Raw genomic sequence first — 225,893 nt, 5'->3', positions numbered from 1 at the left:
CTCCAGTTGGTACAAGCGCCTTGCGTTGATTCACTGCCACCGGCGCTTTCGGATGGCAGCATTCGTTGAGGAGGCAATCCTCACATCAAAATTCGCGTGCCAGAACCTGCTGTGAAAACTTTTTCAGGCCTCCGCTTTGGCTAGCCAATGCTCAGGTGGCAGGGATAATGAATTCCCAACTGAGGAAGTGGATACTAGGCATGACACTGTTCAGCGAATACACCCAAGAGGAGCTTGAGTCGGAGTCTGAGGTTACACTGACCCTTGCAGAATTGAGGGCTCTGCAGCTTTCAAGCTCGGGGGACGTGTTCGCCCCCGCCAGCCAGCTAAGCACTAACCTTGAGAGCGCCGCGTCGAAGCTGGATATGGCTCTAGACCGGCACAGGGCTAACTTGGTGGCCGAGCGTACGTCGATTTCTAAGCGGGGCTAGTTGCCCACAAGAGTCTGGGAATTAGGACAGATCGGTTTCTTCCGTTCCACAACGATAGGGATGTTTATGGCAGTCTTTTTTGAGCGTTTAAAACGCAGCTTTAACTCAGTGCGCAGCAAGATAATCCTTCCAATCCGAGAGGACATCAGCTTCAACTTCGGATACCTGAAAAAGCATCTGGCCGACCGTGCCGGCTTCATGATCTTCTATTTCGCACTCGGGGGACTGCTCACGCTCATCACCCAGGCTGAAAGTTTGTCGGTGTTTGGGAACAAAGTTTTAGACGAGCAGATAGGCATCAGCACAATCACGCTGATGCTGGCTGGAAGCGCAATCCTGGCTTGCATCACATATTTGTTTTATAGCACTGAAGAGCCTCAAAATGGGGCTTTTCTATGGTGTCACGACGTATTGAGGCGAGTAGTCGACACTGGCGCTGACCTTTGCCTGATATTCATAAGCATCACTGCAATTCCGTTCTTATTTTCAAGTAACGATCCTAGCCTGCTCTCCATTCTATTGGGGTATGTTAGCTTGCTGTTGATTTTCGGTGTGATGACATACATCCCGACATTTGCGCTCAACACACGGAAGAGCATGCGTTCAGTTACATTTGGAATCCTTAGTACGAGTGTGATCGTTTTGGTATTAGTATTCTTGTATGCGGCAGCAAGCTACAAGTAGATCTGTTAGTGCCAACGCCCCTGGCGAAGCTTGGTGCTTCTGGCACTAGCAGGGGCATTTACGATTGCATGGTCCTCATCAAACTCCGGAGCTGACCATGCGCACCACATCCCCTGTCTTCAACTTCCTCAGCGCATATCGCGGTGAGCACCATTACCAGGTACAGCTGAGCAACGGTGCCAAGCACCGACTGTCTATCCGCCTCACACCTGAACAGTACGACCCAAATGTCTACCATCAAGACCAGGCAGCATTCGAGCGGCTGGTGAACGGCCAGGTCGGCCTGATCGCGTGCGGTGCTGACATCCTTACAGAGGAACTGGTTGCTCAATTCAACAAGCAGGCCTATCTGGATCACGAGTCGCAGTTGGCCAAAATGCTCGCCAATCCCAGGGCATACGGTGAAGTCGAGCGCGTCCCCTTCCCAGTGTACGTATCAGGGCGCATTGATCCGGGTAACGGGGCGTGGGCGGCGGTTCAGGAGTTCGATGCCATTCGCACTCTAGCTGGAATTCCACCGGAGCATTGCATTGACCCGAGGGCCAGTTTTAACGAGTGAATGGCAGCGTAGTTTGGGTGGTGGCACACCCAAGCCGGCTGGACAATGGGCACATCAATTTATGGAGGATGACCCAATGACCCGATCTCAACGCAGGCTCCCATGGCTTGACCTGGAAACCACAGGCTTTACTGAGCTCTTCGACCGTAGAGTTTACGAACACCGTATCCTCGAAATTGGGGCAGTGGTCACTGATGAACACTTCACTGTGCTGGCCAGTACCTCAATCGTGATCCAGCAGCCCATGGTTCGTGTCCTCGAGCTCAGTGATGAGGCTGTCACGCGCATGCATACGAATAACGGACTCTTCGATGAGGTGGTCAAGTCCTTCACTACTCTCAAGGCCGCGGAACACCAACTGATTCAGTTCTACCGGCAGAACGGTGTCACCAAGAAAGTCGAGCCGCTGTGTGGGAGTGGCATCCACTTCGATCGGATGTTCATCGAAGCCCAGATGCCGGAACTTCACGACTTCTTGTACTACCGGAATCTGGATATCTCCTCAGTGAAAGAATTCCTGAAAACGGTATCCCCCTCCTTCGAACCCTCGAAGCGCCAGCAGCATCGAGCCTTGCCTGACATTCTTGAGTCAGTGGCGGAGGCCAAAACATACCGTGCACTGCTCGCGCCACTGATCGAGCGTGATTAAAACAGCTGCTCATGACCTAGGGTTCTGGCACAGCCGTATGCCCCTTAGGATTGACACATTACAAGCACCCAGGCCATACCAATGACACGAGTCACCTCCCCTACTCAGCCATTCAGCTCAGCTGAAGCCACAATGCCTACACCGAAATTCCAGGTCGGCGATCTGGTCAGCCTTGATTTTCGACTGGAGGTCGACCGCCCCTATTTCTGGAAGCAAATTCTGAGGAATGAAATCCGCCAGATTCGTCGTTTCATGCCCCAAAGGCCTATGCACCCGCACAACAAGGCTCAGATCCGGGAGAAGATGGAAGGCGCTCGAAACGCTACAACAATTCAGATCGCCGGTATTCGCCCATGGGGCGGTCATAACGTTGGCAATGTAGCTGCTGAAGGATATTTGGCGGGCTGGCCGGGCGCTGCCAGTCCTCTTGAGTACCATTTCTACTTGGCCTTTCGCTGGACGAATGCTGAAGGCCACGCCGTCGCATACATCCCAACAATTGGTAATGCTCACAACAACATGCTGAGCGCGGTGAACCTGGCTCCAATTGAATGACCCCAATCACTAAGTGAGGCCTGTACCCATGACTGCACAGATTCAACGACTGGCCGCCCGCGGTTTTGTGGAGGCAAACTTAAGCCAGCTGTCCGCCGATGTCCTCCATTGGAGAAAGCACGGAAAGCTACCACCGAGCAGCTTGATGAATGAGCTGGCCAGCATTTGCATGGCTTTCGCAGTCGAGGGTGATGAGTTCCAGGAAGCTGAGCGGATGATCATCCAGATCGCACTTGGATATTCATCACGCAAAACGTCAGCACAAGGCGAGAACGAGGTGACGACATCAGCACCCACTGCGCCTGAGGATCTGAGCGAGAACGACGCTTACAAGAGCCTGCTACCTAAGCTCCTGAGCCTAGCCGACATGATCGACGACATGTCGGATGAGGAATACCGTAGCTGGCTGAATGCCCTGCCTAAGGAGGAGTTTTTTGAGTTTATGGGATTGGACGGCAAGGATGCGTTCCGTGCAGCAGTGGCTGAGGCACGAGCCCTCTCACCCCGGTAGCACCCGAAGTAAGTCCCTGTAGGCTATTTGCTCTATCCCTCTCAACGCCTGATTACAAAAGGTCAGGCTTGAGGTCACACGAGCCTGCTGAATTTCGATGCCTACGTCCGGAATGGAATGCACTCCCCCTGGGTTATTATCTGGAGCTCGCTGTCAGTGGGTGATCCCCCAATGAGCTACGTTGAAAATGTCCTACCTCGCACTGATGAAATCAATTCGCTTCTTGCCGAGGTTCTCGCGGGGACCGATATAGACCTTAGTTCCATCATCACCACTCACCAGTGTCTCGTGGCCATAGATCAAGCGCGCCGGCCCTTCCCGGTTGACCCATCCCAGGTCGACACGGAGCGAAGTCGGATTAATGCTGCAATCCGCCTTGTTTGCTTGGTTGCACTTACCAATGCGTCCGCGCTGCCAGGCTTGGTCAACAAAGAAGCTGCTCGCCTCTTTCGCGACTTTGCAGATGGTGTTCCCGTTACAACTGATCGGTTGAAGCGTCACCAGGCGCTGGGCAGGCTTTCCGTTGTTCCCACGTAGTGCCGTGATATTGGGTCTCACCGAGCAGTGTTACCCGACCACTCCATTCCTACTTGAGGAATCCTATGACCGACAAGCCTAAAGTTTACGTCGAGCCTTTTTACATGCGCCGGCTTGGCCCGGAATTGTCCAAGATCCTTCGGGATCAATTGGATTATTTCGGACCTCGCCTGATTGTTGGTACTGATCGTGCGACCTTCACGCCTGGCTTCGCTTTTGAAGGCATGGTCAGCAATGCCTATCGAAAACGCTCGCTAACGAAGCTCAGTGATCAACCCAGCGGAGATATCTGGTTCTCTATTGCTATGGATACGACGCCAGATGTTTGGGCCGTAAAGTACATCCAGGGTGAAGGCTCCCTGGTACAAGTAGTCACGCCGGCGGCCGAACTGTGCTGGGTGCACGAAACGCGCGGACTCGCAGAAACGGTGATGCGACCACTGTTCATCGATTGGGTGTTACGCAAAGGGCTTACTCGAGAGTTCGGGGTTGGGTATGCTGACCACCTCGAAACCGATGAGGAATACCGCCGTTACAGCCGAGGCCTCATCCTTCTTTACCAGACGTTCGGCATTCGATCTCGTTGAGTGCCCCCGGTTAAACACTATCAGGACTCAAATGTTCTCCGAACAACCTCAACAACCAATTGCAGCGACCAAGAAATCCATTTTTGCCAGCACTTGGTTCTTCATCCTGGCAACCGGCTGCGCGATTTGGGCTGGTTCTAAGAGCTCAGATTATTACTGGCAGCACTCTGAGATGAGCGCACGGCAGTACGCGATGGTTTGGGATGGATACCAAAGGCTTTCCCCTGAAGGTCAAACCAAGTTCGGCTCAGTGCTGCTCAAGGGCTTCCTGCTGAAGCCTGAACTCTCGGCGATCACCGATATCGAGCTGCAGGAGCGTGACTCTTTCTCCATCAGGGCAGGAGATACCGGAGAAGAAGCCGAATCTGTAACCCATCAGATCTATCGGTTTTATGCGGGAATTCCTACTGTGTCGATCGCCAAAGATAAGCTGCTGGCGTCACTAGCGGCGCAGGGATCTGCGAAGCCAGAATGAGACGTTCCATAGGGCATTCTGAACTCTGAAACCAGCTTGTATCTCGTACTATCAGCCAATAACACCCTATCTGGGTCAACCCACTCCCTCACTCAAATCAAAACTCATTGAGAGCGAGGGGTGATGATTCGTATCAAGCCCACCATGGCTCCATGGGAACCGGTTCACCTTCCTCGATAGCTTCACTGTGCTGGGAGTTAAACGCCCGATATCGCTCAAGATGCTCTTGGCAGAAAGCTTCTAGCTCTGCTTTGGGCAGTCGAGGTGAGTAGACCAGGTCTGTAGACCCATCGAGTTCGGCAATGATCGCCGTACCGTCCCCGAAGTCATGGACTGAAGACCCTACGTAATCCATGGCGCGAGTTGCAGCCGTATCGGAGAAGTCTACCAAAATTACTGCTTGCTCGATTGGCGCGGCCGGCAGGTGAACTTGACCATCCTTTTCATAAGCTGGGGCTGCTACGGTGACCATGCTGCCTGCAACGATGACCTGATCACCCTCGACCAGGCTGAACACATCGACTTGATGAAAGCGGTCCCATTTGAATTGACTGACTTGCATGGGTGACTCCTGCAATTGAAGAAGACCTCCAACATAAAGCACAGCAGCAGTACAGCAACCCAAAACCCTGTTACCGAATATCGATACATTCAGCGTCCTCCCCGACTGCATCCAGTTTCGTCATTTCAAAAGCGGGTATGTAATAGGGGATGGGGCTTTGGCGGCCAGCTTAACTACCTGCCATGGGCTTCTGGCACTGGCAAAGTGACCGCAGCATAAGCATATTCGCATAAGGACATAATTATGGACCTCATCACTGCCCGCCCCGCACTTAACAACGTCGACGTCTTCGTTAAGGGGGTCATGCTCACCTTCCCCTCCCAATTCACGTGCCGTATGGACGTTCTGCAGGCTATCTTTCTGGAGCCTTGTGACGCCCAGCTAGAGGCAGGAAACCCTGACCTCAGCTGCTTCGGTGATCTGCGTACAGAAATGAACTACAGCGATCTGGAAGGACATCGCAGCGACAGTGATATCGTGGAAGCCAACAGTGGTGGTCCTAGCGCAATTTTCCACGCCGGCCGACTAATAAACTACACACGCCTGAGGCAGGACCGAGAACTGGTTGCTGAGTACATCGACGTCCTGGCTATTGAGCATACCCGTGGTGAGAGATTTCCTACATCCAGCAAGCTAACGCAGAGGTTCCGGGCAAATGGGTGCCTACTGGATAGGGTCGACATCAGCACCTTGGATTTGAACTGGGCACTCGCCGCTGAAGAGGTCGTGATAGCTGCTCTATCCGGTCTTGCCTACGAACTCGGGATGACTAGCCCCTTCTACAAAGAGGTGACAGCACCGCCCAAGCCGCTGGCCATATACCGCCACCTCAATGCCTACCTTGAGCAGCTCGATACCGTCACCGGTACCAAAGCGCGCGTTGCGGAAATGGAAATGCTTACAGGCGAGTTGATCGATGAGATCCTCGCCGAGGAACGGTGAGCCCTGATTAAGAGCCTCACCTTGGATTCAATCCACGCCTACGGGTAAAATCTGGTGTCACACGGGCCGAAATGGCCAGTTACGGAGTAACGAAATTGGCTCTCGAATATTGGTTTGAAACCACCCCGCTGCGGGACAGAATTTGGGTCCAATGCAGCGACGCCAGCACTGTCGGACGGTTCAGTGAGAGAGGTATCGACCTTCACAACACTATTACCGAACAGCTTGCTGGCTCGCCAGAGTGCAGGCTCTGTACCCACGGTTCGACCACCGTAGCTGACTGGGCCCTTTTCCGCGAGAAGGTACTTGAGTGGTGGGGGCTGGACATACCCGCCGACGCTATCTCTCCGGAATATTTGAAGCCTGAGACGTCGCCTGCACTTTGAGTGGAACTGCAATTCCTCTCTAACATTCATTCCTCGCCTGGTTCTGGCACACGGTTAAGCCAAGCATCCTGGGATCCTCAAAATCAGGAGGTGCCAAATGTCAGAACCAACGCCAGAAGCAACAACAGTGATGATGGCCCACGCTCTCATCAACACCCTCAAGATCGCAGGCTGGACCCTTAAAGCAGTCTGCAACTACTCTCACGACCGCCACCCGGTTCAAACTGCAGAGGAACTTGAGCCACTGCTTGAATGTTTCGATGTCTGCATTCTCGAGTTCTCACACACCACGTCAAGCGAAATACTGAGCAGGGTGCGGTTCGACAATTTTGCTGAACCCAAAGATCAGGTCTATGGCTGGGCGGAAACCGGGGCCCCTGGTTTTGCTTCCCTGCTTGAGGGTTTCGTCGCAGGTATCCCCGCCCTGTTGCTGCAACGGAAACCAGACATTGGACTGGATGCTTTGCAATTGTCGACGAAGTATTCAGCAGCAGGTGAGCATGGCCTGTATACGAAGGAAGACTGGAGATACGAGGTCTTGAATTGTGACACCTTGCAGGGCTACTGGAACTGGGTCGCTTCGAAAATTGAGTGTGCTCAATCCTAATTCAGCAACCACGTGCGGTCAGGCCCCCGGCATTCCGATCCGACCCTGAGATTCGTAGAGTTGAGGGTCTATCGGTCGCTCACTGAATTTCTGAGCGGGAGGGTTCTGGCACCCTTAATTTCGACGGAATATAGCTCATAAAATCAGGGAGCTAACCGTGAATAATCCTACCTCTACCGCCACATTCGCCCCGAACAAATCCACAGCTGAGGTGTACACCAATACCGGCTCACTCCCTTACGACTACGAGGATTTCGGGCTATCTCGCAGCGAGCTCGTGGCCAAGTTCCTTGAGGCTGGCGAGCACGAGCACTACCTGCGCTCGGACTGGAGCGCAGCAAACCCCGTTGGTGAACAAACAGTCCCCGACTATTGGGACTGGGTAATGGCTCAAATCGCTCAGGACGACGAAGACTACTAAGGCGCATCCACCCCTATAGTAACGGCCAGCCCTGCCGGCCCCTTATCGAATAGCTGGGAAAAGAGCATGAGCTTCAACCGGGAAAACATTTGTTGGCAGTCCAAGGATGGCAAGTGGTCGCTGGCGTTCTATGAGTGCTGGCCTATCAACGATGATGACGATGACCACGATTCTGAATGGGACGTCGAGTACGGGGACCAGTTTGAGTGGGTCTCAACCGGTCACGCCACTGAGGAAGCCGCTCAAAATAGCTGGCATGGCGCGAATCCGGGTGGTGGCTCAGTCATGGAATGGGGCGACGGGAGTGCGAAGGCATGCGAGCAGCTGGATGTTAAAGCGAAGTCCTTTCTGGCCAACCAAATGGAGCAGACCAAGCTGAATAGAAATCGCGGCTGGTGAGGCTTCTGCCACATCCAATCCAGACGGACTATGGGTCATCAACTTCAACTGGTGACTCATATGCAACTCCAGAATCTCAAAGGCAACCTGCTCAGCCTCTACCTCGCTATTGCACTTGAGCCCTCGAAGAAAGGCCTTATTCGCGCCCCGTGGGATGATTGGCAGTGCGACATAATTTTCAATCGCCGCGAGTTTGGACCTTTCGACACCCCAAAAGCTGTCAGTAACCCTAACACCCTCCTCGCCATCATGCCCTTGGTAGCTCAGTGGCAGCTGTCTAGCCGTCCAATCGGCACTGGCCGTTGGTTGGTCGAGACACCTGACGGTCAATCTTACATGGGCTCCAGCCTCGTTCACGCTTACACCTTGGCGGTGATTGGCACCAGCTTGGGGCAGGATCTTCCGGACTGGTATGAGGACCCGAACCTCCACGTTTCCGTCTTCCTGCCACCGTTTAACGTTGAGTACGGCACAGAGGGTCCGAACGCTTCGACCCCTACAGTATTGACTTTCAAGTCCGACAGCCATGAGTGGGCTACCTACGATGAGGCGCTCGCTAAGGCCAAGGCAATGACGGCCGAAGCGCTAGCCTTCAATTACACATGCGATGGGCACTCGTGGGTTCAGGTGCAGCTTATGGATGGCACCGTGCACACTTTGTATCAAGGGGCCAGCACCCTTGGACTACCGGCCTGCACGCCCCCTTGAAGGCATTGCGGTACACTTCAACCACGCTGGCGTCGGCAAGACCGTCGCCGGCACGACAAGATTTTGAGGATAAATCAGTGACTCAAACGCTCAAGGCACATCTCTTCAGCAACAAGGCGAACCTGTTTTCCAAGGGTGGCGCTGGTAAGTCATCGGTGGCCGGCATGGTCGCTGCGGAATTCGCCCGCCCGAAAGGGCAATGGAAGCAATACTGGACACGCCACCTGCTCAACCTGTCGCCAGCAAGCCGATTGCCACGTGGTTTCAATCCCAGGCTGGTGGACCAAGTTACGCTGCAAATCGATGCTGACCCTGCTCCTGAATCTAGCTGGATCGACCAGAACAAGTCTGCAATCAGCGAAGCGGTTCAAAAGCTCGCACCGGCCGAGCCTGTGAAGAAACCCACCCGCAAGAAAGCAAAGCCAGCTGAGTAACCAACCCAGTAATTGTGGGGGTGCCTGTCCTTTGAGATAGGCACCCAATTGACTCGCTTTAGCCGCTTCTGCCACACCCCGTAGGGGCTGATGATGACCTCATCGAAACCTAACGGAGAAACACCATGGCAGCGCTCTATGACTTTCGCTTTCTGATCCGAAAAGTCAGCTTCGTCGGGAACCTGGTCATCGCCGCCAGCGGCAGCGATTCAGTCCTCTTCGAGGAATGCAAACAAATGACCTACCGCGACGCCCAGACCCACCTGGCGCATCTGAGCAAAGGTCAGTCCCAAAGCCACTCGGCAATCCTCAGCCTCAAATACCGGGATGACAAAAAGCCCCGCGGCTGGAATGGCAACACTCAGAACAGAATTGACTACGAAGCAACAAGCGCAGCAGCTTGAGGCGTGATTTTAGGCACCTCGGTTTTCGCTGGGGGGCCTTCCCTATAAGGGATAATGTCCTTTCCGCAACTACTGGGGGCTTTCCCTGCTCACCGATGCCGCGCCTGGTCAGACGCCCAGTCACTGATACCCCAGCGGCTTTTGGCCCGCACACGCGCTGCGGAGAATGCAGCCGGACGAGAGTTCGAGGCCATAGATGTTCTGCCAGAAATGCTGCCTTTCAGCTGATCTTGCCCTTTACCACATCCAGTATAGGAGTCCGCCGTGACAACCTTCTCAGAGACTCAAGAGCATCGTCTCGCCATCGCCAACTCATTTCTAAACGCAATTGCCAGTCATGGCCGGCAGTTCTTCCTGCACAAAGCCAGCGGACGGATTGCAGAACTGAGCCTACACAACGAACGCGTACTGATCCTGGACGAGTACACCCAGAAAGTCGTTGATACGCACAGCGATGGAAGCTGGCCAGACTTCTGCCATGGGGGCGGATTGAGGGACTTCGTGCGGGCGATCCGTGACTTTGTTCTGTCGGGGGATCAGATCCGACATCAGTATTTTAAAACAGTCCCACCAGGTGAACGCGAGTTCAATTATTGGGGGTATGACAACGCTTCACTCGACCTAGTCCGAGAGGCTGGCCAACAGCTTGGAATTGTCACTGCAGGATCTGCCTGACCCGGTTCTGGCACGAGTCATCTCGGCATATTGTTTTCGAAGGGCTGACTTAACGATCAGCCACCCCATCCTTTAAAACCGAGTTGAGCCAATGACTTCAGCAACTACGTCCGTAGACAGCAACGACAGCGACCATTCACTGAATACACTCCAGGCCCTGAAGCTGCTGTGGCCTTCACTGAAGCAGACAGTGGAGCCTTTTCTCATTGCCTCACCGGAAGTCGATAAAAGCGCCGCCGAAAGCTTCCTCGCTATGCTGAACTCAACTCACATTGCGGAGCCCTCCAGCCCGGCCGCATGGGATATCGAGGGCTTCAATCACTGCATCAGTCAGGGTTCCAAGGCGATACGCCAGCTGCTGAATGATGGGCCCTCTGCAGGCGGATGTCATTCCTTCAACGCAGAGCACTGCATTCAGATCGCAAATGAGTTAGTGCATCAGGTGGATATCAACCGAAAGGCATGCACCTCAGGTAATCGGGCTGGCGTTACTATCCGTCCCGTTCAGGACAGCTCGAATTCAACTGAGCAGGGCCGCTCTGTCCCTGCTTACAAGTTCGATCGTCTGGTTCAGCATGCGAAAGCGCAGGATAAAACGATCGCCCGACTGCAGGCTGAGCTCAACTTATACCGCCTGTACCAGAGTGATGAGCCTTCCATCTGGGTCTGGCAGGGTGATGGTGAAGACCACCCCGAATCACTGGGCTGCCCAATTCTGATCCAGCCGGCCGACCTCAAGGCCATCATTGATGCCCCTTCAGACGAAGGCTTTGTGCTGCGAGCTGCAATGCACCAGGGCCGCCTTGGACGTGTGCCACTTAATTCGCGCTACTACCTGGCAGAGTGCGAGAAATGCGGGTGGCTTGGCAGTTCACAAGAGTGTACTTCCTCGCCATCTGCATCGGGAGACGATGGAATTCCATGCCCCTGCTGTTTCCGAGACGAGCTGAGCGAGATCGATACGGCACGGGCTCTGGAGCTTCTTCAACTTGTCGTTTTCGGTGCCAAATCGAGCATCGGGTGTCCTTCCTGATCCGTAGTCGTCATGAGCATGGAATTTTATCCGGAATTCCATAACATGGTTTTGGGTTGCAGAGAGGGCGCAACTCTTCAAAATGAGGCATCACTAGTTCATTGAGATCCTCACATGGAAAGCAACCCAACAATATTTGCAACGGCATCTGATATCACTGTCGATGCAAGCGAGCGTGGGTCGATAAGACTTTTGGCTCCGGGTTTTGCTGTTGAGATCGCAAGCGGCTATGGCAGCCTCAGCTACTCACTCCGCTCTCTGGACGAGGTAGATACCCGCCAAGGCTACGAGCAACCTCTCTCCTACGTGGTTGCCGACCACTCCAGCTCGAAAACAGTCGCTCATTTCACTACCCGTGAAGAAGCAGACAAGCTGGTCGAAATGATATCTGCAGCTCGCGACCTGGGTGCAAAACGCAAAGCCGAGGACGAAGCCGAAGCTCGCAAAAAGCTGCACCCGTTCCGGAGAACCCTGTTCACTTTCGCTGAAATGTTAAGCGCAGCAGTGCTGATTGGCTTCATCGGCTCTGGTGCAGCAAACATCGGTTGGAACGTCGCTTCGCCCTTGGTCTCCCGAATCACTGGCGTTCCTACACCAGCCGAACAATATTCGATGGATCGAGCAGACACTCTCGACCAGATCAATGCTGTAGTTCATGCCGTGCCAATGATCATGAACCAGGTCAGAAACGCCAGGATCAGCGAACAGTTTCAAAACATGGTCGATTCTTCGAACGCCCAGGTCAGTCGTGAATTGATCGGCATGCAGATGTTGCCGTCCGCTGCGGCTGATCGAGAAACTCATGACCGCCAGCAGATGCTCGAACACATCCCTCCTTTCGCTCGTACGCCAGAGCAAGCGGCTGAGCTGGATGCTGCGCAACCTGCAACCGAGCAATAGGTTTGGGGGGCCGGCGATTCAGCCTCGCTGGCTTCTGGCACGACCGAATGACGTTGAACATAAGGTCTCACTGATTCAGGAGGCCCTATGAAGCCAATTCAACTGCTCGTTATGAAACTCTGCACTGGCCCCAAAGCGTTGATCATTGAGCTTCCTGCGGAGCAAGAAGCCTCGTGCCTTCAAGCAAGCTTCCTCACTGTCGCCCTGAACATCTTGGCCGAGACCGGGCAAGCAGTCGCTGTCGTTGAAAACGGTGAAATGCGCCACTGCGCCCTTCTCAGTCCAAAAAACAATCTTGTGTTGGACTCCACGGGGATTCGCCCGCTCGAGCAGTTCAACGAGTATTGGCAGCGTATGACTGTCGGCAAAGCGACCATTCAGCAAATGACCATTGCAGACCTTGTATCGCTTTGCCCTCCCGAATCTGGTTTTTTCGCCCGCGCGCTGTCGAGCTTCGAGAAGGTCGTCGTGAAGCACTTGCCAATTACGGCGCTGGCACCGGCGATCGTTGGCTATCAAGTTCACAGCCGTGACCAAGAGCATTGGGCTGATCGACCCAGCTTTGAGATCCTCTCAATGGAAATGGCTCATCAAGATTTGGTCGAGGCCCGGGGGTCGCAACCCGACGCGGGCTGGTTGATGGTAGCGATCCTTGATGGAGACATTGAGGCCCCAACTTTTGCCTGACATAACTGCTCGTTCGCGTTCCTCCCCTGATTAACTCCTTCAAGCACGATTCACCATATGCCACCTAAACAACCGACTGCCGATTCTGTGCCTCAAGCAGACGACATCAGCACTTTGATGTCCAGGTTTGGGCCAGACACATTCCAACGATCGGGATACTGGATCACAGGACGGCACCGACTTGCGTAGCTGAAGTGATCAATTTTTGGGGGTTCTGGCACACCATGACATGACTGAAGATGACTTATCACTCAACTACAGGAAGTCCACACATGGCTAACTCTCTCACCATCATCCTCACCGAATTCAAGACCCTCGGTACTACCGAGACCCACTGCGGCTACATGGCCATGGACGATGGAGTCGAAGCTTGCTGCCGGGTTTCCGATACGTGGGAAGGCTTCAAGAGCAACTACCCCACCCTTGAGTCACTGATTGATCAAGTGATGGGTGAGCAAGTCTTTGAGCACCTGCAGGTGTCGTACACGGTTCAGGGCCTGGATATCGAGGTAGATGGAAATCACGGAATGTGCGAGCTGAAAGGAATCAGTGTGGTGGGGGCCGAGTTTCTTTACGGCCCGAACGCTGCGCTGGCCGCCTGACCGCTTGAATTGAATGAGCCCTCCCAACGTGGAGGGCTTTTGCTTTCTCGAAGGAAAATTTCATATGTTGCCGCTTCTGGCACACCTTAGGTGACAGGAAAATGAGCCCATTCTGAAATTCAACGGAGGCTCATTTATGAAACCCACCTACACCTGGACTAATCAAGCTCTCGCGCTCCTCGGTACTGATACTGATCGCGCTGTAGCCGCAAAGCTTGGGATTACCATTGGTGTCGTCTCCAGCAAGCGTACTCGGCTCAACATCAAGCCATCCCGGTCCAAGGGTGCCCCGGAGCATGGGGCGCTTCCAGCCGCGCCTAAGGCTGCTCCCAAAGAACAATCTACACCCAAGGTCAAGTTCTGGACGGTTGATCGAATCAAACTCCTCGGCACTAAAAGTGACTATGAACTCGGCAGGATCTGGGGCGTGAGCAATAAGCGTGTCACTAAAAAACGGGCTCAGCTGCAAATCTCGGCTTTCAACACCCACGCCCGCATTGAGTGGACTGAAGACAAAATTAAGATGCTCGGCACCATGCCGGACAAGACGCTGGCCAAACTACTTGGGGTCAGCCGGAGCTGCGTAACCCTTCGTAGAAGTGAACTTAAAATCCCTGCCCTGGTAACTCAACAAGAAGTGGTATGGACTGAGGAAGGCCTCAGGTTGCTCGGGACGATGTCCGATAAAGACGTCTCTTCAGCGATAGGCATCTCGAGCAGCTCCGTTGCCTACAAGCGCCAGCAACTTCAGATCGGCGCTTTCGTTGGTGGTCGGGCCAGTAGCTGGACACCCGAACGTGATGCAATCCTCGGCACGATGACCGATCGGGAAGCTGCAGATCAACTGGGCGTAACCCTACAGACAGTAATGTTGCGGAGGAACGCATTGAGCATCGAAGCTCAGACCCCAAAACCTAGGCATCAGTGGACTGAAGCACAGGTGCAAAGACTAGGTACCGTTCGAGACTCCGTGCTGGCCACAGAGATTGGGGTTTCGCTCAACGTGATTGGCAACAAGCGCAATCAACTCGGCATTGAACGCTTTGCCGCTTGAGCCCCTCGACAATCTCAATAAGCTGCCCGCTGGCGCACCAAGGAAATGAAATGGCACCCTCGACCGAGGAACTCCTCAAGACTCTTCAGGAAATGCACCCGGAATTGAAGTGGGGCACTTACCCTCTCAGTGATTACGACATGTACGCAGAACTGGATGCGCCCGAAGTGCTCGTGTGCTTCGGCAGCGAAGACTTAGATCTGGAGTACGGACTGGTTGACCCCTGCTCGACCTTCACTGGAAAACGCTGCCTCCCGGCACACTGGGGGATCTCTGGCGAAGCCGCCGAAATGATCCAGGCCCACAACAAGGTGTTTGTTTCTAAATACCCGAACTTTGACGGACCAAGGGCCAGCGGCGAAATTCGCGAATCTTAATTTTCAAGAGCTTCTGCCACGCGCAACACACTATGACAATGATGACCATCAACTAAGAGGGCGCATCATGCGAAATCAACCAGATTCAGCACAAACACTGAGAGGGGCGAAGGATGTTGGATCACTTGCCCCCCTGGATCGCATCCGCTTGCGCGCTCAACTGGGGATGGCCGACGATGTCACTGCATCTAACATCCGTCGAGCCACAGCACTGCTGATTCAGCGCATTGCCGACTACTACACAGTCATCCAGTACACGGGCCCTTCCTACGTTTACGGTAGGGTCAATAGCGATTACCCCTCAGCTCTCAAGGCTACCGCCAGTCACAACTACATGGATGGCTCTTGGAGTTATCGAGAGATGACTCCTGCTCATCCGACCTGCACGAATGAGTCACTCTTCAATGAGGCTGGCTGGATGTGCATCGACACAGCATGCCGCCTGGCCGCCTGGGAGATGTCTGAAGAGGTACCAGAGGCTCGCCCGATCCTCGACCAAGCCCGATATGCGGTGAAATCCCTTTGCGAGGCACGTGAAGTCTCAGAGTTGAACTGGCAATCATCGCGCCGGCGGTTGGGGACACCGGGCATTCAAAAGGTCATCAAGCGCATCACCGCAAAGCTCCGATTCGTCCGAATTGGCAAGGGTGCAGTCAGGCCGGTCGTCATCCCACAAGAGTTGATCTCAATGGTCAACTCTTACCGGAATATCACTGATTGGTCTGCTGAAGATCAACAAGTCGCACTCGCCGGGTAACGGCATTTTATTCACCCACTTAACGCAGGTATCAAACATGAGCAGGATTTGGACGGTAGTTCGTTTCCCAAATGGCAGCTGGAGCTATGGCGGGTCGCCAAGCGATCCTGACTATTCGGAGTGCGATATCTACTCAATTGAAGCTGTCAGCCCTGAGGCGGCAGTCAAGTCGGCTCAGTCAAAACGCTATGCGAGCCTTCGCAAGGCAAAACGGCAGGCCGATAAGGATGCATCACCGCCGGCAGCACCTATCTGCTAATTCTGCGGGATTGTGGCACACAGAACATGGCCACAGAATTACTCCGTCAAGCAATGACTTGGTAACAACTGAGGAGGCAGAGACCATGCTGAAGAGCGTCAAGAGAGTGTTGGCCAGGGCGTTAGACCGAGCAGGCCTTGCCGTGGCATCTGCGGAGCACGCGTATAGCCACTTCGGTGACGATTTCACACGCTGGACGGTGTGCACGCATTGGGCGGAAGGTTTCTTTGAAGGTCTGGCCATGGGAATGAAAGAAGTGCGCTCCCACCAGCCCTCCTTCAATCCCGATTACCAGCCAAGCGTACGATTCAAAGTGGCAGGCAACAATCTGCTGGTTGAAGTGGACTTGTCCACCGCCGACGGCACCGTTAAGCCGGTTCTGAGCACCCTGAGCTACGGCGAGGCAATGGCTGCCGCATCGGGACTGAAAACGCTGCGCGGTACCGGTGTATTTGCACTAAATGACGAACAAGCTGCCGCCTTCATTCGCGCCACAGAAGAGCTCAAGGCTGCCCGTATCTACGAACCACCAAGGTCGCAGAGCACTACTCGCCCGGCCACTCGATAACTGACACAGAGGAACACAATATGATCCAGGCACCAACCATCAACACTCAAGCGGCTCAAACCAACCTGACAGCCATCGCAGCCTGCATGGACGAAATGGCAATTCAGATGATTGAATCTGCCGACGTCCTGCGCACATCGGCAATGACCAGCGTCATCGGTAACTCGATTGCAGTGACCGTGAGCGGCATGAAGGATCGTGCACATCAGATCCAGGGTATGACTGCCGAATTCCGCCTCTCTGGTGACATGGCAGCTTTCGATGCAGCCTGCCAGCTGGCCGGCTGGCATCCAGATCCACAGGCACTCGAAAACCTTCATGGCGCTCATTGACTGTGTGGCGTGAGCCCGCGCAGTCCGTATTACTCGCTGCTAACCCGTGGGTGAAGGTATGCGCCCTGGCTTTGACTTGGCAATTTGGTGGGTTGGCCGCTTGAAACAAGCCTGCGAGAACCTGCTCGATTGCCAATATTAGAATTCAATTTCCGGTGGCATCGCCGCCATCTTTTAGATATACCTGTTCCTAACGCAGCCACCAGGATTGGCTGGGGGCATCCGCCTCCCGGCAAAAAAAATGAGTAAAACCGGAATTCTCGACAGCAAGGACTTAGCTAGAGGGGTCGATATCGCTTCATCTCTGGACTTGAGATTCGAATCCAGGCGAGAGAGGCGAAAAGCGCGGATCCACCTGACCCTAATCATCGCAACAGCTGCAGTGACCGCAGTTAATCTGCTACCCGGGTTCCAGGCACCACTGATCTGGGCCGGCTGCGCAGTCTCAGCTTTACTCCTCGCTCGCAGACTCCCCACGGTACGATCCTCACTTCGCAGGACGGCGGCCACCAAAGAATCAGCTCTTCAGATCCAGTCTCTCCTGATTGAGTCTGGCCATGACGAGCAAGCTTTCGCATTCAAGGTCTCCAAGTTTCAACCCAAAATGCGTGTTCGGGTTGTTACGGTCACCAAGGACAACTGCTTATCGCTACGTACCTACAGCGTGATGCCGGGCTCAACCGCAACGCTGGAAATTGAGAACCGCCAGGTCTACGTCAAGAGCTGGCTGGGTAAGACCTTTGGAGATAAGTGGACCCAGCTGGCACAGGACCGCGGTATCTCCACTCCGAGGGCTCGATCTCCTCAGCTCAGATTTAAAAGCCACCCAGCAAACACCCCTGGAATGACTCATTAATCATGGACTAATGCTTCCTGAATTATTCCCACTAGGTGGTTCTGGCACATGCTGGGAGACCTGATGATGGCTCCATCAACTTACAGATGGAGTCATCACTTGAACCAGCTAATCAATCTCGCCACCCGCGAAGGCATAAGCTCTGCTGAGCTATTCGCTACCTTTGACTCCGACATCGCCGGCGAGACCTTCACCTTCGCGATTCATCGTCACCTCTCCTCCAGCACTCACATCAAGGTATCTGAGCTGCACACCGGTATGGGTGTTGCTGAGATCCCCTTTGAAGCCCTGGTACCTACAGAGTCGCCAGTCTTTGTGGACACTGAGCTTGCTTTGCAGGGCCAGAACGCCCTTGAGCAGCTCATCAGTAACCGTGGCGAGCAACTGGTCGCCAACGTTCTGATCAACAATCGGTTGGTTGCACAAGTGCTCAACGAGCGCGGGCAAATGCATTGAAGGCCACTCGACTGTGGGTACCTGAACCAGCGGACGCATGGATTGGCTACTGTCGGTATGAACCTAGTGCAGGCGGGTGCGTTACTCACTTATTTCGCTCCGCCGGGACAACAAGCCTTTGCGGCGTAACCCTGACTGAAGACACAGGGCAAAACTATGCCGTAGCCGGATCTGTCAGCTGTAAGCGCTGCACCAGGATCATGGTGAATGCGCTGAGCACGTCCAAAACATCCTGAAATTCGGGAACCTGTTTTGGCTGGCGTTTCGGCTCCATATCAATACTATTTAGCCACTAGGCATACGGAATAATGATATTTCGGGGTGCTGGTGGCACGCACAAACAAGCCTAAAACTGTGCGACATGAGCCGAACTCGACGGCATGAAAAGAGGAACACATGATGACCACACCCAAGCTAGCACCCTTCAATAGCCGCACAGCTGACAAGTTCGTTGTCCGCCTCCCTGACGGAATGCGTGAGCAGATTGCCGACATAGCCAAAGTACACCATCGAAGCATGAACTCCGAGATCATTGCCCGCCTGGAGACTAGTTTGGCGGAAGAATCCCAAGCAGCCGCAATTCAGGTTGATGCCTCCAGCCTGACTGCAGGCGAGAAGCAACTCATTAAGGCCTTCCGGAACATGCATGGCCCGCACCAGAAAGCCATTCTGGAATTGATGACCATCAAGCCGGCATTAACCGAAGTTTCCCAGTCGCGCGTTGCCTAACACCAACTCGCACAAAGCCCGGAAGAACCTCGTAAAACGAGCTAGCTCCGGGCTTTTTTATGTCTATCAATCGCCACCACCGACGTCCCGCTCAGAAATAAGGAGAAAGGTATGGACCACGATTTAGAGCACTGTGACAGTTGCTGGACCGAACTCGAAGCTTCACAAATTGGACTGTGTGATAGCTGCCAAGGCGAAGAAGGAGTCATCGTTAAGGACGCAGGGCCCTCCGTAAACATCATCAAAGCGGCTTTTCGAGACGCCAGCTTTTTTTCCCGGCCAGACACCAGATTTTCCAAGAAAGCACACATCGTGCTGGATGGTTCAAATCCCGCCTGTGGGCTTCGAACAGTGCTTTGTGACAAAGAGCCAGCAGTGGGAATTTCAAAGTTCCTCCGGTGCCAGCGAAAGGGTTGCTGTGAGCACTGGCCGACGGCGGTTCCGGAGGACAAGGAGTTCCATTAGGCAATTCACCTCAACGGCTTCTGCCACATGAAAGACCAGTTGACCATTGCTCCATTAACTAACTGGAGCAAGTCCTGATGAAAACAGCACAAGCCACCCCCCTAAACCTCAACCAGGCCTTTCATCTCTATAACGCTCAAGGCGTTGTCCGAAATGTGAGCGCTCGAGCTCGGGTTTGCATTCAGGGCCGATCGGAGCAATTTGTTAAGGTCATCCTTCTCGCTGATTACACAACCTCCTATTGGGATCCTAAGCTCGCAAGCGCATATGCAGTTGCTGCAACGTTTGTCCTCGACGGGATTTCCGAGCGTTCCTATCAAAAGGCTGTAGACCATGCCATTCGACAACACGGGCGAGGCCCAAACGGCCAAAGCCAACGCTCTGAGATGCAGGCGCTGTGTGACTTGATCGCGAGCGGGAGCGCGGTGTGCATCCAGCGGGATGTCGACCTGATCACCACCCTGCAGCAATGCAATCTGCTTGTTCCTGCAATGGAGGCCACTTTGGCTGCTATCCCAGCCCAGACTATGTACGACGCCGATCGTACTGTTGCTGGGATCAAGGGAGAGTTCACTGCTGATCACGTATCGCAGCTGGTAAGCATCACCATGGGTGAAGGCACCACTAACTTCTCCCGCGAGCGTCTCGAACAGGAGTCCGAAGGCGGCCAGCATGCCAACTGGCGGTTCGAACAGAACAAAGTGGCCGCGTAGAGCATACCAGGGGGCCCGGCGCCCTCCCCAAATCAGGAAGGTCTTCATGCGCAAGCATCATCCACCGTTCGCCAAGCACGCCCCGCACATCCAGGCCGCTCTCGATCGTGCCAAACAAGAAAAGGCCGATGGCGTGATATCAGGTTTTCGACTTGTGCATGATGGTGCACAGCTGCTGCCAAAGGCCGGCGGCTTCACATACGGCCGAATCGGCTTTGAAGACGAAACACCCATCCAAACAACTCGGATCAAGACTGTTGGTGCCGATATCATCACGACGGACAGTGGTCGTCGCTATGTCATCGCCGATTACCACGACGACGCCGCTGCCGATCTTAAAGCATTGAGAGCCAACATCCGGAATCGAAAGAAGAACCCAACATTGGTTCTTGCGAGCTAGAAAACCCGGGTGAATTAAATCTGTTCCGCCCGCTTCTGGCACACGTTGGACGCTCTTCTAATAGGGGTATCAACTAATCAGGAGCGCAACATGGAACACATCATCACCCCAGGCAACAAGTGGATTCCCGCGGCGAAGATCGTTGCAGAGACACCAACCACGGGTGACGAGAGCGGCTTCTACAAGCGCTTTGCTGGCGGCATCCTCTTCTACTCCCTGGATGGACAGGTCTTTGCCTGCTTGGTCACCAATCGGCATGGAGAGCGCTTCTTCGTTACGGCCACTGCGAGGGTTGAGGGCATCTTATTCATGCACAGCACCTGCAGCATCACGGAAAAGAAGTTAGGGCTGACTGGACTGGGCCTTCGGGCAGAGCTTGAGCTCGCTTCCAACATCGTCGATGAACTGGACTTCCTCAAGGCTAACGGCACCATGCTCAAGCTTGGTGTGACCTTCGACCAGTACGTTGCCATGGCCAACCGCGAGACAACCACGCAGGAGTGCCTGGCAGCATTTCATGAGGCTGGCCTCACAACTGAACTGCAAGGGATTGAAGACGACGGCTACCTTCTGGCAACACGTCTGGGCCGCACCATGCTTCACGCCGCTGGCTACCAGAATGCGAGCGGCATGTGGGTAAAGACGCCAGACAAAATCGCAGCCTAAGTCCACGCGGGGGATTCTGGCATGCCTGAATCCCATTCAATCTTCAACTTCTAGCCATCCAGAAAGTGAGCCAATCATGAAATATCTGTTCTGCAACCGCGTGAACTACACCTGGGCCGGGTTCGTACTGAGCATTCTGTTATCGAACGTTGCCGTCCTCGCCCTGCTGCATACCGGTCTGATTCAGGAAGCGCCGAACGAAACCGTTGCATTGGTTTTTGCATCTTTGGTCGTAACCCCGCTGATGCAGCTGGCTCGCAAACACTGGTATCCCGATGCCGACAAAAATGCGAAATGGTCACTTACTTGGGCCGATGCACGCATCTTCATGCTGGCCTTGCTGATGGACTGCCTGGCGCGCAGTAGTGCAGCTGCGCTGCTTAGCATGGTGAGCTCTGTTGACCCCTTAACCCCGGCGCTCACCCAGGGCTTGTCTTGGGTAGCTTATGTTGTGGCCGCGGTCCTGATCGGGCGATATTTGACCCAGCGTATTCAACCGGCGCCGTTGCTTGCTAAAGAAACCCGAGTTTAGAGGGTTTTGATCCCCAGTTTGGGTAGCACTCAGAGCGCCTGGGTCAATAGACTGAGCCGAACAGCAATTTCATTTTCGACACCGACTTCCGGGAACTGGAGGAACAAACCATGAAGGATTGGGTATCTTGGGATCGTAAAGGCCGCCCAGTAACTGGCTTGATTGATGTCCGCTACAACGACGGAAAGGAGTTTTTCAAGAAGCTCGCAGAGGATTGCTATTGGGGCACCGACAGCCTAATCGCATTCTGGCGCAAGGCTTAGGATCCTCAAGTTCGCGCGACAATCCCAATCTAGTTGAAGGTGGTTCTGGCACACCCAGGCTCACCCCACAATCCCCTCATCAACTTCTGAGGGAACTAAAAATGCAACTGATCGACAACATCAAACGCTCCATTCAGGCTGGCATCGCTCTGAAGAACTTCAAGGCAGCGAATGGAATGGATGGCCGCATGTGGTCGGCCGATTTGATTATCAATGGAGTAAAAGTCGGGCACCTGGTCGACCAAGGTCTGGGACACCTCGATACGTCATGCACTGACGAGGCGGTATCAGCTGTGTGCTCTGCACTCAAACAATCAGGCTACGACCTAGCACCGCGAGACGACTTCCCTCTGCCCGTACCTACCAATGACTTCGGTTTTTTTGAGGAAGCTATTGGGCTTATGGCCGCAGAGTTGGAGGATTTGAAGGCTCTGAGGAAATCGATCAAGCAGAAGATTGTGTTTGAGCTGAGCGACGGTAAAACATACGAGATTAAGGCCGCATACACCTCGATGCTTGGCGAACTTGTACGCAAGGAACATGGCGACAAGCTGACATGCATCATCAATGAAGAGCTTGCCGCTCTCTAAGTAGACTGCCCGCCGGGACGGCGGGCCACCACTCTCTCCAGGAATGCAACATTGAACACTTCAACACTATCTACCAAGGCGGCAGCCCAGATCCCGATGGTCCCGGGATCGAACCTCGATGCTTATTTGACCGTGATTCACTCGATACCAAACATGAGTGCCGAGGAAGAGCGACGTTTGTCTGAGCGACTTGTAGAGCACAATGACATGGACGCAGCGCGCCAACTCGTTACATCCCAGCTTCGCTTTGTCGTGCATATCGCGCGAAGCTACTCAGGATATGGGTTGCCTTTAAGCGATCTGATCCAAGAGGGCAACATCGGGCTGATCAAAGCCGTGAAGCGATTCAATCCCGCAGCTCAGGTCAGACTCATCACTTTCGGAGTCCACTGGATTCGCGCAGAGATCAACGAGTTCATTATCCGCAACGGTCGAATGGTGCGCCTGGCGACCACAAAGGCTCAGCGAAAGCTGTTCTTCAATCTGCGCAAGCAACCCCGGTCCCGCAACTGGCTTACTGCCGATGAGACGAGGCACATCGCCGACACCCTCAATGTGAGCGTACTCGACGTTAAGGAGATGGAGACGCGCATGGCAGGTAACGACACGTCGTTTGACCCTGCCGCAGATGCAGATGATGAATCGGCATACCTCACCCCGGCCCATCAGATTGGAGACCACCGTTACGATCCTGCCCATCAGTACGAGAGTGAGGCCGACACTTCGATAGATGATTTGCATGAGGCGCTCAACAGTTTGGACGAGCGCAGCCGGGACATACTTGCGCAGCGATTCCTGTCGGAGAGCAAAGCGACACTCCATGACTTGGCGTCCAAGTACAACGTATCAGCTGAGCGTATCCGCCAAATCGAAAAGCTGGCCCTAGCCAAGCTCAAGGTCGCCATTCCTCTGGCAGCGTAACCCTGGCGGAAGTCGAGCGCTCTCCTACAACAGGCCTGGTGGGTAATCAAAGTTTCAGCTCACGGGCTGTGCGAGCCTTCACGTTACTCTGGACATGGTCAGCGCCTCGCTTCGGGGGCATGCGGGGCTTGTTCAGGACAACTTCTACCACCGATGCGGGCATAACGCCCTGGTACGGCGCCGCGGAAGAGCACTGGCAATAGCCGCCGAGCTCTCGGCTTAAACCTACCCACTTCTGGCACGCGGGGCTCCGACTGAGAATTATGGTTCTCACAAAAGGAGCCCCAGGATGAACAAGGTTACGTTCTCTCCAGATGCCCGCCTGAACTTCACTATCATCACTGCGGATGAGTGCAAAGGCATCTATGGCACTGCCAATTACGGTGACCGCCGGCAACAAACCCCAGTTCAATGGGTACCTTCTGAGCCAGTGCTCCAGACCGAACAGGTCAACTTTCACCTATCACGATCAAAATGCTCCGAAGGTCATGAAGAGATCGACGGTGACACCAGGCGCGAGCTTGAGGCGAACGTCGAGCGATGAATTCCTCAGCCTGCTACTCAAAGGGTATTGCGCCGAGGAAGCGGCCAACCTATGTAAGGCCACGCTCTGACATCTCTAGCTTCATGTTGGTAGCCCCAGGTTCAAGCCAGGCTTTAATGCAAAGTCCTTCGTTGCACGCGTGTAAGCTAAGGCCATGTGCCAAGACAGAAGTCAGGAATACCTCATGTCCGATCCAGCCGTAGTTGCCGCGCTGTGCCTCTTGCTTACCTGCACGCCCGCACTTGCCCAGAACCCAGCGCGGGGTTGCGTTCTGCTTAACCCTGTTCAGCTGAACGTAGTCACAGCCAAAGATCTATCGTCTAAAGATCTTTGCACCCGCGACGGGAAAACCATCAGCTCGGTCAGCGTCGGTAATTCCCAGGCGTGGGAAGGCAAGCTTGTTCCACCTTATAACCGCGTAACCATGCGGGCTAAAGGCGAGCCTGTCGAGACGATCGTTAAGTTTCAGACCCCCAGCGCGACCTATCAGGTCCACATCAAACCATAGGTGGCTTGTCCCCCGGTTCTGGCACGTCAACATCGGCTGTTCAATGGAGTAACTCACTCCTAGGAAATGCTGCAATGTCATACGACCCGGACCAAACTATCGACCGGATGGTCAACTACACGGCAGAAGTGGGCGGACACCGAAACCGAACAGTCCGACTGAATGATGGCAAGGTACCACTAGCTACGTGTACATATAATTTTGCACAGGACGATCAGACCAAAGAAATGGTCGCTAACCGCATTGCTGCACTCTGGAACCTGACCCAGGGAATCGGAACGGCAGATCTTGAGCATCTAGTTTCAAAAGGGATGACACTCTCCAAACTGATGGATATGGCGCTGGAGAATATCCGCAACAGGGGTTCTGCCACACCTGGTAAGGCCAAACAATAGGCCCATCAACCAAACAGGTGACCCCATGAAATCAGCAGCACAGCAAACCCCACTGTTCTCCTCTTCCCTACTGGTGAGTGCCGGCATCACAGATCTGTCGAAGATTGTCAGCCTATCCTTTGACCTGCAGCCGCAGATCAATAAGCGCTCCATCACCTACCGCGAGCAAACGACGGTGTATGTTGATGACATGGTGGCTCAGGTTCGCCTAGTCGTAAAGCTCAAGGTTGAAAGCAAAAAGCGTGGGGCTAAGCGAGTCCAGCTGCCGGATAGTTACCCTGACCTACAGGTGGCGCGCCTGGTGGGCTACGACCCTGTGAAGCATGTCTGGGGGACTGTGAGTCATACAACCAACACCCTGCCTGAGCCAGAGCTTCATGAAGCCTGGCAGGCGCATCAAGAACTTGAAGCTGTCCGAGCCGGCATGAAGCAGAACGACCCTTACACTTGGTATCCCATCGCTAAATAGAACGCGAAGACCGCACTAGCAGGGCTCGCCCTGCTTTTGGGGGAAGGTTAGGCACAACCGCCTTACCTATCCTGAAAACCGCGACCCCATTTTGGGTTTGTCCTTGCCCCTCCGAACCTCATGATGCGTCGGCCCTAACGTCAGGTACGTATTAATGAGAAGCCCCACCCTTAACAAAGCTCGCCTGCAATGGAGACGAGTAGCACTCTCCGCCATGATGATTGCCCTCCCGGCCTATGCAACAGCTAAAACGTTGGAGGTACAGAACCTCCAGCCAATAACCTCGGGAATGAATGGAATTGTTGTCCTCAAGGTAGTGGGGTCAGCATCTTCCTGTACCTATATGGGGAAGCTGGTTCAAATAGCAGCCGGCCAACCGAATGAGAGATGGGTCGTAAAAGCTGATCAGCGCGTCTGCCTAAAGTCGGCGCGTGGGGATATGACGATGGCAAAGGTTGAAGCCCTGGCTCCAATCAACACCTTCCCGATTCCGAAAGAGAGCAACCTCACCCTTTACGTCCGGGAATAGGTCAGCGAACACACTGGGGGCGGATAAAAAGATTCCGCATGCAGAATCTTTCTGTGAGGGTTGGGGCACATCTGTTTACGGTTAAGACTTACCGCACAAATTCAGAGCGAGTGATGCGTAATGGGACACCCAACCGCCTACAAGACCCTATCTGGCCTGCTCAGGGCCACGGAGAGGGTATTAAGGGACAGCCACCAATCGATCCGCCACACATTCGATGGTTTGTCCCGGGGGATGTGGCTCAAGAACGCTGAGTATGTTGCCGATACCCAGTTTGGGGATACTAGCGGCGTTGCTGAGCTACGCCGTAAGTGGTCCACGAGCCGGCCCCAGGACTTAATAGGCGGGAATGCTCTCTTCGGAATGCCATTGCCTACACGTGAGTACGCAGCTGGGGACAATATACCTGGCTGCGGATTGGTCCAGGATGTCCATGGCGAACAGCTCAAGATCAATGGACATTGGTATCACAAGCGGTGCTTTAGCGCCAAGGGAACAGCATAGAAACCGGGCACCTATCGTGCACCAATCCTTACTGTTTCAGCACACCGGCAAAGATGGAAATCAGATTTCAGGAGCTTCACCAATGAACCGCACCACCACTCTGCTGCTTGCCGCAGTCGCGTCAGCTGCAACATTAAAGCTGATCGCGAAGACCCAGGCTCAGGGCACTGATGTAATTCTGGCCACGGCGAAGATGGTTCGCAACGATATGCTGGCGCTTGAGGCGCATGTCAAAGCTACCGGTATTGATGTGGGCCAAAACCCACTGTTCCATATGGTCCAGCATGACTATCCGTCTGCAGGCCCTTTAGCAACTCTGCCGGCATAAGCGTAGAACACATAGCTGAGGTACCAACAAATGACCGAATTCAACAGCCAGTACGACCGTGCCGTCTGGTCTCAGAAGCTGGTCACTTACTACTTCATCGACGTCAACATGCTCACACAGGCAATCCATAATGCCCTGCCGATGCCCGCGCGGGCAGCACACCCGCCCGAGCACATCGCCGCCATGCTCACAAGTGACTTGGCCATGTTCCCCGAGCGCGGAGCGGGCTGGTACCGCAGCGTTGGTAGCCGGGAGTTTCTGGGGATCATCCTGTTTGTCCGACGTTTCAGCCGATGGATGAAGTCTCTGGGCGCCTCGTTAGGGTATGACGTCGACTCTATGCTTATGGAAGATGACTGGGTGGATTCACTCCCAGAGCTCCAGCCCGTACTTTGGGGGCTGATGGATCGTGTCCGCTCGGACCTTCAATCCGCGAAAGCGATTACTGACATCGGGTCAATCGAGGCCGCATTTCAAGTGTTGATTCGTTCTGTGGACGCGGGGGAGCACCCTCACCAGACCTTTGTAAGGGCTGAGAGAGTCACCCAAGGACTTCGGCTAGTTGGTTGAGAGCAACAGCAGGGCTTCAACGCACCACCCGGTTCTGGCACGCACCAAGTTGCCGCATGCTAGCTTCATATTCAACGGAGCCTGACATGAAATACCCAAGCCCGCCCCAACTCCAAGCCCTGTACGAAAGCAACGAAGAGCTCATTCAGAACCTGACTCAGCAAATGGTCATTTCTGCCCAAGACATTCAGGGCATCAACAAGAACATTCTGACCCGCCTGGCGAGTGATTTCTGGGGAATGATCTCTTCTAACGCACGGGCTGAGATGATGAGTCACAGCCACCACTTTGTGCGTAGCTGTGCCCGGATAGGGCAGCAAGATCTTGAGAAGGCCCTGGCAACACCAATTGCTGACCTTTCAGAAGGACACCTCGTAATGCTGCGGCAAGACCTCTGTCGGCGAGCGGCTGAGATGGAAGCCGATCCCGTCATCCAAAAAGCGGTTCTGGTTCGAGGTTCAGCTGAAAACGCTGATCTGGCATCCTTGAATGTTCAGTTACACGCCGTGCGTTGTCGCCTGGCCGCAATCGGTAAGCCCGAATCCCCCAAAACCTACATTTGGATCTGAAAATGGGTACGTTTGCCGCTCAGACACGCAATAGCATCACCTTCGGTGTGAAGGTGCAAACTCGCACCGCCCCGCGCACCCTGAAGATCCGTTCGGTGTTCACCCGGCACAGCCGGGCGGTCACAGATCGGGAGTGCTCCGCAGCTGCATCCGACATTGCCCTGACTCTGCGCCAGCAGATGCCTGTCCAATGGCTGCTTGAGGGTGGTGACAGTTTCGATTTCGATCTGGCTGCCATCATCGACGGCCTTGATGCAATCAAGCCATTTGGCTACCCAGAGGATCCACCAGGTTTAGCCCTTGATGATCTGAACGAGCAGCTAGCCAAGCTGCTTGATTGGGCTGACGATGCTGAGATAAAGCTCATTCCCTGAAGCTTTACCCATGATCGACAAGCACGGCTTCTGCCACACTGTGATCAGGGGCAATGTGTCTCATCAATTTAGAGGCATTTCCCATGCATAACCGGCTCAATCATTCCGAAATTCACATAGTGCGCGAAGCGGCCGTAATGGCAGTTTTCAGTCTTTATGGATATCTCGGTGCGGGCGCGCGTCTGATACGCGCTCTTGAGGCGCTTGCTGGGTCAAAGAATTACGTGGCAAGCCCATTCAACGAAAGAATGGACATTTTCCAGGTTTCAATCTTTGAAAAAGGCCCGGATGCCCTGTTACGCCTACAAGTTGTACACTCTCCGGACCATAATTCAGTGCAACAGTTGGCTTCGCTACCAGCTGATACACCTGGGTACTGGACCGCGGTATTGGAAGCCACAGCACTGAATGGTCCCTTCAGCTTGGTCTCACTAACGATTGAAGGCCAAGATATGAATCTGAACACACAATCGACGCTGTCAAATAGCTCAGCACAATGACACCGAAACTTACTCTTTTCCTACCGCTGGAAATCGACAAAGCCGAGGAACTTGCTGCTGTGGACTCACGGTCGGCTGAGTTATTCCACCAATGGTCAGTTCATGAAATCGCTAGTGCGGCTGTAATCCAGAACTCAACTGCTTTTGCTGGCCACAACCTCAGAGCTGACAAAACCGAGAAGGCTCTAGCCGAACTCATCAGCATCGGCATTCAGGTTGAGCGATCCAACGGCCAGGGTGAGTTTGGTCGGCTTATGGCCGCGCGCTTCAACCGAGATAACTTCAATACAGGCCTAAATGACCTTAAACGAATCCCCGCACGTCTTCTAGATCCCGAGCTGATTTCAAAGGGCGGTTTTGTTTTCCCCAATGGGGAGTGGAATTTTGAATTTAAGCGCCAGCTGTCAGCCCAGTTAAATCCCTTCACTGAGAAATTTGTTACTAATGACGGGAAAGAGTTCACCCTGACTAACCAGCAGGCCCGCACCTTCAGCGTTTTTCGAGGTGAGCTTGATGAGAGCATGGACGTCCAGGCACTGGCGGGGACAGGGAAAACCTATCTGATCGAGCGGATGGTCGATAGCCTAAGCAGGTATCGCCCTCTTCTCCTAGCGTACACTCAGGTTCAGCTCCAAGCCCTGATGGCTCGCATTGGTCCAAATCGTGTAACTGGGATGACTTTCGGGCAACTAGCTACCGAGTGTCTTGAGCGAGACCAGAGCAAGCCATATCGCCGGGCAGGTAAGCGAGCATGGTCTACCCACCAGCTCGCACCCTCACTGGCTGCTGAGCGCCTTGGGTTTGGGCCAGTAGGTTCAATGGCACCCTGGCAAGTGGCCCAGACATGCAACCGCATGGTGATGAGGTTCTGTTTTAGTCGGGACACAACGCTAGATACTCGCCACATCCCCCCATTGGATACCAAACTATCCGAGTTGGATAAAATCGCCTTAGCTCAATATGCCCAAGTGTTCTGGCAACAAACTATAGAGCCTACGGATCCTCGGATTGAAATGCCTCTGCGTGGTTACCACCGAATCAAGCACCTGGCGCTGGCGCTCGATACGTTCATAGACCCGGGCTACACCCACATCATCATTGACGAGAGTCATGACCTCACGTGGCCCATGTGCGCATTCCTGGATCGCTGCCCACAGCCCGTGATCACTCTCGGCGACGCATGCCAGAGGCTGGATGGAAACCTGAGCAAACGCTCGCCGGCTACCCGAAGCCGCGAGGTCGTTCACTCCATAAGGGCAGGTAGGCAGATTGAGGGTGTAGTGAATACCCTGATCGACCAGAATCCAGTGGTTCGAGTTGCCCACATGGAGGGCAGTCGAGAGCGTGACACCAAAGTCATCTACTACGACAACGCCGAGATCCCAACCGAGCCGGCCACGATACTCTGCAACTCCGAATGGGGCCTATTCGAGTGGTTCCAGCGCTTAGGCAATGCCGGGGCAAAATTCAGTCTTCTGCCAGGCGCAGACAAAGCGTTCAGGCTGTTCGTGCTTGATTGCATCGAGCTGTTCAACAAAAGCGTTCGGCCGTCGCACAGTGCACTGTTCAAGTACACAAGCTGGGCGTCCCTTGTGAAGGACATGGCCAAGGATGACCTGGCCTTTATCCGTATAGAACGCATGCTCAAGAAGGGTTACAAAGCCACCGATTTCGAAGCATCGCTTTTGTGGCTCGATGCTACTGGCCGCGCCCCTATCAAACTCGGACGAGTTGCGGATGCTCGAAACACAGAGGTCGACACTGTAATGCTCGCACCTGACCTCTTATCGAGGATTGAGTCCGGCGACCGAATGGGCGCTGCTAAAGCGCTGGCTGCCATTTACACCGGCGGCACTCGGGCACGCTTCAAGTTAATCGTGCCTGGAGAGGTTCGTGATTGGGCTACGGATCTGTCTGCGAAATCCAAAAAATCCTGACCCCCCGGTTCTGGCACTACGTGGAGGACTCCATCATAGGCACTCACCTAATCACTGAGGCATCTGTATGACGGAACGAAGCACACCAAAGACCGCGGAGATGATGCAACAAGTGCTGGCAAAAGGGTGGGCCCCTGATGAAAACCTACCAGCAGAAAATCTCGAATTTGTGCCCGTATGGATTTACTCGTACGGTTACGAGGCTGGTTGCAGGCTCCACGGCCAAATGTTGAAAGCTATCTATGAAAATGGCCTACCACAGGATTTCCTGTCCTCTCTCACCCTGAACGCCGGTGATGAGTACGCTAACAAATTAGCGATTTTCGATACCCGTTCATCAGGTGCTACAGAAGAAGACAAGCAAAACCTGTTGGCTCACATGTTCAACTTCACCCGTGGAACACGTCTCTGGGGCACACTTCCCTCGTACACCATGGTTCCAGGCGTACATGTTGTTGTGGTCGACTGGAACACCCGCTCCAACGGACACGTTCTCGTTCAAGCAGGTGCAATCCAAGCTGAGTTAATGACACCACATCAAGTCACCAACGCAGCCCAACTTGCGATGGAAGCTCACCTTGCACGCCACCCTAGTGATAGACCTCGCAGCAGGGCTCATGCCCATTGAATTTTGGCAACGTGTTTTGGGTAGTTGTGCTGGCACAGTGATGTTTTAATCAATTTGCCCAGGGGTGGGCATGCAAGTCACCAGCTTCACGGCCTTGAGCACGTTGCTGGAGATTTCGAAGCCTTCGGGCATCCCCTAAATTTATCGGCCCACGCCTACACCCCCAGGCGTGGGTTTTTTTTGGCCTGCGATTCTGGCACGCCGCAACTAGCTTGATCATTGGCCTCAGTCAATTAGCCATCAGGATCCAAGTCATGAACACTGCCACCAGCAAATCGAGTTGCACCATTCCACCTAAATTAGATGAGCGCGAGACCGAAATGCTAGCGACCCGTGTCCGCGCTGCGTGTTTTGAATCACTGGGTTGCGCTGATATGTCGTACGCCCGGGCGGGCGTTTCGTTTGAGCAGGACGGACGCTTTACTAAGGCCAAGCACAGTGGCTTTACGGTTGCATCTATGATGGGTCGTTTCTCGAAAGAGGTGCTGCTCAATACCATCCGCTCGAATATCGCAGATAGCACCCGCCAGGTCGCGAATGAAGTCTTCCCCAGACTGAAGAACTCACTACTGCTTCCGCGGGGCCACGTTATCGGCTACGACGTCGACGCAAGCGTGCTTCAAGTAGCACAACGAGGTAGTCGCAGGATCACCGCCTATGTGTTCCGGCCGCTGGGATCTTCCGGGGATTCTTTCTACAGCGAAATTCACTTGGATTTGCAGGCGTGCCAGGCACAGATCACTTTCAAGATCGGCGACCGGTGGGGCGGCGGCCCTACAATCCTTCCGGCTAACCAAGGGACACTTCAGGCCGACACCTATAGCGAACTATGCGAAATCGTGTCACTTACCTTTAATGGGGCTTATAGCGCACACCTTGCTGGAAAGGCTGATTCAGATCCTCAAGTCGAAACGTGTCCAGTGTGCAATGGTGCTGGGGACAAGCGGATCGGTTGGACGAGTCGTTACAAGTGCCGTGCATGCGACGGATCTGGCAGCTACCCGGATCCAGTTCGAGTGGCTGGCCTACTAGACTCACGAGAAGCCCAAGCGCTGTTTTACGCAATAGACGCAGCCAGTCATCGTGACGGCATGGTCATGGCTGGATTATCAAATCTTGGTATGGTTAGCGGGTGCCGTAGTGGAGACAACGCTTCCCACCTTACTGAACTGGGGATTGAAGTGAAGAAGGCGCGCGAAGCTTCTGGCGATTCGGCGAAAGTTGGTTGAACCATGCCCGTACAGCGGCAGACGCGCGACGAAAAAGAAATGGGTGTTTTGGGTGGTCATTCAAGAACAAGCCGTTACTCTGTAGAACAGGTGCCAAGGATGACACCCAGTCTCATCGTGTTAAGTAATCCGTGTCCCCTCCGCGGTCCTGAGCCGGATGACCTACTCCCCTGGGTCATCCGGCCTTTTTTTGTCTTCAATTCGGTCAGCAGCCAACCGCCCCTTGATGAACTTCACCCCTTGCCGGTAAAAAAACAGACAAGAAAGCCCAAGTATCTTGAGTAGGGTTAGTGACCAAGACCAAATTAGTCCCAGGATAAACTTGACCTTTGCGGGTTCTATCAATCTAGTTTCGTTTGCCGACAGCTCCCACGTTTCGCTTCGAGGGACTGTCTTGCTTTGCCACCAGTCGTGAAGATCCTGCATCTGCGCTTGAGACTCCATGATGGCCGCTGGATCTGAGCTGAGTCTGACGACTTTCACAATGGCGTACTGACCTGTAAAGCGGTGCATGGTGAAGCGGTAATTACTGCATCCCGTAGCGGCTGAGTCGGTGTACTTCTCAAGCGAAGCAAAGATCACAGCATTCGCGCCATTCTCCTGAGCCTGAGCCACCAACATCCCGCGTGCTAGATTGGGATCGTTCGACTGTGCCCAGCCATCCCCGGTGATCATCATGACCTCCATCCCTTTCGGAGCACCGGATTTCGACCAAACAAAATTGTCGGGATTGGTATAAATCAGGGTTGGTCCGATTCCTGGAAGAACATGCCTGGCCTTCGACCCTTTGGGGGACGGAGTAGGAACGAAGGTCACTCGCTGGCCGGATGTCAGAGGCTCGCCACCCTTGACGTCCTTCTGATGGACGAAATATCGCTCGCCATCATCACCGCTGATGAAACCGTAGCCTTTCGAGGCAACAAAACTGATCACCTCACCTTCAATACTGCCGGCAGCGATATTTTCCTGATCCACAAACACATCCTTTAAATCCGATGTGGGGGATTCTACCGGCACTGAGCTGACACAACTCTAAACGTGGTTGTTCTTTTGCTAGGGGGTTCTGGCACATGCGAGGAGGCATGAATATGGCTCCACCAAACACGCACTGGAGCTGTCACCATGTCCACCACCACCACACTCTTCCCATATCACCCAACTACAGGCCTGCGCCTGGAAAAGACCATCGAGTTCATTCCAGCTGGCGTACCTCAGCAGATCTTCAAAGAGGCCGGCAAGACGCAGTTCGAGTTTACCGGCGGCTCGCAGCTGAACTGGGACGCATCTGAAACTCAGCAGGTGGGTGATGATGTCTACCTCGCGGACTCTGATGGCACCGAGTGCCTTCTTAGCGAAGCAGTTTGGAGTGAGATTGAGGGAGATAGCATCGCTATTGAAATCCCCGGCACTCACACCTCAGTGGTGTGTGCGAACTCCCTTCGAGATCAACTGCGGGAGCTCGCAAGCTCCGCTCGTGAGGCTGTGCTCGACGTTGAGCAGGGGACTGATCCAGAGGCATCTACCATCGCGCTGAAAGCCCTGCTTGTGAAACTCGGCCTGTGGGAAGAGTTCGAGCCGGACGCTGAATAAACAGATGGCTGTGGAGCCTGCGGGCTCCTTTAATCTGGAGGAAACATGACAGCTACTTCAACACTACAAAATGAGCCAGCATCTGCAGCTCATGTCCTGATTTTTGCTGATGTTCACGATCTTGGTAACATTTCGGATGGATTGATTGGCCCAGAGTTCTACCCTTCGGCCCACGCGGCATTGATGCGGTTTGTTGGGTATGCCCTCCCACATATCACTGCAGATCAATCGCTGTTTGATTCATGCGCTGCACGACTTGCCGCTGAAGGGCACGGTGAGTTCCAGGAACCCGGTTCTCTGCAATTTGAAAACGTGCAGTCTCTTCCCACCGTCGCACTTGAAGTGTTGGCCGACACATACGCCAGCGCCAGGCAGTGGGATAGCTACCAGTGTTTCTTCAAGATCGCTCGAATCCCAACCTGACCGACCTCCCCTCTTGCTTATCGCTTCGCCACGCCAGACGGTTCGAGGGGAGCTCAATTCCTCAAGACCACGCCACACAACCAGAAGTCCTGAAAATGCTGCCTCGTTTTGGCTGGTGGCACAAAGCCTTTCCACACACAATCCAATAACCAACTCATGAGGGCAGGACAATGACATTCGACCTGACGCGGTTTCTGGAAAAAGCTGGCACTGTCGCAGGAATCTCCGGGGCTGTGCTCTTGTCGTTGAATGTCACCTACTCCTCTTACGGTTACGTGTTGTTCTTGGTGAGCAGCGCGATGCTTGCTGGTCATGCCGGTAGAATAAAAGCTCGCTGGCTGCTCACCTTGCAAGCCTGCTTCCTGCTGACAAACATGAACGGCATCTATCATTGGATCCTTTTGCCCGCGATGGGTGGTCAGTAGCCGCCTGCACTCTCCAAGAAGACATGATTTCGAATATGCGTACCCATTATCACAACCTGCAGGTCCAAGAGAACGCAGATCAGGCAATCATCAAGGCTTCTTACAAGGTCCTCGCTCAGCGCTATCATCCTGACAGGAACTCTGACAACGCTGAGGAAGCCAGCCGGATATTTCTGATCATCACAGATGCTTATGAAATACTCTCTGAACCGGATAAACGCTCGGTTTACGATGCAAAACTGAAGGCAGCACGCAAGTCTGCACTGGCAGCGAAATCACACAGAACTGAGCAAGAGCCGCGTCCCGCCCCACATATTCCCGAACGCGTAGCACCGATCTCTGCGAACCCCGCCGGACTTCTAGACCTCGTGGCGAACACTCAGATGGGGCAGAAGCTGCGTCGGATGATGAGACGAGTAGCGGACAATCAGAACACCCCACCGACAATCAGGTGGCTGCTAAACCGGCCGGTACACCTCGTTGTTATGCTCCAAGTTATCGTAGCTGCCTACCTATTCAAAGACGTCATTTTCTAACCAGGTCTGTCGGCTTCCGAGCACAAAATTGATCATGGCTAAACGTTCACCAGATGGAGCTTCAACTTATGGGCAAACGGATCATCTATGAGATTGGCCACCCGGCCGCGGCCACTCTCTACTCCAATTCCAGTCACGACAGCCAAGACCCTGAGATCTTGTTCTATTCCCTGATGAAGGATTTCATCGGCCGGCCTACAGCGCTTGTTATTGAGCTGCTCAGCCTGTCCTACCAAACGTCTTCCGGAGACAACCTGGCGGGTGATCCTCTATTCACCATCGCCCAATACCCAGGCGAGCGTGAGTATGTCCTGATTGGGGATGTCGACTCGGGAGCCGTGACCCGCCGGGAGGACGCGTACGTCGGTCTGGCACCACTCCCAACCTCATTTGAGGCGAGTGTGCATGCTCTGTTTAACCGGTTCCGCAAAGCTGCGGTACCGACCGCATACAGTTCGGTTGAGAGTGTTCGTCAACATCTTAATGAACTTGGTAGTAGCTTGAACAAGGTCATGAGCTCTGACAACGATGACTCCGTAGTAGCTGATGCTGCATCTGCCCTTCACTTGGCCTTGGTTGACCTGCTTGCTCGCCGGGGTATCGGCCTTCAGGCATGGTCCACGGATGCACTCATGGAGCTGAAGTCAGGCAGTACGCGCCAAAGCCTTACAACGGCAGCCCCTCAACACAGACCTTGGATGCCCGGCAGCACTCTAGCCTTTGGTGAGGAATACGGCGTCCTCTATCGTGATGAGGAGGAAACGCTACAGGTGGTTGTCGAAGAGGGCTCCGTGGTCGTCTGGCAGCGTGAGGTTGACGGTGAAATGGTGAAGATTGAGCAGCACTACGTTCCCTCAGATGTCGACATGAAAAAACACTGCTTAAACCTGGTGCCGTACAAAGGGTTCACCTGCATTCACTTTGGTGATGGTCGGGCCGTATTCACAAGCGGCGAGGTTGAGGCAAGCTATCGAGTGAAGCTCGGATCAGGATGGGAGCTCGAAGCTTGGGCGGGCGTCAAAGTGGATATGGACCGGGCATTGATGCACTGATAACCCCACATGGGCTTCTGCCACAACCATTACACCCCGATTATCAATCACTCACTGATCGGGGCTCATCATGAAATACATACCTACAACTTCTGTGCTGGAAGTTAAACCGCAGCCTTCTACCGCGGTAACCAGCGATGAGGCCCATGCCCAAGAAATCCGTTCATCACTGAGTGTCGACGCTATTACGGCTGAGCGCCATTCCTTAACTGAGATATCCAAATCCAGGTACGAGACGGGTGACCGCGCAGGACTGGCCGAACCTTCAGGGCACTACATGGCGGGTGATTCTGCAGGATGCACAGTATTGGACTGGATGACTGCAGCAGAACGCTTGCGCTTCCACCTGCTGGGCTTAGCGTTGCCGTCTTTTGGTGAAGAACGGCTGGCCGCCCGCTTCCGTATCCAAGAACGCATTGCAGCGAGGAAACGCAATGCTCTGACCCGTAATTTCAGTTCCTCGCGAGAGCAGGCTGCCGAAATCTGTTAAGTAGTCACAAAGCATTGGCGAATTTTCATGCATGGGTTTTGGATAGCCGGATGCCCGTCGTTAAGGTGTACTTGAACGACTATCTCCCATGGTTACCACATATGCCAACACACTCCGTTATGGGCACGGCTATCGACAATGACGAGCGGATAACGGCTCTTCGACTAGCCATGTCCAAGATTGTCAGGTTCTGCTCCAGTCAACGCGTCGCGATGAAAGATGAGAAGGTCGCCCAAGCCCAAATGGAGACTCTACTTCTCGGCGCAGGTTTTGACATCAAACGCGAACACAGACTTTCAGCCCAGGACATCCCCGATTTTCTTATCTCAGAATCGGGCTTCTCAATCGTTCTCGAAATGAAAACCCGGTGCCAACGGATGAAGATCCTCCGCCAACTTGAGCGCTATTCAAAGCACCAAAGCGTGGACGGGATCATCCTGCTCAGCGCTACAGCAATTGCCATTCCACCGCAGATCAGTGACACCCCCGCCATCTTCGCTTCAATGGGCCGGGGGTGGCTGCGATGAATACCTATGGCAAGTTGACCCTGACAGACAGTAAACGTCAGTGGCTGCTTGAGGGGTTAGCTCCGCACGTAGCGATCCGTCTCAAGCAGATTTTCCCGCGAGTATCGAAAACTCAGGTTGATTGCTTCACGTTCCCTAATGATCTGGAGCATTGCAGCGATCTTGAATGGTTTGCCAGTCGCTACCCTCTCGACATTTCGGATTCTGCAGCCAGGGCTTTGAAAAAGGGCCGCAAAGGCTTTCAGGCTCGGAAGGCTGAACTCGAACAGATCCTCCTTCCCAGCTTCGTTCCGTCCCCATGCTCAGGATTGAAGCCCGCATGCCAGTCACGGCTTTACCAAATGCAAGCTGCTGCACTCGCCCACGCTACCGGCACACTTCTGCTGGGGGACGACATCGGACTCGGGAAAACGGCGGCTACCGTGATGTGGCTGCTGAATCCGGCATGTAGACCCGGGTTAGTGGTTGTGGACACTCACCTTCAAAAACAATGGCTGAACAAGGTAGAGGAATTCTCTGATCTGTCGGCGCACATAATCCGGACCGGAACGCCCTACGACCTCCCGCCCAGCGACGTCTACATCATCACATACGGTAAATTGGCCGGGTGGGTTGATATGTTCAGAAGTCGTTTTTTCAAATCAGCTTGCTGGGATGAGATCGGCGGCCTTCGCAAAGGCCTGGAGAGCGTCAAAGGCGAAGCATCGAACGTGCTCGCCCAGAATGTGGACTTTCGATTGGGCCTATCAGCAACACCGGTGTACAACTTTGGGATTGAGATCTTTAATATTTTCGAGATCCTTCAGACCGATGTGTTAGGTACTCGTGGAGAATTCATTCGAGAGTGGTGTAGCGATGGCCAGCACGTATCAGACCCAGAGGCGTTGGGATCTTACCTTAGGGAACAGAAGGTTTTCCTGCGGCGCACGCGAGAGGATGTAGGACGACAGCTGCCCCAGGTCAGCACGATGGTTGAGGACATTGCCCATGATCAGAAGGCTCTGAAGTCGATCGAAGAGATAGCTCGAAAGCTAGCCCTTAGGTACCAAACTGGCACTTTCGAAGAGCGTGGTCAGGCCGGCAGAGAGCTCGACATGCTCGTGCGCCAGGCCACTGGCATCTCGAAGGCTCGATTTATTGCTCAATACGCGCGCATGTTTCTGGAGGACAATGTGCCCATTGTTCTTGCAGGCTGGCATCGGGCCGTCTACGACATCTGGAATGAAGAGCTGGCCCAGTGGAACCCCGTTATGTACACGGGGAGTGAGTCGCCCAAGCAGAAGGAAGAATCCAAACGTCGCTTCCTAGCGGGAGAGTCGAATGTTCTGATTCTGTCACTGCGCTCCGGGGCAGGCCTCGACGGGCTACAGGCTCGATGCAGTGTTGTGCTGCACGGTGAACTGGACTGGTCGCCCAAAGTGCACGAGCAGGTCACAGGAAGGCTAGACCGCGAAGGTCAGCCCAACCCTGTGCTATCCATATTCCTTGTGTCAGAGGATGGATCAGATCCTCCGATCATCGAACTTTTGGGAGTTAAGGCTGCACAAGGCACAGGTATCACTGACCCCGGCCGAGTCTTTGAGGCGAATGTGCCGGATACAGGCCGCATGCGACTGTTGGTAGAGCGCTATCTGCCTAAAAACGCTCAACAGGCAGCCTAAGGGTTCTGCCACGCTGGGCCAGGTCTAATCATGGGCGCGTCCAATCATTGGGAGCGCCCATGAAACTTCTGACTTTCCACCACACCGATAACGGCAACTGCCGGGTCTACTACAAAGACAGCATGAAGCAACTGGTCTGCTTCCAACCGTCACATCTCAAAGGCCAGTTCGGTCTTCTCGCCTGTTCACGCGACGGCGAACCGTCCCACAACATCGAGGTCAGTGGTTACATCATTGACCGATTTCCCGCGGCATCCGATGGTGCGACCGCAGTTCAATTCCGCACCTGGTACTTGGCGTCAGCCTCAGAATCGCAACGTGTTTTCGTAACGTTCTACCCAGAGGTCTGGATTCAAGACAATGCCACTGTGGCGGACCCGGGTGAAACGCAGATCGATGTCACGGCCGCCATACTTGACATGGGTATGCTCCAAGCGCTGAAGCTGAAGGACAACGACGACCACTCCGACGACCTGAGGCTAGCAGTGGAGGCGCCGCAATGGGTAAAAGACTGGCCAGGCCCTCACCGGGTTAGCTGTGAGAGTGCTATCCAGGAACACTTTACTGAAGACATACAAGCATCCTGATTTACCTCGTACGCCTACTCTTCCAGGGGTTCTGCCACATCATTTCCGATCTGAAAATAGCCTCATTCACTACATTGAGGCTTCATTCAGATGATCAGCACTTCCAGCCATGCCACCTCTACCCTGTTGCAGTCCGGTCTGCCCCGGGCTGAACTGATCACCTCGATCGCGACCCTTTACATGCAGAGCATGCACGCGAAGTGCGCCGGCCAGCCTGCGGACGTCCGCGAGTACCACATCGGCTTTGCAGAGAAGGTTTTGAATAAAGATTTCTACGGCCTTGAGCACATCTGCAATGGACTGAATTCAGTTGGCAAAGAAGTGTTCTGCACAGTTGCAGGCCTGAAACTTCCTAAGGCCCAAGGAGCTTCACGCGAAGCCCTCCGAGCATGGTGTGGTGTAAGTGAATTGGACGACGATCTGACGAAAGCGAAAGCCCGGCTTGATCACGAGCTCAAATCTGCGCAGCGGGTGTTCAAGGAGAACATGCCGGCGATCATCACAATGATCGAAGGCTGGTATAGCGCTGGTTACGTCCTGCTGATGTCTCAAAACAAGCGCAACTACATCGCGAATCGTGCTCAGACCCAGGGACGCGACCTTTCAACGCGCGGTCTTCACGGATCTAAGTTTCGACCATACCTTGAAGCCTACCTATCCCTTCAAGCGCTTCGCGTCCAGAAGGGTGAGATCACTGAACCCGAATACCAGCCACCTACAGCTGTCTCGGTAGTCGCACCAGTGTCGGAGCCAAAGCCAACAAATGAGCCAGCCCATTCTGCCCCTGAATCGAGCGCTCCTATGCAGCATGGTTTCTGCTTCTGATCCCAAAGCACATCCCAAGGGGCATGCATTCCATGCCCCATTTTGGATTGTACTCAACTCTCATTCTCATGTCTGACCCACGCCAATTCAAGAATTCGCTGATCAACCCTACGCAAGCCGCGCTACTGATTAAGGGCCTCGGTCTGCGAGTTTCGATCCAGATGGATGACCAGGCTTGAGGCACACGCTAATAGCAAGACAATGGGTGCACTCAACTTCTGAATACAGAGAACCGTCGATGAAATCAGTGCCCTATGAAGCGTTGGACAATGTAGGTAAACCATTTAACCGATCTGCCAGAATTATCTCTGAGCTGCCATGGCGTGAGCGTAAAGCCGCTCTGAGTGGTGCCCTGGCTGCGGTTTCCGAACAGGTAGGCATTGCACCGACAGATCAGATCTACTTTGGCATCCCAGTGTTTAACGCTTTCGGGATGAACGCAAAAGAGGCGCGTCAGCACCCAATGGCAGCCCTGCTGATGACTTCCGGAGGCGATGTTGGTCTTGAGATGGTCGCTGGCTTTATGCCTAGTGACGCTATCAGTGGAGTCATACATAGGTAGCTTCTGGCACGATATAAACCACCAGAAGATGTGCGGTATAACCGTTATGGAGATACCGCAATGCTTCCCCCTCGACTGCTCAATGGTACGACCCGCGCTTTTACGATCGAATGCCTGATCCCTACGGCTTCAATAAATCGCGACCTCACCCTTCTTCCAGAAAGCCGCCAAATCATGCGCTTCGTGTTGCCCGACTGGCAGCGTGCTGAATGCTGGGACCGTGAGAAGAAGGTTAGCTTCATCGAAGGTGTTTTTTTAGGCTTCGGAACCGGTTTTCTCGTTGTAAACGGCCGTGAGTGGGAGGGAGATTCTGCTAAGCCGGCTCCCATGGCTGGATGGTTGCTGGATGGTCAGCAGCGAGTATCGGCCGTGCGTGACTTCCTTGCCGGCGAGTTCCCAATCTTTGGTGACATCTACTGGTCAGATATTCCCCGCGCCGATCAGATGCGACGTTTTCTACACCATCCATTCCCTCAAATGGAGATCGAGTACATCGGTGACGAACTGACCTTGAAGTCGCTCTACAAACGGCTGAACAAAGGCGGAGTTCCTCACACCGAAGCCGACATGGCGCGCGTGGACCAGTAGTTTGCTGTCACATCACCTCAGTGCGGCTCAGGACGCCACAGCAAGAAGATCAAGCGAGCCCCCATGACCTCATAAGCTCTTTGCTACTTCGAAACCTGCATGCCTAGTGGAGGTCTCCTTCAAGCTGTAAGGGCTATGCCTCAATCAACCTAACTGTGGACATCCGTTAGCTATGCCCCGGTTGCGAGATTCACATCAGCACCTGGTAGCTGGACATGGTAGCGACTGGAACGGCCGAGATCGCAAGAAGCCCTTTATCGAACTGCTAATACTTGATGACTTCGTTTCCTCACATAGTCATGGGGCGACGACTACGCCTTGGCAGCCGCAGAAATAGCAGCATGAGGATTCACCGTAGATCTTGATGCGAGTACCGTTTGGTTGCCACGTGAATAGAACAAGATCGACCACAACCGCGGGCAATTTGCGCGTGCTTCATATCGCACGCGCAGAGCTTTAATCTCCATAGGCATTGAACTATGCAATAAGGATCGAGCTGGCTATGAGCTAAGCCTTATGGATGTCCGTGGAATTAGTGAATAGGCGCTTTCGTTGTATTTCACAGTTATTGAATCTCTCAAATGACCCCCTTCTGGCACACCCTAAAGCCACTGATTCTGGTGCTTCCTAACAGCAGAGCACCTGATCATGTTCGAATCATTGCGCGCGGCAAAAGATGCAAAACTCACCCTCGGAAATCTTAAGGGACCGTCATCCAGTCCTGGAAACCGAGAGTGGTCGTGCTCACTCCTTTTCTTTGGTGCAATTGTAGGCTCTGCATCAGGTTCTGAGCGCAATCGAGAATTCACCTTGGTACTGAACAAGGGGCTTCAAGAACAGATCATTGAGAATCTAGTGAAGCATGGTTTCAGCTTGGATCTCACGCAGATCCCCAAGAATGCAATCCGCCCCACAAATCCAACTGACTTCATGCGCCTGGCCATTGCCCAAATAGCCGATGAAATGGACATCGTGCGTGAATTGCGTGAGGCCACTGCAAAGTCGACACTGGTAGTGTTCCACTCAACTCCAGGAAAAGTTGAGGTCTTCCCTTACATCTTCACCCCTGAGGTGAAGAAAGGTTTGATTGAGGCCTATGGTGAATCAGAAATCGAGTTCCTGAACGAGACACTCAAAGGCCTCTGAATGCAAAACATCTGCTGAAACCTATTCCCCACATGAACAAAGCGCCAAACTGCCGTAGAAATCCGACAACAGGCAATTTGGCGTCATGTTCTTGACTGGAAAAATGATAAGGTTCAGCGGAGAATGCGCCCAGTTTTATTGACTACCGACCTGAGTCTGACACCATGAATAGCTCGACCAGCCTGACATCAACCCCGGATTCCGCATTCCCTGCGGCCCCGTCGCGGACGGCTGAAAAATTCGTACTTCGTATTCCGATCGTGCTCAAAGAAGCTATCGAAGAGGTGGCTCGACGCCAGTTCCGCAGTTTCAACAGTGAAGTGGCACTCGCAGTTATCAGCCAATTTGAGAGTCATCGCCGGCTGATCACAATGCGCAACTCCCTGGCCACCCGGCTGGGCTCAGATGTGGCTGACGAGGTGCTTTTAAGGTTCCAGCGGATTGATCCTGAGGAAGGCACCGTACAGGGTTTCAACATTCGCTTTCCAGAAGGCTTGCGGGATGAGGTTAAAGCATCATCGGCCGACACCATGAAGATTGCGATTGCCAATGCTTGTGCTGACTGGGTCTACTACAGCCAACAAATTGAAGCACTTTTGAAGCGATGTGAAGATCCTGACATTCAATTCCCCTCGGCAGTTGTCAAACACTGATCCGCGCGGGCTAAATGCGGCCCGCCTCTCATCTCCTTTGACCGTCCTTGCCTCTCTACGAACTGCCTCCCGCCTTTCTCACTCTTGCCGGCCTCAAGCTATGACAATGTCATTAGCGCCATCTGCAGCCATCTGTGAGCACCGACCTGACCCTTGCGACTATCATGAGCAAAGAACAAAAAAGGGGCTCAATCTGAGCCCCTCTTTGATCTGACTGAAATCACATACCAGCGGCTTTCAGGAGTGGGTTACTGGAGCTACCATTCCCACCATTGGTTTTGTAAGCGTCCAGCAACTTACCACTCTTCGACCATTCAAAGACGGTCGCTTCGGCTTTGTTTTTACCTACGAAAGGAATCGCGGTAATGAGGTTATATTCGTATCGCCAAATTTCCTTGGAAGAGATTTCACCTTTTGAAGATGGATAACCGATTTCTTTAACAACTTGCTCTTGAGATGCGCGAGCAGTTTTAAGTTGTTGAACTTTCTCTGGCGCGACGAAAGTCCCAGTTTCGTAGTCAAGAGGTGACTTTCCGTTAGCGCAACCGCCCAGGACGGCCAAGGACAATACAGCAGCGGCAATTAGTGCAACTTTCTTCACGAATAGATTCCTGTTCAGATCGGTACCTGGCCGCTTCATTGCGGCCAGGTAGCAGGCATGGATGACGCCCACTACTCACGATAACGGCACCTTGTGAATACGGCGAGCCAAAATGCCGTAAGCAAAATGGTGGTTCTGGCACTCAGCCACTCGCTAGAGACTCACTCCTATAGCTCAATCATGGAGTGCTTCAATGCCCAGTACCAAAGAAAGCCTTGCGACGATGTCTAGCATCATCAGCTCTGTAGGCTACTACCCAGCCAGGAGCGTATTCGCCGATTTTGTTGAGATGGCCGCAATCGCGATACGCAATTCGTGCGACCAATCTGCGCGTGATGTTCGGGAAGCCCGCTATCTAACCCTCATTGGCAAGTACAAACCACAAGATCAGCCCAAATTCGGTGAGCTACTGCAGCATCTCGTTCAAGCCCTTGATTTACAGGCTGGTGATCTACTCGGCGAGCTCTACATGCGCCTCGGGGTATCGAATGCCGATATGGGGCAATTTTTCACCCCACCCTCTATTTCAACCGTGCTTTCAAAGCTCGCGATGGATAGCGAGCATATTCAAGCACAGGTGAAGCGCAGAGGTTTCGTGACGCTTTCGGAACCCGCAAGCGGATCTGGTGCCATGGTCATCGGGTTTGCTAATTCAATGCTCGAACTGGGTATCAATTACCAGCAACACCTGCACGCCACCTTGATCGATCTCGACATACGCGCCGTTCACATGGCCTTCATTCAGTTGAGCTTGCTTCACATCCCGGCCGTTGTGGTACACGGCAATACCCTGACGCTAGCTGAGTATTCTCATTGGCATACCCCCTCACATGCCATGAATCTCTTTGACTACAAGCTCAAGCGCGGTTTTTCACTTGAAAGCGAGATGGGAATCGCCTATCTGAAAGAGGATTCAGCTACGCAGCTTTCTGAATTCACTTGTGGGGTTTTGGCACACACAGCCGTAGACAATAATTTTGTACAGGCTAGCAACCTGTAGCGTTGAGCAGAGAACCCTACCTGCTGAATCAGTTTCCGACTAAAAGTCATCACATAAACGAGGCCGATCATGGCTGTAGAAACCTTGTATCGCAGTACCCGAGACCTGGAGACAATCTTCGTGGAAAAAAAGCTGGCAGATCAACATGATGCGATGCTTGAGCTTGGCGAAGCACTCACTGCGGCACTGATTCAGAATGTGCCTGGGTTAGATGAAAAAATGGGTGAAGAAGTAGGTATTTTCATGGCGAAAAATCGCTCGGCCTTTGCTTCAGCTTTCAAGAATAATCCGGCTGCATTGCTTGAGATTGGTCGAGAAGCTGAGGGTTGATCGAGTTCGGTACGGGCTGAAGGACTGCCCGTACCGCTTCATTCCCTGCGCTGGATCCTCAACCAAAATCCGAACACTCCACCTTCTTCTGCCTCTCCTATCAATTCGTGGCCAGTCTGTTGAGCAAAGGTTTTGAAGTCCCTCTTGCTCCCAGCGTCGGTCGACAAGACCTGCAGTACCTGCCCTTGTGACATTCGATTGCATTCGAGCCGAGCCTTCAGGATCGGTATGGGACATTGAAGTCCTCTTGCATCCACGATGCCGTCAGGGTCCTGGTATGGGTCTGGATTTGTGGCAGCCATTGCGCCGAGTCCTTAGTACTTGATAGTGCGCCCAGTGTAACCCGCATTCGCCCGGGGGGGGCTTCTGGCACGCCCCCTTCAAAATGATGATGACTCGGTTAGTGGCCAAGGCGACTTCGCCGTCCACATCGTTTTTTTATCACCACTCGGTATGAATGATTTCCCGAGATGAAATCTGATGGATATATGCATGAAACTTCAAACCACTCTTTTACCCCCCTTGTTGACTCCTACGTGTGATGCTGCCCAGCTTTACGCTCAGCACAGTGACCTTAAACACAAGCTTTGGCGCTCAGCCCATACCGATCATTTCACTCGTACCGAGCGAGATCAAATGCGTGAGGCGCTGGCTGGCCTCAGTGAGGCTTACCGATCTGTCACAGGGGCCCCGTTGAAATGATGGCCAATCGCTTATACCGACGGTACCAGTGCGCCTTTGAAGCTGGTGAGGATAAGCTTGATCTCGAAGTCACAGGATTGGATTTACGTCATGGAGCAGTACATTTGCTCACTTCTGATGCCGGCATGGCCATGGCCCTCAAGCATGCAATCAGTGCTGATGTTCTGCATGAGATCCCAGGTAACCTTGATCCGTCGTGCTTGGTCAAAGGCCTAGGTTGGGCCACTTGGATCAAGCAGACTTCAACGATCTAACCAGTGTGGAGACAACGCGATGTCATTAATCAGTAAATCGGCAATCCAGGCTGTTCGTGATTACGTTATCGATGACAATGGTGGGCGTCTCGAGACAGATTATTTTGGTCACCAAGTAATTGCTGCTGCAGAAGCGCATTTAGTCACATTGGAACGTCAGTCGAGCCCCCCCATTCCTCTGCTTGAGTTCTTCGAGAGGAAAGATGACATGGGCCTGGGCCGGCTCCGGATGATCATGGATGGTGACGCTGACGTGATCATCGAGGTGATCAGCACAGAGGGTGAATCACTAGCTCTAGAATTTTGCACCTCGGTCACAGGAGGTGGTCGATCCCCAAAGGTGCGTGAAGCGCTCTACAATCTTATGAATGCGATTCGCGATGAGAACGAAACCAATCCTATTTTTACTGGAAGATAGTGTCCGATGTTTTCCTGCCTAGGTCCATTTTCTGATTTTTTCGGGCTTTTCCTGTTCACCGGTTGCGAAGCGTGTTGTTGTTTTTTTGGTTAAAAGGCTAAGAGCGATTAAGAACGGATAGGTCGATGGATTTCAGCCTACGGCCCTTGTGCTACGTGGATCTCAGCTAAAATTCAGGCCCTGCATACCTACATCATGGAGCGGAACAGACCTACTACTTAGGGCCCTCCAGACCTACAACGCTTATTTTTGGCCTGCTTTTATCCACAAGTTTATCCACATTTACCCCCTTCCAGCACTTCCAATGACCAGTTGAGCCCACCAAACCTACAACCCGATTGAAGTTAATTGGTGGATCTGGAAAGGCTCTCACCTGTGCAGCGCACCAAACCTACAACTCTGCAGCAATTCAGGAGGTTTTTCTTCTGGTGTCTGTCGCCTCGAAATCGGTTGGGCGCATCAAACCTACAACCTGTTGCGTTTCGGGCCCTGCAAACCTACAACTTTTTCTCAGTTACACACAGGCTTAGCCACAGCCCTCCCATGAGGAACAGTATCAAGCTATATCTGGCCTGAGTTGTAGGTTTGGTGCGCTCTTTATCTGGGCAGTTCCAGCGTGTGGTGTTGTAGGTTTGGTGAGCCCTTGTTGGACCGTCCTATGGCTTTCAAGGTTGTAGGTATGCTGCGCTCTACTTTTCACCGCCCAGGTGAGGGCTTTGACTGCACCAATCATAGGTTTAACCGTTCAATTCCAGTGGCTTACGTTATTGTCTTAATGCCAGCTCGGCTGTTGATTCTCCCGCCCGCATTCGTTGGCCGGCATGTACGGGTTGGAGGTTTGATGCGCCCTATCTTCTCGCAAGTGCTGGGGTTGGAGGTTTACTGCGCCCTAAATTGCAACCAAGCGTGCAATTTCAATGAAATTCTCAGTTTTCACTAATTAGCCAGGATTCAGTGGGTTACGGTACATAGCTCGATCTCAAGGTATGTATCATTCCTAAGCATCTGATATTAGTGCCTATGCAAATCGACCGTTGTAGGTTTGCTGCGCCCAATCTCAGAAAACTCAGCCCACGTTGTAGGTTTGATGTGCCCTATTTCTTCACCATCACTCCCACCACGGCCACATAAATTGGGCTCAAGCCGTTACCCCTGAGGGGCTGTAGACCAGACATGACATCAGCCTACGTGGTCTAGGTTTGAGTTTGTCCTGGACGCAGGTGGGGTGTTGGGGGAATGCTGCAGGTTGGATTGACCGCCGTGGGTTGTAGGTTTGATGCGCTGCATTTATGAGGTAGCGCCGGCGGGTGTAAGCAGGAATAGGGTTGTAGGTTTGTGGGGCCCTATCTCATCGAGACTTGGCCACATCACTGTAGGTTGTAGGTTTGGTGCGCTCTAGATGGCAACACAATGTTGTAGGTTCAGTGGGCCTGACCTAGTCCGACCCTGCATTCGTTCACGATGTTGTAGGTTTGGTGGGCCCGATCAGTCGAACACTTGGTCGGATCCGTCCTCAGGGAATGAGCCCTCTGCGCCAATGTTCTGCGGAGCCTCAGCGGAACCTTCAATGACATTTTTCCCCTTAACCGCTTCTTTAGCCTCAGCGATGCCTATCTTGCCCTTGATATCGCTAGCCTTCTTGTTGGCCTTCATCATGTGTTTGATGAAATTGTCGTGGGGTAGGATTTCAAATTGAATATCCTTGGTGACCCTCTTGTCATGATCGTCTTTGATCATCACTTCGTTCCACCCAGGCAGGATCACATTCTGTTCGGCGAGGCTTTTCAGCGCTGTGCGCATGGCCCGCATGTTGTCCTTCATACGCTCTGAGAGACCACGAGGGCTCTGCTCTAGGAAGCTGACCAACTTTGGCTGGTAAGGATGGTTCAGCGATGCCTGGGTCCAGTAATGGGAGATGCGCTTGTAAATGTAGCGAGCAAGGTCGGACTTCAGCCCCATCGAAATGCTGTAGTCATACATCCTGAACGCCTGCGTTTTTACCCCCAAGGTCACCAGCGGGTGAAAAGTAGCAAAGCACCTTGCCGACCCATCGCTCAGATAGTCTTCGCGTGTTGTGATAGCGAGTTTTGGCAGCAGGTTGCCCCGGTAACTGTTCCGCCCCTTACCCGAGCCTGTTGAGCACTCGAGTAGTGATGAACTCATGACATCAAGAGCCTCTTGTACTTCCTGGGCGCTGTAAGAGTGCTTCGTTCTGGCCAGCTCTTTCCTAAGCTGGCTGATGGTGAAGTAAACTCCTACCTCTTTATCGTCTGGCGACTCGAAGGAATTACCGTTCACCGCAATCTTCCGCAGTGCTTCCTCGACGATCTCCTCTCTTGACCCAGGATAGAGCATGACGCTGACCGTCTCGCCGTTATCGTTCGTCCGCTCAACAACGGCCGGCTTGATCTTGATCGTGTACACCGCCCCGCGAGATTTTAACTGCCGGGTGATAACGCTGTTTTCTCTAAGGTCGAGTTCAGTATTCGCCCAAACGTATTTCGGTAAGGCGTCATAAAGCTCGATCGTATTGCTGTAGTCAGATTCCGAGGAGTCTAGAAGCTCAAAAAGGGCGAGCTGGGGTGTTTTGTCTGTAGCTTTGCTCCCAGTCTTCGCAATACCCTTTTTTCCGGTGCTAGCCATCAATTGCTCCTCAGCATTCTGCAAAATACGATTTGCCCAGATTCGTTGAGTAGAACCTCGGTTTACGAGTTGAATTTTTCCATTCTACCCGGTGCAGCTCTTGCCCGCACTCAAGGCCTGGCCGATCGCCTGAATGACCTTAACCCCCCCTGTATTCAGCTTCTGCCACACATTCTCTGCCTCCACCATGGCTTCCCAATTTTTAGGCAGGATTGATCCATGATTCAGGTCCGCATGAAACCCCAGTCGAATATCGAATCCTCAGGCTGGTTTTCGCGCCTCAAGCAGCTCGACAAGGGCTACACCTCGACCTCTCGGGCAGAGGCTTTCGGTACCATCGTCCACTTGGTGAAGGTAGGGAATGCTTGCCTCAAGCTCAAGCAAGGTAGTAGCCGATCCCTGCGATCAGAAGTCAACGAAGACAGTTCAGAAGTGAAAGCGATGCTTCAAGATCTCACGTCAGTAGGTGCCCTTTTCCCTATTACCGAGGCGAAGTCATGGTCCCTTTGATTTGCATACTTGCGGCCGCCGGTTTTGGAACCGTTGCTGAAGGATTGCTTCCATCTGCTGAGCTCAACGTTCCGCCCCTCAGCATAGGCAAAGTGTTTGACTATTTCCCCTACTGGCTCGGTGGTGTGCTCGCGAGCTGTTTCTCCCAAGTTAGTCCAAAGGCTGCAGTGATTTTTGTGATCATTCATTCCCTGGTCGTGGTCATGACTGCCGGCATTCTCCGGTTCGCCTCCACGTCGTCAAAGACACAAGCCCAACTTGCAGGATTTTCCCCTGCCCTGCTGGTCTGTGGTGGTCGAATACTGATGGTAAAGTTGACCTTCATCCTGATGATTGTCTTCACCCTAGCTCTGTCGGGCATCCATCTGGCGCTTTGAAAAGCGATACATCAATTCGGGTAGTGGCACGACACCGTCTGCTTGATTATGTGCTCATCGGATTGAGGAGACGTGGATGAGCACCAATTTATACAACGGCCGTATTCTGAGGAATGCAACTCTCAGCGATGCGCTGGCCAGGCTTAAGGATTTGCGCCCCGAGGCAGTGACAAGGGCACAAGCTGCAGTGGCACAGCTCATAGCTGCAAAGCGGTACTACTGGGCTGACATGGACCAGAACTTCATCCCCATTCCACGTAAGGAGTACGGCAGCTTCTACTGGAGAGTCCTTGACATCCTCAAGCAGCAGCGCATCAAGGTCGAGGGTGAAGGGATACGCAGCGTGGACTGGGACTTTACATTCCAAGTAATTCTAATCCCCCACCATGAGCATGTACTTGCGCTCTATTACCTTGAAAACAACCCAGGGTTCACGCAGATGCTCACCCAAGCGGGGTTTGCGGACTTTCACTATCAGAACGCTACTGACGGCCCCGATGACATACCGTTCTCTGAGTGGGAAGCCCGGTGTATTGCCTGGGACGAGGCTATGCCTTCCGGGGTGCCGGCTCATGCTGGGTTGAAGTACCAGGTCGTCACATGGACTGACATTGGCCTGACTCTACAGAATCGTGACTTGATCCTCAGCACTAGGCCTGAAGACGACGCGCGCCGTATTCGGGTTGCCTACAACCTCATTGATCCAATGCCTCAAACTCCAGAGAGTAGGGACATGGGCATTTTCCAGCTAGCAAAGCAGGGGGAAGCGATTGCGCAGGCCAGAGCACCGCACGTGTTTCTGGCAACCGACGAAACCGTGAATGGCCAATAAAGGCTGATCCGATCTCAAACAATTTTCCCGTACATCTCCCATTTTGGCCAGGAACTGCCGGCACTACGAAAAAGTCTGAGTGGCGAGGCATCACTTCAATTTTGTGAAACCCTTCACAGAACCGACGAACGGTCTTAATAACTCGGTACTTCTGCCGAAAAGGGAGTCAGAGCCAGTTAAGGCCAACTGTTGTGCCCAAGGGCGCACGTGAAATGGATGAGGTCTTAGGACCTGTAGAAGGAAATACAACATGTCGCACTCGATTCTCGTTGCTGGACGCAAAGGTGAGATGGTAGAGGTAGAGCAGATTGATCTGTTCAAGCACCGTATTAACGAAACGGATTTCAACATATCAGTCCATGCGGAGCCGAGATCGGTCTGCTCTCAGGGTGATCGGCCATTGGTTGTGAGCCTGTATGAGACTGGCTGTAGAATCGCTAGCCTGTCGGCTTGCAACGCTTCAGTGGTGCTGGGCGGTGGAACAGGTTCAATCGACAAGCACCAGATACGTGTCTGCGCGCTTATCACTGTCGAGAACCTGATTGCGGAGATTGGAGGCATGCGCCTTTCATCACTGCTGGATAACTCGCTTTCAGAACAAAATCATTACAACCAGTAGCCGACCCTAGCTGATTCGCAGGATCGTTGGTGCTCGGCCTCAATGATCCTGCCCCTTATCCTACCTGTATTCATTCTCTACCTGGACAACCGACCTTGCGCTGAAACATCAGCCTAAAGGCTTCTGCCACTCTCTGGCCGACCTCACCATGGATCATCGAATCCAAGCCAGGAATCCACACCATGCTCGCCCTTCCCCCAGTAGCCACTACACCTGAAATCGACATTCTCCTGAAGCAGAAGACGGTTGTAGCCGTCGGCGTCAGCGGAGGAAAAGATAGCGTAGCGTGCCTGATTGCGGTCCATCGCTACTTGGACAGCATTGGGTTCGAAGGGCCGAGGTGCGCCGTGCATGCGGACTTGGGCTCGGTTGAATGGGAACAGAGCTTGTTCAAGTGCCAGGAGGTTGCCGACAAGCTTGGCTGGAAGCTTGAGGTTGTTAAACGTGCCGCCGGTGGAATGATGGAGCGATGGCTGAAGCGCTGGGAAAATAACGTTGAGCGTTACATTGATCTGAGTTGTGTCCAACTGATCCTGCCGTGGTCAACGCCCTCGATGCGGTTCTGCACATCCGAGCTCAAGAGCGCCGTAATACGCAGCCACCTTAAGCGCACTTACCCTGATTTTAATATTCTCAATGCCACTGGGGTTCGCCGCCAGGAATCGCCCAATCGAGCCAAAATGCCCATTGCCAAGCATGAACCTGTGGCCGCGCGCCGCGGCTTTGATGCTTATCAGTGGAACCCGATCATTGAGTGGGATGTGGGGGCTGTATGGGGCGCAATCGCCAGCGTGGGACTTGAGCCACATGAGGCATATACACGGTTCAACATGACAAGGGTAAGTTGCCGGTGGTGCATTATGTCGAGTGCTGGCGACGCTTATAACGCCACTTTGGATGAGGCCGGACATCCCCTATACCGGCAGATGGTTGATCTGGAGATTGATTCCACTTTCGCCTTCCAGAGCAACAAATGGCTCGGAGATGTAAACCCTTCCCTTCTGTCCTCAGAAACCTTGGGCCGCCTGGCTATGGCGAAGCAGGTATCCTTACGCCGCAAGGCATTAGAAGCCGCAATCCCTAAACATCTGCTCTACACCAAAGGCTGGCCAACCTGCATCCCAACATTTGAGGAGGCTACATTGCTGGCAGAAATTCGCAGCGAGGTAGCGGCGGGCGTGGGGCTTACCATCAAATGCTCCACACCCGAGAGCATCATTCAACGCTACGAGGAACTGATGGAACAGATGAGACTGAAGGGCGGGGTTGCTGCTGAAGAGGGTGAGAGCGCTATCCAGTTGATCCCGGCTCTACAGATCCAACCTCAACAGCTGTCCTTTTTATGAGATCGAGTGTGATGAATACTCAATGCGCCCTTCCTCGCGCGCTGCGCCGCATGCGAATAGACGCAGCCAGCATTGAGAGGCTGGAGATACCAGAGGCTGCCCTAGAATGCGCTGCATCCTGGGATATTGAGGTTGTCGCGTTGGATGACCTTCCCCTTCCTAGGACTGATCTTGCCGACTGGCTTGGCTGTGTCCAGGCCCACCCACACACCGATCCATCTTGGGGTGAGTCGATCTTCCTCACCCTGGCTGTTCAAGCTAACCACCTATTTGAAGTTATGGTGGCTCCTGGGCTCGTTACATCGATGACGGTCCGCCCGGGCGATGTGTTTGCGTTTTCGCCACTCAAGCATCACTGGCTGCGTCCGCAGGGTGATGACGGCTTTCTGTGCGTTCAGTGGACGATACCTAAATCGGACTTCGTGAAGACCTATCGGGAGATTAGGAAGGGGCTGGCTGCCATTGGGGTTCGGTCGACCAAGGTTCCAGCGATCCAGAGCGCTTGGAAAGCCAGCATTGGAGAGGAAACGCAGTGATCCTTTACTTGTTTGCGAACCGAGCCGAGCCTTGGAAAGCGCGGCGAGTGTTGCTGTGTTGTCCTCTGATGACTCTCACGAACCCCGACACCCAACGGAGAGTATCAGTGACCTTCCAGGCATCTTGAGTACGGCTACCAGTTGGTTGGTATGTTCTGAGCTCTGGCCCGATCGGCAGGAGAGTGACGCGGCTACCGTCGAGATTCATCTCGCAGTCCATGCTGATCACTCATTTTCAGCGATCGATGATCACAATGGCAGCATGCGAGAGATCGGCATCTTCCGAGGCACACTCTTCAGTGAGCGCCCCGGGCCGCTGACATGGCTGCGGCCGCACTCGGCCTGTAGCGTTGATTACGTGGGGCTGCGGTGGGTTGTCCCACGTGAAAGCTTGGAGGAAGAGGTCCAGCGCATTGTCCTAGGTGTCAGTGAGCTTGCAGGTAAACCGGGCATGTTGGTGCCTACCGACTAATTTTGGTACACAGGTTTTGGCACACGCAATCCTGCCTCACCATGCAATCATTGTGTATTGATGAGGCAAGCATTATGACCATGACACGCGTAACAACCCCCGCGCTCCACGTTCAGCATTACATCGAAATACCGTTCACATGGGCTGCTGACCGCATTGCTGATGAAGGCTTTCACTCTGATGTTTGGTCACGCATCGAGGCAGAGGCAGATCGACTCTGTGCTGCCTTGGGTCTGGAGCTGGACCCCGCTGGGGCTATTAGCGAAGAAGGCATTCGGCTCAAGGGAACCGACCTTGGGGTTGTACTGGCCGCGGGCTCGGAACTCGCTGAGTTTCTGTCAGCCCAATCAGGTCTCGTTTTCCTTAAGCAGGTCGAGGAGCGCTCGTGATTCGCCCGTTGCTTGCGGTTGCTTCCTTGCTTCTCTGCTGCTCTGTAGCAGCCGCGCCAGTGGCCCATGATCACGTTGATAAGCGGTTAATCCCAGCACAGATCAATTTCGTTCCCCCTAAGACCCCGCAGGACATACCTGAGGTCTACATCGATGGCTACATCCACCGGCCTACGGTCGAAGCATTTCGCAAGAACGGCTTCCTGAAAGACCGGCAGGTTGGATTTGTGTATTTCAATTCTCATGGTGGGGATTTGGTTGCGGCTATGGAGCTTGGCCAACTGATCCGGGAGCGCGGCTATTCAACGCGCATTGGAGTCTGGAATGGCCCTCATACCAACCCCAGTGCGGGTTACTGTGAGAGTGCCTGCCCATTTGCTTTCGCCGGCGGCGTGTTTCGGTTGATGGACGGTGAATCCAAGATGGGTGTCCACCAGTTCTTCAAGGCCAGCGGCGTAGCTGGGGATACGGACATAGCCACGGGCCAGATCACCTCTACCCTGCTTGCTAACCACCTCAGCAACCTTGGAATCGATCTTCGCTTGCTTGAGGTTGCCTCTAAAGCCGGTCCGGCAGACATGAATTATCTTACTCCGCTCGAAGCCTATGAGTTGGATCTGGTGAATGCAGGATCGCTAACAGCAACCTGGACCATTCGCGGTGAGCACGGGCTTGTGTACTTGATGGGTGAGCAGACAAAGATCACCGGTACCGGCAGGATCGGGATTTCGTGCAACTCTCAGGGTGGAGTATCGATGGGGGCCTTTTACAAGGCGTGGTACGACACAAGCGTGCTTGGGCTGATGGATAAGCTGTCGTTGATCGTTGACAACAAGCGGTTCTCAGTCCGTAACGGAAAGGTCGGTCCCAGTTTGAAGAATGGATTTTCTTACATCACCTTCGATCCCACCCCAGAGCAGCTGGCAGCATTCAGAGGAGGTCGAACGGTCGGTTTTTCGTATGAGAAAGATGCTACGGATTTGAAAGCTCAGTTCACTATCGACGTCAACGATTCACGCGAGATGATCGATAGCTTTGCTCAGTTCTGTTCTGGTGCGCGGCCCAGCTTTGCCGAGAAGATCTGACGGAGAAGACGCAAAAGCATTCCCCATGCGGAATCTAAAGTGAACGTCAGCCGGTTGCGTGGACCGGTTGACGCTTCCATTCAGCCTTTCTTGGCTGCCTTCCACTTCTGGAATTCTTCCCATTCTGCGCGTTGATCGGCCTCGCGCTTCAGATTTGCATCGAATTGCTTGATTTGATCAGCATTCAGCGCCATACGAACCTTGCCTTCTGAATCGGATCGTGCCGTCTGGATAGCCCCTTTCATAGCAGCCTTATCAGCCTCAGAGAGCTTGTCCAGATAGTCGCGATTTATCTTGCTGACAGCCAGGTGCTCATCGCGGTCGGCCTCACGAACTGCTTTGCGCTGATCCCTATTCAGATCAATGCCCAGGAGACCTGGACCGCCAGCAAAGTCACGGACTGGACCTTGGGGGCCAGCTTCGAAGTGGCCGTGCGAACCCTTAGGGCAGCAGTCAGAACCGTGCTTGTCGCCTGCCATTACCAGAGTGGGGGTCGCCGCTGCAACGAGCAGCAGAGCGATGATTTTCTTGCGCATGGTGAACTCCATAACCATTCCGGCAAGTATTACCGGAATCGAATTTGCACAATGCCACGTCGATAATGGTCTGCAACCCAAAACCTGGAAGCCAAAATGGTTCTGGGCTATGACATAGCCATGCCATGCCGCGGGCATCAGTCACAACTCAAAAATCGACCTTTCGACTAATATCTTGTCTTAGCTAATAAGGGGCGATCAGCCCGAATGACTATGGAGAGATCACGATGGGTACCACGTATTTCTGGCTGAGAAGCCCGGCCGGACTTGCCATCATTGCCTTCGCATTGATTTTGCCAACCCTGGCCATAGCGACTTGGCTTGGGAATACTTCTGATTTTCTGGCTCTACTGGTGGGAATTGGGATCGCTGCAATACGGCAGCTAGCATGGATGCGCTGGGGTGATGGATCAGATTAGCTTGTGAATCCCGCGCGCGAAGGTGTTGACTCCTTTCGGGCACGTTAAGGTGTAGATATCTGGCCACCAGTTTCAGTTGGCCGCCCTTAACTCTGCCCGGATATAGCCCGCCCTGGAGGTGTACCGAATGTTCGACATGACCCTCAAAACGCCCTTCCAAATGATCACCGCCCTGTGCACTTGCGGCATGACACCCTGCGGGTTCCATTTAGCTCCGTCAGAGGTTGCCCTTTGAGGATCCTGACTCTCAACCTGATCGGCACCTACTTCCATCAGATCACGGCGGGCACCAAAACCTTTGAATTCCGACTGCGGACTCCCTACTGGCGAACTCGACTGGAAGGGCGCACTTACGACATGGTTCGGGTCTGCTGGGGATACCCCAAAAAGGGGGATGCAGAGCGAGAGATATTAATCCCATGGCTGGGGTTTGAAGAGCAGACAATTGAGCATGAACACTTTGGTGATCTGCCAGTTGATGTCTTCGCAATCCGTGTGCGCGCAGAGGGGTCTGGCACGCCTAGAACGCATTGATAATGGGCTCACTCAACAAGGGAACATCATCATGCGCAGCTTCATCTATAGCCTCGGCGCCGTTGTTATTCTGTTAGTGGCCATGGGTATGCAATATCTCTCGCTTACCTATGGCGCAGTGGTTGAAGGCTTCATCCGTGACAGCTTCGGCTGGATCTCGATAGTGCTGGCGTTTATCTCTGGTGGCACCCTCACCGCCTTGGCTGCTGGTGAAAAACCCTAGCCTGTTTTGGATATGTGACGGTCGTACAGGGATGTAGCCTGTGCGGCATAGCAAATCAGGAGGTTGCATGAGCCAGCACTACGTTAAGGTCTACCACGCTCAAAGCAGCTGCTTAGTTCGCGTCCAACTGGGCTGGGACCGGCCTCTCCAAGGCTTTTACATGGTTGTCGAGAAGGATGGCGAGGAAGGTTTGGATGAGTTCGATGAAGGTATCGTTTACAGCAACCTTGACGACGTCGGGCATCCATCAGACCTTGCCCACTTCAAAGCGATTGCTTCGAAGCTCTCCATCCAAATACCCGATGTCATGTGGCGAGCTGCTTATCTTGACTCACAGCACAACACCATAGACAACCGAGTCTTCTACAACCTGGACGGCGACCTAGTGTCGCCGTTCTGACTCTACTTATGATTTTCACGATCGTCACACCAATCAATGATTGGGTTGAATGGGTTGAAGGAAATGGAACAGTTCATCTTGCAAGACTCCCGCGGGCTGATCGGTAGCCGGATAAGCTGGTGGCGCGAGGGTGGCTCATATACCACTGACCTCAATCAAGCTGAGGTTTTCACACGTGACGATGCGATGAGTCAGCACGCATCACGTTGGAGCGATATCCCTTGGCCGCTGGGCTTTGTCAGACCACGACACGAGATGGCAGTGGACTTCCAGTACGTCACTATCCATTGGGTCCCAAGGGGCGGAACTGAACTTTGCTATGTCGCGGCCAGGTTCCACTTTGACGGGAACGACATCTTCTGGCTTAGCGGTGATGCTCTGACCACTGATCTGACGAAAGCCTCCGTCTTTACCTTGGATGAAGCTTTTTCCCATTTTGGTAGCGAAGCCTCCGCATTCACTCGGCAGATCTGGCCTAAGGCTTACGTCGATGCAACTGCACGCCCTGTTGCCTCGGCGGTGACCATGTCGGTTGATGAAGCTCTTGCTGGAACTGGCATCACGCTACAGCGCCCCCTTCCCCAGCGCCGAATGACGCCCAAGTGTGGAGGCTGTGGCCAATTTGTCACTGCTGATCAAGCTCCGAGCGGCATCTGCCGCCACTGCCGTTGAGGAACATCCGAGATGGAAATCCCGAATGAAGAGCGCGTACTGGCTCGGTACCGCGAATTAGTGTCAGCACAGGGGTGCTTGGAAAATCACATCCTTGCCAAGTCCTCTCTGTACCAACGGCTATTAAAAGGTTTGCAGCCATTGGCTATTCGCCCCCCGCTAAACCATAGCTATCCCTGGTACAGCGTTGTCGAGTCTGACACGCCAGTCCCCCTGCCTTTCGGACCAACTGATTGGACACCTGAGTGGGATACACGCCATGGCGTTGCGATCTGTCAGGATGTTTGGGACCGGCTTCCTGGTGGTAATGACACTGATTTCTCCGTGACATTCCCGGGCTGGGACGCGCTTGGTTTTGTTTGGCGCATTTGGCAGGCCGATGAGGGTGCTGAGACCACTACGGCGCATCTTGTATGCTGGCACCGAGAAGACATCACCAAGCTCACAACTCCAGATCTGGTCGAAGCTGAGTGCCGTTGGCGTGCGGAGCGAGATGCTAGCTGGTTATCTCGAGCCGGTCAGATGAGCAACGAGGATTTGAAGGCCGCTTTCATCGCCTCAGGCCAGGCTGGAAAGGCAGGCTGTCGCTTCACATCGATCGTTGCCGATCAGCAAGTTGCACATCTCAGATTCTTGTCCAATGAACGGCAAGCCAAAGGTGAATCGGTCGAATTCACGGCTGAAGAGATCGAAGCCCGGGTAGCTGCGGACATGCTGAGCCTGCTTGGTGATACATGGTTGGTCAAAGACGGGCAGCTATTTCATCGTGGCTGGCAGATCCAGCGGATTACGCCTGCTGTGCTAGGTCCTGAACACTACCTGGCGGGTGCGAGCTGACGAGGATTCGGTGATCCTGGGCTGTTCGAAATAATCCTCTCTGCCTGCTCGTGGCACGCTCGGCCTTGGGGGAACATGGCATCAATACAGCCAACCGGACTTTCCCCCGTGATCAATGTTCAAAATACCTCAGCCCCTGCCACCACTCTGCCCAATTGCCCAATTGCCCGGTCAGCCCGCTCGACCGCGTGACCTTCACACCAAACGAAATCTCCGAACTCGCACCGGTGATCAGCGGGACTGTGTTCCAGGCTCTCGATACCAACCTCGGCAACTGGCGCGTTCGCATTGTGCGTGAAGGTGGACTTTTCCCACACGGGGTGTCTGCCAATGTCTACTCAAACCTCGGGACGTTCAAAGTCCACGGCGCATTGAATCCCGATGCTCAACCTGCTATTGCTTGAGGCTAGCCCGATGAAGACAACTAACGAAGCCCAGTCTACCGGCCTGGCTTTCATGCTTGCCGCCGCCGCCGGCATTGCAAAGTCCATTGGCGATCGACAAAAAAGCGCTGCGCTTAACGAATTCCTGATGTCCGCGATCCGTCTCAAAATGGGTTTTAACCCTGATGACGCCAACCGTCTCAATGCGCTCAGTATGTGTACCTGCGTGGGAGTCTTTCGCCCCTTCGACGAACATTTCTATGCCCAGTCCTGCATCTCTGGTGGCACCTTCGCTCGCATGTGGGAGAAGGTTCAAGGCTTAAAACCGTTCAAGGCTGTGCTGGCGGGCCAGCATGGTGAAATCCAGAGCAACATCCGTGTGGCCACCGGCGTAGCTGTGCTGCTCGATGGTAAAGATGATGACGAGATGTTGCCCCGCTCCGATGACCTGCAGGTTTGGTGGGTTACCTCGGTGGATTGGAACAGCGACTGTATCAACCTGAGTCGTTATCGCATGCGCCCTGACGCACGTTATCCCTTCAGTCGTAATGACGCTCCAGCACGTCGCCTGAAGCTTTCTCGCGGCGACTGGGAGGCTCATATGGCTGACGTAGCCATTGCAAAGGATGCATCCTCACAAGCTGCCTAGGCTTCTGGCACAACCCGGGGCCGCTGATCATTGTGTTTTCTTAGGAGAACTTATGATCGACCAACGACGAAATCAGCTGATGCTGCGCAGCCCGAAAGCCATGATGGAGTTTGCCATCAATGGGAGACTGCCCCAGGTGTACACACCGGCCAGCCCACTAATCACTCTTATTGAGTCTGTTCCTGTCAGACTTCGGAGCCGAATCACTTGCGTGAATATTGGTCCCGACCTTGGATACCAAGGCATTCATCGTTTTCAATCCCTTGCACAGGCTCTGAACTGGCTGAAGCCGAGCTACACCTCGGCTTCATACCCGAGCGAGGGTTGGCGCATGAAGCGTTTCACTAAACAACTTTCAATTGACGATCTGGCTGCCTTCTGCAAAATCCCTGGGAGTCTTCTACCGGCCTTGAAAAACCTGAGGTAGAGGCTTCTGCCACGCGATTCCCCGGCCGAGTATGGTCTCCACAACTTCGGAGACCATCGAATGCATACTCACCAACTACCCATTGCTAAAGCGCCCGCTTATACCGCCCCGCGTTGGTTGCAACCCTACCGGGACGGTACCCGCATCGGACGGTCACAAGCCCTGCAGGCCTATGGTGAGATGTACTGCACTGATGGTTCTGCTGACACTGATGGCGCGATCGAAGAGCTGATTGGTAGCTCCAGAACCCCAATGATCCCATATGCCAGCCGAACTGGCACAAAGCGCAATCTTGACGCTATGCGAGCAAATGGATGGGGGCTTTTGGTGTCTGCAAAAGGTGTCCTGCGCACTGAAGGCTTTCCGTACATGCTGGACAACGGTGCTTGGACTGCCTTCACACAGGGGGAGGTATTCGACGAGCGAGCTTTTGGGAAGGCTTTTGATCTACTCGGTGAGAATGCCAAAATGGTAGTCGTGCCAGATATCGTCGCTGGCGGCCTGAAGTCCCTTGAGTTCTCACTCAAGTGGCTCAACCGAATCCAAGGGATTCCAGGCGTGGCGCTGTTGGCAGTTCAAGACGGGATGGTTCCCGATGACGTACGTGACCTTCTAAATCCTGGAGTTGGTATCTTTGTTGGGGGGTCGACAGGGTGGAAGCTGAAAACTGCACATAGCTGGGGCCTCTTGGCGCGTCGTCGGCGATGCCACCTCCATATTGGCAGGGTGAATAGCGCTAAGCGCATTCTGCTTTGCTCAGCGGCCGCTGGTGCTCACTCTGTGGATGGGACTTCGGTGAGCGTCTATGAGAAGACCTGCGCTCCACTCACCGCCGCGGTGAACTACGGCGAAGCACAAGCTGACTTCCTATCACCGAACGGACTCGCTTTCGATGTGGCCCCTTTCGACTGTGCATGGCCAACAGATCTAGCTCGGTAGGTGGTGGCACACTTTTTGTGCCTCCATTATGGCGGGCATAGAGAGCAGTCGTCGGATAGGCTGGTCCACTTCGGCATGGCTGACACAATTTTCAGAAGGACGACAGGCCATGCGCCAGTGGACTGAAGAGCAGTACCCAATCATCACCACACTAGCTCGGTTGGTTAAAGTCAATGCGTTCGCTGGCACCGGCAAAACGACGACTTTGATTGGTTACGCTGAGAACCACCCAGACGAGAAGATCCTCTACATCGCTTACAACACCGAGGTGGCCGCTGAAGCTCGGCGCCGTTTTCCTCGCAACGTGACTTCTATGACGTCCCACGGCCTTGCTTACGGCCCCCTGGGCAGCCAGTACAACCACAAGCGCTGCAACAATATTCGGCTCACTGACGTGGCCAAGGCGATGAATACGTCTGATTGGTCGATGGCTAAGGATGTTGTTGGGATGCTCAATTCGTTTATGAGTAGCCCTGACACTGAAATTGCGCATCATCACTTGGTGAGATTCCGAGGGATCTCACTCAACAGCCGTCAAGTCCAGCACGCCCAACTCGTTATCAGGCATGCCAATGTTTACTGGAGCCGGATGTGCAACCTTCAGGATCTTGAAGCTCAGATGCCGCACGACGGGTATTTGAAGGCATGGCTACTCACTAACCCTGACATGAGCCGTCGATACAAGACCATTTTGCTTGATGAGGCGCAGGACACCACGAAGCTGCTAACTCAATTCGTGAGGCAGCAGTATCTGAATGGCTGCAAAGTCATTTTTGTTGGCGATCGCCACCAGCAACTCTACCGGTTCCGCGGTGCGGAGAATGCCCTAGATGAGCCGTGGCTCGAGGATGCCGAGGTTCACACACTTTCAAAAAGCTTCCGCTTTGGCTGGGGAGCGAGTCATGTCGCCAATACAATCCTGGCCCTCAAGGGCGAAAGAACGCTACTGCAGGGTTTCGGGCAGCAGACCCAGATCAAGTCGAAGTTACCGGATGGGCTTGAGCACCGCACCTACCTTTATCGGACAGTGGCTGGTGTTATCGACCGGGCGCTAATGTGCCTGCCCGCCCCGCAGGAGCCTGACAACGGGGAGCGTGTGTATTGGGTCGGAGGAATCAAAAAATACCAAATCCAGACCATCCTGGACATGTACTGGTTTTCGTTGAACCAGACTTCAAAGATCAAGAATTTCCAGCTCACACGTGACTATAAGAGCTTTCAGGAATACGCCGAGATTGCGGACCAAACCGAAGATCCAGAAATGGTTCGGATCATCAAAATCCTCAAGAGCTATGGTGATTCGCTTCCTGATCTGATCAAGCGCTTGGAACAGATCACTGTTGAGCAGGAAATGGCAGCGACAGTCACACTTTCAACAGGGCATGGCTCCAAAGGTCTTGAATGGCCTTACGTTCAGCTCGGTGATGACTTTACCTACGATCCTTTGGATGAGCAGGCTGCGAAAGATGATCCTGATCGCCGCAATGACGAGCTCAACCTCTACTACGTGGTCTCGACCAGAGGGATGAAGATGCTTGCTTTAAACACGATGGTCATTTCGATGATGAAGCATGCCAAGGATCGCCGCGCAGGATTGAATTGAAGTCACTGCTAATTCAGCATCCACCTGATGGTTTCACTAGCCCATTTTGGATAGCAGGTTATCGGTCGCTGGGTCATCATCGGAACCAAACCCACGAATTGGCAATGTCCTGCCCATGCCTTCTTCCCGCCTCTCCCAGCAAGCCTCATTGGTGCAGGTCATTTCATCTGCGGTTGCACTGTGTGGCTGGCAGGTCCTGTTCAGTAAATCGGGACCAGGGTGGGCGTCAGTACGCGCTAGAAGAGGCAAGGTGACAATCGCAGTTGAGGTACCTAGTGCTGGATCGAGCACCGAATCGGTATTAGCCAAGCAGAGAGAGTTACGCGGTGCCGGCATTAGAGGTATGTGGCTTTTACCTTTCCCTGCTTTCACTCCGGTGGCTGATCTACCAGCCGCCCATGTGACCTGGTCAGAAGCGAGCGGATACACTGCCTTGCTTGCCGGGTCGGGTACTCCTTCCGGCACTCGGAGTTTTAACCGATTGAGTGACTGGGCCCAGATATTACCTCTTCAAGATTTCATCACCTCGGCGCTGAATGGCGCATTGTGGTTTGGAACGCTACGTGAGGGGAAATCGGCAATTGTCCGGGTTGATGGCGGGTTCACCAAATGCACCACGTGCCGCGCATGGACCAATCTCTGCTCTGCTATCGAGATCATCTCTCCCTACCGTGAGTCGACATTTGCTCTCTACGGCCTTGAGCAGATACCTGCTCATCTACTGGGCGAGCTGCTGCCCAAGGATCTTCGGTCCTTCAAAGTGGGTGACATCCGCAAACGTTACCACCAACCGTCCAAGGCTTCAGTGGTGCTGAATAGCTGCAGCGTTTGCAGTGCAGTACAGGACAGGTTGGCTATCAACGATCTAGAGTTTCGCCAACAACCAATCACTCAGTTCCACATCAAGGTGAGCAAGCGATTGGCAGTGGCCACTGCCTTATTGCCCACTGCGAGATGGCGTGTATCTAGAGAGCCGTAAGGGTTCTGCCACTCCAATACTGCCTACATCCTGTGCCCATCAAATACAGGATTTATCACATGGCAACGCCTCTAGCGAACCCGGCCACCCCAGAGGGTCACTTGGTTGATTCTGCCGAAGGCCTTAAAGACCTTAATGAATACGATCTTATCGAGAGCTTGGTTTCCCAACACCGGTACCAAAAGGCTCTCATTGAGCGTGTCAGCGAATTGATGGCCGGGAGTGGGTACCACGAAATCTTGGGGTATTTCCTCGCCGGCGCTGATGGCGAACTGGCTTTGCGCATGCGGGCAACACCCGAGCTATTCGATGCTGTGGCCGCGGTAAAAGCACTAGATGCTGAATACTGGAATCGTGCTTTGAGCCTTACGGATGTCCGCGTTTTCATGCCATCCGCACGTCAGAAGGAGTGGGATCAACAGATCGAAAACCGAACGTGCTTGCCATTCGAGAAGCTGGCAGTTCGAGACACACTGCAATCCTTACTGGCTAGCAGATCTCGATTCCTAGCCGAGCAAGTCGATGGCGTGTTCCATGCTTTGTCACCTAACCATGTTTCGAATTCACCTGCAGGATTCGGAAAGCGCATGATCCTCGAGTACGCCCGCTGCAAGGCCACAGGCAATCCCGAGTCTGAGAAGACTCGCCTGATTGCCGACCTTCGCTATGTGATCGCCATGTTGATGGGCCGGGACCGTACAGTTGGCTCGAACCCAAGAGCGATGAGCTATGGGTGCAATAACCCTGGCAAGTGGATCCTTCTTGACGGCGGGGCTCTGCGGGTTCGCTTTCACCTTAGCGGGACAGTGCATGTCGAAATTCACCCTGAAATGGTTTGGCAGCTCAACCAAATCCTGGCCTCGATTTACCCCAACGCCATCCCTGACAGGTTTCGTCGCCCGACCAAAAAGCGGGCTGTTCACAAAGACTGGCCCCTGATGGAAGTCCCATTGAGCTTCGGTGCTCTTGCAATCGTTTCCAAACTGAAGCGCCAAAGCATCAAGCCTACTGGCGTCTGGACCCTTGACGTTTCACGTTTTGAAATGAAGTTCATGCCTGAAGCAGAAATGATCATCCAGGCCATCGGCGGCGCGAAAGTTGACTACCAGGAGTATGCCTTTCCCTACCCGGAGGTGAATGAGGTAGTCGACCTTGTTGTTTCCCTTGGGCGTCTGCCGGAGCAAAAGACACACCAGTTCTATGGTACGGGTGAAACCTTGGCAAAGGAGGTAGTAGCAATTGCAGATATCCGGCCTGGCGAGACGGTATGCGAGCCTAGCGCTGGCCAGGCTGGAATCGCTCAATATCTGCCCGCAAGCCGGACCACTTGCGTCGAGGTCTCCGAGGTTAACTGTGGAATCCTCCGTAAATTTGATTTCAACCTGGTCGTCCAAGCTGACTTCCTTACCTGGGCTTTGAACGCTTCATCTTTTGATGTCGTCGCTATGAACCCACCCTATTCAAGTGGGCGGGCCATTGCTCACCTTGAGTCAGCCTCATTGATCGCACGTCGGCGCATCGTTGCGATTCTCCCAGCCAGCCTGCGGGGTAAGGACATCTTGCCAGGCTGGGAGCACCAATGGTCGAAGGTCTATGAGGGAGAGTTCAAGGGTACAGGCGCTTCGGTGGCTATCCTTCGAGCGGATAGGGTCTCAACTTGAGCATTCAGAATCGTGCGCCAATCCTGACTGTTCTGGTAGTTAGGCACACTCTGCCTTTTTGTTTTTATCTAGGGGTTCTGGCACACCCTATCTGCAATGAACATGGGTCCACTTACTAAGGAGTTAACCCATGCAAAACGTTATCAAAGCTGCCGCCCTTGCCCTGTGCTTCGCCATCGTTACCGGCTGCTCAGTGAACCCTCAGACAGGCGAACGGGAATTCAACCGCACCGCGATTGGTACAACCATAGGCGGGGTGGCCGGTGGCATCCTGGGTGCAGCAGTAGGGGGCGAACGTGGTGCTTTGGTGGGCATTGCAGCTGGCGCAGCGCTCGGTGGCGGTACGGGCTACTGGATGGATAAGCGATCGGCGAAGCTGAAAGAAGAGCTTCGCCAGAAGGGTATGGATGCAACGACCAGTCTCGACCCAGTCACTGGCCGTCAAATGATGACCATTGAAGCCCCAGCAGACATTGCCTTCGCCACTGCATCCGCCGACCTACAGCCAGCAGCGTTCCAAGGCCTTAGTGCAATTGCCACTGCGTTGAAAGACCAGAAAGATCTGCGGTTGGAGATCACTGGCCACACAGATGGTACGGGCAGCCGTCAGTTCAATAATGTCCTGAGCTATGCCCGCGCTCAAGCAGTAGCCCAGTATCTCTATGCCGCTGGTGTACCCGCTCAAGTTATTGCAGTGCGAGGCGTCGGCCCTTCCATGCCGGTGGCTACCGATGCTACTGCTCAAGGCCGCGCACAAAACCGCCGGGTAGAGATCCAGATCAAGCAAGGCTGAAAATCAGGCGTAAACGATCCGGCCTTGTTCAAGTGTATCTGACGAGGCCAGCACGCTTTCAAGATCCAACGCTGAATAACCCGCAAGCCAGCTTTCTTCGTAGGGCGAATAGTATGCCTGCCTCCACGTTCTGACAGATCCAACATCTAGGTGAACAAAGTTTTTCGAGATGTAGGTCCCCACTCCGCCAACACCAATCACCTTGATCAGGTTGGCCAGAGCTTCAGTTCCCACACCCGGAATTCTGATATCAGCTGCTTTTGCTTTCACATGCATCGAATTGAGGGCGGCGCCCTCTAGGGACGAGTTGAACTCAGGCGTTCGATATCCGCTGGTCACTATGATCTTCGCAGGCAGCTGCTTGACCCTGAGGTAAGCAGTTGCGATCCATAACAGATCAAGGAGCTTGGCATCGATCTGCACCGTTTTCTTCGAGACAACGTCTCTCAGGATGGTGCAAGCGATGGCATAGCCGCGGGGGTCCCATCCCTGCCCTTTTCGGTAGTAGTAAAACCTGGCTTTTTCTCCTGACTGTGGCCGCTCTAGGTCCAAGAATCGGTCGTGGTCTAGGAGCACGGCACGCCAGTCGCGTTGACCTGGATTGTTTGCGAAGGCTGGTAGTGCAGCCATGGCTAGAGGCGCTGCAATCGCCGCAGTGACGATGCTACGGCGGCTCATGAGGATGTTCTGGCTCATACCAACAGGCAACATGTGGCTTATTCTGGGGCGAGTGTATGGTTTGATCCTTCACATCGCGACTCAAAACCCCCTGCCCTTTTTCAAAGCTCCCCTTGCTCTGCTTGAGCTGGGCTTCTGGCACGCGGCGGCATCCATAAGATGGCTCCACCACCTATATGGAGTTTTTCATGTCCCGCCCATATCCAGTTCTGCGCACCCTCGGCCAGCTACTTACACCTGCTGGCCCGAATCATTTCGCCTACCTGTCAGCCCACCCCGAGCAAGATCAAGCCTTGCTGGATGCCCATGCCATGGATGTAGGGACAGCTCCCGGCTTCAGATTGGTTGCCGATACCGATAGCTTCTTACTGATCGCAGACCATGATTACCAAGGTTGCTTGGACCATATTGCCAATGGGCCTTATAGCTGTTCGGCAATGGACTGGGTTGCTGAGCATGCAAGTGGTGAGCAGGTTGAGTGGTATGGCTGTGTAACCGAAGTGGCTCTTCAGGACGCAGCAGGCAGGCAGTCTCGAGTGACGCTCGGGTATTACCCCAAGGATGAAGCCGAAGCGATCGCGGCTTTGCTCGCTCCCAATGCTGAATTATTCAGCTTGAACCAAAAGTGCATTCTTATAGCTGATGCTACGGGTGATATTTACCACTATCAGCTTCGCTACCCAGGTGATTGCGACGACACCGTCCTTTTTGTTCGAGCGATTGACTGTGATACGGGATTGGAGTTTGCGAAGGCCCATCTGCGTTCAATCCACCAGGTAGGAACTGAAGTTGAAGTAACTGGGATCAACACAGGCCTGCTGGCACGAGCTGCCTAGTGAATTTTGACGCCCTGTTCCCGCTGGTGGCACAGCTAGCCACCCGTAAAATCTATCCCATCATCTAAAGAGACTGCCTAAATGAACTCCTGCGAAATCCTGCGTGCCCTTGATACCGTTGCTGCTGTAAGCGGCAAGCTCGAGAAGTCGGCGCTTCTGACAACTTATATGGTTGACCCAACATTCCAACGCGTGATGAAGCTCATGCTCAATCCACTGATCAGCTTCTACAAGCGTCCAGCTCGCTCCGAGGTGTTCGGTACCGGGGTATTCACCGATGACACTTGGCTGATGCTTGACCGCTTGGCTACCCGCCAACTCTCAGGGGACGCCGCAAATCGTGAAGTGCAATCGGCTTTGAATACCCTCACTCCAGAATCCTCGGAGCTGCTGTGGCGAGTGCTCCACCGAGATCCGAGGGCAGGTTTCTCTGAGGGCTCAATCAATAAGATTCTGCCGCTTACCATTCCCGAAGTACCGTACATGCGTTGCAGCCTGCCTTCAGATGTGGATCTGGAAAGCTGGCCATGGGCGCGAGGAATCTATCTACAAGAAAAGGCGGACGGTACCTTTTTTGCCCTCACCGTTAAAAACGGTGGCGCAACCGTCATCAGCCGTTCTGGTTTCGAGTGGCCCCTTGAGCTGTACGGTGATCTGGGTGAGGTCTTTGCCAGCTGGCCTGACGGCCAGTACCACGGCGAAATGCTCGTGGAAAAAGATGGGGCAATCCTGCCGCGTGAGATTGGCAATGGCATGCTTACGTCAGTCAACAAGGGCACCCCGTTCCAAGCTGGTTGCGTGCCTGTGCCGTACCTCTGGGACGTTGTGCCGTTGGAGTCCCTGACCCGACGAGGTAGCTGTCTGACGCCATACTCAGAGCGCTTCTCGCAAGTCGGTAAAGTGGTCGAGGATCTGGGCGGCGGTAAGGTGAGGCTGATTCACACACAGGTCGTTTACTCGCTGGACGAGGCCTATGCCGCCTCTGGTGTGTATATCCGTAATGGCAAAGAAGGCGCGGTCATCAAGCACCCTGACGGCCCTTGGCGCGACACCGGTTCCAGTGGTTCGCCGTTCAGCGTCAAGATCAAAATGGAAGCACCAGCTGAGCTGCGGGTGAAGGGGTTGAGTAAAGGGAAGGGTAAAAATGCGAAGACGTTCGGCGCACTTGAGTGCGTGAGTGAGTGCGGAATGCTGGAGGTCAACATTTCAGGCTTTTCGGACGAATTGCGACTTGAGATTTTCAACAATCCTGAGCGCTACATTGACTCGATCATCAAGGTGACATTCAACGACGTCACCAAGCCCAACAAGAAAACAAACCTCTACAGCCTGTTTCTGCCACGATTCGGCGAGCTTCGACCTGATCGGACCACAGCCGACACCGTGGAGCGCATCATCCAGCAGCTGGAAGACGCCAAGGCAACTATTGGAATGATTGAGTCAGTGGCGGCGTGAAGAAGGCTCCCGCTGTATACCAGCGGGGCTTAGCTGAATGTGTTCGCGAAGGGATACCGCACTTAGAGGGGATGTTTGGTATTCCGCCATTCCATATAGGCTTTGTTGTGTTTTTTCTGGATTTTCGAGGCATAACCAAACCCTCCCAAGGCAGTGATGCTAAGCAGCAGAAGCCACCAATCTGCGCTGGTGAAACCGCCATCCTTCAGTGGGAGCCCCAGATAACAGAGGGCTCCTATTGAGCCTATCCCAATCAAAAAAGCGATGAGTTGGGGGACGTGAGGAAGCTTCGGAGATCCACGCATTGGATCTACTGAGGCTGGTTGAGTTGATAGCCACTTCGCGTGGGCCCTATCGTGCTTAATGCCGATCACAGCCCCAAAGCCAAAGACTCCGAGTCCCAGTAGAGTCAGAAGATTCTGAGCCCCAACAGGCATGGGCACCAATCCCGCCAAAGCGAAAGCTACGATGGCAACCAGCCAAGCGATCGATTGCTTTGTCTTTGGCGGCTTTGGTTCGGCACTGAATGTATCCATGATAGCTCCTTGAGAAATTGTGCTGCAGCTGAGCTAGCGTAACCCCATTGGCGCCTTATCCCAACCCAAGCAATGGTCGCCAAAATGCCGTGTATCCCTGTCAAACTTCATATCAATATCTTCATGCCCCAGGTGCGACAACGAATGCCATTCCACCGCTACACTGAATTTTGGGGTGGTTTTTTGACTTGTGGCCCTGAGCGAGCGGTGCTAAAAAGATCACGTTCTATGCCCAATCCTTGATTGCGCACCCTACCTATCTCGACGTTAATCCGTCAGGTTTGCAGGGACTCATTGGACTGTCAGTTATTTCTGCCATTCCTTTGCGTAGATACTGCTAGATCAATCTAAATTCGTAGCAAGGTTTCGACCTTCCTACGCATCCAGATCGCATCGACTTTTGTTGGTGATGATCGCATTGCCCTTCTTTGAAGGTGCTTCCCCCAGACGGTAGAGATCACATCCTGCCGTCAGGCTTGGTGTTTTCATTTCCTTCAGGTATGAGCGCCTAGCTTGGAGCTTTGCTCATTGCATTGCTTTTGGGTAAATCCTCGGTAACGAGAAATCCATTGCGCAGAACACAGCTCACCAGCTGTGCGGACCCCAACGGCTTGCCGTTGAGTTCCTCCTTGACCCGTCGCAATGTCTGATCTGATCGGCTTCCGCCTAATGCTCTTTTTGTGGCTGGCTACGCGATACAGATCACCCTTTCCGCAAAAGCGGATCCTTCCGGTAAGGCCTGACATCCCCAGGTTTTGGCCAGGTAATGTTGGTTCCCACCTTCCGAACCTGGCCTTAGAGCACCGGGTATATGTAATGTGCCCACCGTTCTACTGGCGAGAGAAACCCTATGAAAACTCATGAGTTGGGGTGCTCCACAGCTATTGCTTAATCAGGCCGCTGCGCGCCGTAACAAGCTGCGCGCCCTAGGCAAGCAGAGTCGTACCTACCACCCCACCAGGGCATTCTCATGCTCTGGCATGGATGCCCCTCCTCGGAGATGTACCCATGACCACATTCAGCTTTCGTAACTACTACTTCGACCAAATCGAGGCTACGCGCGAACTGTTACGTCCAATCCAATCGAACAAAGACACCCCTTGTGCGCTCGAGAAATCCTTAATCCGGGAAATTGAGGTTCGACACGAGAATTTACAGGCGGTGTATGTCGAGCTCGATGAGCTTGGCCTCGGCATGATCTTGCAAAACGAATCGGGGGATTCGTGGGCTTTGATCTTGCCGGATGCTTCAGAAGCGGGACGCTTTCGTTACTCTGCGTTCCGTGACATAGGATGGATGTCCCATTATTCAACTGACACCCTCGACGAAGCAGTCCTTGAGGCGTTTAAATCTGGGTTCACCCGGGTCGCGCCACGAGACACTCTCGACAAACTGTCAGCCACCCTGGAGTGGAAAAAAGGTTGCGAGCGCCTAGCGCACATCGAAGCCCATCAACGTGGGTCTTTGACGTATAGCGAGATGCTTGCAGAGTTTCAAAAGATTGAAACCAAGCATAGCCAGCCGACAAAGCTGGCCGCTTGATATTGGTGCAATGTTCTGGCCCTTGAACGGTTTAGTTCCGAGCACTGAGATTGATTGATCTAGCAGGGAGGACCCTCACAGCCTTATTCAGGTTGTGGGGGTTTTTTGCTTCTGGCACACCTTGATGCCTATCAGACTAGCTCTGAACCTGAGCTGCTTCAGGTTAGATCATACTTTCTAAGGCATGCCTTTGTGCGGCCGATACCCTGGCATCGGGAAGGTGGTGACTCAGCTTTGGTGTTTCAAATGCTCTCATTAGCGTCTAAAGCCCGGATGGAGGATTTAGCTTGTACCCAACCAATCAAATTGGTTCTCATACCCAGCCTCACAAGGGGTTGCTCGAGTACCTCGCCGATCAGGTAATGGCCCAGCTGGCTGCACAGGCTCAAGAGCGTACAGCTACTGAGGACGGCCTTGGTTCTGGCGCAGAGTCCAGTGAGCCATCATCGAAAGCAACATCCTTTTATTTCTCCAGTGGCGGTTCTGTCTGTAATTGCGTTCCCTGTGCAGTCATGCGCCGGCTGGTATGATTCAGCGCATGATTGTGGAGCCCAAAGATGAGTCGACTCAATGAACCAACCAAGCTGAAGGCCGGTGTCTACCTGGCCCGCTGCAAAGAGGCTACATTTCTCAAGGCAGGCATCAATGGTCACAGCTCTGTGTGGCCTGAAGCTGACCTGACGATTCGTGATGGGTGGGCCTACTTCAGCAAATCCGGAGTGGAGGTTTGGAGTTGTAATTCTGCCTATGCCAGCCTTCATTTCATTGTTACCCCAGTAGCCTCCTGATTTTTGGCACCCTCTTTTGGAGTGCAATATGGGACTTGATAGTTAAGCTCTAGATAACGTGGTTATCTGCAGGTGCTCAATCGATGTCCCTAGACCTCTCTCAGCGACAGACCAAATCCACCAATCAGCTTCGTCCCGGTGAATACATTATGCAGCCCGGTGAAAACGCCCTCCTTCGCGTCGAGGACGTGGCTCACCGCCGCTACACAACAATCACTCGGTTGGAAGGGCACTACGCGGGCACCTCGTTCACCGCGGGCCAAAAGCTTGGCCGGCGTTGGGAAGTTATTCCCCCTGAGGAGGCATTGATCCGTTTAATCGCCTCATCGTGCCACTGACCCACTAGGGTGGTGCCACATCAAAGGTCATGCCACGCTATAGTCAAACACGGCGGTTGCTATTTACCCGCCTCATTAGCTAGCGCATTGGATTTCAGATGGACAAGTACCTCACGCGAACCATGGACTTCCTCAACGAAGTTGGCATCACTGTCAGGCTAGTACCTGGAGCTACTGGGTTTGCCCAGCACTGCGAGATTTCTGCGGGATCAATCAACGTTGATCCTCGCTGCCGAGCTTCTGCTCTCCTGCATGAGGCGGGACATTTGGCTACCGTTCCTGAACAGTTCCGACACTTATTCTCTGGAAATGTCGGGGCAGGTCAGAGAGCTGTTTTCAACGCGGTCTCCGGCATTGATGTCTTCCCTGGCTCTCCACTGGACCGCGCAGTTGTCCAGATCGGTGACGGCGAGGCAACTGCCTGGGGGTGGGCCGCCGGCATACAGATTGGCATTCCTGAGTTCCGGATCATCCGCAACGACGAATATAGTGGGGAAGGTTCACTAATTCGACTTGGCCTTAAAACCAATAACTACTTGGGCATCAACGGCCTGGCGAACGCAGGCTTCTGCAAGGTAAAAGCTCACCACCCTTCAGATCTACCGGTCTACCCTTGCCTGGCGTACTGGGTCCATCCAGTGCTGGATGCTTCAGGCACTCACCTCCATGGATGAGCGGTTGAAGGTTGCGATGGGACTGGCCACAGAATGGCATTTGGGTGAGTTGCGCAACTACACTACCGATGTGCCATACATCACACACCCTACTGCGGTAGCAAACTTGTTGGCGGAGATCTCAGACAGTTGGGAACTGATCGCGGCAGGCTATCTCCATGACACCCTTGAGTGCCCTGAAGAAATTCGCATTCAGCGTGAGCGAGTGATTCTCGACCTTCTTGGGTCTGCCGTCCTTCAGCTCGTGAAAGAAGTCACAAACCCGAGTCGAATGAATGATGGTAGCAGGGCGGTTCGAAAGGCGATCGACCGCCAGCACCTGTCCAAGGCGTCGCCTGATGGGCAGTCATTAAGGCTTGCCGATGCCATCCACAATTTCTCAGACCTGCAGCAGCGCTCCCCTGCCTTTGCTCTCACCTACGCGGGCGAGAAAAAGCTGATCCTGCCTTTGACAACCCAGGGCTCCCCAGTCCTACACGAGCGCCTGAGTCAAATGATACAAAATATTCTGGATGGGTGATTCTGGCACGAGTCGATAGGCAGCATGATGATCTCATCTTATTTGAGGTTCATCCCATGCCCTGGCACAAAGTAACTCGCGCCTTGCCGGTTCTGCCCGACAGAGAGTTTCTATACGCGAGATCTGTACCTGTCATGGTTTTCCTCGAATGGGGTTCACAACGGGTAGCCCGTTTCGTCCGTTATGACGATGACGGTGACATGTGGTCCGGCCGCTGGATTAGTGAATGTCCGGACAGCCTTGATCTGACCGATAGTGTTACGCACTGGAGGGACTGCTATAAACCACCAACCGACGAATCTTCAGATGAAGGGTTCTTTGTTGAAGCTGAACAGCTTGTTCGCCTTCGACATATCTCCAAAGGGCTTTATGGCGATGGTTCGGTTTTGACTGCCGACCGCCGTCGAGATCTCGCCAACCTTCTACACCGGTTATTGGTCGAGCTGGCTGATCAGCCAATTCTGGTTTGAGAGGTGCGTTTTGAGTACGTCTGCGATCTATTCGATGGTTGAATAGCGGGTATTGCTGGGTTCGCTCGGCGTTAAATCAGTCTTCAAAGGTCTTCCCGAACAATGGCAAAGCGCGGCGTTAACACTGTCACTATCATCGGAACAATGGGCTCTGACCCGAAGGTTCAGCAGTTCAATAACGGCTCCACCACCGTAGTTTCCCTGGCTACAAGCGAGTCGTGGACTGACAAACAAAGTGGTTCGAAGGTTGAAGAAACTGAGTGGCATCGCATCGTTTTGAAGGGCAGGCACGCTGACGTAGTGGCGCAGGGTGGCCGCAAGGGCCGAGATCTCTACGTCGTGGGCAAGCTTAAATCTCGTAAATACACTGTTGGCTCCGTTGAGAAGTCGATTACGGAGATCATCGTTGATGACTTCGACGGACAGTGCCATTTTGTGGAAAGTGCGAGTGCTTCTATTCGAACCTCATCCGCGCCGGCTCAGAGAGAGTCCAGACCTCAGCAGGGTTCCCAACCCCAAGGCCAACGACACCCCGCCCCTAATCGTCAGTCTTACCAATCCCCACCTGAGCATGCGGACTTTACCCCGCCGCCCCTACAGATGGAGGACATGCCTGACTATGATGAAAGTTTCTTTAGAAACGTTCCCGTTTAAAGTCCTGATGTGGATACTGCACCTGCTTAAAGCCGGATGTGGATGTGGCCGTTATGGAATTTTCCATCTTAAAATAGCTGCAGGTTTGCTGTATCGTCTCAGTAACATTCGGCGTGCAAGGCCTTGCAAGCCACATACGCTACTTGCTTCACCATAGAATTTTCATGTGCCCCTACACGAAGGGTACGACCGGGCACCAGGATCGCGCCATGCAAAAATGAGCCGTCGACCTGGCACCCCAGATCGTTATGAGCCGCTAAGTACCAATGGATTCTGGAAAATTGCGTCAACCCACTTCTGCTGTGCCTGAAATCCAATCAGCCACGAGTTTCGACCTCATTTTCATGCGTCGTCGAGCCTGCCTGCCGTTGGCGGATACAGTCGACGTGGACGATCCGCCGGCAGTAGAAGCCGAATGCGGTCCCCCTATTCACGAGCGATCCAAGCGCTGGCAGCATCAGGATGCCTTTGAGATGCGCAGGATCTCAAAGCTTCACAACAAGTCAAAAGAACTGATTGGGTACCGGCCCATGATCCAGCAAGGGCATGGCTCGGATGGCGAGCGCCCAAATAAATGCTTCAGGGCATCGGATTTTGGAGGCAGCATTGAAGAAGCTCTTCTCCAAGCAAAAGCCTGGCGCGATGCAACAGAGTCGAAGCTTGGTATAAAGCCAGGCAGTCTCAGATCTAGATCAGCTGGGAAACCTTGGTCTGGGGTTTCACTGATCGTTTCTAAATCGCCTATGGGGCGCTCTTACTGGGGGAGCAACCATGTGCTTGGACTGAAACCCCTTCGGGCATACATAGGCAAGCGATCTTACACTGCGGCCTACCATGACCTGATCCGGCGCATTGCTGAACGGGATGGCATACCTCTACCGGACGAATTACCGTCTCCGCCCCCACCTCGTGCTGATCAGTACCGCCGTATGTCAAAGGCGGGGCTCACAGACATTCCACAGCCAGCGCGTAGAAGGGCAAGCCGCTTAAAGAGCTAAGCTTCGAATTCGGACGCCACCTTTTGACTGGTGATTTTGAATCTTTGCGGTACGTTGTCCTCAAGTATTCCAGGACACATCGATAATGAAACCCTTCGCCTTTCTGCTGCTCCCACTTCTACTGGCTGGGTGCGGCGACAGTATCAATGGCGCCTACCAGGCCTCTATCCAGTACGCCGAAGAAAAGCCGCGCCCTGTGGGGTTGGCGATTATTCAAAAAGACCAGATCATCGCAGATGGCCGCGCTGTTTCGATTTCCGAATGGAAGCGTGAGGGTGCCACCTTTACCGCCTTCGACACCCAGGGTAAGCGTCTCGCTCAACTCAAGCGTAATGATGATGGTGACCTTGTCCAAGCGCTACCAATGAGCCGCGTCATCTACCATAAATTCGAGTTCTGAGATCGAGCTCCTACTACAGGATGCCCGGCCTCAATTCTTTGGTCAGTGGGCGAGCCTCAGGAATTTAGAATGCGCTTCTTCCTCTGCGGGCTGCTCGCAGCCTCCGTTTTCAGCGCTATTTCTAGCGTTGCTACAGCAAACGATATTGAGATTTTACCTTCGGCTACTGCAGGAGCCTCTTCCCCTCCAGAGGTATACCTGGCTGGCGAAATTACTGACGACACCGTCGCACAGCTCGCAAGTCTAATACCGAGCAGAGGCTTGGCTGGTTCAATCGTGTATTTGGACTCTGCCGGCGGAGATCCTCAAGCTGGTATGCGGCTTGGTGAGCTTATCCGCGGGTCTAGCATGAACACCGCTATCGGCAAGCCGGGGAAAACATCTGGACGCCCCTCCCCCGGGAAATGCATGAGTGCCTGCGTCCTAACTTATGCTGGCGGTAAGTTCAGGTTCATTGATCCAGCTTCCCAGCTAGGGATTCACCGGTTTTACCGGCGCACCGCACAGTCGACGGATCTTGATGTTGCTCAGGTGCTCTCCGCGGCCATCACTGCCTACTTAATCAAGATGGGCGTAGTGCCTGCCCTTTTCGAAAGAATGGTCCAAGTCGGCCGAGGTCAGATGGAGCTTCTTTCGCACTCTGACGCCGCTAGGCTCAACCTAGTGAACAACGGTGTGCTTCCGGCTGAATGGGGTATCGAAGGAAAGCAGGGGCAGGTCTATTTGATGGGGCGTCAGCAGACCTGGAACGGCACAGGCAAGCTGATAATGTCGTGCGCTCCAAATCAGCGGGTGAGGTTTTCAGCCCTTTATGACGCCGGCGATAACAACGGCTTTATCACTCGCAACGCCACGAACTACACCCTACGCATTAACAAGCAGTTCTTACCGATTGCTTCCCTGCAGGGAAAACCATCAGTCAGTGGTGACTATGTACTCGCCAGTTTCACCCCTAACGATTCAATGCTGTGGGCCATTTCCGGTGGCGAACAACTCGGTTTTGGTTTCCACACTAAGGATTCCAACACGTTCTACGGCTTCTTGGTCGATGCAACAGGCGAGCAGGACCTGGTCAGAAGTTGGATCAAGCACTGCACAGACCGCTAGGGGTTCTGCCACGGCCTGGATGAACCGAGGATTCTCTATCATTCATAGAGGAGCAAACCATGCGATCAGCTGCAGATTTCGAAGCCTCATCCCCGCAGAAGCGGGTATACAGTACCGACGGTACCACTTTCGGAATTTTGACTGGCGGTAGCCGTCGCTGTCAGATGGAAGGCTGCTTGGGGAGAAGCTTTGCTGTCCGCTGGCAAGATGGTCAACTCACCTACCCTTGCAGCAAAGGTCTAATTGATCACTCTTCAGGATCTCTGCAGGTAGGGAGGCAGTTTTAATGATCATCCCTCCCGGGCGTCTCTCACCCGAAACTCTTCAACGGTTGATCGAAGATTTCGTCAGCCGAGAAGGCACTGATAACGGTGATGACTCTACCGAAGCTCAGAAGGTGGCCAGGGTACGCGCCGAGCTCGATGCTGAGTCTGCAGTGATTTACTACGATGCTGAGTTCAGCCAGTGCATCCTCGCGGCCCGTAACCAGGTTCCACCTGAAATGATCAGGGCATGGAAGGAAGAACAGCAGGGATAGCCTCTCGCTAGGGCAGTTTTTAACTGCCCTGGTATGGATTTGCGTCTTGCATTAGGGGGAGTATTTTGTAGCCAGCAACCAATACTGGACTGATGTCCAAGGCCTCACGTCAATGCCAACTCAAGCGCATCAAGCTCTCTACCCTCATCCATCATTGCTTTGCGGATTATCCAGTCTGATTCGTTCACGAGGGCTGGGGAATGCAGCAGTTATCGACGGTCACGTCTTTTTTCATCTGGAGCACACCCCGGTACTGCACTGCGCCCAGATCACCGACGGCTGCGCATCCTGTTCGCCGATTCGCGCACTGATTGGCGCTGATGACCTTGATATGATGCAGATCACTGAAAGTGTGAGCAGGTTCCTTGAGTCTCCTGGCCGCTTTCGCCCCAAGTCAAAGGGGCTAGTTAAAACCTATCTAGCGGAGTGGTCGAATCAGGTAGCTAGGGCGTCCTGTGCAGTTGAGACTGTGCTCAAGATTTTTGACGCCCTGCTCGAGGTAGAGAATTGGTTATCTAGTGACGGACCGGGTGCCTGCGTTATCACTGGTGGCATCGTTATCTGGACTGCCGGCCGACACGGCATGAGCGATCTTCATTTAGCTGTCAATGTAGGAGAACGTCCTAATCCCGATATGACGACTGCTCATCGGTGGGATGCTATATCTGGTGCGTCAAACGCCGAGCTTGAACACTTGTTAGCGAGCCTTGAGCTTTGGAGCACGTCCCCATCGATCTGGAGCTTCCATGGTCGCAAAGTCCCTTCGGTGGTCTGACCAGCGTTGCTGCTTTAGGCTACCCTTAATAGCGACCAACCCCATTGATTCTGCTCTTAACCACAGCGGCAAAGATTGTGCCGGGAAATAACACCTCGGTAGTAGCTACATAGGAGAAATCGTTTTGAACACACCCCCATCTAAGGATGCACTCCGGGAATTCCTAGCATCAAAGTTTGCAGAAGCCGTTGAGCAGAATCCTGATGCCGTCGTGCTCTATGCCGCAGAGCGAGCCCCGGACCCTAAACCTTATGTGAAACGCCCAACCGTCCAGGAAGTGGCGTTCAAGCGCGAGCTCGAAAAAATGCGAGACCACCAGGCGGACAAAACACCAGCTGATTCGGCTACCTCCGTCTCCCCGGCGATCAGAACCAATGCTTTGTCTCTTGATGACTACCCTGGCCTTGTCCAGCCGGCTGAGAACAATGAATTCTGAACCCCTGTTTTGACTGTGAACACACCCTGCTTGGTGTAATGATCTGATTCCCGCAAATGCCGGAATTCCACTTACATGAGTTTCACCAGACTACCTCTTTGTATCCTCACGGTTGCTGTCATAGCTGGGTGTTCATCAAGTACGAGGCCTATGAGTTCCGGCAATCCGTTTGATGAGCCTCTCGCTGCACCTGAGGTTGTCGATTCGGTCTCACGTCAGCCACCACTACCTGTTCCCGCAACTCCGCAAGAGCTGCCCAATCAGGTTGAACTAAGTGATGGGGCTTCAGACCAGCCGGTGGAGTCTGATGTACAGGTTTATGCTGTAGATGAAGCTCCCTACTCTAGCGTCTCTGTCCCTTCTCCAGCTGTGGATACCTCTGATCCTTCGTCACCAGGTCAGACCCAGCCAACCACAACCCCAAGCCAAGCCGATGAGGTGCTTCAAGAGGCGCGCCGGGTTGGACGTACTGGAGATGTTATGGGACAGCTTGCCTTGCTTGAGCAGTCCGGATACATGGGCAATCCAAACGCGTTCTATGAATTGGCAAAGATCTATCTCACAGGCATTGGTGTTGAGAAAGCCCCAGACGCCGCTGTCGGGTACCTCAACTCTGCAATGAACCTGGGTCATTCAGAAGCTACGCGCGTCTTGGGCTGGCTATATGTGATGGGTAACGGGGTAGGCAAAGACGTTGCTTATGGTGAAATGCTGCTAGCTAAATCCGCGGAGACCAGCGTTAGAGCCAAACGTGAATTTGGTATGGCGCTGACTAACCAGCGCATTCCTCATCTGAATGATATGGAGCGAGGGCTCGAATATCTTAAGTCGGCCTCCGAAGCAGGTGATACAGAGGCCGCTAAGGCATTTGCGGCAGCTTTCACAGCCAACCCAGCTTCTGCGCCTGAACCTGAGCCCAGTACCGCACTTAGCGCGGGAGCGGATACAGCAAAGCGGCCTTATGAAGCCAGGCCACGCCAGGCTATTCGGGATGGTGGTGATGAGTTGGAGCAGTTGGGGCGAACAGGCGACACCTCAGCGATCTACCAATATGCGCTCAACCTGTCACTAGGGCGCATACGCGCCCAGGGAGATCCACAATTCAAGGCCTACTGCTGGTATTCCGTGGCTGCCGCCCGCGGGTATGGGCCAGCACGGGAAGAGGTTCGGTCTTTGGCGGGAGTCAGAACCCTCGCCGACAAAAAGTACCCAGGAAGAATGGATGCTTGCATTGCAGAACTGAACGCTGCAATCGATGGCTAGCTAGCGACGCTGGCCGCCGCGCGGCCAGTAACCGTAATCTCGTAACCACCACCAGGCAGTTCAATAGCTTTTACAAAACCGACGCTTTGAAGGCGACGAAGGTGACGCCCGCCCAGCATCGACTTGCGCGAGTTGTCCAGCTTGCTGTTGAGTGCACCGCCCAAGTCTGCAGCAGTGAGCACAGAACCTCCTAGCCCATTCAGTACCTTCAGGGCTTGAAGGTCGAGCTCGGAAATAACAATGTTGGCGGGGCCCCGCGAAAAATTCTGATGTTCGAGTAGCGGTGTTTTGGGGTGTCTCATTAGCTCATGTCTACGCTTACGGGTCGCAGCAACTCTATATGGTCAAGGATCGTAGGCAAGTCATTATGGCCCTTCGAAATTTGAGAGCACTCGTTGCGCTCTGTTGATTGATTAAAAAAAGCACCATCGTTTTGGGTAGCTACTCTACCGTTTATCGGTAACCATGGCCCCGCATGGAGCTCCAATTTCCCCGAGGTTGAGAAATGGCTGATTCACCACTACGCGTTATGATCGTTGATGATTCCCGCACAATTCGCAAAGCTGGCGAAGACATCCTGACCAGTGCCGGATGCGTAGTCATGCTTGCAGAGGATGGGTTTGACTGCCTCACCAAAATCAAAGACTTCGCTCCTGACTTCATCTTCGTTGATGTAATGATGCCCCGAGTTGATGGCTACATGGTCACCCAGGTCATCCGGTCTCACGAACACCTCAATTCAAAACCAGTAGTAATGCTTTCCTCGAAAGACGGGGTTTTCGACAAAGCCAAGGGTATGGCCGCCGGCGCAACTGATTACCTGTCAAAACCGTTCAAGCAAGAAGACCTGATCGCTGCCGTTACTAAGCACGTTCCTACCTTTGTGCCGATTACTACAAAGTGACCAGCAGCACCAATCAGCAATGACCCTATCGATGCCACGGGGCCTTCCATCTTGGCCCCGTTAACCCCACCTTTACATCATTTTCCATCTCAACCCTTGTAAACTCAGATTCACACGTTATCCCAGTATCACAGGCCAACGGCCTACCAAACAGGGTGTCAATGTCGACCCCTTCTGTGATCGCTTCGGGAGAACACGTATGACTGAATCACTTCTTCGTATTGCCTACTTCGCCATTGGCATCTACACATTTGCGAGCGCGCTGCTCACAAGCACCATTCTAAGCCGTGCGGATACCCTATCGGCTGTCGAAAAGCTCAGTCTGAGCAGTATCTGGGTGTCGTTCGTTGCCTTCGTTCTGATTGTAACTTGGGCCTCGAGGGCTGCCGCTGCAAAACCCGGTCACAAACTTTCCGAGTCATTCCTACGCGTCTCGTTTCTAACGATGGGGCTCTTCTTCGGTACCTGCGCCGTTGCAAGCACCATGGCTTTGACCGCATCCAACAGCGCACTTCAGGATTGGTTCTGCGTTGGTGGCCTGTGGTTCGCATTCGTAAGTTTCTGCGGGATCCTTTTGTTGCCCGGCCGTATTGGCGGCAAGGTAGTGGCTGCTGAACTTTCCACAGACGCGCATTCCGCATAACCGTTTTGACGTGATTCGGTCGCTGTAAAGTGTCAAAGTTGGATCAATATCCAGTGAGTCCAACGAGGGAACATGACGGATCTACAGCAAACTCATAATGCGTTTGGCGGTTTGGACGGCTATAGGGCCGTCCATGAGGCTCTTTCCCGAGCTCTTGCCGAGCCCGCTGCCCAAGGCGACCACGCACACGGTGCTCGCGCAGGATTTCTCCTTAGTCAGATTGCTCCTCAGGTGCAGGCCTTGCGCTCAGGCTCAATCACTCAAGCTCTGGAAGACGCTGGTGTGCCTCAGGAGTACCTTAATCTCCTCGCCCCATACCTCGTTCCTCAGGCAGAGCCGCCTCAGACCCTTGTTCATCAAGTGGTTGCGCTCTAATGCGAGGCACATTCAAATCTCAATTCCATTTTCAGGACTTGCCGACGACAGAACATATGGTTGTCTCTGGCGCGGAGCCAGGTGATTCCTTCATTGTGAATCAAGCTTCGATTCTTGTTCGCCACCCAATTGGTGATCAGTTCGCTTACACAAGCAACGACGCTTCGGGCGTATTCCTGGTGTGCTGTGAGATCGATGGGGCCGTTGTTGAAACCTTCGTCAAATTTCATAATGGACTGGTCACTTCCTGCGATAACAACCACTCACAACCCTGTGGTTACCGGTTCGCTCCAACCTGGATCAGGTCACATCGACTTGATCGGCCTGATGCAATCCGCACTCCCGAAGCCACTCATCTCGTTTCGCTTATTCGTGCTGTGGACGCCGGCGTGATTGTTGACCTTTCCTCAGATATGGATCGACTCATGGTTGCGCTCGCCCTTTGCCATGTCGACCTTTTAGGCGCGTTCACTCCAGCTCAGGCTTGGGCCTTCCTAGACGAGGCGCACATCTGCGCAGTGAGTCAGTGGGCTCGGTAGCATTGTCTGAATCGATTGTTTATTTAGACTGGCAGTTTCGCTACGCCCTTATTCAGAACGCTGATAGCCTTGAACGTATCTATAATACGAGACAAGTCATGCAGACTGATTGCACTGACGTCAGCGAGCATGTCACCCGCACGCTAGGCGTCCTTCAAGAACTGCCTCACGGCCCTTCTCATCAACGCCCTTTGAGTCTTTCTAACGATGGGGTCAACCCTGCTGAGAATAGCGGCTCACCTGATCATTACCTTAGGATTCTCCTAACCAACATAGCCAATGAGGTAGGCGCAGGGTTCCTCTCAAGCGTGAACCCTGCGCTCCTCGAGCAGTTTTGCATTATGACCGTCCTCAGAGGAGAGCCTGGCGGCAAGATGCTCAACGACTTGCTTTCTTCATTTCTCAGCTCCTATGCCGATCCAAAGAGCAGTGATTCAGCTGTTGACCTTCTCGGTGATCTCATTGGTCTTTCTGGCACCGCCCACACTCCTTCACCCGCTATTTAGAAACGTTCGGACCGCTCAATCGAGCCGTAACCAGAATTGGGGCCTAGCCCCTTTTTTGGTGTGAGGCTTCTGCCACGCGACAAGTACGTCTCCAATGGGGTTAATTTCTAGGAGTGTACTCATGAACACCACCATCTCTTCCCGCTCTACTACACCCCAGCTCGGATTCGATTTCCCCACTGGCATGGCCCTTTCTGCCGGCATCAACAAGTCTGGATCAAAATCCATCCCGGATCTCGACCTTACCAACCCAACTGGGATCGCAGCCGGGGAGGCTTTGTCACGAATGATCGTTGATGATCGCGTTCTCCACATGGGCATGACGACCTGGCGAGCTCTACTCGACCGTGCGATCTCTCTCGGGCACACAGAGTTGTATCCCTCTGAAAGTGGTCAGGTAGGCCTTCGCACCCCTGGTCTTCGTTTCGGACCGATCCAGCGCATGCCGGACCTGGGCCCGCAGTACGTCATTCAGTCAATTTTCAGAAACCGCCTCGATTCCCGCCTTAAAACAGAAGAGCAAGTGAAGTCTGGGCGGGTAATTGTCCAGGGCACGACCAAGGTTGAACTGGTCGTGCTCCAGGAGACGATGACTCTCTGCCTTTTCTTGGGCCGCAAGCAAATTGGGGCTCTCGAACTGGATCTGGACACATTGACAGCGGGTTGCGTGAACGACGGCGCCTCTCAAACCGCGGCATCTCTCACATCAAAGCTGGCCGAGGCCTTTCCCGATGAGGATCACCTCTTGATCACTCGATCGGCCCAGGCCGCCTTTGACCAGGTGCTGAAGGTCTTGGGGATCGGAGGTGTGAAGTGAGCCGACGGATTAACCAAGCTGTAATTCAACATCTGATTGATATTGAACATCGGGATTTAAACGCCGGGTCTGTTACTCCGCGGCTGGTAGAAGCCGCAGGTGAGGCGATTGCTGACGTTCTTCTTGATCATGGGTACCAGCTCGAGAGCAGCTATCGGGACGGTCGCGATGTTGTCCATTGCTACATCAACCCGCGAACAGGCGAGATTCTTGATGATATTGGATTCACTCTCGACCTTATGGATGACGGAGTGGACGGGCCAAACCTGACAGTGCTGTTGCGTACCGACGTGGCTCACACAGCACCCACTTTCGGCTTCTCCGAGGCATTGAGAACAGCCAGATCCTGGTACCTGCCCATGTCGAATATGGCGACTGCTCGCGAACTGTTCTCTGTTGCCGGCGGCCTCAAAACCGAAGCCTGCTTTGTGTGGCTCGCTGCTGCCTAGAACTAGATCATTGCGGGATGGGTGGAGACGTATGAAGAAGAAATCAACCAGCAAGAAGCACAGGCCGTTCAACGCACTACGTGAAGCTAGAAACAAGCTCGGGCTATCCCAGCTTGAGCTGGCTATCGAATTTGACGTTGCCCGTACGACCATCATAACTGCAGAGAAAACATCTCCTCGGCCGTGGATGACTATTGCCTGCCTAGGCCTAGGTAGCCTTATGTTTGTTGATCAAGGGGTGAAAACGCTATCTGGTGAGCGCTTCAGTAGTCTGCGTGAGCGGTTGGGCCTTACCCCTGGTTCCCTCGGATCGAAGCTAGGCTTTGCCGAAAGTACGATCATGACCTGGGAGAGGACATCGCCGCCGGCCTGGGCCCATCCAGCGATGATAGGACTGACAGTTTTATCGCTGGTAGGCTAACCAAGCTCTAATTTCTGAGCGGTTCCTTTGAGTTGGCAAAGGCGGGCAGTGCGTTACCCTGTTCGCCTTCATTAAACTGATTACAGAGGAATAGTGCACGATGTGGTTCAAAAACGTTTTGGTCTATCGGCTGACCCAAGATCTGCCTCTTACCCTCGAGAGCCTTGAGCAAGCGCTGCGTACCAAGGTTGCCAAGCTACCTGAAAGCCAAGTCCTCCAAACTGTTGGCTTCCTTGCTCCTAACAGCAAGAACCCCGACGCTCCCCTTGCTCACGTTGTTGATGGTGTGTTTCTCGTGGCACTCCGGATGTATGAACGTATCCTCCCCCCAGCAGTAGTAGCTGATGCTGTCGCTGAGAAGGTGGAAGAAATCGAGCTCAGTCAGCTGCGAAAGGTCTACAAAAAGGAAAAGGATCAGATCAAGGACGAGATCACCCAGGCCTTCTTGCCGCGCGCCTTCATCAAAAAGGCAACAACCTACGCTGCCATCGATCTCAAACAGAACCTGATCTATGTGAACACCTCGAGCCCTAAATCGGCAGAGGCACTTCTCTCGACATTGCGAGAGGTGCTGGGCAGCCTGCCGGTACGTCCTGTAGCAGTCAAAATTGCACCAACGGCCACCTACACTTCCTGGATCAAGACCGAGAAGGCTGCTGATGATTTCTACGTCCTCAGCAACTGCCGTCTGAACGACATCAGTGAGGACGGCGGGGAAATCCAGGTCAAGAATCAGGACCTTACATCTGACGAGATCAAACAACTGCTCGATAGCGGTAAAATCGTCAGCCAGATCAATCTGGCTTACAAGGACTTGCTGAGCTTCACTGTGAACGACAAGCTTGCAATTCAGGGCCTCCGTTTTGAATCGCTCCTGCATGAGAAGGCAGTTCAGGATGGTGGTGATGATGCAGATTCCCAATTTGACGCATCTTTCCTGCTCATGATGAAAACCTTGAACGAAGCCGTTCCAGCGTTGCTTACCGCCCTGGGCGGCGAGGATATTCCCGCCGGCGTTTAACTGACTGAATAAGGCCCGCCGCATGCGGGCCTTATGGTGAAAGCATGAATGATGTCGACAGCTTTATTCTCACGGTCCTGAAGACCGATGCGCTACCGGACAGCTTCAGTCTGGAGCAAGTCCAAGCTCTTATAGGCTCAGCTTTGGAGCATTCCGCGGACAAACAGTCTGCTCTTGACGAAGAGCGCATTCGCAATCTTCGCTCAGCCCTTCATACAATCGAGGAAACCACCACAGATACTGTGGCTGGGCTTGCTGCGCGGCATGCAAGGCTGTTAGATGATGACTGATGCCTACCAGCCGATAGCCGCGACTCAAATCCAAGCATTGCAACCCTTACTGGCTGGCTTCACCAAAGGCCTCATTGATCTAGCTACCCGCATTGCCAGCGGTCTTGCTGAGGTAGGTCTACCTACGAGCTTTGATCTGCAGGGCGACTGGGTAAAGCTCACTTTACTGACTGATCAGGGGGGCATCACCTTTGCCCTCATGGAGCCTGAGGTGTGCGGGTTATCGAACGAGGCTTTACCGATGCGTGTAGGGGTTAGCTTGTCGTTCGGTATTCCGGACGGAAACGAACTGACCGATAAGCCGGACACGATGTTCTACTTGCCGGCTTCGTTCACCGTGGATCAGCTCTTGGCACTCGGCCGAGGTCAATTTTCACCACTGCAGTTCACAGAGCTGTTGAACATGTCGGTGCGCCATGCCATGTCATCTCCACGTGATAAGTTCCCTCGCTCAATCCTCCTGATGATCGCTGAGCGAACTTCTTTACGTGACACTGGGGTTCGGTATTTTGAGCTTTGGACCCAGTCCCGTGGGGGTGTAGACATTCAACAACTACGCCCTACCAACAACCCGCACATCGCTGCAGCTGAAGCACGCACGCTTGGCTTCCAGCCAACTATCTATCGTTGCCAGTCAGGATTGTTCATCAGCTTTACGGAGACTGATGCAGGGGTGTTTTTATGAGAAGGCCACTCAGCGCTGGGATCGGTCTGCTGATCACCTTGAGCCTTGTTCAGGTGCAAGCACGTGCAGCACCTGTAGAAACACTGCCCAAACCAATACGGACCTCGTTGAAAACCGATTCGATAGTCTGCTCGCATCCCGAATCCCTATTCCTCATATACGAGGCAAGCTCTATTGCAATGGCCGGCGGGGGTAGCGATGCATTCAAAGCCTATTTTGCGGCTGCTGGGAACGTGTTCGAAGCACGATCTGAGTGTCTGGTCCAATCCCAGAGCATCGAGGTGACAGTAGAGGGTTACACCACGATTAATAATCCACTAAAACCCGAGCCAGTGGTATACGGGCGCTTTGGAATTGAGGGTTCGGATAATAAGGTTTGGGCCACGATTGGAAACCTCCCGGCCTTTGAGAAGGATGCTTTACGCTCGGGGTTGGTGAAATCATCCGCCCAAATAGCGGATACCCCACGATGAAAGACGCCTTAGCTGCTGTGCTTGGCGGAATATTGAATGGTTTTGAACAGGAGAGCCATGAAGCATACCTGGGTCTGGCCGAAACAGATTTCTATGCAAAGCTCGCTCAGGATATCGAAGAACGAACGCCCGAACGTTTCTCGATGCACCTGAGTGTCGAGCATATGAGAGCTGTGGACGGCTTGCTCCTGGCGAAACTTGGGGGTAACTCGAGTGCAAAATTCCTGTTTAAGCATGGGGATTTTATTGAGTCACATGTAAGAAAGGCCATCGAGCGTGCTGAAGGTTTTTCTTGTGGGGCAGATAAAACCAGAACCGTTATGCGTACGTTGGCTCGGCATCTTGTTGACGGCATCGCCATTGATCACGATTACTCAGGTGAGCGTACATACCACCTGCCAACAACAGTGCTTACGAACCAGGTTGAGGTCTTAAGTTTTTTCAATGGGCTGCACCGTCTATACTACGGTGATCCTGTCCCTTACCTTTCCCACCTGATGGCCTATCCACCCGCCAGCGCTATTTCATAATCAGGCGGTGACCGCGGCCGGCGAGCCTGGCCGCGTCAACCTCGTCATCGAATGGCGCAGTATTCCTTAAGGTCAGCGATACGTTCCTGTGAATACATGTCGCCCGACGGGAGCTTTCGAGTCTCAGTACGCTCAGTGGTTTGAGCTATACCCGGAATTCCGTCTCGGGCCTGTGTGATGGTGTAAACAAGGCGTACATCGTGACAAGGCTGAGGCTCACAACCCTTTTCTGAGGAGCAGATTTTTGCTGACTTCTCGACTAATGCATCAATCTGCCGGCACTCGATATTTGAGAACCCAGCCTTGCATTTGAATCCTTCAAGCTTGAGATCGTTGATCAGGCTCGCCATCGCCGGGCTTGGATCGGTTATCCAAGCGGATGTACATCCAGCTAACGATGCAACGGTCAATAGAAGCACGGCTGTTGTCGTTCTAGGCACTGCCCTTCTCCAGCTGGCGCTGATCTTGAATGCGTTGATAGATCTCATCTCGATGAACATCAACATCCTTCGGAGCAGTGATCCCCAAGCGGACCTGGGTACCAACGCAGCTCAGGACAGTAATCGTGATGTCATCACCAATCTTGATTGATTGACCGCTGTTTCGAGTAAGTACGAGCATGTTGCCTCCTGTATTGACTCCAAGACCATATCCCCTGCTCGGGTCCGACGCATCCGAAAAATGGTCCTCCGAATTCAGTGCTGGGATTCTCATGAATTCCGACGACCCCTTTTGGCGTGCAATCGAAATATCAGCCGTTATCCTCGGAGGCTGACCTGTTCTCGAGACCAAGACTGTGCAGATTTCAATGAAGAAGATCGTTTTGACCGTTGCCGCCATGGCGATGGCAGCTGCTGCATACGCAGCTTTGCAGCGGCCGGACGATGTGCAAGCACTTGCTACTGCGCAGGTTGAGGATACCGACACCGTAAGATTGGCGATCGGCAAGGCATTCATTGCTGATCCTAAGTCTTTTGATCTGCCTGCAGCGTCTACACGTTTGGGTAAAGCCCGGCTGGAAGGATATGCGGTCTGCACGCAATCTGCTGAAGCCACTGCGGCCCAATACATTGAGGTTTCTCAGATGCTTGACGCTGTCGCGAACAATGTTCAGGACTTTCAACGCGTCATTGATGGGGTTATGGAATCGAAATCCGGCATGTCTGACTGTGATTTCCGCGTAATCGTAGCTATGGCACAAGCCAACAAGGGTATTTGATCACCCATGCATTCTTCGTCCGCCTTTCGTTATCGTCTTGTCTACCTCCATGTCGGCAGATTGAAAGCGAAGTGCGTAAATTCAAAAGTAAAGTGAGCCAGCTCACTCTTCTTGCTTCAACCGCCGCAATGCATATATGCATCGCGGGGTGCACGGGTAACCCCTAATGGACCACAGCAATCCAAGCACACAGCAACTCCCTGGGATGGAAAATGTATCAGCTTCGGCTGGCCGCCCCGACAACTCTATCGCTGCCAAATTGCGCAACATGCAGCATCGCAACATGCAACGCTCGGCCGGGCCAGATCTGCAGGGCGAACTATTCAACCCATATGAAATCCGACTTGATGATGCTGATCACAGTAATCTGGTATCGATCTACGATGCTCTGCCTCGGTTCAGTTGGGCTTCGAAGACTGTTCGTGACATGAGCCAGATGAGCACCCAGCTTGAGGGCAGCCTCAATGGTCAGCCCTTCCGTGTGGTCATGAAGGCTGTGAGCATGGAGATCCCAATTAAAATCAAAGGAAAGGCGACTGGCCAGACGGAGTGGGTTGGCTTGTACCCCAGCAGCCGCGAAGAGTGTGTTGAGGAGGCTCTTCGAAAGTTCAGCACACAGCCCGGGCGCTTCAATGAGGTGAAGTGCTCTGTTAGCTTCAGCCTTTACGACCTCCGGCAGGAACTCAAGTCTGTAGGCCATACCTACACCTACGATGAACTGCGCCAGGCGCTGGACATCCTGGCAAAATCAAGCTTGACGATACAAACCCGGTCCTCCGATGGAGACGTGATAGACATTACCTCCAACTATCTCCCATTTCTCTACTTGCGAAGCAAGAACAAGAAGAGCAAAAACTACATCGATGTGAAGGATATTTCCGATCAGGAGAAGGGTGACGCCACTCTGTGTATGGCCGTATTACACCCCCTGATCTCACGTGGCATCGAACGGGGCGATTACCGCCTGTACCACTACTCAACCTCGATGAAACTCACGAACAGTCTTGCTAAGACTTTAAACCGGGAGCTTTCAATGCGCTGGCGGAATGCTTCCCCTACCCACCCCTATCGCTTCCACCTTGTTGAGTTTTTGAGTAATACAGCGAGGGGCTTGTCCAAACGCATGCCTGAGGATTATCGGGCGGTGAACATAGCCTTGGCCGAGCTTGTGCAGGAAGGGGTGCTCTCCGAGTTTAAGTCGACACCGATCAAGAAGCCTAAGGGCAAAGGTGCAATCGACTACGTCTACGAAATCCTACCAACTAAAAAGTTTGTCGGGATGATGATCGATGGCCATCGTCGAGAAAACAACCGCCAGCTTGCCCTCACAGCGTAATCAACCGGCATACAGCATTAAGCCCGCATCATGCGGGCTTTTTTGCACTTGCTGAAAACTTCCCCTACACATCTCGGATTTGGGAAATTATGACTTTCAAGCTTTGGTAGCGGCCGTGAGGGTTGCGTCTATTACGCAGCCCGGGCACTGGTTGGGAGAAGTGCGTGCATTTGGTTGTCCAACCAAAGATGCCTTCATCGTCTCAAATTCAGAGGGTGAGAGGTTTCGATAGCCATTGCGCCAAGGGTCGTTCGGAGAATCCAAAAATCTAATACTGCCCTCGTTGCCTGCTGCTCTGACTGACTGTTCAAGCCTTTCATCGATGCTCTGTTTTTCGATCATGGTTTGATTTCCTGGGTCAGCGTTTGACTAATCATAATTGAACCCCTAAGCATCGCTCAATGGATTCAGGAGAACCTTCGTTACAGACCAATTGTAACCGAAGGCTTAGGTGCCATCCTGTTGCGCTCATTAATCCTAAGTCCGCCGCGACAGGTTTGAATAGGCAGCTATAGTTGTATTTCTCTCAAACCAACCTGTTCTGAAACATGTTCCAGGTGCAGGCAAATCAGAAGTCAGGAATGGTGCACGATTGCCGAGCCTAATCTTCTCTCGATACCAAATTATACTCGGTTTCCTTGCCTCCAATCCGAGGACTCTGCGTCTTCATGTCAAGACCTCGCTGTCGAATCACGTTCAAACCTTATTCAAAATCGACATCTGGCCGATCCGCCATCGATCGATTACTGTCATTTGAACAGTCAGGATTGCTCCACGATTCACCAGCGACGATAGCAAGGATTGATGCACGATTCGAAAATTCCAAATCGGTATGTTCCAGGCAGACTTGCATTTCTGCCCGATCGCGCCCTTTTCTGAATTGACTTCAATGTTAACTGTGTTCTCGGTACCGCTTAGCAAGGATTGCTTCACGATTCCTTGATGTCGAAAGGAATGAACTGTTCTCTGACATTCGTCTCTAATTTTGACCAAGTGAAAATATTTTGTTCTTTTCACCGCTATACAGTAGTAAGCATTGGTTCACGATAGTAGTCAGGATTGGTGCATTCACCCTTTGTATCTCTAGTTATCCACAGAAATTCGGTCTAAATAGCAGCTTTCCTTAGCGAGGATTGGCTCACGATCAAGCTAAGGCTAGTGAGGTTTAGTTCACGATCAGTTCTTATACAGTAAGGATTGGTCCATGATTCCGGCTTCCTTTTTGTCTCTTAATCAGGATTGATGCACGGTTGGAGTCAGGTTTGGTCCACGTTGATACGCTGCAAGGCCCGCTGTTATTGGGTTCCTGAGTTCCTTCCTTCTTTTGTCCTTTTCCTATTTATTCCTTTGATTTACCCGCTTCTGGCACGCGCCCTTACGTAGCTTAATACCCTCACATTCACTGCGAGGATTTCACTATGGAAGGACTAACCGCCTACGGTCGTTTTGCCGTCATTTGCTTTACGGTCGGGTCACTCGTTGGGAGCTTGGTCATCGGGTATCTGATGCTTACTCCTTCGCCACTACCAGTAGGCCCAACGGTTATCTCTTTCGCTGGCGCTGTATCACCAGCCTGCATCATCGCGTTAGTGATTGCTCGCTCGGTGCGTTCGATGTCATGGCTTCTGGCTCCAACCTTGTTGATTGGAGGGCTTGCAGTCCCTTTGGATTTTGCCTTCGCTTGCTTGCTCGGTTTCTTGAGCGAACGCGGCCTGCAGATGACGATAGCTGGTTTGCTCATGATTTCCATGGTCGCACTAGCAGTCGCTCTAGAGCGGACTTTGATACGAAGCTTGACTAACAAAGCACTCGGGATGCCGGTACAGCCTGGGCATGAAGAGATCTCTGGAGCCGCACGCTAATGAACGCAAAAGCAAGTCCAATTGGCGGCACCCAATCACTGCTCGTACGATCCCAGAAATGGCTCATGTCCAACCCTGAGTTGCTCGATGTGAAGCAAGCCTTATCAGCGATAGTTGCCAAGGTTTCCAAAGGTGCTATCGCCAACGACGATGATTCTCGGGATACCTACGACGCTCTGACTGAGCATTTTGTCGACTGCGGTGGCGACTTATCAGACCTCCCCTCCTACCCTGAAATTCCGATCAGTGACGGCTTGGAAACTAAGCTGGCAACTGTTGGTTCAGCAGGGCTTGATTATGGGAACTTGTACCCCGATCAGGTAACGGTCGCACCGCTGAGCCAGGAGGAAAAGCGAAGCAGGCTGCAAGAGCTCAGATCCACATTGGTTCGCCCAGGAGGTTTCAGATGAGCCCGTTGGAGCAAGCAAAAGAATGGCTCTCGAATGAAAAGCCAAACACTGAAGAAATTCAGCAATCTGTCGACAATCTATGCCACCAAGTGGCGAGGCCACCAAGCGGTTTATCTGTCGAACAGATCATGGCTGCTATTTCTCATCTGATGATGTCGATTGGAAAAGATCCAGCAGAATTGGTTCTCCCAGATCCCCCGCCCAAGGCTTGCCTTGACCTTAGCCCCCTGGGCGGCAACTCCGAGCATTTTGAACCAGAGCTGGACATCGTCGAGCGCCGTAGACGCTTCGAACAGTTGAAAGAGGACCTAAGGTCGCCGTTCTAAGATTCCGCTCGCTTCCGGCCCTTCAGCGACTCCACAGGAAGGCAAGGGGCCGATGACGCCTCGACAAAGAGATCAGCGTCGAAGAATTTTATGGCTTCCCTAAGCTCTGGCTCTTTCAGCAATTGTGCCAAGGCAGGATTGGTGCTCGATATCTGTTCCCATGCCTCACGCTTGTATTTCTCAGCTAGGCCGCTGAGCTTCACATACCTCTCACCCTTTGGCACAACTGGCATTGAATAGGTATTCATCCAGGTTGTAGCGGACTCATCTGCCATGGTTCACCAGCGGTTTTATAGATCAAACCACTGTGCCGGTATTCCCCCTCTCAGCAAGTCATAACGCCCTTCCCGAATTCTGATGAGGTGTTTTGGATTGTCATGTGTGCCGCGGCAGTTAGAATCTGCTCAATCATGGGCCAGAACTGACCATTGTCATGGCAAGAGCACTCATCCTCACTGACGTCGCGTCCGAGGCGTTTCACACTCAGCAGATCCTAAGCGACTTCTTCGATAGGGTTCGTGCGTGCAATACCGTTGCCGGAGCACTTGAGGAAATAGCTGAATCAAAGCCTGACCTGGTGATTGTCTTTGGGCTTGAGGGTTTCAGGTCCCAGCCATTCAAGGCTTTGGCTCAGGTAATAACCGACACCACCCCCGCAATGCTCATGTGTGTTGGTCCTCAGGTTGTCGGCAATGGAGAACCCGAACGGTCAATGATTGTTATCCCTCCGCTCAACCAGACCAATGTCGTAAAAGCAATACACGAACTCGGCCTGGCCGGCATCGTGAACCAATCCTCACTCAACAAATATTGCCTCCCGGCCAATTAGGGATGACCATGCTCAAGTCTTTGTTCAGCCTCACAGCTCTTTGCCTCGCCATCGCGGGCTGTGCTAGCAAGCCCGAGTTCCAGCAGAAAACGTACCAGTACGACTCCAAAGAGCACTCTGGGACCGTAGCTGTTACCGAAACCACCAATGTTCCTGATGAACAGTGCACAGAGCGCTGGCGGGATGAGCGGACTTACCAACCCAATGGTGTTCAACAGATCACCGGTTTTCGGATTGAAATTCAAATCCTTGACCACAGCCCTGACACCTACGGAAACCTGATCAAGGTTGAACTCCCATCAAACCACGGCCGTGATGTCCTGGTGCGCGACTTTCAGAAAGACAAGACTCTCATGGTCGGCGTCGACAAAAATGGCATGGTCAAACAGGGCGATTTGTTCTACTTCCCTGAAGGTTACTTTGTCCGTGCTGCACAGCCTCAGTTCAAAGACGAAAACTTGAGTTTCTGCCTAGGTGTCGATCGGACTTACGTCCCATCTGCAGAGTTGAATACACCTAACCCGCTGATCCACATGGACCGTTTGAACGTCCGATTCAACGGCAAACCTGGTGAAGAGAAGACCTTCAACTTCGGTTCGGTTCAACCGATCAGCGTTAATGTCCGGGCCGTACCACTGTGACTACGAAAACGGTTCTGGTTTTTGCCCCTAATGTCGGTGTGGCCTGTTCGATTGACGGACTGACTTCGATCGAGCTGGCGCAATACGCCATGGGGTACTACGAAAGTATGTTCGAGACATGCCGTGTCTCGTACCCGGATGGGAAGGATGCTTTCCTGATCGACGTTCTTTGCAACGGTTACACCGAATGCCATCAGGTTACAGCTTGGGCGGGTGTTCCTGAGGTCATCGAGTTCGATTTCGACAAATACCCTGCAACCCCAAAAGCGAAGCTTGATCACGCCACCTTTGGTGACGTACCAGCTCTCAAACTCATCATGAGCAAGTTTGCCAATATCCTGTGAGGACTTACCAATGCGTTGGATTGGTTTCATGTTGTGCCTGGTCCCTTTGGTAACCCACGCAGCAACCGCGGAACTGCAGGTCTCTGTGGTTGCAGGTGCTGAAGAGCCACAGGCTTACCACTACGCTCTGGATGGCAACAAATACGAGCTCGACATTCGTGAGAGCCATCGTTACCAGGCAGCATTCAAGGATGGTGCAACCAAGCGGGACGTTTGCCGGGAAGCCCAGTACAAAACTGGTCTGCTGCTCTCTTTGCGATCCTTGCCCAAAGCAGCTGATGGCTCGCAGCCTGTCGAGGTCATCGGTCAGGTCTCAACCCTTGATAGTCTGGTCGACGGCAAGAGTTTTTCCTGCGGTCAAAATCAAGAGGTGAACATGAGTAATAAAGCGTTCTCCGATACCGTCCAGGTTGAGCCCAACCGTACAAAGGTCGTTGTGATCGATGGTAAATACACGGTGATGTTGAAGGTGCTTTAGCACTTTTGAATGTGCTTCGGCATGTATTACGAGGGTTAACGTTTTTTGATCGGTGTGTCCTTGGAGGTCCCCTTGTTAAGACTTTTGATACTCGTATGTGTGTGCGCTGCTATTGCTGCAGCCCTTACGTCCGGATTATGGGGAGGCAAAGGTTGGTTCGTTTGATATTTATGGCTCATTCGTACAACAGGATCCTACTCACCGCCCCCCGGAAAGTGATGTAGACCTTTTCGGCTTTTTAGAGGGTTTCAGAATGTGGCACTACTCGCGTGTTGACTATCTGGGCCCTCATGCCATTTGCATTTTCTGCAACCGGCTTCTGCGGAGCCGCAAAGGAATCGTTATTTCCAACGGGTCTGAAGAGGCCTTTGCCGGCCCTAATTGCGCGAAAAAAATGCTAGGCCCACCAGAAGAACGTCTTCTGGACGTTACTCGCCTTGCGCTGCTCGTAGTCTCCGACGATGACCCGACTTTGCCTCCCGCCCCCTCGACTCTTCCAAGCTTGAAATCAGTTCCGCAGCTTGGGTCTGTACCCAAGACTCAGGTTCAGGTCCGCTCTCCACTTCCACCTCTCGACAAGATCGTTCAGTACCTCAGGCTGAGGTGCGAATTCATGTCCGAATTTGCGCACCATCGATCTCAAATATTGACTCAGGCTTTTGATGCCTATACCCGAACGGGGCAACTTGATGAAGCTGACCGCAAGAGAGTTGCAGGGACGATTCGTAATGCGGGTGAGCAGAATACGGTTTTCAGTGAGGCTAATGTGATGCGTTGCATTGGAGTCAATCACTGGCTTCGTGAGGCTCTGGAGAACACGCACGCCGATCGACGCGAATTTCTGACTGCGATGCTCAATAAACTCCATAGTCAGTGGCATCTCACTGAAGCTCAACTCTCAGCGGTTAACCGCTGGGGTGAGTGGCTACGTAAGAAGGTCCATTCATTCCCCCATCTCGACACCCAGGTATTCAGTGGTGTTGTGGTACCCGAATTTATGAAATCAAAAGGGCAAAGGAAAATAAAACCCTAACCCGGCTCCGTACTTAAACTTTGAACTGGATTTAAAGATAAATACGGACGCTGAGGGTTCTGGCACGCAGTTATGGGGTCAACAATTTGCCCATCCCAACATAACGAGATCCTCCCGTGACGAACCTTTCTCTTGCGACCACCAATGTCCCCCACACCCAAATTGATCCAGCGCTCTCTGGTCAGCGAGTGGCCTGTAATCTAATCCGACGCAATCCAAAGAATGACCCCCGTAAGGGTCGCAATAAGGCCCGCTATGCACAGATGAAAGAAAGCATCCGGGCTGAAGGTGTCATTCAACCCATCTTGTTGCGCCCTATCCTCAATGCTGACTATCCATACGAAGTCGTCTATGGGAACACCCGTTTCGATATCAGCGTCGATCTGGACATATCGGATATCCCCGCGATTATTCGTGAAATGACCGATGTTGAGGCGCGCCGCGCAGCCACCATCGAGAACATCCAGCGCGCCGATCTGACTCCCATTGAGGAGTCGTATGCAGCCGTTACTGAGCTTGCTGATCAGAACAACGATCACGAAGAGGCATGCCGTACACTCGGTTGGTCGCGCTCCAAGCTCGACGCTCGCATCCTTCTGTCCAAATGCTGCGACGATGTTGCTGAAGCCCTTGTGCAAGGGGATATCAAGCTCGGCCATGCCGAACTGCTTGCACCAATGATTCACGATGACCAGCGACTAATCTGTGCCCGTATTGTTGAGCGCAAGATGACAGTTGCCGCGACCCGCGAGCGACTGATCCAACTTTCCGGGGTTATCGCTAATGCCCCCTTCGATACAACTGCCTGCCAAGGCTGCGAACATAACAGCTCGCAATTCGGTGATCTGTTCGGCACCTCGCTTGGTGAAGCTAAGTGCCAGAATCGCACCTGCTGGGAGGAGAAAACGTCCTCGCTCATTAAGGTCAAGCTCATTGAGGCCGAGCAAGAGTACGGAATCGTCCATACCGACCTGACCCTTCCTGACAATGGCTATGTGCTTTTGGAAGACAAAGGCCCGAATGGCGTCGGCATCAATCAATTCACTGCTTGCACAGCCTGCAAGAGCTACGGCGCTGTGGTGAGCACCAAGCCGGGGAACGAAGGGCACATCATCGGTGGCCACTGTTTCAATACGTCTTGCCATAACGAGCATAAAACTGCCTACAAAGCCTTGATCGCTAGCGCCACTGCTGAACCCGCAGCGAATCAAAGCGACAACGCACAATCGCTTAGCCCGACTGGAAAAGCTCCGGCTGCTACCGGCCCAAAGTCGGCAACTAAGCCCGGTGCTAACTCCCCTGCCAAGCCGCAGGAGGTCAAAAAGGCGATCAAGCGCGAGGCATTCACTCTGTTTTCGCAAATGGGCAGTCAGGCTATTCAAGCGAATCCATCCTACTCGTTGGCGATTGCCATCGTTTCGATGTACCTCGACATGCGTTCCGATCTGCCAAGCGAACTGCTTACCCGCTTGCAGAAGGCCCTTGGCTTACCGAATGGTCTGTTCGGGCATGACCGGGCATCTACCGAGGCTGCACTGGCACAGAAACCCGCAGAGGAGCTTCAGGGATATCTGAGCCAACTGGCCGCTTGTACTGTTTTCCGCCGCGACGGCAGCGACCAATTCCAGAAATCGATTCCTGGTGCTCAATCCATTGCATTCATCAAGGCAGCGGGTATGGATCCGGTCGATCATTTTCAGATGACCGAAAGCTACCTCAAGTCCCTGACTAAAGCCGGTGTGGTCGCTGACTGTAAAGCCAGCGGTTTTGAAGCGAAGTATGACGAAGTCAAAGGGGCGAAAGAGTTCGCAAAACTTGTGATGGGCAAGAGCGATGAAATTATCAAGGCCGTCCTAGCATTTGAGGAATTCAGCTGGAAAGGCTATCTGCCAGAGACGATGAAAATCTCTGCTTACGATGGTTCTGGCACAGTCTAACCACCCCCACACTGGCTCCAACTTAACGAGGAACACAAACGATGAACACTTTTCTCCAGTCAGTAGGTGCGGTACTCACCACCGGCCTGAAAGCAACCGTCGAGCTGCATGGCTTAGGTGATGGAAAGATAAAGCTGTTGTACACCCCGGACATTGGCCCAACCCCTGAAAAATCCTCCGAGGCAGTCGTTCAGCTTCGTTCCGCAATTGCAAAGCCAATGGTAGTGAGTGGCACGCCAGAGGAAATCGAGGAAGCGTTCGCAGAGTTGATCGCATCCAAGGCGGCTGTAGTGCGTCGTGGTTTGAGCGCTCTGGATGAAATCGAGCGCCTTGCCACTAAGGCGGTTGATGAAGCCAAGTCGAAGCCTGCGGCAAAAGCTGCCTCCACTGCACCTGCTGTGGGCGAAAGCGAAGACCGTGACGATGAAGCCGACAGCGATGCAGACAGCGAAGCCTCAGGCCATCGCGCCCCCGTGGCAACTGAAGTTACTGGCAACAGTGCAACGAACTTTTAAGGGGGATTTATGGCCGTTTCAATTCTCACTCTGAGCCGTTTGTTTCGCTTTGCCGGTCGCGATCTTCCTGATCCTGATCCGAGCATGGAGCCGATGGATGTGCTCAAGCACTATGCCCGTCAATTTCCTCGCCTGAATGGCGGCAAGTTGATCGACCCTATCAACGAAGGAGATTCTCAAGTTTATGAGTTCCGTCAAGGCAACTTCGGCGACCGCGGCTAGCCCGATAGAACAACTCAGGGCATGGGCGGGCGGTGCAGCCGCCCCCACTCCCGAACCCACCATCAACGATTGCTGCCTTGAGCGCAGCCAGCAGGTCAGACTGTGGAATCTCATGCACAAACCAAGCAAACCTGGAGTCCTCTCCAGTTCCCTAGCGCCCCGCTAACCGCGCTGACCATCCCGCATGTTAGTGCAGCAGTGCAACACAGTGTTGCTGCCTTGTTCATGCGCGAGCACGGCTATTTGGTAGATCATAAAGGTCACAGCGCTTTCTGCTTGGAGGCCCTTCAGGGAGGATTGCTTCACGAATCTGACCTAAGCCCTCTCAACTGCTACCCGAATGGGTACGGCCTGCATCTGGTGACTGGCAAGGTTGTGCGTAGCATTGAGTCGCGGGTCGAGTTCACACGCGAGGCTGCGGTTCCTGATGCCGAGCGAATTGCTTACGGTCTGGCCCGTAAGGACATCGACATCACATACGCTTCCGGGATTGCGCTGTCGGTAGCTGAGGCAGGATTGCTGCACGATTCTGTTCTCGCCCCCATCCTCACTCAGGGGGCCGATTGCGGCTATGACCTTGTCAACGCAACTAAGGCAGCCCTTGACGCCTTGTGGCCTCAAGCTCAGCGCGAATGCCGAAATGTCGAAGGCGGCACGGTCTACACCGATCAGCCTTTTTACAGCCACATCCACGGTAACGACTTCTATCTAGAAGCCTGCGAGCGCAACTGCTTCTACCTCGATTGGCCAGAGTTGACCCAAGAGAATCTTGAGATGCATATCCTGCTGACCAAGACGCTCGACGCGATGAATACCTACTTGATCCCGTTTCACACGCCATTCACAGCTTTCAGTTGCTGGGGCCAGTACACGGGCGGGGTTTCTGAGAGCTACGAAGCTATCAAGGATGACGTTACGGGCAAGAGCCATGCTGAAATTGTAGAGGTTTTGAAGGCGCACGATGACCTCGACGAGCTTGGCTGGCTGGGGATGGAGATGGATGCCGACGAAATGGATGATGCATCTGTTGAGCGCGCCGCTTCACTGCTGTGGCAGATGGATGACGTCGAGCGCAATTTCAAATATCAGCTTACCTATGGCCAAGATGTTACCAACGAAAACCGTAAAGCCGAATTGGGTGAATTGCTTTCCCAGGCTCGGGAAATTAGCCGCCGGAACTCAAGGGAATCTGGTCTTGCGCAAGTTCTGTCTGACGCGCTCAGCTCTTGCATTAGCCGGGTTGACGGACACCAACCCGTTGACGCCCTAATTGCTCAGGCTTACGGCGACAGCGAGGAGCTTGGGGGATACGAGAACAGCCCAAACCGATTCTTCGATTGCATTTGGGTGCTCGCAGATGAACGCCATAAGGCGCTTCACGTTGAAGCTGTTGAGGGCTTCAACGCCGATCTAGAGGAGTGCGCTGATGTGACGGTGAAGCTCCCGCTAAACACCGGGGTGCTGGTGGCACAGGTCACAGTCCCGATAATGGAGAGAACTAGCCAATGCCTTGAACTGCTAAGGCGCATCCAGCTCTCTCTTGAGGTTCCTGCAAATGCTCAACAATGATGTCACGGCCCGCGCCCTCATTGCGTTTCACCACACCAAGACCAATCGTCTCGATTTCACTTCCCATGAGGTCATTAACTCACCAGTAGAAGGTGGGTTCACTCTCGGAGCTGGTCGGGCGTTCTCAGAAGAAGACAAGGAAACGCTGGTTGATCTTCTTTTGAATATTGACGCTGGCATCGAATTTATCGACACCCGGATTCTGATCAAGTCGCGTAGCTTGCTGGCTTGGTACAACCCGCCTCAGGTCATTGACGTTCTGTTCAGGGACGCTGTTCACAAAGCTCCGATCCCGGGCCTGATATTTATCGCTTCCCAAGGAAAGCTCCGCTGCTTCGCCTTCAAGGGTAAAGGGCGTCCTACCCCTGACACTAAACTGTTCTTGGCCCCAATGGGCAATATGTATAGCTCGGGGTCCTTCTGCTCGGGCAACTGCGATGTTCCAAAGGACAACACCATCGCGAGCATCCCCGGCTGGGAGCGATTCGTGCTGCAATGCGTGAATACGCACATGGGTATCAAGGTGCTCAAGACTCCGACGAATTACGAGGAGGTTATTGCCTTCTATAAAAAGCTGAGCGACACCAGCGCCAAAAACTTTCCGGCAGCTCAACTGCTTCCGATGCTTGCCAAGGGGGTTCAACTCACTCTGAAGGATGCAGTGGTTACAGGGGGTGAAGAATGACTGCTACCGTTCAGGCCTTGCCAGTGGCGACACGTTACAAGACCCCCAACGAATGGACTTCTAGAGCAATTCGTATCGTCGTACTTGGAGCTGGGGGCAACGGAAGCGAGGTCGTAGACTGCCTGTCGTCGTTGCACTGCGCCCTGCGCAGCCTTGGTCATTCACATGGGCTGCATGTCACCGTCATCGATGATGCAATAGTGCGCGAATCCAACCTAGTCCGGCAGCGGTTTTGGCCTTGTGATTTGGGCGCATACAAGAGTGTGGCCCTAGCCAACCGTTACAACCTGAACCTGGGACTTGATTGGGTGGGCCTACCGTACCGGTTTCCTTGTGAGGAAACTCGATTTGCGTTCGCCAAGGCCGACCTGCTGATTTCATGTGTTGATGTGAACTCGGCCCGGTTAGCAATCGGGAATAGTGAGGGTGATTTCAAGCACAACGCAATGTGGCTCGACATGGGCAACGGACATCGTCACGGTCAGGTTGTTTTTGGTGGGCTGCGGGCCAAAGACCGTAAGAAGTTTCCATGTGTACTGGATCACTACCCCGAAATTGCTGACATGGCTGACAACCATACGAAGTCGTGCTCTGCTGCTGAATCGATTGCAGCCCAAGACTGTCTAGTTAATCGAACGGTTGCCACGGCGGCGATGAACGTCGTGTGGGAGTTGATCCGTACTGGCTCTACAAATCGAAATTGGATCACCGTCAGTTTGGAAACGGGCGAGCAGCAAACCTACCCTTTCCCGCCTCAGAACAGCGATAGCTGATTCGCCTCGAAATAAATCCGCTCCATACACTGGGGCGGCAGACCGGAATGCCCTGACGCCTTAGCCCGGGCAATCATTCCTTCCCTGAGATTTGCTGCGAATGCTGCGGCACACGATGTACAAATCGTGAAATCTTGAAGCACGGGCAGATCATCAACTTCCACAGTGTAGATGACCTCACTCCCAGCTACAGACAGATCACAAAGAGTTAGCCTTGCAATCAAAGCTGGTTCAGGTCGGGCCATAGCAAGGTGAACGTGCTTGTGCATCACCAGCATCACCAAGGTGTCCCCTTGGCGAATAGCTTGTTGCAAGGTAGTCGTTGGGCCCACGGATCGATCACGTTTGGAGGTGTGATACGAGTATAACGCTGGCGCTGAATGAGTCATCTGAAAGCAAACCTTCTGAATCCTGGCTCAGTTAGCTAAAAATCCCAATATAGGGCAGTTGCCTTCCACTATTAGGCTATAGGGGAGACAAAATGCCGTTAGCAATCCATTTCTACGATGCAATCACAGCGGGTAAATCACCCGCTGAAGGTCAAATCGTGCGCTATGACTCGCTCATGTGCGAGGAGTCTCTAATGCCTCAGGTTATGGAGATGATGGTCGGTTTGCGCAGTGATGTGCATGTTGATCTGGAGGCTGCTGCTAACTCTGAACTCGGTTCAATGGATCTGCTGAGCGGCCATTCGGAATTGGAGTGTGCGAGAACAGTCCATCGTCATTTCACGCGACCAAACTGTTTGCATATCGGCTTAGGTAATACTACGCGAGTTGATCCGTTCCTAAGGTCAACTTTTTACCGCAATCTTCTTCCTTTCCCCTGCATTGGGCTACCGGGACACAGCTACTACCTGGATCTAGAAACCATGCTCCGGGCCATTAATATCTTAAGGCCGGATGAGTACCCTTGGGCGGACAGCCCTGACCCAACCAACACCCAATCCTTCCATCATTTCCTCATGTGGGATGCGAATGTAAGCGGCGAGAATCGCGCGGTGAGGTTGAGAGATCTACTGGCGGACACGCACGCCAGCTGTCCCAAGCTTGTTGGCCATGCTCTCAAGCACTCATCTCTACAGAGCATCAAATCTGCCTTGGGCTTAGAGCAGGGTGAGGTCAGCGATCTCGAAAGCGCCACACCCATGTACCTGGTACACCAAAGTCTGCAGGCACCGAAAGGCTTCATCCTTGGACTGCCAGTTGGTGTCGATATCACATACCCCGATATTTTGTATGTGGCGGATCTTGAGTCCGATCTTAGCCAACTATGCAATCCAGCAATCACTTCATACCAAAGCTTTGTCCGAAACCCTTCATCAAATCCTAATGGGCCGCTTGTGCGGATTTCCCTCAGCCGCTTTCCTTTCTGCGCACCGCTTTCGGCCATACGACCGGCCGATGCAGCTCGGCTTTCCATCGATATCGGACTGGTGAAGCGAAGGATCGCCCAGCTCAGGTCTGCGACGCTCTTACCGTCCAGGTTAAAGGAAACACCTGTACTCCAGTTGTCGTCTCAACCTTCTGACGTGTACCACCGCATGTGGGCAGGAGATTTTTCACCTAAAGACCAGGTACTGATGCAAGAGCTCCATCAAGCGCCTATGGGGGAATGGCTAAATCTAGCTGTTGGCGCGAGCGACGGTAGGTTCCATGAATTAGTCGTCCGTCTGCTGGGCAGGATAGCCCCGGAAATATTAACAAGCGGCCAAAGAAGCGAGGTTGATGCATTCACTCAATCTCGGTTCGCCAAAAATTCGCCCCCCCCACTTTGGGTAGCAGAGCTCTTGAAACAGGCACAAGATGGCAATGAAGCATCATCAGCGGCAGTCGGCCTTATGCAGCTGCACAAACGCATTACCCGCAATATCGGATAAGTCATGGAATCATCGACCTCACCCAGCTACGACCCATATGCTTTTTTACCCTTTGTTGCCTATCGCTCTCTTGATAGGTCCGAGGGAGAGTTTTGCTACTCATTGATGCACTTCGTCGAATCTGAGAAATTCCGGGGTGTCGATGAGTCCTATCGTCAGTTCCTGCTGAAGCAAGATGATCGTGATGACTTCCTGCTGGAGACAGGTGCCATTGACCAGGGTGGTGTAAGGCAGGATTGGGTTCAGGTTCGGTTTGCTCTGATAAGAGCAGGAATGTGGATGCAGTTGGTTCAGCACCAAGACCACCTGCGTGAGTCATTGCTTCAGGCAGGATGCGAAACAGGTGTTCCATTGATTGACCAGGTTGCCGCGGACATCTACGAGCGGTTGATGAAAGCTCATGAGCCAGGAAATGAGTTGCGGCGGGTTGTACTGGCGGGCGACTTAGGCGTGATCGATGCAGAGATATTCAAAACCTTTGACCATCTGTTTCAGAACCGAATGCCCGATGAAATCTACGTTTCAGATGAACCGGGGGTAGCTGAAATGGTGCACAAATATGCACTTGCCAGGTACATTCCCCTTCGAGTGTTCACTTCAGCAGATCAAGACTGTGCTGATCAGATGCTCGCTAAGGGAACCCATGTCTTCACAATCAGTGTAGAGGCTGAGTCGGATTCTTCCCTGGCAAACCGTTTGCTACAACTCGCTGCGGAGCAGGGGAAGGTCTTTCATCGCTTCCCTTGGGTCAGTTAAGTCGTGAAGGCCCAAGCGCTGATCATTGCAATGCTTTCGCTATGTGGCTGCGCTGCAGACCCTGCCTGGGTTGTAGCGCCTCCAAAAGCCATCTGTTTTGAGCACGCGGACAAAAAGTGCATCGGTGACATGATCGCTAAAAGCGTTGAGACCGAACATCCTGGTTCAGTTCGGGACTCAGCCATCCGCAGCACTACGGCATTAACTCTAGGCGCTGGTATTCCAACCCCCCAGCTTCTGATAGACCTGAAGACGCAGTCTGAAACCTTCATGTGCCTGAGGCCCGATATCGACTTTGTTAGTGCTGGGCAAGCGATCAACGCGGCTAGAGAGAAGCGCTTTGATTCAGCACTCGATGAGGCACTGAGTGTGAAGGATCCGGAAGCGCAGGTATTAGCCCTTCGCCACATTGCTGCGCTGGCATCTCGATCAAGCGATGTTAAGGCGATTGGACGGTCCCTCAACACCTTAAACTCGGTAGACCAGCCAGCGTATATGGACGCGCTTCAGCAACGCTTACTCACTCTTCTGGCAACAGGCGACATCGAGCGGGCAAATACCCTGAGAGACGTGTTGCTAGATTTTTACGCGAAGCGACCGGGCAGCACGATGGAGCTCGCTCAGATAGCGATTAGCTACGTGACTACCGGACATATCGAAGACGCAAACGTATTCCTGAAACGAGCGGCAGGCCTAGTCAAAGAACTGAACAGCAAAGACATTGGTGTGCTGTTCGGGCTGGTTATCAAAGCAGCCCAAGGTGTCTACCCTCCTCCACAGGACTTTTACGAGTTTTCTAGTGACGCCATGAGGCTTCAAGCTTACGTTCAGCTGGCGATCCTTTTTGACCGTTCAGGGCAAACTGGGTACGCCCACCGGGTAGCCAGTGACATGGCAAGGTTTGCACAGAAGTCATCATTTAGAGTCGACGGACGTGATGCTACCAACGCATTCAGCAAGGTTCTGATCGAAGCAATGTAATGTTATCCACAATTTCCGGGGACAAATGTGTGCATAACCCTCCGCAACTCATACGGTAACAACCCTCAAAGGATGTGGTTAATAATTGATCAGCACGACTGGTTCTGGCACATTCTTTTGGCAGTAATTATGGGCAATACCTCAAAGGGATTAGCCCATGAAATTCTCCATCAAGTGTTCCGATCTAGCTCACTACCTTAAAACCGTTGCACGTGTACCCCAGCGCAAAGCCACTGACGTCTACGGTCACTTTTTGATACAGGTAGATGCCTCAGGTTTGGTGCTGTCTGCTCATAACGGCCAGAAGCAAATGAGCCTAACCATCCCAGCCGATCTGTTCACCCTGCAGGGCGATGGGTTTGCTGTCTGCGTCCCGGCAGTCAAGTTCGACCAAGTGGTTTCAGCTCTGGCAAAAGATGCGATGGTTTCCATCCAGTTTGCCGAGCCTAAGCTCGTGATTTCAGCTGCGCGATCGCGCTTCACTCTCGCCACAATTCCTGCCGATCACTTTCCCGTCATGGAGTTCACTGCCGACCAGAGCAAGGGTGAGCTGAACATCGCTGGTAGTACCCTCAGTACCGCAGTTCATCAAGTGGGCTTCTGTGCTGCCCGTAATGACGTTCGGGTGATGCTCAACGGCATTCTGTTCGATTTCCAACAGGGGCTCATGACCCTCGCTGCCGCTGATGGACTTCGCCTGGGTGTCACTGAAGTACCTGTGACTGGTGAACCGATGCAAAACTTCATCCTGCCGAGCAGCTGCATTGAGGATGTTTGCCAATTCGTTGGCACCGGAAGCGTTCGGGTTTCAACCTCTGGCAGCATGGCGCGCTTCACTCGAGAGGGTGGCGTACTACACACGAAGCTAGTTGAAGGAAAATTCCCTGACTACCGCAAGCTGTTAGCAGCTGCTGAGCAAGGCGACGTCGCCCGCATTGTCCGCGACGAATTTGCTGGTGCTATGGCCCGTGTCGGGCTCTTGTCCGAAGGTGCAGTTTCCTTGGTGCGCCTCGCAGTTTCCGCCGAGTCTATCTCGATCCAGTCAGTGGGCGGTAAGGCCGAAGACCTGGCCGACGATGTTCTCCCATGCGACTACAACGCGGAGCCGCTGGAGATTGGTTTCAACGGCCAGCTGGCTGGGGAAATTGTACGTTCTCTTGGAGCCGCCGAGATCGATGTGATTTTTTCCGGAGCTGCTTCTGGCACGCTCCTAAGAGCTCGAGACTTGCCATCACACAGTTTCGTATTGATGCCGGTACGCCTATAGGGCCAGGCTCTGGAGATAAATGATGAGCAATGTTGCGATCCAGCTTTCAACACAACACCAAAGCCCGGCAGAGCCACGTATTGGTAGGGGCTTCGATCTGCCTACCCAGACCCCGGCACTTCCAAGCCTCGATGGCCCAAAGGGGCTCCTGAGCGCTCAAGATGAGCAAGCTCTGGGCTTCCGGATCCTCATGGGTCAACTGGACCTGGTACGGGCATTGGCCGTCGATACGAGCATTGTCTCTTCGATGGTCAAGGAGATCTGGGATGCCATGGGCGAGAAGGACAAGGTCGACAAAGCGGTTGCGCTGATCTACCACGACGGTGCCTGGTTACGTGTTGGTACCCTGCCTGAAGGCGACTACTCAGCCAAAGAGGCTCACAAGAATGCAAAGGCTATTGCTGATCAGAAATTTGCTTCACTTGTTCGACGCAAGCTGAACACGATCCGAACCCTGATTAGCGAATTGCGGGGCTATGCGGCCGAAGGCATGGACGGCACTCTCTTCAGCGCTGCTGTTCGCGATGAGCTGCGTTTGAAGCTCGCTGAGATCGTTCCATACGACTACATCTTGAATCGTGCGGCTGATCAATTTCGCGTCAACTGCAAGGAGTTGAGTGCTCGCACTCGTGATCTGATCAAGTTTATCTGCGACGAGGTTCGGATTCCTAAGATCAAGGTTGAAGGGATCATCTCTGGCAACTGGACATCACCTAAGCTGATTCCGGCATTGCTGATCTCTGGCGGCTATGAGCTTAAGCTTTTCCCCCCAGCTGCGATGAAGAAACTCCGTCTCGGTATCACCAGCCGTCAGCAAGCAATCCTTGACGCTGCGTCCACCGGCGAAGCGCCAGCCATTGAGATTCTTTCCGCGTGGTCCGTTTTCAACCGCGTTGATCGTGATATTGAGAAATGCGCTGATATTTTCACCAACGCAAATGTTCGTCTGGTAGAGCAGCAAATCGGCCGCTTCCGTTTTGCGGACAAGGAAATTGCTCGGTCTGCAGCCAACATGGGATTGACTCGTGCGGTTTACAGATTTGCGCCTGAGATGGGTTTCCGCTTCTCGACGATCGCGCTCACTTGGATCAATGTATCCATCAGTCGAGATCTGGCTGACCAAGAGTCCATCCGCCTACCCGAAGGTATGCATAAACACCGTCGCATGATTTCTAATATGCTTCGTGATCAGCCAAACGTGTCTATCAATTCCCTGGCCGAGGCAACGAAGCTGGAGCAGGACGTTGTTCGTGACCTTGTCCACTTCGCCGGCGGTCAGAGATCGATCGACACAGCGTTCCAGGGCACTGACACTTCAGATGCAGATGGCCTTCATGAGCTGCTCGCTGACACCAACAACGATTTCATGTCTGAGATCGAAGACGACAGCATGCGCCAGTTTGTAGAAAGCGCTCTGGGAGACGTTCTAACCCAGCGCGAGATCTTCGTAATTGTCAATCGCTTCGGCATGGGCGACGCCCGTGAAAAAACCTTGGCAGAACTATCGGTCGAAATGAACCTCTCGAAAGAACGAGTGCGTCAGTTGGAGATCCAGGCTTTGAGTAAAATTCGCGACTCTGAATTCGCTGAGACGCTCTTTGAAATGTGGGGTGACATGTGAACGATCGCTTACCTCTTCCTGGGGCAGACGTAGAAGTCCAGGGCGTTATGGGAACTTTCGTGGGGGCCGATCTGATGAGTAACGGGCAGGTTTATTTCACTATTCGATCATCGGTCTCGAACGTGTCCTTGATGGCCATCAAGTGCATTGATTGCTTGGTAGGTATCCAGCGAATCAGTGACTGTGTCGTTACGGTCTCATCGGGGGCGTGTAAGTGGCGCAAGAGTCCGACTGGGGATCGATTCGATGAAGATTTCTCAACGATGCTTGGTCACTCTATTGAGGACTTCCAGGCATCTGAAGATGTACAAGGTTTTCAGGCCATGCTGTCACGGCGCAACATGGCTTGGGCACGGTCTCGTTGACGAGGTGACGCATCCTGGTTCTCTACGACCATGCCTGCGAACTCATCACGACCTTCAAAATCACCGTTCACCTCAAGTTTCCATGCCAGCGAAAGCATGCGTTCCGCATCCTCGCAGTCAGGCACCTCATTGAGGTTGTCGATTTTGGACTCTTCCGTTTTGACCTCCTCTACAGTAACTGTTTCAGTTTCCAGGATGATCTCTACAGGAGGTGGCGCGGGCGCAAGAACCGGCATGCCTTTGTATCTCCGTACCTCATTCACTGGATGCGACAATTCAGGAGGATGCTCATAATGCTGCGCCTCGGACGCATGGTTGCTCAGCTTCAGGTTCCAAAGGAACGCCAAGGCAATTACGAGCAACACTAAGCCTACAATCCAAATCAAATTCGATGGCACATCAATCACGACAAATTCTCCCGTTGCTAATACCCTAATAGTGGCCACCCACTACCCCATTTTATGTGGTTTTCGCTGGTGGCACAGCTCGCTGAGCGGATACTCAAGTCATTCTCTCAAGGGCATCACCATGAACACAGTACGCAGCGAACAGACCCAAAGCATCAGCCTTCCAGTAAACTTCAATGGTGTGCTTAACGTCACACTCCCCGCGCATGTCAATGCTGAGGAGTTTTGCGCGATGGCACTCGCTCAGTTCAAGCAGCTCCTCCAAGCTGAAACCGCCATGGGTGAGACGGGGGAAGCCTCCTTCTCGTTTGAGGGTGATGTTTGGAGCACTGAGGGCCAAGCCCAGGTTGGCGATTTGATGTTTGAGGTACAGCACGACCTCTCAATGAACGTATCAGGTGCGCTTGTTGCGCTTAAACCGCGAAAGGGCGAGTTCGGGGCGGACCGGTATCGCAGTCGAATCTGCGCTTACGTATCTGAGCACGATGTCTACGTTACAGGCCGCTGTCCACAGACTGACGCAGAGCGAGTGCTCGTGCTTGTCCGGATGGACGCTTCCGACCCCACTGTGCACGTTATGAACCCCTCATTTGACGAAGATATGAGCCTCGATGGTCAGGCGCCTTTGGTGAGTGTTCCATTCCGTGGCATGTCATTCGCCCTAAATTGACTCGACATTGAGTGGGAGGTCGACTCCATAATGATCAATCCCTTTACCCTCTCAAAACCTAGATTGGGTCAGCCCTGCAACGGATGTGGCTATTGCTGCACGTTTGAACCTTGCATGCTGGCCAGCACCTACTTGAACTGTACCTCTGGACCTTGCGTCGCTCTCGAACACAATGATGGGCAATCTAGCTGTGGCTTAGTCCGAAACCCCCTTGGCTATTTGTACCAGGCGGCCAATCCAGACTCCACGGTATCGGTTCTTGATCCATCTCCAGACCTGGAAGCTGGCTACCACTTATCCGTCAAGATCGCTGCTGCCTTGGGCGTAGGGCAAGGGTGCGACTCTGACGATACGGCCGATGCGTTGCATTGGCCTTCGCACATACCCGTAACCAACATTCCTTAGCCCGTTTTAGGGCACTCCAACTCCACTATTAGGTAAAGATTCCTTTTTGGAGATTGGGATGACCACTCGACGCGAATTCAACAAGCTTTCCGCGGTTACCGCTCTAGCAGCTGCGTCTGGTCTGGGCCTTGGGCTTAAGCCGGAAGATGCCGAAGCTGCAGTAACATCACTAGCGACCCTTCTTGTCATTGATCCTGTCACCCTCAGCTATATGGTTTATGGCCCTTGTTGCTGGTGGTGTGAGGATTACCTCATCGTGTCCCACTATCAGCCTGTAGCCATCTGTGAAGTGATCAAAGGCGGGGGCGATACCGCCTTGGGTCAGCCCATCAGCGGTCCGCTCAGTGCCGGCACTGATAACAACGACTACACCTCAATGCATGTGCGACTTTGGGAGATCCCTGACTGGGCCCTTGATATCGCTATGGCCTATCAAAGCTGCAAGCTTTGCGGGCCTGATATGGCTCGGACCTCGAATGTTGGGTTGACCAATATCCTTGATGTATGCGGAGCGGCATCTAATGTCCTCCAAAGTAAAGCGCTCAATGCGTTCAACCAAGCCTTGCCTAGTTGCTTTCCAAAAATGATCTATGACACTGAATTTGACCCCACTTGGAACACCGGGTGCAGAGATATCGGTGTTGCTTCCGCCCTGGGTATGGTGGCATGCACAAATCCTCTGACATCCAGCGTTTCCCTTTTTGGGTCGGAGATCTGCATAGGCACCAGGTGGGGAGCCCTTTATCCGCGACAAATGGCTGATCACGATGACAATGCGGCAATTGCCGCAGGAAAGGCTGCCTACCGAGCAATTCATGTCAGTGGCTTTTCTGTTGGTTCTTTCCCTTTCAATGCCTCTCTTTCGGTCGGAAAGCTTCAGCAGACGTCACCAGGGGTAACTGTAGGGTTTGAGGCTGGTAGCTTTCTTCTGGATACCCAGATGCGGTTGTGGCCAGTATCGCTGGAGGAGATCTATACCTTTGTGTGGTGGGTCCCAGTTGTTTGCTGCAAATCCTATGATGAGATCATGGGTTTCTGTACTCCACAAACGTGTGGCTGATGGGCTTCTGGCACGTGATTTAGCGCATAGAGTGGTCCCGACCATGAGGATCACACTATGCCAAGCGTTCAAATCAATACCTCTCCCCTCCTACGCAATTTCGCTACCCTGATGCCGAATACCTGCATACAGGTGACCACAAAAATGGGACCTCAGACGCTTCTCAGGGCTGAATTCCCACCTGCCGACTACCCCGTCGACTCAGATCAGCAGTTGCAGTTTCTCCTGGACTTGATTGCCACTTCGAATCCAGGCGCCCTGGACTTAATTCATGAAGTCGCAAGCCGCTGCGTTGAAGATCAGCGTACGGCAATCGGTGACTTGCTTCGTTCCGCTCCCAACCGGCACAACAACTAACTCTCGAAAAAAAGGCTACCCTTGGGTAGCCTTTGAATCAGAATGTTTTTTGTCCGTAAATTTGGGCAAGCTTTCGGGCCAGTCCCTCAGGGTTCGCCGAATACTGAACCGCGCCGGTATTGCGAGCAGTGTCCGGCATACTCTTAGCCCCAGATGATTCGTGATCTTGGGCCATGATCATTTTTGCTTTGCCCTTGATCGTTCTGATCCCACCAGACCCATCCATTCCCATGCCTGACAAAATGATCACCCCGAGGTGCGGGTGACAGTCGAAGACAGAACGAATCACTGCATCTATGCATGGGTTGAATGACACAGATTGAGCGCTGTATGGCTGAAGGTGGATCACACCAGCATTGATCACAATCGTGTTATCGCGCGGAACTAGGTACACGGAGTTAGGCTTGATTTTCATGCCTGACTCCGCTGATTGAACTCCCCACCCTGGAGCAACATCCTTCAAGCGTGCCAGCATCTGACTGTATCCAGCTTCTGACATGTGCTGGGCAACGAAAATTGAAATGGGCATCCTTGGAAGATCACCAAAGAACTGACGCAGCGCCTGCGGCCCACCTGAGCTCGCACCAATGATCCAAAGGTCGGGCACGTTCTTATTGTCCGCCTCATCCTTTTTTTCATCCAATTCGTTGGCTAGGTCAGGCAGAGCCAATTTGATTTCTTCGATCGTACGGTTTCGCCATGAGATACGATCACGTTGAGCCATGGCATACAGATTCTTATCGTGCACAAGACAGATGGGCTCTTCGCGGTCCAGTGCCTCCATCACCTCCTCACATTCCACGACGTTCGAGTCCGCCATGTCTATCAGCAGGATATGTGCATTGCTGATTTCCAGGTCGCCATCTTTCGCATGCGAAACGTCATACATGATCAGGTCGCCGACCAGTGGTGCAAGAAGCTCAGTGAACAACGCCTTCTGCACCTCATCCGTACTTACTACGCCAACTCTCATGCTGCGGATTCCTCCATCGATTTCTGCGCTTTGATCTGAGCTACAGCCTGTTGAAGAGACGGTGCATCACAAGGTTTGAGCAGATACTTGGTCACGCCGGCCCGCATTGCTTTTTCTTCAAGGCCCGTACGTGTAGTGATCATGATGATTGGAGTGTCGTCAAATTCCGGCTTGCGCCTGATCGCCTCAGTGAACTCGAAACCGTTCATATTCGGCATCTCAACATCAACCAGCATCAGGTCCGGCTTATCGATTAAGCCCAACTTGTGCAACGCGTTCTGACCGTCGACTGCAGTTATGACGGTGTATCCGAATCCGGTGAAGATTCGCTCAAGTTGACTGCGGTAGCTTCTTGAGTCGTCTACTACCAAAACAGTTGGCTTTTTTTCACGCTTCAGCGAACGAACGCGATTTTGTCGAACTTGATACCCTTTCGAACCTTGCTTGAGATTCAGTCGAGCCATTTCCATTACGTCCAGCACGAAGACAGGACTGCCATCTTGCATCTCTGTCTCACCCACCAATCCACGGACATTCGCGAGCATACCTTCAAGCTTTCTGATGTGGATTTCTGGCATAGAGTCGACTTCAGCCACCTCGATAGCTATCCGTTCATCACCTTGCTGGCAAAGAATGACTGTTACATCCCCTCCTTTCTGATCGGCACTGCGTGAGTCCGGCATAGCGACCAGATCTGCCAGGTGAACGACGTCGAAGCTGCGGTCGTCGTACGTGACAGTAGCAAAGCCATTAGCTGCTCTTTGCGCGGCCAGGGAGCTACGAGATACAAGTAATACTTGAACCATTGAATAGCTCTGAATCGCAAACCATTGGCTGCCAGAGCTCACTATCATTGCTTTGTTAGAGCCGATCGTGAATGGCAACTCAATCAGAAACCGAGTGCCGATACCCTTCTCACTTTCGATGTAGAGGCGACCCCCAAGCCCCTCAACAGTGGTTGCAACGATGTCCATCCCAACACCCCTGCCCGAGACATGCGTCAGCTTAGCCGCGGTCGAAAAACCGCTATGTGTGATCAGTCGCATGATCTCGGCACGGCTCAGTTGATCGCTATCGGAGATGATCTTCATCTCAATGGCTTTACGGTGTACGGCTTCAACATCAATGCCACGACCGTCGTCACTGATCTCGAGAACGATGTGTTTAGCCCGGCGGGATGCTTTGATTTTTACAGAGCCTAATTCCGGCTTACCAAGCCTCAAACGTTCTGCAGGGGGTTCGATACCGTGGTCTATGGCGTTCCGAATAATATGAGTCAAAGGGTCAGATATTGCGTCCAGCATCATCTTATCCATGATGACTTCTTCACCCGCCATCGTCGCTTCAACTTCCTTGCCAGTTGCTTTCGCGGCTGTCTTCGCAGCCCCTGTCAGCTTCTGTCTGGCGTTGAGGAATGGTACCAGGCGAGAATGGAGCAGATCTCGCTGGAGTCCGATTAGGGCGGGATCAAGCTCATAGAGAGCATTTCGCATTTGGCGGATGTACGAGAAGATCTCGTGAACCTGTTCACGGACTTCATCTACTTGTGCACCCATTGCAACATGCATCGCAGAAAGGTCATTGAACCGCTCTAAATCTGCTTCTGCAGCATCCTCAAATTTCCGGGCCTGAGGTTGATTGTTGAAGAAGCTCCTGAGGGCCGTCGTAAGCTGACCGTGTTGAAGACTGTTGGCTTCAAGTAATTCCCGGGCACCGGTTAGCCGGATGTGCGCCTCTTCGTTCAGGGCACTAAGACGGTAGCGTACTGCGACCAACTCCGAAGCCCTTTCCGCAGCAGCCTCTAACAGATGAAGTTCTACACGGATCTTTTCGGAGGTACCCCCGTTAGATTTCTTGCCATCATTAGTGGCCTGGGCCTGCTCACGCCCTAGCAGGTCGAGTACAGCGTTGGAGACGATCGGTTGTTCGACTCCAATCTCGCTGTCCATTTTAATGGTGTAGAGCCTGTCGAATGCCTCGGAAGCTTGGCGGGCGTATTCGGCTCGTACTGGATCGTCCTCAAAAGATTTCGCATGCGAAATCTTTTGGCTAGGGGCGATTTGGTTTTGGTCATCAGTCTCCCGCTGAGGTTGGGATTCCTGCACAGGATTTTGATCAGCAATTGATTCTTTCGCTACGATATCGTCGGACTGAATCAGCTGTTCAGGTGCTTGAGGAATGTTTAAGACTGTCGCCTGCTCGGCGTCATCAGTGGTGATTTCCTCATTAATTATGCCTCCCTGAACGCTATCCTCACGTACAGCTGGGCCATACTCGCCATCAGTTTCCATCTCGGCAGCAGCCGTTGAAGCTTGGCCCCTGCCACCTTTTCCGCGGCCACCTCGTTTCTTCCGAGCCGGTTTGGTTTCAGCTTGATCAACGCTGACCTCATCGAGGAACGTTACCACCGGCATTTCTTCCGCTACTTCGCCTGTGTCATGAGGCTGCTCGAGAATAGCTTGGTCTTCGGTGGCAGGCTCAAGATCGGGCTCGCTTGAGATCACGGTCTGAATCTGCGCCTCGAGTTGAGCACCGGGAATCGCTTGATCTGAATGGAGTAAAGACAGATCGATTGTGTTTGTATTTACGGATTGTTCAAGGCATTGAATGAGGGAACTCGGTATTGGGTATCCACGGCCCTTCTTAACATCCTCCGTCATCGCCGTAATAGCTTGCATCACCAGCATAACTAGCTGAGCGCACGCTGGACTTGGATTGATAAGCTTAATTGAAAGGCTTTCAAACAGACTTTCCATCGAATGCGTAATTGCTGCAATCGATTGTGCTTCCGCCATCAACGCTGCACCTTTCAGGGTGTGCATATTGCGTTTGATGGTCAGCACCAAATCTTTATCGTTCATATCCTCGAGCCAGGCTGCAACGTTGCTTTCGAGATCGGGGAACACATCCTCAGCTTCATCTAGATAGAACTGGAAATCCTCGTTGTACTCTGGAGGAATCTCCATAGACGCTTGAATAATGCCTGCTTCAACTTCCTCACCATGGGTCGGTCCTGTGTCGTTGGTCAAAAAAGATTCTGCATGCGGAATCTTTTGCTCCTCAGAATCACCTTCCGATTTGTTGTGCCTTGCGAAAACCTCCACCTTCTGCTCGGTTGGCGGCTTAGCAATCGCGGCAGGCATTTCAGTGAATACCGCTTCCTCAATATCATCTCCAATTGAGGCAGCCATCGTGACCCATGCACCTAAGCGCGAAGTCTCAGACACCCACGGGAAATCCAACATGTACTTATGCGTCTGCGCGAGTACGTCGGAAAGCACCGATATGTCGTCGGCCGTTAGCGCTTTGCCAGCCGTGAATAGAACCTCAAAGCGAGACTCTAGGACGCCGTATACCTCGTGCAATACCTCACAATTCACAGACCCTGAGATGCCGTGTATTGAATGCGCAGCTCTGCAAATGTCACGAGTCAGATGAGGTTGGCTGCCCTCGCTAAATGACAGGAGAATCCCGTGGTAGAGAACGAATTCCTCACGGTAGAGTTCGATGTGGCCGCCGTCGATGCCTTCTGGATATTCGCGGAGCTCAGTAACAGTATCGCGTTCAACCAACTCACCAACCAGCACCGAACTAGTTTCTGAGGAGTCAGGTGTCTGATTCACGTCGTGGTTGGTAATTTGGGGTTCGTCGAGTGCTTGGACGATGCCTGGATCGGACTTAGCAAGTAGGGCTTTCTCCATATCCCTAGTGAAGATAGTGACCTTACCGCGAGCAGAGTATTCGTCCATGCAACGGAAAATCATCTGGAGGGACGAAACGACTAAAGCGTCAGCTTCAGTGCGATTGAAACCCTCATCTCGTGAATGGTTATTCACCGTTTGACTGAACGTGCCCATTGCTCTTGCAAGGCGGTGGAATGAGTCGAACCCATACAGTTTCGCACCCATCGCCAAACGGTCCGCAGCTTTGTACAGCTGCTCCATTGTCTTTCTATCGCGAACATCTGGTTTGAGCAGTACGGGCTCGAAGATCTTTCTGAGCTCAAAGATTTCTGAGAGGAAGTGATTTTCGTCGCTCTCATTAACTTCGTCGGTAGCGATTGCTGCCTCAAACTTTTCCATCAATTCTGAGGGAGATACAACATCAACGTGCTCGACCTGGATGTTCAGCTCGCTAAGTGCTTCTTCAGCCCGTGTCATGAGGGTAGGAGACGGTGCCATGCCGGCCAGAATGGCCGCAAGGTAACTCTCGACGGCTACAAGTGCCCGTGCCGACATATCTACCGCAGTGGACCCTTTGATCCCCTGTTCAGTCATCTGACTCAGGAAGCCCTGGCATGACCCATTGAGAACAAGACCTGCACGAGTCAATCCCGTGAAGGACAGTGCCGCGCTGGCGCCTACCAAGCGGCTTAGGCCTGATCTCAAATCCTCGATGCCTGCGCCGCTGTCCAAGTGATCGGTGATCGAGCGTCGGGTGAGTGCCAACTCTTGGATGGATTGCTCCACAACGCTGGCGATGACGTCAGGTTTTACCCCTGGAATACGCAATGATTGAATCGATTCGTTTGAGTCCAGGCGTCGGATGTGTTCATCAAGGAACATGAAATCCGACTTCAGCTTCTCAATCACGTCAGTTGTGAAACCGTCCACGGTGGACACCTTCTCCACTCTCGCTAGCGATTGCGCCGCGACAGCAGCCATCTCGCTCTCGTTCACCATGTAGAACACGCTGGCTACCTGCCGGATGGAGGCCCTGAAGGTCGCAATCTGGGCATCAAACGTCAGCGGCGATTTGCTGATGATCGCCCGGCCAAGGGAAACCATAGAGGTTTCCAGCAGAGGTTTGAGCTCGACTACCACATCCTTTATCGAGTCAGCACTGGCGGTTTCAATACGGGCTTGAAGCTCCGCGAGCGAGGTAGCGTCCACTGACTTTCTGACGTTGAATACGGCCAACACGTCTTCGATGGACTGAGGTAGCTTCGCGGACATGCTTAAGACAGAAAGCAGGGATTTGAATCTTGTGACACCTAGCGTCGCTTTAGCACCATCCTCTCCGTCAGACTCGGCTTTCTGAATGGCAACAGATAGCATACGAATTTTTGAAAGGGTATCGCCAGCCGCTCGGATAGCACCACAAGCAAGTGCTTCAGTCAGGCACTCCCCGACCCACCAAAAGCAACCGACTTCCAAATCGCTTGTTACGACCTGAAGTTCTCGAAGAATGTCGCGCAGTTCGATAACCGCAGCTTTATTCTGGTTGGTCATGTACGCGCTGAATGCGGTTTGAAATCGCTTGGGCGAACGACCAAAGACATCCTGACGTTCATCGTCAGAAACATCGCGGTTTCGATGCGGTGGCTCGACGTAAGCGAACTCCACATCGGGTGGAAGAAGGTTGTCCTCTTCCAGTAGTGGAACCCCACGGAGCTCCCTCAATTCGTTGATCTGTTTAGCAAGGATGCCAGCGCTATCTGGCGCGCCGTCCACAACCATACCCAGAAACTTCGGTATGGTCAGCAGACTACCCATTATTGAGACGAGCGCCTGCTCAATCTTCTCTTGAGCTAGTCGATGATCTGCAATGTTTGTAACGATGATCTTCACTTCGAGTGCTAAGGCACTGCCGCCGATGCACTCAGCAACATCGAGCGCGGCATGGATATGCTTGACCTCGATCTCGACATTTTTGAATGCAGCATCGCGATCCTTCTTTTGGTTTTCAAACCAAACAGGCTCGGCATCGGGTGGAGGACTCGCTAAAGCTTTTGACTTTTTATTAAAGACTTCAAGCTGCAACTTGGTCGTGTCGACGCTCTTCTGTATAGGAGCCCGAAGCCAGGTCAGTTGGGCGATACGCAGTTTGTTAGACATCGACAGACCTTTGGAATACGTTGGGATTACTGTTTGGAATACGGGTCATGAATGGGTGAGACCAATTGAGGGTCTCCCCGGGGCCGGTGATGAGGTGGCCACCTGGGACAAGCATTGCTGAAAGTCTGTCCAGGATTTCGTATCTAGTATCTGTGCGGTAGTAGATGAGCATGTTCTGTGTGATTACGATGTTCGGATTCGCCAGTTGCACGGGTCTGTCTTGCAGAATGTTGTGCTCCTCAAACGTCACCATTTCACGGACGAACCTGTGAAATCGCATCTTGTTACCGCGGGTAGGGGCTGCGGCCAGTAAGCCAACACCTTCATGCCTTGGGTACAGCCCCTCACGCGCAGTGTTTATGCACACAGATGAAACATCGGTACCGTGAACCCTGAAAGTCGGGTGACCAGCATCTAGTAGCGCGGAAGCAATGCTGAAAGGCTCTTCTCCGGACGAACATCCGACAGAGAGAATCCGCGGCGAGGTAATGCCTTCGCATAACTTGACGATTCGTTCAGTGGCTGGCAGCGATCGAAAGAACCGAGTTTCATGGTTCGTAGCCAGATGTAGAAGCATTGACCATGTCTCAGCGTCCACACGGCCCGACTTACGCCGTTCATCCAGGCTTTCCAGGTCCATACCAATACTTTCTACAAAACGCGTCAGAGCGCTCTTGAACGCGCCCTGACGGTTAGCATCAATCTGTATTGAGAACCTAGCCTCGATAGTCACTAACCATCGGTCAAATATGTCCAGCTCAGCCGGTGCATCGAGGCTATTCATCGTCAGTCCTTGGAGAATTGAGCGATCGTGCTCTGTAGGTCTTGAGCTTGTCGGTTAACGTTTTTGATTGCGACGGCTGTCTGCTCGCTAGCTGCGCTGTTATCAGCGCTGTACTGGTTTACGCTGTCTACAAGATCTCCCACGTCGCTCGACTTCGCCTTCAGCTCTTTTGTGTCTTCGGTTGCACGCTGTGCACCCAGAGTCAGGTTACCAGCCAGGTCCTTGATGTCTTTCAAAGCGTCTTGAGCAACATTCGACCTATCACGGAGCTTGTCTGTTTCACGCTGCGCACGATCCACCGCGGACTGGTTTTCGCGTGCGGCATCGTTCATTGTTTTCAGCTGGACATTAATTTGCACGACCGCATCTTTCGTCTCTTCACTAAGGCGGGACATTGCCTTTGCTGCGTTGGCAATGCGGATCGACTGCCCCTTATCCTGAAGCTCATCAGCCATAAGGTTTGCGTTGAAAGAGAGCATCGCGGCCCTGGAGGCTACCTCTGCAACAACCTGCGCAATTGTTTCCAGAACCTGGAAACTCTCGATCATGTGTTTCGAGCGGTGTTGGATTGATAGGGTCTGCTGTTGCAGCTCGAGGATGTTGTCATGAACCTGTGTTACCGACGATTCACCCGAAGCAACCTTCTGCACCATGTCGTCAGAGATCTGCTGAGTCTCTAACGTCATATCCTCAATCTGGTTGATGAACTGAGACAGATCGCCAAACAATTGGCTGATATGTTCAATTGCCTTGTCCTGCTCGCCACGATTCTGTGCAACGTTCTGCTCAGTTATCAGGGTTTGCTCAGTCGCTGCGGAAAGGCCAATGATTGTTTCTTTGACTTCGTCAAGAATTGTGGCGAAATTGCCAAATGTTTTGTTAAGGCCCTTGGCGATATCGCGCGTAGCTTCGTTGTCTTCAGTCAACCGTGTATTGAGCTTGCCCTGCCCTACCAACTCGATCTCATCAAGCAGCAATTTCAAATGCTTAGATCGTGTGCTTATCGAGACCTCTTGATGGCGGCCCTGAGTCTCAATGGACTCTGTACGACTGCTAGTGATCGATCGCATCATCAGCATTGAGATAATCGAAAGGAGCAACGTCAATCCGCCCAGGCCTGCGACGATAGTGATCCCCATTGGGCGACTGTCAGGCAGTGCTTCAACTGAACCGATGAGGCTGGCCGCGGACGAAGAAACTCGGTCACGGACATTCCAAATAGTTTTCGCATGCGGAATGTTTTCACTTACCCCTGATGCGTTATCAATGGTCTTTTGAACCAGGCGAACGACGGATTCAGCTTCTCGATAGCTTTTGACCAAGGGGGTCATAAAGTCTTGATCTTTTGGAAGCGACGGTCCGAGCCTGGCCAATGTAGTCACATACTGGCTGAATGCGCTCGCAGCCGCCCGCAACGTATCGCTGTTGATAGCGCCATCCGAGCTCAAAGCTTGCTGGCCTTCTTCCAGCGACGACACAGCCTTAGAAAGCTGTCCCTTGATTTGCGGCCCGGCCGATGATGCTTCAAGGCTCGCACGAGCCTCCTTCGCAGCTTTTAAAGCCTCGGCTGCGGTTCTCTGGGTGTCAGCCAGAGTCCTGCTGTATTGATCAGTAACTGTACGCTGGCTAACAATTTGGGAGATTGATGGTGAAATCTCTGCCCAGACCTTCTGAAGTGATTCCAGATTCGCCAGCACTACTGGTGGAGCTGGTTCGATACCTCGGACTGGATCACCGTTGCGCAGAGCAGCGAATGCTTTCTCTACAACATTTTCTAAATTAGCCATATCTGAGTTGTAGCTGCTATCTGTCGCTGCTCGCTCAGCAAGGTAAATGGCCTGCATAGCGCTTGTTTGTGCTTGGTAGCTGGCCTTCAGCAAGAAGCCTTGCTGGGTATTGTTTTTCAGGAATTGATACCCGGTATAACCGGCTGCGCCACCCGACAGGAGGACCATAATTGTTGCTAGTGAAACGATGGAAGAATTATTACTCATGCTGTCCAATCTCGGGTGGGGGTCAAGTGAGGTCAACGTTCTGCAGCTTGTCGTCTGCTATTAGCGCTGGGAGATCAATGAGGGCCCAGGTGCGGCCCCTTGCAGTTACAGCTTTCCGCATGCTCTTACCAAGCCCTGGGGGGATCATGAATTCACTCTGATCGCAATCCCGAAGCTCGCTCGCAAGTAAGAATTCGCAAATCTCATCTACGACAAGTGCCACGTTACCGACGCCCTCACCGCCCTTAACAAACAGGGCCGCTCCTGCTTCATTACCTAGGGCGGGGTCTCGATATATGTTCAAAAAGCGTGAAATATTTACGAAGGGAAGGAGTTGTCTGCCCAATCTCCCAGCGCCCATCAACCACGGCTTGGTGCCCGGAATTTGATTGAGCAACTTCGGCACCTGATCTACAGCAATGATCGAAGTAGACGGGCTAAGGCAGTAAGTTTCACCTATCCGGTAACCGGCAAAGTGCATCCCCCCTTTCTGCTTGAGGCTATTCAAGGAGTTCATCCATCTCAGTTAGAGCTTGTTCAAGCTTCGCCCGTGTGAAGGGTTTAGTCAGGTACAGATCGGCTCCGCTTATGAGACCAGATTGCTGGTCGAAAACGCTGCTTGCACCTGAAAGCATTGCGATTGGCTTGTCACCCCAATCCTTCCAACCGCGTAGTAGCTCGATGAGCCTAAGCCCGTCGAGCTGGGGCATTTCACGGTCTATGAAACATGCGTCGGGGTTTGTTTCTCGGATCACGGCCAGGGCCTTATACCCATCCTCAGCGACGTGAACCTCGTACCCGAGTTTTTCAAGCAGCGTGATACCTAGCTTCCGCATACCGCCGGCATCATCGACGATGCAGACAGATCTGATTTTGGGCATATTGAATCCTCTTCTATGCCCTAATAGTGAGGTTCAGGTGCTCCATATCTGGGGTATCAGCGAATCTGAGGTGGTTTTTTTTTGGCAGTCGTTATGTTGCTTGGGTTTAGGAGAACCCAGTGCCGTCAAAAACAAACCATCGATCTGCATTTGCCTCTGACCCGAAGTTTCTTGAGCGTCTTGCAAAGCAGGGGTTAACCCCAAACACACAAACAGCTGCCACCCCTCGCTCAGAGATAAACGCCCAACCCTCTGGCCGGACAGGTGAAAGCAAGGCAACCACCCGCATGCGCAAGGTGCGTGATGCCAATATGGACGGACGGAATGATCGGTTTGAATTCGACACGTTGACTAAGTCTTTGTGTGCCTTTTTCCCAGGTGCCCTACTTCTAGGACTCAATGTGATGTTGCGAGTGCATGATGCGAAGAGCACCTCTCTCAAAGCTACCTGGGTTAAACGAATTGAAGCGATGAAGCTTGAAGGCATGCCAGTTTTCAAAGAGTGGCTTGCTCGCGCTGAGTACCCAGTCATTGTGGAAGAGATTTATATAACCCCAGAAGTTAGGCTTTTGGACCACGAATCAGTGGCAGCAGCTTGCAAGCCTATCCTCGATGCATTCGTCGTGAATGGCTTTTTGCCGGACGACAACGGTCACTTTATAGCCCATCCCCTCGCCTTCACTGAAAGGGGCCAGAATCCTGGTCTCCTCATCCGGTTTAAGCCTACTCCTAAGCCGTGGGGCTTGATCGATGACGACACTATGCTCCGAGCTAGGACTTCAATGCTCGGGAACTGAACGATCTGTGGAAACCCAATCCTCGACGACATGGTTTTTGAGGACGAGATCTACACAGTCTCGGCCTTAGCTGAGTTGTCGTTTATTGTATTTTTGGCTTGACCTTGCATTAATTCTCATGTCGGGTATACCTGTGTATCCGTTACACGACGAACAGAGTGGATACACGTGTATCAATTAGATCCGAAAAAGCTGTCCTGTCTGGGTATCCAGGATGTACCTACAACCCTCATGAACATTGAGGTCGAGCGGCTTCACCCTGGGGTTTGGCAGAAGCGAAAGCTATTCAGTGAAGAGTCCTTGGATGACCTGGCGGACTCGATGAAGACAACGGGAACGAACGTTGTCCCCATGATTGTATGTTTCCGGCCAGATGGTGACTTCAGCATCATTGCAGGCGAGCGTAGATGGCGTTCAGGCCAACGGCTGGGGTTTCGAACCCTGAAATGCGAGGTTGGTGCCTATAGCTATGAGCAGGCTGCATACATTTCGGCTGTTGAGAATCTTCAGCGTACGGACCTAAACCCCATCGAGGAAGCTACCTCATACAATGACCTTTGCACGGAACTGAATCTTTCACATGGCGATCTGGCTACTCAGCTAGGAAAGAGCCGAAGCCACATCTCTAACTATGTTCGCTTGCTGGATTTGGACATTCGAGTACGCGACTCGCTAATCAGCTCCCGGCTTTCCTACGGTCATGCTCGGCCTCTTTGTTCATTGAAAAACAAAGCTGATCAACGAAACATTGCGGAAAAGGCTGTTCGGTTTGAATGGAGCGTTCAAAAGATTCAGCAGGCAGTGAACGCTCTCACTCAGCGTAAGCCCTCCCCCGTTAAGCTGTCTGATACGGATCCTGATCTCAAGCGTCTTGAGCGGGACATTTCAGAGGTCACTGGGCTAGATTGCGTTGTTAAACGCACTCCTGGCGGCAGCTGGCAGTTGGGGTTTCTCGCACCCGAAAGTGAATCGTTTACCGGCCTTCTAGACCGATTGGGTGTCCGCTTCGATTCTGATTTGGAAAACTGAACCGCGACATCATGTTTTTGGGACACCTGCCCTCCACTATTAGATAAATACATATGGATTCCCCGCAGATGCTTTCCCACCTCGAACTCATAGATTGTTTTAGTCCTGAGCGCGATGCTGGGCAGGAGATCCTCAGCGGTACAGCTCCAGGACCATTCCGCATGCGAAATCTTTTCAAACTGACCCTGTTGGCCGCGGCGCTGACGCTTTCGGGATGCGGTTCTCACGCGTCCAAGCCGTCAGAGTTATCGACCCTTGAACCGCAGAGCCAGTATGACGATCGCATTCAAGATGCTTTGGGCGCCCAAAAGTACACAGAAGCACAGATCCTTTATCAGCGCAGGTTCAACGATTACCAAACGCAGATCGACGATCTGGAAAAGAAACGGCGTGACTTGGACGCAAGGCTCAACGCCAGGGCTTACGAAAGTGGCCTAGCCGACGCACCCGTTTCTGATACTGAAGCGGGGCGAATACAAGAGTACCAGGAGGCCTCAAGAGCCTCTCAGTCACGTGTTGCTGAAGCTACCTCTCGCATGGCTATCGAGCAGTCATTGATCGAGAACAGGCGAGATAAGGAGCTCTTAGAAGCGGACAGCAAAGCCGCTAAGCTGATTGCCGATATAGAGATCAACGCTGCTAAGGATCTCTCAAAGGTTGAGGATCGTATCAATCAAGACATTGAGGGAAGGCGCAGTATTGATAGCGCTGAACGCCTTGCTGAGTCAAAGCGGTTTGATGATCAACGATTTACCCTTGCATTAGCTAACGCTGAGGCTGAAAGGCTTGCTAAGGAGCGCCGTGATCAAGAGTCGGCCGCGTTAGATAGAGCACGAGCCGAAGCTTCCATGCATGTGAGCGCTGAAGAAGCAAAAATTGCAGAGCTTCAACGACAAATTGGTGTAATCGAAGCCAACCTGGTCAAGGTCAAAGGCCAAGATCAGCTTGCAATCCGAACTCAGGAATCGAAGTTGAGCTTCGCCCAGGGTGAAGTCGATAGGCTCGCTAAGATCAGTAGCGAACTCAAAACGTCGGCATCATCAGCTCAAGCTGGTCTTACCCCAGCAGGCTCTGACTATGTGCAGGCGAAAAATACCGAGTTCAGTCGTGCTCGCGCAGAGGCGGATGTCCGGAAGACTCAGTTGATTGCTGAAGTGAAGTCGCAATCCGCTCGGGATAAAAACGAAATCACAGCCAGAGCAAGGACAGAGCTAGCTTCGCTTTCAGCAAACACTGAAATGGCTAAAGCGGATGTGATTGCACCGGTTGTAACCGGAAGGGCCGTCTACAACGGGACAATGAAACCCAAGGCAGCCCCCAAAATCCCAACTGAAACACAAGCCTCGCCTCAAAAGCCTGCTACTCCTGTGGCGAAGGGAGCTCCAGTTCTCACCATTAGTAGGTTCGAACCAAAAGTAGATGCAACGCCCAAAGTTGTCACGAACGATGAGATCGGTGGCGTCGTGCTAGCAGGAGGTCCACGAGTTTCTACGCCGGCCGCACAGGCTTCTGTAGCCCCTTTGATGGTATCGCCCAAAACACGCACGATCTACGACGTTTACTATGTGTACAAGGACGAGGGGAGCTGGACTAAATTTCAGCAGTTTTTGAAGGCATATGGGATCACTGATTTCGAGCCCACCAGGAATAACAAGGCAGGTGAGTTTTTCATCTATTGCGGTCGTTACTACGACAAGGATGAAGCAGCGACTCGAGTTGCGTACTTAAACAAAACGACCGCCTCATCCAATGTGAAGGTGCGCGAAACGCAGGTTCCTCGATAGAAAAAGATTCCGCATGCAGAATCTTTTTATTTGGTCTAAATTCCGCATTGCGTGAGAATTCAAAAATTATTTGCGCATGCGGGCTTTTATCCTTGAAAATGCCCGCGATGCGGTTACATTGATCTGCATCTGCAAAGGAGCCAGTCATGTCACCGAAGAAACGCACCCAAGATCCTGCGAAGGTCATTGTCATCGAGAATCAGAAGGGCGGCGTTGGCAAAACCACCATCGCTTACCATCTCAGCTGCTACCTGGCTGAGCAGGGGTACAAAACCTTGGCTATCGATCTAGACGGCCAAGGAAACCTCTCAAGCCGGTTCCTCGATCGATCCAAGCGAGTAGGTGGCTGCCGCTCCGTTCATCTTTTCAACGACACTACGCCTGATCTCAAGCCTCTGGACACACCAGACGGCGTCGATTTGATCTATTCGATTGATCGCGATGTCGAGCTCTTCAACGTTGAGCGTATGGATTTCGACAAAGCCCTGATAAATTTCAACGAAAATCTTGACCCTATGCTGGATGCGTATGACTACATCGTCATGGATACGCCTCCAGCCCACGGCAACAAGATGTCTGCTGCAAGCATCACCAGCAATTACATCTTTGTTCCTGTTGAAATGGCTGCCTTCGCCGTAACAGGGGTCGAAAGTGTTCTTGAAACTCTGGCTGAGATTCAGCGCTATGTATCGGACCGGCTACAAGTGACCGGCGTCATTTGTAACCGGCTCCGTCCGGTTAACTCCCACACGGAAGCGTTGGCCGAGCTTAATGCTGCGGGCGTGAACATCCTGACAGCTCGTTTGGGGACAAACGGCGCAGTGGATGATGCGTTACGGGATGGAGTGCCTGTGTGGAAGAACAAAAGAACAGGTGCTCAACGAGAGACAGCCAAGAGCATGGTTTCTCTCATGCAGGAAATCTGCGGTTATGTGGGTGCCAAGATCCAACCGCCACTAGCTAAGGCTGTAGCGAAGAAATCAGGAGTTACAAAGTAATGGCCCGCGATCTTACCCGTCTTAAAGGCCTTTCCAGCGTTAATGCGCTGACAGAGGGAGCTCAGCAGGGAACTGTTCTCGAGCTGGACCCAAGTCAAATTCGCGTAGAAAAACAGGTCCGTAAAAAGTTTCGTAACATCGAAGAGTTGGCGCGATCGATGAAGGAGGAGCAGCAATCTCCGATCATCGTTTCACCTCTAGACAAAAACACTAACACTTATCTGCTTCAGAAAGGCGAGCGGCGGCTGCGTGCCGCGATGCTCATCGGAGAAGGTTTTAAAATCAAAGCTATCGTCGACCCGACGATTCGAACAAAGTCTAAATCCACAGCTAGCCAGTTGGCTGAGAATATTCAGCGTGAACCGCTTACCCCGATCGAAGTCGCAATCGCGCTGGTTGATTTACGCGAACAGATGAAGGAAGAGGGCAAGAAAGGCACCGGCCGTGAACTCGCAGATTATTGCAACAAGCCCGAATCGTGGGTTTCTAAACACCTGGCACTTGCTGACCTACCTGATGAGCTTGCCGCTCTCATTGATGATGAGATCACGTCTGATTCGGAATTGATTCAATCATTAGCCAAAATTTGTGAGCTTAAACCAGATCTATATTTACAACTGATCGATCAAGCACGGTCTGAAGGCGGCTTAAGCCGCTCTGAGGCCCGCGATCACTTAAAGGCAGCTAAAGGGGCGCCTGCGCCTAAACAACCATCCGAGCCCCCTCATGTAACATCTCAGATGAACCCACTAACAAAAGATCAAAGTGGGACTGAAGTTGAAGCCGGCGGGGTAGGGCAGGGTGGTATCGAAACATCCGATCCGCAAGCGCAACAGAGCGGCGAAGATAACCTTGCAAAAGAACAAAACGGCGGAGGAAGCCTCCCAAAGACTCCGCCACCAGCAACTACACCGTCAGAACCTGGAGCCGGCCACACTGAACTGAACCCTACACCACCAACGGCTAGGCAGCAGGCGAAGAAGCTCGGGAAAAGCGAAGTCCGTGAGATTCCAGCTGATCAGATGGTTATGCAGGTTCGGGTATGCACTGACAAGAAGCACTTCACCGGCGAGCTGCTTCTGAATGTGGTTTGCGGAAACCCTAACAAAGGCATGGTTTCGTATCTCGATGGAAGCAAGCAGCAAAAAGGTCTGTTTGACCTTGATCAGATCGAAATAATTACTATTGCTCAGCTAGCGTCGGGCGACTAAAAGATTTCGCATGCGAAAACATTTAAAGGGCTGCGGCCCTTTTTTTGTGCCTGATTTGGGACATGCCGTCCTTGATTCTCAATCTGCGCAAAAGTAGCCTGAAGGTGTTTTTAGTGATCTCCTGTGCTTCGAGTATTTCTCAAGCGCTGATCACGGCCTGCTCCGACCTACGTTATTTCGTTGGTTTGTTTAGGTGGTCTGTCTGAGGTGCTACTTCTCCTCCGGCCTGACTAATCGTTTTTGCTTTGGCTTTTGCTTTTGCTTTTTTGCACTTGCTTCAGCTTCACAGCTTGCCTTTGACTTCTGGTCTCTCGGCTTCGCTGATCTGCTCTTTAAAAAGTCATTGTCTTCGGTTTTTCTCAGGATTGCTTCCTGCGACTTGTCGTTTGGTGTTTACACATCCATCCGTCACCTCGCTCATTGCCCATCTGTGCTTTCACTTGCATGTGGTCGGTCTGCTTGGATTTTGACGTTTGTGTGTGTGTCCTTTCGCACTCACCATTCATCACTATCTTGTCGCAGTTCGCCGTCCCGATCTTAAAAACTATGACATCTCTGATGCAGTATCAAATCTCCTCAGAGAGATGTGTTTCGACTACCTTATCGTTTGTCGATACTGAAAACCTCAGGACTATGCCACCGTGTTCGCCGCTGCTCTTTGCTGATTATCAGCTCTTGATGCGCAGTTCATAGTTGTGTATTTCGCCCGCACCACACTTCGTGATGTAGGTTTAGAGCGTTTTCTTTGCATCTATGACTTTGTCTGGGTACCCCTCGTACAGCTTTTCTCAAGGCTGTAGGAGCGGTACCCAGGCGAAAGCAATCCCAACAGGCCCTGGCGTTCGCGTCAGGGCTTTTTGCGTTTCTGGTACATCGTGTCCTTGAATACGAGTTCCGACAGCTTTAGCGTCATAGGTGATCTTTTTGCCAGTTTTTCGCATGCGCATTTCGCATCGAACTCTGTCGAAGGTTCCTCGTACAGCTATTTGCTGCGCTAGGGCTCTTTAAAAATCCGTATTCACGTAACACACACCCTCAAGGGCACGCCTAATGCCCCTAGGGACATGGCTGCCTCATTTTTCAAGGAGATACAGCCATGTCAGATAGTCAAAAACGTCTTCCTTTGAAGGACGAGGTTGCCGATATTGTTAAGCACGCTGGTGGTTGGTTAAACGTCATCGAACGTGTAGCCCCTATCCTCGCGCCCGCAATTCGACATCATGGTCACGGCGTAGATTGTCCTTTCCCAGAGCGTCATCGGGAAGGCGGCGGTCGTGACTCCTTCAGGTTTTCCGAAAAGGCGGACCATGAAGGCCGGGCCATTTGCTCCTGCAACCAGGACGGATGGAGTCAGTTTGATCTGCTTATTCAAGCAGGTGTTGGCAGTAATTTTGTCGATGTCTGTAAAGAGATTAAGCGGGCGTTTGGTGGCGGTAGTGAGGCGTATAAGGCTAAAGAAGCTCCGGCTCCTAAGCGTCAGCGTCCTCGTTCAACTGCTGAAGACAATGCAATTAAGGCGGCTTCGATGAAACAGATTGTCAAGGATCTGCTTCCGCTTGGTCATCCTGATGCTGCAGTCGGACGGTTGTACTTCCGTCGCCGCGGAATCCCACTCAACAAAGCCATTGGCGATGTTAAATTCCATCCAGCTCTTCCGTACTACCGCACTCGTGTGGAGAACAAAGTCCGGATCAAGGAACTGGTAGGAAGGTTCCCGGCGATCGTGTCTGCATTTCGTAATGGGCAGGGTAGGGTGATGAACCTTCATCGCATCTTCCTCACTCAGGACGGATTCAAGCTTGATCACCCCCTGGTTTCGAAGCCTAAGAAGGTTTGCTCAGGTTTGGACAACTGGTCGAAGACACCCGTTGCTATTGCCACCGTCCCAGAGTGCAGAACCTTGCACATATGTGAAGGTGTCGAAAAAGGATGGGCGCTTCATCTGGTTACGGGTGAAAGCGTACGGGCTGCTAATAGCTGCACGTCTTTGCCTGGTCTCTACGTCAACCGTGATGAGTTTGACGACGTTGTGCTTTGGGCCGATCACGACCCTTACAACGAAGTTAGCGAAAAGCATGGTGCAGGTCAGACCTACATGTACAAGCTCTTCATCGAGCTGATGCGTGCAGGCTTTCGCGTATGTCTCATGATCCCCGATACGAACCCCACCAAGGAAGCGAAAGGTCCTGACTGGGAGGACATCGCGGTCAATGAGAAGGTGCTGGAGATGCCCCTGACTGAGCGTTTTGACTACCTGCGTACCCGTGCTCTCGAAGGCGGTGTGTTTACACCTACAGGCCACGTTAAGAAGATCTCGAAAGAGACCTTTTTGGCTGAGGCTAAAGTGGCGTGACTACAAAACAACCCTCTGGCCAGCTATTGCTGCCAGAGGGTTTTTTTATGCTGTCATTTTGGCTTGACGGCCGATCAGAGGTGAGTCAGCATTAACCCGTCCTACTAGCCCTCCTCGAGAGCTAACCTGATCTACGTCGTAGCATTTCTATGAGGTTTTTCAGGGTGTGATTCAAGTCATGCTAATTCTTGGCTTGTTGAGCACAGACATTGCTGGAACCATTTTGGACCCGTCTTTTGACGTTTCCATATTCGAGGTACTAGGCATTTCCTGCTGCGTTCGCGCTTCAGTAGATTTGTCCCAGGATTTTGTATCTCTGCCATCTCAGCGCTTTCTTGCTCTGATAATGGCTCCTCCGGCTTCATGCCAACTCCCCTGCACGGGTAATCTCTATGAGCTTATTCCTGGTGCAGTCAGGGATATAGGAGGTTCTTCATGTCGAACGAAGTTGAACTCGTGAGTGTCCCTCCAATTTGGAGGACACCTTCAGGCGATTCATTTGAGCAAGCGAAAGCACGCTTTTTGTCGCACGAACACGAAGGTAACTTTGATTTGAAGGATGAAAAGGAAGAGTCTGACGATTCTCCTTTTTAACTAAATATTATTTCCCTCAAGGGCACTCACACTGCCCTTGGGTTAGTCGTGTGCGCCGTTAATAGGTGAGAGCATGACTGCATATCTTAATCCGACATATATTTTCAACCCTGTCTCTGATGACTTTGTTGTTGATATGTCACCTACGCAGATTTTGAAATCTCAGGTCTGCCAACGTTCACTTGGCTATTACCGAGCTCGTATAAAACCAATGGCTACACCTTTGAATCTTGTGTTTGGTTCTGCCTTGCACTGGGTAATAGAAGGTTATATCAAAGGTTATATCGACCGCGATCAAATGGGAAAGCACTTCTCAGATGAGTTTTTCCGTTTGTCTATGTCAGGCTTAATCAGCATGGCAAAGTCAAAGACGCGCGAGGTTAACGAAGCAATCGGCAAGCGTCTAGCAGATCAGTTCCCATCGTTTTTCGAGAATCTGGGTCTTCGACCTTTGATCATTGAGGGAGCTTTTCGGCTAAGGATTTCACACAATACCTACATCAACCTGGTCATCGACTTTGTTGGTGTTGCGGAAAGGGACATCATTTTCAATGGTGTTCTTATCGCATCTAAAGGGGATACAGTCATTCTTGACTGGAAAACGGCAGCTACTAAGGAAGGCGCTTTATTTGCAGGCATCGCTTTGCAACTGACGTTTTACTGGGAAGCTGTACGTTTAGCGTGTGAGTCTCTTGGGATTAAGGAACCGACAGCGTGTGGTTTTGCCTCAGGGCTAAAGCCGAGTATGTCAAAACCTGATTCCGAGTCTCTTGTAAAAGCCATGTGGCAGCCAGTGCAATGGACCAAGCGTACACGTAGTGATGTTGAAGAAGCATTCGACTACGCTCGTGTAGTTGCTGGCCGTATTAGACGTGGTGAGTTTCATCGAACGTCTGGTGCTGCTTACAACTCTCCCTGTGATAGTCAAACTCGTTGTGATTTCGCTGGGCTGTGTCTGGAAGGTTCAAAGCGTGGCTACAGAATACCAGGTGGGCTAACAATTGCTGATCTGGTCTAAATCATCCTACCTAGTGGGGCACAACTGCCCCCAGGGTAATGCTGCCCTTCGGAGTGACAAATGAAAGAGTCAGTTCGTATGGAGCGGTATGCTCAACGTGCCGTCGATAAGCGCCGTAAAGAGGAAGACTCTAACCGCAAGATTGGTCAGTTTGTCTTGATCAAATATCTTGCGCAAGGTGATCATCTTTGTGAGGCACTGAAAAAGATGAGCCAAATGGAGCGGCAAATGTACATATCCCAACACACCGAACTGATCGAAAGTTCAGACGGTGCGGAAGGGATCAACGTGGTTTGGTGTCCCAATTCACAGGTTTTGACCCATAGACTCCTATCATCCGAACTTCGGAAGGAGTTCGAAGGACAGCATTACCTTAGTTCTTGGGTTCGTAAGGTAGGTCCTCATCAGTATGAAGCGCTACGCACTACATTGCGTGACAGACTGGAGAGACGAGTTGCCGTGCGTCAGCATCAAAAGAATCAACTTGCTATAGACTTCATTGAAGCTAATGTCGGTTAAATAGTTTTCCATCAGACGATGGGCTAAATCCAGCCCTCGGGCCGGAAGTAAATACTTCCGGCGGGACGCCCCGGGAGTGTTATCAACTAACGCGCGACGGCGTCACTGGAGGTACTGATGTCATACATCAAAAACCTGATGCTGGCAATTGTGTCAGCTATCATGGGTACTGTCTCTGCCTCCTTGTTTGAAGGGTGGACTGTTAAGGAACAGAAGATTGTTTTTCTGATTTCGGTACTGATGGTCGCAGTAATGCTGACCAAGTCTTCAACTTCCTCAAAGGAGAAGAGCAGAAAAATGAAATTGCAGCAGCGGAGAGCGCGTAAGCGTAAGTCCCTACGCGGCAAGAAAAGAAAAGGTCATGGCCCTTAAGTGTAATGGTGAGATGAAAACTTTCATTAACTCACTTAAGGAACTGACCATGTCTTCCACAGCAATCATAGCGGTATTGATCATGGCTTTTTTAGTATGGTTACGTTGCGATCACTGCGAAGCAAACGGAAAGCGTTTTATTCCGTTCAGACACACCCCTCGTAACTGAGGGAGCTGCAAGGATTCACCGCCCAGGGGCCCTAACAATCCCCTTTGGGTTGTTAGGTTTTGGGAGGGCGCAGCACTCTATAAAAACAAAATCTAATAATAATGGTGAATATATGTTTTATCAAAACTGCAAAAATCAACAAACTCGTTTATCAGGATTTCAGAAAGGGCTCGCTCCTATGAAAGCACTGATTAAAATCTATCATCAGTACCGCTTGGTCCTGGTCTTCGTGCTTCTTGCATCGACGATCACTTCTGAGCCACCTATGAGGCACTGGTTAGTTGTACCTACATTCGTGTCGGTATGGCTGGCTAAGGTTTTCAAATGGGGGGTGACTGGTTTTACGCTCTATATCCTCTTTTTCAACGGTATCCATCTACCTTGGTGGCTTTCAGTCGCTAGCGTGATGACCGGTGAAATTCTCTCGATAGCTGTCGCAGCTGCAGAGATGGAAATGAAGCACTACGGGTATCTAAACAGCTAACGCTGTCTGGTCGTGAAAACGTCCGGCACAGCTTTGCTGTTGCCGGGCGTCGGCAATTCCACGCCCGGTCTGCAGACGGGCGTTTTTTTTAATCTCCCGTCTGCAGCGGGTAGGAGAGTTTTGCAATGAACAACATGAATTTTCGCGGTGACCTCGTATGGTTTATCGCCCTCGCTAACGATCTAGTCACTCCTTGGGAGGCTGGCCGCCAGGCTGCTAACCTCAAAGAGGGCTTCACCAGCAACCCTTTTGAGACAAACACTTTCAACCATGCTGAATGGGCGAAAGGTTTTGCTCATGGAGTGTCGCATGACGCTCCGGCGGTGTCGCAATCCATCAATGCTTCAGTTGTAGTTTCACTACCTCTGATGGAAGTGCAGCACCTACCTGATAGGGCCTTCTGGGCCGAAGCTAACCGATTATCTGTCGGTGGAATGTCTGAGTTCGCACTTGCTGCGCGCTTGGGTGTTTCTCGGGATCAGTTAAGCGCTGGAATGATCCTTCATCACTTCTGGGATGAGGATGCGATTCCTTTGGGAATTCGCGAAGCGGGGTAACCCTTGCATTAGGGCTGGATAAAGCATCCGGCCTTGCCGGATGTTTTAAACATTCGACCGTGTGTGCTTTCGCATGCATTTAGTAGGTAAGGGTAATAAATATGTGGCTGATTAAAGTATGGGATGGGAATTCGAATTGTGAGTATCACCGAAAGGGATCTTACGATGAAGTGACCACTCAGCTTCGTCATTTACCACCAAGTTATATCTGGTCTGCTCAACCAGTCTGAGTAAATCTCAGACGGTTAGCTCGTTGGCATTTCGCCTGGATTTTGAATCCCGGCGACTGCCGGCGAGGAACCAAAATGTCTATATCTGCCGAATGGGTACCAGGTTTTACTGGTATCGCTACCGAAACGTTGCTGAACGTTCGTCGCGCTTCCACGGGCTGCAGGATCTCGAAAGTTGAGTTCCAGCAGTACCTTGAAGAGGTTGCTATGTACACCGGCACGCAGCTGAGCATGAACGGCAACGTTCTTACGCTGAAGCTGAAATGGATGGGTCAACTTCACTCCTTCGATCTCACTGAGATTGAAGGTGGCGACTACTCATGCCCGGTCCAATTGGGTGTGGGTACACATCTCATTCTTCTGTAATTCGGACGCCCTATCCGGGCGTCCTTTCTCCTAGTGATCTGGATCAAACCTCCAGCTCACGCTGGGTGTTTGCTCGAGTTCACTACTCGATTCGCACCCGGCTCCGGCCCCGGGTGTTACTTAAAGATTCCCCGTGGTCCGGCGGGTGAGAGGCTTTTAAAATGACTAACGTAACTAACGCTGTAACCAACACCGTAGCTGCTCGCACTGTTGCTGATATCGAAGCGATGCACCGTGAATCCCTGGCTTCGCAGCCGGTTAAAATGGTCATGGCTCACGAGCTTTTTGGCTTCTCTGAGGAACTCAAGGGAGTAGGGCAACTGCCTGTCTTCGTTGGGGACCATCCTCTAGTGCCGAAGGGTAACGATGATCATGTCTTCAACAAGAGCCTGGTTCGCCGGATCCTGTTGAGCATGAAGGGTGGCGATACCAGCTTTATGCTGGTAGGTGACAAAGGGACAGGTAAATCCTCCTTGGTTACACAGATGCACAATCGCCTGAACAAGCCGATGATCGCTATCACTGGCAGCAATGGCATCGACGACACTCACTTGCTTGGTTGCAAAACCATCAAGGGTGGTGACGTTGAAGAGTTCGATGGTGTTTTGAGCTATGCGTATCGCACTGGCTTGACATGCCTCATCGACGAGATCTGCACACTGCGTCCCGGTGTTATGGTTGGTGTCAACGACATCCTTCAAGGTGACGGGGTAATCAACCTGAAACACCACGGTATTGATCCTACGCTCAACCCACGTGATCTTTTGAACGTGGACGGCGGGATGACTATCGTTAAACACCCAATGTTCCGGTTGTTCGCGACCGATAACACTGGTGGTAAGCAGCAGAGCGATGCCCGGTTCGCCGGTGTCAACGCTCAGAACGCTGCTGTTCGTAGTCGCATGACCAGCTTCAAGGTGGGCTTCATGACACCTGAAGAGGAAATGAAAGCCCTCAAAGGTGCTGCAGATGCCTACGCTGCCAAGCGTGAACTGACCCCAATGGATGACATGTTCATCCATCAACTCGTAGAGTTCGCTTTCCGTTTTCGTAAAGCGTTCGCCATGGAAGAAGCCTGCGACAATATCTCGTTCCGCGAGATTCAGCGTTGGGCTTACAAGTGGATGATGTACGGCGATACTGATGAGTCCTTCGTGGATTCTATCTACACCAATCTTGAAGAAACCGACCGAGTGCTGGCTATTGAGTTGTTCAAGTCAACATTCAGCCGCGACCTGATTTTGCCGGAAGAGCATGCTTATTCGGTTACGTCGATCGCGGACGATTTCATCACCAAAAGTGTAGCTGCCTCAAAAGCAGCAGCCGCCTAACCAAAGGAGTTCGCCATGTTTTACGTTGTGAACCCCAATGGAAGTTTCCTGGCCGGCTTCCTGCCGGCTGGGACGCGCGAAAGCATCATGTTCGAGGGTCAAATGGTTCAAGGCGAACCTAAGATCACTAAGCGTTTGGAGGGAGCTGCAAGCAGCTCTCACGATGCATGGGAATTTATGTGCGAGATGGTTTCTGAGGCGAGAGCTGACGGTTATCTCGACACTGCATTCACTGCCAGCAAATTGCAGGTGCCAGCAGATCTTCACCATGAGGAATTCCCTCTGGTGTTGAGAGGCTTTTACGCACGTGTGAAGACTATGGCCAAAGATCAGTTCGCAGCCGGGCTTGCCAGGTTGCGGGCAGTTCATGAGGTCTTGTCACATGCTGATGTCCAGCTACAGAGCTATGACGATGACAAATTTGTTGAGATGCGCCTTGGGGCTCAAATCATCAGGTTTGGATTTGTGCCTGAACGGTTATGGGAAATCATGACCACGAAGGCGAAGGAGCTTTGCGAGAACCGCGGAATGCTGGATGACAATTACCTTCTCCCTGATGGGCGTGGGTTGTTGCATCTGCGCACTCGCGAAACCTTTCTTGATGTGTACGTCCGAGCATTTCTGCAAGGGGCCATCAAGGCGGGCGCGGTGATCGAGCTTACATCTGATCAGAACTGGCGCTTTCTCGAATCGAATCCGTTCATTGCCGCTGATGTGAAACATCTTCAGTGGTATCAGGATCACCCTGAAGTTCTCAGCAGTGTTCTCAAGCTAGACCAAACGATCCCTGTACAGGCGACGAAAGTCTTCAGTGCAGTAGATTTTTATTGTTGAAAATGCGGTCCTCAATGGACCGCACCTCTTTAGTGAGTTGGACCAAAATCCCAGCTCACGCCGGGTTTTTGTTCGAGTTCACTGAGCTCACACGACCCGGCACCGTGCCCGGGTTGAAACCAAATTTGTTCCTGTGCACGGCAGGTAAGAGGCTCCAAATATGAAAGCATTGATGAAAGCAATCACTCGCGTTGACGCTGCTCTGGATTTGTTCTGGATTGGCATCGTTCTGCGTACTTATCACGAAGCGCAGGCCGCACGTTTTAGCCGTTTGGCTGAGCGTCTGGCCCTTGCAGCAGTTGAGCACCCGCGGATTGACTACGTGAGCCACCAGGCTCTCCGTCACAAGCTGGAAGCTGATTTGCTGCAGGGTAAGGTTTAACAGTTTTACGGGCTGCCCTAACGGGCGGCCTCTTGCTCTGAGAGTTGAAATCCAGCTCTGGCTGGGTGTTTGTCGAGTTCTTCGAACTCAACGTCACCCGGCTCCGGCCCCGGGTGTAGATCTTTTATGCCCCGAGGTCCGGCGGGTGCGAGGCAACACCATGAAACTGTTCAAAACCGTAGCGCAGGCTGTTTCCAAATTCGTGATGATCCGTTACCACCGCCGCATGGCTCTGGCATACCGGAAGCTGGCTTCTCATCACGCCGATCTTGTCATTCACACGCAACACCGCGTTCCCACAGCTTCTATCGCGAAGCTGCGTGGCAACGCAGTGCTGCACGATCAGAAAGCTAAAGCAATCCGAATCGGAGAATGACCATGTCTGCAATGATGAACTTCAGCAAAAATGCAATCACTCAAGGCTGGATCTCGTTCTTTCGGGTCTTGGCTTCAAACTCGGGGATCGAGTTCGTCTTTGGTAAGGATGAGCAACCCCGTACGGACGGTCGACGTGTCTACCTTCCAAGCCTGCCTATGAACCTGACTAAAGATGATCTTGACCTTACGAAAGCCTTTGGCTTCCACGAGGTTGGGCACATCCAATTCTCTGATGTGGTTTTCTTCCAGGCATTTGCTGCGAAGCATGGCGATTTCGCCCGCTTCCTGCTCAATGCATTGGACGACGTCTACATGGAGTACAAACAAGCACAAGCGACCCGAGAAGCCGAAATCTATTTCCGGCGTAAGGCGAGCATCCTGTTTGAACGCAAGCGATTCCGTGACGGCAGCAATTCTGTTGCTGAAGCGGTTGCCTGCTATTCCCTTTGCTACTTACGTACCGATCGGTGGAGTGAGTATCGTGACCCGTTCGCGGTAATCGAGGCTAACTTCAATAAGCACTTCGGTGCTCATGCTGATCACGTTCGTGGCAATCTCAATGAAATTCTGATCAACGAATTCCCAAATGTGCAATCAACTCAAGATGCTGGCAGCTTGACGCTGCGGATCATTGCGATGCTGAAAGCGCTTGGTGAAGATGAAGAGAAGAAGGATGAGGGTCAACCTGAGGAGTCGAAGGGAGGTGAGCAATCATCACCTGCTGACGATTCAGGTTCGAATGGGGAGCCCAAACAGGACGGTGGCACTGAAGGTACCACTGGCGATTTGGAACCTGAGGATCCATCTGAACCAAGCAAAGACGGCGGCCAGGACCCAAAACAGTCTCAGGACAGTGATGGTGCTGACAGCGGGAAAGGCAATGGTGATGAGCAGTCCCCAGGTAACGGCGCTACTGGGCCTGATGGCCAAACTGGTGCACAGGCTGGTACAACTGATGGTAATGCGGGTCAAACCGGCGGTTCAGAGGCGGCTGATGGTCGCTCCCTGAAATCAATCGTTGACGAGATTCTCAATACCACTGGCCTCGGCGACAAAGAAGTATTTGACGACGGTGACGCCGTCAAGTCTGTCTCCAAGTCTGTACAAAGCGGTACCAACCCTGACTACAAAGGCCAATCGCTGGCTCCTGATTGCGTCATTGACGGCAAACTGGATCAAGCACCAGGTAAAGCAGGTAAGGGCTTCGGTGGAGGCGCTGGCAACAAGGAGAAGGTCGACGGGATGACGGTATGCCCCGAAGACATTTCTGAGGCCCGCGATATGGAAAAGCGTTTGGGGCGTAGGTCTCAAGTGCTAGCTAGTAAGCTGAAAGGCTTACTGATGCAACAGCAGGAAGCAGAGTCGTTTACGACTACTCGCGGTCAGCTGGGGCAAAACCATCTCTACCGTGTAGGCCTGGGCGATGTTCGCGTTTTCACTCAAAGTGAGGAAGCTCAACGTCCTACTACCGCAATCTCAATTGTTGTCGACCTATCCAGCTCTACTCAGGATAAAGCCGATAAAGATTTCGCCAAAGGTGAGAAGGACCAGTTTGAGGCCGCTGAGGCTCCAAGCACTCTTCGTTCGATCCTTGAATCCGTGATGCTCCTTGAGAAGGTCTTCGACCAGATCGGTTGCCCTCGCGAGATTCTTGGGTTCGCACCTAAAGGCGGCGAGCTGATTTCTATGGCTCGCTGCTTCGGCGATTCCTCTAAAACTGCAATCAACCGCATTGGCGGACTCAGGAAAGTGGCGGGCGGCGGTCACACCCCTATTGGAGAGGCTGTATTCCATGCAGGGCGTCGACTGGTGTGCCACGAAGCCAACCGTAAGGTGATGTTTGTCCTCACGGATGGTGCCCCTGGCAACGTTGCCAAGGCTGTTGAAATGACCCGCTTCTGCGAAAGCAGTGGTGTTCGTGTGGTGTATCTGGTCATTGGTGAAAAGGTCCGTACAGACTGGCTCACTGAGGCTCGTATCCCATATGCAGTAGCAGCTTCGAGTGTTGAGGTAACACCTGTTCTACTGGCTGAAGCCAGAAAACTGTTGATGTAACAATCACTGTACCCACCTGGGTATTCCGAGGTCTTGCCTCAGAACGCCCGGGTAGCCCTGGGCGTTTTTCATAAATGCCCCAACTAGGGTGCGAGGAAGTTATGTCCGGTCTAATCAACTACGACTACGTCGAAGTAGCAATTTCGGCGTTCAATGATCACGTTTTAGAGCCCGGTGAAATCTCTCTGGAAACAGTAGAGGGTCACGGCTACTCAGCTGGTTTCCATGGTTATCCATGGGGTGCACCGGACGTGATTAAAACCACTCCTGTTCTGCTGAAAGGCTGGAATGCTGGGTGGAAAGCCGCTTGTGAGCGCGATCAAAAGGAAGAAGCAGCTAAGCGTCTCGCTGAGAAATCCGCGAAGTGAAGCTGAAGGCTCTCTAGAGCCTTATCTCAACCAGGACGGCCTTCGGGCAGACCTAGCTGGGTGATTTTCGAGACATCGATCTCGATTCCACCTGGCCCCGTGACCAGGTGTTTGAAAACCAAATACCCCGACACGGCGGGAGTGAGATCCATCATGGACCTAGTAGATACCGCTGTAAGCGCATTAACGAACATAGCTCCTAACGGTGGCGCGCCTGATGAAAAGGCCGCTATCTGTGCAGCGTGCAATGCTGGATTCAATGCCCCTCCGGGAGCACTGACCCCACCAGAGTTCGAGCGATTCCCTCTCCTCACCGAGTGGTTCTCGATCGGACTTAACGCACAGGCTCGCTTTAGTCATACCGTTAAACCTGACGAATTCGGCTTCGGCCAATAAGTCAGGGAGGCCCGATATCGGGCCTCTTCTCCTCCTAGTGAGCTGGATCAAACATCCGGCTTACGCCGGGTGTTTGCTCGAGTTTATTGCTCGATACACACCCGGCTCCGGCCCCGGGTGTTAATTAAATTTGCCCCGTGGTCCGGCGGGTGCGAGAGAAATACCATGACTATTGCAAACGTAAACAGCTCTGTTCAGATCGTTGCTCAAACTGCTGAAACTGAGGTTGCTGTTCTAAATCATCAAATCAAGTGCATTTCTGAAGATCGTCAGATCGACATGAAAGACATTGACGTTGTGGTTGGAGAGCTGCCGAAGGAGGCACGTAAACTGCTCTGTGAGAAAATCTTCCCTAAGGACTTTCTGCGTCCATACCACCGCATTCGCGAACAAGCGGAAGAGGTGCTGGACAAGCTCGGCTCCATCAAAACTGATCTCGGCGGTATTAACACCATCGCTTCGGCAGTTGAGAAGGCAGAAGAACTTGATGCATTGGAAGTTAAATGGGATGAGCTGTTGGCAACTGATGAGGCGCGCTACACCGACATGTGCCAAAAGCACTTGCTCGAATTGGGTGCCAAAGCAATTAAAGGTGGCGCAGATCAACTCACTGTCTCGAAACTGATGGCAGCACTGGTCAAGCGTCAACCAACGTGGGAGGAAGTAGCTAAGAACCTCACCTTTGCGTACAGCGTTCACATTATCCAGCTGGACGATGCGAACTTTAATACCAAGCTTTACAAGGCCCAGCGCGACAGCGTTGTGGCTCTTCGTGAAGGGGTGATGGGTGCCTGCGTTCAGCATGTTTGTGCTGAAGCGTATGCAATTTGGAAGCTTGTAGACAGTAAGGATCGGACCACTAGCACTGGCGAGATCAAATTGAACCCTCGCACGATTCGTCGTGCTAAAGCGATGACTGAAAAGCTGGTTCCGCTGGCCTTCATTCATCCGCTGATCAAGCCGCTCCACGACGCCCTTTCGGCTGAGTTGGAAAAGCTGCCTGAGTCTGGGTTCATGAGTGCTCCTGAGTTCACCAACTTTGAACAGTGCCTGCTTGCATTACGTGACCAACGGAAAGTCGTTGATCACCTGACCAAAGGCTTGCCATTGATCTCTGTTGTGAGTACAGCGCAGCAAACCTTGTTGGGTGCCTCGGCTCCCCAGGGCAACACTGCAAGCGCACCTGTCCAGGGCGATGTAGCTCAACAGCAAAATGTAGCGACCGCCCCCGCGGTTGCCTCGACAACAACTGAAGTCACTTCTGTGGCTGCTCCTGTTGAAGAAGCTGCGGCTCCAGCCGTAGCTGCACAAGCTGCTGATGTGAAGCTAGAGCAGGCGGTCCCGGCCGTTGAATCAAGCGTATCTGCCCAGCAAACCGCTAACCCCGGTTCGCTCGCTTTCTACTTCTAAATTTCGAAACTTCCCACCCCTGACGGGCCACCACACCCGTTAGGGGAGTGGTGCGCCCAATTTGGAGCGCGCTATGCAAACTGATCTGTTCGGCGAAGTAATTCGCACACCATCCGTTAGAAAACAGTCCGACCGAAAAGCTACCGCCACCCGGCTGGTTTTTGATCGTAAGGCTCTGTGGTCGACCTCTGGATATCTGCCCGGTGCTGTTCAGGTTGATAAGGAAAACGTGGCTGAGGTTATGGCCACATCTGATACTCGATCTGACAACGCAACGATTGAGCGATTGGAAAAGGCTCTAGGGCTCGAACCTCTCGTGAAGAATGGGCAGTGGTTAAACGACACGTTCGGGTTTCAATACCGGCGCGTTGGTAAGCCATTCAAAGGCGCCAAACGTTATGGGGAGAAGGGCAGCCTTTTCCGGGATCTGAATAAGCAGCTTGTGCTGACCTCCGCGAGGTCTGCAATCGAACCGCTGTTCCATGACCCTTGCTCCTGGTTGGTCATCAACTCAATTATCGTCCTAGACGTTCGGTTGAGAATGATGGACGCCGATGAGGACCACCAATATTGCCTCAAAGCTTTCCTTCAAGTTCTTGCCCAACACGACTTCATCGACAACACCCGCACGGGGGACACCATCCGGTCTCTTACCAAGCGGGATCAGATGCGTGAAATGCGTGCCAAGCAACGTGCTGCAAAGGGTCTACCTCCGATCGAAGCTGTATCTAAACCCGTCAAGGTTGCCGAGCCACTTGTGGTTCCTGCTTCCGTGACAGTTGAGGTCAGTTGCGTGCCGGCGGTGGATGACGTGCAAGAGCCTGCACAGGTCGAAGACGAATTCGTACCTGAGCCTGAGCTCAATGCAGATCTCGCTGAGTTTGACGACGAAGCAGATGAAGTCATTGCGAGTAAGGGCGGGAGAAGAAAACCAGTATCTAAAGCTCTTATGGATGCTTTCGAGTCTGACGACTTCTCTTACGATTTTGACTAACTGATGTTCGAGGGGCGCTGCCGGCGTCCTCTCCATAATTCATTAGCCACCAAACGGTGTGCGAGCTGAGGTCCGGCCCTCAGTAGGAGAAAATCATGAAAGCAAATATCAAAGCTAAGCTGGTCCCAATGTTCGACGTAGCTGTGCTCAAGGCAGCAAAATTCCTCTGGTTGGTCATGAAGGTCTTTGACCCACGTCCACTTCAGACGCACTTTGCTGCTCGTAAGCCGGTTCAAAACATTGAGGTCACGCATTGCTTCTCACTACGCGGTGCTGATGCTGAGTTAAGTATTGCTCGGCTCTCAAACATGCACATTGGTAGTAGCACTGGGAAAGGGCGTACTGGATTGGTCAGCCGTAAAGGTCTGATCAAGATCTACAACGCTGAGAACGGTAAGTTCTTGATGATCCGAGCCCAGGGCGTACCGACCATAGCTGGTGAAAAGCAGCTGACCAAAGACTCTATTGCGTTGAACTATGACGCGAAAAAGGCTTTGGGTATTCCTAAAAACCAGGAGACCGAACTCAAGCTGTTTGTTGGCCCCGCCAACCTCGGTGACCAGGAGTTTTATCATATGTATCAAGACGTTGATGCTTCTAGCCGTACGGCTCGGGCACTCGGTTGGTACTTAGCTATCGGGGGCGTTGTGTACGGCATTTTTCAGATGGCCTTGAGCTTTCTTGAAGCTGCCGTGGCTGCGCTGTTCTAACTGATTGGTGACCCGCTTCTTCCGACTGACGGAAGGGGCGGGCGTCACCTCCAAGCATCTTCCTCTGGAGGTTGATTGGAGGTGGCGCCCGCCCCAGAAATCAGACGATGAGGTGTCACGATGTACGATCACGTTAGCGACAATTCCCCCCAGTTTGTTACAGACTTAGGCTTTTCGTTCGAGGGCCATTTTCGCTACGGCGCAGAGTGCATTCTTGCTCGGCCTGAGGCACCCAAGCTTTACTTCCAAGACTCCCTGCCGCTTGAATTCGTTCGCGATACCATGGAGAAATGGAATATTGAGCTGCACGGGTACCATCCAGGAACTGGGTACTATGCCTTCAGTCAAGAAGACGAGATGGCCAACCCTGGGTACCACGTACTGGTACTCTTTGCGGACATCAGTTTCTGTAACTCATTTATGGGCAACGTCGAGAACGAGACCCTACCGCCGATACTTGGCGGTTCGATGCTCCAGTATTCAAGCAAGTGAGCCTACTTCCTCGCTTGCTTCTGCTGGCGCAACCTCATCCGGCGTGCGTGTACCTGGACACGCACCGAGGGCCGAGCAGTCGGCCCTTACGCCTCCTGTACTTTCCCTACCCCATTTTGACTAGCGATCTTAGGACCTCACCGGCAGCATAGGTGACCGCCCATACTGAGAAGCCGCTTGCCAATGTCTAACAGAGAGTTCTTCAAGATCATGTGGACCGAGGATGCCTCTGACCGCAGCATTGATCTCGACCATTTCTCCCTCTCGTTCACTTACATCCGTGACTGGTTCACCGGCAACATTTTCGACTGGATCGTCGATTACTCTCACCTCTTGATTTACCTATCCTTTGCTCTATCGATAACCATGATTTTTCGTCGGACACTGAACGCCAAAAGCGGACTCGGTGCGCTTTTTGTCGTCTTGCTTTTATGGCATCAAGGTGAAAACTACACGCTTGCCCATTTGATTTTTGGACCTTCAGTAAACCCACAGTTCCTCAATCTCGGCCTGGCTGCTGTCTCACTACTCGGGGTCGGCGTTACGGTGGTTGTGAAGCAATGGCGCACGCTTGATCGGATCATGATTTTCAGTGCTCAATGCACCGTGGTAGCGACAACGCTTTTGTTCCACATGCTGCTTGTGCAGACAATTCTGCCAGGCTGGAATTTCAGCATTGCCTGGGGCAATGTTGCGGCAGTAGCGGTGCCCTCTGAGATGGATCGGGTCTGTGGCGAAAGTAGTCTAGTTTGCTGGCAAGGCGATACCTTTGAGCCGTCAGCATTCAATCCCTACATTCGGGATCAAGTCAGGGCGCGCATTGAGATGCTTAAGTCAGAACCGATAGCCGAGCTGGGTACGACTTTTGGCTCCGACAATGATCTTGTATCTAATGGAACGATGGCGGTGCTTGTGTATAAGAAGGGCAGCCATTTCTGGGTGATCGGTGACAGTCGATATGGTGTCCGCGCCCATACCGTTATTTTGAGGTCCTTCTACATCCTTTGTGCAGCAGCACACTCGGTATGGCTTTTCGGGGCGCTTGGGCTTCTGTGGTTCCACAAGCGCCGCTTCGCGAGGAGGAGGTCTTTTGCTGATTGACTTCGAGACAGTCCATCGAACTTACCTCAAGGGTTCAATGGATGAGGCCGGTTGGAGTTTTAACCCTGTAAACCCCGCAAAGCCTAGAACAGGTAGACATCTGAGCACCCACCAGGTTTTCAGTAATGCCGGGCTTGGAGTTGCCCTCTACTTGAGGAACGATTTCGAGGCGGGCCGTGCAATTAAGGTTCACGTTGGGTTGAAGCTTGTGTTCAGTCGGAAGGTTAAGGGCACGTTTCTTTTGCAAGATGATATGCAAAAAATCTCCTTAACTCTCGACATGGGTGGAGTGAGATCACTCTATGCATGGTTAGCCGGCGATACCCCCAATTTCACCTATGAGATTATTCGGCCGGGTGCTCCCAAGAAACAGGTGACCGGCTTTGAGACAGACCTCGAATTCCCACTTAGCATACGTGCCTTCGAAAATGACTCGGATGGTAGTGCTAGGTCTATTTTGGTTGGGCTATCCGACACCGACATTTTCCATCTGCAGCTGCACTGCCTGGGGCTAGCCAAGCTGCTTTATCCATCATTGAGTGATACTGCTCTTCTAGCGCACATGAAGCCTCGCATGAGGACCCCAACCTCATGCACCACGACCACTGGCACACCATCACATGTCAATGTGGTTCCCGAACCAACTGAGCTCCCCGCAGAGCCTCCTTTGGGCTCTATTCCTGCCAATGGTGAGTGTCTCCTAGAGGTCGACATTGAGAAGGCCAAGAAGGCCGTTTTCGCAGTTGGAAAGAATAGATGGCCACGCAAAGACATCGGTACGATCGAGCACATTCAGAATGGTCCAGTCGATGCCATGGATCGTTTTGTGAAAGCCGGCAACGTTGGTGACTTCACTGAGTGGGACAAGATTTACGGCTTGCTTCACCCCTCGACCAGGTGACTTCTCCAAAATGGGGCAGTCCAGTCCCACTATTGGGGTATGAACGAGAATCTGAAATTCCCACTGATTTATCAGCACAACGCTGAGTACGCCCGGGAGATACATGCGGCCAAAGAGGTTAGTCGGCTTTTGCAGAAGGTTGGCTTTCCTGGTGAGGACGTGTGGATCGATCTCCGGTTCGACTACTCATTGAGCGACCACTCCTCATCAAACCTAGACGTCATGCTGATACGGGGGCAGCCCCACGGTATCGTGAAGCTCAACCTGCAGGCCTTATTCTTGATGCAGGACTTCGAGGTGATGATCAGAGAGGTTATCCCCCATGAGTTAGCTCACGTCTTACATGGTGTGAAGTCCAAGGTTGATGGCGTCGAAATTCAGAAACCACATGACGAGGCTTGGAGCGACATCTTCATCGACCTCGTAGGTGGTTTCGATCAGGACATTGAGCCATTGGCCAAGGTTCGGGGTGAGTTTGATGATCGAGCAGTACGGTTGAGCAAGAGCGGCATCCTGGTTGAGTGTGAATGCGGGGATGATGAGTCAATCGATGTGATTGCCGACACCCCAGGTAATTCAGCCAAATTGCGTAACGAAGAGCTGAAGTGCACCACCTGCAAGTTTCCCTACGTCCGGTTTCAGGGCGATTCAATTCCGCAGCGCATCGCCGCTGACCTAAAATTCTTAGAGAAAATCAAATGCATCAAGCTTCAGCACACGCACCTTCAGCGTTAGCACAAGGCGTATCTCGCGGGAGTGGGTTGGACCATTTCGTAGACATCCATATCGGTGTGGACGCGAAGACTGGCGAACCCAAAATATGGTCGTATCCGTCGGTCACCAATTTCAACATCATTTTCCTTGGGGGGTCGGGTGCCGGTAAGACACATACGATCCATCACATGGCAGCAAATGTGTATGTGCGAGGTACGACCCTACACGTTATCGACATTAAGGGTGACTTCGCGCATTCGAACTTTGAGGCTACGGGCTTGGGGCATATGCTCCACCCTGAAGACTTTAATGAGATCAAGTTCAACTACTACCAAGACGGCTGCTCGCTCAATCCGCTGCAGGTCCCGCGGACAGAGGAGGGTGGGGGAGTCGTGCGTACAATTGAGTACGTTAAAGAGCTTGTTAAGGTCTTCAACCCGCAGGCAGGCCCGAAGCAGCTGAACTACCTCATCGAGATTCTAAAGACGGTCTACACGAAGTCAGGAATCGACCACGATGACCCTGAGACTTGGGCGCGGCAATCTCCAACCTTGATCGACGTGCTTGGTGAGATCGATTTGATCTTTAATGCCCTCACTGGGGGAATGGACACCACCACCGTTGCGGACATCTTTAAGGCCTTTGGCCAGGCCAAAAACCAGGCTGAAAAAGACATCCGGAAGATGAAGATCGATGAGGAGCCTAATTCAGCAATTGAGGAGCGAGTTCACGAAATTCGAGCGACCCTTGAGGACACGCTAAAAGGTCATGCTTCAAAGCTTATCAACTTCGATGCCCTCACAAATCGAAATGGCGCCCGTAGCGACTGGGAACATTGGTCAAAGGAAACTCTATACAGTCTCAAAGCAATCATCCAAGGGATGGTTGATAGCAGGCTGTTCACCGGCAATCCGTCTAAGCCGAGGCAGGGAAAAATCAACCGCTATGATCTCACCGCTCTGAGCCCAGCTCACCAGCAAGTGATCATGCGGATTATCGCAAGCCAGGTATTCGCAATGGGGGTAATGGAGACCAAGCGTAACAACGCCTTCAACCCTAAATTTCCAGCTCACATCCTCATTGCGGACGAGGGTAAACACATCAAGGAAATCTCCGTCTCTCCAATAAGTCCGTTTAACCGAATCGGTACGGAAGGTCGAGGCTATGGTGTTGGCGTCTGGTGTGGTGTGCAGCAGCCCGACCAGGTCACCAAAGATCTGCTCAAGAACTTTGCAACGTTTTTCCTGCTCAAGACCCCTGATGCCTCGTACCAAGAAATAACGAAGCTGTTTGGTGTTCGTCCGACCTTGCTGAAATCTCTCCTGCCGCGCGAGAACCTTTTGTTCGGTACCGGAGGTCCATACTCGCTCGTGAACCATTTCCGGTGATTGTGATGATCAAGCGCTATTCCATTTTGGCTATGGCTGTCCTTGCCATGTCGGGTTGTGCTCACGACGAGAAGCCTTTCTTCGCACCCTCTGAATCTGAATTGCAGGATCGGAGCCAACTCTCGGGCGCGGACCAGGCTGTTCTAATGGGTAAATACCAGCACGCTGAGCGGATGCTTGCCCAATACGTTAGCCGCAATAATTCTGGTCAACTCAGAATGAAATACTTCGGCATCAGTGGCGAAAACAGAAAGCATGCAATCGATACCGTAGCCACTCTTCTCTGGGAGACCGGTCGCGACGATTCGTTGAAGCAGTTCGCGAAAGATTACTTATCCGGGTCAGAGTATCAGACGACCCTGTGCCGCATATCAGAGCGACAAGCAAAGTACGAAGAGGCCTATCACTGCTGGAACGAAATGGGGGAGATAGATCGTGCTGAAAGGGTTGTCAGAACTGAGGCAGCCCTTCGGATTTTGAGCACCCCTTAAGATCACTTTCCCCGGGATTGCCCCGGGGAAAAGTTTCCGCATGCAGAATCTTTTAGCTGGTTGCGTCTGCATCCGGCGTTTCGTTGTCGTCTTCATTTTTGTCGAGTGTTGGACGTAGCACTTTGACGTTTCCGTACTTGGTGGTTCCCCATTTAGGCACTGTTGTTGGGAGCAATTCGGAGATTCGATCCTTATTGAGAAGCACGCAGGCCTTCCATGGTTTCACACCAACCCTTACGTCGAACATCGCAGTGGGGCTTTCCATGTCCTTGACCTTCCACATGAGAAGGCCTAGTGAATCGAGTGCATTCTTGATTACGGGAATCGACGGGTGGCTGAAGCTTCGTGAGTCCACGCCCAACTGCATTTGACGAGCAAGAGCGTTGGGTAAAAATTCATCAAGGGACTCAATCAAGCGTGACATGGGCATGATCACATACTCGAAAGCATCCTTCGTCCAGCCTGCATCTTGACCGCCACGGTAAGCATTGATATCTGCCACGTTCAAGAACTTCTCTACTGCCGAAGCAACAAGATCGACCGTATTTGAGGCAGCTTGAGCAGCAGCGATACCTGCCGCTTTCTCAGACTGAATAATCTTTCCGTCGGCATGCCGGATAGCGCTAATGAGCCGCTCTACGCGGTCCCCTGCATTAGTGGGCAGATGGGTCGGGTGGTGGTAGTAACGCAGAGCCATCGTGAGCGTGAAGCGGTCCTCAGGGGCAAGCGAGTTGAACTCGGGCTGTTGCCGGACTAGATAAGCACTGAATGTGTTGTGGTGGGTCGCGTCCTTGCGTTTGACCCATTCACCAGGGCCTTTTTGCTGATACGCGAGGAGCTTGTCGATGTCGTGAGCCAGGCCGGCGACGCGAGCAAGAGGCTCCTCCCAACCTTTGGCACGCATGTAATCAGCAACGGATTTAGAGATTGCTATGGAGTGGTCCCCGAGAGATGCATCAGCATGGTGATGTCCTACGCTCGCCGGAACTTCTGGATGAGCCTTGAGTAACTCAAGAATGGCAACTTGGAGCTTTTCAATCGGCGATTCTGGCGGCCTAGCAGTGGCGACCGGTGCGCGGTCGCATCGCAAATAGTATTGCTCAAAGGGGTCCGTATCCTTAACACCAGGAATGACTGCCCCAGTGCTGGCATCTCGGCTATCCGGGATCATTACCATCATCGTGCAACCAGGAATGTCACAAGGATAAATGCCTGTTACCGCTGGATCTGGTTCCTCCATTTCCTCAGCTTTGGGCTGATCGTTGCGTGGAGCATAGATTTTCGCAAAGCCTATGGTTACGAGGGAGTAAGCCACCGCCGAGAACAATAAGGCGTGGACAATATTCATGCCTACAGCAGCAAGGGTACCCAAGTAGCCACCATCCGAAATCACCTGCGTAACCAAGTGTGGCTTGAACATGTACCAGACGGGCGCAAGCGCGTGTGCCTGGTAGTTGAGTTCCTCGCCGATCTCGACGAGGTAGGCCGCGTATCCACCGATCACCAAAGCCAACATGACGATCAATGGGAACATCGCGGATTTAGTGCTCGATGCTGCTGAAGAGCTCATTTTTGACATACCAAAAGCGGGGACTCAAAAAGGGTGCCGGTTTTTTTCGAAAAGTTCCAACCAAAACCGCGTTTTTGGAGCACTGGCCTTCCACTATTACGGTAACAGTCACCTCCAAAGGATTTTGTTTGTGAAGCATGCCCTGTCCATCCTGGCACTGATGATCGGCTGCCAAGCGGCTTATGCGGCGAATAGCGCGTTCAGCGACAGCGCCCTCGCACGCAACGAAGCCTTGTCCCCGTTCGATCGGTCCTATGAGGCCGGTCGTGCGCAAAACATCAACCAACCCGTCGACTACCAGCAGACTAAGCCCTCACACGGCCTTCAACTCGATCTCTCTGCTGATGATCCAGTGATTTCCGTTCAGGAAACTGAAACGGAGCGTAAGTACCGGCAAACCCTGGCTGACCTTGAAACAAATAAGCAGTCTCTGATGAATGCGCGTAAGGAAACTGAGCGCCAATTGGAGGCTGCTAAAGCTACCGCCGAAGCAACTGCGGCTAAGCGCCGTTCCGATCTGCTTGCGCAGCAGGTAGAGATTCAGCAAGCGCTAGCGCTTAACCGACAAGCTCAGCAACAAGCAGAACGCCTGAAGTATGAGCAAGTCGCAGCAGTGGCCAATATCAAGGCTCATAGCGACCAGCTGCTAATGCTGGCCGAAAACAATGCTGAAGTGATTGAGTCTTCTGCCCATAAGCGGGTGATCCTGGAGCGAATCGATCCCACAGTCGTGATGAACGAAACGGTTACCGCTGAGTACCAGGCAGCAACAATCAAGCAAATCGTAACCGGCATCATGCCGAATGGCTGGCGTGTGAAGACTGACTTCAGCCGTAAGCCAGAACTTGAGGTTCGCACCTATGAATTCGTTTCCACGGATGCTCGGGATGTCGCACTCCGAAGTCTTACGGCCTCGGTTCGCGACGCCAAAGTCCGTTACCAATATTTTTGGGATTTGAAGGATGCCGGTGGCAACCCTTCTCCAATGATCCTCCTCACCGATCGCCCGTAACGTAAGGCCAGCTAATGAAGCTCAAGCATATTGTACTTGCACTGACACTGGCCTCCGGGTTGCTCGGTTGCCAGAGCCAATTCGAATTCTCCCCTGAAACTCAGTACGGTGCCCTGCGGCCCGATGCTAAAGAGAAAATGCAGGCTCTTCGGGGCAATACCTATGTGCGTGAGATTCGCACGGAGGATGCCGCCAGGCGTAAGCCGGTGTTCCTGAGCAAGAAGGGGATTCCCCTGCGCTCCGTCCTGGCTGAAACACTTCCGGGTTATTCAATTATCCCGCGCGGTAAGGTAAATCTGAATGACACTATCGACGTATCCGCTGACGGCATGCAGATGGCGGATTTCATCGAGTACATTGAGGGAACTCGTGATCTCGACATAAAGATCGAAGGTAACCGAATTTTTGTCAGCAATTACTCTACGCGTGAATGGAACTTGGCAGCTTTTGCCTCGACCCGTAACGTAAACAACGTGATTGCGTCTACTCAAACCCGCGGTGCCAAAGCGGGTGACAGTGAAGACAATACCAAGGAAACCGGCACGTCCACTGGCAACATCATTGGTTTCACCCTGTCTGAGGACGAGTGGACCAAAATCATGGAAGGTGCCAGAAAGATCATCGGTGCCGCCTCGGATAAAGGCGGCTCTACGCGCTCAATGGGTACTGCAGATAGTACGAGCGTTGGATCTGGAAGCCGCGGTAGCAACTCCCCCACTGGCCCATCGAACCAACAAAGTTCTGGGTTGAATTTCGACGTTCAACTCCCAGCTATGATTGGCGGCTTGGGTGACTCTGAGGAAGCACCTGCGTACATCGAGGGCATTCGGTCTGTAGGCATCGTTACTGCCGGCGGCAAGCCTTCAAAGATGAAGGTTCTTGATCGATATCTTAAGCGTGCAATCGAAGAGTCCACGAAGGTTGTGAACGTTCAGGTCGAGGCTTATGACGTCCTCCTGACAGATGGCAAGCAAAAGGGGATCGACTGGAATCTGTTGGTCAATTCTACGGTCAGCGGGAACCCCCTCGGCCTGAATTTCTTTAACACGTCTCCTAAGAGCGACGACCCTTTCTGGAACGTTCAAGGAACCTACACCTCCTCCAAGGTAACGGCATCGGCTCTGGTTAAATTCCTCGAGCAATACGGCCGTGTTGAGCTTAAAGATCAACCCAACATCACTGTCCGCAATGGCGTCCCAGCTCAAATCTACGCCGGTGAGGAACTGACCTACATCGTTGATGTTGAACAATCTCAGGATAAGAGCGGAAACGTAACAGTGACCCCTAAGCTTGGCCGACTGAAGGTTGGTGTAACGCTTAGCGTTACTGTCCGTGTTCTTGATAATGACCAGTTGCTTGTTGATGTCTGGCCTGTGATTTCCAACCTGAATGACCCGGACACAATCAACATCGGTGATTATTCGTTCAATACTCCGAGAGTGAATCTTAAAGAGTTCAGCACCCAGTTGATTACTTCCTCGGGCCAGTCAGTGCACCTTGGTGGTTTGATCACAAAGCGTATGAACGAAGCCATGCGCCAGTTGCCATGGCAGAACCTGGTGACCAAAGCGATTCTTAATCCGCTCACTCAAGGCATTAACAACTCTCTGGAGCGGCGTGAACTGGTTCTGGTCGTAACCCCAACATTGGTGCAAGGGGCGTTGTAATGGCAGAACTTCAGCTTGGGATACCGATCAAGATAGGTGGTGAAGAAGTCATCATCTTCCGTGACGCTATCGGTACCGATGCTTTGGCAACTGGCCGTGATGCTGAAGTATTCACGGTCATTGAGCATGCCGGCCCGGATGGTCGTCCACCAATCTATATTGATGAGAATGAGCTCGGCACGTTAAGGGAGGATTTTCCCGGCACAAACGTGTATGGCCTCTGGCAGCTCTTATTTGCAAACAACCTTGTGCCCTTGGGGCACGAGGTTGTTGTATTCCCTACCAGCGAAGCAGGTGGCGTATACCTGCAAATGCAGAATGGGACTGACTATGACAGTCCTGCAAATATCAAGCGATCCTCTGAGTATATCGACAACTACTCTGCGGACTTATATGGCTATGATCTGCTCGCAGCGCCAAGAATCCGCGTTGACATCACCGACCTGATCCTTCCATCGACGCCAGCGTTTACACGAGTTGAGCTCTTTTCCAAAAAGCAACACGAACGTACAAAGCGTTGGTATCTCGCTCTAGCGATTTGCATCGTTGCTGCTGTCGCCGCCGTTGGCTACAACTACACAATGTATGCGGTTTTCACGATGAATATGGCCGAATACACAACCAAAAAGAAGTTAAGCAGCGACTTGGATACGCGCGTCGCGGGCCTGTTGAAAGAACGGCTTCAGACCATACCAAATGATGGCGTCGTTATTTCGAGAATAGATCAGGTTCTTGCCTTCGATCCCAAGATATCTACGCCTACTGCTGCCGGGCACACAAATGGTTTTACAGCTGGGCATGTTTTTATGACGCGGCCTGATTTTGCAGTGGATCTTTCGGGAAAGATTCCAGGTGTTACATCAAAGTTGATGCCCCAAATGTCCTATCTCTTGACTGTATCTCCTGATGCACTGGAGGTAGCGTATTAATATTCAATCCTTCCGGAAAAGATTTGGGGCCAAGGGCAAAAACACCCGTGGTGAGCCTCTCTTCACCGGCGCCATGTACTTGGCGATGATTTCTGTAGTTTTCATCAGTCTCAAAGTGACGATGTCGCTGAGTGAAGACCGAAAGCTACCTAATGACTACAAGCAGATAGATCGTGTCAATAACGGGTTACAGAACGAAATTGATGCCATTAATAAGCTTCCGGTACTGCCGAAGCTTGAAAGCTCATGGAAAATGGCCAGTGCTACCGCTGCGATCCACAGAGTTTCTTTCAAAGCTCTGGATGATCAAGCCAAAAGTGAACAAGCCAATACTTATTCTGGGCCTCTCCGAAACTGGACGGCTCAAGTAAGCGGCTCGCCGCGGGCTGTACTTGGAGCCGTGAAAAAAATCCAATCTGAGGTTCCGACGTTCTTGTATGACTACACGATCTCAGGCGGAATCATGAAGTTAAACATCACTGTTGTAGGGACCTGAGATGAAATTCTTTCCTAACTTATTGGTAATGGCAGTGACTGCTGTTGTTGCATGTCCGATCTTCGCAGATGATGCTGACCAGGTACTTGACCGTCAGAAGACCCTCAGTGCAATGGAATACAAGCGCGACCTCTTGAAGATCCAAGCCGACATGGCTGAAACCTATAAGAAGATGTCCGATGCCAGTTTCATTGTTGATAATGAAGGTAATCCACTTGGGGTGGAAAGCATCCAGAAACTGGGCGTAGAGGTGCGCAAGCAGGGCCGAGTTTCCGAGGTCAACCCGTTCCAGAGTTCTGGCTCACCAATCGTCCCCAATGCGATGCCCTTCATGCTCGATCAGCCGACCATGAGCGGGGCCGTACCCAGCACGCCGAATTCCGCTTTTGGCAATCAGCAGCGTCTACAACAGGCACCCTTGCCGAATCAAGAGCGTCCAGAACCACAAAAGCAGCCGGCATCTGATGACGACGATAAGAAGATCCTTTCTCTCCAAGAAGTTCGCGGCGACTCAATCATTCTCAGAACCAATGACGGCGACCGGATCCTCCGTGTTGGTGAGAAGGTCTATGACCTCACTCTGACTCGCTTCTCAGTTGATAAAGCATATTTGAAGGGGCCTAAGGGAACCCAGGTAGTTTCAATTGACTGGACATCTTCCAAGCGCTATGCGGACGACTGACTATGAGCTCTGAAAACATACGATCTATTGAGCTTCAACAGAAGAAAATTCTCAATCTTCTAGTTTCCGAGGGGAAGATCACCAATTCACAGGCTCAGTCGTTACCGCCGTCTGAGTCCGTTGAGTCGATCATCCCAGACATTGCTCGGATGACGAATAACGAGGACGCATTAGTTGCTGCTGTAGCAACAGCATTGAGTCGTCCTGCATTTGTCGAGGTTGAAGAGGGGCGGAAAGCTGTCCTACCGGGCCCCTCTGAAAACTACTGCGTTTACGATGGCATTGTGTTTCTGACCAATCCTCTGGATCAGCGGTCCATTTCACGAGCTTTGGCTTGGGCCCGTCAGAAAAAGAACGAAGGGGAGCTGAAGACCGATAGCGAGCTTCGTGTTGGCGTCATTGGTGCAGCCAAACTAGACGGGTTACGCAACACCGTTATCGATGATGAAGTCATCACCGCAGATGGTGAACAAGCTAAACAGCTTGCTGCCAAGCGTATTGACGACATGATTCGTGAAGCTGCATCGAAGGACGCTACCGATATCCATCTGCAGCCCACGCAGGGTGATCGGGTTCAGGTGCGCTATCGCATCGATGGTGATCTTCGAACCCAAAGAACCTATTTAAACACCCTTCATGACTCTATCTGCCGGGTGGCGATTGAAACTCGAAGCAACCTGATTCTTGAAACAGGTACTCCCCAGGACGGCAAATTCAGCTTCGATTTGACGGGCAATAAAAAAATCAACCTACGGTTGAGCTCTTTGCCCGTCCAGCGCGGCTCTGATAAAGCGCTGAAGCTAGTGTTGCGTCTTCTCGGAAACAACACCCAGCTTTCTAGCCTTCCGCAGCTTGGCCTTTCGAAGCGCAACGAGGACATCTTGCGACGGCTAGGTAACCAGCCTAACGGTCTCATAGCTATGACCGGGCCGACTGGTTCTGGAAAAACAACCACGCTCAGCGCTGTGCTCGTTGATGCATATCGCAATAACCCTGATCGTAACTACCACACCATCGAAGAGCCGGTTGAAATTCAGCATGAGGGGATGTCGCATACTGAGTGCGGGAAACATCTGACTTTTGCTGACGCGCTTCGGGCCCTTTTGCGGCAAGACCCTGACGTTATTTACGTTGGTGAGATGCGTGATGAGGAGACGGCTGATCTGGGATTCAAGGCATCTCAAACTGGTCACTTGGTGCTAACTACCCTGCACACTAACAACGCCCACGAGTCGATCGGTCGACTTGAGCGAATGAACATCCCGCTGGACATAATCGCTTCCAACACCTCTGCGTTTGCAGCCCAACGGCTAGTACGCCGACTTTGCAGCGGTTGCAAGGTTGAGTACAGATTAAAAGATTCTGCGGCCCAGGCTTCGCTCTATGGTCTGAACCAGATATTCAATGGGGACACCGATGTCTGCCTCTATCGCGCCAACCCCAAGGGTTGTGAGAAGTGCGGGCATGAATCGGGTGGCATGAAAGGCAGGGCTGGCATCTTGGAAATCCTTGAGTTCACGCCTGATATCCAGGAAGCAATCCTGGCTGGCGTGCCGCCTAACACCATGCGCAGGAACGCAATTGCGGACGGCTCCTTCCTCGATCTCTGGGACGATGGTTTGCGTCTGGTCAAGGCCGGCATCACCAGCTTCGAAGAGCTCGAAAAGCATCTGCGTCCTTATTTGACTGACCGCCTAAGTGCAGGCCGGGCAAGTCAGCATGGGGCCAAGGGCTTGTCACATCCGGCCGGGCAACAAACACCTTCGCATCTTCGAATTCAGCCACAGCTCTGACCTTTACTGAGTGGCGACACCTATGGAATTTGGGAAGGGTGTTTTGGATAGCGTGTCCCCACAACATCCAAGACAATCTTGCAGTGCAGATATCTCCCGGAAAACAGGGCGATGGATGGCATTCGGATGGGGGATTTCGATTCACCCCTGTCCTGCATGAGGTCTTTAGCTCTGTCATGGACGGCCGCCTCGGCGGTACCAGTAGCACCTAGCAGCAGATTCAGCTCACATCATCTGCGTTTACAAACAGTCATGAAAACCGAGGCAACTCCGAGATGAAACACCAACACCGAGTTTCAAACCAAGCGCTGAAAGTTCAGAAGGGCTTCACCCTTCTGGAAATCGTAATCGCAATCGCCATCCTGGCCATGCTGGCTGCGTACATTCTGCCTGGCTTGCTCCAGAACAAGGAAGACGCCAAGTACAGCACCGCGCTGACACAGCTCGAGAAAGACTTCCCGTCCGCCATTACGCGTCAGGTATCCCGTACCAATACCTGCTCCAGCACCTCGATCACCAAACAGCTGCTGCTCGCGCGTGGCCTGCCGACCACCACCGTATGGAACACTGACTGGAGTGTCGCTGGTGTGACCTCGAACACCGTCACCATCAACTACACCATCGATTCAACGGATGCCAAAACCGCTTCTGATATGGCAACCGCCCTTTCCTCGAATAACAACGTGCAGTCGGCAACTGCCTCTGGTAACACCCGGATCGCTGTCACTTACCGCTGCAACTGATCGGGAAATGAGATAATGGCTTACTGGCAGATTCGCTACATCGGAGAGTCCGGCTCCATCGAAACTTCTTCGTCAATCAAAGCAGAGAGTCGCGAGCAAGCCATTACTCTCTCCGGTCGCCCCCCGGCCTTCATCCAGCAAGTAAAGATTGATCACCTGGGTGCTGTAAAGGCTACGTTTGAGAAACGATTCCAACTTGTTGAACAGGTTCTGATTCTCTCTGCAATTGGTTCAAAGCTGGCGAGCGGTAAAACAATCGGCAAGGCAATCAAGGAGTCGGTCGATCATGAGCGTCTTGGCATTACCTACGCCGAGCTAGATCAGTGCGAAACCCCCAAAGAATATTTTACCAAGCTGCGGTTTGATGAAACCGCAATCTTGGTTGCGGACGCCGGCGAGAAGGCAGGAAAGCTATCCGAATCGCTCTTCAGAGCTTCAAAAGCTATTCAGGAGCGGATTAACGCCAAGAAAGAATTCGGTAAGGCCATGCAGCAAGGCCTCCTCTATACGGTCCTGGGATGCTTGTTCATGATTGGTATCCCGCTATGGGCTGGCGGCACAATGCACGACTTCATTGAGGTTCAACGCATTCCGCTTAAACTCAACAGCATGAGTAAAATGATCATGTTTCTGTACATGGTCTACACCCAGTATTTTGTCTTCTTGATTGCTGCAGTCGCCGCTACCTATGTATTCCGGGAGAAAATCTGGGACAACATTCGTACGCTGCCGATCTTTTCATTCATCAACGACCGGATGAAGATCTCCCGAGGACTCGATTTTGTAACCTCTTACCAGCTGTTACTGGGTAGCGGTTTCAACAACCTTCAGAGCTTTCGGTTTCTCGCAGTGCGATCGAAGGGGCTTAGCCATCGCCTTTACCTAGAGGCGGCTGACCGGTTGACTGAAGGCCGTCAGCTCTCTGATGTGTTTGACAGTCCGGAATGGCCCACGATTGTCCATCAAAACTTGCAGGGATTCGAGGAACAGGGCCCCAGCGGCCGGGATATGATCCTCTCGAATCTCAACGAAGCCTTGCGTGCCTATTACCTCGAGTATTCCTCACGTGTCAGTAGAGCGGCTTCGATGCTCGGTTTTGCAATGATGATTCTCACCATCATGATGTTCGCAATCGGGTTCTACATGCCGATTGTAAACCTCAACTCAGCGTTGAAACAGATGTGAGATCTCGCGATGCCCAAGCGGGCTTCACTCTTTTGGAGATCATTTTCGTGCTGGCTATCATGGCAATCCTCAGCACTGCGATCTTGCCCCCAGTACTTGAGCGGATCACCGAGGCAAAGGTAGAGGGGTCTATCGGGCAAGCTCAAATGATTTTGCAGATTTGCGAGATCGCTAGAACGAAAGTTCTGGCTACATCTGTAGATGCCCGGGGCCGATACACCCATACCTATGGCTCTCTAGATAACTGGGCATCGACCACGGTGCTTCAGTCGAAGCTGACCACCAACTACGACCTGGCTACAAAAAATGCCCTTGGTTCCCAGATCCTGGTGAAGTTCGACGCGGCCAGGTGCTACGTGGCAGTTGACCTACCGTTCCTACAGAGCGACTACGGTGGCTATTCAACCGAAACTGTAGGTGGGAAGACTCGGGTGATAGTCACCACGCGAATCAAGAATTCCTCATACCCATCTTGGGTTGTCAATCAGAAACGGATTTTGCACGATGAAGAAACACGCTGATCGCAGTAGAATCAAAGCTCAGGCGGGCTTCACACTCATCGAGCTGTCAGTAGTTTTGTCAATTCTCGCGCTTATGGCTGTGTTTACGGTTCCTAAGCTTATGGAGTCGATCAACGAGAGGCGCGTCAGCTTGACTATTCAAGAGACGCAAACTTTCTTGGATGCTGTGCGCACATATCGAATGAAGAATGGGGTCTGGCCGGCCAGTCCAAGCTGCACAGACGCCCAGATCGTGCTTCAAGGTACGGCCCCACCGATGCTCGCGGGAGTTGCCAACAAGAACAAATTCAACTCAGCCATTAACACCTCTTGCACCGTTTACACCTTCAGCATTTCTCAAAACATTATTGCGGACTGGGATGGGGATGTTGCGAACGGTTTGCCTGCGACCACTATCACAAATACGTCAAGCCATACTGTTAGGACAACTATTGGTGTCCCAGGTACAGAGCCGGCCCTTGATTCGAAATTGAGTCGCATCGCAACTGGTGATCCCGAAGACAACAGAATGAAAACTGCTCTCCTGATGGGGCAGCAAACCATTGCAGAAGGTGGTGATATTCAGCTTTCCAAGGTCAACCCTAAGGTTACCGCTTTGAATGGGGAGCTAGAGCTTGCATCCGGCTCGGGAAGCGTAAGCATCGCGACTAACAATATTCTGACAGTTGACAATATTAAGATTAGGTCGAGGAATAACGCTCTCCTTTCGGATCTGCTACCGAACTATGTTCAGAAAGGCACATACCTTGTCAGACATGGCTGGGGCGTTATAAAGCCGACTTGCTCGAATGGAGGTCTCCCTAGGGCTTCGTTACGGCCTGGCATGATGTCTGGTGGTTACGACCCTGGTGTCACTGGTAGCGGTATTTTCGGGTTCGTGTACCGGCTTATCGACAACGGAAGCATGTGGGTTGTCCAGACGGATATCTGGGGGACCGCGGAAGAGCGGAACAAGCTGGACTCGCTCGTAGACGTGTACTGCTATTACCCCTAAGCCTCACAAGAGGCGTTCGCCACTATAGGTTAACTGATAAGTGCCGTACTCAGTCATCATCGCCAAGCCCACAAAGGACTGCAATGCAGATTGCACTTACTGTTCTGCGCCTCCCGACGGCAATGCAGGGTGGACCTTCGACGATTTCCGGAAGATGTTCGATCGGCTTGTTGATTCCTTCACCCCTAACGTGCAGTGGATCTGGCACGGCGGGGAGCCGATGCTCATGAAGCCTGAGTTCTACATCAAGTGTGCTGAATACGCTCGGGCGCGCCACCCTGGTGTGAAGTTTGCTATTCAGACCAACCTTCTGGCCTACAAGTCCTCGCGCTGGAAAGATGTCTTTGAAGACGTCTTTGAAGGTCGTATCTCAACCAGTTATGACCCTTATAAGCGCTACCGCACTGTTAAGGGGTCGGCTGACACATACGACAGATTGTTCTGGCGCGCTATGGATGCGGCGATTGGCGATGGGTTTCGTCCACTTGTCATCGGTGTGTATGACGAAGGTGCTGCCCCGGCTGCAATGGAGATGTATGACCGAGCTAAGGCCTATGGTGTATACGGCTTCGACATTCGATTCAACTACGCGTATCCGGCCGGTCGGGTCAGAGATTCTGGCATGCTGATAAAACCAAACACGTATGGTCAGATGCTGGTAGATCTGTACGATCGCTGGGTCAAGGATCTGCCTATTTTCAACATCACGCCTCTGGATCAGATGCTCCAGAAGGTTGCTGGTTACCGAAGCACTCTGTGCCCTTGGACGAAGTCTTGCGGCGGTAAGTTTTTAACCATCGATCCAGACGGTTCAGTATTCAATTGCAGTGAGTTCAGTGACCTTGGTGATGAGCGCTACCGATTTGGCAATATTCTGACGGGTGAGGTCCAAGGTTCCACTCCTGTAGAGGTAAAATTCTACCCGCCGGCCGAGATCGTTTCTGCCTTAGCTGCGTCGCCTGCGTCCAAAGAGATTATGCGGCGTCAAATAAAGTTTCCGGTCGACTGCCGGTCTTGTGATCATTTCATCGAATGTGAAGGTGGTTGCGCCCGAGATTCGGTTTTGTTTGAGCGCGGCATGGGTGGCAAGTTTGGATACTGTGAGAGCTGGAAAATGGTTTTCACCAGGCTCAAGGAATCAGTGGCAAGCGGCGAGGCTGATAAGCTGCTTTTGAAGCTTGGCATCACCCCTGCGGATGCTCACTCGCGCATTTCAGACCTGAGCAAGGTGTCCTGATGCTCCAGGTCTACTTGAAGCCAACAAATTACTGCAATGTTGGGTGTGATTTCTGTTACCTGCCTGATGAAGTCAGGTCCAATAAGAAACGAATGACAACGGAGACGTTGGAGCACTCGCTGCAGCTGATCCGGGATCTTGCTGCACGAGAGGGGCACGACCGTGTATCGATCCTCTACCATGGTGGCGAGCCTCTTACTCTGGCCTCAGAAGTATTGTTCGAATTCTCTGATGCCGTGCGTCAGGGGCTTGTTGGGCTTGAAGTACAAGAATCTATCCAAACCTCATTGATCCCTCTGCGCCCGGGCCACATTGCTTTTTTGCGTGAGCGTTGCGGCGCCTTCATTGGCTCCTCCATCGACTTTTCTGGCCGAACTATCAATGGTTCTAGCAGCCGGTACGTAGACCTTTGGATGGATAAGGTTCAGTTGGCCCGGGACAATGGCCTCGAGGTTGGACCTGTCATGGTGCCGACCCGCGGCGAGCTAGGCAGGGCGCCCGAGATCTACGCATGGTTCAAGAGCAATGGTTTCAAACATTTCAACATCGAACGCTACAACAGCCAAGGCGGTGATGAGAATCGCCCTGATAACCGTGAGCACGCAACATTTCTCCGTGATTTATTCGACATCTCGATGGCTGACCTACGTCAGTTCGGCTCGTGCGTTACCAACAATGCTGTGGGTGCCTCGATAGCCGGTGTATTGAACGGGCAGCCAGGAGAGCGTTGGGGCGGGACTTGCCAGCGTGACTTTCTTGTAATAAATCCGGACGGCTCTCTCAACTCATGTCCTGACAGGATGGAGTATGAAGTCGACGCCTGGCCTAAGGCCTCTGATGGTATCGATGCATTTCAGTCTAGCCCTGCGCGCAAGGGTTGGATCAGAGTCCAGCATATCGAGCACGTCGAAAACCACTGCCGAAAATGCGAGTTCCGGAGCTGGTGCAAGTCCGGCTGCCCGATCACTGCGCATCAGGTGCATTCAGGACTGGGTGAGTGCGCTGGATATCGATCGCACTTAAACCATGTCCAGGATTTTCTGAGCTCGGCGGATGGAGTCCGGCTGGCTTCTTCATATCTAGCGGCAGCTGGAATATACGGGTACGACCCCTACACCTACGGCATAGAGCGTATTCAGTGAGCATCGGCGCACCTGATTTCGATCACATGGTTTACGTGCGACTGATCGAGGCCTGCAACCTACATTGCGAGCACTGCTTTATCCCAAACAATCCAAAGCGGATGAGTTGGGCGCAGATTGAAGCAATTCCGGCTAAGGTCAAAACCTTCGCTGTTCCAGGTAGCACCATCCTGTTTCAAATGCATGGCGGGGAGCCAACTCTCGTAGGTGTCGAGTTGATGCGTAAAGTTGTTGTATACCTGCGATCGAATCTTGAGGGATTCAAGGTCGTGTTCTCACTGCAAACAAATCTGATGAACTTCGACCTCAGGTGGGCCGACCTCTACAGAGATTTTTTTGACGGCGTTGTAGGCGTTTCTTGGGATCCGGTTATTCGTCGTACCAAGGCCAGCAAGCCTGGGTCCAATGTAGATTTCGAGGAGCGGTTCTGGCGAAATATGGAATCCCTGCAGAGCGCTGGGCTTGAGCCGTACATGGTGATTACAACCACCAAGATCCTGATGCAACGGTTCAGAAACCCCTCAGACCTAATCGACTACCTTCGCTCGAAAGGAATCCGTCACGTTCACTTTGAGAGGCTGACTAGGACCGGATATGCAATCACCAATTGGGATCGTATCGGTGTGACCAACCGCCAATACAGTCTTTGGATCGCCCGGTTCGCTATGGCTTATTCTCGGTATATCGCGACTCCTCGAGATCACTACCAGGATATTCACATATCCCCACTAGACGGCTTGACTGAAAGCGTCCGGAGGCTTCGCAGTGGGCAGCGTGGAGGCTATGGATGCTTGTCTGGCGCTTGTGATACCCGGTTCCACACCTTTGACGATGGCGGCTACTACAAAGCTTGTACTGCACTCACATCCGAATCAAATAACCGTAACGCCATAGGCAGATCTGATGCCCAGCCGACTCGACTAGTTGAGATGCGCGAGGATCGCCAGATTGACTGTTATAGCTGTCAATTCAAGCCAATCTGCAGTTCAGGCTGCATGGCGACACCAAAAACGGATGAGAGCGGAGAGTGTGCCGGTGGGTTTACCGCGTTCAAGCTCATCAACGAGCAAATGGCTTTGGCTGAGCAGCCATCGCTGATTGCAGTCGCGGGATAGAACCCCTTGGGATCTTGAATAATTCGGTAGTGTCGTTTTGGCTTCGTGATTGGGAAACCTGAATGTACTATCCCGATGTACTCCCACGTCCACCATTAGCTTGGTGAGCTGGGCGAGACTTCTGGTCGGGAATGGTCAGGACCTCTGAAGTATTGCTACATCCAAGTCCGGTTCCATCGGCAATGGGTGAGTAGTCGGTGCCGTATGGGCCGCGTTGATAATCTGGAGAGAAGGCGAATAATGAGTAAATTTACTCCCAACAGGGTGCTGGCTACTTTGGCCGTGAGCGCGATCGCGGTAGCGGCGTTCAACAGCGTTGAAACCAGATTCACAATCAACGAGACCCAGGCCGAACTGGAAGCTGACCACAACGTCGCCCAGATGCGGAAGCTGCTCGAAATGAACCCGATCAAGCCAATGGTAGAGCGGCATGCTGACACTCTGAACAGCGTCGTTAAGCACGAGGCCGTCCCGCGGATCAACAACATGCTTCTGGCCGCTACAGCAACCGCCAAGGACATGGACTCCACGAACGTCGGCAATTGGGGCTATTGCCATAGTGCATGCCATGGCGCATGTCACGGTGCATGTCACGGTGCACGAGGCTGGCGCTAAGGCAATATGAACATGACCCCCCCTGAATCGACCCAAACTGATGACGCAGCTGCCCTGACGGGCTCTCATTTGCCGGAGTCTGCAACCACTGTGGCTGACAATGTAGACATACCCACCCAGGTCAGCGACGACCAGGTTGACGAATCGATACCCGAAGAATTTCGGTACAACCTTGTGTTCAACAAGAAGGTGTCTGAGCTTCGTGCGCTGTTCGAGGAGCAGCATCGTCAGATCCGGGAGGAGGGTGCTGAAAAGCCAAAACGCGACGTTGCTTATCAATCTGTGATCTGTGACGAGCAGTTGAATCAGATTCCACTTGACGCCCGCTCCATTGGCCTGCTTGTTCAAGCTGATGACCAAAACCCTGCAATGCTGAGCGAAAACTTTGAGTTCAGCCTTATCCTCGCTATGGGATCGTCATCGCCTGGCACAATTGATGTGCCTTTTGACACGTCGGTGGATACGCGTGAAATCCTCTACCAGGCTGAGTCTGCTGGTTTTGGGGTTAATCTACTTCCCCCGGCGAACGCTACGGTTATTAATGCCGAGGTTGAGGCATATTGTGACCTCATTCGTGATTACGGTCGGATCTCGTTGCATGGCCAGAGCTGCAATATCCGGGTGTCGCCGATCGATGGTTACATGGAGTACCTGCTGTACGCAGAGCTTGGCTACAAACCAAAGGTCATCTCCACCGACGAGATGATGAACTTGCTCTACACCGATACCATGCCCGAAGTCGTTATGGATCATGTTAAAGCGTGCATCGCGGAGGTCGTGATTGAAGTCCTAGGCCCGGACTTCATGAAAGACCTCGTTGTAAACACTGTAAAAGCCCTGCACCTGAAGGATTTACAGTTCATGGAAGCTCGGGCCAGTATCCTTGAAGCTGAGTTGGATACCCGCACTCCGTTTCCAAACATGATTCGCATCCTGGCTGAGGCTACGGGGCTTCGCGGTGCCGACGCGGCCGGATTACTGTTCGAGCTTAAGAACGCAATCCACACAGTGCTCGATAAGTACCTACCATCTGACCCAGTAGTAGAACCAGAGCCCGAAAATTCCACCGCCTCCAGTGCTGAAGTTAAGAATGCAGATGGAGTTCAGCAGGTCGACCCAGAGGAAAAAGTACCTGCAGAGGATTCAGGTATGCGCGTTCGAGCTCCTAATACCAAGCAAGCGGATTTGGCCAAAGCTTTGTGCCTGATGGCTAGTTCTGTTGCTGGAGGCCCTGACGCTCTCAAAGCTGTTTGGGCTTCCATCGAGTCTGCGACTCAGCTCGATCAGCGGATCAACCTTGACCGTGAAACCACCCTCCCAAGTTTGGCTGCAGGTCGTGTAGCTGATGCTCTTGGTGTTGCACCAAAGGTCGCTGCCTTGGCTGCAGGTGAGCTTGCGACACTTCTTCAGGTTGTTCTCGAAGCTGGCGGTGCTATAGAGCCGCCACCACCACCTGCCACGCCCAAGCCCACCCCACCCAGTGGCTTGATCGCTGTCGGTTAAGTCCCGGCTGGCAGCAGTAAGCTGCCAGCCTATGAGGCATGCATGCGCTCAGAAGCTATCGGATTCATCAACGTAACCCGACAGTGCAATGTTGACTGCAAGCGGTGCTATCTCACTGAGGAGCACCGGGCCATTAAAGAGCGGTTGCCGGTCGCCACACTCCAGCAATTCCTCCAGTCATCATTTTGGGCAGACCGAGACTGCACCCTCATTTGGGAGGGTGGCGAGCCTTCAGTGATTGGGCCGCAGGCGATGCAACTTTTAGTTGATACAGCCCGTCGCCTGCTGCCAAGCGCAAGGCAGACCATGGTTACAAACTGCTTTTCAGTGCCAGACTGGCTATTGGCAATGGTTCATGAAGAGTTTGATGGGCTGGTCGAAACTACCTATGCACTTGGCAACAAATTCAACCTGGCCGGATCTGAAGTCATCTATCAGGAACGGTTTCTTTCCGGCCTCAACAAGTTCTGGTCCGCTGGGGTCCCTTGCGTTGTCAACGTTGAGCTCAATGCAGAGACGGTTCAGGCTGGAGCGGATGCCCTTGTGGATGTCATGCTTCAAAGTGAATGCAAGGTATGGGAGTTCGACATTTCTGTCGACTTCGCTTCATTCTTGAAGACACCCGTATATCACCCCGCCAGTACGCCGGCATTACCGCTCACTGTTCCATACCAGAAAGCCTGGTCATTCCTCGCAGATCTAAGGGAGCGGCATTATGCACGGCTGACTCGGGCCGGCATCACAATTGGTGTGTTCGAGCAGAATCCTGATGCGGGCAACCTTCAGTTCAATGTGCTTTCCGAGGATCGGTTCCTAACCCTGAATCCAGACGGCACAGTCACTACCAACCCGCTGTACTCTGACCTCGAAGGCACCATACTCGGTGATCTGCACGTTAGTTCGCTCGACTCCATGATTATTTCACGAAACCGGCTATCCCGAATTTCCCATGAGCGCAGAAGAATTAGGGCTTGTCACGGGTGTGAGCATGTCAGCTATTGCGGTGGCGGACCGGCGCATGTGCCTGTTTTTGATGGCTCGGGCGAGTGTGCCGGCGGACTCAGCATCTGGAATTCTTCGTTGAGGATGCAAAGTGCATAAGGCGTCTCGTGTAAACCAAGCAAACATCAGCATCACCGCGACCAGGTGGTGTAACCGGCGCTGCACCCACTGTTATATCGACCCAGCTGAGCTGGGAAATCCGACGCAAATGGACGAGGCTGTATTCAGATCTGTCTTTGACAGTGTTGCTCAGCTCGTTGCGTTGGATACTGGTCTAGAGGAAGTGGAGTGGGAGTTGATCGGGGGGGAGATTACAAAGCTCCCCGTTGCATACTGGGAGCGAAACCTTCCCTATGCTTTGAATAAGTGCCGTGAATTCAATGCTGGCTTCAAAACGCCAGGATCTATCAATGTCCTGACGAATCTGATATTTGCCAACGATAAGCATCGGAGCGAGTACGTCGACCTGTTCAACACCTATGGTGACTGGCCAGAGATGGCGATCTATACATCCTGGGAACCCGACACAAATCGTTTTGGCAAAAACATGAAGCTCATGGGGCCCTGGGCTGAAACTGTGCGCGCGATCAAAGCCAAGCAGAAGATTCTCGATGTGATTCTTACGAAGACCACCGTGGCGATGGGTCCAGATTACTTACTAGAAACGTTTCTGCCGCTCGGCATAACCGACTTCAGCATCAAGATGATAAGCCCTTACGGCTCGGGGAGGGCTTTTTGGCAGCCAAATATGGTGTCTTTCAAGGAGATGAGTGACTACCTATGTCGACTCTTTGATATTGCGCCACCCGGAATCACCTTCACCCCCGCCGATGAAATGTCAGGAGCCGTTTTCCGCGGAACAAGCTATCAGTGCATCGGCAATTTTCGATACGATTTAGCTGTGGAGCCTGACGGGTTGACTACATTCAACGCTAATCAAACGACAGCTGAAGCAGCCCTTGGCGAGCGTAAGATTTATGTTGGTGATGATGATTGGGCTTACCGGGTCCTTGCAGACAACACTCAAGAGCTAGATAACAAGCTATCTAAGTACCACAGCTATTGTTTCCAATGTGAATTCCACTCTGCGTGTGCTGGCGGCTGGTACCACTACAGGGTAGCCGAGCCAGCCGATGTCCGGCCATGGGATAAAGGAGATTGTCCAGGCTACAAGCAGTTATGGACAAAGGTTAAGGATCGACACGGTTCGTTTGATCCTGTGCAGGCCAGGCATAGCTCGGAAATGCAATCGATGATGATGAGCGCTAAGGCTCAGCCCCCTTCTGAAGTCTTCCATGAGGAGGCGGTAGGGGTTGCAGGGACATTCTCAGATTGGCTGAAGCAAACCCGCGGAGCAAAAGTAAACGTGCGTGCATCGAGCAGTTTCGATAAGCCGTTGATCCAGCGACTGTGGGCTTATCAAGGTGTAGGGACGGCCACGATGATCCAGCAGGCTGAGATACACCTGCTAACAGCTACGGAGCAGCGCGTGCTCTTCGAGCACCTGGTGTATCAAGATCTATCCGCGGTTTCGGTACCTTCAGAGGCTTTATGGAGTTGGGTTGACGCCAATGGCGGTGATCCATTGGCCGACCTGCTTGCAAGAGCTGAGGTTGACCTAGAGTCTAGCGGGCTGTGCCACACAGACATATTGGTGGCCGGACACAATACCGAACTTGTCCGCTGGGTGCTCAAGTACCCGCGCCTTTCGCATTCTGGCGAGTCGAATAATGAGCGGCACCCACTCGTACAGCAGCTCGCGCACCACCTTCAGCTTGAAGCACGAGCCAAAGACAGAATTGCAAGGCGTCGGCATAACCTTAGCTGAACCTAGACCGCTTTAATGGAGCGGTTTTTTTTTGCAGAACGGCCGAAATGGGGCAGTCCCCTCCCACTATTAGGGTATGAATATCCAACCCTTCGCCCTTCCGCGTAACCGCTCAATTGAGATGATGTCGACGACCATATCGACCAACCTCAATTGCAATCTGGCGTGCCAACACTGTTACATCCAGCCAGAGCTGCTCCGACGTAAAGAGTACATCGACGAAGCGACCTTTCGGCGGGCGGTGGAGGTCATCATTGAAGCCTTCCATCTAGATCAGTCCGTTACCTACCTACACCTGGACGTACTTGGGGGGGAAGCCACCCTCATGCCTTTTGAGTTCTGGCAGCGAAACCTCCCTTGGGTGCTTGGCCAGATTGATGAGATGAACAGGATTGGTATTCAGACAGAATTCACCTTTTGTTCAAATCTGATGTGGAAGGACGATCGGTATCTAGGTCTCCTTCGTGAGTTCAAGGGGCACCCCGCAATGGATATTGCGATCCCCTTTGAGGGACCTGAGAGTGGGCGGTTCGGAAGAGGCATGGCCATCCTGCCTAAGTACCTCAAGCGTATAGAAGCCTTGGGCGACTGCAACATGCTCAACCTGGTGCTTGTAATGGGGCAGGGTCTAATTGATCTTGGGCCTGAGTACATCATCGAAACGTTCGTGAAGCGGGGCGTTACCGACGCAACCTGCGACATGATTTTTCCATGGGGTTCAGGGAAGGCGTATTTCGATCGAGCCCAACCTCAGTACCAGGACGTTGCCGAGTACATTTCGACACTGGCTCGGCTGGGCAAGCAATATGGATTGACGGTCGATCACCTGGACGACATGAAAAAGTCGTTACGTACGCTGTCACGGTCCCAGAACACGCTTAACGATGCTTACGAGTTCCACTGGGACCAGAGAGGGGAGCTTTCGCTCAATCCCAATCAGACCGGCACAGAGGCGCTCAAGCCCTACATAAATCTAAATGCGCACGATGCGAATGCTGCACTGAAAGTTGTTTGGGGTAACAACAGTGAGCTCGATAACAAGCTCAGCTACGAGCACGACTTCTGCCGTGACTGCCAATACCTGCAGGCGTGTAATTCCGGGTGGTATCCACACAAGGATTTACCGCCTGAAACCGTTCGGTCGTTCATGCAGAGTTCAGATGACAGCTTCAGCTGCCCAGGTTTTTTCCAGCTTTGGGAGTCACAGGCGAGTGAGAATTTTGATCCGTTAGGTGTAAGCAAGTACGCCAACGTCCGCCGTATTAAGCGAGCTCAACTCAGGAAGCAAGCTGTTGCGGATAACTCTGCTCCGCTGCGCGAGGCTGACTACACGTGCGATTACGAAGGTTATTTCGAGGCCGTGAAGGGGGCGACTCGAGTCCTACTGGAACCGATTGATATGTTCGGCTGCACCCCCCGCCAGCGCTTGTGGTTCTACGATCGCCTGCAGAAACAGATCCTCCTGCCGGACGGCAGCCTGGATGGTTTCGATGAGCGCTATTCGATTCTGGCTCACCATCTGGCAGGTAATTACCACTCGATTGCATTCAGTGACGAGCTGGTATGGGCGGCACTCAGGTCAGGTCCCACGACGCCATTGTCCCGCTATGTCATCGACGCTCTATCACTCTCTTCGTGGGCAGAACTTCCTATTGACGTCTTGGGCGGTAGCACCCGGCAAAGCTCCGGCCTAGAGGTTTCCCATAAGTTCGAGGATCTGCTCATTTGGGCCCTGTTCCGACGTCCACCGCCTGACATTCTTGCCTTGGCCTTCGCTCGGCGGCCGGCGGTGATAACTGAAGAGTCAGCCAGTTTCCTTCGTCGAATTTCAACAGTCGCAAGAGCGATTGGCGGTCGTGAACTCGGCATTGATCACAACGAACCTTCGCTAGACGGTGCCGCATGAATCGAATTTGGCTGTTGTTGCTCATTGGTGTCAGTGCTCAGGCACAGGCATTCCCAGTGATTTTGGGTGGAGCTGGTGCCCTGGCTCTGGGTGCGGGATTCCTCCCACTTCTGGGAATTGGTCTTGCCTTATATTTCGGCGTCAAGCTCTGGAAGCTCCCCCGACTTGCCCTGATTATTTGTTCCCTGGCTGGATTTTTCATTTGCGCGATCGTCTGCATCCAGTGGGCTGACGCGAATCGTGAAGCGATCCTTGCTAACACACAGAGCCTTGGAGCCCCCTCACAGCGCACTACTGACATCCCATACCCTTATGTAAGTGATGCTGCCCAAGCATTATCAGGGTCGCGCATTACCGCAGATGACTTCTACAAAGGGGTCTCTAATCGCAAGATTCGTGTCATCCGCGTCGACCTTGGCCCTCAGCTATTCAAGGATTTCGGGTTTGGAGCGACTGCGACGCAGATCCACAATAATCCTGAGCCACTGCTAGGGATAGCTAAGAAGGGAAACCAACAAGTGGTCCTGGTCGATGAGAGGGGGACTACAGCAGCTGCGATAGCTGAGGATCTGAATGAGAGATTCGGCGTTCACATACAATTTTTGGAGGGCGGCGCCAATGCTCTCAATGACTATGCGTGGGATCACTTGGCTAAGCTCGGTGATGATCATGCGGTGTTGCCAGCAGACATTCCATCGTTCAAGGAGCAGCGGAACCCAACCATCATCAGTACGACCAATCCCGATGAGTTTTTGAACTATGGCTGGCTGCATGGGCTGACGGTGACCCTTCCTGTGTTCTTGTCAGGGGCTGATGCTATTGCCGAAGCCCTTCATGGCAAGACCGTTCTCATCACTGCGGCTGAAAGTCATTACTCGGGTGATACCTGGATTTTGCTCGATATGCTTCGAGCTAGGGGTGTCGATGCCTACTTCATGCAGCCAACCCGAGAAGAGTTGCTGATCAAGCCAGCATACTTCAAGGCTTACAAAAACGCAGATCGATACTTCGGAGCAGCCCAATCGTTCGACTACGTGTTGGGTTACCAAGACGTTCGATTCCTAGACTTCCAGTCTGCTGATGATTGGGCCAGAACAAAGAACCAGTTACCACGCACTGACCATATCGACATGGAAATCGTGGCCAAAGGTGGGCTTACTCAAGCTATTGCCGGGCTGGATCAAAGCAAAGCTTACGTTGGGCTGGCATACGATCGAAGGACTTTTTATCACTCCATCCTTGCGGGCGAAATCCTGTCGGCAGGCGGAGTTAGATGGCTCGGTATCAACACAGAGCCCGGCCTCTTCAATCGAGCGGTGCTTACTGACGACGATCTCATCGACCCGGAAGCGGCGATGTACGCAAGTATCGAGGGCAGAAGCATCCGAGCTATTGGAAGCGTGTTCGGTTTGGTTCCTGGATCAGCTGCATGGGTTGTTTTCTTGAACCTGGCCATCAGTTTTATTGGTGCATTCTTAGCTGCCCGCCCACGACATCCGGCCATGAAGGTCGCCGTAGCTCTCGTTGGTACAGTGGCCACTTACATTCTCTGGCTCGCGTATCTTGAGACAACGCCGGTTTGGGCTAGCGATGATCTCATTTCAATCTCGCAAATATTGGGTGCCTTGTCAGGCTGGATTGCAGCCAAGCACTTTCTTGCCCGCCGGCAGTTCAAAACTGACGCTGTCATTGATGTTCTACCCGCGAAAATTGGTCTTCTGCAGCGGGCTGCGGAGCTTGGCTACAACGTGCAGAAGGGGTACGTGGTTTCAAACGTTGACCTCGACAGGTTTCCGCACTGGGTAACTTCAGCGCGTGTACTGGTTCGATCCGCAGCTTCCTCAGAGAGTTCGTCTGCTCAAACAATCGGGGTGTTCGAGTCGATACCTGCCCAGGGCAAGGCTGAGGTAAAGGCAGCACTGAAGACTGTTCATGCGCAGATCACTGCCGCCGGCGAAGTCCCTTTTTCACTTATCCAGACATTTATCACCGCGAGAATGTTCGGTGTAGCAATGTTTGGCACTGCTGGTGACGGTCATCTGTTCATCTGTGAAGGGGGGGTGGGCGACGCTGCTACTGCCGGCACAGGGAAGACAGAGCGTGTAGCGATACCTATCTGGAAAACTTCTGGCTTGTCGAATGACACGAAAAAGGTTCGCTCAGCACTTCTAAATCTGCACCGGGATATGGGGGCAACTTCGATTGAGTGGGCGGTGTCGGCAAATGGAGTTCTCACGATCCTCCAGGTCAGTACAGATACCCTTGGGCGACCCGGTCTTTCAAAACTGTTGAAAGGCACCAGCGGGTATGGCCGTACATCATCTAGGTTCGTTGCACTACCAGTAGACCATGGAAGCTCCGTAGGTGCCGCGGTGGTGGCCGCTATGGCGGCACCTGGTGATCAGTTCTCGGTTGGGGGAGTGCGTCTAGCTCGGGTTCGCAGTTTCGTAAGTGCTCGGGCACTTCAGCTGGCCGATATCACCTCGGTACTTGGGTCCCTGCCTCGATCTGCATTCTCCCGCGTCCCAGGAGCTCTCCTGTTGAAGGCTTTTGAATTGGCTGACAGAAAGCGTGATAGCGATCGCCGGACCCGCCAAATCTCGCTTGGCGGTCCTGATCGCGCATTGGCCGAAGCTATTGCATGTGAGCTTGCTGTCGTCTCTCGCCTTTACGGCCGCTTTAGTCGAATAGCCACGACCGCGATCGAGCTGAAGATTGAATCCCCAAGTCAGGGATTTGAACGGGCCTTGACCTCCACTTTGATCGGGCATGAGGCCAGCAAGTTCAGCCCAGACGAGACTGTAGAAATGGCATCAGTGGCAGGGTATGCAGGTGTTACCTCATACGCTCCGTTTGCCGAACCTTGCTTAGACGCTGAGCTGGTATCAAGCGTTATACAGGTAGTGGATTCCCCTCTTGCCTGGATGAAGGACAAATGCGCAGTAATGATGATGGTTGAACTTGGAAGGCTGAGTCCTGCAATTGATGAACTTTGCCGGCGCGGGGTCGCCGACCTTCTGCTAGACATCTTGCCGTCATACCTGGGCGATCTATCCGGTAACTGCCCGGTTTTTGATGAAGTGCCCAAGCAAATCCGCAAATTCTTTGAGTATGGTCAGCACCATCCGCAGGCGGGCACCAAGCCTATTGCCTGGGGCGTACCTCGCCCGGGGCTCGAATTGACACTCACAACCCCTGACAACTTTGCTGCAGGCACAGCGGTTTACTTGGAAACGACGGACATGTCCCAGCTTGCCATGATTTCGACAGCAGGTGCTCTAGTTGTCCGATCTGGCTCCTCGCTATCGCATCTTCTTCAGCACGCCCGCAGGCTGGACATTCCGCATGTTGTGGGCGTGGAATGTGGTGCAGATTTAGTTGGTAAGACCATTCGAATTGAACCTACAGGTGGGGTGTTTTGTGCATAACGCCCTAGACATGTTGAATGTGTGCATAGCGCCCACCCGATTGTGCAACCTCAGTTGCACCCATTGCTATGTCGATCCCGCCCTTTTGCGGGACAAAAGCATGATGGATGAAGGTACTTACCGCGAGTCCTTCCAGCGGATCGAGGAGTTGTTCTGTCGCGACAAAAAGGTCACCAAGATAAACGTGGAGCTGCTGGGTGGGGAGTTGACCATGATGCCCCTCCAGTTCTGGGAGCGGAACCTGCCGTGGACCCTCAAGACTATGAAGGCCTGGGAAACCCTTTATGACGCTGAGGCAGCGTTGATCTGGTGCACAAATCTTATCTTCAAAGACCCTGGTTACATTGACCTCCTCAACTCTGTCGGAACCGAGTTTGGCTACGGGATTGACATTTTTGTCCCGTGGGAGCCCGACACCAACAGGTTTCTAAAAAACGACAAACTACTTCCTCGGTATTTCGCGACGCTTGAAGCCATTACCGGTATCAAACGGAAAACACTGTGTATCACTATGAGCCGAGGAGTCATTGAGCGCGGCCCTCAATTCATCGTCGATGAGTTCGTCAGCCGTGGAATAACTGACATCAGCTGCGACATGCTGTATCCGGCCGGCAGCGGTAAGAGCTATTTCTTGAAGACCTGTACGTACGGAGATGTTTCCGACTACCTGCTTGAACTCAACTCCTTGGTTCCACAGGGTGTGACTATCAGCCCGCTTGTGGAGATGCGAACCGCTTCCCGATCAGGCGAGCACTATCACTATCCAGGCAACGACTCATACGACATAGAAATCGAGCCCAATGGGCAGGTCACGTTCAATTCTAGCTACACCGGTAATGAGTCAATTTTCCCGACCCAGACTCTATCCGTGCACGATCCACTGTTCTCAGCGAAGGCCATCTTCAATAACACTCCTGAGTACGTCTCTCGGCATCGGATGCCTTATCAAGCATGCGGGACGTGCAAATTCGCCATCACCTGCTCAGGAGGGTGGGCGTGGCATAAGGATCTCGATCCAAATATGTCATCGCTCATTGCGTCTGGCGATTGTGCTGGTTTGAAGCGCGTGTGGGACTTTGCAGATGAAACCACGGTAGGTAGGTTGGACCGAGCTGGCTATCTCAGACGAACAGAAGCTCGCCGGCGCCAGGGGGGAATGACAAAGAGGCTCGTTACGACTGCTGTGGCCAAGGGCAAGGATGTGCCACTCATTGAGGACTGCGTTGCTGGTAACTACGACAAGTATTTCACTGAGTTCGACCGGGCCAGGCTAGTAGCAATGAAGCCTGGAAAGCTCTTCGAAAAAAGGTGGGTAGAGCGGCTCTTTTTCTACGATGCAATTGGTGCCCAAATCGATGACTATCCGGGCTGGTACGTTGAAGCCGCCGACGAAGGTGGAGAAGAGCTCTATCGGCATATTGTCTATGGCAATTTTCATTTCCTCGAGTTCGACCCGGTCGCCGTTTTCAATGAGATTCGTTACCGCGGCGAATGGTATCTGTCCAAGCTGATGATGCGGACGATTCAGGAGCTTGAGGGTTGTCTGCCAGTTGGAGCGGAAACGATCGGTGGAAGCCATGAGGAGATGATCCAATTTTGTAGCCAGGTGATTCAGATGCGGGAGCGAGCAGCATGATTCCCTCACCACTCACGCTTCATATTCGAATGACAAAGGCCTGCAATGCCGATTGCGGGTATTGCAGTAGCTGGCAGGAATCGCAGTCGACACGAATGCCCGCAAATGACTTCAAGCGCTCTATCGATTTCATATTCCAGGAAGGGTTTCAAAAACTCGGTATTTCTCCGACACATCTCACTGCCCAGTACATCGGCGGAGAGATTTTGACGGTACCTCACGCAGAGCTATTGGAGTGTGTCACCTACTTGCGCGACATGGCAGCCTCACGTGGGATTCAATTTGTAGATGGTGTCCAGAGTAATCTGATTGGTTCTCCCGCCCGGGCAAAACGACTTTACGATTTGTTTGAAGGTCGGCTTGGTACTTCTGTAGATGACATGAGTGATGTCCGGACCGTTGCTGGTTCGCCAGAAAAGTACCGTCTTATTTGGAAGGAGGCTGATACCGCTCTTCGGCGTGAGCGGAGTGTGCCGGGGGCCGTATATGTCCTTGATGAATCTGGCCTAAACGGCGTAGCCCGACAAATGATGCTCTCTGCCAGAGATCAAAGAATGCTGACTCTCCGCCCGCTCTTCCAGGGGGGCACTCCAGGCCAGGTTTTGCAGGGGGCAGAGGCTACAAGGGACGCATTTGTAACAGGTTTCCGCCAATGGTTCATGCGACTACCCATCATCGTAGAGCCTTACTTCTACCTCACTCAGGCACGAGTTCGAACGCTGTCTGGCCAGCAGCAAGCTGTAGGCGCTGCCTGTGCGTTTCAGTCCGACTGCACCAAGCGGTCACTCTCCCTTGAGCCGAATGGTGATCTCTATGTATGCCAAGACATGGCCGATGGCGGAATAGGGAAGCTAGGCAATGCCCTCACAAGCATTTGGGACGCTGAAATGGTTGCAATGCTCAGTGAGCGGCCGAACCGTCTCGACGACAACTGTCGTTCGTGTCCGTATCTCACTGAATGCCAGGGTGGCTGTATGTTCGAGTCAGCAGCTCAAGGGCGTGGCATGTACGGCAGAAGCCAGCACTGCACAAGTTGGAAGTCTCTGTTCTCACTGATCGATCAAGGCGTCGCCGAGCATGGGTTAGGTGAGGTCGTTGATTGGCTTCATAGAATCGACATGCGGCACGCGAACACCAAATCAGCGGGTCTTGATAGGGCCAAACTGGCCGCAATGGTGGAGGCTGAATTTTGAAGCACCTGAATTCGATTTACAGGGATGGCTTCGCTGTAAGCTCTATCCCTAGGCACATTGCTGACGCTTTTCTGAAGGCCGCGAAGGCGGATGATTTCCAGCCCGATAAGCCTGGCAGCCCTGATGTGGTGTCGTGGGAAGAAGATGATCCCTCGCGAAGCCTGTCAGTACCGCTGGACTACCTGGGGCCCATGGAATTGATTGGTCTGGGCAAAGAGACAGAGCACATCCGGGCCCATATGGGCGACTGGAGCCGGACTAACGTGATGCTCCAGCGTGGTAAGCGTGGGGACTCGATGGGATGGCACCACGACTCCTACGACCCCATGCAGATGGTGGTGATCATCTACCTATCGGACGAAATCTGGACTCCTGAAGACGGCGGGCAGCTGTTGTTGGGTGAGGGTGACATTGACGACAAGGGAGCGCTTGTCGATCCATCAAAGGTTGTCGTGAAAGAAGCTGTGTCGCCCAACCATGGCACAGCCGTATGGCTGATTAACACGAACCCGAGATGGGTTCATAGCGTGTCTGAGATCCTTTGCGACAAGGCGCGCTACACACTGATTGGCCAATTCGGCTATCGAGAGAATGTAATGCGTGCTTACCCGCGCAAGAGATATGGAGATGATTGGCGTTGAGCAGTGTTCACCTCCCGCTGAGGCGGCTTCAATTCAGGGATGCACTAATAACGGCTCCGGTTTCGCTAACGCGTACTGGAGTTGTATTACGTGTTCTTGATGCCTTTGTGGACGGGATTTACGGGTCGCTACGTCCCGACACGATTGTGATGGGAAATGATCCCCTCGTGGGGATTTGTGCAGCCCTTTCCCTGGCCGACCAGGGCAAAAAAGTTGTCATGCTCCCAGACACACTGGACGCCAAATCATGGCCCAATCCTGACTATGGCAAAAATGCGGTCGCGATCTTCAACTCTTGGGATGAAGCGATCGCCGAGGAAGTCCGCAGTCGATTCCCGTCATTACCCTCCGGGGTCTCTATGGCCGAATGCCTTTCATTTCTCTGCAGCGCTTGCATGGCCACTAGCCGGGTCACCTTGATTGATGGTGCGACCTTTCAGACTAGTCACGGACATATCCGTGGTGAGCCAGGTCGTGAAGTGTTGTTTCCGGTACGTCCTGGAGAGCGGGATGCAGCGGGAATCAACCCTGCCTGGAAATACCTCTCAAGACGTCTACACCGAACGATCATCAACCACGATGAGATCGAATTCATCAGCGCCCGCAACGTCGTTTTGACAAGCCACCCGTCATCGTTCGTTGACTCAAGCGGGAGTGCTTACACGCGCGTTGGCCAAGCAAGATTAAACAAACCCGAGGTGGTTGATAGCGACGGACGAATCGACGACCTCCGATCAGTCTTATTTAAAGGAACGCCCCCATGCAGCCAGGCTTGACCTCAATCGGCGAAACGGGGCGCAGCACATTCCTGTTTCAGATCAACGTCACTCGCCGGTGCCAGCTACGTTGCTCACACTGCTACATTTTGTCCGACAAAAAGGACAAGAGTCCTGACATGAGCGAAACGGAGTTTCTCCACATTGTGGCTGGGATCGTCGAGCACATGCAGGCGGATCATAATTTCGCTCAGCGCTACAACCATGTCGATATCCACGTCATCGGCGGTGAACCCTCGATGCTTGGAGTCCCATTCTATGAAAGCGCATTGCCTAAAGCTAAGGCATTGCTTGCCCTGATCCCACAAGCAGTTTCATTCTCGATTGTGACCAACCTTGTGACAAAAGAGGCGCTTGATGTCGCCCGGCTGTTCGACAAGATATCAACATCCTATGAGCGGTCTACCAGGTTCACGAAGGGTAGGCAGGAAGAGATCTGGCGAAACAATGTGACCACGCTCATGAATGAATCCCGACAACCAGAAATCTACGGCCCCAAAGATTTCGCTGTCACGACTGCGCTAGTTAAGCCTGTTGTCGAAGCCGGCGCCGTTGCGATGATGGAAGAGTTGTACCAATTGGGTTTCACGAAAGTCCATTTCGGCTTCTTCATCCCATCGGGCGATGGGGATCTTAATGCAAAACTCATTCAGCCCAAGCACGCGGCAACCTCAAAGTTCTATATGGAACTGATGGACTGGTACCTGGCCAAGCGTGATCACATCGATGACCTCTGGATCAATCCTTGCGAGTCATGGCTTGAAGCTGTGTTCCGGAACGTCCCCTCGGACGACGTGGTATGTCCAATCGTCGCTGGCGCTCTGGATTTCGACTCTGACGGCCGTACGATCAGCTGTATCGAAAAGGGTGGCACTAACGACTACGTTTCCCACGGCAATGTCTTTGAGACGAGAGAGGTCATTGGGGAGGGTGGTGTTACCGAAGTTGAGTTTACGACGTCCGTCCACGATGTTCTCACTTCAAAAAGTTATTTGCGAGAGGTCGCGAAGGCACGGCGATTGCCAGAGATATGTCGTACCTGCGATGAGCGAACGCTGTGCCAGGCAAACTGCGGTGTATTGCATGAGCAGTGGAATCAGAAAGACGAATGCCCGGGCTTCAAGACCTTCATAAAGTACGTGCGCCATCTGGTCGAGGAAAAAGGCGTACTTCCAAAGTCTGTTCTCGAGCGTGAGCGCGCGATGGGAAATAACTTGATTGCGGTGGGGTGAAAGTGGACGAGTCTAGAACACCAGGATTCTTCTCAATTTTCCCTCTCTTGGCTCGAATAATTTTCCGCGCTGCCAAGAAATTGCTGAGTTTCGAAACCCTCGTTGCCCTGGAGAAAAAGCAAGGGCAGGGCAGCGGCGAGCGCACGCCTGAAGAGATTGAATTCGAGACCCACCTTGAGTCGACCCCGATTTACGTAGAGGACGCCTCTTCGCCGTATTTCAGAAAAGCTGAATCCCTCATTGAGGAATCCAACAAGCTTGGCCAAGGCCGATTCGTTATCGATGAGGAGGTGCTGCGTGCAGTCCGGCAGCGATAGCTTTTCACTCATGGGCCCAGCCCTTCGGCCAGACACGATTGAAAATGGTTACTTCGTTTTCACCATAATGCCGACGCTGCACTGCCCCTATAACTGCAAACATTGCTATCTGAGCAAGGAGCAGCGAGCAGATAAGAGCGTTATGTCCCTCGATGATCTGCGGGTCATTTGTCGCAAGATCTACGACTATTTCGAGGAGCAGCAGCCGGATCAGAAAACCATCATTGCGTACAACTACGGTGGGGAGCCAACTGCCGCCGGGCCTGAATATTTCGAAGGTTACGTTCAGATGATGGCTGAAGAGTTCCCAGCAGCAGAGGGCTACCAAGTACGTCATGTGATGCTGACCTCAATGCTTGGTGTCGACCTCGATGTATGGGAACCGCTGTGGAAGAAGCACTGCAATGGCTATGTACAGACCTCATACGATGGCGATATGCGTTCAGGTAACTATGTACGCAAGTGGGAACTCAAGGTTCGGGAGGCGATCAGGCGAGGTCTGAATGTCGGTACCATCAGCGTGGTCAACTCGGACCTCCTGACCCAGGGCCCAAGGCACACTCTGGATAAGCTACGTGAGATGGGAATTCAGGAGTCGGGTTGGCTGCCGTTCATGCTCAATGAGCAGAACGACGTGCCCGGCAAATACGAAGTACTTGCCCCAACCATGAAAGCCTTCAATGACTTCATGATCGAAATGCTCGACTACTGGTACGAGCTGCAGGAGCGTGGGGTCAATGCTCCTGCGATCGGCGAAGCACACTTTGCCGTGGAAAAGATCAAAGGCAACGCCATGAGCAACATGGCCGGCCAAACACTGTTCCTCCTCCCCGATGGCGACATGGTTCTTCCCAATTACCGTGATGGCTGGAAGGAGTACCTGCACTCATTTGGGAACATCCTTGAGCCGGGGGTGACTTTTCGAGACATCCTCTGTTCGCGAGAGCGGCTTCTGTACCTGCGTCGGCAGATGCGTAGGAACAACAATCCTGAATGTGCATCCTGCGAATTTCGTAACGCATGCCTTCTCGAGTTCGCAAAACCAAACAAGCCTGACGATGAGTGCTTCGGCGCAAAGCGATTTGTGGCACATGCCATCAATCGCAACGCCTTAGATCCCCGCCTCAGTGGCCCCGTTCAACTGTACTAGGAGAAACCCGGTGTCTGTGCTCACAACCAGTCATCTTAATGACAAACCCTTGAGGCCGGAGGACGCGACTAACATCACTCTGACCAAGGACAGCCTTGAGGCTGAAGATAACAGCGGTCGGTTCGAAATAATGAAGCCTCCAGGAGCGTGGAAAGACTTCTTCGATAAAATGCTCTCTGAGAAGGGTAGAGGTAACAAGCGTAAGGCCGCAAACTTCACCACCCCGTTCAACGGGGAACGTTACCGCTGCATCTTGGCTGACTCCTCGGGCGGCCAGGTCATTACCATGCGTAAACTCATGAGCTCGATACCGCGAATTGAGAAAGATCTAGGGTTGGACTGGAACGCGATACGTCCGCTTCTTGAGGGGTCGGGCTTGACCATTTTTGCGGGGCAGATGTCGTCAGGTAAATCGACAACGATGATCTCAGCAATCGAGCAGTTGGGGCGCAAACGCGGAAACCTCGGTACGGTGGAGGATCCTATTGAAGTTGAGTTCCGGGGCGGGGGAGTGATTCAGCGTGAAGTAGGTACGCACGTTGACTCATTCGCAGAAGCGATCCGTGACTTCGTCCGGCAGTATCGCAACACAATTATGGTTGGTGAGATTCGTGACCCAGAAACTGCCGACGCAGCGGTTCTCGCCGCATCCCTCGGTCACAGTGTTGTGGGTACCCTCCATGCGGACAGTGCCATCGATATCCCAACGCGCATGGCTTCGCTGCTCGATCCCAAACTCGCTCGGATCTTGCCATCTGTTCTACGCGGACTTTGGTGGCAGCATGTCTATCGACGCGGTGACGGGAAAAGCAAGCCGCTTCCCATTTACGAATCGCTGTATGTAACCAACTCTGTACGTCAGATCATTGCTGACGGCCCAGAGAAGTTGCCTCAGTTGATGAACGAAATGGTTTCTCAGAAACGTGTATCTATGGCCCAGTCGGCGACAGCTTGGGTAAGCAAGAATCAGGCAACACGTGAAGAACTTCGCCAATGGCTTGAGACACGTGGTCGTATCAACGACTCACAACTGGACTACGTTCGGTAATGTATTGATACGCTGTAGCGCCCCTCAGTCAGGGGCGCATCTCGGCGAAGTGTTGTAATTCTGAGGGGATTGCCGGCATACCAAGCAGGTACCCTTGGCAAAGGTCAATATTCAAATGCTTGGCCAGTGACAACTCGTCTATAGTCTCAATTCCCTCAAGCACAACCTGCTTACCCCGCCGACGGCAAAGCTTCACCAGACGCTGCACCTCTGCCCGCGCTGACTCAGACACCATGAGTTCCATGGTTGACTCGCGTGAGAGTTTGCAGCCAACAACCGAGTCGCTAAGCAAGAGCGAGCGCTTTGCGTAACCATCACGCACGTCATCGACCATCACTGTCAGCGCCTGTAAACGAAGAGCCTCAAGACGCTTCGCAAGCAGGTGAGCATCAACGTCTGCAGTTTCAGTCACTTCAAACGTGACCCTGCCCATCACATTCGCTGCAAGGAGGGCCTGCACGGCATCTCCGACGAAGGATGGGTGCGCGATCGACAACTGGCTTGTGTTGATCCAGACAGAAAGCCTCGGCCGGGATTTCAATTGATTGATCACCTGGGCCAGAACCCAGCGGTCGATATCGACAATCGAACCATCAGACTCTGCACGCGCGACAAGCGCAGCTGGCCCCTGAGTCCCAGTGCTGTCAGAAATCCGAAGCAAGGACTCAAAGGCTATTACTGATCTTTGGTCATCCATGACACTGAAGACTGGCTGGTATGCCAGGCTGAATCTTACGGGCACTGATCCCTCATGTGCCCAAGGCGAAGTCTGGGATAACCTCTGGATCGACATATGACGCAACCAAGCATTGAGCGGATACCTTAATAGTGGGATCTCACTACCCCATTTGCCGCATTCCGTTGGAAATGATTCATTTGGTCTGGGCTGGTGGCACTAAAGACCGCCGTTATTCTGGGTGTATCGATAACGGAGATCTGCCCGAATGAAATTCCTCAGCCACCTCTCAAACATCACAGACGGGACAGTTGTCCTGGCCTCGACAGAGCGTGTCGCGCGACACATTAAGCTACAAGCAGCACTGCTCCAGGCGGTAGGTGGGAAGAAGGCTTGGTTCACCCAGGGGCAGATTATGACCATCACGAAGTGGATTGAGACCACTTGGTTGGAGCTGATGCCCGACGAACAAGCCCTCAACCCTGTTCAGGAGTTGGCCACTGTGAAGTCGGTAATTGACCAGTCGGACCTACTGCCGTCAAACATGATCTCTTCCACGAACGCAGCTCGCCGAGTTGGGGTGGCGTACTCGCAGGTAAACAAGTACCTGATTGGGATGGATAGTGATCGCTTCCGATTCAAAGAAGAGTTTGAGGCCTTCCTCCAATGGAAGACTCAACTCGATAGCGTGTGCGGCGCAAAACAGTATGTGTTCCGTGCTCACCTCCCTACGCTTCTGCTTAAGGCTATCAAGGCTGGCGATGTTCAACCCCCGGAGCGGGTGATTATCGTAGGCATGATGTCCCTGAACCCAGCAGAAAAGGCCGTGTTCGATGCCTTAGAGGATCTCGGTACTGATGTAATTATCGTCTCAGCAGAGGGGGATAAGACGACCCCGCGTCTTGTGCGCAGCCACAATAATGCAAGCGAAATGCTAGAGGTCGCGCAATGGGTGTCAAATCACCTGCTGCCCTTCGTGGACGCCCCTCATGCTGCACCTTCACTCGCCATCGTCGTACCTGACATCCGTTCCTACAAAGGCCCCTTGCTTGATGCGCTGAGCTTGCATACGAGCCCAGGATCATTAATGCCTGCTGGTCCGGATGGTGAAACACGCGCGCCGTGGGATATTTCCAGTGGTGCAACGCTGGGTAGCCGCCCCATGATCCGTGCGGCTATGGATCTGTTGTCCATCACGCCCGACAAGGCAGATTCCGAGACTTTCAGCCGTGTGCTGCGCTCTCGCTGGATTGCTGGCCATGTGGGCGAGTCTGCGACCCGTGCCCTTCTGGATCTGTGGTTCCGTGACAACCTAGGCCTGAACATGGGTGGCAAGGATTTTCTGCGGGCTATTGGGGCATACAAGGGGGATGCAGTTCCTGATTTCCGAAAGCGCTTTGGTGGACTTCTTGAGAAGTTGGTGTCCGGCGAGCAAAGCCGATATCCATCTGAGTGGGCCGACCATTTTACCGAAGCCCTGAACGATATGGGCTGGCCCGGTCAGAGCGAACTGGACAGTGCCAATTTCCAGACACTTAATGCTTGGGCTGAGGCGCTTGCAATGTTCCGCACACTGGATGCTCAACTCGGGACTGTTCAGTATGAGCGAGCATTCATGTGGCTCAGGGAGGTCGTAGACACACGACAATTCCAGCCCCGTATCAGCCATTTGGCCCCAGTTTCGATCTTGGGCTATGAGGATGCTATCGGCCTCAACTTCGACGCCTTATGGATCGTTGGCGCATCGAACAACGTATTGCCGGGCCGCGCTGAGCCATCACCCTTCATTCCTACCGATCTTCAGATTGATGCGGGGATTTCTGACGCCTCTAGCGAAGGGATGCTCGCATATGCTCAAAGTGTCGTGGGCGCACTCCTCAGCTCTAGCGCTGACGTCACGGTGTCGTGCCCCAGCCATAACGAAAAGGGGGCGGCCATCGGGGCCAGTGAGTTGTTTGGCACGTGGCCCGCAACTGCACCTACCCTGGAAACAAAGGGTGACTTCCTTGATGACCTGATGGGCCAGTTGGATAGGAATAATTACGAGCAAGAGGTGGCCCCAGCTGTCAGCGATATCGAACTAACTGATATCAAGGGTGGAGTTCGCATCTTCAAGGACTATGCAGAGTCCCCATTCTTTTCATTCGTGCGCAATCGCCTACGAGCCAACATGTTTCCGCAACCAATCATCGGCCTTGATCCTCGAATCCAAGGGACAATGATCCACCTTGTGCTTGAAAAATTTTGGACTGAGGTGGTGACCTCCAAGGCACTCAAGGCATTCTCGGTTGCCGAGCTCAAAGCCAAGGTCCAGCACCACACTCAGCTGGCTTCCGAGGACCTTCTATACAAGCTGATCTGGCGCTACGGCATGAAGCTGATCATGCTTGAGCAACGTCGTATCGTCGACCTGACCATTGAGTGGTTGGAGCTCGAAAAGAAGCGGGAATTCGAGTTCGAGGTTATCGGCTTTGAAGAACGCCATGACATCGTTGTTGGGCAGGTACCTTTGACGGTAAGCCTTGATCGTCGGGAGCGCATCTTCTTGAACGAAGAGCAAACGGTCTCTCGGAGTGTTGTGTTTGACTACAAGACAGGCCAAGAGATGCGGATGAACAGTCTGAATGCTTCCACCCTCACAGAGCCTCAATTGCCAATCTACGCGACCAAGATCGACCTCAGTGTCGCTTCAGTAGAACCAATCGACGGCATTGTGCTGGCTCAGGTGAATCAAAAGTCTCTCGGTTTTCATGCTCGCTCAAACTTTTCGGCCAATCTCGTCGAAGGGAAGAAGGCCAGACAAGAGGACGTCGATACCTCGGACAAATGGGAAGCTCAGAAGGATGCATGGAACCGGCAGTTGGATTCTATGAGTGCTGGCTTCATCCGTGGCGAAGCGACTCTGGACCTATGTGGAAAGGGGTTTCCAATCGGCTACGAGTACATTGCGCCTATCGCACGATAAGCGTCAGTCGGGCTCCCAATGCATAGCGAAGGGGAGCCCATAGCTTAAAACATTCCGCATGCGAAAACTTTTAGTCCAATCCCGGGTTTACCGACCTGCGTCCTGAAAGATTACTTTGGCGGCTGGTGGCACGCGGGGGCGACGTTATTCTGGGTGTATCTGAATTGGAGCTGACCACATGACTGCATTCGTACCCTTCGCCGCTCTGCCGCACCTGGACCCTATTTTTGCTGGAATCCGAGGTCTCAGCATTGCAGATGCCGAAGCGCGCGCCCTGGCTATCGACCCTCGCCGCTCGCTACTGTTACTGGCCCCGGCCGGATCAGGTAAAACGTCTACCTTGCAAATGCGCTTGCTTTCCTGCCTGACAGTCGTGGAGCGCCCTGAGGAAGTGCTGGCTATCACATTCACCAACATGGCTGCTGCTGAAATTGTAGAGCGTGTTATTGGTGCGTTGCAGCAGGCAGCGACTGGCATTGAGCCTGAATTGGCCCATGAGCTCCCGCAATACCGTCTGGCTCGTTTGGTGCTGGATCGAGATAAGGAAATGGGTTGGAACCTTCTCTTGAACCCTAGCCGTCTGCGCATTATGACCTTCGATAGCTTTTGCGCTTCACTGGCAAGCAAAACTCCAATCATGTCCGGGCTGGGTGGCGGTAAAACTACCGACGATGCTTCGCTCATCTATCGTCAAGCGATTCTCGAAACCCTCAAGTCCGTTAACGACAACGACATTCCTGAGGCTCTCTCTAACGCGCTTGAGGCGGTATTGTCTTTCGCTAAAAACCGATTTGAAGCTTTGGTTCCACTGTTCGAAAACCTACTAATGAAACGCGATCAGTGGGCCGGCCGTATCATGGCACTGGACACTATTGAAATGCAGGAAGCGGTCAGCTCAGTTGTTCTGCATGCTGCCCAACAAGCTATTTCACTGATCCCAGGATCTGATCTCGAACGTGCAATGACTTGTCTTAAATCTGCCTCCGGTGCCCTTGATGGTTTCGAGTGGGCTGCGGAAATGCCCGCTGCCATTGCGAGTGCGAAAACGCTCGAATATTTCGGGCAATTTGCCTCCTACATGCTGACTAGTACCGGCACGCTCCGGGCGAAAGTAACCGTAGCCAACGGATTCCCAGCTAAGCATTTCTGCACAGTTGAGATGAATGGAATTCTGGCTGACCTCAAGGTTAACCCTCATTCTCAAGAATATGCTCAGGCCCTAGCCACACTTGCAACCCTGCCAGAACTTCAATACCCAGCTCGTTCAGCAAAAATGGTCGAGCACTTCACGGTAATTCTTCGGTATCTGTTGGCCAATCTGACGCTGGCAATGGAAGGGACAAACTCACTGGACTTCCCTGAAATCGCTCAGCGCGCCATTCAAGCTCTCGGCGCTGGTGAGACTGTCGGCGACGCCTTGCTCGAAGAAGACCGGATTCTGCATATCATGGTTGATGAATTCCAAGACACCAACCAGGCCCAGTACGACCTATTGAAACTGCTGGTAGAGAACTGGGAGCCGGCCGACAATCGTTCTATCGCTTATGTCGGCGATGGCTTTCAGTCGATCTATCTTTTCCGTGGCGCTGACCTGAATCTGTTCACGTCAGTTGTCGAGGCGAAAGCTTTCGGGCCCAAGCAAATGGATATTCTCCGGTTGACTGTCAACTTTCGGTCCTTGCCGGGCGTCGTTGAGTGGAATAACGCGACCTATGCCGAGGTCTTCAAAGACTCAGCTTATGAGTTCGTCCCATCGGTAGCGTTCCGGAAAGGCGATGGCGGTGTGAGCGTACACCCCGTGGCCACAGGTCAAATCGGTGAAGCCGAAGAAGTTACAAAGGTTGTTCAGGAAGCCCTTTCAAAAGACCCTTCAAAGTCGATCGCAATCCTAGTACGTGGTCGCTCGCACCTGAAACACATTCTGCCGATGTTAAAAGAGGCTGGAATTGAGGTTCGCGGTAAGGATATTGATCCCATTGGAGAGGCTGCCCCTGTCTCTGAAGTGATTTCACTGATTCGTTCACTCTGGCATTCCGCTGATCGAGCTTCGTGGATCGCACTGTTACGGGCAGCGTTCGTTGGTCTTAGCTGGGCAGACTGTTTGACTGTCGCCCGGGGGCATAACGTCATTGAGAATGCTCTACGCGACGAAGGCGTGCAGGCTCAATTGTCTTCCGAAGGACTGACCCGAGTGTTGAGGCTCTTGGAGGTTCTGGACGGAGTGAAGCGCTCCAGTCGTGGTTCAGAGCTGGGTTGGGCTGTTAAATCAGCCTGGATCGCCTTGGGCGGACCTGCAACGGTAAATACTGGCGAGATGGACGATGTGGAAACCATCTTCAAGCTACTCACTTCACACACGGAGTCAGGTGACCTTATTGACCCTCAGGCCTTTTTCCGCGCGATTGACAAAGCATATGCAAGCCCAAAAGCTGGCGCGGTAACAGTCATGACTTGCCACGGCTCCAAAGGCCTGGAATACGACATTGTGTTGATTCCTGGCTTAAACAAAGGCGGGGCTAAAGATGATGCGCCTCTGTTCTACTTCCGCCAGATGGATGGTGTCTTTTCCGTCGTTCCTAACCTCGGAGACTTGGACACTACCACCCCTGATAGTCGTCTATTCAAATTCGTTGGCCGCATGGTTCGCAAGGATATTTCTGATGAAGTATGTCGGGCGGCGTACGTGGGGACGACTCGGGCCAAAGAAGATTGCCACCTTTTCGTATGCGTCGACCGTTTCCCTGCTGCCGAGGGTGAGGTCCAGAAAGAGAAGGAAATCAAGCCAGCAGCAGGTTCGTTGGCTGAGTGCTTGTGGTCGGCTATTGGAGCCCAAGTGAAAGCGGTCGCCCCGGCATTCCCTATTGTTGCAGTTACGGATTCTGGGGTTCCCTCTAAGGCACGCCTGGCTCCCAGCTACAAAGTCGAATTGCCTAAAACGGTCTTTGTTCCGGCTGCAAGCAATGACCAAGTACCCACTGAAAATGAACTGAACGATGAATTGCGGGAGGAGGAGGGGAGCGACTATCGCGCCAAGACCATCGGTATCGTCTACCACTGGTTTGTAGAGCAGATCGGTAAGCAGGGTATCGAACTCTGGGATGAAGCTCGCGTGCGTACAAAGGCTCAGGCTATCGCATCGATGCTTCGTCGTGAAGGCTTCCCTGCTGCTGAGGTTCCTCAGGCGGTTGCTCGCATCCTCCGGCTGCTGTCCAATACCGTAAACAGTATTCATGGGCAATGGATCTTGAAGAAGCGTCCGGGCAGTGGCCATGAGGTGCAGGTCAGTGCATACCGTAACGGACGTTGGGTTCACCGCTTCCTGGATCGACCTTTTGAAGATGATGGGGTTTACTGGATCAGCGACTACAAAACTCCGGACTGCCCGGAGGGTATGTCCGAAGACGCTTTTGTTGCGCGGGAGGTTGAGCGGTACCGGCCGAAAATGGATGAGTACGAGCGTGCTGTGAAAGATGCCGGTATCACCATCCCTGTTAAAAAGGTGCTGTATTTCCCAGCATTCGACCGGCTTGCAGAGGTTGCCTAAGCCTAACGAGGGAACCTGATTTTCGGGTTCTTGACTGTGATGCCCATTCGCTTATGCAGAGGCCTTGAATCTTGCGGCTTTCTGTTCTTGAGTGAAATGGGTACCTCAGTCCTGATGGAAACCAAAGCTCGAAATAGCTGCTCATCGAACGGGATCTGCACACACTCATCTCTAAAGCTCAGCAGCCCAACCACATTCGATTCTTTGAATGCCTCCCGAGCAAGGCCGATATACAGCATCACCTGGTAGTATTCCCGGCGTCGTACGAACCCCTTGTACATTCGGTTTTTGAATTCACCGATTACAATTTGCCCTGTACGATTTCCGCGGAAAATGGCATCCGGTTCACCTGCTACGCCGAGTGCGCTGAGCCGTTTTCGTGGATGCCCCTTGCCTAGGTCAGTCCCTACAATTACCCACTGAGTTGCAGGCAGCGAAAACTGCTTGTAAATATCGAGTGGTGCCTTGGCTTTGAGGGCCAGATACAGCGACAGGGCCGCTACAATAATTCCAAGAATGATCAGCATGTCAGAATGTAATCACCTTAAAGTAGAGCAGGGCGGCGATGGCTACCAACACAATGGCAATAAATCCGCCTTTGCTTGGCCCCGCGCCGATCCGGCCATGCGCTGCGGTACCCATTTTGGCTAAACGTTGGTTGTATGCCCCACCACCGGCCCCAACGAACTTGCGCGGATCCTCTGCATAAGCGGCGATCTTGCTAACAGCTACGTTCGTACTGCGGCGCATGCCGAAACCTCAGATTGTGATTGAAAGAAAAAGGTCTTGTACCCATCAAACTTCAGCAACCCTTCCTCTTCCAATGCTTTGAACGCGCGACTGCCCGACCGCCTCTCGACCCCCGCAAGGGTTCTTATTTCATCTTTGCTGGCATGGACCTCTATACCGCGGGCCGTGGGGCGTGAGTCGGGATGCTCAACCAGCATGGTAATCACCCGCTTGATGCGATCAAGGTCCTTGGCAAATAGGTACTGCGCAGCCTGGGAATGCTTGGTCATCAAGTTCAGTTCAGCGGCCATGAGAACAGTCTCGCTGTAGCTGTTCGCTTTCATGAACTCATCGTATTTTGACTTTGAGACAGCGAGTAGGAAGGTATGGCTTCGAGTCTCGTAGCCAAACCGTACCTGCTTAGGTTGAAGTGGCCAGATTATGTCACCCTTCCGAAGGGCGTCTACGAAGATCCCCTTGCCCTGGACATCTGGCGAAAGTGCATAGGCAACCACGCAGCCTTGAAGGACGATGAAGAAATTCCCTCGGTCGATGTCCAGTTGAGTCTTTGGCGGGAGGTCAATCAATGTCCCGTAATGGTTGCCATGGATGAGCCAACTGGCCCACGTTCCCTTTTGAGGGCTTGTTTTGAACCAGTCAGGTTCGGGCGTTTCGAGGACGGCAATGTTTGGGTGTTTCATGGCGTGTGAGAAACCGTTTGCCATTATTGAGCTTCCTTCAAGTCGTATTGGCTCTGGTACGACTCGATCTTGATGTTGACAGTCGCCGGCAGTGGTAACGCCACGAGCGACATGATGGATTCCGAGGTTGGAGATTCAACCAGGAGGACATTCCTGATTCGTTTGGCTTTGGCGCAGTAAAGACCGCGGGAGCCATTGGACAGGGCTTCTCGGAGAATGATGTGACGTCTGCGTACAGTCGGAAGCGCGAGAGGGCCTCGCACCTTCACCCCTTGCGTGCGGCGCAGGGCAGTTTTAATCGTTTTGGCAGTTTGCAGGACGATAGGGTGGTCCAGCCCATCGATGACGATGTAGAAGCTGGCGGAGGAAAAATTCGAGCGCATGGTCCTGGGATCTGCAAGATCCCAGGCTTGGGCAGATTTCGCTTCGCTGTACATTGGACGGGGCCCTTGAAATATCTCATGCCCTAATAGTGGAAAGAGACAGCCCCATTTCAGCGACTTTGACCGATATTATTTGTTCAGATCTGCAATTTTCTGATGATGATAGAGGGCGCTTGCGAAGGATCGCTGCGCTTTCCTTAGGCGCAGTGCATCAAACAGCCCCGGGTCTCGGCGGACTCGGATTGTGTGCGGCCCAGTGAGAACCCCAAGGATCTTGTCGTAAAGAGCCATTATCTGGGGATTGGCGAGCTGGTTCACCATAGGGAGTGACTGTTCATGTGCAGAGACGGCCTGACTGATGACCTGTTGCTTCCAAAGCTTATAGTCGAGGATCACTTAATTGCTCCCTTGGGTTTTGACTTCCTGCGGGCCTGGTGCATAAAGACCAGATGCATCCCACCAAAAAACCACACAGCTATGAATGTGGTTGAGAACGAAAGTAGACCAACCTTGGCGACGTTGAGGGAATGACTAGGGAATTTTTCATCGAAAACCGCCCGATGTAGGGTGTCGTTTTTGTAAGCAGTGATGATCACCTTCTGGCTTGCGCTAACCCCCCTCAGGACGGTATCGGATTCGTTATCGGTAGCAGGGAAGACCTCTAGCCATCCGGTAACACTCATTTTTGAGCTTTCGATCGACTCTAGGATACCTTGAGCAGAAGGTGCAGCCAAAACCTCAGCTGGGATTTCATTTCCCACCCATTGAAAGCATTTGATGGGTAGACGCTCACATTCATACTTGAACCGACCCGGATAGGTCGCCGTCAGTTCCTCTTGGTAACGCATCCTTTCTGTCAGCAATTCGCCCTGGATGTAGTAAGCGAAGAGATAGTGGATGCAGCACAAGAAGGTGGTGTAGGCCACAAGGAAGAATGTGATGTGAATTCGCATGAAACTGCGGAACCCACGCTGGGCGATGAACCGCAAAATCAAGCTCGTAAAAACGAGAGCCAGTGTGTAGACGTCTCCGCGTTGGCGCTCTTCGCCGGTGGGTACGTGACCGACCATCCAGCAAATTCCTTCGTACCCCAGGTTAAGAAAATTGACCTCTTCTTGGAATAGTGAAACTGCGGCAATTGCCGCGAGCCACCCCAAGGTCATTTCACGGCGGAAATGAGCATAGATACCAGTCCATAAGCTCAGAAATAGAACGTAGACGCCAAGATCCTCGAGCACTTTCAGGAAAGTGATTTGTTCGCCGTCAGGTGTGGCGAATGTGAGAGTCACACACACAGCCAAGTAAACAAAAAGGAACACCGGGATCTGAAGTTGCCAGGGTATTCGGGACTCGAGCACACCAGCACCTCGGGGCCAAATTGAAGCTGTGCTAGGGAGGAATTTCATAAGGGGGTTTTGAATAGCCGTTGAATATGTTGTGACGATACTATTCAGTTCCTTGAAGGTGACCAGCCAAAAAGGGGTCTCGGATTTCTGTAACGGCGCTCTGAACAGATCCGCACAACTAGCTATAGGAAACAAAGGATGAATGCGTCCAGCCGACGGCACACGCGGTACGTGATCTCTGAAGGAGCGCTGCTCTCTCAAAAAATCAAAGGAAAGGGTTTGGTAGCAGGGCTCCTGGGTTGGGCCGATTGCCGGGTGCGAGATTTATCGATCGCGGGCGCTATGATCCTGACAGAAAAGAAGAAAGGAATCGGAGATGCTATCTCGATGAAGCTGATCCAGCGGAATGGTGACGAGCTTCAATTCGAAGGGAGGGTGGTGAACTGCGGTACTGATCATCGAAGCGGAAATTTCCAGCTTGGGATTGCCCTGTCCGAACAAGCTCCGGAATCTCGTGAACATATTTTTCTTCACAGTCTGGGCGAGTCCTTCCCCGAAGCGCGCTGACCCGATAGCAGTGACTGCTTGGTTGTGATACGACAAGGCCCGCCCATTTGCATGGACGGGCCTTGAATAAGTCGAGGAGAAGCAACGGCACCCATAGGCATTTGGATGTAGAAGGGGGTGACTTAGGAGTTAGGAGGTCTAAAGCCTATGCTTTCCTCAAGAAACTGTGTCAAAAACTGGCATGGGGGAGTGAACCCCATTCCGCACATTCTGTACGAACGACCGGGCTTTGTGAAGATGAAGGCCGTGAATTTGCGATAAATTGACACCTATGCAGCGGTCTCAGAAATCTCGCAAAGCGGCGAAAATCTGGAAAAGCTTTCTATCTCAAGTGTCTTCGACCCTCTCGCCGCCCATCGGTTCAAAAAAAACCAGGATTTTTCTTTTCTTGTCTCCGGCCCGAGTGGACTGGTAATGCTCTATTTCAGGGCGTGTAGCTTCCTGTTGCGGGAATTCTACACCTCCCTTTTACGACAATTCTGTCAACTTGGTTGTGATTCTTGGCAATAACAGACGCGCTAATTTAGGACGCGTCTGGGAATGAGAGAGCTCAACCGACGGCAGGCTTGCCGAATATCCGTTTGAATAGCGTAGCTCCTTGTGCCTGGGCTTGGGTTTCCGGCACGAGCTGGACGATGCTGAAGATTACTCCTGTGTCGTTCGAATGATAGGCGAGTTGCAGGTTGTTCTTCTTGAGGCCAATGAATGGAGCTGAAGCAACTAGCGATTGATCCATTTGCTCATGGCCCGTAGCAACCATTGTAGGGTCGAAGCCAAATATGACACGACTATCAAATTTGTCCCAAAGCATCGGGTCTGGATGAGAGATGGTTAGAACGACGTTGATGCCTACGCTACTGGCAAGCTTCAAACCGGCAGTGACCGATTCCTCATCCCTCGCGACCGATACCCGGTCGATGATGAGGGTGCGTCCACGCACAGCTCCCTCGTTAAGGGCAGAATAATGAGCGGAGACTAGCTGCTCGAGCGTGTAGGTACGACTTGGTAAAATCGTCACCGCCAAGTGGTGGTCTGGATGCTTCTGACGTTCACCCAGGATGAACGAACTGTGATCTTCAGAAAGCGACTTTCTGAAGACATCATGGCCGCGGCTGTAACGGTTCAGATAGTTGTCGCCATCGTGTGTGGCTCGCACTACGGCAACGAACAGGTCATCAAGGCGGTTCAGGCAAATCTCTTGGTCGATCCATTGAGAGATGTGCAGGGGCTCGGTATGGATGATTAGGGTATGGCCGGCATAATCACGTCCCAGTAAATATTGGGAGGGTGGCATGAAACCAGTGCGAGCCTTGAATCTCGCCATTTCCTCCGCTGATTGAGAGGTTGGATCTATCTTATCTTGCCTTGCGTATGCCTTCAGCGCTTCAAAATTGCTAAACCCCCACATGGTTGCAATGAGCGTTCCCTGAGGGTGCCCTTTACGAATGTCGGGTAACGTATTCTTGAGGGGATCCATGTTCATGGCCATTCGCAAGAACTCCATCATCTGGAGGCTTCGATCGGAAATGGCTCTTATCTGATCAGGGGTCTTGATCATCTGCAGGCCATTGATTGGCTCTTCGAGTTCACCAGTTTTAGCGTTCAGACGGTTGTACCCGTAGGCACGCGCAACGATCACATTTGCCGCTTCAGCATTAATGCCCAAGGCCATTTTCTTGACCAAACGTTCAGATTGCTCTTTGTACATGCTCACGAGTCCAGAAGGTTGGTGATGGGCTGGTGGCGCTCTACGAATCCAACGTAGGCCGCGTAGAGGGCTTTGTCGGACTTCTCGCTAAGCGAGGATGCCAGTAAGCGGTAAGCGCGGCGAAGATCTGGTTTGATGTCAGTCATGCCATGCTCGACGATCTTGACGAGCTCTATAGTGGCTTTAACGTAACCGGCAGAAGCAGCTCGCTCGATGTATTGGATGCCCTTAACTGGATCGGCCCCTGCGCGTTGTTTGAGGACGTGGGACATTCCGTAGGTGAATAGGGCGTCGGTCGATGCAGGTTTAGCAATGCAGGCGAGCCGGAGCCAGTGGTCAGCGCGGGTTATGTCAGTGTCTACACCGATGCCTTGATTGAGACACCTCGCCACTTGGAACATTGCTTTGCCATCTCCATTTTCAGCAAGCTCAAGCATGTCTCGATATGCGTTCGCTCGGTTTCGCTCATCGCAGGAGACCAGATCTCGAGTGAGACTGGCCAGGCGGAGACTGGTGGTTTGGTCAGTGGACTGCATTCTGATTATTGCCTTATTCATCAATTGAGGCAGGAAATGAATCGCTTTCGGCTTTCTGTACCAAAGGCCCAAAGACGCGATAGTTCTCGAGATACTGATAGAGGTTCATTTTCTTGATGTACGGTTCTTTCTCGAGTAGTTCGCGGCCGGCAGATTTGCGTCGTGCCGTGACTACGTCGTAGCTAAGTAGCGGTTTAATTGTGGGTGCAAACTTGCATTCATCGATGTCGTAAACGAAGGGCACGGAAGAGATGATCTGGCGCACCGGCGTATCACCGTCACGAACCCGTGCTCGGATGTGGGGTTTGACTGGTCTCCGAATAGCGACCTGTTCATTGCCTAGCTTCCGTAAGAGATCAATAGCGGTCAGCAAGCCCTCTTCAATTGATCCCTCAGGAGCGTCGGACATGGTAGGACGTCGGTCGTGAAGCTCATCTAAGAGGTCTTCCCACTCTTTCACTAAATCTGAAGCCACATGCCTTGATCCGGATGTGCCGGTATCAGTCCAGTAGAAATTAATGGTCTGAGGGTTCATCAGCACCGGGGTGCAACGCATTGCCTGCTTTGGCGATATGGCCTCAAACTTAATCCAAACCTTCCGGCGATCGTTAGATTTCTTGATCTTGCCGATTAGCATTTCCAGCTTGCTGCGCAGATCATTCGTTTCGATGATTTTGGCAATCACTTCCCCAGGCAGCGCAACTACCCCTGGACTCCTCAAGGTTTCCTTCGCGTTCTGAGTTTCCTTCATCGTGATGCAAGTGAGGACGTCTATAGCTGCGTCGACCGCGTCGCTACCTTCAAGCCTCCTCACCGGGATAGGCGCAGCTTCGTCTACTTCTGGCTCTTGTCGAAACTCCATCTCAAAAATCGCATCGACTCTCAATCGGTGTCGTGAGTCATTGAGCATTCTGACCAGTACCTTGAGCTCGGCCTCAAGCTGTTTGACCACTGCGATTGCTTCACTGATAGCGCTGAGGTGGAGTTCCATAGAGATGTCCACTGCGTGAGCCCACACATCACTTTAACGGGCGTTGGATTTTCGACTAGGCGTTTTGAATTGGATTCTATTATGGCGCGGGTACACTCTGGCACATAACCAAATTGGGGTATCCGAATCTTGTCTCTGGCAAAAACCTTTGAATCTGCAGTGAACCTGGGCGCTCTTACTGAAGCCTGGTTGCGCACAATCAAGCCTCTGCTGAAGACCCAACTTTTCGAACTCGGGGTGAAGGCCAAGCTCAACAACGCTGCCTCGGTAATGGCCCCGGGAGCTTTAGTCGCGAATGTCGTTCGTCAATCAGGTATCAGCTGGAGCGAGAAGCCAATTCGTGTCCTCCTGCTGGGATCAGATCCTCTCATAAGATTCGATAAGTCCAAGTGGGCTAGCTTGGCTGGCGAATTTCTTGGAGCTCCAGGAGCTGTGGAGATCATCTATACCCTGGACGAGAATGCGGACTCCGAATTCTCAAAGCTTGCGACAGCGCTCAACCTTCCCGCATGTAGCGTATTGACCCACGGCGAAGCAGTCGAGAGCGGCTTTTCGAAGGTCGACTTGGCAATATGGGTTCACCCTGCCGCAGAGTCGGCAGACGAGGCTGAGGCTCTGAATACCTCCACTGCGATGTCGCTGTCCACCAAGCAAGGTGTTCCTGTTTATTCGGCCTCATTTAACGAGGTCGACCTCCACACACAGAATTTCCTGATTCAACATCACTCTGTGCAGTTGCAGCCACTTGGCGGTCCGATTACTCGCGGGGCCCCATCCATCAACCGATACGGCATTTCTACCTTCGGTTTAGGGGTAGAGGGTGGATGGGGTGCAATATTGGCAAAAGTTGAGCCGGCGCAGCAGCTCGGCGATCCCTGCGAGGCCGCTCTCGTACGCACGGCGATGAGACTCGTATGTGCTGAAGGAGCACTCCATACGTCATGGAGCCTGGGCCAGCGCATAAACGGTGTAGCCTTCAACCGGATCATCCCGTTGGGATTGCTTGGCAACATGGCCATCGACCCTTCAACTGGTCATGTCTTCCAAAAAAATGAAGACTCACGTGATCTCCGCGTTGTCGGCCATCTATGGGACAGCGAGCTTAGGCTGATGCCGAGCTCCAAGCGTGAGCTGTTGCTGTGGGCATGTCGAATTAAGCTGGCATTTCAAACAGAGCTGCCAAAAGAAGATGCCAGGCGCAAAGAGGCAATAGCCTCCCTTGAGCAGGGTTTTAATGACGGAATTGTCGAAGCTGCTGTAGCGCTGGCTCGGTGCTATGAGTCATCAAAAGCTGATGGAAGCGATGTAACGGCACATCTTTGGCAAAGCAAGGCTGGGGCCCTGCACCCATTGAGCTCTTACGGCTTGGCCTATGAGGCTTTGGGAGCTGGAGACTTAGCCGCCGTTGAGCGATATCTGCGAATCGCTGTCGAGTTCGGATACCCGATTGCGATGACAGACCTCGGGAAGATGCTCTGTGACAGTAAGCGAGTAGACGAGGGTCTGGCTCTCTTGAACGAAGCCGCCTCTCGCAAGGATCCTGAAGCCAATTACGAGCTTGGAGAATTGTCTGCCAAAGGTGGTGACCTGCAAGGCGCCCTGGAATTCCTTCGCGCGGCATGGATCTATGGTCATGTCGACGCAGCAGCCTTTGCGCGGCAAGTAGCCGATTACATGCTTGAGCACGGAATTGGGAAACGCTCGTTAATCAAGCGCGAAGCGAAGGAAATCGCTGCATTTCAAAAGAAGCTCGACACCCGCTTGGTGGCAAATGCTACTTAGGATTCGACTGAGTGCTTCAAATTGGGCTGGAAGAATCGCTATATCAGCGATCCTCGCTTGGATGCCTTTACATTCTGTGGCATCAACGGTTCCAGTTGTGGATTCCAAGTTGGTCACTTACGGAGTGTCCGGGCAAACCATCGATCAAATTCAACGATCGATTGCAGAGCATACACCCAGTCGAAACGGGGGCTCCTACTACGCCGGCGTCACGATATGGAATCTCTCAGCATCCTATGACCTGATTCCCTCCCCACATGGCTGCCTACTCGATAACGGGCAGGTGTTCTTGAAAATCAGGATTCACCTACCTGTTCTGGAATCGATTCCCAAATCCCCAGGTGTTGAGCAAGAGTGGCGGCGGTTTTACAGCGCCCTCAATGCTCATGAAGCATTGCATGCGCAAAACGCCTACCGGGCCGCCACCACGCTACTGGCAAAAATAAACGGGACACGCACTGATGTGCCCTGTTCTCGCGCCAAGGTGATCGCTGAGAAGGCTACGGCCGCGCTGATAGAACGGATTTCTGCCTACGACAAAGATCTAGACATTCAAACCCGTCACGGAACTACGCAGGGCGCTTATTTGAACCCCGTTGTCAGATGACCCCCCCCCCACAGAATATGAAGCCTAACTGCCTGGAGCATAACCTTTGAAGAAAACGTTATTGATGTCTGCTTTGTTGGTGTTGGCTACTGCTATATCAGGGGTTGCCGCAGCCGCAGACGCTCGTGTTGGAACCTGGAATACAATGCGTCTGGGCAACGGTGACCAGAAAAGTTACCCAGCTTTAGCAGCAGTCGCCGCCAATGTTGACGTCCTGGCCGTTCAGGAGGTGATGAATGATGAGGGCATCCAATACCTAAAACTGGCACTGGAGCAACGGACACGTGAAAAGTGGAGCTCGCTGTGCTCAAGCCCTGTAGGCTCGCGCAGTTATAAGGAGCAGTATTGCTTTCTTAGCCGCGATTCGGCAGTTCAATATGAAGACGGCGCCGTAAGCTTTTTGGATCGTAAGCATGTGTTCATGCGAGAGCCCTATAGCGCGCGCTTTAAGTCCCTCAGTGACGGCAATACCTTCGCCTTGGCCACCGTACATATCATTTACGGCAAGTCAGCCGCTGACAGAACCCCAGAGCTGAAAGAGCTCGGTAATTACTGGGAATGGCTCGAGCAGGTATACCCAGGAGAGCCCATCATGCTGATGGGTGATTTCAACATGCCCCCTTCGGACCCTGCGTTCGAGTCCCTTCGAGCACGTGCTATCCCAATGGTTACAGACGGCGCAAGCACGTTGTCGAACACAAGCGGTCGGTTTGCCAATCTGTACGACAATGTGTTTGCCAACCAGTCAGCGCGATCGATGATGTCCGGTGTTGGGATCGTCAATTACCCTGCGATGCTCAAGGTAAGCCATGAGGATGGGCGGCGCGCCGTGAGCGATCATGCGCCAGTGTTCTTCCAGCTTGGGAAGGCTAGGCTGGGGAGTGCTGTCCAGATGGCTTATCCTCAAGGACCCGCTCAGCTGATGCACCAGGTAGTGAATGCTCCGGCTCGTAATGACTCTGTCTTCACTCCTCTCGCATCGACCGGGCTTGGTGCCCTTTCTACCGCTTCGAATACTCAGGTCGGGAGCGTGCACGGTAATAAGAGCTCCCATATCTACCACCTTTCCAGCGGTTGCCCGTCCTACGGAATGATCTCGGAGAAGAATCTGGTGGTATTTGCTAGTGAAGCCGAAGCGATTACGAGCAACTACAGGAAGGCGGGTAATTGCAAGTAAGGTAAGCAAACGGCATCTTGTCATGAATGACGGTAAATATAAAATGAGAGACCCAATGAAAGCCACAATGCAGCAGGCAACCGAACACAATCAAAACGTACTGAATGTCCTAACTGAACTTCTTAGTGTACTTCGCGATGCAGATGCCATTATCGGTCGTGACGAAGAAATTTTAGCTTTCGACAGTCACCGCACCCTAGCGGCAATTCATGGTGACATACACTCTGTTTTTGGCTCGCTAAGTTTGATTGCGGGAGGTGAATATTCTGGCGGGTGGAACGTGTTCTCTCAAACCCAACAGAATAAGGACTTCTTTCTGCTCAATATTCGCTCCCTGCTCCGTGAATCGGACTTCAATAACGGCTTCCCGCTGATCACAGATGTTTGCACCCTGATCGAAGGGTTGCTGTGTATGCCACCCGAATACGCTTTGAAGGTCAAAATCGCTCACGATAAAATCTCTCATGCGATGAGAAGTTTTCGCTCGAAAAACAGTGGAGAGATTGAGGCGGCGATTTTTGACCACGAATGACCACGGAAACAGTCCTGACTGTTGCAAACAAAAACGAGCCATGCGATCTGTTGGCAGCAAACAACATCGTTCGACACAAGACAACTTATTGCGACACTCGGCATTATAGATTGACACAAAAACGCTGATGAATCGCCCTCTGGAGCAGAGCAACAGCCTGCAGCGCCCGGAATCACTGGTAGGTTGTGTCAAACTATGTTGTCGTTGCTGTCCGGGTTGATACGTGAGTGGTCAGTGATTTAGGGGCTTTGTGTCAATCTATGTTGATGCCACCCAGTGAACCCGCAAAGCGCGGTCAACGCCCGCTTCACATGCGAAGGCATTGTGCTGGACGAAATCGTCGCCCGAATCGGTTTGAAGATGCGCAGCAGTGAAATCGTATGTTTAACTGACAACACCGTGTGGTGAAAAGCCTAAGGTGGCGCAGTGCAGATGTATCGCCACAGCGATGGCGGGATACCCAGCGTTGTTTGAATACGAGGCCACCGTCATGACGCAATTCATAGCTACTGAACACAAATTGGCTCGCCTATGGGTCGAGGTCTGCGGCAAGAGCTTGGGCATCGAGCGTGCTGAGGCCGCAGCCATGTATGCAAATCTGTGCGGTTTCCGAACTTGGGATGCAGTTACCAGTGCGATAGGGAACAAGCAGCCCAGTGTTCCAGACGAGCAACTAGAAGTACCCGAGTTGATGGCTCGACGGGATAGCTACATTGCTGTGATGGTTGATGTCTTTGCGATAAACCCATCGATGGCCGTCCACCTGGCCGCGAACCTCAGTCCCTCCAGCGGCAAAATGCCTAAGACTATATCAATCAACCGAAGTACTTTGCATTCTCCGCCTGAAGATGAAGGTTTGAGCCTCTATGTGCCGGGCTTTGATGATCCTCGGGTAGCAAACGCAATGCTCAAGGATTTGCTAGGTGGTGCGCCAGGCCTCGAAGGCTGCAATCTGGATAACTTAACCGACCGCCTGCGCATTTCTCATCCGGTTGAACCGGGGGATTTCTGGGACTTTTACAGCGATCAGGGCTTCGACCTGATCGAAGATACCTTTGTCGAAGATTATGAATACGGTGGACCATCGTTCTTCATGCCGTGTAGCCCTGAAATATCCGATAGCGAAAAGGTACCGGTCTTCCTGACCAGCCTTGCTTACACGCCGCTAGATCATCATGACCAGATGGCAGATGAGGTTCGTCGAGTGATGCTTGAGAGCGCCAAAGCGATCACTGGTGCGGATACCCTGCTCCTCTGCTGGGGACATTTGCAGCAAAAAGAAATTGGGGGCAAGCGGTTCACCTACGCTGGCCAGATTCATCATGAGGGGACTTGGCGCGATCTGCTCCTGAACAGATCGCTGGACTCATTCGACAAGTTGCTTCGTGCAACAACTGCTCTACAGGACATTAATGAGCCAGGGCCAGAGTTTCAGGACAGCGGCTCGGAATGCATGATTCGCTTCTTTATGGTGCAGACCCAGTGCGAGTCTAGCGCGGAGTTCTTCCAAAAATACATTGTGAACAGCATCGGCAACCCCAGCGGATGGTCAATTGGGATTATTTCTAGCAAGTCCGAGTAGACATCAAGAAAATCGCATGAGGAACACCCAAGCCCCGCCTAACCCGTGGGGCCGTTGCCGTAGGGGCGGCGTGATTTTCGCTCCCAGGATCGATCGTGAATATCAAATACTGGGGGCTATCGGCCGTGTTCTCGTTGCCTCGCAACTCGGCGATGGCATCAAGGTAACCGTACAGTTTTCGAGTAAACAAGCTGTGAACGATCAGGAAGCATTCAGCCGCGTGGTGGACGAATTAGCGGCTTTAGTTCGGCAACTAGTCCACCAACTCGGTAAGGTCGCACCAGATAGCGACCTCCCGGCGAAGGCTCTGGACTAATTAAAGCGCAAGTGTCTGCAAGGTAGTCCACTACGCAAAGACACCCTGCAGCTCACCTCACCTGGTGGTGCTGGCATGGACGAGGGTCTGCCTTCCCCTGATGCTGATAAGACCTTCCTGAGAAAGCTCCTTCATCACCTTTCCAACCATCTCTCGCGTGCACCCGACCATGGACGCGATCTCGACCCGTGTATTCTTCAATACGTACCCCTCTGGGTGAGAGATTGCACCGGGTAGACTGCATAGTTCCACGAGCGCGCTTGAAACTCTGCCGCGAACGTCATAGAAGGCAAATTGGCCGACCTTGCGTAAAGACCTAACGCTCGTGCGTGAAAGCTCACGACAGAGTCCAAACATCGCAAGAGGCTGAGATGCACAGGCCTGCAGCAGCTCTTTGGCAGTCAGCACGTATGCAAAGCACTCAGATTTGGCAAGCACGTACATTTCGATCTTGTTGCCTTCTCCGGGATCGATGCTTCCAAATACGTCGCCAGGAATTAGGTGCGCAATGTTGAGCTCGCTTACTTGAGAATGATCAGTGACTTGTATAGCCGCAGTACCTTCTGTGAGCAAAAAAACACATGGTTCCTCAGAGTCGAATCTCATCAACGTCGAACCCCGAGCAAATTTTCGTCTTTTGCCCGACGCAGTAAACAAGGTATTAGCGCCTGCCTTCTGGAGCGCACTGCTGCCGGCATGTTTCATTCATCGCTCCATCATCTGTAAGTCCCATAATGACGAGATACCTGGTCATTGGGAGATGGCAGGACGATACCCAGATTCAGTGGAAGGTGTTACTCAAAAGAGGGCTGTGTAATTTCCGTGAGCTCGTTTTGGGTAGCACATAGAGGATCCTGAAGACACACTTGATCTATTAATTTGTTCGACAGGCGATCACAGTGAATCAACCAATCGAGCCACCCTACGAACTCGATGAGCTTCCATTTCATCATCGCTTGGCAGCCCAGGTGTTGGGTGCTGGATTGGATCTACTTAATGCGAGACATCTCGAGTCCTGGGAGGCTGGCCGCCGTATCGGTCTCATGGAGGCCAAGGCATTAGCTCAGCAGTCATCTACCCAGGATCAGGTCGTAATTCCCGGTTTGAAAACCACTGAGCCCGATCATCAGGTCACAGGCAAAGATGACTTGGTGTTTGGCGGCGAACGCATTCATATCAGCAGTGATGCTCGCGCAGCTATGCGCGCTGACTGTGAAGCAAGGCTAGATAAGTGTGCACAGCCCACAATGGAGCAATGGAAGGCTATCCTTTCGACATCCAATACGACTCTTCTCGGAGGTGGTGCGGGTACTGGTAAGACCAAGACATTGCTGTTCAGGGCATTGTTTTTCCATCGATATGCGCAGGTCCCTCTATCTCAGATACGTATTCTCACGTTCAGCCGTGAGGCTCGTGTAGAGATGGCCAGCGATCTACAGGAGGTCTTTGGTCTGTTCGGTGTGGTGCTCTCGCCGGCCGAATGTCAAGCGATAGTGATGACCCCACGCTCATGCCTTTTAACCCAATCGATGGCTCTTCCTGACCTTGCCACGGTGATACCGCTTGAGAACTATGGAGCCAGCCCGCCTGACACATCTGCCCTCGCTGACGGCCGACCCTTCGAGGCGTCATTGAACAATACGCAGAGGGTGGAGATGACCAAGTGCCTCAACCTTCTCTATCGATCCAATAAGCGGTTCAATGAAACTTACATTGCTTTGTGGATTTCGTCGCTAAGACTACCTCAGCTTGAAGTCGATTCACCCGAAGTCGTAAGGCGCGCTTCATTGGGATGGAAGCTCAGCGAGCATGACGAGGCCCTGACCAACTCTGTTGAGGCTTTGTGGCGCAAAGCAAAGGCCTGGCCTGTTGAGGGTGTGACAGCCGCTAGAAAGGTCTTCACCGTCAGAGGTCGACCTTATGCAACACATGGCTACATCCCACAATTGAAACTCCACGTGGTGCTTGGCTTCGATAGGTCGGAAGGGCCGAGCTTGCGCCGCGATCCTTCAGCTTCAATGGAACTGTACAAAGAGGTCGCGATCAAGCGCACCCTGTTCCAGGCCTACTTTCCAGAGGGTGTGGTGCACCTGGACTCCTATCAAGATGCTGCCGAACTGTCGGAGAGGCTGAAATACCTCGCTCAAGCCGCTCCAAGCTTTTCTTACGCACTACAAGGTCAAACAGGTCCGGTACCGGTTCTCGATTCGTTCAATTCAACGTCAGCCTTACTTGATTCGCTGGGCATAGAGGTAGGGTCTGTGCCTGGCAGAATGAATTTTCTACCTGCAGATTCTGACGCACTCTACTTTGAGGCATTGGCGATTTACTGGGAGGCCCTTGAGCGGCACCTCTCTAAACTAGAGGGACCGGTGATTCCGTTTGGTCGTCTGTTCGCCGCGCTTGGGGGCGGTAAGCTGCCAGCCGTACGGTACGTGCCTATGAGTATTCTCGAGCAATGCCGCCACCTTCTCATTGACGGTGCAGAAGATCAGACGCTCCCGGTTGCCTCTTGGGTGCGGTCGGTACTGATTGAGATACGTAGAAGAGACTCAGCTCAAATATACACAAGGGGTTTGTCATCAAGTATTACAGTGGCAGGAGATCCGAATCAGTGGGTGTACGGTAGTTTTGGGGCGACTCCAAAATTGTTCTTTGACTTCGAAGATATGTTTAGTAGTCCGGTACCGGCTACGAAGGTGACCCTGACCGAGTCATTCCGGTCTACTCAAGCCATTATCGATGCGGGATCTAACCTGGTCCAAAACCTTTCTTTGGGAGTAAACCGAAGCCCTAGGTCTATTCGACCTCCAAAGGGGGAGGATCAGCCTGTCAGGATAGTTGGTGATGATCTGGATCAACTTCAACGCATCTGCCAGTCAGCAGCGGCAGATGGCTACAAAGTTTTGATACTCATCGACAGCGAGGTCGACAAGGCTTGGGTCGACTCTGCTGTTGGGGACCAGATTAGAGATGATCGTGCTTCAGGCTGGCGGTCTATCCGTGTTCGTTCATTCCACAAGGCGAAGTCACTTGAAGCGGACATCGTCGTGATGGTCGGAGACCCGTCGACTGGTGTTTCGTCTTGGTACCGCAATCAGCTCTACAAGATAGCGGGGTTCAGTTCGGGTGGTGACTCTGCGCCGGGGGATACGGTCTCTCACGGCGAGGCTTTGCGCCTAGTCCACGTGGCAATCACCAGGGCGAGGCATAAGTGCATTTGGTTTCCAAATCGCGGAGTGGGTACTGTCCGTACCGCGAGTGTGCTGGGTGGGCTGATGCCGGGACTCTTCGATGATGAGCGCCGTGCTTGATGCGGTAGGTATTTAGTAGATGGGCTGGTAAAGCCGATAGGTGATGCTCGAAATAGTGGTGAGGAGTTTGTGCTTGTTCTGTCAGGTGTAGATCTCGATGGGGCGTATGGGCTGACTGAGAAGTTTAGTCATTAAGTGGAGCGTCGCTACATGCATCTCAGCGTTCCTGTAGGCAGAGTGACCATAAGCGCTGACGTTTGTGCAGGCTTACCTGGTCAGTGCTTTGCGGCCACAAACAGTGGGTCGAGCCCTCTACTCAGCGAATTATTTCGGGCGTAATCAGGCTGCTCTGGCTTTCTGACTCGACGTCGGCAAAAGACATCAACATCAGCCTTCTAATCGGTTCAGGGAGCACTTTTACCTCTATGGTGACCCCTTCGTAGATAGCTTCGGTTTCAGAGGCTCTGAATACGCCATGGGGAATCCATGGCTCATGTCCAAGCCACCGCCTGGCCTGGTAGTCGATCATAAAGCCGTATACCTCGATCCAGAGGTGTGGACGCACGATAGCGCCGCGGGCGGACAGTGCCCCCGCTTTGAGAATTGGTTTGTGCCCTCTCTCCGTCAAAACGGAAAAGACAATTCGTGAAAAACCATCGCATTCGACGTTCGAGTGCTGGATAGGGTCGAAGAGGGCAGCCAGTTCATCGCGGGTCACAGTAGATCTCCATAGTGGAGTCAAGACTTTAACCGCGCTACATCATCCCTACCACCTGAAGGCTTCTGCCACAGGTTTCGCGATGGGAAGGTAGGGCATCGATATTTTAGGCGAGTTATCAGCAATGAAGTCTTTTAAGGCCAAGTCAGTACCAGCTTCGCAAGGTGAGCTTTTCGGGGCAGATCAGATCGCCGCCATCTATAGATCCCAACCGGAAGCACACATCGACAATGCCACCTTGTATGGATTGGTTGCCATGCGAAACGGATTGTCGGCTGGCGCATTGAACGAGCGTGTACCCGTAGGCCGATCAGGGCAGCGGCATAGCCTAGAGAGGCGTGCGATTCGATGGACGCAGCAAGATCTGCGCAGGGCAGGGGTCCTTGAGCGAGTACCGGGTGAGCGTGGTATTTGGCGCCTTACGGAGGAGGCTAAGCGCGATTTAAACATGGCGAAGCCAGGCGTCAAGGTACTTGGCTTTCGAACTGATCTAGGTGTCGCAATTTTCGGCGGTAGCGAGTATATCTTCAATAACTTAGATGTTCAGCCAGTATCAATTATTTGCAGTCCTCCCTATCCTTTGGCAAAAAGTCGGGCTTACTCTAATCCTACCCAATCGGAAATCGTTAAATACATTGTGGGGATTCTTGAGCCAATTATTGAAAAGCTTGCAGACACAGGTAGTCTCGCTATCAATGTCAGCAATGATATTTTCCTGCCTAATTCCCCCGCGCGCTCAACCTACGTTGAGCGATTGACGATAACACTGGAAGACATGGGTCTAGGGCTTATAGATCGTTTGGTATGGAAGTCCAACAAGCCGCCTGGGCCAGTTCATTGGGCGTCTAAGACGAGGCAACTTCTTAACGCAACCTATGAACCAATTCTAATATTTGCAAAGAACCCAAAGCTTTTTAAAGGGGACAATAGGCGCGTTCTCGAGCCTCACTCTGAGCGACATCTTGCATTAATCAATTCAGGTGGCGAAAAGAGAACAACAAACTATGGGGACGGTGCCTATCGGCTACGGGTTGGCAGTTACAGCAACCAAACTGAGGGACGTATTCCTAAGAACGTACTGGAGCGCGGCATTCGCTGCCCATATGGCTCACAGTTTCGTGCTTCAGCGGAAGCGCTGGGGTTGCCTAGTCATGGTGCGGGCCAGCCCTTTAGCGTTGCTGAATTCCTTATCAAATATTTGACTGAGGAAGGTGACCTTGTGGTGGATCCATGGGGTGGCCGCTCGATGACAGGTTTGGCCGCCGAAATGCTTAATCGGACTTGGATCACTGGCGAGCGGGCTCTACAGTACGTTCGTGGTGCAGCAGAGCTATTCCGCGAGCGCCCAGGCTTTCGTATCAACCCTCAACTAGAACAAGCATTCGCCGGCTCAGTCCAGCGCTAAGGATCCATTTTGCCAGCCATCAACGTTGCTGAGTTTCCTGCATTTCTTCGCGCCTATCGCTGGACTAACGTTAATCATGCTTCTCGTGGATATCCAGGGGACACGTTTCCTGATTTTCCATGGATTCAGTCGCTAGAAGGACGTGGTGTGAGGATTGTGGCGAAAGGTGTCATTACTGCGTGCCCGACGGACTACCTTCGCGAGATCCTTGCATGGGGCGCGGGGAAGAATGACCCCGGGATGAAATTTGAGGCCGGGCTGGGTAACGTGTCTCTCATTGTAATCCTCCAGCAAGTAGTGGCCAGTCTTGAACAGCCGCTTGCTGCTATTGACGCTGCTCTTAAAATTCCGGGATTTGGTCTGACGTATGCTTCCAAGCTTCTCCGTTTTTTTGACCCTGGCCGGTATGGGAGCTTGGATCGCCGGATTAGGCTTGCACTGTTGAAAGCAGACCTACTTCCCAAAATACACGATAGCTATAAAAGCTCGATGATCGAAGGCTACGTGAAATTCCAAACACTCTGCGAGAGTTTGGTTTTCGAGCTCGAGTCTAAGGGCATATGCCGCCCGGAGTGCAATCTACCCTCCGCTGCGTCAGCGACGGGATGGCGCATCGCCGATGTTGAAATGGCTCTCTTCACCTGGGCCGATCGCGGCTTGCAAACGGAAAAGGGCAACCAATTCGAAACGGTGAATCCTGACATCTAGTGATAGACTTGATATTGATCCTCCGTTCTGCGTTGGCCCACTTTACACCGAATCATTTTTAGCTGGGTATCGTGATCCTTCATATGCTGAAATAGATTATCTGTGGACGACTAACTTGGAGTCTCTGCATAATTAGAGGGAGATTGTTGGGATTGTTAATCAGTCTTGGCCGTGCCGAAACTTATAATGTAGATGTTGTTTATATTTTACCGGTCTACCTTACCTCGTTTTGCCCCACACCCACCGTCGAGAAATATTTTGCTAGCGCAGTTACCGCAAGCAAGGCCGACCAATTTGAAACCCGCAAAACGAAATTGTAGAGGGGGGCTTTTTGTCGAAATGACGTCTCTATTTTGGGCGGCCCCCCGCATTGCCTTGAAGCTACAGCTGGACTCGTTATGTTCCGGTTGAACAATCGAATGCTGTCAGTCCCCTTCCTCGGGTTTGACTGTCAGTGCACATCTACAAGTGAGGTTAAAGTATGATTTGGTTTCTCGAAGGGCAGTCAAGCCAGCGTGACATTATTGAAGGTGCGCGTGACGCGCTGCCACCTGAGGTGAAGATATTCGCCTCGCACCGCGACAATCGCCCCGAAATTATGGCTGGAGCAGATATTAGCTTTTGCGAGCCCCGTGGTGCTGAAGAGCGGGTTTCGTGGGTGATTACTACTGCACGCACCTATGGAATCAAAGTAATCCTGGCGGGTCGCTTGGGGGCGGTATTTGAAAGCGCCCGGGATCGATTCGAGGAAGCTGGCCTGGTGCTGGTAACTGGTGGTTCATCGATGCGCACATTCGATCTTGTTGATGACAAAAGCAGGTTTACCGCTGAGGCGGAGCTTGCGGGCTTGGATTGCGTTCCGGCAATAACCGCAACTAATGCCGATGAAATGTTAGCAGCGTACGGGGCTCTGTCTGCTTCGGGAGAGGTTTGCGTAAAGCCTGCCGTTGGCATTTATGGTCAAGGCTTTTGGCGCTTCAAGGAGGGTGCTGACCCATTTCGTAGCTTTGCTGATCCCGATGCCCGCGTTGCGAATTTCGCGACCTATATGCGTGCATACAGCGAGGTGGAAAATCCTCCGTCGATGCTTGTAATGCCCTACATGGCTGGAACCGAGTGTTCGGTGGATATGGTCTGTGAGACTGGCCGAGCGGTTGCGTTTGTAGGCCGGAGGAAGACCGGCGCGTATCAGTTATTTGAAAAGGAAGGTGCGGCGGTCGAGTTGGCACTAAAAGCGGCTGCTCATTTCCAGTGTGATGGCATCGTGAACGTTCAAACAAAGGATGATGCACAGGGTAAACCGCATTTGTTGGAAATCAATCCTCGCTACTCCGGTGGAGTCGGTTACACCCGGGAGGCTGGCGTCAATTTGGCAGGGATCTTTGCTACGCGCCGCCTAAACCTTCCTGAGCCACCTACCGTTTGGCGGGCAGGCGTACGTGTGAAAGGGGTCTCCGTTGCAGCTGTAGTTCCAAAATGACATCCTGAATCATCGAGAACCCTGAAGTTTGGTACCATTGGAGCGCTTCCGGTGGCGCGGTGGATTTAGCACTCAAGGAGTAAAAAAGGAATGATGGTGCTAGCGCCAGGCGCAAACACCGCGGTATCTAGTGCACGGAGTGAATGGACTCTGGAATGCGGGAACTCCTCGGCTTTCGGGGAGTACGCTGCGATTGCCATACTGCCGGTAAATGACAAACGCCAACCCACTGGTGAGGCTGCCCTATTTCAGACGTCACAGTCTTGGATGGAGTGGAGCGGCGACCAAGCAAAGGTTGGTTGTAAATTGAACTTGTCAGCCCTCCCGTCCGGTAGCGATCGGCTACTTCTCATCGCATACACTTTTTCTGCAGCAGGACCGGTAAGCGATCTTCGTTCGTTGCACCTACTTGTTGACGAACAGATTGAATATAGGTTGGACCTTCGCGATAACGGTGAAGCGGCGATCATTATCGGCGAATTCTACATCCGCAATCAGCAATGGAAGTTTCGCGCACTGGCTGAGGGTTCGGCTTATGGTTTAGCCGCTCTAGGCCGCCGCATCGGGATCGATATTAATGACGCTCATCCAAAAGGGCGCAGTAGCTCTGCGGAGGCTGACCGCGCACGAACGGGCGCAACCGGCACTGGTTTCGCTGTTTCCCAGCACCATGTGCTCACCTGTGCTCATGTAATCGAGGGCATGAGTGACATATTCATTTCCTCCTTTGAAGGTCGTTATCGTGCAGAGCCGGTCGTCGTTGATCAGCGTAATGACATCGCTCTCCTCAGGGTGATGGAGTCCCCTGTCCTCAGATCTGTCTCTTTTAAGGACGGCTCCGGCTGCGACTTGGGCGAATCTGTAGTCGCGCTGGGTTTCCCTATGTCGGGTTTCGCCGGCGGTGGTGTCCACGTGACCCAGGGCGGCGTGTCGGCGTTGTTTGGCCTGCATAACGATTCTAGCCTTCTACAATTTACTGCGGCTATTCAACCTGGCTCTAGCGGATCTCCCTTATTTGATTCGACAGGCGCTGTTATCGGTTTGGTAACTTCTACAATGCCTGATGCTCAAAATATGAACTTTGCCGTTAAAGCGTCTTTGCTCCTCTCCTTTCTGGATGCGTGCCGCGTTGATGCAGTTCAAGCATCCAGCAGCAGGACGTTCACAACTGCAGAATTAGCACGTTCGGCCCAAGCATCTATGTGGCGCGTCGAAGCCAAGAATTTTTAGCCCCTATTTTGACTTGAAAGCTGCGGAAGAGACGTTAGGTTATCGACCTCACGCTACCCTAGGAATTTGTTTCATGGAATGTAACGCAGTTAAACAAGCTCTAAGCGCACAACTGATGCGCGGGCGTCTCGATGTCACTGTCGATGCCACACATATCGACCCGGACTCCTTGTTCGGTTTTGCCGAGCGCCGTAATCCAAAGCGTGCGTTTCTTTTCGTGTCCAAAGTACTTGGTCGCCACATACCTGTGCGGCCTTCGATCATGAATTCAAGCTTCAATAGCCTCGCAGCACAAATTCCTGACGATCTGCCTGGGCCCGTACTCGTTATCGGCATGGCTGAAACAGCAGTTGGCCTGGGTGCTGGTGTGCATCGCGCATACAGCGCGACGCGGCCGGACACGGTTTATATGGTCAGCACACGCCACCCTACTGGCAATGACCTGTTCGCCCGTTTTGAAGAAGAACATAGCCACGCCAGTGCGCACCTCATTCATTTGCCGATCGATGCCGACGTTCGGGAAATGATGTTGAAGGCCCGTTCGCTAGTGCTGGTCGACGACGAAGCCTCGACGGGCAAAACCTTCATCAATCTTCACCGTGCGCTGGTCGATGCCGGCCTGACTTGGGTCGAGCGCGTGGTGACGTGCGTACTGACGGATTGGTCCGGCGATGCGGTGCGCAAAACCATCGGTGACTCTGCGCATCAGGTTTCGCTGTTGCAGGGGTCGTATACCTTCCACGAGGACGCTGATGCGCCGCTGCCGGAAATGCCGGCCGTGGGCAGCATCGAGCCCGGAGAGTGGCCGTTGTCGGCGGAAAGCGATTGGGGGCGCCATGGTATTCGCTGTGTAGAAGACACTTTGGCTCTCGATCTGAAAGTCAAAGCGGGTGAGCGCGTACTCGTGGTTGGTACCAGCGAATTCGTCTGGCGTCCGTTTTTGCTCGCCGAGCGCTTGGAGCGTGCTGGTGCTGATGTGCATTTCAGTTCGACTAGTCGCTCACCAATCGCACTGGGCCATGCCATCGGTCACGCGTTGTCGTTCGCGGACAACTACGGTCTCGGTATCCCCAACTTCCTCTACAATGTCAGACCAGGGCAATTTGATCGTGTCCTTATTTGCTCGGAAACACCTGAGCAGGCTGTGTCCGTCGCGCTGATTGAATCCCTGAGCGCGGAGGTGATTGTCGATGGTCAATAATCGCCCCCTCGCCCTGGTCGATCTCGACGACACCCTGTTCCAGACTGCTCGCAAAATGCCAGAAGGTTCTCAGCGGATTACTGCGACTCTCGATATCGAGGGTCAGCCCAATGGCTACATGAGTACGGTCCAACACTCCCTCGCCCAGTGGCTCCTGTCTACGACTGACGTGGTCCCAGTTACAGCGCGCAGCGTTGAAGCATTTAGTCGTGTGCAACTGCCTTTTATGCACGGTGCCGTCTGCTCCCATGGCGGCGTGATCCTTGGTGCTGATGGAAAGCTTGACGAGGAATGGCAAGCACGCATGAGCGATGTTCTTGCTGACTATCAGGCTCGCTTGCCAGGCCTCAGTGAAGCAACCCTCGCCATTGGCAAGGAACTGGGCATTTCCTTGCGCGGATGGGTTGTCGAGGAAGAAGGCCTGCGCCACTACGTAGTGACCAAGCACAACGAATCCAATGATGAAGTCCTGCAGACGGTTCTCGCTGAAGTACAGGCCCGCGGTTTATTGGAAGGCATGCACATCCACGGAAATTCCAACAACCTCGCGTTCTTGCCGCTGGGCCTGTCGAAGGTAGTGGCTGTTCAAGAATTGTTGCGCCGTGATCGTGAGGCCAATGGTGAGCGTCCGGTGCTGGGCTTTGGGGACAGCATCACTGACCTCGGTTTCATGCAGGAGTGCCATATGTGGGCGACCCCAGCGCGTAGCCAATTGGCCAAGCTCGTTGGAGGGAAGGTCCATGACTAAGGCCATTGCGGGTCTGGTTACCGTGGGGAGCGGCAGCTATGCAGCAGATGATGTTCAGTTCCTGCTGCAGGCCGTTCAGATGGAGACCACTGATGTCTTGGAGAAGGAGCGTCTGATTCAGTCGAAGCAGAAGCACTACTCCGAAATGATCAGCCTTGAGAGTGCGCCGACTGACGTGCACAAAGCCCTCTACGAGCGCGCACTCGAACAAAACGGTACCCGCATGGCCATGGACGTTCAGTCCCTGGCGCTGGCGCTGAGCGAGGCATGCACGGGCCCGTCTATTGTGCTTGTGTCGTTCGTTCGTGCTGGCTTGCCGCTCGGCGTGTTATTGCGACGGGCCCTGCTCGATATGGGTCGAGATGCGCACCACTACGGAATCAGCATTGTCCGAGATCGAGGGATCGACAAAGTTGCCCTCGAGGCCATCATTCAGGAACATGGTTCCGAGAACATCGTCTTCGTCGATGGCTGGACAGGGAAGGGCGCAATCTCTGGCGAGATTCAGCGCAGCCTCAATGGCGACTCGCGCTTCCCTGAGGAACCCCGGCTTGTAGTGCTGGCAGATCCCTGCGGCCGGGCGTGGTTGTCCGCGTCGGCTGAAGACTGGGTTATCCCCTCCGGCATCCTTGGTGCGACGGTGTCTGGTCTGGTTTCGCGCTCCATATGGCCCGCAGATGGGGGCCTGCATGGTTGTGTGGTTTATGACCATCTGCGTGCGCACGATGTCACCCGCGAGTTCATCGAGCAGATCGAGGAGAAGCGAAAGGCGCTGGGGACGGTTCCTCAAGCCTCTCCATGGACCGATACCCAGCGCTTTGAACTGCAGGGTGCAGCTTCGCACGTAGTCAAATCGCTGGCCTCCCAGTTAGGCATTACCAATCACAATCGAGTTAAGCCTGGTATTGCCGAAGCAACCCGCGCGGTACTGCGTCGTGTACCGGATCACGTCTTGGTCCGCAGCCGTAGCGACAGTGATGTTCAGTTGCTCATGCACCTGACTGAGGGCGCTGGGGTCGCTGTGGAAGAGGTGGGGGCTGCATTGGGCCCTTACCGGGCGGTAACTATCATTCGGAGTGTGAGCTGATGAAAGTCCTTTCTCCTTATGCCCTGGGGGCAACGCTCTACATGCCGGCCACACGTCCGGATCTTCTGGATGTGGTTTTCCGCACAAAACTGCCAGAACTGCGTTCTTTGGTCGTGTGCCTTGAGGATGCGGTCGCGGAGATTGACGTCGACACGGCTTTGAGAAATCTGCATGGCCTGCTGACCGCAATCAACGAGCGCGGTGGGCGTCCGTCCGATGGTCCACTGCTGTTTGTTCGTCCCCGAGACTCGGTGATGGCTGCAGTGCTGAATGATTGGTCGTTGATGGCCCACGTTGATGGGTTCGTTGTGCCGAAATTGACCCTGCGCAACCTCGGGGAATGGGAACAGGCCGTTACAAACCCGGCGCTGTACCTTATGCCGACGCTGGAAACCACAGAGGTGTTCAACCCTGGTGCAATGGTCGAGTTGGGCCAGGCGCTGAAGGCGAACCTAAATCAGCGGATTATCGCCCTACGTATCGGTGGGAACGACCTGATGGGAAGTCTTGGACTTCGTCGGAATCCTGCAACAACGCTCTATAGCACCCCAATGGGCTACGTGATCCCAATGTTGGCAGGCGTCATGGGGTCCCAAGGTTTCGCACTGACGGCACCAGTGTTCGAGCAACTCGCGACACCGCATTTGCTGATGGAGGAGCTTGAACTCGACATCGCCCATGGCTTGGTAGGGAAGACGGCGATTCATCCATCGCAGATCAGCATGATCCAAGACACGTTGCGCGTAAGCCTCGAAGACCTCAACTGCGCGAAGATGATTGTCAGTGACGCTGCTCCGGCAGTGTTCAAGCACAACGATGCCATGTGCGAACCTGCGACCCATTACAAGTGGGCGGTCAACATCCTTGAACGAGCGAAGTGGCACGGGGTTCGGCAACCAGATGTAGGACCCATTGAGGCCCCTATCCGTTTGGCCGAGGCCGCGGGATGACAATGGAATATGACGATGCTGGCGGGCAAAGGCGTCATGTGCTGTCGGTTTTTGACTTCGACGGCACGCTGACCCGGCACGATAGCTTCGTTCCATTCCTGAAGTTTGCCTTTGGAACCCGGGAATTCAATCGACGTATTTTGCGGCTTGCCCTGCCAAGCGTTCGATACCTGGCTCGGCGTTTGAATCGTGATGAGTTGAAAGCACAGCTGATCAGCACGTTTCTTACAGGCGTAGAAACGAAATGGGTGCAGGAGCAGGCCGTGAAATTCTGCGGGTTATTTTGGGAACAGCTCATGCGCCCTTCAGGTTTAAAATCTGTCGCCGCCGAAGTATAGGCGGGAGCAGTAGTTACTCTCTGCTCCGCGTCCCCAGCGTTGGTTCTCCAGCCGTTTGCGGATCGACTTGGCATCAGGTTGATCGGCACCGAGCTTGAGGTAGTAGACGGTCTGTTGACCGGGCGCATGACTGGCAACAACTGCAGATGCGAGAACAAAGTACTCAGGCTTGAGGCTGTGTACGGGCCACTGGGCCTGTTCCGGGTTAAAGCATGGGGTGATACCCGCGGCGATTTCGAGTTGTTGGCTGCGGCCCAAGAAGCACACTGGCGACACTTTCATCCCGCATGGCGTCGTCTAGGCCTGCGGGCAAATAGAAGCGGGAATTCGGGTGTGCGCAATGTCGCGCAAGCCAACCTGCAAGTGACGATCAACCCTGATCGACACGCGAACACTGATGACCAACAAGGAGCGTAACCATGGCACTTACCCTGCAAAAACAGCAATCCATCTCCCTGGCTAAAACGGCCGGCAGTTCGCTGACCAGCATCAGCCTTGGTTTGGGTTGGGACCCAGTCAAGGCGGGCGGTTTCCTCGGCAAGATGTTTGGTGGCGGTGCCGAGATCGACCTCGACGCTTCCTGCATTTTGCTGAACAGCGATTATCAAAAAATCGACCTGGTGTGGTTTCGCCAACTGAAGTCTCAGGACGGTTCGATCAAACATTCCGGTGACAATCGTACCGGCGAAGGCGATGGTGATGACGAGACCATTAATGTCGACCTGCAGCGCTTGCCTGCCTCCGTCAAGTATCTGATTTTTACGGTAAACTCATTTACGGGACAGACTTTTGAGAAAGTCGAAAAGGCCTACTGCCGTATTGTGAATGGCAGCAACAACAATGAGCTAGCACGCTTCAACCTATCGGACAAAGGTGGGCACACCGGAATCGTCATGGCGAGCCTGACCCGCGAGAATGGCGACTGGGAATTCAAGGCAATCGGTACGACCACGAATGGCCGAACTGCCGACGACCTGATCACTCTGGCCGTTCAGGCGCTGCGCTAATGGCGAATCTCGTACCTGGTGGTAATGCGGCTGTTGCCAGCGGCCAGCTTCGCGTTGATATCAATTACTCGCCAATCCCGGGGGCCGACATTGACGTCTCGGCCTTCGCACTGGGCGCCTCGGCCAAAGTCCGAGGCGATGGCGACATGTGTTTCTATGGCCAGCCTCAAATTCTGGGTGGCGCCGTTCAACTGACCGAGTCCTCGGCCGGGCGCGCAGTGTTTTCCCTCGATACGAGTCGTCTTGAGTCTTCAGTTGAGAAAGTGGCCCTTACCGCCACTATCTACGAAAACAAGGCAAGCTTTGAACGTGTGTCACAACTTTCGGTTGTGGTGACAGGTGGAATCGAAGCTCAAATCCCTACTGGCGGCATGAAGGAAACAGCACTCATCCTCGGCGAATTTTATCGCCGAAATGGTGACTGGAAATTCCGCTGTGTGGCCCAGGGCTTCAATGGTGGACTTGAGCCGTTGGCCAAGCACTTCGGTGTAGATGTCGCCGCACCAGCGCCGGCCCCTGCCCCAGTGGTACAAACGCCGCCGCCTGCTCCGGCCGCGCCCCCTAAATCTACGATTAGTCTGAACAAGGTCACCCTCGATAAAACACGATCGTCTATCAGTCTTGAAAAGACGGCAGCCGGTTTCGGCGAAATCAAGGTGAACTTGAACTGGAACAAAGGCAGCTCGGGCGGGTTCTTCAAGCGAAGCCAATCCGTCGACCTGGACGTTGGTTGCCTGTACGAACTGCAGGACGGCAAGAAAGGAGTTGTTCAAGCCCTCGGTAAATCGTTCGGTAGTCTTACACGTGAGCCTTTCATTCAGTTGATGGGTGACGACCGTACTGGCTCTGTCGCTGGTGGTGAGTGGATGCACATCAACGGGACCAAGTGGAGTGAAATCCGCCGGATCTTGGTCTTCGCCTTTATCTACGAGGGTGCTCCGAACTGGAGAGAAACCGATGGTGTTGTGACCATTCTCATCCCAGGCCAACCTGAAATTGAGGTGCGTCTCAATGAAGAGGGTGGTCGTGACGCAATGTGTGCCATTGCGATGCTTGAAAATGTGAACGGCGCCGTTAAGGTCTCTCGGCGTGTGGACTTCCATCGAGGTCACGCAGTAATGGACAAAGCTTACGGCTGGGGCATGAACTGGCGCGCAGGCTCCAAATAGATAATCTGGCGGGGTCTGTCGACCCGGCCCTTGGGGGAACACAACATGTTTGCATGGCTTAAACAAAACGCTGTTGCAGCGCGTGAAGCACTGTCTACTGAAGTTTCAAAGTTCAAGAACCAGAAATTTCTTGATGCGATGACTGCGAATTGCGCGCTCATCTCGGCTGCGTCAGGTGGTATCTCTTCTGAAGAAAAACAGAAGATGACCGGTTTCATTCAAAACTCGCCTGAGTTGAAAGTGTTCGACATGGGCGACGTAATCAAGGCGTTCAACGCACACTGCGAAAAGTTCGAGTTCGACTTTCAGATTGGCCAGGCCGAAGCACTGAAGGTGATCGGCAAGATCAAGAACGATGCTGGCGCTGCCCGGCTCTTGGTTCGAGTCGGCTGCGCCATTGGTGCGTCTGACGGCGACTTCGATGACAAAGAAAAAGCGGCGTGCCGCTTGGTCTGCCTTGAGCTGGGCCTTAACCCAGCTGACTTTGAACTTTAAGGAGCGGTACTTTGGACACTCACATCGGTTTCCCTCCGCTGACCATGGCGGTATTCGTGGGGATCGCGCTCGGCGCGCTTCTCCTCGACATGGTCACTCACCGCGGTGACAAGCCAATTTCCCTGGCTAAGGCTTCGATTTGGTCGATCTTCTGGATCGCTATCTCGTTGGCGTTCGCCGGCTTCTTATACGTACAGCACGGCCCGGAGGTCGCCAGCCTGTTTGTAACTGGCTACGCCCTCGAAAAGGTTCTCAGCGTCGACAACCTGTTTGTGTTCATGGCGATTTTCGCATGGTTCAAAGTGCCGGATGGCATGCGTCACCGCGTGCTGTACTGGGGCATCATTGGCGCGATCGTGTTCCGCGGCATCTTCGTTGCCATTGGTACCGGTCTGCTGGCTTTCGGTCCATGGGTCGAAATCGTGTTCGCCGTGATCGTTGCGTGGACCGCAGTTATGATGCTGCGCGCCGGCGGCGATGATGAAGAGGAAGAGGACTACTCCAAGCACATGGCTTACCGCTTCGCACAGAAGTTGTTCCCTGTGTGGCCGAAACTCCACGGCCATAATTTCTTCGTCAGCCGTAAGCAGCTAGAGGTGGAACTCCAGAAGCCTGAGAACAAAGGCATGACCCTGGCAGCAAAAGGAACAGTTTTTGCGACCCCGCTGTTCCTCTGCCTTGTAGTGGCCGAAGTTTCTGACGTGTTGTTCGCGTTCGACTCTGTGCCGGCGGTGATCGCCGTTAGCCGTGAGCCCCTGATCGTCTACTCTGCCATGCTGTTTGCGATCCTGGGACTGCGTACCATGTACTTCGTGCTCGAAGCGCTGAAACGCTACCTGGTTCACCTTGAAAAATCTGTAGTCGCCCTGCTGTTCTTCATCGCCATTAAACTCGGCCTGAACGCTACCGACCACATGTTTCACCATGGCTACACAATCGATGCAAACACCAGCCTGCTAATCGTTATGGTTGTACTGGCGATTGGTGTAGTTGCAAGCCTTGTCTTTCCAGGCAAGGAAGAAGCTCAAACTGAAACCGCTGAGTAATAGCCCATACCACAAGGAGTAATACCCATGGCGTTGACCCTACAGAAAGGTGGCAATCTTTCGTTGACCAAAACCGACCCGAGCCTGACCAAAATTTTGGTAGGCCTGGGCTGGGACCCGCGTGCTACTGATGGTGCTGAGTTCGACCTGGACGCCAGTGCGCTACTGCTGGGCGCAAATGGCAAAGTACGCGGGGAAGCCGACTTCATTTTCTACAACCAGCTGAAAAGCGTTGACGGTTCGGTTGAGCACACTGGCGACAACCGCACTGGTGCGGGCGACGGCGACGACGAAGTAATCAAGGTAGACCTGAGCCGCATCCCGGCCGACGTGGACAAAGTGGTCTTCATCGTTACCATCCACGATGCAGAAGTACGCAAGCAAAGCTTCGGTCAGGTCGGCGGCTCCTTCATTCGCATCGTTAACGATACGACCAATGCGGAAGTCGTTCGTTACGACCTGGCAGAAGACGCATCGACTGAAACTGCGATGGTGTTCGCTGAGTTGTACCGCAACGGCGGCGAGTGGAAATTCCGGGCTGTTGGTCAGGGTTATGCCGGCGGCCTGAAAGCTCTGGCCAATAACTATGGCATGAATTTTTAACGTCTAAGCCGTTAATCTAATTATCTTTTTTTACCTGGCCTTGATCTAAAGGCCTGGTCTACCTTACTTAAAGGAATCGAAAATGGCCGTATCTCTGCAGAAAGGCGGGAACGTTAGTTTGTCTAAAGAGGCCCCAGGCCTGACCGAAGTCACTGTAGGTCTGGGTTGGGACGCACGAGTTACCGATGGTTCGAAATTCGACCTTGACGCGTCGATCTTCATCCTGGGTGAAAGCGGCCAAGTCCTCGACGACGCCAGCTTCATTTTCTACAACAACAAGAAATCGGTTGATGGTTCTGTTGAACACATGGGCGACAACCAGTCCGGCGAAGGCGAAGGTGATGACGAGCAAGCCACCGTCAAGTTGAACGGTCTGGCTGCCGCTGTGAAGAAGCTGGTTTTCGCAGTGACCATTCACGACGCTGAAGCGCGCAAGCAGAGCTTCGGCCAGGTTGCCAATGCATACATCCGTGTAGTGAACAAGGCTGACGGCAAAGAACTGGCGCGCTACGACCTGAGCGAAGACGCTTCGACTGAAACCGCCATGATCTTCGGCGAGCTGTACCGTAATGGCGACGAGTTCAAGTTCAAGGCGATTGGCCAAGGTTTTGCTGGTGGCCTGGCGCCTCTGGCTAAATCGATGGGCGTGAACATCGGCTAACGCGCAAGGGGTGAGAAAGCCCCCGCGAAACGGGGGCTTTTTCTTGCCTACTGAAAGTCCACGGAGTTGGTCCTGTAGGCGGTTTTGACGAATTCATCACTAGGAGCGACTGCTGGCGATCGCCACGGCAGTCTACCGGTTCTCGGGTTTAAAAGGATATTTGGATGGGCATGTTTCGTGGGGTTGTAGCTGCGGGTGTTTTGGTGTCTATGTCAGGCTGCGGAGCCTACAACGACTTCCAGGCAAACAATGCAGTTCAAGAATACAGGCAGGCATGCCTTGGAAATTATACGAACGAGTGTGAAAGCAAACTGGTCGACACGAACATTGTCATGCTCGAGCTCGCACGAAGCAACATCGAGCGGGAGAAGGACTCGATCGTGCAAGTCGTCGGCAAAGATGGATTTGATCGTTTCTCAAAAACTGCCAATGAGCTAATTGACCACTTGGTCGATCAACAGGAAAACAAGCGTCCAGGTTTTTTTGCACGATGGTTCCTGGGTGAAGGTCAACCGTTCGGCAACACACGCAACCAACTTTTTGACATTGCGGACATGCAAGAATTACGCGCTGCAGTGCTTCAAAAGATCAGCGCCGGTGTCCACGCGAGCAAAGCATCTGCTAAGCCTAATGAACCAATGACTGAGACTGAGGCAATCTTGTTAGGCAAGGTACCTCAGGCACCGATTCAGGCTCAGGTCACCCAGACTGCCCGGCCGGCGGAACCAGCAGCACAGGCCGTCGAATCGACTGTTCAGGCATTAGTGCCATCCAACCTTGCTGCATCTGCAGATCGGATGATCGCGAGTGAAATCGCCCAGGATGGCGGGGATGAATACAAGGAGGGCCGTCAGGTTATTTTTGCTGACCTGAATAACGACGGCATCAAGGATGCCGTGTTGCTTTACACGATCGAAGGTCAAGGTGGCGGTAATGGCTACTTCCAAACCCTTGCCGCGTTCATTGGCAACTCGGCAGGTTGGGACTTCCGTGGAAAAGCTGTAGTCGGCAATGGTGTCCAGGACATTCAGGTAGTTGATCCCCAAACCGTCAGACTGACGGTTCTCTCCGTCGGTCCGGATGATGCGGATTGCTGCCCGAGTGTTCAGAGCACCGAAAACTACAAGTGGGACGGCACGACCTTTCTTCAAGCCCCAACGTCGTAAGTAAGAGCCAGGCTTCAGGCACCTAGCCGTGTGCATACGAGCGCGGTTAGGCAGGGCTCTGACGAAACGCTGGAGTAAACAAAATGAAGGAAAAATCGAATATGTCGCGATTCAACATCGGCTCTGGCCTTTTCGTCATGTTGCTCACCCTGGTATCAGCCCACTCCAATGCCACCAGCTTTGATTGCACCAAAGCTGCAAGCTTTGCTGAGAAATCGATTTGCACAGATTCTGCACTCAGTCGTCTGGATGAGCAGATGAACTCCGAATATGTCCGCGCTTTAGACGCAGCGCCGAACAAGGCCCAGGTCCGTCAAGATCAACGAGACTGGTTGCGTCTGCGCGACAACTGCAAGACCGCCAGTTGCTTAACCGCTTCGATGACTGATCGGCTCAGTGTTCTATTACGCACCAAGGTGGATCAGCCATCTAAAGCGCCAACCTCCGTTGCCGCTACCCGGGGTGATCAATCTGAAACGAATGTGATTTCAAAGGCCGCTACTTCTCCAATGGTCCCCGCCGTGGTGAAGACGGCAGCCCCGCGAAATGCCACGGATGATCATCAAGCGATCCTGAACTTGAAGATTGGCCTGTTCGTGATGGCAATGTTGCTGCTGGTCTGCATTTACCTGCACCGTCGGGGGACCATTACGATCTATCAGGACTACACCGACGCGCTTTGGACAACCTTGACTCCGATCTTGGGGATTGGTGCGTATTTCGCCGCGAGCGCCTGGCTGGAGGTACCACGCAACTACTCCATCATTGCTGCCTGTGTCCTTGGTGGTCTTATGTCATTGCAGGTGCTTATCCAAACGTACAGAAGCAACAGCATCTGGTTTTTCCTTTTATCCCTCTTCGCAAAGGTCACTCTGCTGACTTTCTACCTCCTGATGATGGCCCTCCTGCTGTGCGGCGGTGCGCGAACCAAAAGTGAGGCCCGGCGGCGGCGCGGCTGGGCAGTGCTTGCCACGACTGTATTCGTATTCCTCTCAGGCTGGATGTGTCGGCATCGGCAATTCAGTTCGATCGACGATTACATAGCCGGACGGGCATAAGTGACATATCGGAGGTTGCGCTATTGCCACATGCGCGGCCACCGATGTAAATGGACGTCGGGCCAGTCTAAGGGGCCCGACCGAAGCCGGCATTTTCAAACAACAAAGAATCCAGGAAGAAGGATCAAGGAGTAGTCATGGGATTTCGTTTCAGCAAGCGAATCACGATTGTGCCTGGCGTACGCCTTAACATTAGCGGCAAAGGGGTAAGTACTTCGATAGGGCCTCGTGGTCTGAGTATGACGATGGGTCGCAATGGCACCTATCTCAATGCGGGCTTACCCGGTACTGGTCTTTCATATCGTGAAAGGATCGACCGGCCCAGTAGATCGAGTAGCTCCCAACCAGGACCTGCCGGAAGCGAATACTCTGGCCAGGTAAAGGTGAAAGTAAACGACGATGGCACGTTGTTGATTACGGATATGGATGACATCGAGTTGCCGACTGCTGTCATCAAACGCGTCAAATCCGAGATGGCCGATTCCATTCAGGACTTGCTGACTCAAGCAGCTGATAAGGTCAATCAGGATCTCGAATCCTGCCTTGGTGTGCACCTACTGACGCCGCGGCCGGGGGCCATGCCGTTGATCCCAGCTCCATTCGCCATTGAAGAACCCACGAGGCCCACTCAGCAGACGCCAGGTTTGATGGATCGAATGCTGCTGCGCAGCGCTAAGATTGAGCGTGAGGCTGAGTCGGCGGAAGAGCAGTATCGACAAGACCTCGCGAACTGGCAGGCCACGCGTGACGCGCATGAACTTGAACGCACCGAAATCGAGAAAGCATTCCGGCTGGCGGCAAAGGGCTTCAGTGCTCAGATGGAACGTGCCCTGGACTATGTGTTGAGCGGCATTGCCTGGCCAAAAGAAACCCAGGTGGACTATGAGTTCTCACAAGACGTTACCGGCGTCGCGCTCGATGTTGATTTACCTGATGAGGGCGATATCCCGCAGCGCAGCGCTGAAGCCCGTGGCAACGGCAAACTAACCTTCAAAAATCGTTCGGATGCCCAGGTACGTAGAGACTTTGTCGCGCTGTGCTATGGATCTTTGTTTCGAGTTGTAGGGGAGGTGTTCGCTCTACTGCCGGCGATCCAGAAGATTCTAGTGTCGGGTTATATCCAGCGTGACAACCCCGCTACCGGGACAGTGGAGGATCAATACGTGCTCTCGGTCTTGGTAACGCGAGATCAGTGGGATGCGATTGATTTCAATCGTCTGGATGCGATCGATCCTGCAGCGACCCTGAACGCGTGTGGCGCAGTGGTAAAGCTGGACCGCTCTGCGCGTTTTGTTGAGGTGACGCCGATGGATATGTCGGTCTTGAACTGAAGACAACCGCGGCGGCTAGAGCCGCCGCGGTGTGGGGAGGGCAGGAGAGGGTTAGCGAATGATTCCTTCGCGCTTTGCCTCCAAGATCCACATCGGAAATTCCTGCATCAGCCGTTCGTACAACTGCTCTTCCGTCATGTCGTGCAGGTCATCCAGGGCAAAGAATCCGCAGTTGTCCACGACTCTCCCGGGCATGGTGTCCAGTTTTTCCAGAATGCCGTAATTCCGGCCTGCTAAACCAATGTATTGCCAGAAGATTCCCAGCTTCGCTGCATCCACCATAAGTTGCGTGATCTTGCGGTTTTCAGACACGCCACCGTCGCTGATGAAAACCACAAACATTGGGGTTTTGTCTTTGGAAGCTTGGAAGGACTCGATCACTTTTTGGATCGCCTTCGGCTCATCATTGTAGCGCCGACCGACGTCCCACTTTTTCCAGCCGCTGTTGTCGGATTCGACAAAGTTCTGGTAGTTGTTCAGTGTCACAGGTGAGAGTCGCAATGGCCGTTCGGCAAATGTCCAGCACTCAAGTTCGGCGTCTGTATCTAGGGCGACGGCGATTGGCACAAGTCGATTGAGTACTTCCTGCACCCGGCCGGTTTTGTATTGATTTCTCATTGAGTCGGTGACGTCGAGCACGAGCAAAACGCGAGCTTTCATTCCAACCAGGCAGGCTTTCTCGAGGCTAACCTGTGCCTTCTTGGCCAGACTGACCAGTTCCGGCGCGACAGCAGCTACACGCTTCTCCAGAGAGATTGTGGAGGGAGATGGGGCCGGTGCAGCCTCTTCAGTAACTTCGCCGCCAAAATACCTCACGAGAGCGTCCAAGCCCTCGGCAAACCCCTGAAGGTTTGAGGCCAACCGCCACTCCCGATTCTTACGGTAAAGCTCAACGATCATTACCGCTTTCTCGGTTGTGAATGTGAGCCCTGAGAATGCGCAGGTCGCTCCTATCTCACCAGATGGGCTGATTACTTTGAAGTTGCCATTCTGGATGTCATTCATCGCCCCGGCACCGTCGATGGAGGCTGTAAAGACCAAGCGATCGATAGAGGCGGGCAGGGTGGCTAGATTAATTTCAAACTGGCCACCGCGGGCGAGAACCAAACTGCCGCAAGGCGTGAAAGGCGGCGGTTGCAGGAGCTGAGTGCAACACGGTCATTGAATTGAAGCTGGAGCATCATGCCGCATAGCCATGGCCTTCTGCATCACCTCACCCATAACTTCG

At 52.9% G+C, this 225,893-nt stretch carries 245 protein-coding genes and 1 pseudogene; 213 read left to right on the top strand and 33 right to left on the bottom strand.

Annotated features, from left to right (window positions below):
* Positions 1 to 167 precede the first annotated feature (167 nt).
* The 6 genes from ACZRN6_RS17445 (at position 168) to ACZRN6_RS17420 (ending at position 3,389) form a co-directional block, all read left to right on the top strand.
* Positions 168 to 431, top strand: a complete 264-nt coding sequence (locus tag ACZRN6_RS17445) for a hypothetical protein (protein WP_169922141.1) — start codon at positions 168 to 170, stop codon at positions 429 to 431.
* A 66-nt stretch (positions 432 to 497) separates the two neighbouring features.
* A complete protein-coding gene (locus ACZRN6_RS17440) occupies positions 498 to 1,115 on the top strand; it encodes a hypothetical protein (protein ID WP_153045978.1) in 618 nt (205 codons plus the stop codon).
* A gap of 97 nt (positions 1,116 to 1,212) precedes the next feature.
* Positions 1,213 to 1,674 (top strand): hypothetical protein, encoded by a 462-nt coding sequence (locus ACZRN6_RS17435; RefSeq protein WP_078465997.1) that lies wholly within the window; start codon positions 1,213 to 1,215, stop codon positions 1,672 to 1,674.
* A gap of 76 nt (positions 1,675 to 1,750) precedes the next feature.
* Positions 1,751 to 2,323 (top strand): oligoribonuclease, encoded by a 573-nt coding sequence (orn, locus tag ACZRN6_RS17430; protein ID WP_078465996.1) that lies wholly within the window; start codon positions 1,751 to 1,753, stop codon positions 2,321 to 2,323.
* A gap of 132 nt (positions 2,324 to 2,455) precedes the next feature.
* A complete protein-coding gene (locus ACZRN6_RS17425) occupies positions 2,456 to 2,878 on the top strand; it encodes a hypothetical protein (protein WP_078465995.1) in 423 nt (140 codons plus the stop codon).
* A gap of 28 nt (positions 2,879 to 2,906) precedes the next feature.
* Positions 2,907 to 3,389, top strand: a complete 483-nt coding sequence (locus tag ACZRN6_RS17420; RefSeq protein WP_078465994.1) for a hypothetical protein — start codon at positions 2,907 to 2,909, stop codon at positions 3,387 to 3,389.
* Positions 3,390 to 3,581: 192 nt separating this feature from the next.
* Here ACZRN6_RS17420 and ACZRN6_RS17415 read toward each other — a convergent pair whose 3' ends face one another.
* Positions 3,582 to 3,947 carry a hypothetical protein gene (locus tag ACZRN6_RS17415; RefSeq protein WP_285685497.1) on the bottom strand — a complete coding sequence of 122 codons (366 nt, stop codon included), beginning with the start codon at positions 3,945 to 3,947 and terminating at the stop codon, positions 3,582 to 3,584.
* Positions 3,948 to 3,991: 44 nt separating this feature from the next.
* Here ACZRN6_RS17415 and ACZRN6_RS17410 point away from each other — a divergent pair, with 44 nt between their 5' ends.
* Both ACZRN6_RS17410 and ACZRN6_RS17405 read left to right on the top strand, forming a co-directional pair.
* A complete protein-coding gene (locus ACZRN6_RS17410) occupies positions 3,992 to 4,513 on the top strand; it encodes a hypothetical protein (protein WP_078465992.1) in 522 nt (173 codons plus the stop codon).
* A gap of 31 nt (positions 4,514 to 4,544) precedes the next feature.
* Positions 4,545 to 4,988 (top strand): hypothetical protein, encoded by a 444-nt coding sequence (locus ACZRN6_RS17405; RefSeq protein WP_284184477.1) that lies wholly within the window; start codon positions 4,545 to 4,547, stop codon positions 4,986 to 4,988.
* A 133-nt stretch (positions 4,989 to 5,121) separates the two neighbouring features.
* On the opposite strand, the gene ACZRN6_RS17400 is transcribed toward ACZRN6_RS17405, so the two are convergent.
* Positions 5,122 to 5,550 carry a hypothetical protein gene (locus ACZRN6_RS17400; protein WP_078465990.1) on the bottom strand — a complete coding sequence of 143 codons (429 nt, stop codon included), beginning with the start codon at positions 5,548 to 5,550 and terminating at the stop codon, positions 5,122 to 5,124.
* Positions 5,551 to 5,793: 243 nt separating this feature from the next.
* Between ACZRN6_RS17400 and ACZRN6_RS17395 the strand changes: the two genes are divergently transcribed.
* From ACZRN6_RS17395 to ACZRN6_RS17205, 39 genes are all read left to right on the top strand, one after another.
* Positions 5,794 to 6,492: a hypothetical protein gene (locus ACZRN6_RS17395; protein WP_078465989.1), complete on the top strand. Its 699-nt coding sequence runs from the start codon at positions 5,794 to 5,796 to the stop codon at positions 6,490 to 6,492.
* Between the two features lie 483 nt (positions 6,493 to 6,975).
* A complete protein-coding gene (locus tag ACZRN6_RS17390) occupies positions 6,976 to 7,485 on the top strand; it encodes a hypothetical protein (protein WP_194941099.1) in 510 nt (169 codons plus the stop codon).
* 157 nt (positions 7,486 to 7,642) lie between these two features.
* Positions 7,643 to 7,906: a hypothetical protein gene (locus ACZRN6_RS17385; protein WP_078465986.1), complete on the top strand. Its 264-nt coding sequence runs from the start codon at positions 7,643 to 7,645 to the stop codon at positions 7,904 to 7,906.
* A 66-nt stretch (positions 7,907 to 7,972) separates the two neighbouring features.
* A complete protein-coding gene (locus ACZRN6_RS17380) occupies positions 7,973 to 8,305 on the top strand; it encodes a hypothetical protein (protein WP_078465985.1) in 333 nt (110 codons plus the stop codon).
* 60 nt (positions 8,306 to 8,365) lie between these two features.
* Positions 8,366 to 9,013: a hypothetical protein gene (locus tag ACZRN6_RS17375; RefSeq protein ID WP_078465984.1), complete on the top strand. Its 648-nt coding sequence runs from the start codon at positions 8,366 to 8,368 to the stop codon at positions 9,011 to 9,013.
* A gap of 77 nt (positions 9,014 to 9,090) precedes the next feature.
* A complete protein-coding gene (locus tag ACZRN6_RS17370; protein WP_078465983.1) occupies positions 9,091 to 9,447 on the top strand; it encodes a hypothetical protein in 357 nt (118 codons plus the stop codon).
* A 125-nt stretch (positions 9,448 to 9,572) separates the two neighbouring features.
* Positions 9,573 to 9,851 (top strand): hypothetical protein, encoded by a 279-nt coding sequence (locus tag ACZRN6_RS17365; RefSeq protein WP_078465982.1) that lies wholly within the window; start codon positions 9,573 to 9,575, stop codon positions 9,849 to 9,851.
* Positions 9,852 to 10,115: 264 nt separating this feature from the next.
* Positions 10,116 to 10,526: a hypothetical protein gene (locus tag ACZRN6_RS17360; protein WP_169922128.1), complete on the top strand. Its 411-nt coding sequence runs from the start codon at positions 10,116 to 10,118 to the stop codon at positions 10,524 to 10,526.
* A gap of 91 nt (positions 10,527 to 10,617) precedes the next feature.
* A complete protein-coding gene (locus ACZRN6_RS17355; RefSeq protein WP_284184478.1) occupies positions 10,618 to 11,559 on the top strand; it encodes a hypothetical protein in 942 nt (313 codons plus the stop codon).
* 114 nt (positions 11,560 to 11,673) lie between these two features.
* The gene (locus ACZRN6_RS17350) at positions 11,674 to 12,459 is read left to right on the top strand and encodes a hypothetical protein (RefSeq protein WP_194941096.1); all 786 of its coding nucleotides are present in this window, start codon (positions 11,674 to 11,676) and stop codon (positions 12,457 to 12,459) included.
* Between the two features lie 87 nt (positions 12,460 to 12,546).
* Positions 12,547 to 13,146, top strand: coding sequence for a hypothetical protein (locus ACZRN6_RS17345; RefSeq protein ID WP_078465978.1), 600 nt, complete (start codon positions 12,547 to 12,549; stop codon positions 13,144 to 13,146).
* A gap of 272 nt (positions 13,147 to 13,418) precedes the next feature.
* On the top strand, positions 13,419 to 13,748 hold the full coding sequence (locus ACZRN6_RS17340) for a hypothetical protein (RefSeq protein ID WP_078465977.1): 330 nt from the start codon (positions 13,419 to 13,421) through the stop codon (positions 13,746 to 13,748).
* A 136-nt stretch (positions 13,749 to 13,884) separates the two neighbouring features.
* Positions 13,885 to 14,802 carry a hypothetical protein gene (locus tag ACZRN6_RS17335; RefSeq protein ID WP_011923144.1) on the top strand — a complete coding sequence of 306 codons (918 nt, stop codon included), beginning with the start codon at positions 13,885 to 13,887 and terminating at the stop codon, positions 14,800 to 14,802.
* A 50-nt stretch (positions 14,803 to 14,852) separates the two neighbouring features.
* Positions 14,853 to 15,179 carry a hypothetical protein gene (locus ACZRN6_RS17330; protein WP_011923145.1) on the top strand — a complete coding sequence of 109 codons (327 nt, stop codon included), beginning with the start codon at positions 14,853 to 14,855 and terminating at the stop codon, positions 15,177 to 15,179.
* A 67-nt stretch (positions 15,180 to 15,246) separates the two neighbouring features.
* Positions 15,247 to 15,936, top strand: a complete 690-nt coding sequence (locus tag ACZRN6_RS17325; RefSeq protein ID WP_011923146.1) for a hypothetical protein — start codon at positions 15,247 to 15,249, stop codon at positions 15,934 to 15,936.
* A 344-nt stretch (positions 15,937 to 16,280) separates the two neighbouring features.
* Positions 16,281 to 16,763, top strand: a complete 483-nt coding sequence (locus ACZRN6_RS17320; RefSeq protein ID WP_194941095.1) for a hypothetical protein — start codon at positions 16,281 to 16,283, stop codon at positions 16,761 to 16,763.
* A 20-nt stretch (positions 16,764 to 16,783) separates the two neighbouring features.
* The gene (locus tag ACZRN6_RS17315; protein ID WP_116827200.1) at positions 16,784 to 17,095 is read left to right on the top strand and encodes a hypothetical protein; all 312 of its coding nucleotides are present in this window, start codon (positions 16,784 to 16,786) and stop codon (positions 17,093 to 17,095) included.
* A 955-nt stretch (positions 17,096 to 18,050) separates the two neighbouring features.
* Positions 18,051 to 18,407 carry a hypothetical protein gene (locus ACZRN6_RS17310; RefSeq protein WP_078465972.1) on the top strand — a complete coding sequence of 119 codons (357 nt, stop codon included), beginning with the start codon at positions 18,051 to 18,053 and terminating at the stop codon, positions 18,405 to 18,407.
* A gap of 396 nt (positions 18,408 to 18,803) precedes the next feature.
* The gene (locus ACZRN6_RS17305) at positions 18,804 to 19,136 is read left to right on the top strand and encodes an Arc family DNA-binding protein (protein ID WP_011923151.1); all 333 of its coding nucleotides are present in this window, start codon (positions 18,804 to 18,806) and stop codon (positions 19,134 to 19,136) included.
* Positions 19,137 to 19,678: 542 nt separating this feature from the next.
* Positions 19,679 to 20,314 (top strand): hypothetical protein, encoded by a 636-nt coding sequence (locus ACZRN6_RS17300; RefSeq protein ID WP_221730299.1) that lies wholly within the window; start codon positions 19,679 to 19,681, stop codon positions 20,312 to 20,314.
* 46 nt (positions 20,315 to 20,360) lie between these two features.
* The gene (locus ACZRN6_RS17295) at positions 20,361 to 20,714 is read left to right on the top strand and encodes a hypothetical protein (protein ID WP_078465969.1); all 354 of its coding nucleotides are present in this window, start codon (positions 20,361 to 20,363) and stop codon (positions 20,712 to 20,714) included.
* 90 nt (positions 20,715 to 20,804) lie between these two features.
* Positions 20,805 to 21,380, top strand: coding sequence for a hypothetical protein (locus tag ACZRN6_RS17290; RefSeq protein WP_078465968.1), 576 nt, complete (start codon positions 20,805 to 20,807; stop codon positions 21,378 to 21,380).
* Positions 21,381 to 21,456: 76 nt separating this feature from the next.
* Positions 21,457 to 21,912, top strand: coding sequence for a hypothetical protein (locus ACZRN6_RS17285; protein WP_194941092.1), 456 nt, complete (start codon positions 21,457 to 21,459; stop codon positions 21,910 to 21,912).
* A gap of 110 nt (positions 21,913 to 22,022) precedes the next feature.
* Positions 22,023 to 22,175 carry a hypothetical protein gene (locus tag ACZRN6_RS17280; RefSeq protein ID WP_161952149.1) on the top strand — a complete coding sequence of 51 codons (153 nt, stop codon included), beginning with the start codon at positions 22,023 to 22,025 and terminating at the stop codon, positions 22,173 to 22,175.
* 101 nt (positions 22,176 to 22,276) lie between these two features.
* The gene (locus ACZRN6_RS17275; protein WP_284184480.1) at positions 22,277 to 22,765 is read left to right on the top strand and encodes a hypothetical protein; all 489 of its coding nucleotides are present in this window, start codon (positions 22,277 to 22,279) and stop codon (positions 22,763 to 22,765) included.
* A 51-nt stretch (positions 22,766 to 22,816) separates the two neighbouring features.
* Positions 22,817 to 23,686: an RNA polymerase sigma factor RpoH gene (rpoH, locus tag ACZRN6_RS17270; RefSeq protein WP_221730297.1), complete on the top strand. Its 870-nt coding sequence runs from the start codon at positions 22,817 to 22,819 to the stop codon at positions 23,684 to 23,686.
* Positions 23,687 to 23,975: 289 nt separating this feature from the next.
* Entirely contained in the window at positions 23,976 to 24,230 is a 255-nt protein-coding gene (locus ACZRN6_RS17265; protein ID WP_221730296.1) for a hypothetical protein, read from the top strand.
* 184 nt (positions 24,231 to 24,414) lie between these two features.
* Positions 24,415 to 24,738, top strand: a complete 324-nt coding sequence (locus tag ACZRN6_RS17260) for a hypothetical protein (RefSeq protein WP_221730295.1) — start codon at positions 24,415 to 24,417, stop codon at positions 24,736 to 24,738.
* Positions 24,739 to 24,812: 74 nt separating this feature from the next.
* Positions 24,813 to 25,133 (top strand): hypothetical protein, encoded by a 321-nt coding sequence (locus tag ACZRN6_RS17255; RefSeq protein WP_116827210.1) that lies wholly within the window; start codon positions 24,813 to 24,815, stop codon positions 25,131 to 25,133.
* Positions 25,134 to 25,158: 25 nt separating this feature from the next.
* Positions 25,159 to 25,602 carry a hypothetical protein gene (locus ACZRN6_RS17250; RefSeq protein ID WP_078465962.1) on the top strand — a complete coding sequence of 148 codons (444 nt, stop codon included), beginning with the start codon at positions 25,159 to 25,161 and terminating at the stop codon, positions 25,600 to 25,602.
* 214 nt (positions 25,603 to 25,816) lie between these two features.
* Entirely contained in the window at positions 25,817 to 26,131 is a 315-nt protein-coding gene (locus tag ACZRN6_RS17245; protein ID WP_078465961.1) for a hypothetical protein, read from the top strand.
* 586 nt (positions 26,132 to 26,717) lie between these two features.
* Positions 26,718 to 26,963 carry a hypothetical protein gene (locus ACZRN6_RS17240; RefSeq protein ID WP_169904097.1) on the top strand — a complete coding sequence of 82 codons (246 nt, stop codon included), beginning with the start codon at positions 26,718 to 26,720 and terminating at the stop codon, positions 26,961 to 26,963.
* A 30-nt stretch (positions 26,964 to 26,993) separates the two neighbouring features.
* Positions 26,994 to 27,533: a hypothetical protein gene (locus ACZRN6_RS17235; protein WP_078465958.1), complete on the top strand. Its 540-nt coding sequence runs from the start codon at positions 26,994 to 26,996 to the stop codon at positions 27,531 to 27,533.
* Positions 27,534 to 27,619: 86 nt separating this feature from the next.
* Complete coding sequence (locus tag ACZRN6_RS17230; RefSeq protein WP_078465957.1) at positions 27,620 to 28,102, top strand: DUF2968 domain-containing protein; 483 nt, start codon at positions 27,620 to 27,622, stop codon at positions 28,100 to 28,102.
* 2 nt (positions 28,103 to 28,104) lie between these two features.
* A complete protein-coding gene (locus ACZRN6_RS17225) occupies positions 28,105 to 28,476 on the top strand; it encodes a hypothetical protein (RefSeq protein WP_284184481.1) in 372 nt (123 codons plus the stop codon).
* Between the two features lie 83 nt (positions 28,477 to 28,559).
* The gene (locus ACZRN6_RS17220) at positions 28,560 to 28,976 is read left to right on the top strand and encodes a hypothetical protein (RefSeq protein WP_284184482.1); all 417 of its coding nucleotides are present in this window, start codon (positions 28,560 to 28,562) and stop codon (positions 28,974 to 28,976) included.
* Complete coding sequence (locus tag ACZRN6_RS17215) at positions 28,973 to 30,913, top strand: AAA family ATPase (RefSeq protein ID WP_169904098.1); 1,941 nt, start codon at positions 28,973 to 28,975, stop codon at positions 30,911 to 30,913. Before ACZRN6_RS17220 ends, ACZRN6_RS17215 begins: the two co-directional genes overlap by 4 nt.
* 100 nt (positions 30,914 to 31,013) lie before the next feature.
* A complete protein-coding gene (locus ACZRN6_RS17210; protein WP_153045975.1) occupies positions 31,014 to 31,541 on the top strand; it encodes a hypothetical protein in 528 nt (175 codons plus the stop codon).
* Between the two features lie 254 nt (positions 31,542 to 31,795).
* Positions 31,796 to 32,770 (top strand): hypothetical protein, encoded by a 975-nt coding sequence (locus ACZRN6_RS17205; RefSeq protein WP_284184484.1) that lies wholly within the window; start codon positions 31,796 to 31,798, stop codon positions 32,768 to 32,770.
* Positions 32,771 to 32,932: 162 nt separating this feature from the next.
* Here the strand turns inward: ACZRN6_RS17205 and ACZRN6_RS17200 are convergent, their stop codons facing one another.
* The gene (locus tag ACZRN6_RS17200; protein WP_284184485.1) at positions 32,933 to 33,745 is read right to left on the bottom strand and encodes a cold-shock protein; all 813 of its coding nucleotides are present in this window, start codon (positions 33,743 to 33,745) and stop codon (positions 32,933 to 32,935) included.
* Positions 33,746 to 33,892: 147 nt separating this feature from the next.
* On the opposite strand from ACZRN6_RS17200, the gene ACZRN6_RS17195 reads away from it, so the two are divergent.
* The 14 genes from ACZRN6_RS17195 (at position 33,893) to ACZRN6_RS17130 (ending at position 43,835) form a co-directional block, all read left to right on the top strand.
* A complete protein-coding gene (locus tag ACZRN6_RS17195; protein ID WP_284184486.1) occupies positions 33,893 to 34,360 on the top strand; it encodes a hypothetical protein in 468 nt (155 codons plus the stop codon).
* A 45-nt stretch (positions 34,361 to 34,405) separates the two neighbouring features.
* Positions 34,406 to 34,783, top strand: coding sequence for a hypothetical protein (locus ACZRN6_RS17190; RefSeq protein WP_078465950.1), 378 nt, complete (start codon positions 34,406 to 34,408; stop codon positions 34,781 to 34,783).
* A gap of 170 nt (positions 34,784 to 34,953) precedes the next feature.
* Positions 34,954 to 35,208, top strand: a complete 255-nt coding sequence (locus tag ACZRN6_RS17185; RefSeq protein ID WP_078465949.1) for a hypothetical protein — start codon at positions 34,954 to 34,956, stop codon at positions 35,206 to 35,208.
* Positions 35,209 to 35,243: 35 nt separating this feature from the next.
* Positions 35,244 to 35,744, top strand: a complete 501-nt coding sequence (locus tag ACZRN6_RS17180; RefSeq protein WP_161952147.1) for a J domain-containing protein — start codon at positions 35,244 to 35,246, stop codon at positions 35,742 to 35,744.
* Positions 35,745 to 35,812: 68 nt separating this feature from the next.
* Positions 35,813 to 36,796, top strand: coding sequence for a hypothetical protein (locus ACZRN6_RS17175; RefSeq protein WP_284184487.1), 984 nt, complete (start codon positions 35,813 to 35,815; stop codon positions 36,794 to 36,796).
* A 70-nt stretch (positions 36,797 to 36,866) separates the two neighbouring features.
* A complete protein-coding gene (locus ACZRN6_RS17170) occupies positions 36,867 to 37,286 on the top strand; it encodes a hypothetical protein (protein ID WP_284184488.1) in 420 nt (139 codons plus the stop codon).
* A 170-nt stretch (positions 37,287 to 37,456) separates the two neighbouring features.
* Positions 37,457 to 37,813, top strand: coding sequence for a hypothetical protein (locus tag ACZRN6_RS17165; protein ID WP_153045973.1), 357 nt, complete (start codon positions 37,457 to 37,459; stop codon positions 37,811 to 37,813).
* Positions 37,810 to 39,474, top strand: a complete 1,665-nt coding sequence (locus ACZRN6_RS17160) for an SNF2-related protein (RefSeq protein ID WP_011923178.1) — start codon at positions 37,810 to 37,812, stop codon at positions 39,472 to 39,474. The genes ACZRN6_RS17165 and ACZRN6_RS17160 overlap by 4 nt, the downstream gene beginning before the upstream one ends.
* Positions 39,475 to 39,533: 59 nt before the next feature.
* A complete protein-coding gene (locus ACZRN6_RS17155) occupies positions 39,534 to 40,061 on the top strand; it encodes a hypothetical protein (protein WP_078465944.1) in 528 nt (175 codons plus the stop codon).
* A 90-nt stretch (positions 40,062 to 40,151) separates the two neighbouring features.
* Entirely contained in the window at positions 40,152 to 40,886 is a 735-nt protein-coding gene (locus tag ACZRN6_RS17150) for a hypothetical protein (protein WP_169904103.1), read from the top strand.
* 238 nt (positions 40,887 to 41,124) lie between these two features.
* Positions 41,125 to 41,448, top strand: coding sequence for a hypothetical protein (locus ACZRN6_RS17145; protein ID WP_078465943.1), 324 nt, complete (start codon positions 41,125 to 41,127; stop codon positions 41,446 to 41,448).
* 60 nt (positions 41,449 to 41,508) lie between these two features.
* On the top strand, positions 41,509 to 42,036 hold the full coding sequence (locus ACZRN6_RS17140; protein ID WP_078465942.1) for a DUF262 domain-containing protein: 528 nt from the start codon (positions 41,509 to 41,511) through the stop codon (positions 42,034 to 42,036).
* A 648-nt stretch (positions 42,037 to 42,684) separates the two neighbouring features.
* Complete coding sequence (locus tag ACZRN6_RS17135; protein ID WP_194941085.1) at positions 42,685 to 43,182, top strand: hypothetical protein; 498 nt, start codon at positions 42,685 to 42,687, stop codon at positions 43,180 to 43,182.
* Between the two features lie 164 nt (positions 43,183 to 43,346).
* The gene (locus tag ACZRN6_RS17130) at positions 43,347 to 43,835 is read left to right on the top strand and encodes an Arc family DNA-binding protein (RefSeq protein ID WP_078465940.1); all 489 of its coding nucleotides are present in this window, start codon (positions 43,347 to 43,349) and stop codon (positions 43,833 to 43,835) included.
* A gap of 220 nt (positions 43,836 to 44,055) precedes the next feature.
* Here the strand turns inward: ACZRN6_RS17130 and ACZRN6_RS17125 are convergent, their stop codons facing one another.
* Positions 44,056 to 44,436, bottom strand: coding sequence for a hypothetical protein (locus tag ACZRN6_RS17125; protein ID WP_078466155.1), 381 nt, complete (start codon positions 44,434 to 44,436; stop codon positions 44,056 to 44,058).
* A 193-nt stretch (positions 44,437 to 44,629) separates the two neighbouring features.
* Between ACZRN6_RS17125 and ACZRN6_RS17120 the strand changes: the two genes are divergently transcribed.
* Positions 44,630 to 45,436 carry an N-6 DNA methylase gene (locus ACZRN6_RS17120; protein WP_169904105.1) on the top strand — a complete coding sequence of 269 codons (807 nt, stop codon included), beginning with the start codon at positions 44,630 to 44,632 and terminating at the stop codon, positions 45,434 to 45,436.
* A 69-nt stretch (positions 45,437 to 45,505) separates the two neighbouring features.
* Complete coding sequence (locus ACZRN6_RS17115; protein WP_078465939.1) at positions 45,506 to 45,766, top strand: YebG family protein; 261 nt, start codon at positions 45,506 to 45,508, stop codon at positions 45,764 to 45,766.
* 38 nt (positions 45,767 to 45,804) lie between these two features.
* On the opposite strand, the gene ACZRN6_RS17110 is transcribed toward ACZRN6_RS17115, so the two are convergent.
* The gene (locus tag ACZRN6_RS17110; protein WP_078465938.1) at positions 45,805 to 46,068 is read right to left on the bottom strand and encodes a sulfurtransferase TusA family protein; all 264 of its coding nucleotides are present in this window, start codon (positions 46,066 to 46,068) and stop codon (positions 45,805 to 45,807) included.
* Between the two features lie 396 nt (positions 46,069 to 46,464).
* Here ACZRN6_RS17110 and ACZRN6_RS17105 point away from each other — a divergent pair, with 396 nt between their 5' ends.
* Together ACZRN6_RS17105 and ACZRN6_RS17100 are read left to right on the top strand one after the other, a co-directional pair.
* Complete coding sequence (locus tag ACZRN6_RS17105) at positions 46,465 to 46,722, top strand: hypothetical protein (protein WP_169904106.1); 258 nt, start codon at positions 46,465 to 46,467, stop codon at positions 46,720 to 46,722.
* Positions 46,723 to 46,741: 19 nt separating this feature from the next.
* Positions 46,742 to 47,140, top strand: coding sequence for a hypothetical protein (locus tag ACZRN6_RS17100; protein ID WP_011923188.1), 399 nt, complete (start codon positions 46,742 to 46,744; stop codon positions 47,138 to 47,140).
* A 1,485-nt stretch (positions 47,141 to 48,625) separates the two neighbouring features.
* Here ACZRN6_RS17100 and ACZRN6_RS17095 read toward each other — a convergent pair.
* The gene (locus ACZRN6_RS17095) at positions 48,626 to 49,783 is read right to left on the bottom strand and encodes a replication protein (RefSeq protein WP_078465936.1); all 1,158 of its coding nucleotides are present in this window, start codon (positions 49,781 to 49,783) and stop codon (positions 48,626 to 48,628) included.
* 219 nt (positions 49,784 to 50,002) lie between these two features.
* On the opposite strand from ACZRN6_RS17095, the gene ACZRN6_RS17090 reads away from it, so the two are divergent.
* The 8 genes from ACZRN6_RS17090 (at position 50,003) to ACZRN6_RS17055 (ending at position 55,949) form a co-directional block, all read left to right on the top strand.
* Positions 50,003 to 50,293 (top strand): hypothetical protein, encoded by a 291-nt coding sequence (locus ACZRN6_RS17090; protein ID WP_078465935.1) that lies wholly within the window; start codon positions 50,003 to 50,005, stop codon positions 50,291 to 50,293.
* A complete protein-coding gene (locus tag ACZRN6_RS17085) occupies positions 50,281 to 50,670 on the top strand; it encodes a hypothetical protein (protein ID WP_078465934.1) in 390 nt (129 codons plus the stop codon). The genes ACZRN6_RS17090 and ACZRN6_RS17085 overlap by 13 nt, the downstream gene beginning before the upstream one ends.
* 76 nt (positions 50,671 to 50,746) lie before the next feature.
* Positions 50,747 to 51,502: a hypothetical protein gene (locus ACZRN6_RS17080; RefSeq protein ID WP_011923192.1), complete on the top strand. Its 756-nt coding sequence runs from the start codon at positions 50,747 to 50,749 to the stop codon at positions 51,500 to 51,502.
* Positions 51,503 to 51,752: 250 nt separating this feature from the next.
* Positions 51,753 to 52,121 carry a hypothetical protein gene (locus ACZRN6_RS17075; protein ID WP_078465933.1) on the top strand — a complete coding sequence of 123 codons (369 nt, stop codon included), beginning with the start codon at positions 51,753 to 51,755 and terminating at the stop codon, positions 52,119 to 52,121.
* Between the two features lie 182 nt (positions 52,122 to 52,303).
* Positions 52,304 to 53,467: a phosphoadenosine phosphosulfate reductase domain-containing protein gene (locus tag ACZRN6_RS17070; RefSeq protein WP_078465932.1), complete on the top strand. Its 1,164-nt coding sequence runs from the start codon at positions 52,304 to 52,306 to the stop codon at positions 53,465 to 53,467.
* Positions 53,468 to 53,478: 11 nt separating this feature from the next.
* On the top strand, positions 53,479 to 54,003 hold the full coding sequence (locus ACZRN6_RS17065) for a hypothetical protein (RefSeq protein WP_284184492.1): 525 nt from the start codon (positions 53,479 to 53,481) through the stop codon (positions 54,001 to 54,003).
* Between the two features lie 546 nt (positions 54,004 to 54,549).
* On the top strand, positions 54,550 to 54,864 hold the full coding sequence (locus ACZRN6_RS17060) for a hypothetical protein (RefSeq protein ID WP_011923197.1): 315 nt from the start codon (positions 54,550 to 54,552) through the stop codon (positions 54,862 to 54,864).
* Positions 54,861 to 55,949: a COG3904 family protein gene (locus tag ACZRN6_RS17055; protein WP_078465931.1), complete on the top strand. Its 1,089-nt coding sequence runs from the start codon at positions 54,861 to 54,863 to the stop codon at positions 55,947 to 55,949. The genes ACZRN6_RS17060 and ACZRN6_RS17055 overlap by 4 nt, the downstream gene beginning before the upstream one ends.
* 80 nt (positions 55,950 to 56,029) lie before the next feature.
* On the opposite strand, the gene ACZRN6_RS17050 is transcribed toward ACZRN6_RS17055, so the two are convergent.
* A complete protein-coding gene (locus tag ACZRN6_RS17050; protein WP_284184493.1) occupies positions 56,030 to 56,485 on the bottom strand; it encodes a type 2 periplasmic-binding domain-containing protein in 456 nt (151 codons plus the stop codon).
* An 870-nt stretch (positions 56,486 to 57,355) separates the two neighbouring features.
* Here ACZRN6_RS17050 and ACZRN6_RS17045 point away from each other — a divergent pair.
* The 11 genes from ACZRN6_RS17045 to ACZRN6_RS16995 all read left to right on the top strand — a co-directional run bounded on the left by ACZRN6_RS17045 (position 57,356) and on the right by ACZRN6_RS16995 (position 67,004).
* The gene (locus ACZRN6_RS17045; RefSeq protein ID WP_169904109.1) at positions 57,356 to 57,661 is read left to right on the top strand and encodes a hypothetical protein; all 306 of its coding nucleotides are present in this window, start codon (positions 57,356 to 57,358) and stop codon (positions 57,659 to 57,661) included.
* A gap of 67 nt (positions 57,662 to 57,728) precedes the next feature.
* Positions 57,729 to 58,061 (top strand): hypothetical protein, encoded by a 333-nt coding sequence (locus tag ACZRN6_RS17040; RefSeq protein ID WP_078465926.1) that lies wholly within the window; start codon positions 57,729 to 57,731, stop codon positions 58,059 to 58,061.
* Between the two features lie 63 nt (positions 58,062 to 58,124).
* Positions 58,125 to 58,733 carry a hypothetical protein gene (locus ACZRN6_RS17035; RefSeq protein ID WP_169904110.1) on the top strand — a complete coding sequence of 203 codons (609 nt, stop codon included), beginning with the start codon at positions 58,125 to 58,127 and terminating at the stop codon, positions 58,731 to 58,733.
* Positions 58,734 to 58,745: 12 nt separating this feature from the next.
* The gene (locus ACZRN6_RS17030; protein ID WP_169904111.1) at positions 58,746 to 59,570 is read left to right on the top strand and encodes a hypothetical protein; all 825 of its coding nucleotides are present in this window, start codon (positions 58,746 to 58,748) and stop codon (positions 59,568 to 59,570) included.
* Between the two features lie 381 nt (positions 59,571 to 59,951).
* Complete coding sequence (locus ACZRN6_RS17025; RefSeq protein ID WP_169904112.1) at positions 59,952 to 60,602, top strand: hypothetical protein; 651 nt, start codon at positions 59,952 to 59,954, stop codon at positions 60,600 to 60,602.
* A gap of 52 nt (positions 60,603 to 60,654) precedes the next feature.
* Positions 60,655 to 61,029 carry a hypothetical protein gene (locus ACZRN6_RS17020; RefSeq protein WP_169904113.1) on the top strand — a complete coding sequence of 125 codons (375 nt, stop codon included), beginning with the start codon at positions 60,655 to 60,657 and terminating at the stop codon, positions 61,027 to 61,029.
* A 60-nt stretch (positions 61,030 to 61,089) separates the two neighbouring features.
* A complete protein-coding gene (locus ACZRN6_RS17015) occupies positions 61,090 to 61,968 on the top strand; it encodes a hypothetical protein (protein ID WP_169904114.1) in 879 nt (292 codons plus the stop codon).
* A 109-nt stretch (positions 61,969 to 62,077) separates the two neighbouring features.
* Entirely contained in the window at positions 62,078 to 63,571 is a 1,494-nt protein-coding gene (locus ACZRN6_RS17010) for a UvrD-helicase domain-containing protein (RefSeq protein WP_169904115.1), read from the top strand.
* Between the two features lie 481 nt (positions 63,572 to 64,052).
* Positions 64,053 to 64,550: a hypothetical protein gene (locus ACZRN6_RS17005; RefSeq protein ID WP_228759026.1), complete on the top strand. Its 498-nt coding sequence runs from the start codon at positions 64,053 to 64,055 to the stop codon at positions 64,548 to 64,550.
* Positions 64,551 to 64,609: 59 nt separating this feature from the next.
* Entirely contained in the window at positions 64,610 to 66,211 is a 1,602-nt protein-coding gene (locus tag ACZRN6_RS17000; protein WP_169904117.1) for a DUF4942 domain-containing protein, read from the top strand.
* A gap of 130 nt (positions 66,212 to 66,341) precedes the next feature.
* Positions 66,342 to 67,004 (top strand): YiaD family glycine zipper/OmpA-like lipoprotein, encoded by a 663-nt coding sequence (locus ACZRN6_RS16995; RefSeq protein ID WP_078465920.1) that lies wholly within the window; start codon positions 66,342 to 66,344, stop codon positions 67,002 to 67,004.
* 3 nt (positions 67,005 to 67,007) lie between these two features.
* Here ACZRN6_RS16995 and ACZRN6_RS16990 read toward each other — a convergent pair whose 3' ends face one another.
* Positions 67,008 to 67,700: a YcbK family protein gene (locus ACZRN6_RS16990; RefSeq protein WP_464008388.1), complete on the bottom strand. Its 693-nt coding sequence runs from the start codon at positions 67,698 to 67,700 to the stop codon at positions 67,008 to 67,010.
* A 170-nt stretch (positions 67,701 to 67,870) separates the two neighbouring features.
* On the opposite strand from ACZRN6_RS16990, the gene ACZRN6_RS16985 reads away from it, so the two are divergent.
* Complete coding sequence (locus tag ACZRN6_RS16985; protein ID WP_169904118.1) at positions 67,871 to 68,518, top strand: hypothetical protein; 648 nt, start codon at positions 67,871 to 67,873, stop codon at positions 68,516 to 68,518.
* An 81-nt stretch (positions 68,519 to 68,599) separates the two neighbouring features.
* The gene (locus ACZRN6_RS16980) at positions 68,600 to 69,973 is read left to right on the top strand and encodes a hypothetical protein (RefSeq protein ID WP_169904119.1); all 1,374 of its coding nucleotides are present in this window, start codon (positions 68,600 to 68,602) and stop codon (positions 69,971 to 69,973) included.
* A 62-nt stretch (positions 69,974 to 70,035) separates the two neighbouring features.
* On the opposite strand, the gene ACZRN6_RS16975 is transcribed toward ACZRN6_RS16980, so the two are convergent.
* A complete protein-coding gene (locus tag ACZRN6_RS16975; protein WP_078465917.1) occupies positions 70,036 to 70,509 on the bottom strand; it encodes a hypothetical protein in 474 nt (157 codons plus the stop codon).
* Positions 70,510 to 71,517: 1,008 nt separating this feature from the next.
* Here ACZRN6_RS16975 and ACZRN6_RS16970 point away from each other — a divergent pair.
* From ACZRN6_RS16970 to ACZRN6_RS16915, 12 genes are all read left to right on the top strand, one after another.
* A complete protein-coding gene (locus ACZRN6_RS16970; RefSeq protein ID WP_078465916.1) occupies positions 71,518 to 72,051 on the top strand; it encodes a hypothetical protein in 534 nt (177 codons plus the stop codon).
* Positions 72,052 to 72,608: 557 nt separating this feature from the next.
* Positions 72,609 to 72,839 (top strand): hypothetical protein, encoded by a 231-nt coding sequence (locus tag ACZRN6_RS16965; RefSeq protein WP_169904120.1) that lies wholly within the window; start codon positions 72,609 to 72,611, stop codon positions 72,837 to 72,839.
* Between the two features lie 436 nt (positions 72,840 to 73,275).
* The gene (locus ACZRN6_RS16960) at positions 73,276 to 73,851 is read left to right on the top strand and encodes a hypothetical protein (protein ID WP_169904121.1); all 576 of its coding nucleotides are present in this window, start codon (positions 73,276 to 73,278) and stop codon (positions 73,849 to 73,851) included.
* Complete coding sequence (locus ACZRN6_RS16955) at positions 73,844 to 74,371, top strand: HD domain-containing protein (RefSeq protein WP_169904122.1); 528 nt, start codon at positions 73,844 to 73,846, stop codon at positions 74,369 to 74,371. Before ACZRN6_RS16960 ends, ACZRN6_RS16955 begins: the two co-directional genes overlap by 8 nt.
* A gap of 56 nt (positions 74,372 to 74,427) precedes the next feature.
* A complete protein-coding gene (locus ACZRN6_RS16950) occupies positions 74,428 to 74,841 on the top strand; it encodes a hypothetical protein (RefSeq protein WP_169904123.1) in 414 nt (137 codons plus the stop codon).
* Between the two features lie 102 nt (positions 74,842 to 74,943).
* Complete coding sequence (gene ssb / locus ACZRN6_RS16945) at positions 74,944 to 75,495, top strand: single-stranded DNA-binding protein (protein WP_169904124.1); 552 nt, start codon at positions 74,944 to 74,946, stop codon at positions 75,493 to 75,495.
* 1,083 nt (positions 75,496 to 76,578) lie between these two features.
* Positions 76,579 to 76,893, top strand: coding sequence for a hypothetical protein (locus ACZRN6_RS16940; protein ID WP_078465910.1), 315 nt, complete (start codon positions 76,579 to 76,581; stop codon positions 76,891 to 76,893).
* A 69-nt stretch (positions 76,894 to 76,962) separates the two neighbouring features.
* The gene (locus ACZRN6_RS16935) at positions 76,963 to 78,000 is read left to right on the top strand and encodes a COG3904 family protein (RefSeq protein WP_078465909.1); all 1,038 of its coding nucleotides are present in this window, start codon (positions 76,963 to 76,965) and stop codon (positions 77,998 to 78,000) included.
* Positions 78,001 to 78,286: 286 nt separating this feature from the next.
* Positions 78,287 to 78,538, top strand: coding sequence for a YheU family protein (locus ACZRN6_RS16930; protein ID WP_078465908.1), 252 nt, complete (start codon positions 78,287 to 78,289; stop codon positions 78,536 to 78,538).
* Positions 78,539 to 78,650: 112 nt separating this feature from the next.
* Entirely contained in the window at positions 78,651 to 79,313 is a 663-nt protein-coding gene (locus ACZRN6_RS16925; protein ID WP_153045969.1) for a hypothetical protein, read from the top strand.
* Positions 79,314 to 79,437: 124 nt separating this feature from the next.
* Complete coding sequence (locus ACZRN6_RS16920; protein WP_011923225.1) at positions 79,438 to 79,749, top strand: hypothetical protein; 312 nt, start codon at positions 79,438 to 79,440, stop codon at positions 79,747 to 79,749.
* A 150-nt stretch (positions 79,750 to 79,899) separates the two neighbouring features.
* Positions 79,900 to 81,012, top strand: a complete 1,113-nt coding sequence (locus ACZRN6_RS16915) for a tetratricopeptide repeat protein (protein WP_169904125.1) — start codon at positions 79,900 to 79,902, stop codon at positions 81,010 to 81,012.
* On the opposite strand, the gene ACZRN6_RS16910 is transcribed toward ACZRN6_RS16915, so the two are convergent.
* On the bottom strand, positions 81,009 to 81,194 hold the full coding sequence (locus ACZRN6_RS16910; RefSeq protein WP_116827419.1) for a hypothetical protein: 186 nt from the start codon (positions 81,192 to 81,194) through the stop codon (positions 81,009 to 81,011). The two genes, ACZRN6_RS16915 and ACZRN6_RS16910, sit on opposite strands and share 4 nt — an antisense overlap.
* Positions 81,195 to 81,517: 323 nt before the next feature.
* On the opposite strand from ACZRN6_RS16910, the gene ACZRN6_RS16905 reads away from it, so the two are divergent.
* The 10 genes from ACZRN6_RS16905 (at position 81,518) to ACZRN6_RS16860 (ending at position 88,665) form a co-directional block, all read left to right on the top strand.
* Positions 81,518 to 81,916, top strand: coding sequence for a response regulator (locus ACZRN6_RS16905; RefSeq protein ID WP_011923228.1), 399 nt, complete (start codon positions 81,518 to 81,520; stop codon positions 81,914 to 81,916).
* Positions 81,917 to 82,115: 199 nt separating this feature from the next.
* Positions 82,116 to 82,559, top strand: a complete 444-nt coding sequence (locus ACZRN6_RS16900) for a hypothetical protein (protein WP_011923229.1) — start codon at positions 82,116 to 82,118, stop codon at positions 82,557 to 82,559.
* A gap of 916 nt (positions 82,560 to 83,475) precedes the next feature.
* Positions 83,476 to 83,979 (top strand): hypothetical protein, encoded by a 504-nt coding sequence (locus tag ACZRN6_RS16895; protein WP_169904126.1) that lies wholly within the window; start codon positions 83,476 to 83,478, stop codon positions 83,977 to 83,979.
* A 121-nt stretch (positions 83,980 to 84,100) separates the two neighbouring features.
* Positions 84,101 to 84,796: a hypothetical protein gene (locus tag ACZRN6_RS16890; RefSeq protein WP_169904127.1), complete on the top strand. Its 696-nt coding sequence runs from the start codon at positions 84,101 to 84,103 to the stop codon at positions 84,794 to 84,796.
* The gene (locus ACZRN6_RS16885; protein ID WP_011923235.1) at positions 84,793 to 85,245 is read left to right on the top strand and encodes a hypothetical protein; all 453 of its coding nucleotides are present in this window, start codon (positions 84,793 to 84,795) and stop codon (positions 85,243 to 85,245) included. The genes ACZRN6_RS16890 and ACZRN6_RS16885 overlap by 4 nt, the downstream gene beginning before the upstream one ends.
* 31 nt (positions 85,246 to 85,276) lie before the next feature.
* The gene (locus tag ACZRN6_RS16880) at positions 85,277 to 85,666 is read left to right on the top strand and encodes a hypothetical protein (protein WP_078465903.1); all 390 of its coding nucleotides are present in this window, start codon (positions 85,277 to 85,279) and stop codon (positions 85,664 to 85,666) included.
* 100 nt (positions 85,667 to 85,766) lie between these two features.
* Positions 85,767 to 86,687, top strand: coding sequence for a recombination-associated protein RdgC (rdgC, locus tag ACZRN6_RS16875; RefSeq protein WP_078465902.1), 921 nt, complete (start codon positions 85,767 to 85,769; stop codon positions 86,685 to 86,687).
* A gap of 44 nt (positions 86,688 to 86,731) precedes the next feature.
* The gene (locus ACZRN6_RS16870) at positions 86,732 to 86,977 is read left to right on the top strand and encodes a hypothetical protein (protein WP_078465901.1); all 246 of its coding nucleotides are present in this window, start codon (positions 86,732 to 86,734) and stop codon (positions 86,975 to 86,977) included.
* Complete coding sequence (locus tag ACZRN6_RS16865) at positions 86,967 to 87,662, top strand: hypothetical protein (protein WP_169904128.1); 696 nt, start codon at positions 86,967 to 86,969, stop codon at positions 87,660 to 87,662. The genes ACZRN6_RS16870 and ACZRN6_RS16865 overlap by 11 nt, the downstream gene beginning before the upstream one ends.
* Positions 87,663 to 88,131: 469 nt before the next feature.
* Positions 88,132 to 88,665: a hypothetical protein gene (locus ACZRN6_RS16860; RefSeq protein ID WP_078465898.1), complete on the top strand. Its 534-nt coding sequence runs from the start codon at positions 88,132 to 88,134 to the stop codon at positions 88,663 to 88,665.
* Positions 88,666 to 89,097: 432 nt separating this feature from the next.
* Here the strand turns inward: ACZRN6_RS16860 and csrA are convergent, their stop codons facing one another.
* A complete protein-coding gene (gene csrA / locus ACZRN6_RS16855; protein WP_011923241.1) occupies positions 89,098 to 89,286 on the bottom strand; it encodes a carbon storage regulator CsrA in 189 nt (62 codons plus the stop codon).
* Positions 89,287 to 89,473: 187 nt separating this feature from the next.
* On the opposite strand from csrA, the gene ACZRN6_RS16850 reads away from it, so the two are divergent.
* Positions 89,474 to 89,884: a hypothetical protein gene (locus tag ACZRN6_RS16850; RefSeq protein WP_284184494.1), complete on the top strand. Its 411-nt coding sequence runs from the start codon at positions 89,474 to 89,476 to the stop codon at positions 89,882 to 89,884.
* 166 nt (positions 89,885 to 90,050) lie between these two features.
* A complete protein-coding gene (locus ACZRN6_RS16845; RefSeq protein ID WP_230383543.1) occupies positions 90,051 to 91,220 on the top strand; it encodes a replication protein in 1,170 nt (389 codons plus the stop codon).
* Between the two features lie 96 nt (positions 91,221 to 91,316).
* Here the strand turns inward: ACZRN6_RS16845 and ACZRN6_RS16840 are convergent, their stop codons facing one another.
* Positions 91,317 to 91,562 carry a hypothetical protein gene (locus ACZRN6_RS16840; RefSeq protein WP_155007412.1) on the bottom strand — a complete coding sequence of 82 codons (246 nt, stop codon included), beginning with the start codon at positions 91,560 to 91,562 and terminating at the stop codon, positions 91,317 to 91,319.
* Between the two features lie 1,076 nt (positions 91,563 to 92,638).
* On the opposite strand from ACZRN6_RS16840, the gene ACZRN6_RS16835 reads away from it, so the two are divergent.
* The 19 genes from ACZRN6_RS16835 to ACZRN6_RS16745 all read left to right on the top strand — a co-directional run bounded on the left by ACZRN6_RS16835 (position 92,639) and on the right by ACZRN6_RS16745 (position 109,348).
* On the top strand, positions 92,639 to 93,082 hold the full coding sequence (locus tag ACZRN6_RS16835) for a hypothetical protein (RefSeq protein ID WP_078465895.1): 444 nt from the start codon (positions 92,639 to 92,641) through the stop codon (positions 93,080 to 93,082).
* A complete protein-coding gene (locus ACZRN6_RS16830; RefSeq protein ID WP_284184495.1) occupies positions 93,082 to 93,492 on the top strand; it encodes a hypothetical protein in 411 nt (136 codons plus the stop codon). Before ACZRN6_RS16835 ends, ACZRN6_RS16830 begins: the two co-directional genes overlap by 1 nt.
* The gene (locus ACZRN6_RS16825) at positions 93,489 to 93,818 is read left to right on the top strand and encodes a hypothetical protein (RefSeq protein WP_078465893.1); all 330 of its coding nucleotides are present in this window, start codon (positions 93,489 to 93,491) and stop codon (positions 93,816 to 93,818) included. The genes ACZRN6_RS16830 and ACZRN6_RS16825 overlap by 4 nt, the downstream gene beginning before the upstream one ends.
* A gap of 433 nt (positions 93,819 to 94,251) precedes the next feature.
* Positions 94,252 to 94,647, top strand: a complete 396-nt coding sequence (locus tag ACZRN6_RS16820; protein WP_078465891.1) for a response regulator — start codon at positions 94,252 to 94,254, stop codon at positions 94,645 to 94,647.
* Positions 94,648 to 94,655: 8 nt separating this feature from the next.
* Positions 94,656 to 95,288, top strand: a complete 633-nt coding sequence (locus tag ACZRN6_RS16815) for a hypothetical protein (protein WP_169904130.1) — start codon at positions 94,656 to 94,658, stop codon at positions 95,286 to 95,288.
* Positions 95,285 to 95,632, top strand: coding sequence for a hypothetical protein (locus tag ACZRN6_RS16810; RefSeq protein ID WP_011923250.1), 348 nt, complete (start codon positions 95,285 to 95,287; stop codon positions 95,630 to 95,632). Before ACZRN6_RS16815 ends, ACZRN6_RS16810 begins: the two co-directional genes overlap by 4 nt.
* Positions 95,633 to 95,642: 10 nt before the next feature.
* Complete coding sequence (locus tag ACZRN6_RS16805; protein ID WP_169904131.1) at positions 95,643 to 96,110, top strand: hypothetical protein; 468 nt, start codon at positions 95,643 to 95,645, stop codon at positions 96,108 to 96,110.
* A gap of 613 nt (positions 96,111 to 96,723) precedes the next feature.
* On the top strand, positions 96,724 to 97,143 hold the full coding sequence (locus ACZRN6_RS16800) for a hypothetical protein (RefSeq protein ID WP_169904132.1): 420 nt from the start codon (positions 96,724 to 96,726) through the stop codon (positions 97,141 to 97,143).
* Positions 97,144 to 97,259: 116 nt separating this feature from the next.
* Positions 97,260 to 99,080: a PRTRC system ParB family protein gene (locus ACZRN6_RS16795; RefSeq protein WP_284184496.1), complete on the top strand. Its 1,821-nt coding sequence runs from the start codon at positions 97,260 to 97,262 to the stop codon at positions 99,078 to 99,080.
* 41 nt (positions 99,081 to 99,121) lie between these two features.
* Complete coding sequence (locus ACZRN6_RS16790; RefSeq protein ID WP_169904133.1) at positions 99,122 to 99,595, top strand: PRTRC system protein E; 474 nt, start codon at positions 99,122 to 99,124, stop codon at positions 99,593 to 99,595.
* A 9-nt stretch (positions 99,596 to 99,604) separates the two neighbouring features.
* Positions 99,605 to 99,817: a PRTRC system protein C gene (locus ACZRN6_RS16785; protein WP_078465885.1), complete on the top strand. Its 213-nt coding sequence runs from the start codon at positions 99,605 to 99,607 to the stop codon at positions 99,815 to 99,817.
* Positions 99,818 to 99,919: 102 nt separating this feature from the next.
* Positions 99,920 to 101,386, top strand: coding sequence for a hypothetical protein (locus tag ACZRN6_RS16780; protein ID WP_169904134.1), 1,467 nt, complete (start codon positions 99,920 to 99,922; stop codon positions 101,384 to 101,386).
* On the top strand, positions 101,373 to 102,071 hold the full coding sequence (locus ACZRN6_RS16775) for a PRTRC system protein B (protein ID WP_116827401.1): 699 nt from the start codon (positions 101,373 to 101,375) through the stop codon (positions 102,069 to 102,071). The genes ACZRN6_RS16780 and ACZRN6_RS16775 overlap by 14 nt, the downstream gene beginning before the upstream one ends.
* On the top strand, positions 102,068 to 102,844 hold the full coding sequence (locus ACZRN6_RS16770) for a PRTRC system ThiF family protein (RefSeq protein WP_169904135.1): 777 nt from the start codon (positions 102,068 to 102,070) through the stop codon (positions 102,842 to 102,844). The genes ACZRN6_RS16775 and ACZRN6_RS16770 overlap by 4 nt, the downstream gene beginning before the upstream one ends.
* 481 nt (positions 102,845 to 103,325) lie before the next feature.
* Positions 103,326 to 104,723 carry a hypothetical protein gene (locus ACZRN6_RS16765; RefSeq protein ID WP_116827399.1) on the top strand — a complete coding sequence of 466 codons (1,398 nt, stop codon included), beginning with the start codon at positions 103,326 to 103,328 and terminating at the stop codon, positions 104,721 to 104,723.
* A 3-nt stretch (positions 104,724 to 104,726) separates the two neighbouring features.
* Positions 104,727 to 105,479, top strand: coding sequence for a hypothetical protein (locus ACZRN6_RS16760; protein ID WP_169904138.1), 753 nt, complete (start codon positions 104,727 to 104,729; stop codon positions 105,477 to 105,479).
* 3 nt (positions 105,480 to 105,482) lie between these two features.
* Entirely contained in the window at positions 105,483 to 106,460 is a 978-nt protein-coding gene (locus ACZRN6_RS16755; RefSeq protein WP_169904139.1) for a hypothetical protein, read from the top strand.
* Between the two features lie 157 nt (positions 106,461 to 106,617).
* Positions 106,618 to 107,727, top strand: a complete 1,110-nt coding sequence (gene dnaN / locus ACZRN6_RS16750; protein ID WP_169904140.1) for a DNA polymerase III subunit beta — start codon at positions 106,618 to 106,620, stop codon at positions 107,725 to 107,727.
* A gap of 22 nt (positions 107,728 to 107,749) precedes the next feature.
* Positions 107,750 to 109,348 carry a sigma factor-like helix-turn-helix DNA-binding protein gene (locus tag ACZRN6_RS16745; protein ID WP_284184498.1) on the top strand — a complete coding sequence of 533 codons (1,599 nt, stop codon included), beginning with the start codon at positions 107,750 to 107,752 and terminating at the stop codon, positions 109,346 to 109,348.
* 316 nt (positions 109,349 to 109,664) lie between these two features.
* Here the strand turns inward: ACZRN6_RS16745 and ACZRN6_RS16740 are convergent, their stop codons facing one another.
* Complete coding sequence (locus ACZRN6_RS16740) at positions 109,665 to 110,120, bottom strand: hypothetical protein (protein WP_169904142.1); 456 nt, start codon at positions 110,118 to 110,120, stop codon at positions 109,665 to 109,667.
* Positions 110,121 to 110,241: 121 nt separating this feature from the next.
* Here ACZRN6_RS16740 and ACZRN6_RS16735 point away from each other — a divergent pair, with 121 nt between their 5' ends.
* The gene (locus ACZRN6_RS16735) at positions 110,242 to 110,790 is read left to right on the top strand and encodes a hypothetical protein (protein ID WP_078466149.1); all 549 of its coding nucleotides are present in this window, start codon (positions 110,242 to 110,244) and stop codon (positions 110,788 to 110,790) included.
* Positions 110,791 to 111,253: 463 nt separating this feature from the next.
* Positions 111,254 to 112,255, top strand: coding sequence for a hypothetical protein (locus ACZRN6_RS16730; protein WP_116827395.1), 1,002 nt, complete (start codon positions 111,254 to 111,256; stop codon positions 112,253 to 112,255).
* 394 nt (positions 112,256 to 112,649) lie between these two features.
* Here the strand turns inward: ACZRN6_RS16730 and ACZRN6_RS16725 are convergent, their stop codons facing one another.
* Genes ACZRN6_RS16725 through ACZRN6_RS16700 form a run of 6 tightly spaced genes read right to left on the bottom strand, consistent with a single transcriptional unit; the run spans position 112,650 to position 123,081 of the window.
* The gene (locus tag ACZRN6_RS16725; RefSeq protein ID WP_284184499.1) at positions 112,650 to 113,585 is read right to left on the bottom strand and encodes a chemotaxis protein CheB; all 936 of its coding nucleotides are present in this window, start codon (positions 113,583 to 113,585) and stop codon (positions 112,650 to 112,652) included.
* On the bottom strand, positions 113,582 to 119,422 hold the full coding sequence (locus ACZRN6_RS16720) for a hybrid sensor histidine kinase/response regulator (protein WP_169904143.1): 5,841 nt from the start codon (positions 119,420 to 119,422) through the stop codon (positions 113,582 to 113,584). The genes ACZRN6_RS16725 and ACZRN6_RS16720 overlap by 4 nt, the downstream gene beginning before the upstream one ends.
* Entirely contained in the window at positions 119,415 to 120,206 is a 792-nt protein-coding gene (locus tag ACZRN6_RS16715) for a CheR family methyltransferase (protein WP_011923270.1), read from the bottom strand. Before ACZRN6_RS16715 ends, ACZRN6_RS16720 begins: the two co-directional genes overlap by 8 nt.
* Before the next feature lie 2 nt (positions 120,207 to 120,208).
* The gene (locus ACZRN6_RS16710; protein ID WP_169904144.1) at positions 120,209 to 122,200 is read right to left on the bottom strand and encodes a methyl-accepting chemotaxis protein; all 1,992 of its coding nucleotides are present in this window, start codon (positions 122,198 to 122,200) and stop codon (positions 120,209 to 120,211) included.
* Between the two features lie 22 nt (positions 122,201 to 122,222).
* A complete protein-coding gene (locus ACZRN6_RS16705; protein WP_162886998.1) occupies positions 122,223 to 122,708 on the bottom strand; it encodes a chemotaxis protein CheW in 486 nt (161 codons plus the stop codon).
* Entirely contained in the window at positions 122,701 to 123,081 is a 381-nt protein-coding gene (locus tag ACZRN6_RS16700) for a response regulator (protein WP_011923273.1), read from the bottom strand. The genes ACZRN6_RS16705 and ACZRN6_RS16700 overlap by 8 nt, the downstream gene beginning before the upstream one ends.
* Before the next feature lie 119 nt (positions 123,082 to 123,200).
* Here ACZRN6_RS16700 and ACZRN6_RS16695 point away from each other — a divergent pair, with 119 nt between their 5' ends.
* The 28 genes from ACZRN6_RS16695 (at position 123,201) to ACZRN6_RS16560 (ending at position 149,507) form a co-directional block, all read left to right on the top strand.
* Entirely contained in the window at positions 123,201 to 123,878 is a 678-nt protein-coding gene (locus tag ACZRN6_RS16695) for a hypothetical protein (RefSeq protein ID WP_011923274.1), read from the top strand.
* Positions 123,879 to 124,046: 168 nt separating this feature from the next.
* Positions 124,047 to 124,907 (top strand): ParB/RepB/Spo0J family partition protein, encoded by an 861-nt coding sequence (locus ACZRN6_RS16690; RefSeq protein ID WP_011923275.1) that lies wholly within the window; start codon positions 124,047 to 124,049, stop codon positions 124,905 to 124,907.
* Positions 124,908 to 124,975: 68 nt separating this feature from the next.
* Complete coding sequence (locus tag ACZRN6_RS16685; RefSeq protein ID WP_228758996.1) at positions 124,976 to 126,691, top strand: hypothetical protein; 1,716 nt, start codon at positions 124,976 to 124,978, stop codon at positions 126,689 to 126,691.
* 146 nt (positions 126,692 to 126,837) lie between these two features.
* Entirely contained in the window at positions 126,838 to 127,689 is an 852-nt protein-coding gene (locus tag ACZRN6_RS16680) for a ParA family protein (RefSeq protein ID WP_169904145.1), read from the top strand.
* Positions 127,689 to 128,900 carry a ParB/RepB/Spo0J family partition protein gene (locus ACZRN6_RS16675; protein ID WP_169904146.1) on the top strand — a complete coding sequence of 404 codons (1,212 nt, stop codon included), beginning with the start codon at positions 127,689 to 127,691 and terminating at the stop codon, positions 128,898 to 128,900. Before ACZRN6_RS16680 ends, ACZRN6_RS16675 begins: the two co-directional genes overlap by 1 nt.
* Positions 128,901 to 129,996: 1,096 nt before the next feature.
* Positions 129,997 to 131,253: a DUF7146 domain-containing protein gene (locus tag ACZRN6_RS16670; protein WP_169904147.1), complete on the top strand. Its 1,257-nt coding sequence runs from the start codon at positions 129,997 to 129,999 to the stop codon at positions 131,251 to 131,253.
* A 435-nt stretch (positions 131,254 to 131,688) separates the two neighbouring features.
* Positions 131,689 to 131,847, top strand: coding sequence for a hypothetical protein (locus tag ACZRN6_RS16665; RefSeq protein ID WP_155007399.1), 159 nt, complete (start codon positions 131,689 to 131,691; stop codon positions 131,845 to 131,847).
* Positions 131,848 to 131,920: 73 nt separating this feature from the next.
* Positions 131,921 to 132,865: a PD-(D/E)XK nuclease family protein gene (locus ACZRN6_RS16660; RefSeq protein ID WP_011922816.1), complete on the top strand. Its 945-nt coding sequence runs from the start codon at positions 131,921 to 131,923 to the stop codon at positions 132,863 to 132,865.
* 60 nt (positions 132,866 to 132,925) lie between these two features.
* Positions 132,926 to 133,384 (top strand): hypothetical protein, encoded by a 459-nt coding sequence (locus tag ACZRN6_RS16655; protein ID WP_011922817.1) that lies wholly within the window; start codon positions 132,926 to 132,928, stop codon positions 133,382 to 133,384.
* A gap of 117 nt (positions 133,385 to 133,501) precedes the next feature.
* The gene (locus ACZRN6_RS16650) at positions 133,502 to 133,756 is read left to right on the top strand and encodes a hypothetical protein (RefSeq protein ID WP_078465865.1); all 255 of its coding nucleotides are present in this window, start codon (positions 133,502 to 133,504) and stop codon (positions 133,754 to 133,756) included.
* 281 nt (positions 133,757 to 134,037) lie between these two features.
* Positions 134,038 to 134,409, top strand: coding sequence for a hypothetical protein (locus tag ACZRN6_RS16645; protein WP_169904148.1), 372 nt, complete (start codon positions 134,038 to 134,040; stop codon positions 134,407 to 134,409).
* Between the two features lie 125 nt (positions 134,410 to 134,534).
* On the top strand, positions 134,535 to 134,966 hold the full coding sequence (locus ACZRN6_RS16640) for a hypothetical protein (RefSeq protein ID WP_011922819.1): 432 nt from the start codon (positions 134,535 to 134,537) through the stop codon (positions 134,964 to 134,966).
* A gap of 305 nt (positions 134,967 to 135,271) precedes the next feature.
* A complete protein-coding gene (locus tag ACZRN6_RS16635) occupies positions 135,272 to 135,562 on the top strand; it encodes a hypothetical protein (protein ID WP_116826566.1) in 291 nt (96 codons plus the stop codon).
* Positions 135,563 to 135,723: 161 nt separating this feature from the next.
* Positions 135,724 to 136,893, top strand: a complete 1,170-nt coding sequence (locus ACZRN6_RS16630; protein ID WP_011922821.1) for an AAA family ATPase — start codon at positions 135,724 to 135,726, stop codon at positions 136,891 to 136,893.
* 15 nt (positions 136,894 to 136,908) lie between these two features.
* Complete coding sequence (locus ACZRN6_RS16625) at positions 136,909 to 137,727, top strand: hypothetical protein (protein WP_169904149.1); 819 nt, start codon at positions 136,909 to 136,911, stop codon at positions 137,725 to 137,727.
* Between the two features lie 160 nt (positions 137,728 to 137,887).
* Complete coding sequence (locus tag ACZRN6_RS16620) at positions 137,888 to 138,109, top strand: hypothetical protein (RefSeq protein WP_007250479.1); 222 nt, start codon at positions 137,888 to 137,890, stop codon at positions 138,107 to 138,109.
* A 160-nt stretch (positions 138,110 to 138,269) separates the two neighbouring features.
* Positions 138,270 to 138,485 (top strand): hypothetical protein, encoded by a 216-nt coding sequence (locus ACZRN6_RS16615; RefSeq protein ID WP_078465861.1) that lies wholly within the window; start codon positions 138,270 to 138,272, stop codon positions 138,483 to 138,485.
* Positions 138,486 to 138,487: 2 nt separating this feature from the next.
* The gene (locus ACZRN6_RS16610) at positions 138,488 to 140,542 is read left to right on the top strand and encodes a hypothetical protein (protein ID WP_169904150.1); all 2,055 of its coding nucleotides are present in this window, start codon (positions 138,488 to 138,490) and stop codon (positions 140,540 to 140,542) included.
* A 101-nt stretch (positions 140,543 to 140,643) separates the two neighbouring features.
* A complete protein-coding gene (locus ACZRN6_RS16605; RefSeq protein WP_078465859.1) occupies positions 140,644 to 140,910 on the top strand; it encodes a hypothetical protein in 267 nt (88 codons plus the stop codon).
* 561 nt (positions 140,911 to 141,471) lie between these two features.
* Positions 141,472 to 142,716 (top strand): DUF3150 domain-containing protein, encoded by a 1,245-nt coding sequence (locus ACZRN6_RS16600; protein WP_169904151.1) that lies wholly within the window; start codon positions 141,472 to 141,474, stop codon positions 142,714 to 142,716.
* Positions 142,717 to 142,789: 73 nt separating this feature from the next.
* Positions 142,790 to 143,710, top strand: coding sequence for a hypothetical protein (locus tag ACZRN6_RS16595; RefSeq protein ID WP_169904152.1), 921 nt, complete (start codon positions 142,790 to 142,792; stop codon positions 143,708 to 143,710).
* A gap of 95 nt (positions 143,711 to 143,805) precedes the next feature.
* Positions 143,806 to 144,420, top strand: coding sequence for a hypothetical protein (locus ACZRN6_RS16590; protein ID WP_011922828.1), 615 nt, complete (start codon positions 143,806 to 143,808; stop codon positions 144,418 to 144,420).
* 120 nt (positions 144,421 to 144,540) lie between these two features.
* Entirely contained in the window at positions 144,541 to 144,912 is a 372-nt protein-coding gene (locus ACZRN6_RS16585; protein WP_011922829.1) for a hypothetical protein, read from the top strand.
* A 183-nt stretch (positions 144,913 to 145,095) separates the two neighbouring features.
* Complete coding sequence (locus tag ACZRN6_RS16580; RefSeq protein WP_169904153.1) at positions 145,096 to 146,013, top strand: hypothetical protein; 918 nt, start codon at positions 145,096 to 145,098, stop codon at positions 146,011 to 146,013.
* Positions 146,003 to 146,914, top strand: a complete 912-nt coding sequence (locus tag ACZRN6_RS16575) for a hypothetical protein (RefSeq protein WP_169904154.1) — start codon at positions 146,003 to 146,005, stop codon at positions 146,912 to 146,914. The genes ACZRN6_RS16580 and ACZRN6_RS16575 overlap by 11 nt, the downstream gene beginning before the upstream one ends.
* Before the next feature lie 39 nt (positions 146,915 to 146,953).
* Complete coding sequence (locus ACZRN6_RS16570; protein ID WP_078465854.1) at positions 146,954 to 147,649, top strand: SprT family zinc-dependent metalloprotease; 696 nt, start codon at positions 146,954 to 146,956, stop codon at positions 147,647 to 147,649.
* Between the two features lie 26 nt (positions 147,650 to 147,675).
* Entirely contained in the window at positions 147,676 to 149,016 is a 1,341-nt protein-coding gene (locus ACZRN6_RS16565) for a type IV secretion system DNA-binding domain-containing protein (RefSeq protein ID WP_011922833.1), read from the top strand.
* A gap of 5 nt (positions 149,017 to 149,021) precedes the next feature.
* Entirely contained in the window at positions 149,022 to 149,507 is a 486-nt protein-coding gene (locus ACZRN6_RS16560; RefSeq protein ID WP_169904155.1) for a hypothetical protein, read from the top strand.
* A gap of 52 nt (positions 149,508 to 149,559) precedes the next feature.
* On the opposite strand, the gene ACZRN6_RS16555 is transcribed toward ACZRN6_RS16560, so the two are convergent.
* Positions 149,560 to 151,041, bottom strand: coding sequence for an HD domain-containing protein (locus tag ACZRN6_RS16555; RefSeq protein ID WP_169904156.1), 1,482 nt, complete (start codon positions 151,039 to 151,041; stop codon positions 149,560 to 149,562).
* On the opposite strand from ACZRN6_RS16555, the gene ACZRN6_RS16550 reads away from it, so the two are divergent.
* The 27 genes from ACZRN6_RS16550 (at position 151,022) to ACZRN6_RS16420 (ending at position 182,868) form a co-directional block, all read left to right on the top strand.
* Positions 151,022 to 152,089: a hypothetical protein gene (locus ACZRN6_RS16550; RefSeq protein WP_262378123.1), complete on the top strand. Its 1,068-nt coding sequence runs from the start codon at positions 151,022 to 151,024 to the stop codon at positions 152,087 to 152,089. The two genes, ACZRN6_RS16555 and ACZRN6_RS16550, sit on opposite strands and share 20 nt — an antisense overlap.
* A 14-nt stretch (positions 152,090 to 152,103) precedes the next feature.
* Entirely contained in the window at positions 152,104 to 153,756 is a 1,653-nt protein-coding gene (locus ACZRN6_RS16545; RefSeq protein WP_194940990.1) for a type II secretion system protein GspD, read from the top strand.
* On the top strand, positions 153,756 to 154,685 hold the full coding sequence (locus ACZRN6_RS16540) for a hypothetical protein (RefSeq protein WP_011922838.1): 930 nt from the start codon (positions 153,756 to 153,758) through the stop codon (positions 154,683 to 154,685). Before ACZRN6_RS16545 ends, ACZRN6_RS16540 begins: the two co-directional genes overlap by 1 nt.
* Positions 154,686 to 154,770: 85 nt before the next feature.
* Complete coding sequence (locus ACZRN6_RS16535; protein WP_078465851.1) at positions 154,771 to 155,181, top strand: hypothetical protein; 411 nt, start codon at positions 154,771 to 154,773, stop codon at positions 155,179 to 155,181.
* A gap of 1 nt (position 155,182) precedes the next feature.
* Positions 155,183 to 155,863 carry a hypothetical protein gene (locus ACZRN6_RS16530; protein WP_011922840.1) on the top strand — a complete coding sequence of 227 codons (681 nt, stop codon included), beginning with the start codon at positions 155,183 to 155,185 and terminating at the stop codon, positions 155,861 to 155,863.
* Positions 155,864 to 155,865: 2 nt separating this feature from the next.
* A complete protein-coding gene (locus ACZRN6_RS16525) occupies positions 155,866 to 157,656 on the top strand; it encodes a GspE/PulE family protein (protein WP_284184500.1) in 1,791 nt (596 codons plus the stop codon).
* Positions 157,657 to 157,931: 275 nt separating this feature from the next.
* On the top strand, positions 157,932 to 158,399 hold the full coding sequence (locus ACZRN6_RS16520; RefSeq protein ID WP_169904158.1) for a prepilin-type N-terminal cleavage/methylation domain-containing protein: 468 nt from the start codon (positions 157,932 to 157,934) through the stop codon (positions 158,397 to 158,399).
* A 15-nt stretch (positions 158,400 to 158,414) separates the two neighbouring features.
* The gene (locus tag ACZRN6_RS16515) at positions 158,415 to 159,584 is read left to right on the top strand and encodes a type II secretion system F family protein (RefSeq protein ID WP_169904159.1); all 1,170 of its coding nucleotides are present in this window, start codon (positions 158,415 to 158,417) and stop codon (positions 159,582 to 159,584) included.
* Positions 159,581 to 160,105, top strand: a complete 525-nt coding sequence (locus ACZRN6_RS16510; RefSeq protein ID WP_169904160.1) for a type II secretion system protein — start codon at positions 159,581 to 159,583, stop codon at positions 160,103 to 160,105. Before ACZRN6_RS16515 ends, ACZRN6_RS16510 begins: the two co-directional genes overlap by 4 nt.
* Entirely contained in the window at positions 160,089 to 161,099 is a 1,011-nt protein-coding gene (locus ACZRN6_RS16505; protein ID WP_169904161.1) for a type II secretion system protein, read from the top strand. The genes ACZRN6_RS16510 and ACZRN6_RS16505 overlap by 17 nt, the downstream gene beginning before the upstream one ends.
* 226 nt (positions 161,100 to 161,325) lie before the next feature.
* On the top strand, positions 161,326 to 162,336 hold the full coding sequence (locus tag ACZRN6_RS16500) for a radical SAM protein (RefSeq protein ID WP_464008387.1): 1,011 nt from the start codon (positions 161,326 to 161,328) through the stop codon (positions 162,334 to 162,336).
* Positions 162,336 to 163,478, top strand: coding sequence for a radical SAM/SPASM domain-containing protein (locus ACZRN6_RS16495; RefSeq protein WP_169904163.1), 1,143 nt, complete (start codon positions 162,336 to 162,338; stop codon positions 163,476 to 163,478). Before ACZRN6_RS16500 ends, ACZRN6_RS16495 begins: the two co-directional genes overlap by 1 nt.
* A complete protein-coding gene (locus ACZRN6_RS16490; protein WP_169904164.1) occupies positions 163,475 to 164,593 on the top strand; it encodes a radical SAM protein in 1,119 nt (372 codons plus the stop codon). Before ACZRN6_RS16495 ends, ACZRN6_RS16490 begins: the two co-directional genes overlap by 4 nt.
* 240 nt (positions 164,594 to 164,833) lie before the next feature.
* A complete protein-coding gene (locus ACZRN6_RS16485; protein WP_169904165.1) occupies positions 164,834 to 165,208 on the top strand; it encodes a hypothetical protein in 375 nt (124 codons plus the stop codon).
* Positions 165,209 to 165,220: 12 nt separating this feature from the next.
* Positions 165,221 to 166,711 carry a hypothetical protein gene (locus ACZRN6_RS16480; protein ID WP_169904166.1) on the top strand — a complete coding sequence of 497 codons (1,491 nt, stop codon included), beginning with the start codon at positions 165,221 to 165,223 and terminating at the stop codon, positions 166,709 to 166,711.
* A gap of 42 nt (positions 166,712 to 166,753) precedes the next feature.
* Entirely contained in the window at positions 166,754 to 167,812 is a 1,059-nt protein-coding gene (locus ACZRN6_RS16475; protein ID WP_169904167.1) for a radical SAM protein, read from the top strand.
* Positions 167,813 to 167,921: 109 nt separating this feature from the next.
* Positions 167,922 to 169,541: a radical SAM protein gene (locus tag ACZRN6_RS16470; RefSeq protein ID WP_169904168.1), complete on the top strand. Its 1,620-nt coding sequence runs from the start codon at positions 167,922 to 167,924 to the stop codon at positions 169,539 to 169,541.
* Positions 169,542 to 169,617: 76 nt separating this feature from the next.
* Positions 169,618 to 171,447, top strand: coding sequence for a radical SAM protein (locus tag ACZRN6_RS16465; RefSeq protein WP_011922853.1), 1,830 nt, complete (start codon positions 169,618 to 169,620; stop codon positions 171,445 to 171,447).
* Positions 171,444 to 174,875 carry a PEP-utilizing enzyme gene (locus ACZRN6_RS16460; protein WP_169904169.1) on the top strand — a complete coding sequence of 1,144 codons (3,432 nt, stop codon included), beginning with the start codon at positions 171,444 to 171,446 and terminating at the stop codon, positions 174,873 to 174,875. Before ACZRN6_RS16465 ends, ACZRN6_RS16460 begins: the two co-directional genes overlap by 4 nt.
* 100 nt (positions 174,876 to 174,975) lie before the next feature.
* Entirely contained in the window at positions 174,976 to 176,511 is a 1,536-nt protein-coding gene (locus ACZRN6_RS16455; RefSeq protein ID WP_228758998.1) for a radical SAM protein, read from the top strand.
* Positions 176,508 to 177,704 carry an SPASM domain-containing protein gene (locus ACZRN6_RS16450; RefSeq protein ID WP_169904171.1) on the top strand — a complete coding sequence of 399 codons (1,197 nt, stop codon included), beginning with the start codon at positions 176,508 to 176,510 and terminating at the stop codon, positions 177,702 to 177,704. The genes ACZRN6_RS16455 and ACZRN6_RS16450 overlap by 4 nt, the downstream gene beginning before the upstream one ends.
* On the top strand, positions 177,701 to 178,345 hold the full coding sequence (locus ACZRN6_RS16445) for a 2OG-Fe(II) oxygenase family protein (RefSeq protein ID WP_169904172.1): 645 nt from the start codon (positions 177,701 to 177,703) through the stop codon (positions 178,343 to 178,345). The genes ACZRN6_RS16450 and ACZRN6_RS16445 overlap by 4 nt, the downstream gene beginning before the upstream one ends.
* Before the next feature lie 107 nt (positions 178,346 to 178,452).
* On the top strand, positions 178,453 to 179,121 hold the full coding sequence (locus ACZRN6_RS16440; protein WP_169904173.1) for a hypothetical protein: 669 nt from the start codon (positions 178,453 to 178,455) through the stop codon (positions 179,119 to 179,121).
* Positions 179,106 to 180,353 (top strand): radical SAM protein, encoded by a 1,248-nt coding sequence (locus tag ACZRN6_RS16435; RefSeq protein ID WP_169904174.1) that lies wholly within the window; start codon positions 179,106 to 179,108, stop codon positions 180,351 to 180,353. Before ACZRN6_RS16440 ends, ACZRN6_RS16435 begins: the two co-directional genes overlap by 16 nt.
* Positions 180,350 to 180,670: a hypothetical protein gene (locus ACZRN6_RS16430; protein ID WP_464008386.1), complete on the top strand. Its 321-nt coding sequence runs from the start codon at positions 180,350 to 180,352 to the stop codon at positions 180,668 to 180,670. Before ACZRN6_RS16435 ends, ACZRN6_RS16430 begins: the two co-directional genes overlap by 4 nt.
* A complete protein-coding gene (locus ACZRN6_RS16425; protein WP_311775960.1) occupies positions 180,651 to 181,820 on the top strand; it encodes a radical SAM protein in 1,170 nt (389 codons plus the stop codon). The genes ACZRN6_RS16430 and ACZRN6_RS16425 overlap by 20 nt, the downstream gene beginning before the upstream one ends.
* Before the next feature lie 10 nt (positions 181,821 to 181,830).
* Positions 181,831 to 182,868, top strand: a complete 1,038-nt coding sequence (locus tag ACZRN6_RS16420; protein WP_169904176.1) for an ATPase, T2SS/T4P/T4SS family — start codon at positions 181,831 to 181,833, stop codon at positions 182,866 to 182,868.
* Positions 182,869 to 182,896: 28 nt separating this feature from the next.
* On the opposite strand, the gene ACZRN6_RS16415 is transcribed toward ACZRN6_RS16420, so the two are convergent.
* The gene (locus ACZRN6_RS16415) at positions 182,897 to 183,661 is read right to left on the bottom strand and encodes an EAL domain-containing protein (protein WP_260455852.1); all 765 of its coding nucleotides are present in this window, start codon (positions 183,659 to 183,661) and stop codon (positions 182,897 to 182,899) included.
* Between the two features lie 151 nt (positions 183,662 to 183,812).
* On the opposite strand from ACZRN6_RS16415, the gene ACZRN6_RS16410 reads away from it, so the two are divergent.
* Together ACZRN6_RS16410 and ACZRN6_RS16405 are read left to right on the top strand one after the other, a co-directional pair.
* Entirely contained in the window at positions 183,813 to 186,509 is a 2,697-nt protein-coding gene (locus tag ACZRN6_RS16410) for a PD-(D/E)XK nuclease family protein (RefSeq protein ID WP_221732158.1), read from the top strand.
* Positions 186,510 to 186,687: 178 nt separating this feature from the next.
* Positions 186,688 to 190,053: a UvrD-helicase domain-containing protein gene (locus ACZRN6_RS16405; RefSeq protein ID WP_194940994.1), complete on the top strand. Its 3,366-nt coding sequence runs from the start codon at positions 186,688 to 186,690 to the stop codon at positions 190,051 to 190,053.
* Positions 190,054 to 190,055: 2 nt separating this feature from the next.
* On the opposite strand, the gene ACZRN6_RS16400 is transcribed toward ACZRN6_RS16405, so the two are convergent.
* The 6 genes from ACZRN6_RS16400 to ACZRN6_RS16375 all read right to left on the bottom strand — a co-directional run bounded on the left by ACZRN6_RS16400 (position 190,056) and on the right by ACZRN6_RS16375 (position 193,224).
* Positions 190,056 to 190,580, bottom strand: a complete 525-nt coding sequence (locus ACZRN6_RS16400; RefSeq protein ID WP_078465829.1) for a hypothetical protein — start codon at positions 190,578 to 190,580, stop codon at positions 190,056 to 190,058.
* Between the two features lies 1 nt (position 190,581).
* Complete coding sequence (locus ACZRN6_RS16395) at positions 190,582 to 190,803, bottom strand: hypothetical protein (RefSeq protein ID WP_078465828.1); 222 nt, start codon at positions 190,801 to 190,803, stop codon at positions 190,582 to 190,584.
* On the bottom strand, positions 190,782 to 191,507 hold the full coding sequence (locus ACZRN6_RS16390; protein ID WP_078465827.1) for a Crp/Fnr family transcriptional regulator: 726 nt from the start codon (positions 191,505 to 191,507) through the stop codon (positions 190,782 to 190,784). The genes ACZRN6_RS16395 and ACZRN6_RS16390 overlap by 22 nt, the downstream gene beginning before the upstream one ends.
* A complete protein-coding gene (locus tag ACZRN6_RS16385; protein WP_078465826.1) occupies positions 191,507 to 191,920 on the bottom strand; it encodes a 30S ribosomal protein S10 in 414 nt (137 codons plus the stop codon). Before ACZRN6_RS16385 ends, ACZRN6_RS16390 begins: the two co-directional genes overlap by 1 nt.
* 75 nt (positions 191,921 to 191,995) lie before the next feature.
* A complete protein-coding gene (locus ACZRN6_RS16380; RefSeq protein WP_078465825.1) occupies positions 191,996 to 192,262 on the bottom strand; it encodes a hypothetical protein in 267 nt (88 codons plus the stop codon).
* The gene (locus tag ACZRN6_RS16375; protein WP_078465824.1) at positions 192,259 to 193,224 is read right to left on the bottom strand and encodes a hypothetical protein; all 966 of its coding nucleotides are present in this window, start codon (positions 193,222 to 193,224) and stop codon (positions 192,259 to 192,261) included. The genes ACZRN6_RS16380 and ACZRN6_RS16375 overlap by 4 nt, the downstream gene beginning before the upstream one ends.
* Positions 193,225 to 193,410: 186 nt before the next feature.
* On the opposite strand from ACZRN6_RS16375, the gene ACZRN6_RS16370 reads away from it, so the two are divergent.
* A complete protein-coding gene (locus ACZRN6_RS16370; RefSeq protein WP_078465823.1) occupies positions 193,411 to 193,779 on the top strand; it encodes a PilZ domain-containing protein in 369 nt (122 codons plus the stop codon).
* Positions 193,780 to 194,329: 550 nt separating this feature from the next.
* Here ACZRN6_RS16370 and ACZRN6_RS16365 read toward each other — a convergent pair.
* The 3 genes from ACZRN6_RS16365 to ACZRN6_RS16355 form a co-directional block, all read right to left on the bottom strand.
* The gene (locus ACZRN6_RS16365) at positions 194,330 to 195,487 is read right to left on the bottom strand and encodes a hypothetical protein (protein ID WP_078465822.1); all 1,158 of its coding nucleotides are present in this window, start codon (positions 195,485 to 195,487) and stop codon (positions 194,330 to 194,332) included.
* A 2-nt stretch (positions 195,488 to 195,489) separates the two neighbouring features.
* Entirely contained in the window at positions 195,490 to 195,924 is a 435-nt protein-coding gene (locus ACZRN6_RS16360; protein WP_169904180.1) for a tetratricopeptide repeat protein, read from the bottom strand.
* 112 nt (positions 195,925 to 196,036) lie between these two features.
* A complete protein-coding gene (locus tag ACZRN6_RS16355; protein WP_169904181.1) occupies positions 196,037 to 197,014 on the bottom strand; it encodes a DNA replication terminus site-binding protein in 978 nt (325 codons plus the stop codon).
* Positions 197,015 to 197,143: 129 nt separating this feature from the next.
* Here ACZRN6_RS16355 and ACZRN6_RS16350 point away from each other — a divergent pair, with 129 nt between their 5' ends.
* The 5 genes from ACZRN6_RS16350 to ACZRN6_RS16330 all read left to right on the top strand — a co-directional run bounded on the left by ACZRN6_RS16350 (position 197,144) and on the right by ACZRN6_RS16330 (position 202,694).
* On the top strand, positions 197,144 to 198,796 hold the full coding sequence (locus tag ACZRN6_RS16350) for a tetratricopeptide repeat protein (protein WP_221732159.1): 1,653 nt from the start codon (positions 197,144 to 197,146) through the stop codon (positions 198,794 to 198,796).
* Positions 198,797 to 198,893: 97 nt separating this feature from the next.
* Positions 198,894 to 199,403 carry a DUF922 domain-containing protein gene (locus ACZRN6_RS16345; protein ID WP_169904182.1) on the top strand — a complete coding sequence of 170 codons (510 nt, stop codon included), beginning with the start codon at positions 198,894 to 198,896 and terminating at the stop codon, positions 199,401 to 199,403.
* Positions 199,404 to 199,449: 46 nt separating this feature from the next.
* Positions 199,450 to 200,580, top strand: a complete 1,131-nt coding sequence (locus ACZRN6_RS16340) for an endonuclease/exonuclease/phosphatase family protein (RefSeq protein ID WP_228759002.1) — start codon at positions 199,450 to 199,452, stop codon at positions 200,578 to 200,580.
* A 22-nt stretch (positions 200,581 to 200,602) separates the two neighbouring features.
* A complete protein-coding gene (locus ACZRN6_RS16335) occupies positions 200,603 to 201,112 on the top strand; it encodes a hypothetical protein (protein ID WP_284184502.1) in 510 nt (169 codons plus the stop codon).
* A gap of 490 nt (positions 201,113 to 201,602) precedes the next feature.
* Positions 201,603 to 202,694, top strand: coding sequence for a hypothetical protein (locus ACZRN6_RS16330; protein ID WP_221732160.1), 1,092 nt, complete (start codon positions 201,603 to 201,605; stop codon positions 202,692 to 202,694).
* A 373-nt stretch (positions 202,695 to 203,067) separates the two neighbouring features.
* Here ACZRN6_RS16330 and ACZRN6_RS16325 read toward each other — a convergent pair whose 3' ends face one another.
* Positions 203,068 to 203,715, bottom strand: a complete 648-nt coding sequence (locus ACZRN6_RS16325) for a helix-turn-helix domain-containing protein (RefSeq protein ID WP_078465815.1) — start codon at positions 203,713 to 203,715, stop codon at positions 203,068 to 203,070.
* A 194-nt stretch (positions 203,716 to 203,909) separates the two neighbouring features.
* Between ACZRN6_RS16325 and ACZRN6_RS16320 the strand changes: the two genes are divergently transcribed.
* Complete coding sequence (locus tag ACZRN6_RS16320) at positions 203,910 to 206,324, top strand: UvrD-helicase domain-containing protein (protein ID WP_464008385.1); 2,415 nt, start codon at positions 203,910 to 203,912, stop codon at positions 206,322 to 206,324.
* Between the two features lie 256 nt (positions 206,325 to 206,580).
* Here the strand turns inward: ACZRN6_RS16320 and ACZRN6_RS16315 are convergent, their stop codons facing one another.
* Complete coding sequence (locus ACZRN6_RS16315; protein ID WP_078465813.1) at positions 206,581 to 206,982, bottom strand: hypothetical protein; 402 nt, start codon at positions 206,980 to 206,982, stop codon at positions 206,581 to 206,583.
* A 124-nt stretch (positions 206,983 to 207,106) separates the two neighbouring features.
* On the opposite strand from ACZRN6_RS16315, the gene ACZRN6_RS16310 reads away from it, so the two are divergent.
* The 18 genes and pseudogenes from ACZRN6_RS16310 to ACZRN6_RS16225 all read left to right on the top strand — a co-directional run bounded on the left by ACZRN6_RS16310 (position 207,107) and on the right by ACZRN6_RS16225 (position 224,665).
* Positions 207,107 to 208,387 carry a site-specific DNA-methyltransferase gene (locus ACZRN6_RS16310; protein ID WP_078465812.1) on the top strand — a complete coding sequence of 427 codons (1,281 nt, stop codon included), beginning with the start codon at positions 207,107 to 207,109 and terminating at the stop codon, positions 208,385 to 208,387.
* 9 nt (positions 208,388 to 208,396) lie between these two features.
* On the top strand, positions 208,397 to 209,095 hold the full coding sequence (locus tag ACZRN6_RS16305; RefSeq protein ID WP_153045950.1) for a hypothetical protein: 699 nt from the start codon (positions 208,397 to 208,399) through the stop codon (positions 209,093 to 209,095).
* A gap of 481 nt (positions 209,096 to 209,576) precedes the next feature.
* Positions 209,577 to 210,575, top strand: a complete 999-nt coding sequence (locus tag ACZRN6_RS16300) for an ATP-grasp domain-containing protein (protein ID WP_078465810.1) — start codon at positions 209,577 to 209,579, stop codon at positions 210,573 to 210,575.
* A 90-nt stretch (positions 210,576 to 210,665) separates the two neighbouring features.
* Positions 210,666 to 211,805: a trypsin-like peptidase domain-containing protein gene (locus ACZRN6_RS16295; RefSeq protein ID WP_169870822.1), complete on the top strand. Its 1,140-nt coding sequence runs from the start codon at positions 210,666 to 210,668 to the stop codon at positions 211,803 to 211,805.
* Positions 211,806 to 211,878: 73 nt separating this feature from the next.
* Positions 211,879 to 213,006, top strand: coding sequence for a phosphoribosyltransferase domain-containing protein (locus ACZRN6_RS16290; protein WP_169870821.1), 1,128 nt, complete (start codon positions 211,879 to 211,881; stop codon positions 213,004 to 213,006).
* Positions 212,996 to 213,754, top strand: coding sequence for an HAD family hydrolase (locus tag ACZRN6_RS16285; protein ID WP_057710733.1), 759 nt, complete (start codon positions 212,996 to 212,998; stop codon positions 213,752 to 213,754). Before ACZRN6_RS16290 ends, ACZRN6_RS16285 begins: the two co-directional genes overlap by 11 nt.
* Entirely contained in the window at positions 213,747 to 214,841 is a 1,095-nt protein-coding gene (locus ACZRN6_RS16280) for a cysteine protease StiP domain-containing protein (RefSeq protein ID WP_169870820.1), read from the top strand. Before ACZRN6_RS16285 ends, ACZRN6_RS16280 begins: the two co-directional genes overlap by 8 nt.
* A complete protein-coding gene (locus tag ACZRN6_RS16275; RefSeq protein ID WP_057710735.1) occupies positions 214,841 to 215,791 on the top strand; it encodes an HpcH/HpaI aldolase/citrate lyase family protein in 951 nt (316 codons plus the stop codon). Before ACZRN6_RS16280 ends, ACZRN6_RS16275 begins: the two co-directional genes overlap by 1 nt.
* Positions 215,788 to 216,546: pseudogene (locus ACZRN6_RS16270) on the top strand (HAD-IB family hydrolase). The gene ACZRN6_RS16275 and the pseudogene ACZRN6_RS16270 overlap by 4 nt, the downstream one beginning before the upstream one ends.
* Positions 216,547 to 216,548: 2 nt before the next feature.
* Positions 216,549 to 217,136, top strand: coding sequence for a TerD family protein (locus tag ACZRN6_RS16265; RefSeq protein WP_057710737.1), 588 nt, complete (start codon positions 216,549 to 216,551; stop codon positions 217,134 to 217,136).
* Positions 217,136 to 218,305, top strand: coding sequence for a TerD family protein (locus ACZRN6_RS16260; RefSeq protein ID WP_169870819.1), 1,170 nt, complete (start codon positions 217,136 to 217,138; stop codon positions 218,303 to 218,305). The genes ACZRN6_RS16265 and ACZRN6_RS16260 overlap by 1 nt, the downstream gene beginning before the upstream one ends.
* 45 nt (positions 218,306 to 218,350) lie before the next feature.
* Positions 218,351 to 218,800 (top strand): tellurite resistance TerB family protein, encoded by a 450-nt coding sequence (locus ACZRN6_RS16255; protein ID WP_169870818.1) that lies wholly within the window; start codon positions 218,351 to 218,353, stop codon positions 218,798 to 218,800.
* Positions 218,801 to 218,844: 44 nt separating this feature from the next.
* Positions 218,845 to 219,846 (top strand): TerC/Alx family metal homeostasis membrane protein, encoded by a 1,002-nt coding sequence (locus tag ACZRN6_RS16250; protein ID WP_057710783.1) that lies wholly within the window; start codon positions 218,845 to 218,847, stop codon positions 219,844 to 219,846.
* Between the two features lie 27 nt (positions 219,847 to 219,873).
* Entirely contained in the window at positions 219,874 to 220,449 is a 576-nt protein-coding gene (locus tag ACZRN6_RS16245) for a TerD family protein (protein ID WP_046071045.1), read from the top strand.
* A gap of 82 nt (positions 220,450 to 220,531) precedes the next feature.
* Entirely contained in the window at positions 220,532 to 221,110 is a 579-nt protein-coding gene (locus ACZRN6_RS16240; protein ID WP_046071046.1) for a TerD family protein, read from the top strand.
* Positions 221,111 to 221,274: 164 nt separating this feature from the next.
* Positions 221,275 to 222,276: a hypothetical protein gene (locus ACZRN6_RS16235; RefSeq protein WP_169870817.1), complete on the top strand. Its 1,002-nt coding sequence runs from the start codon at positions 221,275 to 221,277 to the stop codon at positions 222,274 to 222,276.
* A gap of 83 nt (positions 222,277 to 222,359) precedes the next feature.
* Positions 222,360 to 223,334: a lysozyme inhibitor LprI family protein gene (locus ACZRN6_RS16230; protein ID WP_169870816.1), complete on the top strand. Its 975-nt coding sequence runs from the start codon at positions 222,360 to 222,362 to the stop codon at positions 223,332 to 223,334.
* Positions 223,335 to 223,471: 137 nt separating this feature from the next.
* Positions 223,472 to 224,665 carry a DUF4236 domain-containing protein gene (locus tag ACZRN6_RS16225; protein ID WP_169870815.1) on the top strand — a complete coding sequence of 398 codons (1,194 nt, stop codon included), beginning with the start codon at positions 223,472 to 223,474 and terminating at the stop codon, positions 224,663 to 224,665.
* A gap of 51 nt (positions 224,666 to 224,716) precedes the next feature.
* Here the strand turns inward: ACZRN6_RS16225 and ACZRN6_RS16220 are convergent, their stop codons facing one another.
* A complete protein-coding gene (locus ACZRN6_RS16220; RefSeq protein ID WP_284184503.1) occupies positions 224,717 to 225,772 on the bottom strand; it encodes a VWA domain-containing protein in 1,056 nt (351 codons plus the stop codon).
* Between the last annotated feature and the right edge of the window lie 121 nt (positions 225,773 to 225,893).

Source organism: Pseudomonas sp. A125, assembly GCF_055409485.1.
The sequence above is the reverse complement of the archived record's forward strand: the minus strand, read 5'-3'. Positions and strand labels throughout refer to the sequence as shown.

Excerpts from the sequence above, each read along its gene's own strand:
- ACZRN6_RS17445 (WP_169922141.1), top strand. The coding sequence starts at position 168 with ATGAATTCCCAACTGAGGAAGTGGATACTAGGCATGACACTGTTCAGC.
- ACZRN6_RS17440 (WP_153045978.1), top strand. The coding sequence starts at position 498 with ATGGCAGTCTTTTTTGAGCGTTTAAAACGCAGCTTTAACTCAGTGCGC.
- ACZRN6_RS17435 (WP_078465997.1), top strand. The coding sequence starts at position 1,213 with ATGCGCACCACATCCCCTGTCTTCAACTTCCTCAGCGCATATCGCGGT.
- orn (WP_078465996.1), top strand. The coding sequence starts at position 1,751 with ATGACCCGATCTCAACGCAGGCTCCCATGGCTTGACCTGGAAACCACA.
- ACZRN6_RS17425 (WP_078465995.1), top strand. The coding sequence starts at position 2,456 with ATGCCTACACCGAAATTCCAGGTCGGCGATCTGGTCAGCCTTGATTTT.
- ACZRN6_RS17420 (WP_078465994.1), top strand. The coding sequence starts at position 2,907 with ATGACTGCACAGATTCAACGACTGGCCGCCCGCGGTTTTGTGGAGGCA.
- ACZRN6_RS17410 (WP_078465992.1), top strand. The coding sequence starts at position 3,992 with ATGACCGACAAGCCTAAAGTTTACGTCGAGCCTTTTTACATGCGCCGG.
- ACZRN6_RS17405 (WP_284184477.1), top strand. The coding sequence starts at position 4,545 with ATGTTCTCCGAACAACCTCAACAACCAATTGCAGCGACCAAGAAATCC.
- ACZRN6_RS17400 (WP_078465990.1), bottom strand. The coding sequence starts at position 5,550 with ATGCAAGTCAGTCAATTCAAATGGGACCGCTTTCATCAAGTCGATGTG.
- ACZRN6_RS17395 (WP_078465989.1), top strand. The coding sequence starts at position 5,794 with ATGGACCTCATCACTGCCCGCCCCGCACTTAACAACGTCGACGTCTTC.
- ACZRN6_RS17390 (WP_194941099.1), top strand. The coding sequence starts at position 6,976 with ATGTCAGAACCAACGCCAGAAGCAACAACAGTGATGATGGCCCACGCT.
- ACZRN6_RS17380 (WP_078465985.1), top strand. The coding sequence starts at position 7,973 with ATGAGCTTCAACCGGGAAAACATTTGTTGGCAGTCCAAGGATGGCAAG.
- ACZRN6_RS17375 (WP_078465984.1), top strand. The coding sequence starts at position 8,366 with ATGCAACTCCAGAATCTCAAAGGCAACCTGCTCAGCCTCTACCTCGCT.
- ACZRN6_RS17365 (WP_078465982.1), top strand. The coding sequence starts at position 9,573 with ATGGCAGCGCTCTATGACTTTCGCTTTCTGATCCGAAAAGTCAGCTTC.
- ACZRN6_RS17355 (WP_284184478.1), top strand. The coding sequence starts at position 10,618 with ATGACTTCAGCAACTACGTCCGTAGACAGCAACGACAGCGACCATTCA.
- ACZRN6_RS17350 (WP_194941096.1), top strand. The coding sequence starts at position 11,674 with ATGGAAAGCAACCCAACAATATTTGCAACGGCATCTGATATCACTGTC.
- ACZRN6_RS17345 (WP_078465978.1), top strand. The coding sequence starts at position 12,547 with ATGAAGCCAATTCAACTGCTCGTTATGAAACTCTGCACTGGCCCCAAA.
- ACZRN6_RS17340 (WP_078465977.1), top strand. The coding sequence starts at position 13,419 with ATGGCTAACTCTCTCACCATCATCCTCACCGAATTCAAGACCCTCGGT.
- ACZRN6_RS17335 (WP_011923144.1), top strand. The coding sequence starts at position 13,885 with ATGAAACCCACCTACACCTGGACTAATCAAGCTCTCGCGCTCCTCGGT.
- ACZRN6_RS17330 (WP_011923145.1), top strand. The coding sequence starts at position 14,853 with ATGGCACCCTCGACCGAGGAACTCCTCAAGACTCTTCAGGAAATGCAC.
- ACZRN6_RS17325 (WP_011923146.1), top strand. The coding sequence starts at position 15,247 with ATGCGAAATCAACCAGATTCAGCACAAACACTGAGAGGGGCGAAGGAT.
- ACZRN6_RS17320 (WP_194941095.1), top strand. The coding sequence starts at position 16,281 with ATGCTGAAGAGCGTCAAGAGAGTGTTGGCCAGGGCGTTAGACCGAGCA.
- ACZRN6_RS17315 (WP_116827200.1), top strand. The coding sequence starts at position 16,784 with ATGATCCAGGCACCAACCATCAACACTCAAGCGGCTCAAACCAACCTG.
- ACZRN6_RS17305 (WP_011923151.1), top strand. The coding sequence starts at position 18,804 with ATGATGACCACACCCAAGCTAGCACCCTTCAATAGCCGCACAGCTGAC.
- ACZRN6_RS17300 (WP_221730299.1), top strand. The coding sequence starts at position 19,679 with ATGAAAACAGCACAAGCCACCCCCCTAAACCTCAACCAGGCCTTTCAT.
- ACZRN6_RS17295 (WP_078465969.1), top strand. The coding sequence starts at position 20,361 with ATGCGCAAGCATCATCCACCGTTCGCCAAGCACGCCCCGCACATCCAG.
- ACZRN6_RS17290 (WP_078465968.1), top strand. The coding sequence starts at position 20,805 with ATGGAACACATCATCACCCCAGGCAACAAGTGGATTCCCGCGGCGAAG.
- ACZRN6_RS17285 (WP_194941092.1), top strand. The coding sequence starts at position 21,457 with ATGAAATATCTGTTCTGCAACCGCGTGAACTACACCTGGGCCGGGTTC.
- ACZRN6_RS17280 (WP_161952149.1), top strand. The coding sequence starts at position 22,023 with ATGAAGGATTGGGTATCTTGGGATCGTAAAGGCCGCCCAGTAACTGGC.
- ACZRN6_RS17275 (WP_284184480.1), top strand. The coding sequence starts at position 22,277 with ATGCAACTGATCGACAACATCAAACGCTCCATTCAGGCTGGCATCGCT.
- ACZRN6_RS17265 (WP_221730296.1), top strand. The coding sequence starts at position 23,976 with ATGAACAAGGTTACGTTCTCTCCAGATGCCCGCCTGAACTTCACTATC.
- ACZRN6_RS17260 (WP_221730295.1), top strand. The coding sequence starts at position 24,415 with ATGTCCGATCCAGCCGTAGTTGCCGCGCTGTGCCTCTTGCTTACCTGC.
- ACZRN6_RS17255 (WP_116827210.1), top strand. The coding sequence starts at position 24,813 with ATGTCATACGACCCGGACCAAACTATCGACCGGATGGTCAACTACACG.
- ACZRN6_RS17250 (WP_078465962.1), top strand. The coding sequence starts at position 25,159 with ATGAAATCAGCAGCACAGCAAACCCCACTGTTCTCCTCTTCCCTACTG.
- ACZRN6_RS17245 (WP_078465961.1), top strand. The coding sequence starts at position 25,817 with ATGATGATTGCCCTCCCGGCCTATGCAACAGCTAAAACGTTGGAGGTA.
- ACZRN6_RS17240 (WP_169904097.1), top strand. The coding sequence starts at position 26,718 with ATGAACCGCACCACCACTCTGCTGCTTGCCGCAGTCGCGTCAGCTGCA.
- ACZRN6_RS17235 (WP_078465958.1), top strand. The coding sequence starts at position 26,994 with ATGACCGAATTCAACAGCCAGTACGACCGTGCCGTCTGGTCTCAGAAG.
- ACZRN6_RS17230 (WP_078465957.1), top strand. The coding sequence starts at position 27,620 with ATGAAATACCCAAGCCCGCCCCAACTCCAAGCCCTGTACGAAAGCAAC.
- ACZRN6_RS17225 (WP_284184481.1), top strand. The coding sequence starts at position 28,105 with ATGGGTACGTTTGCCGCTCAGACACGCAATAGCATCACCTTCGGTGTG.
- ACZRN6_RS17220 (WP_284184482.1), top strand. The coding sequence starts at position 28,560 with ATGCATAACCGGCTCAATCATTCCGAAATTCACATAGTGCGCGAAGCG.
- ACZRN6_RS17215 (WP_169904098.1), top strand. The coding sequence starts at position 28,973 with ATGACACCGAAACTTACTCTTTTCCTACCGCTGGAAATCGACAAAGCC.
- ACZRN6_RS17210 (WP_153045975.1), top strand. The coding sequence starts at position 31,014 with ATGATGCAACAAGTGCTGGCAAAAGGGTGGGCCCCTGATGAAAACCTA.
- ACZRN6_RS17205 (WP_284184484.1), top strand. The coding sequence starts at position 31,796 with ATGAACACTGCCACCAGCAAATCGAGTTGCACCATTCCACCTAAATTA.
- ACZRN6_RS17195 (WP_284184486.1), top strand. The coding sequence starts at position 33,893 with ATGTCCACCACCACCACACTCTTCCCATATCACCCAACTACAGGCCTG.
- ACZRN6_RS17190 (WP_078465950.1), top strand. The coding sequence starts at position 34,406 with ATGACAGCTACTTCAACACTACAAAATGAGCCAGCATCTGCAGCTCAT.
- ACZRN6_RS17185 (WP_078465949.1), top strand. The coding sequence starts at position 34,954 with ATGACATTCGACCTGACGCGGTTTCTGGAAAAAGCTGGCACTGTCGCA.
- ACZRN6_RS17180 (WP_161952147.1), top strand. The coding sequence starts at position 35,244 with ATGCGTACCCATTATCACAACCTGCAGGTCCAAGAGAACGCAGATCAG.
- ACZRN6_RS17175 (WP_284184487.1), top strand. The coding sequence starts at position 35,813 with ATGGGCAAACGGATCATCTATGAGATTGGCCACCCGGCCGCGGCCACT.
- ACZRN6_RS17170 (WP_284184488.1), top strand. The coding sequence starts at position 36,867 with ATGAAATACATACCTACAACTTCTGTGCTGGAAGTTAAACCGCAGCCT.
- ACZRN6_RS17165 (WP_153045973.1), top strand. The coding sequence starts at position 37,457 with ATGTCCAAGATTGTCAGGTTCTGCTCCAGTCAACGCGTCGCGATGAAA.
- ACZRN6_RS17160 (WP_011923178.1), top strand. The coding sequence starts at position 37,810 with ATGAATACCTATGGCAAGTTGACCCTGACAGACAGTAAACGTCAGTGG.
- ACZRN6_RS17155 (WP_078465944.1), top strand. The coding sequence starts at position 39,534 with ATGAAACTTCTGACTTTCCACCACACCGATAACGGCAACTGCCGGGTC.
- ACZRN6_RS17150 (WP_169904103.1), top strand. The coding sequence starts at position 40,152 with ATGATCAGCACTTCCAGCCATGCCACCTCTACCCTGTTGCAGTCCGGT.
- ACZRN6_RS17145 (WP_078465943.1), top strand. The coding sequence starts at position 41,125 with ATGAAATCAGTGCCCTATGAAGCGTTGGACAATGTAGGTAAACCATTT.
- ACZRN6_RS17140 (WP_078465942.1), top strand. The coding sequence starts at position 41,509 with ATGCTTCCCCCTCGACTGCTCAATGGTACGACCCGCGCTTTTACGATC.
- ACZRN6_RS17135 (WP_194941085.1), top strand. The coding sequence starts at position 42,685 with ATGTTCGAATCATTGCGCGCGGCAAAAGATGCAAAACTCACCCTCGGA.
- ACZRN6_RS17130 (WP_078465940.1), top strand. The coding sequence starts at position 43,347 with ATGAATAGCTCGACCAGCCTGACATCAACCCCGGATTCCGCATTCCCT.
- ACZRN6_RS17120 (WP_169904105.1), top strand. The coding sequence starts at position 44,630 with ATGCCCAGTACCAAAGAAAGCCTTGCGACGATGTCTAGCATCATCAGC.
- ACZRN6_RS17115 (WP_078465939.1), top strand. The coding sequence starts at position 45,506 with ATGGCTGTAGAAACCTTGTATCGCAGTACCCGAGACCTGGAGACAATC.
- ACZRN6_RS17110 (WP_078465938.1), bottom strand. The coding sequence starts at position 46,068 with ATGGCTGCCACAAATCCAGACCCATACCAGGACCCTGACGGCATCGTG.
- ACZRN6_RS17105 (WP_169904106.1), top strand. The coding sequence starts at position 46,465 with ATGATGGCCAATCGCTTATACCGACGGTACCAGTGCGCCTTTGAAGCT.
- ACZRN6_RS17100 (WP_011923188.1), top strand. The coding sequence starts at position 46,742 with ATGTCATTAATCAGTAAATCGGCAATCCAGGCTGTTCGTGATTACGTT.
- ACZRN6_RS17095 (WP_078465936.1), bottom strand. The coding sequence starts at position 49,783 with ATGGCTAGCACCGGAAAAAAGGGTATTGCGAAGACTGGGAGCAAAGCT.
- ACZRN6_RS17090 (WP_078465935.1), top strand. The coding sequence starts at position 50,003 with ATGATTCAGGTCCGCATGAAACCCCAGTCGAATATCGAATCCTCAGGC.
- ACZRN6_RS17085 (WP_078465934.1), top strand. The coding sequence starts at position 50,281 with ATGGTCCCTTTGATTTGCATACTTGCGGCCGCCGGTTTTGGAACCGTT.
- ACZRN6_RS17080 (WP_011923192.1), top strand. The coding sequence starts at position 50,747 with ATGAGCACCAATTTATACAACGGCCGTATTCTGAGGAATGCAACTCTC.
- ACZRN6_RS17075 (WP_078465933.1), top strand. The coding sequence starts at position 51,753 with ATGTCGCACTCGATTCTCGTTGCTGGACGCAAAGGTGAGATGGTAGAG.
- ACZRN6_RS17070 (WP_078465932.1), top strand. The coding sequence starts at position 52,304 with ATGCTCGCCCTTCCCCCAGTAGCCACTACACCTGAAATCGACATTCTC.
- ACZRN6_RS17065 (WP_284184492.1), top strand. The coding sequence starts at position 53,479 with ATGAATACTCAATGCGCCCTTCCTCGCGCGCTGCGCCGCATGCGAATA.
- ACZRN6_RS17060 (WP_011923197.1), top strand. The coding sequence starts at position 54,550 with ATGACCATGACACGCGTAACAACCCCCGCGCTCCACGTTCAGCATTAC.
- ACZRN6_RS17050 (WP_284184493.1), bottom strand. The coding sequence starts at position 56,485 with ATGCGCAAGAAAATCATCGCTCTGCTGCTCGTTGCAGCGGCGACCCCC.
- ACZRN6_RS17045 (WP_169904109.1), top strand. The coding sequence starts at position 57,356 with ATGAACACTTTGGTGATCTGCCAGTTGATGTCTTCGCAATCCGTGTGC.
- ACZRN6_RS17040 (WP_078465926.1), top strand. The coding sequence starts at position 57,729 with ATGAGCCAGCACTACGTTAAGGTCTACCACGCTCAAAGCAGCTGCTTA.
- ACZRN6_RS17035 (WP_169904110.1), top strand. The coding sequence starts at position 58,125 with ATGGAACAGTTCATCTTGCAAGACTCCCGCGGGCTGATCGGTAGCCGG.
- ACZRN6_RS17030 (WP_169904111.1), top strand. The coding sequence starts at position 58,746 with ATGGAAATCCCGAATGAAGAGCGCGTACTGGCTCGGTACCGCGAATTA.
- ACZRN6_RS17025 (WP_169904112.1), top strand. The coding sequence starts at position 59,952 with ATGCTCAACCTGCTATTGCTTGAGGCTAGCCCGATGAAGACAACTAAC.
- ACZRN6_RS17020 (WP_169904113.1), top strand. The coding sequence starts at position 60,655 with ATGATCGACCAACGACGAAATCAGCTGATGCTGCGCAGCCCGAAAGCC.
- ACZRN6_RS17015 (WP_169904114.1), top strand. The coding sequence starts at position 61,090 with ATGCATACTCACCAACTACCCATTGCTAAAGCGCCCGCTTATACCGCC.
- ACZRN6_RS17010 (WP_169904115.1), top strand. The coding sequence starts at position 62,078 with ATGCGCCAGTGGACTGAAGAGCAGTACCCAATCATCACCACACTAGCT.
- ACZRN6_RS17000 (WP_169904117.1), top strand. The coding sequence starts at position 64,610 with ATGGCAACGCCTCTAGCGAACCCGGCCACCCCAGAGGGTCACTTGGTT.
- ACZRN6_RS16995 (WP_078465920.1), top strand. The coding sequence starts at position 66,342 with ATGCAAAACGTTATCAAAGCTGCCGCCCTTGCCCTGTGCTTCGCCATC.
- ACZRN6_RS16990 (WP_464008388.1), bottom strand. The coding sequence starts at position 67,700 with ATGAGCCAGAACATCCTCATGAGCCGCCGTAGCATCGTCACTGCGGCG.
- ACZRN6_RS16985 (WP_169904118.1), top strand. The coding sequence starts at position 67,871 with ATGTCCCGCCCATATCCAGTTCTGCGCACCCTCGGCCAGCTACTTACA.
- ACZRN6_RS16980 (WP_169904119.1), top strand. The coding sequence starts at position 68,600 with ATGAACTCCTGCGAAATCCTGCGTGCCCTTGATACCGTTGCTGCTGTA.
- ACZRN6_RS16975 (WP_078465917.1), bottom strand. The coding sequence starts at position 70,509 with ATGGATACATTCAGTGCCGAACCAAAGCCGCCAAAGACAAAGCAATCG.
- ACZRN6_RS16970 (WP_078465916.1), top strand. The coding sequence starts at position 71,518 with ATGACCACATTCAGCTTTCGTAACTACTACTTCGACCAAATCGAGGCT.
- ACZRN6_RS16965 (WP_169904120.1), top strand. The coding sequence starts at position 72,609 with ATGAGTCGACTCAATGAACCAACCAAGCTGAAGGCCGGTGTCTACCTG.
- ACZRN6_RS16960 (WP_169904121.1), top strand. The coding sequence starts at position 73,276 with ATGGACAAGTACCTCACGCGAACCATGGACTTCCTCAACGAAGTTGGC.
- ACZRN6_RS16955 (WP_169904122.1), top strand. The coding sequence starts at position 73,844 with ATGGATGAGCGGTTGAAGGTTGCGATGGGACTGGCCACAGAATGGCAT.
- ACZRN6_RS16950 (WP_169904123.1), top strand. The coding sequence starts at position 74,428 with ATGCCCTGGCACAAAGTAACTCGCGCCTTGCCGGTTCTGCCCGACAGA.
- ssb (WP_169904124.1), top strand. The coding sequence starts at position 74,944 with ATGGCAAAGCGCGGCGTTAACACTGTCACTATCATCGGAACAATGGGC.
- ACZRN6_RS16940 (WP_078465910.1), top strand. The coding sequence starts at position 76,579 with ATGAAACCCTTCGCCTTTCTGCTGCTCCCACTTCTACTGGCTGGGTGC.
- ACZRN6_RS16935 (WP_078465909.1), top strand. The coding sequence starts at position 76,963 with ATGCGCTTCTTCCTCTGCGGGCTGCTCGCAGCCTCCGTTTTCAGCGCT.
- ACZRN6_RS16930 (WP_078465908.1), top strand. The coding sequence starts at position 78,287 with ATGATCATCCCTCCCGGGCGTCTCTCACCCGAAACTCTTCAACGGTTG.
- ACZRN6_RS16925 (WP_153045969.1), top strand. The coding sequence starts at position 78,651 with ATGCCAACTCAAGCGCATCAAGCTCTCTACCCTCATCCATCATTGCTT.
- ACZRN6_RS16915 (WP_169904125.1), top strand. The coding sequence starts at position 79,900 with ATGAGTTCCGGCAATCCGTTTGATGAGCCTCTCGCTGCACCTGAGGTT.
- ACZRN6_RS16905 (WP_011923228.1), top strand. The coding sequence starts at position 81,518 with ATGGCTGATTCACCACTACGCGTTATGATCGTTGATGATTCCCGCACA.
- ACZRN6_RS16900 (WP_011923229.1), top strand. The coding sequence starts at position 82,116 with ATGACTGAATCACTTCTTCGTATTGCCTACTTCGCCATTGGCATCTAC.
- ACZRN6_RS16890 (WP_169904127.1), top strand. The coding sequence starts at position 84,101 with ATGAACACCACCATCTCTTCCCGCTCTACTACACCCCAGCTCGGATTC.
- ACZRN6_RS16880 (WP_078465903.1), top strand. The coding sequence starts at position 85,277 with ATGAAGAAGAAATCAACCAGCAAGAAGCACAGGCCGTTCAACGCACTA.
- rdgC (WP_078465902.1), top strand. The coding sequence starts at position 85,767 with ATGTGGTTCAAAAACGTTTTGGTCTATCGGCTGACCCAAGATCTGCCT.
- ACZRN6_RS16870 (WP_078465901.1), top strand. The coding sequence starts at position 86,732 with ATGAATGATGTCGACAGCTTTATTCTCACGGTCCTGAAGACCGATGCG.
- ACZRN6_RS16865 (WP_169904128.1), top strand. The coding sequence starts at position 86,967 with ATGATGACTGATGCCTACCAGCCGATAGCCGCGACTCAAATCCAAGCA.
- ACZRN6_RS16860 (WP_078465898.1), top strand. The coding sequence starts at position 88,132 with ATGAAAGACGCCTTAGCTGCTGTGCTTGGCGGAATATTGAATGGTTTT.
- csrA (WP_011923241.1), bottom strand. The coding sequence starts at position 89,286 with ATGCTCGTACTTACTCGAAACAGCGGTCAATCAATCAAGATTGGTGAT.
- ACZRN6_RS16850 (WP_284184494.1), top strand. The coding sequence starts at position 89,474 with ATGAAGAAGATCGTTTTGACCGTTGCCGCCATGGCGATGGCAGCTGCT.
- ACZRN6_RS16845 (WP_230383543.1), top strand. The coding sequence starts at position 90,051 with ATGGACCACAGCAATCCAAGCACACAGCAACTCCCTGGGATGGAAAAT.
- ACZRN6_RS16840 (WP_155007412.1), bottom strand. The coding sequence starts at position 91,562 with ATGATCGAAAAACAGAGCATCGATGAAAGGCTTGAACAGTCAGTCAGA.
- ACZRN6_RS16835 (WP_078465895.1), top strand. The coding sequence starts at position 92,639 with ATGGAAGGACTAACCGCCTACGGTCGTTTTGCCGTCATTTGCTTTACG.
- ACZRN6_RS16830 (WP_284184495.1), top strand. The coding sequence starts at position 93,082 with ATGAACGCAAAAGCAAGTCCAATTGGCGGCACCCAATCACTGCTCGTA.
- ACZRN6_RS16825 (WP_078465893.1), top strand. The coding sequence starts at position 93,489 with ATGAGCCCGTTGGAGCAAGCAAAAGAATGGCTCTCGAATGAAAAGCCA.
- ACZRN6_RS16820 (WP_078465891.1), top strand. The coding sequence starts at position 94,252 with ATGGCAAGAGCACTCATCCTCACTGACGTCGCGTCCGAGGCGTTTCAC.
- ACZRN6_RS16815 (WP_169904130.1), top strand. The coding sequence starts at position 94,656 with ATGCTCAAGTCTTTGTTCAGCCTCACAGCTCTTTGCCTCGCCATCGCG.
- ACZRN6_RS16805 (WP_169904131.1), top strand. The coding sequence starts at position 95,643 with ATGCGTTGGATTGGTTTCATGTTGTGCCTGGTCCCTTTGGTAACCCAC.
- ACZRN6_RS16800 (WP_169904132.1), top strand. The coding sequence starts at position 96,724 with ATGTCCGAATTTGCGCACCATCGATCTCAAATATTGACTCAGGCTTTT.
- ACZRN6_RS16790 (WP_169904133.1), top strand. The coding sequence starts at position 99,122 with ATGAACACTTTTCTCCAGTCAGTAGGTGCGGTACTCACCACCGGCCTG.
- ACZRN6_RS16785 (WP_078465885.1), top strand. The coding sequence starts at position 99,605 with ATGGCCGTTTCAATTCTCACTCTGAGCCGTTTGTTTCGCTTTGCCGGT.
- ACZRN6_RS16775 (WP_116827401.1), top strand. The coding sequence starts at position 101,373 with ATGCTCAACAATGATGTCACGGCCCGCGCCCTCATTGCGTTTCACCAC.
- ACZRN6_RS16770 (WP_169904135.1), top strand. The coding sequence starts at position 102,068 with ATGACTGCTACCGTTCAGGCCTTGCCAGTGGCGACACGTTACAAGACC.
- ACZRN6_RS16765 (WP_116827399.1), top strand. The coding sequence starts at position 103,326 with ATGCCGTTAGCAATCCATTTCTACGATGCAATCACAGCGGGTAAATCA.
- ACZRN6_RS16760 (WP_169904138.1), top strand. The coding sequence starts at position 104,727 with ATGGAATCATCGACCTCACCCAGCTACGACCCATATGCTTTTTTACCC.
- dnaN (WP_169904140.1), top strand. The coding sequence starts at position 106,618 with ATGAAATTCTCCATCAAGTGTTCCGATCTAGCTCACTACCTTAAAACC.
- ACZRN6_RS16745 (WP_284184498.1), top strand. The coding sequence starts at position 107,750 with ATGAGCAATGTTGCGATCCAGCTTTCAACACAACACCAAAGCCCGGCA.
- ACZRN6_RS16735 (WP_078466149.1), top strand. The coding sequence starts at position 110,242 with ATGAACACAGTACGCAGCGAACAGACCCAAAGCATCAGCCTTCCAGTA.
- ACZRN6_RS16730 (WP_116827395.1), top strand. The coding sequence starts at position 111,254 with ATGACCACTCGACGCGAATTCAACAAGCTTTCCGCGGTTACCGCTCTA.
- ACZRN6_RS16725 (WP_284184499.1), bottom strand. The coding sequence starts at position 113,585 with ATGAGAGTTGGCGTAGTAAGTACGGATGAGGTGCAGAAGGCGTTGTTC.
- ACZRN6_RS16720 (WP_169904143.1), bottom strand. The coding sequence starts at position 119,422 with ATGTCTAACAAACTGCGTATCGCCCAACTGACCTGGCTTCGGGCTCCT.
- ACZRN6_RS16715 (WP_011923270.1), bottom strand. The coding sequence starts at position 120,206 with ATGAATAGCCTCGATGCACCGGCTGAGCTGGACATATTTGACCGATGG.
- ACZRN6_RS16710 (WP_169904144.1), bottom strand. The coding sequence starts at position 122,200 with ATGAGTAATAATTCTTCCATCGTTTCACTAGCAACAATTATGGTCCTC.
- ACZRN6_RS16700 (WP_011923273.1), bottom strand. The coding sequence starts at position 123,081 with ATGCCCAAAATCAGATCTGTCTGCATCGTCGATGATGCCGGCGGTATG.
- ACZRN6_RS16685 (WP_228758996.1), top strand. The coding sequence starts at position 124,976 with ATGCTTTCCCACCTCGAACTCATAGATTGTTTTAGTCCTGAGCGCGAT.
- ACZRN6_RS16680 (WP_169904145.1), top strand. The coding sequence starts at position 126,838 with ATGTCACCGAAGAAACGCACCCAAGATCCTGCGAAGGTCATTGTCATC.
- ACZRN6_RS16675 (WP_169904146.1), top strand. The coding sequence starts at position 127,689 with ATGGCCCGCGATCTTACCCGTCTTAAAGGCCTTTCCAGCGTTAATGCG.
- ACZRN6_RS16670 (WP_169904147.1), top strand. The coding sequence starts at position 129,997 with ATGTCAGATAGTCAAAAACGTCTTCCTTTGAAGGACGAGGTTGCCGAT.
- ACZRN6_RS16665 (WP_155007399.1), top strand. The coding sequence starts at position 131,689 with ATGTCGAACGAAGTTGAACTCGTGAGTGTCCCTCCAATTTGGAGGACA.
- ACZRN6_RS16660 (WP_011922816.1), top strand. The coding sequence starts at position 131,921 with ATGACTGCATATCTTAATCCGACATATATTTTCAACCCTGTCTCTGAT.
- ACZRN6_RS16655 (WP_011922817.1), top strand. The coding sequence starts at position 132,926 with ATGAAAGAGTCAGTTCGTATGGAGCGGTATGCTCAACGTGCCGTCGAT.
- ACZRN6_RS16650 (WP_078465865.1), top strand. The coding sequence starts at position 133,502 with ATGTCATACATCAAAAACCTGATGCTGGCAATTGTGTCAGCTATCATG.
- ACZRN6_RS16645 (WP_169904148.1), top strand. The coding sequence starts at position 134,038 with ATGTTTTATCAAAACTGCAAAAATCAACAAACTCGTTTATCAGGATTT.
- ACZRN6_RS16640 (WP_011922819.1), top strand. The coding sequence starts at position 134,535 with ATGAACAACATGAATTTTCGCGGTGACCTCGTATGGTTTATCGCCCTC.
- ACZRN6_RS16635 (WP_116826566.1), top strand. The coding sequence starts at position 135,272 with ATGTCTATATCTGCCGAATGGGTACCAGGTTTTACTGGTATCGCTACC.
- ACZRN6_RS16630 (WP_011922821.1), top strand. The coding sequence starts at position 135,724 with ATGACTAACGTAACTAACGCTGTAACCAACACCGTAGCTGCTCGCACT.
- ACZRN6_RS16625 (WP_169904149.1), top strand. The coding sequence starts at position 136,909 with ATGTTTTACGTTGTGAACCCCAATGGAAGTTTCCTGGCCGGCTTCCTG.
- ACZRN6_RS16620 (WP_007250479.1), top strand. The coding sequence starts at position 137,888 with ATGAAAGCATTGATGAAAGCAATCACTCGCGTTGACGCTGCTCTGGAT.
- ACZRN6_RS16615 (WP_078465861.1), top strand. The coding sequence starts at position 138,270 with ATGAAACTGTTCAAAACCGTAGCGCAGGCTGTTTCCAAATTCGTGATG.
- ACZRN6_RS16610 (WP_169904150.1), top strand. The coding sequence starts at position 138,488 with ATGTCTGCAATGATGAACTTCAGCAAAAATGCAATCACTCAAGGCTGG.
- ACZRN6_RS16605 (WP_078465859.1), top strand. The coding sequence starts at position 140,644 with ATGTCCGGTCTAATCAACTACGACTACGTCGAAGTAGCAATTTCGGCG.
- ACZRN6_RS16600 (WP_169904151.1), top strand. The coding sequence starts at position 141,472 with ATGACTATTGCAAACGTAAACAGCTCTGTTCAGATCGTTGCTCAAACT.
- ACZRN6_RS16595 (WP_169904152.1), top strand. The coding sequence starts at position 142,790 with ATGCAAACTGATCTGTTCGGCGAAGTAATTCGCACACCATCCGTTAGA.
- ACZRN6_RS16590 (WP_011922828.1), top strand. The coding sequence starts at position 143,806 with ATGAAAGCAAATATCAAAGCTAAGCTGGTCCCAATGTTCGACGTAGCT.
- ACZRN6_RS16585 (WP_011922829.1), top strand. The coding sequence starts at position 144,541 with ATGTACGATCACGTTAGCGACAATTCCCCCCAGTTTGTTACAGACTTA.
- ACZRN6_RS16580 (WP_169904153.1), top strand. The coding sequence starts at position 145,096 with ATGTCTAACAGAGAGTTCTTCAAGATCATGTGGACCGAGGATGCCTCT.
- ACZRN6_RS16570 (WP_078465854.1), top strand. The coding sequence starts at position 146,954 with ATGAACGAGAATCTGAAATTCCCACTGATTTATCAGCACAACGCTGAG.
- ACZRN6_RS16560 (WP_169904155.1), top strand. The coding sequence starts at position 149,022 with ATGATCAAGCGCTATTCCATTTTGGCTATGGCTGTCCTTGCCATGTCG.
- ACZRN6_RS16550 (WP_262378123.1), top strand. The coding sequence starts at position 151,022 with ATGACGATCAATGGGAACATCGCGGATTTAGTGCTCGATGCTGCTGAA.
- ACZRN6_RS16555 (WP_169904156.1), bottom strand. The coding sequence starts at position 151,041 with ATGTTCCCATTGATCGTCATGTTGGCTTTGGTGATCGGTGGATACGCG.
- ACZRN6_RS16545 (WP_194940990.1), top strand. The coding sequence starts at position 152,104 with ATGAAGCTCAAGCATATTGTACTTGCACTGACACTGGCCTCCGGGTTG.
- ACZRN6_RS16540 (WP_011922838.1), top strand. The coding sequence starts at position 153,756 with ATGGCAGAACTTCAGCTTGGGATACCGATCAAGATAGGTGGTGAAGAA.
- ACZRN6_RS16535 (WP_078465851.1), top strand. The coding sequence starts at position 154,771 with ATGATTTCTGTAGTTTTCATCAGTCTCAAAGTGACGATGTCGCTGAGT.
- ACZRN6_RS16530 (WP_011922840.1), top strand. The coding sequence starts at position 155,183 with ATGAAATTCTTTCCTAACTTATTGGTAATGGCAGTGACTGCTGTTGTT.
- ACZRN6_RS16525 (WP_284184500.1), top strand. The coding sequence starts at position 155,866 with ATGAGCTCTGAAAACATACGATCTATTGAGCTTCAACAGAAGAAAATT.
- ACZRN6_RS16520 (WP_169904158.1), top strand. The coding sequence starts at position 157,932 with ATGAAACACCAACACCGAGTTTCAAACCAAGCGCTGAAAGTTCAGAAG.
- ACZRN6_RS16515 (WP_169904159.1), top strand. The coding sequence starts at position 158,415 with ATGGCTTACTGGCAGATTCGCTACATCGGAGAGTCCGGCTCCATCGAA.
- ACZRN6_RS16505 (WP_169904161.1), top strand. The coding sequence starts at position 160,089 with ATGAAGAAACACGCTGATCGCAGTAGAATCAAAGCTCAGGCGGGCTTC.
- ACZRN6_RS16500 (WP_464008387.1), top strand. The coding sequence starts at position 161,326 with ATGAAGCCTGAGTTCTACATCAAGTGTGCTGAATACGCTCGGGCGCGC.
- ACZRN6_RS16495 (WP_169904163.1), top strand. The coding sequence starts at position 162,336 with ATGCTCCAGGTCTACTTGAAGCCAACAAATTACTGCAATGTTGGGTGT.
- ACZRN6_RS16485 (WP_169904165.1), top strand. The coding sequence starts at position 164,834 with ATGAGTAAATTTACTCCCAACAGGGTGCTGGCTACTTTGGCCGTGAGC.
- ACZRN6_RS16480 (WP_169904166.1), top strand. The coding sequence starts at position 165,221 with ATGACCCCCCCTGAATCGACCCAAACTGATGACGCAGCTGCCCTGACG.
- ACZRN6_RS16475 (WP_169904167.1), top strand. The coding sequence starts at position 166,754 with ATGCGCTCAGAAGCTATCGGATTCATCAACGTAACCCGACAGTGCAAT.
- ACZRN6_RS16470 (WP_169904168.1), top strand. The coding sequence starts at position 167,922 with ATGGACGAGGCTGTATTCAGATCTGTCTTTGACAGTGTTGCTCAGCTC.
- ACZRN6_RS16465 (WP_011922853.1), top strand. The coding sequence starts at position 169,618 with ATGAATATCCAACCCTTCGCCCTTCCGCGTAACCGCTCAATTGAGATG.
- ACZRN6_RS16460 (WP_169904169.1), top strand. The coding sequence starts at position 171,444 with ATGAATCGAATTTGGCTGTTGTTGCTCATTGGTGTCAGTGCTCAGGCA.
- ACZRN6_RS16455 (WP_228758998.1), top strand. The coding sequence starts at position 174,976 with ATGATGGATGAAGGTACTTACCGCGAGTCCTTCCAGCGGATCGAGGAG.
- ACZRN6_RS16450 (WP_169904171.1), top strand. The coding sequence starts at position 176,508 with ATGATTCCCTCACCACTCACGCTTCATATTCGAATGACAAAGGCCTGC.
- ACZRN6_RS16435 (WP_169904174.1), top strand. The coding sequence starts at position 179,106 with ATGCAGCCAGGCTTGACCTCAATCGGCGAAACGGGGCGCAGCACATTC.
- ACZRN6_RS16415 (WP_260455852.1), bottom strand. The coding sequence starts at position 183,661 with ATGTCGATCCAGAGGTTATCCCAGACTTCGCCTTGGGCACATGAGGGA.
- ACZRN6_RS16410 (WP_221732158.1), top strand. The coding sequence starts at position 183,813 with ATGAAATTCCTCAGCCACCTCTCAAACATCACAGACGGGACAGTTGTC.
- ACZRN6_RS16405 (WP_194940994.1), top strand. The coding sequence starts at position 186,688 with ATGACTGCATTCGTACCCTTCGCCGCTCTGCCGCACCTGGACCCTATT.
- ACZRN6_RS16400 (WP_078465829.1), bottom strand. The coding sequence starts at position 190,580 with ATGCTGATCATTCTTGGAATTATTGTAGCGGCCCTGTCGCTGTATCTG.
- ACZRN6_RS16395 (WP_078465828.1), bottom strand. The coding sequence starts at position 190,803 with ATGCGCCGCAGTACGAACGTAGCTGTTAGCAAGATCGCCGCTTATGCA.
- ACZRN6_RS16390 (WP_078465827.1), bottom strand. The coding sequence starts at position 191,507 with ATGGCAAACGGTTTCTCACACGCCATGAAACACCCAAACATTGCCGTC.
- ACZRN6_RS16385 (WP_078465826.1), bottom strand. The coding sequence starts at position 191,920 with ATGTACAGCGAAGCGAAATCTGCCCAAGCCTGGGATCTTGCAGATCCC.
- ACZRN6_RS16370 (WP_078465823.1), top strand. The coding sequence starts at position 193,411 with ATGAATGCGTCCAGCCGACGGCACACGCGGTACGTGATCTCTGAAGGA.
- ACZRN6_RS16365 (WP_078465822.1), bottom strand. The coding sequence starts at position 195,487 with ATGTACAAAGAGCAATCTGAACGTTTGGTCAAGAAAATGGCCTTGGGC.
- ACZRN6_RS16360 (WP_169904180.1), bottom strand. The coding sequence starts at position 195,924 with ATGCTTGAGCTTGCTGAAAATGGAGATGGCAAAGCAATGTTCCAAGTG.
- ACZRN6_RS16355 (WP_169904181.1), bottom strand. The coding sequence starts at position 197,014 with ATGGAACTCCACCTCAGCGCTATCAGTGAAGCAATCGCAGTGGTCAAA.
- ACZRN6_RS16335 (WP_284184502.1), top strand. The coding sequence starts at position 200,603 with ATGAATGACGGTAAATATAAAATGAGAGACCCAATGAAAGCCACAATG.
- ACZRN6_RS16330 (WP_221732160.1), top strand. The coding sequence starts at position 201,603 with ATGACGCAATTCATAGCTACTGAACACAAATTGGCTCGCCTATGGGTC.
- ACZRN6_RS16325 (WP_078465815.1), bottom strand. The coding sequence starts at position 203,715 with ATGAAACATGCCGGCAGCAGTGCGCTCCAGAAGGCAGGCGCTAATACC.
- ACZRN6_RS16310 (WP_078465812.1), top strand. The coding sequence starts at position 207,107 with ATGAAGTCTTTTAAGGCCAAGTCAGTACCAGCTTCGCAAGGTGAGCTT.
- ACZRN6_RS16300 (WP_078465810.1), top strand. The coding sequence starts at position 209,577 with ATGATTTGGTTTCTCGAAGGGCAGTCAAGCCAGCGTGACATTATTGAA.
- ACZRN6_RS16295 (WP_169870822.1), top strand. The coding sequence starts at position 210,666 with ATGATGGTGCTAGCGCCAGGCGCAAACACCGCGGTATCTAGTGCACGG.
- ACZRN6_RS16290 (WP_169870821.1), top strand. The coding sequence starts at position 211,879 with ATGGAATGTAACGCAGTTAAACAAGCTCTAAGCGCACAACTGATGCGC.
- ACZRN6_RS16285 (WP_057710733.1), top strand. The coding sequence starts at position 212,996 with ATGGTCAATAATCGCCCCCTCGCCCTGGTCGATCTCGACGACACCCTG.
- ACZRN6_RS16280 (WP_169870820.1), top strand. The coding sequence starts at position 213,747 with ATGACTAAGGCCATTGCGGGTCTGGTTACCGTGGGGAGCGGCAGCTAT.
- ACZRN6_RS16275 (WP_057710735.1), top strand. The coding sequence starts at position 214,841 with ATGAAAGTCCTTTCTCCTTATGCCCTGGGGGCAACGCTCTACATGCCG.
- ACZRN6_RS16265 (WP_057710737.1), top strand. The coding sequence starts at position 216,549 with ATGGCACTTACCCTGCAAAAACAGCAATCCATCTCCCTGGCTAAAACG.
- ACZRN6_RS16260 (WP_169870819.1), top strand. The coding sequence starts at position 217,136 with ATGGCGAATCTCGTACCTGGTGGTAATGCGGCTGTTGCCAGCGGCCAG.
- ACZRN6_RS16255 (WP_169870818.1), top strand. The coding sequence starts at position 218,351 with ATGTTTGCATGGCTTAAACAAAACGCTGTTGCAGCGCGTGAAGCACTG.
- ACZRN6_RS16250 (WP_057710783.1), top strand. The coding sequence starts at position 218,845 with ATGGCGGTATTCGTGGGGATCGCGCTCGGCGCGCTTCTCCTCGACATG.
- ACZRN6_RS16245 (WP_046071045.1), top strand. The coding sequence starts at position 219,874 with ATGGCGTTGACCCTACAGAAAGGTGGCAATCTTTCGTTGACCAAAACC.
- ACZRN6_RS16240 (WP_046071046.1), top strand. The coding sequence starts at position 220,532 with ATGGCCGTATCTCTGCAGAAAGGCGGGAACGTTAGTTTGTCTAAAGAG.
- ACZRN6_RS16235 (WP_169870817.1), top strand. The coding sequence starts at position 221,275 with ATGGGCATGTTTCGTGGGGTTGTAGCTGCGGGTGTTTTGGTGTCTATG.
- ACZRN6_RS16230 (WP_169870816.1), top strand. The coding sequence starts at position 222,360 with ATGAAGGAAAAATCGAATATGTCGCGATTCAACATCGGCTCTGGCCTT.
- ACZRN6_RS16225 (WP_169870815.1), top strand. The coding sequence starts at position 223,472 with ATGGGATTTCGTTTCAGCAAGCGAATCACGATTGTGCCTGGCGTACGC.